Here is a 230,686-nt window from a genome sequence, read left to right on the forward strand (position 1 = left end):
TGGCGTGGCTTACTGCCTTCATAAGGTCCGACGACCCCGCGCTGCTCCATTTGGTCTATAATCCGGGCGGCACGGGAATAGCCGACACGGAACCGGCGCTGCAACATGGAAACGGATGCGGTCTGCATTTCTGTCACCAATTGAACCGCTTCGTCGTATAATTCATCAGTTTCCTGGTCGATGCTTATCTCTTCCACATCCGACGGGATCATGTCTTCCTGGTATTGCGCTTTTTGCTGTTCGATGGAAAAGTCGACGATTTTTTCCACTTCGGTATCTGATAGGAACGCTCCCTGTACGCGTACCGGTTTTGACTGTCCGGCACCGAGGAACAGCATATCGCCGCGGCCGAGCAATTTCTCTGCCCCGCCCATGTCGAGAATGGTGCGTGAATCGATGGCGGATGACACCGCAAAGGCGATGCGCGACGGGATGTTCGCCTTGATAACGCCGGTGATGACATTAACACTCGGACGCTGTGTAGCGATGATCAAATGGATGCCCGCAGCACGCGCCATTTGTGCAAGGCGTGTGATGGCATCTTCCACTTCGTTGGACGCGACCATCATCAAATCCGCCAATTCATCGACGATGACGACGATAAACGGAAGTTTTGGATGCTTTTCTTCGTTTTCTGCATTGAATGTGTCGACATAATCGTTATAGCCTTCGATATTGCGTGTGCCGGTATGGGAAAACAGCTCATAGCGCCGCTCCATTTCCGAAACGATTTTCTTCAATGCTTGTGCCGCTTTACGCGGGTCCGTTACGACCGGCGCGAGCAGATGGGGAATGCCGTTATAGACATTCAGTTCAACCATTTTCGGATCGATCATCATCATCTTCACTTCGTGCGGCTTGGCGCGCATGATGATGCTCGTGATGATGCCGTTGATGCATACCGATTTCCCGCTGCCTGTAGAACCCGCAACGAGCAGATGGGGCATTTTATTCAGTTCGGTCATAACGGCTTGGCCCGTCACGTCTCGGCCGAGCCCGAACAATAGTTTCGAGTCGGGGCGGTTGTTTTCTTCCGATTCCAGCACTTCTCGAAGGCTGACGACTGCGACTTCCGTATTCGGCACTTCAATGCCGATCGCCGATTTCCCGGGGATCGGGGCTTCGATGCGGATATCACGGGCGGCAAGTGCCAAAGCCAAATCGTCGTGAAGGCTGACGATTTTGCTGACTTTCACGCCGACATCCGGCAGCACTTCGTATTTCGTGACGGCAGGGCCCAAATGGACTTGCGTCACTTTCGCGCGAACTCCGAAACTTTGAAAAGTTTTTTCAAGTTTTTTGGCGTTTTTCTGGATGCCCGAATACTCGCCACTTTGGTCGCTATGCGGCGGTAAGGTCAAGAGATCGATCGGCGGCAACGCATAATCTTCATTTTCCGCTTCCTCTTTCATCGACATGACCGGCTCTTTCAAGATCTCCCCGGTTTCCGGATCGACGTGCCTGATTGCTTCAGAAGCTTCGGTTTGCGGCTGTTCTTCTTCCACATTCTGACGCTTCGGCTTGACCTTTTCCGTAAAGGCCGAAATGATCGGCTCTTTTTCCGCTTCCTCTTCCGGCTCGCGCTCGGTCTCCTGATCAAAGACCAGCGTCGTCTCTGTCTCTTCCAGCGCATCGTCATAAGCTAATTGCTCGTTCATTTCCAATACTTTTTCAGGCGCATTTTTTCTGCGAGGCTGTTTTTTCGCCGGTTTGCGTTCCGGCTTAAAGCGTTCTGCGAGAGACCGCATCGCTTCGCCAACGACTGGCAAGCGCTCTGCAATTACTGGTGCAGCCGTTTTGCCGGTCAAGATAATGGCGCCGATCGATAATAAGATGATGGCGATGACCCATGTGCCGGCTGTCGCAAACAGCACGTGAAGCAGCGCATATAGCACAGCGCCGAAAAAGCCGCCGCCAGTCGCTTCGTAATTGCCCCAGATCGTGCCGGTCATTTGCGTCATCTTCGATGTTTCCGACAAAACATTTGCCGAAGTGATCGGCAGTATGGAACCTGCTGCCCAGATCAAATGGCTGATCAATAAAGCACCGGCAAGGAGAAACACCGAACCTGCTGCAATTTTTGCACGGATTTTCGGCAGCCCGCGTTTGACCATAATGTGGAGTGCGGCTGCGATCAATGCAAGTGGTGCGAGAAAGGCTAAATAGCCGAGCAGATACTCAGCCATATTGTTGAACATGCGGCCGATCAAGCCGAGCCTAAAGACCATCAAGATTGCGATGCCGATCATGATGAGGCCTGTCACTTCATAGGCAATCATTGGCACCGGCTGGCGCTTCTTCTTCGCTTTCGGTTTCGGTTTTGTGCGCGGCTTGGTACGCGGCTTTGTGGTAGTGGTTTTTTTGTTCGTACGGCTTGGCGCCATGGGATTCCCTCTTTTCTTACGTAATGAAAAAGGATTCCTGCCGATAAAATCGGTATGGAATCCCTTTACTTGTATTCTTAGTATTCCATGATGATCGGAATGATCATCGGACGCCGCTTCGTCTGCTGGTACAGATACGAATTGAGCGTGTCGCGGATTTCCTGTTTGATGTTGTTCCATTCGAACGCATCGCGCGTCACGTATTTATCGACGACTTTGCGCACCAATTGGCTCGATTCATCAAGCAATTGCTCCGATTCACGAACATAGACAAAGCCTCTGGAAATGATTTCAGGCCCTGAAGCGATGCGTTTTTCCTTGCGGTTCAAGGTAACAACGATGATAAAGATGCCGTCTTGAGACAAAAGCTTGCGGTCGCGGAGGACGATGTTTCCGACATCCCCGATGCCGATTCCATCAATCAGGACATTGCCCGTCGTGACACGGCCGCTCATGCGGACTTTTTCTTTTCTGTATTCGACGATATCGCCTTTATCGGCGATGAAGATATCCGATTTCGCGATGCCGACTTGTTGTGCCAATTTCGAGTGGGCGATAAGCATTTTGTATTCCCCTTGGATCGGGACAAAATACTTCGGCTTCATCAAGTTCAGCATCATTTTCAAATCTTCCTGGCTGCCGTGGCCGGAAACGTGGACTTTCTTGTTCGATGTCAGCACTTTCGCGCCGGCTTTCGCCAATTTGTTCATAGTCTGGAACATCGGCACTTCCATGCCTGGAGACGGTGTGAACGTGATCAATACCGTATCCGTTTCATTGATGCGGACATCTTTATGCTGGCGTCTGACCATTTTATCGAGCGCTTCAAGCGGTTCGCCCTGGTTACCAGTCACGATGATGACGACTTCATCGTCATTGTATTTTTCCAAGTCTTTCAAGGAAATGACCGTCTCTTCGTCAACTTCTAGATACCCAAGGCGTAAGCCGACTTCATAGCTCTTCTCCAGGCTTTTTCCGATGACGGCGACTTTCTTGCCCGTTTGATGCGCGATGTCGAACACTTGCTGGATACGGATGAAGTTGGATGAATAAAGTGATACGAGAATGCGCCCCGGTGCCTGGTGGAAGGCCGTCAAGATATGATCGGCAACGACCGTCTCAGACGTCGTATAGCCTGGGCGTTCGGCTTCGGTGGAATCCGACAGCAGCATCAAGACGCCGTCTTCGCCGAGTTTTGCCATTTTGGCGTAATCCGGGCGGTAGCTGCCTTGCATCGACTGATCAAATTTAAATTCACCGGTATGGACGATTGCGCCTTCCGATGTATGGAAGACGATGCCGAGAGCGTCCGGAATACTGTGTGTCGTATGGAAAAAGGTGACGTGTGTTTTATCGAAATTCATGCGGCTCTTGTTGGTCACTTCAAAGAATTTATGGTGCTTGAGCGAACCGAGTTCTTTCACGTGTTCTTTGGCCAGCGCGATGGTCAGCTTCGAACCGTAGACCGGCGCTTGGACTTTCTTCAATAGATATGCAATCGACCCGATCGCATCTTCGTGGCCGTGCGTCAGGAAAATTCCTTTGACACGGTCTTTGTTTTCTTCGAGATACGTGACGTCCGGAATGACGATGTCGACGCCAAGCATCTCATCTTCCGGGAACATCAACCCGCTGTCGACGACGAACAGGTCATCATCGATATCGATGACGTACATCGCTTTCCCGATCTCTCCTACTCCGCCAAGCGGAATGACTCTAATGACTTCGTTTTTAATTTTACTCAATTGATTTCCTCCTAAAAATATTTCACCCGTACAGATCCATAGACTTCATTATACGGTAATCACCGGTAACAGTCCAAAGAAAAAATATCCGCAGCCACTCCCCCCACATGGCTGACGCAAAACCATCCGTTCGTGAAACAAAAAAAGCCACCCAGAGACACGAGGAAGACATGACTTCCAAGCGGCACCGGATGGCCAAAGGTTTCACATGCGCCAGCAGATCACCCGCTACCGGATGATTGCCTGACAGCTTACAGCAATTGTTCTTCGATGAGCGCTTCGGCGATTTGAACCGAGTTCAGCGCCGCGCCTTTGATCAAATTATCGGAGACGATCCACAAATGATAGCCGTTCGGATTGTCGAGGTCTTTGCGGATACGGCCGACGAACACCTCGTCTTTCCCGGCTGCCATCAACGGCATCGGGTATTCCTGATTGGCGGGATTGTCTTGTAGCACGACGCCTGGCGCGCCGCTCAGCGCCGCTCTCACTTGCTCGAGGGACGGTGCGTCATTCAGTTCCACATAGACGGATTCGGAGTGGCCAGTTACGACCGGCAAGCGCACACATGTCGCCGCGACTGCCAAGCCTTGGTCGCTCATGATTTTCTTCGTTTCGTTAATCATTTTCATTTCTTCCAACGTATAGCCGTTGTCTGCGAATTGGTCGATTTGCGGCACTGCGTTGAAGGCGATCGGATAATGGCGATCGGCTGACTTCACAGGCAAGACCTTCGCTTCGGCAGTTGCTGCGTTCTCAAAATCCGCTGACTGTTCTTTCAACTCATTGATTGCATCAATTCCTGCACCAGAAACCGCCTGGTAAGTGGAAACGATGATTTTCTGCAAGCCGAACTGCTCTTTTAGCGGCTGCAATGCGCACACCATTTGGATCGTCGAGCAATTTGGGTTGGCGATCACGCCGGAATGGCCTTTTAGCGCTGATTTATTCACTTCAGGGACGACGAGCGGTACATCTTCATTCATGCGGAATGCACTCGTATTGTCGACGACGACTGCGCCGCGTTTCACGGCTTCAGGTGCAAACTTTTCCGAGATGCTGCCGCCTGCGCTGAACAAAGCGATATCCACACCTTCAAATGATTCGGGCACCGCTTCCTCTACTGTATAGGATTGTCCGTTGAATTCGATTTCCTTGCCGGCAGAGCGTGCAGAAGACAGGAATTTGATGTCCCCTACAGGGAAATTGCGCTTCTCCAGCTGGTCTTTCATTTGCTGACCGACGGCACCGGTTGCGCCCATGATCGCTACATTATAGGTTTTCACTCGACTCTCTCCTTCTTGGCTAATTTGCGTTATTGTAACATAATTTATCGCGTTAATGTGACAAATTGTCGCAATTCCTGCTGTTTCATTGGGAACGGATGATGGAGACGGCAGGCGCAGTGACAGTCAATTGCATCAAATCCAGCACATGCTCACGCTTCACTGCATCGATCAAGTGGATGATGTCATCCGCGGATTGATGTTTGCCGTGCAGCAATTCATATTTGCCGTTGCGGCTCATTCTGGAGCCTGTGCTTTCTAGCCCAAGCAATAAATTGCCTTTTAATTGCTCACGTGAATCCGTAATTTCCAAGTCGCTGATGTCCCCTTCTCGCATGCGCTGCAGTGATGTGCGAATCAGTTCTTCCACTTCCCCGACTTGATGATCGGCAGTGCCCCCGTAGATAGCGAGCGTGCCGTGGTCCGAATAAGCGGAATGGTAGGAATAGACTGAATAGGCAAGGCCACGGTCTTCTCGGATTTCTTGGAATAAACGGGACGACATCGAGCCGCCGACGATATTGTTCAATACCGCCAAAGCAAACAGTTGGTCGTCCTGCAGCGACAGCCCTGGATATCCAAGACAGATATGGGCTTGTTCCGTTTCTTTATGCTTGATCGATTGGCCAGGCACGAACGTAGGCATGACATGAGCATTTTCCGGGCTTTTCCGTTCAAATGACCCGAATAAGGTTTCGATTTGGCTGAGCAATTTGCCATCGATATGGCCTGCCACCGAAATGACCGTATTCGATGGGGTGTAATGACGTTCCATATAATCCAAAATCTGCTGTCTTGAAAAACGGTCCAGTGTTTCGGCGGTACCTAAAATCGGTGCGCCGATGGCATTGTCGGGATACATGACCCGCCATAATTGTTCGTGGACATCGTCATCCGCCATATCTTCGGTCATGCTGATCTCCTCTTTGACAACAAGCCGCTCTTTATCGATCTCTACTGAATCCATCACTGAATTGAAAAACATATCCGCCAAGACTTCGACTGCAAGCGGCGCATGATGGTCAAGCACTTTGGCGTAATAGCACGTATATTCTTTTGAAGTATAGGCATTCAAATCGCCGCCAATGCGGTCGAATTCCCGCGCGATATCTTTGGCACTTCGTTGTTCGGTGCCTTTGAATAAGAGATGTTCAATGAAATGCGTGATGCCGTTTTCTTCCGGGCGCTCATCACGTGACCCTGTATTGACGAAAACCCCGACCGCTACGGAGCGGAAATGCGGAATATGTTCAGAAACGATGCGCAAGCCATTTTGGCAAGTATAAGTGGTAACCATTGAAAGCCCTCCTGTATATGAAAAAAATTGCCGGCGAGTGCCACCGGCAATTTTTTCAATCTGTTTTCATTTACTGTTTCAAGCCTTTTCGGCTGCTTCTTTTTCTTCTTTCAAAACCGTTTTACGGGACAAGTTGACGCGTCCTTGGCGGTCGATTTCGATGACTTTGACTTTGATGATATCGCCCATCTTCAAGACATCTTCCACTTCTTTCGTCCGCTCTTCCTGGATTTCAGAAATATGGAGAAGCCCGTCTTTGCCAGGGAACAATTCAACGAATGCGCCGAATTTTTCGATGCGCTTGACTGCGCCTTCGTAATATTCGCCGACTTTCGCTTCGCGTACGATATTCTCGATCATCGCTTTCGCTTTGGCGTTCATTTCTTCATCAACAGAAGAGATGAAAATCGTGCCGTCTTGTTCGGTATCAATCTTGACGCCTGTTTCATCAATGATTTTATTGATGACTTTTCCGCCAGGCCCGATGACGTCACGGATCTTATCCGGATTGATTTTCACCATGATGATCTTCGGCGCAAATTTCGACAAAGTCGTGCGTGGTGTATTGATTGTAGCAATCATCGATTCGAGAATGTGCAAACGGCCGATTTTCGCTTGCGTCAATGCTTCTTCTAAGATCTCGCGGGACAAGCCGTCGATTTTGATATCCATCTGCAAGGCTGTGACGCCTTCTGCCGTTCCAGCGACTTTAAAGTCCATATCGCCGAGATGGTCTTCCATCCCTTGGATATCGGAAAGAACCGTGTAGTTCTCGCCTTTTTTCACAAGGCCCATCGCGATTCCGGCAACAGGTGCTTTAATTGGCACACCTGCATCCATCATCGCCAAAGTAGATGCACAGATACTTGCTTGTGATGTGGATCCGTTCGATTCCAATACCTCGGAGACCAGGCGGATCGTATAAGGGAAATCTTTCTCATTTGGAATGACTGCTTCAAGCGCACGTTCACCTAGAGCGCCGTGGCCAATTTCGCGTCGGCCGGGGCCGCGCAAGAAGCCGGTTTCCCCAACGGAGAACAACGGGAAATTATAATGGTGCATAAAACGCTTCGTCTCTTCCAAGCCGAGGCCATCGATGATTTGCACATCGCCGAGAGCGCCTAGCGTACAGATGCTCATCGCTTGCGTTTGCCCGCGTGTAAAGAGGCCGGAGCCGTGAGTGCGCGCAAGGACGCCAACTTCAGAAGAAAGCGCACGGATTTCAGATGGGCCGCGGCCGTCCGGGCGAATCTTTTCATCGGTAATCAGGCGACGAACTTCATCTTTGACCATTTTATCGAGCACTTGGCCCGCTTGTTTCTTGATATCGTCTTCCGAATCTGCGTATGCTTCAAGCGCACGTTCGCGGACAGCTGCAATGGCTTCATTGCGTGCCTGTTTTTCGTTCACTTGAACGGCAGCATTCATGTCTGCTTCCACAGCTGTTTTCAGATCAGCCGTCAAGTCAGCGTCCAGTTCGTATAGTTGAACTGCTGATTTTTCTTTGGCTACTTCTGCAGCGATCTCTTCCTGGAAAGCGATCAATTTCTTGATTTCTTCGTGGCCGAACATGATCGCTTCAAGAATCACTTCTTCGGACACTTCTTTGGCACCGGCTTCTACCATATTGATGGCGTCTTTCGTACCGGCAACCGTCAAGTTGATCGAGCTTTTCTCCATTTGCTCGCCTGTTGGGTTGATGATGTACTCGCCATCAACCATCCCGACGATGACGCCCGCGATCGGCCCGTCAAATGGAATGTCTGAAATCATCAATGCTAAGGAAGACCCGAACATTGCTGCCATTTCAGATGGGCAATCCTGGTCGACGGACATAACCATTGAAATGACCTGTACTTCGTTGCGGAATCCGTCTGGGAATAACGGGCGCAACGGACGGTCGATCAAGCGGCTGATCAATGTCGCTTTTTCGGATGGGCGTCCTTCGCGTTTAATGAAACCGCCCGGGATTTTCCCGACAGCGTATTGGCGCTCTTCGTAGTTCACCGTCAGCGGGAAGAAATCCAAAGGCTTCGGTGATTTTGATGCGGTTGCAGTGGACAGCACTGCTGTATCGCCATAACGGATCAATGCCGCTCCGTTTGCTTGTTTTGCCAGTTGACCGACTTCAACCTTCAGTTCGCGGCCAGCCCAGTCAAATGTGTAAACCTTTTTTGTTTGCTCCATAGTCGAGCTCCTCTCTTACTGTGTTTCGTGTAGTATGTATCTTTAAATAGTGTAGCAAAAAAACACATCAAGTGCGATTCAATGATAAGTTTTAAGCATAAAGAAAAAGCGGGACGAATCCCGCTTTCTCTGCTTGCTATTATCGGCGTAGGCCAAGTCTTGCGATTAACTCACGGTAGCGTTGTACATCGTTCTCGCGTAGGTATTTAAGCAAGTTACGACGGCGTCCAACCATTTTGAATAGACCACGACGTGAATGGTGATCTTTCTTGTGGGTACGCAAGTGCTCGTTCAAGTTGTTGATGTCTTCTGTAAGAATGGCGATCTGAATTTCTGGAGAACCAGTATCAGTGTCATGCACTTTGTATTCATTGATCAATTCATTTTTACGTTCTTGAGTGATTGCCATGCTGTTCCACCTCCTAATCTCTGATAGCCCCTATTACCTAGCAAACGTTGGTGATTCGATGTGCCAAGCAACGGTTAGTACGTTCAGTACTTTGATATCATAGCACAGTGATTTCCTGAAATCAACTGTCCAACTTATACTTCGAAATATTGCTTTGCGGTATTTTTGTCCTGCCCGATTTGGGTTTTCAGTTCATCGATGCCGGAAAATTTCTGTTCGTCGCGTATGCGCTTATGCCATTCAACGACGACTTTTTCACCGTAAATCGACTTATCGTAATCCAGGATATGGACCTCGATGACCAGGTTTTTGACATCGGGATTGTTGAATGTCGGCTTGTAGCCGACATTGCAGACGCCGTCGAAGTAGGCGCCTTGGACTTCAATCCGTACAGCATAGACGCCGCGTTTTGGAACGAATGTCCCGAGTTCTGGTTCGACGTTCGCCGTCGGAAAGCCGATCGTCCGCCCGCGCTTGTCGCCGTTGACGACCGTCCCGGAAATCCGGTACGGCCTGCCGAGCAGATGATGCACCGGCTCAACGAAACCATCTTTCAACAGATGCCGGATTCGCGTCGAACTGACTTTTTCATTGTCCGCTTCGATTTTGCCGACAGTCGTGACATGATACCTGCCATTTCCGTATGATTCCATCAACGCCATATCCCCGCCGCCTTTATAGCCGAACGAAAAATCGAAACCTGCAACGACTTCTTTGACACCGAGGCCATCGATGAAGTGCTCGATAAATTGTTCAGGGGAAAGTTTGGCAAACTCTGAAGTGAATCGGACGATATAGCAGATGTCTACGCCCATCTCCTGCAAAATCTCCATCTTCTGGCCAAGCGGCGTGATATAGAAAACTTCTTCTTTCCGGCCGCCGAGCACGAGCGATGGATGCGGGTCGAAGGTCATAACAGCGGATTTCATTCCGCCTGCTTGCGCCTTGTCGATTGCGGTGCCGATCACTTTCTGGTGCCCGCGGTGAACGCCGTCAAAAAAGCCGATTGCCATCGACAGCGGGCCGTGTTCTTGTGCTTTCATCTCGTGAGGGTAACTCAAGTGAATGATTTTCATACTACACCTCGTCCGTTGGAGGAAATCCAAACATTTTTTCGGGTTTCATTTTGCCCGGCTTATCCGGATGCCGTTTATACAACGCTGCCGGTCTGCCTTGATAGGTGAAAACGACGAATGGTTCCGTCTTCAAGACCGGATGCTCCTCGAGAACTTGGCCGTTTTTAATGCCGAACAATAAATCCGGCGTGATTTCTTCGAAAGGAAACGCACTTAAGCCATAGGCAAGGGGCTGCAAAATAGAACCGATATCCCCATTTTGCGCAATTTCCTCCACTTCGGCAAGCGTCACACATTGTTCTTTCGAAAAACTGCCCGATTGCGTGCGCGTGAGTCGTGACATATGGGCCGGATAGCCAAGTGCTTCCCCGATCTGGACGGCAAGCGTTCGGATATAGGTGCCTTTTCCGCAACGGATGCGGATGCGGAAACGGATATGTTGTCCTTGCCAACTGTCCTCTTCATCCAATAATTCGATTGAGTCAATATGCACAGTCCGCACCGGCCGCTCCACCGTTTCGCCTTTGCGCGCATATTCATAAAGTTTTCTGCCGTTCACTTTGACGGCAGAATACATCGGCGGGATTTGTTTAATGTCACCGGTCAAGCTTTGCAGTACATCTTCAAGCTGCTCTCGTGAAATCGTTTTATCACTCGCGTCCTGTTCAACTATTGCGCCTTCTGCATCTTCCGTTTCCGTTGAAAGTCCGATCATTACTTCCGCTTCGTAGGTTTTTCCTTGATCAGTGATATACTCTGCCACTTTGGTCGATCGTCCGAGGCAAATCGGCAATACGCCGTCGACTTGGGGATCAAGTGTCCCGGTATGCCCGACTTTTTTTGTTTTCAAGATTTTCCGCAAGCGGAAAACACAATCATGCGATGTCATGCCCGGCTCTTTCCATAATGGAAGAATCCCATTTGGTTCCATATCAACAGCTCCTCTCTTCATCGGTGCTAGGCCCGAACTAAATAGTATGTAGAAAAAAGCCTGCTGTCTAAAATAGACGGGCAGGCTTTCGGTTTATTCCTCTGTTGGATCTTTGATATCCCGCAGCAATGATTCAATCCGATTGCCGTATGCGACAGACGAATCGATTTCAAACGCCAATTCAGGAGTCTTGCGCAAACGGATTCGCTGCCCGATTTCCGAGCGGATGAATCCTTTGGACTTGGCAAGGCCGAGCAAAGTTTGCTCTTTTTCCTTGTCATCGCCCAGCACGCTAATATAGACGGTTGCCTGCTGAAGGTCGCCCGTCACTTCGACATCTGTCACTGTGACAAATCCGATGCGTGGGTCTTTCAGTTTTCTGCCGATAATATCGCCGAGCTCTTTTTTCATCTGCTCAGCTACACGATTCGAGCGCATTGATGACATTTCGAATCCACTCCGTTCTTACAAATATTCTTTCTCTATTTCCATGCATTCCCACGACGGATTGCTTTCCAGGTAGCGCAGCACATGCTCCATTTCACGCTCCGCTGCTTCTTTTGACGAAGACACCGTGACGAACGCGAGGCGCGTGCGCTGCCAAACTTCCTGGTGATCAACTTCCGCCGCCGATACATTAAATTTCTGTTTTGTGCGGGTCAGCATGCTTTTGACGACTGCACGTTTATCTTTCAATGAATGCGCGGTAGGGATGAAAAATTCGCATTCCATCGAAAGGATCATTTTCGTTCGATTTCTTCCATGATGTAGGCTTCGATGATGTCGCCTTCTTTAACATCGTTGAAGTTTTTGATTGTCACGCCACATTCGTAGCCTTTTGCGACTTCTTTCGCATCATCTTTGAAGCGTTTCAACGTATCGATCTCACCTTCAAAGACAACGATGCCCTCACGGATGACGCGTACGCCGCTATCGCGGGTGATTTTGCCTTCAGTTACATAGCTACCGGCAATTGTCCCCACTTTAGACACTTTGAACGTACTGCGGATTTCCGCTTGGCCGATGATTTTCTCTTCGAACTCTGGGTCCAAGAGGCCTTTCATCGCCGCTTCGATTTCTTCGATCACTTTATAGATGATGCGGTGCAAGCGGATATCGACGCCTTCTGCATCTGCTGCGCGCTTGGCGTTGACATCCGGGCGCACGTTGAAGCCGATGATGATGGCATTTGATGCTGCCGCTAGTGATACATCGGATTCCGTGATCGCTCCGGCGCCTGTGTGGATGACTTTTACGTTGACGCCTTCTACATCGATTTTCAAGAGTGAAGCAGCCATGGCTTCTACTGTCCCTTGAACGTCAGCTTTAACGATCAAGTTCAACTCTTTCATTTCGCCTTGCTTCAATTGGTCGAACAAGTTATCCAAAGTAACGCGGTTCTTCTCAGAACGCATTTCCTGCAAGGCTGTAGCCGAACGCGCTTCCCCGATTTGACGGGCCGTTTTCTCGTCTTCAAAGACAACGAAACGATCGCCTGCTTGCGGTACATCACTCAGTCCAGTGATTTCGACAGGCGTTGACGGGCCAGCTGTTTTCACGCGGCGCCCAAGATCGTTGACCATCGCACGGACGCGTCCAAACGTATTGCCGACAACGATTGGGTCGCCGACATGCAAAGTACCATCCTGCACGAGCAAAGTCGCGACAGATCCGCGGCCTTTATCCAGCTCCGCTTCAATGACCGTACCGATTGCACGGCGGCCAGGATTCGCTTTCAATTCCCCGACTTCAGAAACTAGCAAGATCATTTCGAGAAGTGTATCAATGCCGTCTCCAGTCAATGCGGAAAGCGGTACGAAAATCGTATCGCCGCCCCATGCTTCAGGTACAAGACCGTGCTCGGTCAATTCCTGCATGACGCGGTCCGGGTTAGCGGACGGTTTATCCATTTTATTGACTGCGATGATGATTGGAACTTCTGCAGCTTTTGCATGGTTGATCGCTTCCACTGTCTGCGGCATGACGCCGTCGTCAGCAGCAACAACAATAATGGCAATATCCGTTACTTTCGCACCGCGCGCACGCATCGTCGTAAACGCTGCGTGGCCTGGTGTATCCAGGAACGTGATTTTCTTGCCGTCTTCTTCGACTTGGTATGCGCCAATATGCTGTGTGATCCCGCCTGCTTCTCCAGCTGTCACTTTCGTGTGGCGAATCGAGTCCAGCAAAGTCGTTTTCCCGTGGTCGACGTGTCCCATGATCGTGACAACAGATGGGCGTTCTTCTTTTTTGGCTTCTTCTTCAGGTTCGAAGTAGACTTCCAAATCGGTTTTATCGACCAAGATTTCTTCTTCTACTTCCACATCGTATTCTGCACAGACAAGTTCAATGGCATCTTTATCCAACTCTTGGTTGATGGTTGCCATAACACCTAGCATGAACAATTTTTTGATGATTTCTGAAGGCTCGCGTCCGAGTTTTTTCGCCAAATCGCCAACAGTCAAAGATTCACTGAATGTGATTTTTGACGGCAATTCTTTTTCTCTCTTCGGCATTGGCGGCATCGGATTCACCGGACGCTGCTGTTTGCCTTTACGGTTGCGGTTTTGCCCGCCGCGCCCCGGACCGTTCGAACGGCCGCGTTGGCCTGGTCCTGGAGCCGGTTTTGCAGCTTTTGGCGTAAAGTTGGAACCGCGCCCTGCTTGGCTCGTTCCTTGCTGCGCGGATGGCGTACGGTTCTGGCTGCCTTGTGTGCGGTTTTGTCCGCCCTGGCTGCTTTGTCCGCCTGTGCGGTTCTGGCCTTGTCCGCTTTGGGGACGGGATTGGCCGCCTTGCGTACGGGATTGGCCGCCTTGCGTACGGTTTTGGCCGCCTTGGCTGCCTTGTCCGCTTTGCCCACGGCGCTGGTTTTGGCCTTGTGGGCGGGATTGTGAACCTTGAGCACGGTTTCCTTGTGCAGGTTTTTTATAAATGCCGTCCAATTTCGTTACAGCAGTATCCTCTAATGTCGCCATGTGGTTATTGACTTTAATATTCATTTTTGACAATTCGTCGATGATGTCTTTGCTCGGTTTATTTACTTTTTTCGCGTATTCATGTACTCGAATTTTGGTCATCTGCTCACCCCCGGTTAGTTTTCGTCAAACAAGCTCGTCATTTTCTTGGCAAAACCGTTATCGGTAATCGCCAGAACGACGCGTGCTTCTTTTCCTATTGCGTGCCCAATCTCATAGCGGCTGGCGCCTATGCGCACTGGCACGTTATAGGAATTGCATTTATCGTGCAGTTTTTTTCTTGTGTTTTCAGACGCATCTTCAGCCACAATGACTAATTTTGCGTTGCCTCGGCGCACTTCGCTGATGACCAGTTCTTCACCGGTCACCAGTTTGCGCGCACGTGTGGCAAGCCCTAAAAACTGCAGGATTTTTTCTTTATTCATGATTTCAGCTGCTCTCTGCGTACGGCATGGACGAGCTCTTCGTAGATTTCGCCTGGAACTTTCACTTCAAGCTGCTTGTCCAAAACCTTCTTTTTACGTGCCAATTCGATGGCATCTTCCGATTTGGAAACATATGCGCCTCTACCTGACTTTTTGCCGGTAAGATCAACGAATACTTCTCCCTCTTTGGAACGCACGACGCGGATCATTTCCTTTTTCGGATGCATTTCACCGGTCGCGACACATTTTCTCAGCGGAATTTTCTTTTGCATAGCCAACGGATATCACCTTCTCAGCTTATTCTTCTTCGTCGTAAAAATCAAAGTCATCTGTATCATTTTCAGCATCCGACTTCACGATTACTGTGCCCTCAGGCGGATAAATCCCTAGTTCACGGGCATCCGTTTCACTCTTGATATCAATTTTCCACCCTGTCAATTTCGCCGCCAACCGCGCATTTTGCCCGCGTTTGCCGATCGCAAGAGACAATTGGTAATCAGGTACGACGACTGTCGTCGATTTATCGTCTTCACTCACTTGCACATCTAACACTTTGGATGGGCTGAGCGCATTCGCTACGAAGACGACTGGATCTTCCGACCATTCCACGATATCGATTTTCTCGCCGCCAAGTTCGTTGACGATTGTTTGCACGCGGCCGCCTCGTGATCCGACGCATGAACCAACTGGATCCACTTCTTCATCGTTTGCGTGGACAGAGATTTTCGAACGGTCTCCCGCTTCACGCGCAATCGATTTGATTTCGACGATGCCGTCATAGATTTCCGGCACTTCGTTCTCGAACAAACGGCGCAAAAGCCCTGGATGAGTCCGTGATACGAACACTTGCGGGCCACGAGTCGTGCGTTCGACTTTAGTAATGTAGACCTTGATGCGGTCATGTGGCTGGTAGCTTTCATTCGGCATTTGTTCCGTCTGCGGCAATACCGCTTCAACTTTGCCTAAACCGACATACAGGTTGCGGGCGTCCATGCGTTCAACGATACCGTTGACGATATCATCTGCACGGTCGACATACTCCTCAAAGATCAACCCGCGCTCTGCTTCGCGCACACGCTGCGTGACGACTTGTTTCGCCGTTTGGGCAGCGATTCGGCCGAAGTTGCGCGGCGTGACTTCCTCTTCCACGATGTCGCCGATTTCATAAACCGGGTTAAGTGCATGCGCATCTTCCAATGAGATTTGCAGGCGGTCATCTTCGACTTCTTCGACAACGTCTTTGCGGGAGTAGACAAGCATCGTCCCGGTATCGAGGTTCAAATCGACGCGGACGTTCTGCGCTTGGTTGAAATTGCGCTTATAGGCTGTGACAAGCGCTGCTTCGATCGCTTCGATCAGCACGTCACGTGATATACCTTTTTGTTTCTCTAACACTTCTAAAGCATCCAATAGCTCACTGCTCATAGTTATTCACTCCTAAATTCTTCTATTCAGCTTGCAGAAAAATCGATCGCCAGACGAATCATGGCAATTTTATTTCTCGGGATGCTGATGGTTTTTCTACGGGTCTTGATCTTGATCTCGATCTCCACTTGTTCTTCATCATATGACTTCAAGTAACCTTCGAATTCTTTAGCGTCTTCCACCGGCTCGTACGTTTTAATATAGATGAAGTTTTCCAACGCTTTTTCGAAATCTTTTTCTTTTTTCAACGGACGTTCTGCACCCGGTGAAGATACTTCGAGGAAATAGTTTTGCTCGATCGGATCGGTTGCATCGAGTTCTTCGCTCAAGCGTTCGCTGACGATTGCGCATTGATCGATATCAATCGGCTCCTGTGGATTGTCCACATAAACGCGCAAGAACCAGTTCTTTCCTTCTTTCACAAACTCGACATCTACCAGTTCAAGTTCCAGCTCATCGATGATCGGTTGTGCCATTGCTTCAATTTGTTCAGTAATTTTGCTCATAAAATGCCTCCTGCCAATAATATGCCATAACAAACAGAAAAGAGCGGGAGAACCCACTCTTCTGCGACAGAGCTATCAGTAAATGTTATTACAATAATACCATGCTTCCCGGCGCTCTGCAACTGACTAGAACAAGGACAGCTGATTGGCATCAGGCATTCCTTCCAGGCAGCCATGGTCATCCATGTACTCGATGATCGTTTTCGAAACGCGCCCTCGCTGCTGCAAATCTTCCTTCGACAGGAATTCGCCTTCCGCTCTTGCGGCAACGATCGATTTTGCGGCATTCGTGCCGAGTCCTGGAATAGCGTTGAACGGCGGGATCAACGTATTGCCTTCAATCAGGAATTGATCCGCAGACGATTTATACAAATCGACTTTCTGGAATGAATAGCCGCGTTCGACCATTTCAAGCGCCAGTTCCATGACCGTCAGCAAGTTCTTTTCTTTCGTTGAAGCTTCGAGTCCCCGTGAATTGATTTCGTCCACTTTGGCACGGATTGATTGAGACCCTTTTGCCATGGCGTTGACATCAAAATCTTCCGCACGAACCGTAAAGTATGCGGCGTAGTAAAGGACGGGGAAATGAACTTTGAAATAAGCGATGCGGACCGCCATCAAGACGTAAGCGGCGGCGTGCGCTTTCGGGAACATGTACTTGATCTTTTTGCATGATTCGATATACCAGTTCGGGACGGCTTTTTCTTTCATCGCCGCTTCCATCTCCGGCGTCAAGCCTTTCCCTTTTCGTACCGATTCCATGATCTTGAACGCTAGTGATGACTCGAGCCCTTGATAGATCAAGTAGACCATGATGTCATCCCGGCAGCCGATGACGTCGGACAGTTGGCAAGTGCCGTTGTGGATCAATTCCTGGGCATTGCCAAGCCAAACATCCGTGCCGTGCGACAATCCTGAAATCTGCACGAGTTCAGAGAACGTCGTCGGTTTCGTATCTTCAAGCATTTGGCGAACAAAGCGCGTCCCGAACTCGGGAATACCGAGCGTTCCGGTTTTACAGCCGATCTGCTCTTTCGTGACGCCGAGCGATTCGGGACCTGCAAAAATCTTCATCACTTCCGGGTCATCTGTCGGAATCGTCTTCGGATCGATACCGGACAGATCCTGCAACATACGGATCACTGTCGGATCATCGTGCCCGAGAATATCAAGCTTCAATAAATTATCGTGGATCGAGTGAAAGTCGAAATGGGTCGTCTTCCATTCGGAATCTTGCGCATCCGCGGGAAATTGGATCGGCGAGAAATCGTAGATGTCCATATAATCGGGCACAACGATGATACCGCCCGGGTGCTGGCCTGTGCTGCGCTTGACACCAGAACAGCCTTGCACCAAACGGTCGATCTCTGCGCCGCGCATCGTCATATCGCGGTCATTGGCGTAGCCGCGCACATATCCGTAGGCTGTTTTTTCTGCTACCGTCCCGATCGTGCCGGCCCGGAAGACATTGTCTTCACCGAACAGCACTTTCGTGTAATTATGCGCTTGCGGCTGATATTCGCCACTGAAGTTCAAATCGATATCGGGAACTTTATCGCCTTTAAACCCAAGGAAGGTTTCAAAGGGGATATCCTGTCCATCTTTCTTATACGGAATCCCGCAATCCGGGCAATCCTTGTCTTTCAAGTCAAAACCTGAACCGACAGAACCGTCATCGAAGAACTCGGATTTCTTGCATTTCCGACACACATAATGAGGCGGCAATGGGTTGACTTCCGTAATTTCCGTCAGCGTCGCGACAAGTGACGATCCGACAGACCCCCGTGAACCAACGAGATAGCCGTCATCAAGCGATTTTTTAACCAGTTTATGCGAAATCAAGTAGATGACCGCAAACCCGTGGCCGATGATCGACTTCAATTCTTTCTCGATTCGCGCCTCGACGATTTCCGGCAAGTCGTCTCCGTAAATTGAGCGTGCCATCGTATAACTGAGTTCACGGACTTCTTCATCCGCTCCTTCAATTTTTGGTGTATACAGTTCGTCTTTGATCGGTTTGACAACATCGATCATATCGGCAATCTTCAGGGAATTGTCGACTACGATTTCACGTGCCGTCTCTTCCCCAAGAAAATCGAAAGCATCGAGCATTTCATTCGTCGTCCGGAAATGAACTTTCGGCAATGTCGAACGGTTCAACGGATTCGCCCCGCCTTGTGAACCGATCAGCACTTGACGGAAGATGGCATCCGTTTCATCAAGGTAATGGACATTTCCTGTCGCGACCAGTGGCTTATCGAGCTTGCGGCTCACTTTGGCCAGCTTGCGGATGATGTCTTCTAGATTCCATTCGTCGCGAATCAATTCGCGGTCAATCAATGGCTGGTACACTTCTTTCGGATGCACTTCCAAATAATCATAGAACTGTGCGGTGCGCTCTACTTCTTCCATGGATTTCTGCATGACCGCTTCGAACACTTCGCCTTTATCGCAGCCCGAACCGACAAGCAAGCCTTTCCGGTGGCGCTGCAACAATGAGCGAGGGATGCGCGGGACGCGGTAGAAATAATTGATATGGGAAGCTGAAACGAGCTTGAACAGGTTTTTCAAGCCTTCCTGGTCTTTTGCCAAAAGCGTGCAATGCGTCGGCCGTGAGCGCTTATAGGAATCGCCTGTCCCGACGTAATCGTTCAATTGATCATGATAGAGAATGCCTTTGTCGTCCGCCTCTTTCAATAGATGCGTCAACAAATAAGCGGTCGCTTCCGTATCGTAGATGGCGCGGTGATGCTGTGTCAGTTCGATATTGAACTTTTTCGCCAGCGTGTTCAAACGGTGGTTTTTCATTTCCGGGTGAAGCATGCGGGCAAGTTCTAATGTATCAATCGTGGCATGTGTTTTATCGATACCGTATTTCTTATAGGCGACATAGAGGAAGCCCATATCGAATGAAGCATTATGCGCAACCATGATATGATCGCCTGCCCATTCATGGTATTCGCGGATAACGTCTTCGACTTCCGGTGCGTTGCGGACCATATCATCCGTAATGCCCGTCAAGTCGATCGTCGTCGCCGACAAAGGATGATGCGGATTGGCGAATCGCTCGAATTTATCGATGATATTCCCGCCCTTGATCTTGACCGCTGCCAGTTCGATGATCGTGTCATAGACAGCGGATAATCCAGTCGTCTCTAAGTCAAAGACGACGAAAGTCTCTTCCTCAAGCAACGCATGGCGTTCTTCATAGGCGATCGGGACCCCGTCATCGACTAAGTTCGCTTCTAATCCGAATATCGCTTTGATGCCATGCTTTTGGCTCGCGGCATAAGCGTCTGGAAATGCTTGGACGCCTGCGTGGTCAGTGACTGCGATTGCCGGATGGCCCCATTTTGCCGCTTGGGCGACCAATGATTCGATTGATGAAACAGCGTCCATCTGGCTCATCGGAGAATGCAAGTGCAATTCCGCGCGTTTGACTTCGGCTGTGTCTTTACGGACGGATGGATTGATTTCGACCATATCGTTCGACATCATGACAAGATCCCGGACAAATGTGTCGGTTTGGATCGAGCCTCTCGCTCTCAACCACATGCCTTTTTTCGCTTGAGCCATGAGCTCCGCGTCTTCTTTATCGCGCGAGAACATTTTGACGAGGATTGAATCCGTATAATCAGTCATCTTGACGGTCAATAGCGAACGGCCGCTGCGCAGCTCGCGGACTTCGACATCGAAAACGAAGCCTTCGATGGTGACGCGGCGTTCTTCGTCGACAATTGAACGGATCTCGACAATCGGCTCATCCGGTTTGATGGCAGAGCCCATTTGGAAAGGCCCGGATGGCGCGCCATTTTCTTTACGTTCGGTCTCGCGTTTCTTCATATCCGCGACAGCCCGCTTCGCCATCGCTTCTTCTTCGGCTTTGCGCTCTTCCATAAAGGCAGCACGCGCTTCCTGTTGGTCTTCTGCTGACAGCTGGAAGTCGATCGAAAATGCAGGAAATCCGAATTGCTGGAAAACCTGGCTTAATTTTTCGGTGTATTTGGATTTCAAAGCCATCATTTCATGTTCGTGACAGCAGTCGACGATCAATTTATTGCCGTTCCATACAGGCGCTTGTGACAATAGACGCTCTCTAAGAGGCGGTGCCATATCTGCCAATTCGTCGACGACATGCCGCCAGTATGCGGAAACTTGCTCGCCGTCAGCTTGTTGCGCGGGTGTTTCTATATGCACTTGAACGCTTGCAATCGATGAAAACTTGGCTTGCAGCCGCTCGCGGAAAATAACAAATAGTTCAAGCGGCAGCACTTGCTTGAGTTTGACAATAAAGCGCCATGCCCGGTCTTTTTTGTGGACCGTCATGCGCGTCAATTCCGCCCCTTCAAAATAGGGCATATGGACATCGTCGGTTAACTCCAGATGCTGCAGCAGCAATTTAAATCTCATTTTGGCGTCTTGCTCATTTATCATGATTATCCCCTTCGCCATTTATTTCAGAAAAAGAAAGGAAAGTACGTTTGTACTTTCCTTTTATCATATCAGATTATTATTCATTTCTTAAAGAATTCGCGTACCTTGTCTTGCATTTCATCTTTATGCCATTCAACCGTTTCGTTGGTTTCGCGGATTTTCACTTCCAGGATTCCTTCGGCGGCACGCTTGCCGACAGTGATGCGGAGTGGCAAGCCGATCAAATCTGCATCGGCGAATTTGACGCCGGCGCGCTCTTTGCGGTCATCAAGCAGCACTTCGAATCCTTGCGCTTTTAGTTGTTCATAAATTTCTTCACCGGTTTCGCGCTGCACATCGTCTTTGACGTTGACCGGCACCACGTGGATTTCATACGGTGCGACCGCAGTCGGCCAAGTGAACCCGGAATCGTCTTGGAATTGTTCAGCGACGGCCGCAACAATGCGGGAAACCCCGATTCCGTAGCAGCCCATGATATAAGGCATCGCCTTGCCTTGGTCGTTAAGGAATGTTGCTTTCATCGGTTCGCTGTAAGTCGTGCCGAGCTTGAAGATATGGCCGACTTCAATGCCTTTGGCGAATTGAATTGTGCCTTCGCCATCTGGGGATGCATCGCCTTCTTTTACAAAGCGCAAATCGCCATATGCTTCTACCGTGAAATCTTCATCAGGTGTAACATTTTTCAAATGGACACCGTCTTCATTGGCGCCAGTGACGCCGTTGACGATCGATTTGACGGCGTTGTCCGCAAATACACGAGTGCCTTCAGGCAAGCCAACCGGACCGATCGATCCAATATCGCAAGACAATAATTCACGCACGTCTTCTGGAGTCGCCATATCGACTAGTTTCGCACCTGAAATATGCTTAACTTTTACGTCATTCACTTCATGGTCGCCGCGCGACAACACAACGATGAGTTCGTCGTCAGCTTTGAACACAAGTGTCTTGATGCAGTTTTCCGGTGTTGTCTCAAGGAAATCTGCCACTTGGGCAATGGTCTTCTGATCCGGCGTTGAGACCTTTTCAACTGGGCGCGCTTGCTCATCGGATTTTGGATACTCCATATTCACCGCTGCCATTTCGATATTGGCGGCATAAGAAGAATTATCGGAATAGGCGATCGTGTCTTCCCCGATTTCTGACAGCACCATGAATTCATGGTTGTCCTTGCCACCGATTGCGCCCGAATCGGCGATGACGGCACGGAAATTCAATCCGAGGCGGCTGAAAATATTGCTGTAGGCTTGCATCATATCGTCGTAAGTTTTATCAAGGCTCTCTGTTGTTGCATGGAAGGAATAAGCATCTTTCATCAGGAATTCGCGTCCACGCAGCAAACCGAAGCGCGGGCGTTTCTCATCGCGGAACTTCGACTGGATCTGGTACAAAGTTAGCGGCAATTTCTTATAGGACTTGATTTCGTCGCGCAATAGGCTTGTGATGATTTCTTCATGAGTTGCACCTAGTGCAAACTCGCGGTCGTTGCGGTCTTTTAAACGCATCAATTCGTCGCCGTAAGAATACCAGCGCCCGGTCTCCTGCCAAAGTTCAGCTTGCTGAAGGGCAGGCATGAATACTTCTACGCTATTGATCGCTTCCATTTCCTCACGGATGATTTTCTCGACTTTGTGCAGAACGCGTTTGCCGAGCGGAAGGAATGAATAGATCCCGCTCGTATTTTGGCGAATAAATCCTGCCCGCAGCAATAATTGATGCGATTTCACTTCTGCATCAGCTGGAGTTTCCCGTAATGTCGGGATAAAGCTTAATGTTTGTCTCATATCCGAATACACCTCGACTGGTTATTGTATTTGTAAATCCCTATGTAGCAGAGAAAGGAAAGCGTTAGACGCTTCCCTTTCTCTCATTAAAAGAAGAATCGCTGAATGTCATTCCATGTGACGACAATCATCAAGAGCATTAACAGCATGATCCCGACAAAATGGACCATCCCTTCTTTTTGTTTATCGACCGGCTTGCCTCGCAATGCTTCAAGGACAAAGAACATGAGGCGCCCGCCGTCAAGCGCTGGGAGCGGAAGCAAGTTCATGATCCCTAAGTTGATGCTGAGCATGCCAGCCCAGCTCATGAGCGTAAAGATACCGTACTGAGCGACTTCTTCAGTCGTTTTGTAGATGCCGACAGGGCCGGACAGGGCATCGATGGTGAATTGGCCTGTCACAAGCATGCCGAGCAAGCGGAATATCTCTTTGAACCAAAACACTGTTTGTTCAGCCCCATACGCGAATGAACCGAAAAAGTCTTTTTCCACCGGGCTTTGGTACAAGACGCCGATGACGCCGACTTCTTCTGCAGCTTGCTCGGACAATTCAGGCGTGATCGTAAAATTCAAAGGCTCGCCATCACGCTCGACTTGAAAATCAAGCGCTGTCCCTGCACTGTCTTGTACGGACTCCACCAACTCGTCCCACGTGCTGATCGATTGGCCTTCGATTTCCGTCACCAAGTCGCCATCTTGCATGCCTGCCTGTTCAGCCGGGCTGTCTTCTGTCACTTCGGAAATCACCGGCTCGAAAGTCGGAACTCCCTGCAGCATGCCGATGGCCGTGAAGATGAAGAATGCCAGGATAAAGTTGAAGAACGGTCCTGCGAAAATCGTCATGAAGCGGTTCGGCAAATTTTTCGCATCGAATGTGCGGTCATAAGGCGCCAAGATCGTTTCACGGCCGTTTTCTTCCACTACCGCATCACGGGCAACTTTGATATTCACCAATTGCTCGTCTTCGTCGTATCCTTTGATGAAAAGGTCTTTTTCGAGGTCTGCTTGTTCTACTTCCAGAAACAGGATATCAGGATAGACATGCTTTTGGTTAAGGATGACTTTTTTAGCCTGTCCTTTTTCATCCAACAGCAATCCGATGCGATGGCCTGCCTGCAGATGGATGGCGTCCATTTCTTCGCCCGCCATGCGGACATATCCGCCAATTGGAAGCAATCTAATCGTATACAGCGTCTCGCCTCGTGTAATGCCTAAAATCTTAGGGCCCATGCCGATAGCGAATTCACGAACGAGAATTCCGGCCCGCTTAGCGAACAGGAAATGGCCCAGCTCGTGGAAAAACACTAATGCGCCGAAAATGATGATGAACGCTAATACTGTTTCCATATTGAACCCATCCTTAATAAACCTAATTCGGTTTTAATCTGTCGCTATTTTAGCATGTTTTCCACAGTTTTTCTCGTTTCAGAATCTGCCGCAAGGATCGTTTCGAGATCCGGCGAAGCAATCGTCTGATGGGCAAGCATAGCCCGTTCGATGAATTCCTCGATTTGCAAAAATCCGATTTGTCGGTTCAAGAACATCGCGACAGCCTGCTCATTGGCGGCATTCAAGACAGTCGTCATTGTGCCGCCTTCCCGCCCGGCATCAAATGCCAGCTTCAAAGCACGGAAGCGTTCATAATCCATCGCCCTGAAATTCAGCTGCGCGATTTCCGCCAGGTCCAGCCGTTTGGCAGTTGGTCGCGGCAGGCGGTCTGGATAAGACAATGCGTATTGGATCGGCACTCTCATATCAGGCGTCCCTAGCTGCGCCATGACGCTCGTATCCTGGAACTCGACCAGAGAATGGATGATGCTCTCACGATGCAATAGCACATCGATATCATCATAGGCAAAATCGAACAACACATGTGCTTCGATCACTTCCAGACCTTTATTCAACATCGTTGCGGAATCGATCGTAATCTTGGATCCCATCGACCAATTCGGGTGATTGAGCGCATCTTCCACTGTAACATCCGCAAGTTCATCGCGCGTCTTGTCACGGAAGCTGCCACCTGAAGCTGTCAAGATTAACCGGCTTGCCTGCTCGAGCTTTTCTCCATTGAGCGCTTGGAACAAAGCTGAATGTTCACTGTCCACCGGCAAGATATCGGCACCGTACTTTTTGGCGCTTTGCATGACGAGATGACCCGCTGTCACAAGCGTTTCTTTGTTGGCGATGGCAATTGTCCGGCCGAGCTTGATCGCTTCTAAAGTCGGCTCGAGCCCGACGCTGCCGATCACTGCATTGACCAAAACATCCGCTTCATATGTCGAAGCATCAATCAGGCCTCTATTGCCATGGACGAATAGAATGCCTTTAAATTCCTTCTGCAGCTGCTGTGCATCTTCGGCAAGCTGGACGCAGACGATTTCTGGCTGAAATTCTTGAATGAGCTCGCGTGTTTTTTCCATGTTTTTACCGGCAGATAATCCGACCAGTGAAAATTCTTCGGGATGTTCCCGGATGATATCCGCTGTCTGGATGCCGATCGAGCCAGTCGCGCCGAGCAATATGATTTTTTTCATCTATAAAACAATCCTCTCTTAAATAAAATGCAGAAAGTGCAATAACGGCATGACAAAAAGAATGCTGTCAAAGCGGTCTAAAATGCCCCCATGCCCAGGCAGCATCTTCCCGGAATCCTTGACATTGAAATGGCGTTTCAATGCCGATTCCACCAGATCGCCCAATTGGCCGAAAATCGAAGCGACAATCGCAACGATGATGACCAATAGCAATGGCTGTTCCATGCCAGCAAAATAGGCGAAGATCAAGGCGATGCCGAGAGCCCATATAATGCCGCCGACAAATCCTTCAATGGTCTTATTCGGCGAAATTTCGGGCCACAGTTTGCGTTTTCCGATTTTGCGTCCTGTGAAATAAGCGCCGGAATCGGTGAACCAGACGACAAGCAAGGCAAAAATCAATACTGCAAGTCCCGATTCCCGTGTTTCGATTAAGTAATAGAACCCGAGGCCCACATAAAGCGTGCCAAGGATTGCGAATGCGGCATCGTCAAAGGTAAAGCTGTTTTTGACGACGACCGTATGTATTAACAGTAAGATGACCGCCATGAAGACGAACTCCACTTTCAAATAACCAGTCCATTCGTACACTTGCTGTGACCAATCACCAGGCAGCATGAATGCATACAAGGCCACAAGAGAAATAAGGCCGGGCACACTCATGAGGCTCCGGCCTTTCATTTTAAGCAATTCCTGAAAACCGATTGTTGCAAGAACGTATACCAAAAGAATAAACGGAATCCCGCCGATAATGACAAATGGAATAAATAGAGCCGCCGCTACGGCTCCCGTAATAATGCGTTGCTTCAATTTGCTTCTTCCCCCTTCAAGCCACCATAACGCCGATTTCGTTTCTGATAAACCTCAAATGCTTCAAGCAAGCAGTCTTCCCCGAAATCCGGCCATAAAGTGTCGGTAAACCAAAATTCCGTATAAGCCAATTGCCATAGCATGAAATTGCTCAAACGAACCTCCCCGCTCGTTCGGATCAATAGATCAGGCTCCGGCAAACCGCTCGTCATGAGGCGGCTCGTGATCATGTCTTCTGAAATCTCGGATGGATCCAGTTCACCTGACTGCACCAAAGCGGCCAAGTTCTTCACAGCGTCAACGATTTCCGCGCGGCTGCCGTAATTCAAAGCAAAGTTCAACACCAATCCATCGTTGTGCTTGGTGGCCTCTTTCGCTCTTTGAATCGCCTGGATCGTATGGGCAGGCAGATCATCCACATAGCCCATCATTTCCACACGGACGTTTTCTTCGATCAGCTCCGGCAAAAAACTCGATAGGAACTCTTCGGGCAAACGCATCAGGAAGTCGACTTCCATTTTGGGCCGTTTCCAGTTTTCCGTCGAAAATGCATATAACGTCAACACGTCGACGCCAAGATGGCTCGCGAGCTTCGTTATTTTGCGGACCGTCTTCATTCCTTCGTGATGGCCAGCGACTCTCGGCATGGAACGCTTTTTCGCCCAGCGCCCGTTGCCGTCCATGATAATTGCCACATGGGAAGGTACGCCTGCGCCGGCTACGGCCATGGCACGCTCCCCATATTCCACCACTACCGGCTCTATATTTCTCTTTAATAGTTTATTGAACATAATTAATCCTCCACTTGTAACCAATCGGAATGTCTATTGCTTATCATATCAAAAAAATGCGCGTTGTGCGTGAACTTTCAAAGCACTTCCGAAATTTTGGCATGAAAAAAGCGTCCTGTTATACAGGACGCCCGGGAACAGATGAAGTTCGCTTAAACTGCCATGATCTCAGTTTCTTTGTCTTTAACCATGTCGTCGATTTTAGCGATATGAGTGTTTGTCATATCTTGCACATCATCCGAGTAGCCGCGCAAATCATCAGTTGTAATTTCGCTCTTTTTCTCAAGCTTTTTCAAATCGTCATTGGCATCGCGGCGAATATTACGGATGACGACTTTTGCATCTTCGCCTTCTTTTTTCACTTGCTTGACCAAATCTTTGCGGCGCTCCTCTGTAAGAGCAGGAACGGCAAGACGGATGACGTTGCCGTCATTCGAAGGGCTGAGTCCAAGATCCGATTTCAGGATCGCTTTTTCGATTTCCGGCAATACGGTCTTATCGTAAGGCTGGATCATGATCAAACGCGCTTCCGGGACCGAAATGCCGGCTACTTGGTTGATCGGTGTAGGGGCACCGTAGTACTCGACCGTAATTTTATCAAGCAAAGACGGTGTTGCGCGCCCCGCACGGATAGAAGCCAAATCACGCGAAAAAGCTTGGATGGCATTGCTCATTTTCGTTTTTGTATCGTTCATGATTGTTTTCGGCATTATAATGTTCTCCTCACTACTGTCCCGATCTTTTCACCAAGAACAGCTCGTTTTATGTTTCCTTTTTCCATTATAGAGAATACTACGAGTGGAATATCATTGTCCATACATAATGTGGAAGCTGTCGAATCCATCACTTGAAGCCCTTGCTGAATAACATCGAAGTACGATAGTTCATCGTATTTGACGGCTTCAATATCGGTTTTTGGATCAGCAGAATAAACGCCGTCCACGTTGTTTTTCGCCATCAAGATGACATCTGCTTCAATTTCTGCAGCTCGCAACGCAGCTGTCGTATCTGTTGAGAAGTAAGGATTTCCGGTTCCAGCCGAGAAAATGACGACACGTTTTTTCTCGAGGTGGCGGATCGCTCTTCTGCGGATATACGGTTCTGCGACTTGGCGCATTTCAATTGAAGACAATACGCGTGTTTCCACGTCTTGCTTCTCGAGCGAATCCTGCAAGGCCAGTGAGTTCATGACAGTTGCCAGCATCCCCATATAGTCGGCAGTCGCACGGTCCATGCCCATTTCCGAACCGACTTTTCCGCGCCAGATGTTTCCTCCGCCAACCACTACCGCTACTTCTACGCCAAGGTCTACGATTTCCTTCACTTGCGCTGCGACAGATTTGATGATTTCAGGGGAAAGACCGAAACCTTGTCCGCCTGCCATCGCTTCTCCACTTAATTTCAGTACAATGCGTTTGTATTTTGGAACACTCATCGGTACCCTCCGTTACACGTTTATTGAAAAACAGGGAACACAACATTGTGCTCCCCGGGTAATTCTTATGAAAATTGGATTATTTTTTGTTGACTTGGCTCATAACTTCGTCAGCGAAGTTGTCTTCGCGTTTTTCGATGCCTTCGCCCACTTCGTAACGGATAAACTCTGCTACAGTACCGCCAACAGATGCTGCGAATTCACGGACTTTCTGATCAGAGTTTTTAACGAATGCTTGGTCAAGCAAGCAGATGTCTTCGAAGTATTTACCAAGACGGCCTTCAACCATTTTTTCAACGATTTTTTCCGGCTTGCCTTCGTTCAATGCTTGCTCAGTCAATACTTTGCGCTCGCGTTCTACTTCATCAGCAGACACTTCGTCGCGTGAAATATATTTCGGGTTAAGTGCAGCGATGTGCATTGCGATATCGCGTGCAGCTTGTGAATCGGAAGAACCTTCCAATACAACTAGAACGCCAATGCGGCCGCCCATGTGCAAGTAAGGGCCGAAAGAGTCGTTGTCTGATTTAGTGCGGATCTCGAAGCGGCGCAAAGTGATTTTCTCACCAATTTTAGCGATTGCGTTCGAGATGTGGTCCGCTACTGACAAGCCGTTTGACATAGTAGAAGCATTTGCTTCGTCGATTGTCGCCGGTTTAGTTGCAAGCAAGTGCTCGCCGATTTCTTTGACCAAAGTTTGGAAGCCTTCGTTTTTTGCTACGAAATCCGTTTCAGCGTTAACTTCGTAAATGACTGCTTCGTTGCCTTCTTCAAGAATCGAAGTGATCCCTTCAGCAGCAATACGGTCTGCTTTTTTAGAAGCGCTTGACAATCCTTTTTCGCGAAGGAAATCTAGAGCTGCATCGATGTCACCATCTGTTTGTACCAATGCTTTTTTGCAATCCATCATACCTGCGCCTGTTTTTTCGCGCAATTCTTTAACCATTTGAGCTGTAACTGCCATGATTAAATTCCTCCTTCAACTTGTCTGTGTTTTCTCAAAAAAAGGTGATAAGTGGGGTTGGCCGCTTATCACCTGTAAACATTGCGAATTACTCAGCAGTTTCCGCTGATGCTTCTTCGTCTTCTTCAGGCTTAGACTCAAGAAGAGCGTCAGCCATTTTGCCAGTCAATAGTTTGACCGCACGGATAGCATCATCGTTTGCAGGGATTACGTAATCGATTTCGTCCGGGTCGCAGTTTGTATCAACGATACCTACGATTGGAATGTTCAATTTCATAGCTTCTGCTACTGCGATGCGTTCTTTACGAGGGTCTACGACGAACATTACGTCTGGAAGACCGTTCATGTCACGGATACCGCCTAGGAATTTTTCCAAGCGTTCGTGTTGTTTTTTCAATTGAACTACTTCTTTTTTCGGAAGGACATCAAAAGTGCCGTCTTCTTCCATGCGCTCGATCTGTTTCATGCGGTTAACACGTTTTTGGATCGTGCCGAAGTTAGTCAAAGTACCACCCAACCAACGTTGGTTGATGTAGTAGTTGCCAGAACGTTCTGCTTCTTCTTTGATCGCGTCCTGAGCTTGTTTTTTTGTTCCTACGAACAAGACTTTACCGCCTTCTTCGCCCACTTGCTTCATGAAGTTATAAGCTTCCTCAAGTTTGCGGACCGTCTTTTGAAGGTCGATGATGTAGATGCCGTTACGTTCCACGAAGATGTATTTTTTCATTTTCGGGTTCCAACGACGAGTCTGGTGGCCAAAGTGAACACCAGCTTCGAGCAATTGTTTCATTGAAATTACTGCCATGATGTGTTTCCTCCTAATAGGTTTTTGTTTGCCTCCGCACTCTTCGCTTCTGAACCGTTACCCATACAGGCACCTGCGGAACAGATCGGAATGCGTGTGTATTTAACACCATTTGAAATTATACCACGCAGTTGCTGGTGCCTGCAACTGATATTTATAAAAACAATAAATTGCAATACCGAACGCCGATCAAAGTAATTTCCAAACAAACGCAAAAGCCGCCCCGGAACTATTGGATAGTCCAGGGCGGCTTTAGGAATTAATTCATTTTCAATTGTTCAAGCTCTGCAAGGAATTTCGTATTCAATACTTTGATATACGTTCCTTTCATGCCGAGTGAACGTGATTCGATAACGCCGGCACTCTCAAGTTTGCGGAGTGCGTTGACGATAACCGAACGCGTGATGCCGACGCGGTCAGCAATCTTAGATGCAACAAGCAAACCTTCGTTGCCGTCAAGTTCTTCAAAAATGTGTTCAATCGCTTCAAGTTCGCTGTATGACAACGAGCTGATCGCCATTTGAACAACAGCTTTGCTGCGTGCTTCCTCTTCGATGCGGTCGCCTTTTTCACGGAGGATCTCCATGCCGACAACTGTCGCGCCGTATTCGCCAAGGATCAAATCGTCGTCGCCGAACTGGTCGTTAACGCGTCCTAGCAACAAAGTACCAAGGCGTTCGCCGCCGCCGATGATCGGAACGATCGTCGTCAAGCCGTTTTTGAATAGTTCGCGCTCTTCCACTGGGAAGATTGTGTGCTCGCTGTTCACATCCATGTTAGCGGATGTTTCTGTAACGTTCGAAAGGTTTTGTGTGTATTCGACCGGGAATTGGCGTTCTTCGAGCATGTTCTTCATGCGATCGTTTTCGATCTGCTGGTTGACAGCATAGCCAAGTACTTTCCCTTTGCGGCTGACAACGAAGACATTTGCTTCGATGACTTCGCTCAATGTTTCAGCCATGTCCTTAAAGTTTACCGGCTTGCCGGCTGCTGCTTGCAGCATAGAGTTAATTCGTCTTGTTTTTCCCAATAAATTCATAATTATGAACCTCCTACATGATTCGTACGTATTTCGCACCGTTTATTCAATATTCTAAAGGTTTTTACACTTTAATGAAACCAATACGCCTTGTTCTACAAGATAAATTGTGACAAATCTTTGTTTTTCGCCACATTTTCAAGTTTTTCGTTAACGTATTGAGGAGTGATATCGATTTGGGCAGGTGAAATCTCAGATGCCTCAAATGATAGGTCCTCCAATAAGCGTTCCAATATTGTATGAAGTCGGCGAGCGCCGATATTATCCGTCTGTTGATTTACTTCATAAGCAATTTCCGCAAGTCTGACGATTGACGCATCAGTAAAGTATACCATAACTCCCTCTGTTTCGAGAAGGGCTTTATACTGATTGAGCAAGGAATGTTTCGGTTCCGTCAAAATCTTCACGAAATCATCCACTTCCAGCTTGGTCAATTCGACGCGGATCGGGAACCGGCCCTGTAATTCCGGGATCAAGTCTGATGGCTTCGACATATGGAATGCACCGGCTGCGACAAACAGCATATAATCCGTTTTCACTGCTCCGTATTTGGTGGATACAGTTGAACCTTCGACAATCGGCAGGATGTCTCGCTGGACACCTTCCCTCGATACATCGGCAGAGGAAGTGGAACTTTTACTGGCGATTTTGTCCATTTCGTCGATGAAGATGATGCCATGCTGTTCAGCGCGGCGAATCGCCTCGGACGAAATTTCCTCGCTGTCGACCAGTTTTTCCGATTCTTCAGCCGTCAGTACGCGCCGGGCATCTTTCACTTGCATGCGGCGCTTTTTCTTTTTCTTCGGCATCAAGGAAGACAAGGCATCCTGCATATTCTCGCCCATCTGCTCCATTCCCGACCCTTGGAAAGCGTCAAACATGGAAGCCGTGTTTTCCGTCACTTCGACGGTTACCCACTCATCTTCCAACTTGCCGGCTTTCAGGTCAGCGGCGATTTCGCGGCGCTTGACGCGCACCTCGACTTCAGCTTCAGGGTCTTCCTCTTCCTGCTCTTGTTTTTGGCCGAAGAACATTTCAAGCGGGTTTTGCGCAGTCTGCTTTTTCTTCATCGACGGCGCCAGCAATTTCACGAGGCGGTCGTTAGCTGCGGATTCAGCACGTTCTTTTACGGCTTCGTATTTTTCTTCTTTGACGATGCGCACGGATGCTTCCACTAAATCACGCACCATCGACTCCACGTCGCGCCCGACATATCCGACTTCCGTAAACTTCGTCGCTTCGACTTTGATGAACGGCGCGCCGGTCAGTTTTGCGATGCGGCGAGCGATTTCCGTTTTCCCGACGCCGGTCGGGCCAATCATCAAAATATTTTTCGGAATGACTTCATCCTGCATTTCTTCATCGAGGCGGCTGCGGCGGTAGCGGTTGCGCAGCGCAATCGCGATTGAGCGCTTGGCATCTTTTTGCCCGACGATGAATCGGTCCAAGTGATCGGTAATCTGCCGGGGAGTTAAATCGGTTTGTGTTTTCATTCTGACAACTCCTCCATGATGATTTGGTGGTTGGTATAGACGCAAATATCTGCAGCCGTTTCAAGCGCGGATTGGGCAATCTCGCCCGCCGTCAGTTGGTCGCCTGCATATTTCTTCAATGCCCGGCCAGCCGCAAGCGCGTAATTGCCGCCTGAGCCGATTGCCAGGATTCCATCATCAGGTTCGATGACTTCGCCGGTGCCTGAGACGAGCAATAGTTCATCTTTGTTCATGACGATGAGCATCGCTTCCAGCTGACGCAGCATTTTATCGCCACGCCATTGCTTCGCGAGTTCGACAGCAGCGCGCTGAAGATTGCCGTTGAATTCGGTGAGTTTGCCTTCAAACATTTCAAACAGCGTGAAAGCATCCGCCACAGAACCCGCAAATCCCGTCAGCACTTCGTTATTGTAGAGCCGGCGCACTTTTTTCGCGGTATGTTTCATGACGACGGCATTGCCGAACGTCACTTGCCCATCTCCGGCCATAGCCGATTTGCCTTTATGCTTTACTGCAAAGATCGTGGTTGCATGAAATTCCTGCATGGTAAGGTTCTCCTCCTTATGCCCTTGGATGGGCTTTTAAATACGTATTGCGCAAATGGTCTTTTGTCACATGCGTATAGACTTGCGTGGAACTGAGATGCGCATGGCCCAATAATTCCTGGACAGTGCGCATATCCGCTCCATTGTTCAATAGATGAGTAGCGAATGTGTGGCGGATCATATGGGGATAGATCGATGAATTGAGTGACGCCTTTTTCATGCATTCGTTCAGGATATGGCGGATGCCACGGTCCGTCACCCCATCACCTCGGCTATTGACGAATAGCATCTCGTGCTCTTTCGACTTCATTAACCTTGGACGGGCTGAGTCGATATAAAGTTCCAACGCGTCGTGTGCAAACTGGCCGTAAGGGATGTAGCGTTCTTTCCTGCCCTTGCCGAGCACTTTAACAATATGCATATGGCGGTCCAAATCTTTCATCTTGATCGATACGCATTCACTGACGCGCATGCCGGTCGCATACAGCAACTCCAATAATGCGCGGTTCCTGAGTGACAACGCATCTTCACCCGTGAGTGAAGCGAACAGCTGCTCAAGCTCTTCCTCGTAGAAAAACTGCGGCAGCCGCTCTTCTTTCTTCGGATGGAACAGCGAACGGAACGCTGCTTCACTAAGCCCGAACTCGCGGTTGCCGTAGCGGAAAAACGAGCGGATGGCGGAGATTTTCCTTGAGATTGACGTTCTGGATAATTCAGCTTCATATAGTTTCGTTACATAATTTCGCGCATGAAGGTATTCGACTTCGTGCAGATCGCTCACGCCTTCTTGTTCCAGGAACAGAAAAAAACCCTCCAGATCCTGTAGGTACTGGTGGACAGTGTGGGCGGAATAATTCTTTTCCAATTGGATATAGCTCATGAACGATTCGAGCATCTGTTCTTTCGTCATCTGGCACGCCGCCTTTCAGGCAATTAAAAAAGCCTCTAAAGTATACCAATACTTAGAGGCTTTTTTCAATTAAACCGTCACTGAATTCATATAATTTTGAATTGACTCCAACGCACGGTTGGCGTGGCGTTCAGCGCGCTCCTGCTTTGACTTGATGCGTTCGCCGAGATCCGGGAACAAGCCGAAATTGATGTTCATCGGCTGGAAGTTCTTCGAATCCGCTTCAGTAATATAACGCGCCATGCTGCCAAGTGCCGTTTCTGCCGGCAATACGACCGGCTCCTCGCCAAGTGCCAACTTCGCCGCGTTGATGCCCGCGAGCAAACCGCTTCCCGCAGATTCTACATAGCCTTCGACTCCTGTCATTTGGCCGGCGAAGAAAATGTTCGGGTCGGCTTTTAATTGATAGGTCGGCTTCAACACGTTCGGTGAGTTGATGAATGTATTGCGGTGCATGACGCCATAGCGGACGATTTCGACATTCTCGAGCCCCGGAATCATGCGCAAGATTTCTTTTTGCGCTCCCCATTTCAAATGCGTCTGGAATCCGACGATATTGTACAGCGTGCCGGCTGCATCGTCCTGGCGCAATTGCACAACCGCGTAAGGGCGCTTGCCGGTTTTCGGGTCTTCGAGCCCGACAGGTTTCATCGGGCCGAACGTCAAGGTCTTATCGCCTCTGGCAGCCATCACTTCGACCGGCATGCAGCCTTCGAAATAAATTTCTTTTTCGAATTCCTTAAGCGGCACGACTTCCGCTTCGACCAAAGCCGTATGGAAGCGGCGAAACTCTTCTTCTGTCATCGGGCAGTTCAGATAAGCGGCTTCGCCTTTATCGTAGCGTGATTTCAAATAGACTTTGTCCATGTCGATGCTGTCTTTTTCGACGATCGGCGCTGCCGCGTCGTAGAAATAGAGGTATTCTTCGCCAGTCAGCTTGCGGACTTTCTCGGCAAGCGCGGGTGAAGTCAATGGGCCGGTTGCGATGATTGTGATGCCTTCCGGGATTTCTGTCACTTCTTCATTGATCACTTCGACAAGCGGGTGATTGCGGACATTTTCCGTGACCATCCCTGCAAACTCGTGACGGTCGACTGCAAGCGCGCCGCCAGCGGGCACTGACGCTTTGTCGGCTGCATCGATGATGACTGAATCCAGTTTGCGCATTTCTTCTTTAATGACGCCGACCGCATTGGTCAATGAATTGGCGCGCAGCGAGTTGCTGCAGACCAATTCCGCAAATTTATCCGTATGGTGTGCCGGCGTTTGCTTGACCGGGCGCATTTCATAAAGCCTGACATTGACGCCGCGTTTGGCGATTTGCCATGCCGCTTCGCTTCCTGCAAGGCCGGCACCGATTACATTTACAATTTTCGTCATGATAAAACACCTCTATATTATTATTGAACTTCTTCTTTGTAGTCGCAGGCTGTGCAATTGATCTGCACGCCTTTTTTCACTTTCTTTTCGACCATCAAGCTGCTGCATTTCGGGCAAGGGCGTTCGATCGGCTTGTCCCAAGACACGAATTCACATTCCGGATAGCGTTCGCAGCCATAGAACACGCGGCGCTTCTTGCTCTTCCGTTCGACGATCTCGCCTTCTTTACAAGTCGGGCATTTGACGCCGATATGCTTGACGATCGCTTTTGTGTTGCGGCATTCCGGGAAGTTGCTGCAGGCCATGAACTTGCCGTAGCGCCCAAGCTTGAACACCATTGGCGAACCGCATTCCTCGCAATCTTCTCCAGCGGGCTCGTCTTTGATCTGGACTTTCTCCATTTCATTCTCTGCCACTTCGAGATCTTTGGCGAATTCTTTGTAGAAGACATCGATGATCGCACGCCAGTCTACTTCACTTTCTTCGATGCTGTCCAGATCGTTTTCCATTTTCGCGGTAAACTCGATGTTCAAAATATCCGGGAAGAAATCACGCACCAATTGATGGACAATTTCCCCAAGTTCGGTCGGGATGAAACGCTTTGCGTCGAGTGCAACATAGCCGCGCTTTTGGATCGTATCCAAAGTCGGCGCATAGGTTGACGGTCGGCCTATCCCGAGCTCTTCCAAAGTACGCACCAGGCGCGCTTCCGTATAACGCGGAGGCGGCTGGGTGAAATGCTGGTTCGGCGTAATTTCAGTCGCTTTGACTTTGTCGCCTTCCTTCATTTCAGGGAGAATATTGTCTTTTTCTTCTTTCTTATCGTCGGTCCCTTCAATATAAAGCTTCATGAAACCAGGAAACTTCACTTGAGAACCGTTGGCGCGGAAAATCGCTTCGCCATTTTGCAGCTCGGCCATCACCGTATCCAGGACAGCGGGTGACATCTGGCTCGCTACAAAACGGTCCCAGATCAATTTGTACAAGCGGTAAAGATCGCGGGACAAAATGCTCTTCAGCGATTCCGGCGTGCGGTGGACGCTAGTCGGGCGGACAGCTTCGTGGGCATCCTGTGACTTCTGGGATTGTTTGGCTGCAGGCTTCTGCGTCACATATTCTTCGCCGTATTTATCAAGGATGAAACCGATCGTATCTTGCTTGGCCGATTCGGAAATCCGTGTGGAATCGGTACGCATGTAGGTGATCAACCCGGTTACGCCTTCTTTTCCAACCGAGATCCCTTCATAGAGCTGCTGTGCGAGCATCATCGTTTTCTTGGCACGGAAATTCAGCTTGCGCGCTGCTTCCTGCTGGAGAGAGGATGTGGTGAAAGATGGGGAAGGATTCCGTTTGCGCTCTTTTTTGACAACGCTCTTCACAAGGAAATCCTTGCCTTTCATCGTAGCCAACACGGCTTTGACATCTTCTTCATTGGAGAGCTTCAGTTTCTTTTCGGGCGTTCCGTAAAACTGGGCCTCGAATATTTTTTTCGCTTTTTCGAACTCGCCTGTAATCGACCAATATTCTTCTGGTTCGAAATTCTTGATTTCGTTCTCGCGGTCGATAATCAGGCCAAGTGCAACCGATTGAACACGGCCGGCCGACAAGCCTTTTTTCACTTTTTTCCATAGGATCGGGCTGATGCTATAACCGACAAGACGGTCTAGGATGCGCCGTGCCTGCTGGGCATCGACCAAATCCATATCCAATTTGCGCGGTTGCTTGAATGCATCTTTTACTGCGTCTTTTGTAATTTCGTTGAACACGACACGGCAATCCGAATCGACGTCCACCCCGAGCGCGTTCGCCAAATGCCAGGCGATCGCTTCGCCTTCTCTGTCGGGGTCAGCCGCGAGAAAGACTTTTTTCGCTTTTTTCGCTTCTTTTTTTAGATCCTGCAAAATCGGGCCTTTTCCGCGAATCGTGATATAGCGGGGCTCGTAATTGTTTTCAACATCTACCCCCATCTGGCTGCGCGGCAAATCGCGCAAATGGCCGAGAGAGGCTTTCACTTTATACTTCTTTCCCAAATACCTTTCAATTGTCTTCGCCTTTGCGGGCGATTCGACAATCACCAAATAATCCGCCATTCATACTCCTCCTCATAGAGGTCTCTTCAAATTGTGTAAAGAATCACCTGATGCAAAATGTATAACAGTTTTTGGCTGATTGCAAGGCTTTTCGTCGAACCGCGAGTTTTCAGCTTCTCAATTGGCGGTATTCTTCCAGCACTTGAGCCCCGTTCCAGACAGGTTTTGCGCCTTCTGCAATTAATTTATGTGGTCCGGCGGAAAGCGGCGAAAAGATATCCCCAGGAACGGCGAAGATATCTTTTCCGTGGTCCAACGCGTGCTCAATGGTGCTTAAAGTTCCGCTTTTCACTTCTGCCTGTGTGACGATGACTCCCTTCGACAATCCGCTGATGATGCGGTTGCGCATCGGGAAATTCCACTTTCTAGGAGGCATATACGGTGGATATTCACTCACCAACAATTGAGTTTCTTCTATTATAAAGGACAGCCCATCGTTGACTTTCGGGTAGCGATGCAAAAAGCCGCTCCCTATGACAGCAATGGTTTTGCCACCGGAGTCGATAGCACATCGATGCGCCATCGCATCAGCTCCTTTCGCCAAGCCGCTGACAATGACAAAGCCTTCCGCCAGCAAAGGCGGAAGCAATTGTTGGATAACCGATTGCGAATAGCTTTCGGCTTTTCGCGAACCGATAACCGCTATTTTTTCTGGTGCATCCAGCAAAGCGGCATCGCCTTTTAAGTAAAGTACAGCAGGCGGGTCGATCAAATCGTGCAATGAGGATGGATATAGGGGATCGCGGTAAATAAGGGGGCGTATTCGCTGTTGGCCGTAGATTTTCAGGAAAGGGGTGTTTGCATAATGGAGATATGAGCGCTTCAAGGCATTCGCTTTCTCCAGGGGGATTTGCATCGTTTCTGCAAGGTCGACGGGGCTTCGAAAACGCAAGTATTCAAGGTCTGGATCATCTTTCATTAAGAGCGACAATCGGTTCACAGGTTTTGGGTATACATAATGCAGGGCAAGCAAGCGTTGAATGAATTCATCGTTCATGACAGTCCTCCTCCGTTAAAAGTCGGCGCAAAAAGATGCGCTTCCATTCATCATAGAGCTTCATGCACAATCCGTAAATACGTTAAAAATGAATTTGTCCTTTATTGCGATGAGTATACCGTCTGTTGTAATGCTCATGAAATTCATCGACTGCTTTTAGCTCCATGTCCCCTTGCGCTTCCTTTTCAAATGCCTGGAAAATGATGCGGACAAAATTTCCACGGCGCTCACTGCGCAATTTATCATCTGCCATCATTTCACGGAACACACCGGCTTCAATTTCTTTCAATGCCCCGGCAAAATATGAACTATGATGGATCAATTCAGGGACACTGTCTGGCGCATCATCTTGTAATTCCTCATGGCAAATACACCACACCGCCAATTGTTTCTCTAACAGCCTAGCTTCGCGCAGCAAAGGGCTCGATTGAGCGAGCACGTCCTTTAATATGACGTTCGAAAAATCAAGATACCAAAATAGGAATTTAAGCAGTTCCAGCTGGCTATTTTTCGCAGCTGGCGCCAAATCCCGCAACTGATCTAGCGCTCCATGGCGGTCAAAACGGCGATATTCCTCGACGAGGCTCTGTTGAAAAATCCCGTCTACCAGCTTTTCGCTGTCCATAGCTGAAAACGGGTCTTTGCCTAAGGATTCAAGATGGTAAAACCCCATCACCTCGGGCAGGAACGGCACGACAAATTCATCCATGGCCGTCTGTTCTTCGAGGCCTTGCTTCTTGCTTTTCATTCTATTGTTCGCCATCTTCATTCCAGAGGCCGCAGCGATTGCCCCTGCTGCTATCCCTAAAACCCATTCTGCTTCCATTCCGTGCCCTCCTACTTGCCCATCGCTTTTATTCCATTATAGAGGAGAATGGGCCTAAATCGCTGCAAATTCGCTCGAATTCTTTTCTGATGATTTCCCAAAAAAAGCAAAAAAATCCCGGAAGCATCTAAAAAGATGCTTCCGGGATTCGTGTATTAATGCGTTTTGCAAGCGTCGTAAGCAATGCAGATTCTTCCTTTGTTTTATGATGTATTCTCTCGTTTTTACATACGCGCCTATTATATAGTAGAAACTCAAAAAAACGATAAGATTTATACACTCTTGTTTTATCTGCATGTGCGAAAATGTGTGCGAGTTTGAGCAATTTATCAGTTAATATTAACATAGTTATTTGGTTCAAAAAAATCCGCTTAATTTTCGGATACAAATGTATAAAATCATCTATTGTGCAGATTCATTTTTAAGATAGTATAATTTCAATAGAGTCTCTAAAAAATTTCAAATTTATAATCCTACTTTCATTTTTTAAGAACATGAAATGGTTATTCTAATTCTCTTCAAAACATAAGTAAGTCAAGTCTATTCCGTTTCCTTCACGAAAATCAGTTCTTTTTCACTGTTCTCATCAACATTCAGTATTATCTTACTCAGTCACTTCTGTACCTTTTATTCTTTATTAAGTATCAATATCCTTCTGTTTTTAATATAAAGATTTTTCTAAAAATAAAGGATTGTGTAGAAAAAATGTAGAATAAAACATACTATAGAAGCTTTAAGGGTTTAAGGTGGTGAATTTAATGGATCAAGTAGTTGTAGAATGGTTCAGAATTGTACCTGGATGGGTAATTAATACAATTTCAATAATTTTAATAATTCTAGTAATAGGAATCACCGTTTTTGTGTGGCAAGGAGTCCAAAGATATTCTCAAGCTATGGGAAGAGAAAACCGACTTATTTCTCTCCAAGAAAGAGTAGCCGAATTAGAAAATGATGCTAGAATCTATAAAAGTAAGTCTCTGCAATTACAAAATGTTACGATTAATACAAGGTCTTTTATAAATTCTTTAAATAAACTTATCGGAAATGAACAAAGGGATTATTATAGCCTTATTCAAAGAATCGTTGAAGCTGTCGCTTCTGATATAAAGGGGTCTGGTTCTGAGAGACATAGGTGTGGTTATTGGAACTATAACACCAATATAAAAAAGTTGGTATTAAGTAATGGCAGTGCAGGGTTTCCAGAAAGTTATATCGGGGAAAGAGAATTAGGAATAGATGAATCGATTGCAGGACGTGCCTTTAGAAAACAGCAAACACTTAACTTATCAGATGTCACTATAGATGGCGATTGGTCAGCTTCAGATTCTGCAGGAACATATAAAGCCTTGATTTGTATTCCAATTGATTCTTTCGGGGTTTTAACTATCGATGCAAGGGAACCAATGGATGAAAGCGTTCAAAATATAGGAGAATTATACGCTTCTATTATTGAAGGGGCTTTTTACGAATTAATCAGAGATATTTCAAGACAGGATGACTTGGGACAATCTGCAGAATAAAGCAGTATGTAATAATGAAAGGAAGTGGGCATATGAAAAACTCAATCAGCATTGAAAGAATTAACATGCAAAAAACTGCTGCCCATGTCGCTTACAGTAAAGGTATTATCGACTCATACTCATACCATGAAAGAATAAAATCATTAAACTTTTTAGAAGAAGAAATAATAAAAGCGAATCAACAGAAGGCTCAGAGACTGAATGAAATGAAAAACAAGATTAATATGTATGCAACTAATTAGTTCTCTTTAATAATGAAATCAATAAAAAAATGCCCTCTTGCTGACCGATTCGAAGTCAGCAAGAGGGCATTTTCTCTCTTTAATCTATTGCCATATGATTTTATAACTTATTTCAAGTATGCAATCACTTTTTTAGCAGTATCGCTGCGCGTCTTTCCGGATAGGTCAATCAGCTTATCACCTTTGATTTTCCCTTTTCCGCCGCCTGCGATGTAAATTTCTTTGGCGACCTGACGCTTCTCAGCATCTTTTCGGAAATAAACGCCGCATCCAAGTTGGAATGACAAGAGAGTTGCCGTTCCTGCATCTTCGGTCCCGTTAATCACAACTGCTGTTTCTGGCATATCTTCTTCCTCCTTTGGTTTTTCTGCTGGTTTAGCCGGTGGTTGAGGTTTTGGTGGATTAGGATGGACCGTATAGTCAAGGTATTGACCAGCCACTCCCTCTGCTGCCCATTTTCCTCCACCAAGGTTATACCAAATGCCTTTTTTTTCGTATGCATAGTATACCTCACCTTTTGATAAGCGCCGTGCGATGCCGTTCTCAATTCCTGGACCATTACGCAAGGCCAAACTGTTCACTTTCACACGCACAATACCAATGCCTTTCGATTGGTCCACCTCAATTTCAGGTGGGAGCTCGGGTTTTGGATTGACGATTGTTCCTGGCTGTTTTCTGAGATTAAGATAGGCACCAGCTCCTTCAGCTGCAGCAATACCTTGCCCTTGAATCTTGACTGCCTTGTCCATTGCCGAACGATCGATACGGCTATCCATGAAACCGCCCTCCAAGAGAACCGCCGGCATTTTTGTATAACGCAATTCATAGAATGGGGCTGTCTTTTGGCCACGGTCTTTCAACCCCATCGCATCCACAATGCGTGGATGAATGACCGCCTGCAACTTGCCAGTGCTGCTGCTCGCACTCACCCGGTCACTTCGAAATGTCTCAATCCCAAGGCCGTGATCGACCCAGACCGAGCCCATCGCATTATGATGGAAGCTAACGTAAATATCAGCGCCCCAAAGATTTGCCTTTCGGACCCGGTCAGCAAGTGGGATATCTGTCCTCCCTGTCGGATCATCGACGCGAATCGTTTGGACATTCTCGAAATTATTCAAATGCTGGATAAATGCAATGGCCGCGGCGTTGTTCCAAATCCATTCGAACTTTCCGTCTGGTCCGCGCTTCCCCGGTGTAACGCCATAACCGCCGTGTCCGGCACTAACTGCAATCTTAACCATTCAGTTCACTCTCCTTCCTTAGTAATGCCTTCACGTTGCTTTACAACTTCGAATAAACCAACGCTTGCTAGACCGGCATGGCCGCCAGCCCACAAACGCATAACTGTATCTAGCTCTGAAATTGGTACTGCTAGAAATCCGATAAGTAAACCGATTAATAGCGCTACTACCGGAATAAAGTTAACTTTCATATTGACTGCTTTTTTCACGACTTCTACGAGTCCTGCGATAACTGGCACGAGCACACTTGTTAAAATTAAAATATCTGTCATGATTCAATTCCTCCTAATTATTTGGTCATTTCAACGATGACGTAATAAATCACACCACCTGAACTCGCTAAAGCGACTACCGATCCACTGATCTTCAAAAATACATTCGAAAGCGTGTTCCATCGAAGCATCTTTAATTCATGTTCTTGTGAAGAACTTTCAGTTCTAAAACCCATTGCTTTTTCTACAAGCCCATATAGCTTATCTACCTGCTGCGTAACAATCGCTCTCGTTTCTCTATTTTCAAAAGTGACCGTTGACTCAAGCTTTGTCGCATTTTCTTTTAGGGCTTCCATTTGTTCTGAGTGAGTCTTCAAGGTTAGCTTTATGGCTTCGATGTCTTTAGTATTTTGTTCAACTGTTTTGAACATCGAAAGATCATCTCCTTTATCTGGCAACCTAATCCCCCTTTCGATATTAACTTCTCTTTTTCTTTGCAAAACAAAAAGAACGCCCATTTGGACGTTCTAAAAAATTAGTCTAAGCGAACTAACAACGTGTTCTCATTAATTACATTGAAAATTAAAGATTTAAATTCTAACATTTGAAATGACATGAACTCCCATTCCGGTTCTCCTATTGCTAAGGAAACAACAAGATTTCCTTCTGCCTTTGCATGTTCATAAATTAGAAGTCTCCTATCATTACTACTTAAGCGCTGCTGTAATTGAATAAATTCTTTCTCAGGAAGCTTATTTTCCACCTCAGAATAATCTATCTCTATAGTTGGCAAAGTAGCCCCTCCTTCCATTACAGTCCAATATTCGACAAGGAGAATGGGAAATCCTTCATAATAAAAAAGCCCCTCGAAGGACGCTCTTGTGGTTTATATTTATTTTAAAATATTAAATTTTATATTCACAATTATTTGCGAATAGGTTATTCTAATTATGTTCTCATCTTTCTATTTCCTCCCCTGATGCGCGTCTCCCAAGACCAGCGCGCCAGGGGTTTTTATTTTTGTCACAGCAAAAAGAGTGCCCCGATGGACACTCAATTTTTAATTATTTAATTGCTTCTTCGTTTCTGCTATTGATACTTATTTTTTCATTCTTTTTGCCTTTAATAGTTTTACGAAGTGAGGAAGCAATATTTAATGCGACAGCGATTGTAGTGCCTATAGAAAATGGCAATACAAAACGGTCTATAAAACTTTCATCTCCATTGATATTAGTTGCTGGATCAACGATTATTAGCAGGGCACTAAATACAGACATGATTAAAACTGCTAAAGTGAGAATGTAGTTGTAAGTGTAGTTTAAAGACATAATTCGATTTGAAGATTCCACAACTTCACCCATTTTTTCATGTTCATCAATTAACTTTATAAGGGATTCTGAGATTTCATTCTTTTTTTCATTTGATATAAACTTCGTTTCAAATATTTCTTTTATCAAATCTTCAAGCGTTTCTCTAATATTGTTTAAGTCTCCCTCTTTAACCCCATAACTACGAGCTAAAGATTTTAATAGTGATTTAATGACTGGTAAAGAAGGTATTCTTTCTTCTGATACAGACATTATTAACAAAACAATTATTTCTCTGTTTGCTTCCCTAACCTTTTTCACATACTCTTTTTTACTAAAAAATTTGGAGAGGTAGTTAGTAAGGAAATAAACTACTAAACCAGTTGCTATTCCAACAAACCAAGGATTATCCCACAAAGCATTTCACACCATTCTATTGAACTTTCCTCCATTATATGTGTTTCACAAGAAAATTTATACAGAATTCCTTATATGCTTCATTGAGAAAGATTGATTAATAATGAAAAGAGCGCCCGATTGGACACTCTTGTGATTTACATATAGCAAAAAGAGCACCTTAGCGATGCCTTCGAATTAGTAAATTTTTATACATTAACGTCTCTCTCGTAGAAAACTTCGTGCGTTATTTCATATTTTTTCTCAACGTCTTCCCACGTATAGATTCCTCCAGGATACTTACCGCTTTCAAGCCCCGATATTCTACTTTTCAACGAATCTTGAAAATATTGCCCTACAGCCACTGACTTAGAATAATGATTATTTACTTCCTTAACCAAGTCTTCGCCCAGTAGTCTTCTAAATGTGAAATGCACAAATGCATTCACTACCGTTATTTTCTCATCTTGTATTCGTGTGACAGTATAATAATTACCTAAACCATCTTTTATTAAATCTCTCATGACTAGTAATTCCATTATTCGCACCCCCTTTCACAGCATTATTCGACCTTGCAAGAAAAAATCCTTCAAATATTTTGAAGATTTAAATCAACTTTTCCATTTCATACGATATAATTTGGAAAGATTGGAGGTGCAATAATGTCGGAAGTAGAAAACCAAGAATATTACTTGGAACAATTGCATGATCAAGTTTCCTTTTTAATCGATGCCTGCCACAGCTATGATAGAGGAAACTTCAAACAAGCAAAAATAATCTCATCACTCATTAGAACTATTGTTAAGGATCCAGCATCAAATGGTCGAAAAAGCAGAACCACAAGTCTTCTCACTCATATAGGAAAAAAACCTTCTATTAAAATGTATAACACTGGATTTGAGGCCAAGAATGCAAGAATCAATTTTAATTTGGTAGGAATAGCAACAGTTCCAACCTCAAAAAAATTCTTCAAAAAAAGATTTAATCATATTTATTTACCTCTTTTAGATGAGAGCCAAATTGTAGATGTAAAGTGGCTTTCCTTTGAAGAATGGTGGAATAGTAACATCTTCGTGTATGACAGCAGAGATCTCACAAACATCTTCACCCGCAAAAGAATTGTATTGACTATGGCTGAGCAGGACGGGGGCTCTCATGTCGATTCACATGAAGATATAGATAAAGAATATCTCGATTTAGCAACGGCAGCAAAAATTTATATAACTAATGTAGATTGTGAAGGTAATGAATCCCCCTTCGTAAATATGCATTACGCATTAGTTAGACAAATTGGCCACGAACTACTGATAAGTTTAATGCAAGAGTTCAAGTTTCCTTTGAGTTACAAACCAACGAACAAGATTAATCTCAGAGGAGTACCAAAGCATAAAATCAAACAACCCGGAATATTAGTTGCAGGAAAGAAAATAGAATCTACCCGTACCGCTAACCCTATAAAAGGTGTAGAAAAAGTTTCTTTCAAAAATCCTTTCTATAAACCGCCCCTTCAACAATAACTTATTGAAATAAAGTCTAGAGAAAGTTCATTTCTTTTCTACCTTTTTATTCTGTATGACTTGTATCTATTTTATGCCGATTCAACCATTTGGGGTGTTGAAGCGCAGTTGTACTATCGGTTTATTTTTCAACTGGTTAAATGAGATATTTCTGACCTTTAATGTTCAATCGTTTTTTTATCTAAAATCCTCTCCTTTTCAAAAAACAAGAGCGCCATTGAAGGCACTCTTGTTTTTTATTTCAACAATTTTTCAGCTTCAAACAATCGGCCAATCACAAAACTTGCGCCGAACCTGTAAACTTCCCCTTTATTAAAGGTATGATTATCAAGCACTTGTGGATACAGTTTTTGCATGTCTGCGTTTCGATGTTCTAACCATACTACATGTGGATCATTGTACCGATTTGCTTTTCCATAGCGCAGTGACTCGGCAATATTGTGAAACTTCATAGCTACGGCATAATTTCTCTTTTCTGTTTGTGTTGAATTATGATAGAAAGCATATTCACGAGACAAAGCTTTCTCGGACAATTCTGTTCTCCCACCAGAACTGTTTGTTGCATCGAGATCTGTGCCTAAACTTGTATATAATCGATCGGCAAATTGTCTTGAAACAGGAAACATGCCTACATAGCCAGAACTTACATAAACGTCTTCAATCCATTTTATACTAGTCTTAAATGATGCCCCATTAACATTAATGGTTTTAACTTCACTTAAATTGGCAATTTTTTGCCCAGTATGAGGGTAAATGCATGCCATGGATTGCATTATTACAACTTGACTAATACGTTCATATTTTGATGGAGTCCAATCTGTAATAGCAATCCCATCAAATAAGACAGTTTGACTTACAGAAAAAACAGTTCCTAATCCATGATCAGGTAACCACTCGGTAGAAGTACTTACTCCAATCGGCTGAACTCTCAACGCAAATTCTTTATTACTTCCTTCTTCAAGCAACTTAAAACTCTCAGTCTCGATGAAACCTTTTTCGTAAATTTCGAATGTTCTCGCTGATAATTCAGAACGTTCTTCAAAAAATGACCATCCACGTGCAATGCCCCCAGCGGGTGGATGCATTGAATTTGCTCCAATAAACTCAAACTCAATGAGGTGTTCTTTATCTTCTAGACCATCTATAACTCTTAATCCTCGAGTCGATTGCAACTCTTCTGAAGGTACATTGTTAATGTGCGTAGAAAGTACTGAATGAAATACCCCGTCAATCGTTACGTTGAAATCTCCCCCACGGTCATCCGTGTAGTGCTTTACATCGATCCTGCTACCCTTGAAGCTTTTAACATATTTCGCTCCGATTTCGGTAGTGTAATAGGATGGGGGTGATAATTTATTCCAAGTTCCGATATATTCATCTGCATTTTCGTTTAAGTACCACTCGTCGTCTTCTTCAAGAGTAGAAACAGATCCGGAACTTAGTTTGATGTAATCGTCAGCAATATCTTTATATAAATAGTAAACCGCATATTTCTTTCCACCTAACGGAACTGCTACATCAAAACGCCGATCCGCTTTCTTTTTAACGAGTATCCCCGAAGTTATTTGATTATGCTCAAGAATTAAATCGTATAAACTACGCTGATTTAACTGGTTGTCTACTTTTTCGTTATAGGCTCTTAAATTAAATTCACCCATTCGTGCATCCAAGACCTCTGTGTCTTCTGTGAAAGCACCGACTCCTTCATCAACGCGCTGCTTCAATTCATCGACTTGCGGTACAATCGCCTGCTCAAATTGCTGCTGTTTTTCTTCCTGCTCAGTACGTAATTGCGAAACAGTTGTCACACTAATACCTGCATACTCAAGGTTATCCGTTGACGGCTTAATATAAATCTTCCCTTCATATTCACCGGAGGGGAATTTTCGGCGATAGTCCGGATTTGCGGCGTCAGTTGCAGTAAATTCGATTTGAAAATCGCCGTGCTGCAAGAGTTGGTTAATAGTAAGTCGAATTAATTGAACCGTTGAATCAAAGCTGGCTGTTCCTTCGTACATGATGCCTTTATCATTCCAGATAGCTACAGCGATATCTTTTCCTGTAAGGTCGACCGTCTTGCCTGAGTAGTCACGAGGATTGAATGCCAGTTGCGCATGTTCACCTTGCTTAAAAATACTGCCGCCTTCTACTAGGTCGAGGCGTGTATGGTTTGTCATGTTCATTCGCTTATCTCTCCTTCCCTCTTTACTCGATTACTCCACTTTTTGCGAAGCTATATGTTTTCTCGCCCTTTGAAGAAAGCATTTTACCATGACTCTCAATTGTTGCGGCAATCTCTTCATCAGGTGTTTCCGCATTAAACTCAAGGTAGGCTGTGCTCTTGAAATCCGAATCAGTTGCAGTATAAACGACCGTAAAGACAACTGCTTCTCGACTTCCTGCAGCAGAGCTATGTGTTTGGTGTTGGATGTCCGTTACTTCGTATTGCATTGGTCTTCCTCCTAACGAGTGCCGATTACTTGTATGCTGATTGGTACAATCGTTCCAGTAGAAGCGTAGGCGTAGTGTGGACTGATTCTGATGGTCAATGACGATAACTCGCCTTGTGTAAACGCTCTGCTGTCTTTTCGCTCGTATACATACCATTCCTTTGCTTCTGACTGCACGAAAACCCCGAGGACCTTTGTGATGCCGAGCGTTGTCGGATCTACAATAGGAACCGTGACCTCGATGAAGTCGCCTGGCGAGTAATTCCCGGTCGCGACAGGAATGTCGAGCCGGTGAGTGTAGTTCTTGCCAAAAGCATAGTCTAGGCTTTCCTTGTCGTGCATTTCCGGAAGCACACTGAATACGCTAAACAATGTCCGATCGTTTCCTCTTACGTAGCCATTATCAATAGTGATTTTGCTTGCGCCATCACCAGAAGAAAGAGCACCAGAGAAACTTCCTCCAGCGCCCTCTAAATCACCTTTGAACTTCAAGTTGCCATCCACATCAAAATATAAGACCTTGCTGAATGCTTCTGTAAGGCTCTTCCTCGCTTCGATACTGATGCCTTCAGTCGCATTAACTATCGTCCGCACTAATTCATCTGTGCGATCTACAACCAATCCTTCTTCAGGTGTAATCGAAACGCCATTGTATTGCTGCCCCATCATCAACCCGCCGATTTCGGATGCATCGGTCGGCGCCATCTTCTCCCATCGCTGTGTTTGTGTGTTGAAAGAGTGCGGTACTTCAGGTTTCAATTGCTGCTCAAGGCTTTTAGGCTTAATCCAAATTGTCTTAGTTTCTCCAAGGGGCGCCATTTCACTGCGAATCATTTTGACGCCATAGATGGCTTGGAGCTCACGAAACACCTTGCGGACTTCCTGTTCGCTCTGTTCACGGATTTCTCCGATGATGTAGCGCTTGGAAGCTGGATTGCTAATGCTGCGAATCACGCGAAGTACCCGGGCCCGCGCATAAATAGCCGGCTTCACGTCTTTGTTTTTTACATTGATGCGATCACCTAGCCGCACTTTCTTATGCGGAAACAAATGCTCAAGCGAAACAGCTTCGACATCGTATTCGAAAATAGAGGCGACCAGCTTGTTGAGCGCCTTTGTGCCATACTCCCGAAGCTCTTCGACAGTCATCTCTTGGTCATCGCTCTCCGGTTCATAGACAGCCGTTAGATGCGTACCTTGCCAGTTCCATTCTTGGAATGCTTCAGCGTGCGTAACAGTCGTGAAAAGCCTTGTACCGTCTTCCCTTTCAGGCGTTTGGCAGTAAAGCGATGTCACAACCGCGTGAGAGTCCACGAATTTACGGAAACCGACTAAGTCTTTTCCATATTCGACTGTAAGCGACCGGTCATCACCGACACGCTCCAGGAGATCCACAAAGCGACGTGTAATGTGGCCGCCTTTGGTCTGTGTCCGAATGCGAATTTCCAAGTTAAATGCTGTGCCGACCATTCCTAAATAATCGTAACCGCCGCGCGGCCGGCTCCTATCGATAGAGCGACTGCCTTGGAACTCGACTATGCCCGGCTCGAAGATGGTCCCCGTGGTGATGAGCTGCAGGTATTGAAAAGCCGTCAATGACTCATCCGCGTCAGGCTCGATAATCTTGAGCTTGTTTAAATCGATTTCAGCACCATTCGTCCGCACTTCACGATTCGGACCATCATCTTCAGAACTGTGCACAATAAATTCTTGCCAGCCGATATCTTCATGAGGAATGAGAACGCGAACGCGCCCCACAACCTTCTCAGCCAAAGGAATGTTGTTTGGCATAAAGAAATTGAAATAGTTTGTGCCATCTTCGGCATCCTGGACATGCTCGTCGCCCCAAAATCGTCGATTTCCTCGGTTATCTAAAGTGCCGAGATATCGTCCAGTATTCTGGTGAAAGAACAATATTTTCTTTGGTTTTTCCATTAGAAATTACGCTCCCTCAATACGACGTGCGATTGCGTGGAGTCCAGTTTGTCCGCTGGCTCGAATAGCAGATTGGATTGACCGGTCGGCACATCAAAGAAATCACCACCGAAATCCTCTTCGACTTCGACCGGCTCTCCGTTGATAAGTATCAGCCCCGTATCAAAATCCATTTCGATGACATCATCTTGTCGGGCGATGTACGGCACGCCTTCCGATGGAGGGTTAATGCGAACGACTTTGGCATGCAATGCATACATTTCAGTCACTTCGGTAGTTCCTGATTGCCCGAAATGAAGCTGCAACTGCGAAAAGTTGCGAGTAAACTTGTAATCGGCATCGATGTACATTACCGAAGCGCGAGCAGTATGGCGGCCGGTCACACTGTCGACCCGCGCCACATACCCGACCCATTTATTACCGATGCGGCCCATGCGCAGAACGCCTTCAAAGTCTCGCCACTCAATGCCTTTTTGACCAGCTGAGGACAGGATAAATTCTCCTGACGCATCGCCGAGACGAATTTCCACACGGTTCCCGTAAGCTCCGGCACCAATTCGTTTCATCGCCAGCTTGCCCACGAATTGCCCTTGATCGTCAAGCAAATACCACTCCAACCTGCCTCTCGCCTTAATGGATGGATTCTTGAAGGTAATCTTTACTTCCAGCAAGAAATCAACGAGAGGCTCGGACAAGCTCGTCTTTTCAGCCGGCCCGTGCCAGTCCTCTCCCTCGCCAAATGACACAGCGCGGAAGGAATAACCGTTGGCTTCAATCGATCCGCCTTTCAATCCTCCATCAACAAAAGCATCCGTCTCCGTCCAGCCAACCTTAAAGGCCATCGGGTTGTTCAGAATGATGGTTTCTGGATCCACTGCCACATCTGATTCGTCCAACTGGCGGCCGATGCGCTTGTAACCCTGGTCGTTGAAGATGTCCAGGTGCGTTATCGGCTCTTTTACCAAGACTTTCACATATGGCGGCGTTTCTTCTGCCCCCTTGTTGTAAAGGACGGCCATTCCATCTTTGATCGAATAAGTATCCGGTTCAGATAATTTAAACGGCCGTGGGCAAAGAAAACTCATGGTCGCTTTGTAGAATCCTTCTTTTTTGTAGCTCGGCGTCACCCCGGCATATAGGCCGTAATATGTACGATCGAGCTCGTCACCAAACTTGATGGGCACTTCTTCTTTCGTGTTCAGCAGTTTATTCAGATGTTCCATGACCTTCTGCAGCTCTTCTTTGGATTCTGCAGCAATCAGGATTTCTTGATTGATTTTCCGTGGAGGATACTCGATGTTCTGCACGTAACCGCCGTACTGGCCAGGCACTTGCAAAATTTCGATTGACCGGTCCAATAGCTCGCGGCCATCGTCCATTCCTGGAATAACGTATTCCGACAAATCAATTCCATTAAAAAAAATGGGGAACACAACTAAGTGCTCCCGCATTTCACGTGTGATCCACATTAATTTGTCCCCCTTCTTCTGCTGGTCGCATTCCGTTGATATGAATTGCGATCCATTTCATCTTTCATGTCGTCCGCTGTAGCGCGCGCAAATTCGCGCCCGTTGATATTAAACACAGTATCGCCTTGGTAGACTTCCACCGGTTCGATTTCAGCAGCGAAAGACTTACGCACAACTCCCATATCTGCTCTGTTGAGAGATGTGTCGAGCTGTGCAGAGGCGCGCATGTCAGCCATCGCCAATTGAGGACTAAAAGCATTGCTCAATCCGCTGGATAGCTCAGTCACGGCTCGGAACGCCTGTCCACTAGTCTTATTAATCCCTTGAACAATACCTGGTGCGAACCACTTAGCCACGTTTGCAAAGGCACGGGAAGGCGAGTGTGTATCGGTATCTTTCTTGAATCGACTGATCAAACTTGTTGCTAATCCACCGATAACTCCCAGCCCTTCAGAAATCTTAGATTTGATACCGGAAATTACGCCACCTACTAAATCAGCGCCAGCCGATACCATATCATCAACAAATTCAAGCACTTTGCCCGGCATTTTTGCAACAGCCTTGCCGACTTCTTGAACAGCATTGCTCATTTTCTCTTTGATTTTGTTTTTGATTTGCTCAAAGAGATCTGCCGCCTCTTGTTTCAGTTCGTTTATCTTTATCAGCGTTTTTACTTTGAGCTCTGCCCACTTGGCCAAAGCCTGATTCTTCAAAAGCAAGACTTTCCCAACGATCTTATTCGCTAGATCAACGAAATAGTCTGTTGCCTTTTGTTTCAATTCATTAATTGTAATCAACGCTTTGGTTTTCAGTTCAATCCACTTGGCTAACGCTTGGTTTTTCAAGAGCAGCATTTTCCCCACGACTTTATTAGCCATTTCTATGGTTTTTTGAACTGCCGCTTCTTTGATTTGATTGAAAATTTCTTTTACTTTTCCAAATATTGTTGATAGGACTGTGCCTATATAGCCCTTAACAGCATCCCAGATCCGCGAAATTGTTGATTTAATTAGTTCCATTTGGTCTGATACCGCTGTTTTCATACCCTCAAAGTCACCTTTTACAAGTGCTTTTAAGAAGGCAAGAACATTTGAAAAAGTTCCTTTAATATACTCCCACACCGCCGAGATAACTTCCTGTACTGCTGTCATGTATGCCTGAATAATCGTATAAACTGCTGGGAACTTCTCTTGGATCCATGCCATGATTTTATCTACTGCTGCTGTTACTAGTGCAGAGATAACAGTCCATGCGGTTTTTGTCCACGTTGAGATTTTGTCCCAGTTGGCGATAATTAATATTGCCAAGCCAATGATAATCGCAGAAATCCATCCTATCGGCCCTAGTGCGATCACCCATGCCGCTGCCATTCGTGCTGCATGGAAAAGAGCTTTCGTGCCCATAAGCAACCACTTGGCCGTCCACATAGTTGCAGTCCAAGTAAGTTTAGCGATGAGTTTGATCATTGATAGTGACAAGCCGCCAAATAATGCTTTCGCCAGTAAGATGACCGGGCTAAGAGCTATCAGGCCGCCCACTAAGACGAGAGCGCCTGCGGCTATCTTCCCGAACCATGGATGAGCCTCCATCATTTTGTTGGACCACGAAGTAAAGGAATTAACCATTTCTAATATTTTCTCGCCCGCAGGAGCTAACGCGACACCAAGATTTTTGATGAAAGTTACGATTTCGCCTATCGTTGATACTACGACCGGACCATTCGTCTTAATATAATCGATGAAGTTTTGGAAGCCTTGACTTTCGCTGAGTGCTGCCGACCATTTTTTAAAGCGTTCCATCATATCTTGCAGGCTACTCATCATATCTGCTGATGATGGTGCGAATGCCGCAAATGTATTGATGATGCCCTGAAACGCATCGCTGAAGATGGACCGAATCTTTGGCATGTTCTCGCTCACATAGTTCACAAACGATTGGAACTTCTCGCTTTCGCTTAGCCCATCCGCCCATTGCCGGAACGATTCGGACATTTTCAAAAAGCTGTTTTGCGTTTCGGTGGCCAGCGGACCAAAAGCCTCCATCATATTGAATAAGCCCATGACGAAGTTGCCGGCTGCTTGTGTGATGGTTTCGAGTGCTGGCCCTGCAAAGTCACCTAAGAAACTGAAGAAGTCTTTTACGTCTTGTGTCTCCAAGCTGCGATTAAATGAATCCATCAGATTGTTCACGGATGTTACAACATTCTCAATCATCGGACGAGCCAAACCGAATACGCCAGTAAGCCCTGTGAGCCCTCCACTAAACGCCGTTAAGACGCCAGGCTCCATGTCCTTCACTAACTTACGGAACGTCTCCTGGAAGTCGCGTAATGCAGAGTGCGCTTCTAACTGGGGGCCACTCATATCCTTGAAGATACGATTCATTTCTGCAAGATGCTCATTTGCTTTTTCAATATCACCGGCTGCTTTTGCATCGGCTATTTTCATTTCTAAATCGGTGATTTCACTCGCTTTGTCGAATACACCTTTGAGCGCTGGTATTGCAACTGTTGCAAATCCAGCCGCGCCAATACCCGCTGCGCCAAATGAAGTAGCAAGCGCAAAAGTTGATCCGAGTATCGTGCCGATCATTGGGCCGAGCTGCCCAATCAAGCCAATTGCCGAAGCGACGACAGGCACCGCCGCAGGACTCAGGAACATTAATCCTCCTCTGCCCATGACAGATGCGACTTCACCAATATTTCGTGAGAAATTCGCAATTTGCCCCATTACGTTTTTATAGTTACTAAATCCTGCACGAATTGGAATCACAATGCGCTTCTTGCCCAAGGCGAGTGCTTGAGCTCTCACTAGAGCTGCACCACGCATGAAGCCTTGAATCGCTGCTGTGATCGTTACTTCGCTGTCGCCTCTTTGAATCTCTTTTTTCTTAGCGTCGATCGCCGCTACTTTGGCTAGGAAGTTTCGGATATTAGCCGAAATTTGAACATCAACGCCGCTGGCCGTCTTGCGAATCTGAGCATCCACTTGCTTGAGCTTTTGCTGAAATTCGCGAATATTCGCCCCTATATCGGCTTGGAAACGTTCTTTCATGTGATTCCTCCTTTCTGGATTACTTTTGGTCGATATTTTTTCAGTGCCTTCATTGCTCTGCGGTGTAAGGTCGGGTCGAACGCTTTCTTCGTTTTCCCTTCATCGTTTAGAATCTCTTTGCGCACTTTGTCGCCATCGTACAGATCCTTGAGAGTAACCTTCTTCTTACTGTTCTGAGCTTTCGCTGTGAATAGAGCGTTTGCTGCGTGCAATTCGTACTTATCGATTTCACGCAGCCTAGCGCCCTTCACAAAGTTTTTGAATTCCCTAGGAGTCCAGGAAAAGATTAGATCGGCATCGTATACTCCAAGATACTGAGCCGCATCGATTAAGACTTGGTCGTAGTCTATGCCTTGATTTCCTTCTTCGCTTCCTGCATGAAGAGATACGACTTCTTGTTCATCTCTCTCTCCTCCTCGTTCTTGCCAAAGTCTTTCATGAGCTCGATATTTTTCCAGTATTTCTGAACTTTTTTCTTGAAAAAAGCCGATTCATCAATCGCCTCGTATGCTTCCTTGAATGCAGCCTCTGTGTCTCCGTCTTCTTCAAAGCGTTCCTCGAGCGCTACTTCGATTTCAGCAACTTTCGGCTTGTTTTTAGGATCATAGTCAAGTGCGCAATCCCAGAAAGCCACAAGCGCGTCATTGTCGAACTGCATCAATCCGTTGAAAACTGTATCGAAGCCGTTATCTGGATCAGAGTCCTCTTTCTTTTTCGAATACTTTTTGTCAGCCAATTTGCTGAATCTAAAATTGCATTTACCTTCGAAGTCTTTCCCGTCTACTTTAAGAAATGCCATGTTTCCTATTCCTCCTATGAAATTCAAAATTTGTGTAAAGAAAAAAGAGGCAGGTTATCCCGCCTCTCTGATTAAGCTCCTGTTGGTGCCTGTTCTTGCTCTGGGAACTCCCCAGTTGATGTGCCTGGCGCTTCAAATCCGTATGTCGCAAATTCGATTACCTCTACAGGCAATGGATCGATTTCTCCTTCAACGGAATTGCCCAAAACCTGCACTGTGGACGAAACTTCCACAAACCCATCCTGCGGCGCCGACTTCTCTACCGTTTCCACTAGAGCATAAGCAAATAGTGTATTATGCTTGCCATTTTCATTCAGATTCAAGTCCACTTCCCACAGCTTGACTTGTTTCTTTTGCCGAATGCCATTGATGATTGCTTTCTGGCCCGGGTCTGTTGTATCGCCATAGGCAGTAATATCAAATGACTCTGTCGTTTGGCCATATCCTAGAATGCGACCGAACTTTGTATTTTCATCGACTAATTCGTTTTCCATTGAGTGCGTATGTTCTGTGGAGTTACCAATTACATATCCACTTGCCGCAAGCTCTGCACTCGTTGATTGAACGAGCAAGATTGAATCTTTACCTTGTTGCATCAGCGTTCATCTCCTTTAAATGTTTTTGATCGTAAATGTAAAGCTCGCCAGTCCATGCTTAATCCGCGGATCAATGTCATCAATGACCTGAAGCGACGGATAACTCACCGAAAGTAATTTAAAAGGACCCTCGATTGAGAGCCCTTTACCGATTGCTTGCATGATGGTATTCAGCATTTCCTGCGCTTCTTTCTTCCCGGAATACGTGGACCAGGCGTGAATGACCACCGAGACTTCTTCTTTGAACGTATTCTTTGTGGCGAGTGGATCTGTGGTCGGGGCGCCAATCGTTATATATGGATGCACCAGCCCATCTTCTACAGCGTCATGAACGCCGGTTGCAATCGCCATAACCGCAGCATCAGTGGATAGGCGTTGAAATATCGCCTGTTGCAACGGCCATAAGCTCGTTTGAATCATTTGCCTAACCTCCTCATTTCTCTGCGGAAATAACGCTCTCCGGCGTCAACAGCTGGATTCCAGTAGGGTTGTGCAGGCATACCGGAAGTCGTCACCCATTTCCCGAGCTTTGGACTGAAATAAGACCAAGGAATCTTCTTAGCGCGACTGCCTCCGGGGCCTTCCGCATAGATGCCGGTACCATACTCCACGTAAATGGCGTATTCGGCCGTCACTCGGACAACCGCCTTTAACCCGCCATCAAAGATCTCCATCTCGATGGAATCTCGCAAGTTGCTGCTATCGACCGGGGCACGTGCTTTGGCTTCTGATTGGATGAGCTGAGCCGTTTCAACAACGATGCGCCGGACTTCTTCCAGAATCTGATCGCCAAACTCCGCGACAGCCGACTGCAATTTACGATTACCAATCTTAACGCGACCTCTAGCCATTCGGCACCAGCTTGAGCATGAGCTTCATGGTTTCTCTCTGGCCGCCTTGGTCCTGCGGCTTTGATACGAGCTCATATGTCTCGACGGTGCTGTCATAGCGAAAAAGGCATCGCATTTGCTCTTTTACATCGGTGCGATACGGATAGAATAGGTTGCGATCCAGCGTGTAATTCAGCTGCTGCGCTTGAAATAACTCTTGGCTGTTCGGCGTATCGAGGAAGCCATTGAAGTCTAGGACCGTTACCCAGTCCTCTTTGTAGCCGCCGCCGCCATCTGGAACCTTGCCGACTATCTGGAACTCGACATGGTGTGGAAATTCCTCATTCATCCCATTTCACCTTCCGATAAGGCGCCAGGTGACCTTTCAGTTCTTCCGGCACCGACGTATCGTAGGAATAAGAAACGGTCCCCATTGAACGGGATTTCAGCCCCGTTTTCATCGTGTTCCGTTCGATTGCCTTGGCCAGATAGATTTTCACGCCGCCCGGGATTCGCAACTTGCCTTCTGCCGTATAGCTGAATTGATTATTCGTGTGCGCCATTACTGATTCAAGAAACAACGGCAGCATCGTTTTGATGTATGCATCTTTGCTGGTGTCGCTTTCGGACATCTGCATGATCGCTTTGATTTCATTTACATCTTCTTGCTCGGGAATGAATTCGACTTCCATTCAGTCCACCTACTCTCCGAGGATTGCTTTTACGTAGTCCTCTTTAACCGCGTCAGATTTGTACTCTACACCTTTTGCGCCCAGGTAAGCCTTCAGGTCGTCGTTCTTCACTTTCTTGAGCTCAGCTTCAGTGAACGTCGAATAATTGGCTGCTTCTTCTGCTGCTACCGTTTCTTTCATTTCTGCTTGAGCTTCTTCTACTTTTGGCTCTACGGGTGTACGTGTGCGATCTGCACCTTTTGAATACTTTGCCACGTCGTCGTCCTCCTTCGATTCAATGTCTGCCGCGCGGGTTTTTCCTTTTAGGATTTCCACGTTTTGCGTATTGTCTTTCATTTCCGTGTTTTTGGTCTTCGCCTGTTCACGTCGCATTCGTTGAAATGTTGTTGCTCCCACTCTTCCTGCCTCCTCTCACGAATATAAAAAAGAGAGGCGAATCGCCCCTCCGAATCATCAACCGTTCGTAATCATTTTCACGATACGGATTTGTTTTCGATCGTATACGCGATTCCAGTTTGAGCCAGTCGCCAATTCAGCATTGCTTGGTGATTTACCTGCAACTTGTGCTGAAGTGAATGCAATGCCACGTGGGTGCAAGATGAAGTGTTTGCGGTTGATCAGGATGTCATCCCCAGCCAATTTATCGCGGTCTGTTTCTGTTTGAACATCAGATGGCGTGCCGTCAGCATATCCAAGAGCGCCTGGGCCGAAAAGGTAAGATGTGTACTGACCGCCAGAGACCGGAACACCATCGTCTACGATTACACGCTTGCCATCGAATGTAGCAAACTCTGTATTTGTAGCTGGGTCCACTTTGTACTCCAACAAACGCAAGATTTTCAAGTTAGAATAAACGCGAGAGTGAACGACGATAGCCGTTAGGCCGCCCTGGGCATCACCAAGAAGCTGAGAGCCTTCGATGATAGTCTTGCCATCAGCCTTCGCTTCCGTGTTTGTGCCGCCTTCTGTGAAGTCGATTTGGTTATTTGCCATAGAAGCAGATGAGAACACACCTCCCAAAGTCGCGATTGTTGCTGCTTGCATACGGCGTGTCCAGTAATCAGCTGCACGGTTACCGATTGCTGCCATTGGATCAGAGCCTGCAAGGTCTCCCGCCAAGTCGTTTGCCGCCCATGCTTTACCACGGAGCAATTTAACAGCCACATCTTGACCAGCGTCAATTTTGTCCGGCGTCAATGCGACGGTATCGGACAGAACTTCGTCGTCCCCGTCAAGATCATTCCAAAACGGCATATTCAGGGTGCGGCCGCCTCCGCTTGCCAATACCTGCAATTCGTCGTTTGTTGCGATAATACCGGACTGATAAAGAGCTGAGAGCTCCATTGTGCGATTGATTACGTATGGATTGAATACCTCAGGGACGATAACGTCCGAAATAAGTGTTTTTGCCATTGATTAATGTTCCTCCTTAGGCTTGTGCCTGTAATTTTTGTGCAAGTGTCGGATCTTCCCGCATCAGGCGACCTTGCTCAGTGAGATTGAATGAATCTTTCTTCCACGGGTTCTTCTGGCCGGATGGAACTTCACTGCCTGGCGGAACGTGCGGATTGCGGCCCTTGAGTCCTGCTGGCGTCTCTTCTTCGGCAAATAAATAAGCGTCACTCTCTTTGAGTGCGCTCAGTTGATCGTCGAGACCGAGAAGCTTGTCTCCATCCAGTTTGATTTGTTCAGCGTCCAGGAGCGCTTTGACAGCTCGTGGGTTCTTCGCCTTAGCTCCATGCAGCGCTTCGTTCAACTTAGCGTCGAGAGCTTGCTGCTGAAGCTTTTCCTGATACTTGGTATCTTTGTCAGCGTTCTCTTGTTTCAAACGGTCAATTTCATCAGAGAGGTCTTTGCTGTCCTTTGCCGTTTTCTTCAAGTCGTCCAGCTGCGTATCACGGTCTTTCAGTTGAGACTTCAGTTCCTTGTTATCCGCATTGACTGCATCAAACTTGTCTTTCGGGAACCAATTGCCATCACTGACGACTGCAATCTTTTTATCTCCAGCTTTTACAGACACCTGTTGATACAATTCTTCGCCAAGCAATTCTTTTAAATCCATTTCCATTCTCTCCTTTTGTTGATGTTTTTTGGCGTGTCACACCTCACGCAGAAAGGGTACGCTTCTTTTGGGTCTAGCCTTTAAAAAGACCGGATGCTCTTAAGCCCGAACCGGCAGATGATGGATCACCAAACCTTTCTCGAATTTGACTTATGGTAAAGCACAATCCATCACCTCCTCAAAGTATTTAAGCTGAAGCAAACTCCTTATACCATTCCTCATACGTCACAAAAGGAATGACCGTGCTCGGCGGCTGCAGCTCTTTCGTCGCCTTCTTGACAGCTTGCTTATACGTCATGCTCTCATCAGCCATATACTGCTCAATGCGGTCTGCAAGCTTCTGCTGATACTTGTCGTCCATGTAATCACGGCCCCTGCGATATTCCGGAAGCTTTCCGTTGATTTTGTAGATCACGACGCATCGGCAATTGATAGAGAGCGATGCAGCATCGACGCCGACCCATAAGCGAGGAGCCAGTGTGTAATTCGTCTTGTAATGAAAGACGCCGTTCTTGTCTGCATCCTGGCCATCGAGTTTCCGGTGGGATTTCCGCACCCGGGTATCAAGCGATGACGTCCACACCTTGGTCGCTTTGCTGTACGCGGATGCTTCTTCGAATACTTTCTCCCCAGCAATACTCCGGGCGCGTCCTGCCTCTGTCCTGGCGACTGTACGTGCTTTGTTGCTTGAGAAGCCGAGGACTCGCTCTAATCGCTTCGCCATCACCCAATAGCTTTCGCCGGCTTGAATGCCCTCAGCGAGCTCGATATTGATTTTGCGCACCGTCTCGTTTCGATGTTGCTGCAGAATCTTTGGCAAGGTGAGCTCAGCAATCGGATTCAGTAGCACTTCCTTGACCGTTGCTGGTGAAGGTAGGCTGAATCCTTGCGCGGCTGGTGGCTGCACTTGCGAAATCAGATAAGCTGAGAGCAAATACTTCTCCAGGTACTGCGTCTCCTGAAGGGCTCGCATATCCTTCACAATCTGCCGATAGTCATCCGTTAGCATCTGTGTGATCCGTGCCATTTCCTTGTCGAATCGATTGTATTTCACCATTTCAGTCGATGTGAGCTTGCCATCCTTCTCGTATTTCTCAAACATACGGGATAGTTGGTCCAAAATGGTCTTGAGGCGCCGGTTAAAGACTCGCTCTAAATCATCCTCAGCTTCCATCAGTTTTTTATCGAGTAGATCCTCGATGTCGAATTGGTTCATTGCTTCCTCACGCCCGTTCCTTTACAGGAAGGACACTGAATCTGTTTGGCGGTCGCTGGACTCGTTATCTTGCCGTCACCGTTACACTCCGGACAAGGAAACTCGTCATTGCCATTAGTTTGCTCTTGAGCGTTTGATGAACTGGCGCCGCCATTTGGTTCGTCGTCCTCGTTCAAGGGCGGCAATGATTCCCCGAAGCGTATCGCTTCTTCTTCCAGTCGCCGCATCTCCAGTTCGACATCTTTCACCCACGGATGGTTTTCGAGAATGGTTTCCTTGCTGGCAATACCCGCTGAATTCTGCCCCATCTCGATTTGCTCGGCCTCATTGGTGAGCATCGACTTATTGAAAGTGAACGTCAGGTCCTTATAGTCATGGTCCTTTTTCTCGGTGATGTTGATATATTCGACCAGGAACCACGCAAAGTGCTTGAGGCCCTTCGTGAACTTCCGTTCCATGACGCTCGCTTTCATGTCCAGCAGCTGGAACAACTGCCGAAGGGCGACCCCGGACGGCGCATTGCCGAACTTGTCCATGGAAACATCAGCGCCTTGGCCAAAGTAAAAAATATCCTTCGTGTAACGATCGAGCACACTGTCTACGGCTGTTACCGGCACTTCTGCCTGTTTGGTATCAACGCCGCCGTCTTTGTCCGTAGCAATCATCTTGAAGCGTTTTAGGTTCGTCATGAACTCTTTTAGGTTGGTGCCCTGATAGCCTTTGAGGATATAGATCAGCGATTGCATTTCATCCAGCGTATTCAGTGTGTCGGAAGTAATCAGGTCATAGGCATCAATGTAATTCTTATAGAACTTCAAATCACCGAGCCGTTCTTCGTTATTGATGAACTCAACGAACGGGACCTCTTCCCAGCCATAGCCTGTGCCGTTGTAATAAAAGTGAGGCGCCGGATTGACTTCTTCCGACACATCAAAGTAAATCTCGCCTTCGATAATCTCGAAATAGGTCACTTGCTGCTTATCCCAAAGCTCGACTTGCTAGTCTTATCATCAACGCTATACACGCGGATGGCATGCAGCAGGTTCTTCTGCTTAGACCGGTCATAGATTGGGATGACTTCCTCTTTCGGAATGCGGATATAATCAAACAGGCCATCAGCATCAATATATGGATGCAGCCATTCGCGCCCTTTGTTCGATACGTTCTTGATCAGTTCCGGAATCACGTCCTCAAATTCATCTGAGAGCATTTCCGTCACTTTCTCAAGCAGTTTCGCATCATCTGACTTGGAACCAATCGTGATGGGCTTGCCAGCCAAATAGCCGGTCTTCTGATCAACCAGGAGCTTGTGGAATCCTGAGGACAGTTTGTTGTTCTTGGCATCCCGGTCGGCTGTCTTCTGGTTGTTTTCGCCATATTTATAGATCACGCGGCTTTGAATGTCGGTTTCGCCCATGTAATAACGGACGCCTTCGTCATCCCCTTTAGTGGACTCGACATGCTTATCGACCATCTGTTTGACGATATCCTCCGTCAATGGCTTGCCCTCTTTAATGACTTCAATCAGTTCTTCTGTATGGGTTGGATCTCCTGGATACATGCATTCACCTCTTTTACGTTAGGATCCACATCGAATCTTTCGGACGATAGAACGCCAAAACGACCGCATCCGCCCTATCAGGGGATTGCAGTCCGCGCTTCTTCATATCCTCTTTTCGTTCCAATGCGATTTTGCCTTTGCTGGTCATCCGGTACTTGCGGGAAGTGAGCTGTGAAATGAGCTTGTCGTCATTCGGGAAGTCGACTGTACTCGGGCCGCCTTGCAGATGCCTGGATAGATTATCATTCAGCATCTCCCGAACCACGCCCCATTGCTCGGTCCCGACATTCTCGTAATGTTCAAAGTCGTTTGCTTTGCCGTTATTCACGACCGGATAGACTTTATATGGAAGCCGCTGCTCGTAAATGGCTTCTTTCAATTGGTCAGTTACACCACCACCGACGCCGCTGTCATCCACTTTGATGTAAATCTCTCTCAAATGAGGATGAGCTCGCATCAATTCACGAGCCGTCGCCAGCACATTACCGGTCGTTGCGGTCGTGTCTTGTTTTCGATAGGTAGCGAGTGGCAGCACTTTCTCGCCGATGCGTGGGGCTATGATCGTTTCATCATCACCAAAACGCGCCACATCGACGCCGAGATCTGCAATGGTCCATTCGGGAGAAATGTTTAGGCTTGCTGATACGGCTACATCGACAATCTCCAATGGAATGAACGCATCTGCCTCAGCTCGTGGAAAGTCGCCGAAAATCCGTACTCTCGCCACATCGCTATCTCGACCGTACTTATCAAGTAGCATCTCAATATTCTTCTTGCTGGTCCGGCTGCTGTCCATACTGGAAACCTTATGCGTTTTGTAATGATGCCGGTCTTTGTTGTGTGAATCATAGAACGTGCCGCTGGTGCGTGTTGGGTTTCCGAACATGACCAGCTTGTTGTATTCTCCCGAGAGCGTCCCGAGAATGGCTTCCATGATGTCGTCTGCTACCCCGGATGCTTCGTCCACGATGAAAAGCATGTGGTCTTCGTGAAAGCCCTGCATGTTCTCAGGCTTCGTAGCAGTCCGAGCAGTAGCAAACCAGCGTTCTTCGTATTTCCGCATATAGATTTTCGTTTTGGTCCATTTCAGCAGCGTTTTCAACAGGGGGCTTTTCGATTGCCATTTGCTGACCTCGGCCCACAGGACATCGTGTAACTGCTGTTTGGTCGGGGCGGTAGCAATGACCTTCGGGAAAGGGAAACACGTCAGGAACCATAGCGTAATGACGGCTTCTAATCCCGTTTTCCCAACACCCTGACCCGAACGGACGGAAACGTGCGTATTATCGACGATGTCCTGCAGCACTTGCATTTGCCATGTATCCGGCTCAAAACTGCATACTTCCCTGGCGAATGTCCAAGGCTCTTTGCGGTAAACGTGAATGCGCTTTTTAAACTTTTCCATTCTACTCATCAGCTGTCACCGCATCTACCCAGTCATCAATGGCGTCGTCATAATCGCCAGAGTCTTCAAGTTTTAATCGTTCAATTTCGACTCTCATCTTCTCAGCCTTCAATTCATCAATCGACAGCAGACGCTTACTCAGCTCCTGCATGGCCTTCTGCTTATCATGAAGCTTTAGGGATATTCCATCTCGTCCCTGTTTGACTTCGCTGATCAGAGTGCCGTCTACGGATGCTGAATCGTTGAGATGGATGAAGCTTTCTTTGAACGTAATCTCCGCACCTTCTTTATCTGTCATGACTTGACCATGCTTATCTCTGACCACGATTTCTCGTGAGCCAAATTCCAGGAAGTCATTGATGTCCGCAAAGGCCATTTTCATATACTCGCGGGCTAAGTCTCCTGCATCGATGAACAGCTCATTCTGCATTTCTGCTTTGAGCCTTCGTATCTCGCTCTTTATGCTAGGATTCGTTAGGGCTCGTGAGCCTTCTACTCTCGCTGTTGAATATGCACATCCATATGTTTCTTGATATGCCTTCGTAGCATTGAAATGCCTGATGTAATGCAGACAAAACTGCTGTTGCTTTTCGTTAAGCTCAGATGATTCAATCACAGGGTTTCGGGTTGCAACCTTCGTGCTTTTGGTTGCATCCTTTTTGCTAGATGCACCCGTTGAACCTCTGGACCATCCTTCGCGGCTCTTTCTGCTTTTCAGCGTCCCTAGTTTCAGGCTGTGCTTTTCAGCCAGAGCTGCCAGTGTAATCTTGTTGGATTCCCATTCACTCCGAACCGCTTGCCAATCCATCTACATCACCGCCGCCTCCATTCATCCGTTGCATGGTGTATCACCTCTTTCGCGCTATTTGCATTTCCAGACGTAAAAAAGCCTCCCGATGTGTATCGAAAGGCTTTCAAGATTGGGGAATAAATCCCGTATTTTATTTGCAGGCCCCGTCCAGGTGTGTCGCTCGAACAACCTTCCGCGCCGACCTGCCTCCCATTGTACTATGCGCAGATTTCGCAATTCAACAATTGCCGGAAGTGGTCGTTTTGGCATAATTGGCTGATAATGTCCTCTTTGACATCTCGCACTTTATCACGTGACATTTCAAGGTGAGTGCCGATTTTGCGATAACTCATTCCTTCAAGCATGCAATCGAATACAATCTTATTCTTTTCTCCTGCTAAGAAATCTGGAGCCTTCTCCACGGCATAGATATAGGCCTCGTATTTCTTTAGACGGTCCCATTGCCTCTTGTCACGCAGATCCATAGCTTCCATTTCTGCTGCGCTACGAATAGAAGATCCTTTGGGCATAGCAGCATCAATGCCGTACTGTGCAACTCCCCAGCTGTTCATCGGGGGATGATAACCGTATATTATCATTTGCAAGCGAGTGACTTCGTTTTTCATCCATCGGTAATCCCTAATCAATTGCTCCATATCATTAAAACTCATCCAAACTCCCCCTATCGTCTTCTTCGATATGCTCCGCCTTGCTTCTGATATGTCTCCCGATTTACACCCATGATTTCTTCCCATTCCTTGCGACTGAGCTTCTCTTTTGGTTTCTCCCTTACCACGTCATTCCGCGGGCTCTTCGCGTCTGAGCGGCTAACTGTGAGCCCTTTTTCTTTAAGCTGGTCTTGTGTGGTTCTCATCAGCATCATTCTCCTTCTTGAAAATAAAAAAGAGGACACAAAACAGCCTTTAAGCTGTCTTGTGTCCTCCAGTTGACTGGTGGGACTATAATTTTCTCAAATAAGTATTGGTTAATTCTATTCCATTTTTCAAGATGCCTTGATTAAATTTCAAGGGAATCGTATTTGCGACAAATTCGTTTCCTAAAGAATCTTTGCCCCTGATTTGCAAAACAGCTTCACAAAAGAGTTTGTTTACAGGTCTAATCATTATAAGTAACCCGTGAAATTCTCTAGGTTCTCCTTCGATTACAACGTGTACAAAGTTATTCCAATATTTCTCAATAACAAGATCATCAGATGAAATTATTATTTGATCTATTTGATGGAAGACTGAATTAGAATTTTCTATTACAAGCCAAGATGCACTATTAGAGATGCCTTTTGTATAAGAAATTTTAAAAATTGGTATTTGGCTAAACTCCCATTGGTCTTTTTGTAAATTTATCTGTTTTTTTATAAGTGTGGTATTTACAGTAGCTATTACCGCTGCTACAACAGCAACTACTGCAATCGCTAATTGGATGTAGTCGCTATTCACTGCTTTCCCCCTTATCTAATCTGCATAATTATGTCCTCCAGTTGACTAGTAGACACAATTACGTCATTAAATAATAAAATCTTCCTTTTTTAAATTTTCGAAATCCAAAAGAATTTCTCGCATTAATACGTTATTAAACCCAACCATTTTCATATATTCTACAAAATCTTCTTTATCAAAGTTTTTATACGTCAATACATAGAATAGATAAAATAATACTGTACTTTTATCTATGTGCATTAATTCATTATCGTCTGAAAGCCACTTTTCAAAAAAACTTATTATACTTTCTTTATTCTCCTGTAAAATAGAATCTAACTCTGCGATTGTTTTAATATTGAAATGACTCAAAGCTCCGAGGTTATAAGGTTTATAGGAGTAATAGTTCTCTATATGAACGTTATTTTTTATATTTTCCATACTATTAGATATTTCATCGACTATAGATGACTTTTCCATATACTCGGATAAGGAAATCTTATCAATGGCGACATTTAAAGTTTGATTTTCTAATTTAAGTTCTACTTCTTTTTCGTAATTTTCGAGAAACTCTTTTATTCTATAAAATTCATTATCTGCTATTTCGAGTAGACTAGATATCCTGGAAAAATCTCTTCTTATACCTTCCGGCAATTCATTTTTTGTTTTATATCCTAAATCGTGTTCGATTTCTGCCCATGCATGCTGTAATATTGATCTTATTTGAATTTCAAATTTTATATCTTTAAAATCTTTGTATTCGATAAATTCTAGTCTTTCTTCTTTAAATTCTACAACAAAATGTAAAGAAGAATAGCCAAATCTATCGGGATCTGTAATTCTTTTATCAACTGAATTCTCTTCATCAATTTTAAATTCTTTTTCTATTATTTTCGCTATTAAATCCACATCTATATTAAAATAAGTTATTATTCTTATTCCAACAATATCAGTTATATCTTTAAGTTCATTGTATTTATCTTCTTTTTTGCTTATTTTGTTCTCCAAGCTTTTCTTTTCTTTAACTCTGGCTTGAACATCATGAACAATTATAGCGTTTTCTTTTATAAGTATTTCGATTAAAGTCTTTAGTCTCGGCTTTAACGCTTCTAATATAGTTAAGTTTTTTTCAAAATCATTAATGATTTTCTCTTTAGTCAAAACTCTTCCCCCTCATCAAAGTTCACACGCCGGACTTTCCCCTCATGCGTCTTGATTCTTGTCTCAGCATGAGGTGGTAGCGCCCCGAGCTTGACCTTGCCGTTTGAAATCAATAGCACATGGCTTCCCGGTAATTCCAGTATATCCAAAATCAGTTCGCCTGTCTCCGAAATTTTAACATCTTGTAAGCGCATTGGATCCCTCCATCCTCTATCTCTTCGCTTAGTAGCTAATCAGCACATCCACGCGTGGCGTCATGCTATACAGTTTCTTCACCGTTATGCTGACCACTTGGCTGTCGTCCTGCCAAATAACCTTGAACAATCCATCCTTCACACCCTTCGCTAGATTATCAACGTCCGGCTTTGTAGTCGGCAGCAATAACCCTGCGGCAATAAGCTCCTGTTTCGGCCGCGTCTGATACTTCTTCGGTGTCGGCTGATAGAATGTCAGCTCCAAGTGTATCGGACCCTGAATGAGCTCCTGTGGCTTGTGCTGGGATGCAACGAGCTTCACGTATTGTTTGAAGTCCCGTGATTTTGCCGGATCGTAGAGAACCGTCTTGCCGGTGAAGCTTTTTCCGGCTCGGGGACGACCCTGGGCGACTGGCTGTCCGACTATTTCGAATGCAATTTGGTTCATCATTTAACACTCCGGAATATTTTATCCAGTTCCTCTTCGTGCTTTTTCGCTTTATACTCTATCTCGCTCATAACTTCGAAATAAGCTACAGAGTCGGTGGCAATTCCATAGATTGCGTTGCTGCCTTCTCCGCCGTTGAAAAGGATGTATTCTTCGTATTCAAGGTTGTTCATAACTTCGCTCATCGCTTCTTGGACATTGTTGGCCTTCACGGTTCTCACAACTGCCTTGCCGATGCCTTTAATGTGATATTGAATGCAAATGTTCTCCACGCTATTACCCCCTCAATTAATCTGCAGCAGTCGATCATACTCGTCGACCAGCCGCCGTTCTTCCATGTCCTCGAAATAGCTTTCGGGTTTCCCTGTCATCACAGACAGGCTGGTGATCATGCCTTGTCTATCCTCTTCAGTCATTGCTTTGCTCCTTTCAACTTCTTCAGCCTTTCCCCCATTGCTGACAACTTTTTATCCCGTTTTCGGATTTCGGATTTTAGATAAGCAATCTCGGTATTCTCTGAAGAGTTACCCGGCTGAATAGAAATGTTCATCTTGTTTAGCAGTCGCGTAAGTTTCTTAACACTAATTGTTTGTTGAGACGCTAGAGCCCGTGACAGTTCTTCTTGTGCAGCTGTGTAGGTCGTGCCTTTTGACCAAGTCAATATCCGGACTCCTGACGTTCCCAGTTGATTTGGTTCTTGCTCTGATACGCTTCAACAATCTGCTCTTCCTTAAAGCCAAGCACGTTCCCAAGCTCCAGGAACGATTCCAGCAGCAGCGCGTAATAGACGGTCAGTGCAACATCGCCTTTAATCCCTTGCATGCGGTAAGTCTTGCTCAAGAGCGCGAGCTGTTCATTGACGACCAGAAATGCATCCGTCACATCAGGCTCCCCGTCAGTAAGCTGCCCTCGGAAGTAGTTTCCGAGCAGATGATACTCTTTGAAATTCAAATCGTTCCCGATCGATAAAACGAAGTGAAGGATGTCGACGAATTCCTCAAGCAATGGATTTTTAATTTCATAGCTATCGAACACTTCGCTATATTCTTCATGACCAATAATAGATTCTCGAACTTCTGTGCGCGGCTCCTGATCGGTACTCCAGAACTTCCACGACCGCTGTTCATTCGCACATTCGCCTAACTCAACGCCTAATGCCAGCATCTTTTTCTTCAACCGGTCTTCACCCGGTTGTACCGGATGCTTCCCTGTAATCTCCGCATCCAGCGGCCGTTGCTTTTCAAATAGATTGCTGATTCCCACGTGAACACTCCCCTTAATCATCAGATTCTTCGCTGATCATGACTTCCAAATCCAAGTCCGGATTCTCGACTTCCAGTTCGTCAGCGATGCGCTCCTCAGCTTCGCTGACTGGTATGAGCTGCCCGTTGTATTCGATGTTTGGCTCTTGGCACCCAGCGAGTGCTAGGGCCGATACAGCTGCAATGAGGATGATGGATTTCTTTTTCATTCAACCTCACCTCTCTTTTCTTGCTGGTGTAGCTGCTGAATCTCCATTCCTGCCAACATGCCTGTAATCAACGCGACCATCATGCCACCGATTAAAATTCCCATCATGCTATTTCCTCCTCTTTCATCCGAATGATTTTAAAAGCCAGCCCAGCACCATGGCCGCAGCTAGTGCGACCGCCAGGCAAATATATGTGAGCATCTGCATTCTCCTTTAGGTGACAATTGCGTCGCGCCCATAGCTATTTCATAAATACAAGCCAGTGAGTTTTACTGCGCTTATTTCCAATTAACGGTTTAGCGCTGATTGCTTTCAACACCTGGCCAAGTTTTACCTGTTCTTCATTCCACTTAAAAATAAGTGTGCCGTTCGGTTTGAGAACTCGCATACATTCATCGAATCCTTTTGCAATGTCTCCTTGCCAATTGTCTGGATCTAGCTTCCCGTATTTCTTGGCCAACCATGAATCATCACCGGCTTTAAGCAGATGCGGTGGGTCGAATACCACCATGTAGAAACTTTCATCCTGAAAGGGCATATCGCGAAAATCAGCGATAATATCCGGTTTTACTTCCAACGTCCGGCCGTCGCATAGAACGTCGCTTAATTCGCGCTTATCCATGTAAGTTACACCTTCATGCTGTTTATCGAACCAAAACATTCTGCTTCCGCAACAGGCATCTAATATCTTTGACATGTCTTTACTCCTTTCTTTTTCCATAATTTGAAGGTATATCAATATTTTTGACGAATAGTAATTGAGTTGAGGATAGGAGGTGAAACAAATGGAACAAATGAAATCTTATATAATTTCATACGACTTAGTAGGCCCTGCTAGAGATTATGAGTCTTTGATTGATAAGATAAAATCTTATAGCACTTGGGCAACCCCTCTTGAATCGGTTTGGTTAATACGAAGCAGAAAAACCGCAGGTGAAATTCGAACTGATTTAAAAGCTACTCTTGATTCAGATGATAAATTGATTGTCATCCAGCATAAAGATGATTGGGCTTCTAAGGGCATTTCTAAAACAGTATCAAACTGGATGCATGATAATTTTTAAGAGATTGCCGGCAATTAGCCGGCTTTTTTTATTTTTTTCACTTTCACCATTAACGGCGCCTTCACGCCGCCACCTCCATCTCCATATGCTTCTCCAAAATCGAGATAGCCGTTCTCCGGTTCGGATGCAGCTGGCTCATAAGCTCCTCGCAACGATCTTCCAAAGTCCGATCATTTTCCCCTATTGCTTGCCAAGCACCCATTGTCAGTACGAGCTGATTTAGCAGGTACTCGCGGCGTTTGATGTAGTCCATTTGAGTTTTGTCCATTATCTTTTGAACCTCCAGTCTTCGCCTTCTGCATCCATGAGATAATTTCCGCACCTTCCAATCAGCCGGCTTTGCGCTGCATAACCAATTCTGTCAGCAAGCGTGCCGCGATCTTCGTTGCTGTTGAACACGATAGGCATTTGTTTTTTATAACGTTCGTTGATGATGTTGTAATAAAGCATTTCTTTGGCTTCTGTGGGTTTCGCTTTTCCAATGTCATCCCATACCAGGATGTCTGCATTCATGACGCCATGCATGAGCTTGCTGAATGTCTCGCCGTCATCGTTCATGCGTTTGGCAGCCATGGCATCATCGGTGAATTCAACGTCTGAAATGATCAGTACGTTAAAACCGAGTTTAATCAGTCGTTTGCTGAGTGCGATATGCAGATGTGTTTTTCCAACTCCGAAACTATTGTGTTGGGTTTTTAGCGCCGATCGACTTTCGGACTCTGCTGAACGAATCCGCTGTTCACCGAGAGTAGCAATCAACCCGAAATTCTCCATACCTTTTTCCTGCAATTCTTTTTTGTTCGCTGGAAAGGATGTAAGATAGTCTTCCGTCATGCTCAGCATAAGCGTCTGCATTTCTGTTTCCTGCTTATAGTTCTCCAGTGTGACTTTTGTAAATTCTTCTGGAATAGCAGCGCTCTTAAAGCGTTTTCTCCAAGCTTTCCGTTCTTTACATTCGCAATCCTTAAAGACTTCGTAGCTAACACTTGGGCGCTCGTCGTAATGGCTGAAGACAATTAGTGTGTCTTTGCAGATATCACACTCATACTCAACCGCCCCAAGCTGCTCGATCTCGTTTGGCGGCTGCAAGGACATCTTCTGCGCTCTTTCCTGAAGTTCGGCCAGGATATCGTCCATTTTTTTCATTACGTTTGTCTCCCTTCAGACTTGCTGAGTGCTGGTCTTGTTTGTTGCGCTCAAATGTTTCGTCAGCAGCCAATACGCCAGCCAGTGTTGTGATCCGCTGCGCATCCCAAGTTTTTAGAATCGCGTCTGCGAAATTCATCTTGTTCCGCGCATTCGCTTCGACCGAACGTTTCAATGCCTCATGAACCAACTCCTCAGATGATTCATCAATCATGATGGAAATTCGTTCGGCAATATGGGGAACTAAGTGGCTGATGTTTTGTTCATAGAAACGGAATGCTTTACCAGCATCCGCAACAACCGGTTTTAGATCTGGCCCTTGATGATGTTGTTCTTTTTCTTTTTCTTTATCCTTATCTTTCTCTTTATCTCTTATCTCTTGTTTGCATAGACTATCTGTACTGTATGGATACTGTATCGATACAGTATCTGCTTTTATTGCATTTGCTATGTCGAGATAATTTGAAGCGAAAGGAATGTGTTTGACTGAGCGTAATTCCTCTTCCACTCGAGCAACTACTTTCGGACTGTTATTCCAATTATGTCGAGCCCAGTTAAGAAGCATAATTTCTTTTGTATCATCGTTATAATCAATCTTTCCGTAATCAACGAACCGCTGTAGTAGTTTTTCTACCGTCTCACGGTTATAGCCGGTTTCTGTTTCGATGATTCGTTTTGGCAGCTCGTAAATACCGATTTGCGATGCCTTGCTGTTGGTCATCAAATATATATAGAAATACTTTTCTTCTGGGGTTAGATCCAAAACAAACCCATCTTGCCAATAACCAACTTGCACTTGCCGATATTTGCTCATCCTTCTTCCTCCTCTAAAAAAGAAAGGAGAGTCCCTCAACTCTCCCTATTTACTTAAACCAAAGTTTGTTCGTGTGCACTTGGCTTTTTAGGCTTCTCTTCTTTCTTCTGTTCCGTCACTTCCGGCTCAGTGGTTTCTGGATCATCCATGACCGTGTAGTCCGTCACATCAATCACATCGCTCATATCTTGGCTTAGCTCAGTCTTAATTGTTGAATCAGCTTCGACCGTCTTCTGCAGCTCAATAGATTTCGGAGCGTATTTCAGAACTTCTTTTAAGACCGTCTTCTTGGCCATGGCGTCGTAGTTGGTTTTCCATGGGCTGGTCCAGCCTTTTTGAACAGCCTGCGAGAATTTCTTAGCGTGATGATCAATGCGTTCTCTCGTCCAGTACACAAAGTCATAACCGCCATTTTGCAGATGATAGACCGCGTAATAGCCGATTGGTTCGCCAGTAGGAATGGCGGCCGGCTTGTGCACCAAGTCTTTGACTAAGCCGTAGCTGAATTCGAACTCATCGTCTTCATAAACCTCATGGGCGTAAATCGCTTTGTATTGACCGCTGCGCACCGCTAAGTCGATGAGTCCCTTGTAACCCAACTGGAACTGCACTTGCTTGCCATAAGGAATCAGGTAAGCCTGCCCAAGTCCTGTGTTTGGCTCCACGCCGAGCTGTGCTGATTGCATGATGGCTGCTAGGAAAGATGTTTGGTCACATTCCAGAAGCTTTGGCGTGGTGCGAACAGCTGTTAAAGCGATACGAGCGATGCGATCCGCATCCATATGCTTTGGAAGAGCACGCTGAATCTCGGGGCCCATCCGTTTGAGTAGAGCATTCAGTGTTTGTTCCGGCTTCACTTCTTTGTTCGCCACGCTGTTTTTGTTCTGATTTGCTAATTGGTTTTTGATTGCTTCATTTGTTGCCATGAATGATTTCCTCCTATTGAACCGTGAACCGACGGGCGGTCGACGTATTCGTGTATTGTTTGTATAATTTCGGGTGATCGGCTTTCAGACTCTTTGCATCAAGTTTGTTGGTCTGATAGCTTTTCCATTTCACTACCCGATTGAGCGTGAAGCCTTTTTCGTTCTCGCCCATCATTGCCTTGATTTGATTCTCATATTCCTGTTTTTGGGTTTTGCAGATTTTCAAGTCTTCATTGAGTTGATCAATTGCATCTAACATTTGCTCGACGTCTTTGCCAAGCTTAATTTGACTGCTCGGTTGCTCTTCGGGATACAAGGCTTTCAGTAAGTTGCTTGAAGCCTCAGAACCATCGAAGACGGGTGGTACTTCTGCCAGAACATGATTAACCCAGAAATCTTCTTCTATACCAATGAGGTACTGGATCAACTCTTCGTCGCGTTCGATTTTCTTATGGATGAACTTATTGCCGCCTACTAATACTGCGATATGCCATGCTTTGTAGCCTGTTACGGCCATGTAGTGCTGGCATTGGAGTAAATACGCAGCTGGGACTTCTTCATCCTCCCACTCGCCTCTCAGGAACTCAGAAGCCGTTTTGCATTCAAGCCCTTCTTCTTTCCCAACAATCAGCCTGTCAACGTTCGCCAGCATGAAAGGATGCTTGGGATGCTGCAGAATGGCGTTGCGCTTTCGGACTCGAATGCCTGTACGAATTGAGAACTCTTGGGCGACAATGTCTTCCATGACATTCCCCCAGTACGCGGCTTCGCCAGCCGTGCCTTCTTCCGTTGATTGACCGGTCTTATCAAGGTAGACTCCAACAGGAGACTTCCATTTGTTCAATCCAGCAATGGCTGAAACGTCACTGCCACCAATGCCTTTCTTACGTTGCTCGAGCCAATCTTCGCGGCTTAGATCCCGCGTATCAGCAAGTAATAATGCTCGCATTGATATCCCTCCATTTTCTGTGCTAAAATAGCGATATAAGTTGTTTTTTCAGCCCACGCCAATGGGTCTGTGTAGCCGGTTGCTTTTTAAGCAGCTGGCTATTTTATTGCCTTGAAGAATTCAGCGCCGACGACTTCGATTAAGTAGTCTTCCATGTTGTCTTGAAGCACTACGCGACCTGCCTTGTCTTCAAACCACGTGTCGCCTGTTTGGATCTCCGAACCGAAGTGATCTTCAATCGGATGATCGTTCTCGACCTCGATAGAGATTTCCGAGCTCTCGAAGCGTGCATCTGTAACTGGATAGCCTGTCAGCATGCAGCGTTCTACGTCTGGATGAGTCATTCTCTATCACCTCCCTCTGATGGTTGAATCCCATCAATCAGACCAGGAACGGAAACGGGGAACATTCCTGGGCTGATTGACGAGAGTCAAAGCTCTCGAGTATAATTGAAGTAACCTTTTTTAATTTTATTGGCGGCTGATTTCCCAAGATCAGTCGTCATTTTTTTGTGCATTTATCGAACCGAACTGCGTGCCAACTAAGAAGCAAAGGAACCCCACAAGACCAGTAGCGATGAGCGTGTGTAATGCTTCGCCGGTTTGGATCATTGCAGATAACCTTTCGAGCGTAGTTGAATGTGGTGCTTGTGCCAGGTTTCGTTGTAACTGATAGAAGCTTCTTCACAGACCACAACGACCAGATGCTCTAATGATGTAATGGCCTCGACCGCCTCTTCCAATACCTTCTCGATTTGTGGCGAGTGCCATGACGATAAGCTCTGGAATGGCTGCGCAAAACTCAGCGCTTTGATTGCCTCGTAAGCTTCTTTGATTTCTTCAAGCGTCTTCTCCCTTACCGCCGAGCGATGCAGATCCACGTTTGGGCCGTCCAGCCACATCGGTCCGGTTTTCGTATACTGACTTCTTAAAGCGAGTGCGAAGCGTGGATTGTCGTGTTTCGCCATCAGGTTCTGGGCGATATCTTGCGGAATGTTACGAGCACCGCCTTCATACTTCGTGACAGCCTCTCGTGATACGTTCAGCTCCATCGCCATTTGCTGCTGTGTTTCATCGCCGCGCATTTCGCGCATGGCTTGTGTTAATCGGTTCTTTGTCATTGTCATCATCCTCCTGTGTCCCATTTGAATGGAATTTTCTATTCAGACGTACCAAAATAACTTGTTGAAACGCTTATACTTAAATTACAGACAAGGAACGCTTCCTCTTCTGGAGCGCCGGTGTATTATCCTCAATCCACTTGAACAGCTTGTCTGTGTAGATTTTTGTTCCGAACTCTCGGCAGACTGGAAAGTCTGAACGGCCCATCAGCTCATACATCTTCGAATGGCTGACCCTCAGCAACGCCTTCGCTTCTTCCACTGTTAGAAAGTGCGGTAGCTCCTCCCTCGGAGCTAAGTCTTTCAAGGCCGCCTGTACTTCCGAACGAATTTCTTCTTGCAAGACTTGCCGTAAATCCTCGACGGTTAATGTCACGAGCATGGTTTCCACGTTTATCACTCCTCACGGGCGCTCCCTCGCGCCTTTTTTCTTTATCCTTATGTTCAAATAGTTAAATTTGTCCTTTCTTAACTTTGTCGGCCAATGCGCGGGAATAATTATCAATGCGTTCTTTTCTTTTAGGTTTCTGAGTTTTTGAAAGATATCTTTCAACCTCTTTGTCGCTGATATAAGATAGTCGAGCCATAAATGTTTTCATCGCTTTAATGCTCCTTTCTTATTTCCATCTCTTGTTCAAATAGCCAACCTTTCAGATAAGAACTTGTTGATGAAGTAAAGTTGTCCTTTACCGGTCACCTTAGGCGTATACTTGGTGTAAGTGGTGCCATCGCTTGATGTGTGCAATCGGGTCTGAATTTCAAACAGCTTCATATTCATCGATCTCTGAGAGGGCTTGTTCCAGTAGGCTTTACTATTAAGTAAGTAACCCTCTTCTCTCAGTACTTCGAAGAGTCTGTTCTGCCCCATGTTCAATCCTCGCTGGCTTAATATCGTTGCCAAATCCTTAATCAACACAGCGTTTTCACTAACCTGTATGGCTTCGGCCAAGAACACTTTCTTTTCGTCTGCTTTGACCTTCGCTTCGAGTTGAACTATTTTTTGCTGCTGAAAGTCCATGGCGCGTTTGATGACCATTTCAGGACTGCTCCAAAATCTTTCGATTTGAAGGAAATATTGACGAGCTTCCTTTCCTTTTTCCGAGCGCTGGATCATAGCGATTTCTTTTGCCATGTCGAGTTTGATTTGGTGGTCGGTATAGAACGTCATATTGCCTTGAGCTGTCGGTCTTTTTTGACCAATAGCTATATAATCAATATTTTCTTCAAAACCGTATTCGGTCATTCTGTCGAACCACTTGTCGTAGCGTGATGCAACTTCTAAAAACTCATGAAGATCGCGGCCGCTTAAAGTAATCTCTCCAGAATCGTTCTGCGATGTGGGAATTAATTCGTTCATTCCAATTCCTCCTATCTTTTATTCAAAATTTTCTAATTAAAAACTGAGCTCGAAGTTTTTATTTGTTATAATTTACCTATCTAAAATAGATGGGAGGTGTATCCATGAGAATGCAAGCCGTTAATTCTAGCAACTTAAGAGCTGTTGGATACGACGCTGTGAATTCAATTTTGCGAATTGAATTTAAATCAGGAACTTATGATTATTTCGGTGTTCCTGAACATATCTATCGAGGTCTCATGTCTGCCGGTTCGCTGGGGAGCTACCATGCAGCAAACATAAAGAACTCTTTCAGATACCAACGTGTTTAATCCTGGTTTATGATAATAATTGCTGGGCCAGTGAACGTCTTTTCTTTCTGGCCCACTATTATTACTACTTCCTCGTAAGGATCCACATTCATTGAAACTACTGACTCTCTTTCAGATAACTCTTCGGTGAGTTGCTTCGTTGATTTTGTCAACTTCGCCATCTCCTTCTAATAATTTCTAATTTAAACCCCTCACAGGACCCGCAACTTGTTTAATATTTCCTCAGGAGTTTTGTCTTGCCTGGTGAGCAAGACTTAGTTGTTCACTCCTCTCTTAAATTGCTATTCGCTTTTTACTACGCATTTCGTGTACTTCATTATCAAAAAAAATAATCCATTGGAAGCCAAGTGCTTCAGCGATGTTCTTAGCAACCGCTACGCTTGGATCGCGTTCTCCTTGTTCAATCATTGCGTAAGTAGTACGAGCAATCCCTGATTTTTTAGCAGCTTCCTCTTGTGTTATGCCTAACTCAATGCGTTGATGTTTCAACCACTTTCTCACATTTTGCACCTCCTGTACACGTTTCGTGTATTTACTACCTAAAGATTACTACACAATTCGAGACAAGTCAATTATAAATTACGCATTTTGTGTATTTTATATATTTACACGCTACGTGTATATATACTTAAGCTATTGGAGGTGACTAATTTGCTTAGTCAGCGAATGAAAAGTTTACGCAGCAAAAAGAAATTGACCCAGTCCGAATTAGCGAAAATATTGGGTGTGGCAAGAACAACGTATGCAATGTATGAACAGGGTCAACGGGAACCGGATTATGAAACTTTACAAAAAATCGCGGACTATTTCGAAGTAACAGTTGATTACCTCCTTGGTCGCGAAGAAAAGAAAACCCCGTCTTGGAGCGACGAGGATGAATTCGACAAATGGGTAAACGATCCAGAAGTTTATAAGTTCTACAAGGAATTTAATGACAGTCCAGAAGAACGCCGTCAAGCATTGCTAGCTGTATGGGAGATATTGAAGAAGCAAAAATAAAGTAAATTTGTAAAAGGGGTCATGAGAAATGATTGAAGCCCTCGTCATATTTATACTTTTTTTATTGGCAATTTTCTTGTTTGTGTCATTTTATGAAATAATCTTGATTATAATTGGCGTCCTCATTTTTGGTTGGGGTCTTGAAAGAAATAATAATAGCGCTAAAAATCTAATATCGATTTTCGGAGCGTTGGTTTTATTCACTGGAATAGGCATGTTGTTTGTTGACTCCGATGAGCCAAACCAAGCCGAAGATGTTGTTCAAACTGAGCCTCAGATTAAAGAAGATATTGAGGAGACGAAAGAAATAGAACCAGTAACTGCAGTTGAAACTCCACCTTCAGAAGAGGCGGAAGAAGTTTTAGTTGAAGAGCCAGATGAGCCAGAAGAACCTACTGATGAAGCCTCATCTGCCCCGAAAATGGAGTGTGTTGATTTTAACAGTCATGAAGAACTTTTGGAGTATTGGTACGGTAATGGCTACTCTGCAGATAATGACCCGCACAATCTGGACGAGGACGCGAACGGAATTCCTTGTGATTCAGAAGATTTGATAAATCAAGTCGGGTCCCCCGAGCAAAGTAATTCATCTGTTTACTATGATAACTGCGCAGCTGTTAGAAGCGCTGGCGTAGCGCCAATTAGAACGGATGATGCGGGATATGGAAGCCATCTTGATCGCGATGGCGATGGGATTGCTTGCGAGCCATATTAAAAAGAAAACAGGTCGAAAATCCCTGCTTTAAAAAAGTAGGGATTTCTTATAAACTTAAATAGAACATACGTTCTTTAAAGGAGTGGCGTTATGACACGGACTTATAATAATATTGAAGAATACATAACTCAATTTCTTAGCCGGTTAGGAATTTATTACCCTCACCAGCTAAATGCAGAGGATATAGCATCAAGGTTAGGGTTAGGCATTTACTATCTACCTTTTGAATCAATGTTTATTGATGGCAATTTCTTTATTGATATCCGAAAAAACGATGCTGAACAATGGGAAGATTTCGGTCATGAACTTTGTCATGCGCTATGGCATGCTGGTGATCAAGCAATCATCCCTATTTCCATGCGTGACTATCAGGAATGGAAAGCAGATAATTTTGCTCAGCATCTCTGCATTCCTACTTTTATGCTCGACAGGCTAGAGATGCCAAACACCGATAAACGTGCCATTTGGCTTATTGTTGAAACATTTGGAGTGACTTGGGAGTTTGCTGAGAAACGACTTAGACAATATATGCAAAACTTAATGTACCGATAGACAGACCGATGGGTTAAAAGAATACCAACGGCTATCCAGCGAGAGGAAAAACTGTACCGGTAGGTGTAGTTGCTGCATGATACGGTGAGCAAGAGGGAGTGTGTGCGATGAAATGCAGAAAACTGCCCAATGGCAATTGGGAATGTTACGAAGAAGGACCGCGGGATCCGTACACGAATAAACGGAACCCCATCCGCAAACAGGCAAACAGCAAAACGGCTGCGCAAATCAAGGTGAAGGAATCCTTAAAGATTTTGGAATCCGGAATCGATGGCCGGACAGCAAACCGCGTTTTCTTCCAGGAAACGGCTGCAGAATGGTTTGAAGTCTATGCACATTCCGGTGTAAAAAAGAGCACGCTGCGCAGCCGGGATTCGACGGTGAAGCTAATTAATCGTTACATAGGCAATATGCTGATTGGCAGAATTACGCACCAACACATCCAGGACATGCTGATGGATCTTCACCGGAAAGGTTCATCAAAGTCCCAGATTACGCATGTAAAAGTCACGGCGAACTTTGTCTTTGTGCATGCTCAGAAGCAACGGCTGCGGCTGGACAATCCGGTGAACCTGGTTATTATGCCGAAACGACGGCGAACAGTAGAGGAAATTGAAAGCCAGGAATTGAAAGAGAAGTATTTCGAGCGCGAAGAACTGGAAACCTTTTTAAATGCGGCCCGGGACTTAGGCTTGATCTTTGACGAGGAATGGTTTTATCTAATCGCCTTTACCGGGCTACGAGCTGGCGAAGTCTGTTCGTTGAAATGGGTGGACATTGATTTCGAGGAAAGCCGAATCCGCATCACCAAAACAATGGACAGTCCAGGAGCCGTGGAAAATTACGAATTGACCCCTCCGAAGTCGAATCAGTCGATACGAGTGGTCGACATCGACAGCAATACATTGAGTCTCTTTAAGCGCTTAAAAATTAAGCAGATGGAGAACCGGCTCAAATATCGGAAATCAACAGACAATTACCATGACATGAACTTTGTGTTCTGCCGGCCGAAGACCGGCTATCCGTACTCGGCCAAATTCATTTACCGTCGCTATCTCCGGATCTGCGAGAAGTCGGGCATCGGGAAACGAGACGGCCCTCACCTTCTCCGTCATACGCACATCACCATGCTGACAGAAGCCGGCATCGACTTGGACACGATCATGCACCGAGTTGGCCATGCGGATGCCAAGACGACAAAAAACATTTATACGCACGTCACGAAGCGGATGAAACGGAATGCGCCGAACCAACTAAAAATTCATTACGGGGAGATCTTCGGGAAGTTTTTTGAGGCCTAATGTGCGAGTTCTGTGCGAGTGAGGGAAAAAAGACAAAACAAAAAAGCCTGAAACGTTGCTGTATCAACGTTTCAGGCTTAATTTATGGATTAATGAGTTTTACAAGCGTCGTAGAGGCCTTTTTCCTTGATCACTTTAATCAAAGTTTCGCCAATAACGGATGGTGTGTCTGCAACTTCGATTCCAGCAGCGTTCATTGCTTTAATCTTGTCTGCAGCAGTCCCTTTGCCTCCGGAAATGATCGCACCGGCGTGACCCATGCGTTTTCCTTCTGGAGCCGTTTGGCCGCCGATAAAGCCGACAACAGGTTTAGTCATATTCGCTTTAACCCATTCTGCCGCTTCTTCTTCAGCTGTTCCGCCGATTTCACCGATCATGACAACCGCATACGTATCTTCATCTTCATTGAATTCTTTCAATACATCGATAAAGTTCGTTCCGTTGACCGGGTCTCCGCCGATACCAACAGCTGTTGATTGGCCGATACCTTCTTCAGACAATTGGTGAGTCGCTTCATACGTCAATGTACCAGAGCGAGAAACAACGCCGACATGTCCTTTTTTGTGAATGTAACCAGGCATAATGCCGATCTTACATTCGTCCGGAGTGATGACACCCGGGCAGTTCGGTCCGACAAGACGTGTTTTCTTGCCTTCCATATAACGCTTCACTTTGACCATATCCAGTACCGGAATATGCTCAGTGATGCAGATTGCCATATCCAACTCAGCTTCTGTTGCTTCAAGAATTGCGTCAGCAGCAAAAGGAGCCGGCACATAAATTACAGATACATTAGCACCTGTTGCTTTTACGGCATCTTGAACTGTGTTGAATACAGGTACGCCTTCTACTTCAGTTCCGCCTTTGCCTGGTGTTACACCCGCAACGATTTTCGTTCCGTATTCAAGCATTTGCTTTGTATGGAAAAGGGCAGTTGACCCTGTAATTCCCTGTACAAGCACTTTTGTGTCTTTATTAATGTATACGCTCATTTTTGTCCCTGCCCTTCTTTAGCCTACAAGTTCTACGATCTGTTTCGCGCCATCCGCCATAGTGCCAGCAGCTACGATGTTCAGACCTGATTCGTTCAGCAGTTTTTTACCGATTTCTACGTTTGTGCCCTCAAGACGGACGACAAGTGGCACTTCCAGGCTAACTTCTTTAGCCGCTTGGATAACGCCTTCCGCAATGATGTCACACTTCATGATCCCGCCGAAAATGTTAACGAAGATTCCTTTGACATTCTTATCAGAAAGAATGATCTTGAATGCTTCCGTTACTTTCTCAGCAGTGGCACCGCCCCCAACGTCAAGGAAGTTAGCGGGTGAGCCGCCGTAATAGTTAATCGTATCCATTGTTGCCATAGCAAGGCCGGCACCGTTAACCATACAGCCGATGTTTCCGTCCAAAGAGATGTAGCTCAAGTCGTACTTGGAAGCTTCGATTTCTTTAGCATCTTCTTCATCGTAATCGCGCATTTCCATGATGTCCTGATGACGGTATAGCGCGTTTGCATCGAAGTTGAACTTCGCATCCAAAGCCACTACCTGCCCGTCGCCTGTAACGACCAATGGGTTGATTTCAACGATTGCTGCGTCTTTCTCCACATAAGCCTGGTAAAGGCCTAGCATCAATTTCGCGGCTTTGTTGACAAGCTTAGCCGGGATGTTCATGTTGAATGCCATGCGGCGAGCTTGGAAGCCAGTCAAACCGACAACAGGATCGATTGCTTCATAGAAGATACGCTCCGGTGTGTTTGCTGCCACTTCCTCGATGTCCATTCCGCCTTCTTCTGATCCCATCAAGTTGACTAGGGAAGTTTCACGGTCAAGAACTAATCCAAGGTAGTATTCTTTTTCGATGTTGCTGCCCGCTTCGATGTAAAGGCGTTTAACTTCTTTGCCTTCTGGGCCTGTCTGATGCGTTACGAGGACCTTGCCAAGCAATTCCTTCGCATATTCACGCACTTCGTCCAAGTTTTTCGCCAGCTTGACGCCGCCTGCCTTGCCTCGTCCACCTGCGTGGATTTGAGCTTTAACAACGACAACATCCGAACCAAGTTCTTTCGCTGCTTTGACTGCTTCTTCAGGTGAAAAAGCAACATGGCCTTCTGGTACTGATACGCCATATTGTTTCAGGACCTGTTTTCCCTGATATTCATGGATATTCATCTGTCATCCTCCAATCAAACATCTGTCTCTTAATTTTATTGCCTCTACCATTGTATTAAAGTTGCCATAGAATGTCCACAGCTGACAGCCACTCTGCATAAAACTTCGAATTTTCTTTCTCTTACGGTCTTTCACCCATCGATTTTACTGGCTCAAAGCTCGCGCGGTGGATTGGGCATGGGCCATGCGCTTCAAGTGCTGCGAGATGGTCTTTCGTGCCATATCCAGCATGCTTCGAGAAACCGTATTGGGGATACATTTCTGCGTACTCATCCATTAAATCATCTCGTCCGGTCTTTGCAAGAATCGATGCAGCGGCGATGCATAAACTTTTCGCATCGCCTTTGATGATCGCTTCACTAGTCATTGAAAGTGTCAGCTTCATGGCATCCGCCAATACGATGTCAGGCGGCGTACTCAAATTGTTTGCTGCTGCTTCCATCGATTGTTTTGTCGCTTGGAAAATATTCAGCCGATCGATGGCTTCAGGCGGCTGGATATGGACCGACCAACTGGTGGCCTGTTGCTTGATGAGCAGCGCCAATTCATTGCGCTTCGCTTTTGCTATTATTTTTGAATCGTCCAAACCGATGAATGCGCTGCAATCTTCCGGCAAAATGACGGCTGCCGTTACGACCGGGCCGGCAAGCGGTCCCCGGCCCGCCTCGTCGATGCCGGCAACGAGCGAAGCCGGATGTTCCTTGTACTGCCGATCAAAGCTTTGCTTGTTTTCCAAATCCCGCAGCAAAGAAAGCTTTTTGTCGAAACGGCGCTGCCAGGAGGCGAGCAATTGTTGGACGCTTTTGCGCGAATCGCTTTTCAGTTCCTCCATCCACGGCTCGAAGGCTTCGGCTTGCAGTAATTTTTCCTTGATTGATGCTGTCGTTTCCACATTGCCACTTCCTTTCACAAAAAAATAGCGGGTCCTGTTTGAGGACCCGCTGTGTTATGCCAGTTCGTCTTGTTCTGCAATCATTTCATCCCGGTAATCGAATGTGATGCGCCCGAGATGCTGGTTGCGGATATCGCGGACGATGATCTCAGCCGTCATTTCGTAATCGACTTCGTTGTCCGGTCCGATCATATAGCGTTTTTTGCCGATATGGTCGAAGGTCTTCACCAAGTCTTCATCGATGTGGTCAATGCCGTAACGATCCATCAAACGGTCCGGATAACGCTTTTCCAAAAATTTCAGCGCATAGATCGCCAGTTCCTGCATTTGGATGACCGAGTCTTTAATCGCTCCAGTCACTGCAAGTTTCTGCCCGGTCTCCTGGTCCTCAAATTTCGGCCAGAGAATCCCTGGCGTATCGAGCAATTCGATTTCCTTACCGACTTTGATCCATTGCTGTGCTTTCGTAACGCCTGGCATATTGCCCGTTTTCGCTAAGCTTTTCTTAGCGAGGCGGTTGATCAATGTCGATTTTCCGACGTTCGGGATTCCGACGATCATGGCCCGTATGGCGCGCGGCTTGATGCCTTTCGATTCCATGCGGTCCCACTTCTCTTTGAGGATTTCCTTCGAAGCTTTCGTGACTGCCTGAAGCCCTTTTCCTTCCAAGGAATTGATCGCCACGGCGCGTGTACCTTCACGTTCGAAATGCTCGATCCATTTCTTTGTTTCCCGCTCGTCAGCCATATCCATTTTATTGAGGATGATGAGGCGGGGTTTTTGCTGGATCACTTGGTCGATCATCGGATTGCGTGATGACAACGGCAAGCGTGCATCCACCAATTCGAAGATGATATCCACCAACTTCAGTTTTTCTGTTACTTCCCGGCGCGCTTTCGCCATATGTCCGGGAAACCATTGAATCGTCATGCTACCACTCCTTATTTTACGATGCCGGCTTCATCCACCGGCCAAAAAACGAAATTCGTGTTGCCGATCACTTCATCGATCGGCACCAGCCCGATATGGCGGCTGTCTTTGCTCGCCCTGCGGTTGTCCCCCATGACGAATACATAGCCGTCCGGGATGGTGGAATAGCTGGTGATGTCTTCAAGCACAAAATCTTCTGTCAAGGTGCCGGTAATGCCTGTCTTGTACTGGTCGAGATAAGGTTCTTCCACTGCTTCTCCATTTATAAAGAGCTGGTCTTCCTCATAGGCAACATGGTCGCCCGGCAATCCAATGACCCGCTTGATATAGTCTTTTTGTTCCGGAGCATGAAAGACGATGATGTCGAATCGATCCGGTTCGCCGATATTATAGCCGATTTTATTGACAATCATGCGGTCGCCGTGTTCAAGAGTCGGCATCATCGATTCACCGTCCACCACAATGGGGGTGAATAGGAAAAACCGGATAATTGCCGCAAGGTCGAACGCGATCAATAGAGCTTTGGACCATTCCCACACTTCATTTTTCTGTTTCCCTTCAGCTTCCATGCGTGTTCCTCCCCGCGCTTAATGCTTTAATTGTACAGCGAAACAAGGTGTTTAGCAAAGAAAAGAAAAGCCATCTGCCTGCATTCACTATGCTCTCTACACCCTGTAAACAGCGCATTAAAAGGCCCAGGCGATCAGCCCGGGCCTTTTAAATGCAAAAGAAGAAGGCATTAAGCCTTCTTCCCTGTTTGCGATATTAACGGATTTCTTTGATACGAGCTGCTTTACCGCGTAGGTTTCGCAAGTAGTACAATTTAGCACGACGTACTTTACCACGGCGAGTAACTTCAAGCTGAGCGATTTTCGGTGTGTGTACAGGGAATGTACGTTCAACACCTACACCGTACGAGATTTTACGGACAGTGAATGATTCACTGATTCCGCCTCCGCGACGGCTGATAACGACTCCTTCGTATACCTGGATACGTTCGCGAGTACCCTCGACAACTTTCACGTGGACGCGAACAGTATCTCCTGGACGGAAATCTGGAAGATCCGCACGAAGTTGTTCTTTAGTGATTTCAGCAATGATGTTTTGCATGTTTTTTCTCTCCTTCTACAGATGCTCTTGCAATCCGTAATCTTTGCAGCGGAACACCGTGATTCGTGTACTTTACATAAAAGTACATTCTCCATACTATCACTTCGCGCGTCCGCCTGCAAGAGCTATCGCGATTTATTTTTCGGCTTGTAAACGAGCCAATATGGTTTTCTGCTTATCGCTAAGTTCGACATGGTCAAGAAGGTCCGGGCGGCGTTCGAGCGTGCGCTTCAAGCCTTGCTCTTCGCGCCAGTCTTCAATTTTAGCGTGGTTGCCAGAAGTCAATACGTCCGGGACGGCCATGTCTCTAAAGTTCGCGGGACGCGTGTAATGCGGATGCTCCAAGAGACCGGTCGAAAAGGAATCGCGGACCGGTGAATCGCTATTGCCAAGAACACCCGGGAGCAGCCTTACAACGCTGTCGATCACGGTCATGGCTGCCAGCTCCCCGCCGGTCAATACGAAATCGCCGATGGAGATCTCGTCAGTGACCAAATGTTCGCGGATGCGTTCATCGTAGCCTTCGTAATGGCCGCAAATGAAGACCAGTTCTTCTTCACAGGCAAGTTCTTCTGCCTTCTTCTGCGTAAAGCGCTCGCCTTGTGGGCACATCAAGATGACGCGCGGCTTCTTGCCGTCATTTGTGATGCTTTCGACCGCATTGAAAACCGGTTCGGGTTTCAGCACCATGCCAGCGCCCCCGCCGAACGGATAATCATCCACTTGGCGCTTGTTGTCAGCAAATTCACGGATGTCGACAACCCCTAAAGTGACCGCGCCTTTGTCCTGTGCTTTTCTCATGATCGAATGCTGGAACACCCCTTCGAACATGGGTGGAAAAAGAGACAACACTTGAATGTTCATCATGATAACAAGCCATCCAGCACATCGATGGTGATTTTCTTTTCATCGATGTCGACGTCTTTGACCACGTCTTCGATATAAGGGATGTAATGCTTTTTGCCTTTTGCCGGCGTGACTTCCCACACGTCATTGGCGCCTGTCTCCAAAATTTCGGTCACTTCGCCAATTTCCTCGCCTTCAACAGAAAACACTTGGCAGCCGAGAATTTCGTGATGGTAAAAAGCGCCTTCTTCCAAATCGCCGAGGTCGTGTTCAGCGATCTTCAGATAGCCTTCCTTGAACGGTTCGACATCATTGATGGTTGGATAGCCTTCAAAAGATAAAAGATTGAAGTTTTTATGGGTACGGTGGCTCGCCACTTTCACCATGATCGGCTTTTTCGCACCCGCTGTAAACAAGCCAAGCTTATTGCCGATCGCAAACCGTTCTTCCGGGAAATCGGTACGGGACATCACGCGCACTTCACCGCGGATCCCGTGGGTATTGACTATTTTTCCTACGTTAAACCATTCCACGCACAAACACCCTTCCTGTATTTTTTCCTGAAAAAAAAGGAAGGAACCGGGGCTCCTTCCTTTCAATCCACAATATCAAGGTACGTTTTCTTCTTATGATAATTTCCTGCTGCTGAATAGACGACAGAGCGTACAGCTTTCGCCACACGTCCTTGCTTGCCGATGACTTTCCCTGTATCGCTTTGATGCACGGAAAGCTTGTAGACGACTCGGTTAGTGTTTTCGTCTTTTTCAACACGAACTGCTTCCGGATAATCAACTAGCGGCTTGACGATCGTTTCAATCAGCTGCTCCATAAGAACGCTCCCTTACTTGTTTAGTTTTTCGTTATGGAATTTCTCCATAATGCCGTTCTGAGAGAACAAGTTGCGTACTGTGTCAGATGGTTTAGCGCCATCGTGAAGCCATTTCAACGCCAATTCTTCGTCGATTTTAACTTCAGCTGGAACTGTCAGTGGGTTGTAAGTACCTACTGTTTTGATTTGACGGCCGTCACGTGGAGCACGTGAATCAGCGACTACGATACGGTAGAAAGGAGACTTTTTAGCTCCCATACGTTTTAAGCGAATTTTTACTGCCATTTTATAAAGCACCTCCGAATAGTTTCACACAAGATATTATATTAGCAAGCTTTAAAAGGTTTGTAAAGTATTTTTTCTTAACACTACCAAATTTACTTGAAAAGCGAGTCCAGGCCTGGCATCGACATCTTTTTCTTGCCCTTTTTGCCGGCCATTCCGGACATTTGTTTCATCATTTTCTTCATGTCTTCAAACTGCTTGAGCAGCCTGTTGACGTCTTGGATGGACGTTCCGGAACCGCGTGCAATCCGTTTTTTGCGGTTTGCATTGATGATTTCGGGAGTCGTCTTCTCCTGGATCGTCATCGAGCGGATGATCGCTTCGACGCGCCCCATTTGGCTCTCGTCCACTTTGGCGTTTTCGAGGCCTTTGATTTTACCCGCACCTGGGAGCATCTTCAAAATTTCATCGAGCGGCCCCATTTGCTTTACTTGATCCAATTGCTCAAGGAAATCATCGAATGTGAACGAAGACGTTCGGAATTTCTCTTCCAATTCCTTTGCCTTGGCCTCATCGACGTTCGTTTGCGCTTTTTCGATCAAGGAGAGCATATCGCCCATGCCGAGTATGCGGGAAGCCATGCGCTCTGGGTGGAATGGTTCAAGCGCGTCCATCTTCTCGCCTGTACCGATATACTTGATCGGTTTTTCGGTGACGGTACGGATCGACAATGCCGCACCGCCGCGCGTATCACCGTCAAGTTTCGTCAAGACGACCCCTGTGATGCCGATTGCGTCATCGAAGCTCTGCGCGACGTTGACTGCATCCTGACCGGTCATCGCATCGACGACGAGGAAAATTTCATCCGGCTCTTTGATCGAACGGATATCTTTCAATTCCTGCATCAATTGCTCATCGACATGCAGGCGGCCCGCCGTATCGATGATGACCGTATCGAGATGTTCCGCTTTAGCATGTTCGATCGCTTCACGGGCGATGTCGACAGGGTTTGCATCCGTGCCTTTGGAGAACACCGGCAGCGATAATTGCTTGCCGATCGTCTCGAGCTGGTTGATCGCAGCCGGGCGGTAAACGTCCGCTGCGACGAGCAATGGCTTGCGGTTGTTCTTTTTGCGGAGCACGCCTGCAAGCTTACCGGTCGTCGTTGTCTTACCGGCCCCTTGCAAACCGACCATCATGATGACAGTCGGCTGGCGTGTCGCAAATTCAATTTTGCTTTGTTCGCCGCCCATTAATTCAGTCAGTTCATCTTTGACGATTTTTACGACTTGCTGGCCTGGCGTCAAACTCTCCATCACTTCAAGGCCGACAGCGCGTTCGCTGACTTTCTTGATGAACGATTTGACGACTTTCAAGTTGACATCCGCTTCGATCAAGGCAAAGCGGACTTCGCGCATCATCTCTTTTACGTCTGCTTCGGACAATTTCCCCTTGCCTTTGATTTTGGTCATCGTTCCTTGCAGGCGTTCAGATAATCCTTCAAATGCCACTATTACCGCCTCCTAGTCCCATTCCTTCAATTCATCCAAAAATTTCTGGACATTGTCATCAGTGAATGGCTGTTTTTCAAAAGTCGAGACGAGTTGCTGGCGCCGCTGGAATTTCTCGAACAGCTGCAACTTCTCCTCATATTCTTCAAGCATCGCTTCGGTCCGGCGGATATTGTCGTACACCGCTTGGCGGGTGATTTCATATTCTTCGGCAATTTCGCCGAGCGAATGGTCGTCCAGATAATACAAGCTCATATAGCTGCGCTGTTTGGGCGTCAGCAGCTCCTGATAGAAATCAAAAAGATAGTTCATTCTTGTCGTTTTTTCCAGTCCCATCAATGACGCTCACCCCATTCATACTCCTGTATACCATACTGAATCCCGAAGCCTCCGTCAAGTAATTTTACTTGTCTGAGCCCATTTCTTCCTGCTCTTCCCGGTCCAAGCCTTCGGCAAATAAGCCGTAGACGTATTTCTGCGGGTCGAACGGCTGAAGGTCATCTAGTTTTTCGCCCAGCCCGACAAATTTCACCGGGATATTGAGCTTGTTGCGAATCGCCAGGACAATTCCGCCTTTTGCGGTCCCGTCGAGTTTCGTCAAGACGATGCCCGTCACTTCCGTCACTTCTTTAAAGGTCTGGGCTTGAATCATAGCGTTTTGCCCTGTCGTCGCATCAAGTGCAAGCAGCACTTCATGAGGCGCCCCTGGAATTTCACGGGCAATGACGCGATGCACTTTCTGCAATTCATTCATCAAATTGACTTTGTTCTGCAGGCGGCCCGCCGTATCGCAGATCAAGACATCGATATTGCGCGATTTCGCGGCCCGCACGGCGTCGTACATGACCGCTGCCGGATCGGATCCTTCGCTTTGCTTGATGGTTTCAACGCCGACGCGCTGCCCCCAAACATCGAGCTGGTCGATCGCTCCGGCACGGAACGTGTCACCTGCTGCGAGCATGACCGACTTACCTTCATTTTTCAGGCGCTGCGCCAATTTTCCGATGGTTGTCGTTTTACCGACGCCATTGACGCCGACCATCAAGATGACAGTCGGGCCCGATTCGGCAAAGGTCAATTCGCTCAATTCCTGATCGCCTGCTTCGTAGATTTCGACAAGTTTCTCAGAAATGACCGACTGTACATTGGAAGTGTCTTTGACATTCTGTCGCTGCACTTCATAACGCAGTTCTTCCATCAGTTCGATGACCGTCTCAAAGCCGACGTCTGCCTGCAATAGCACTTCTTCCAATTCTTCGAAAAAGTCTTCATCGACTTTGCGGTAACGAGCGACCAAATCATTGATCTTCGACGTAAAGCCGGTCCGCGTTTTGCTTAAGCCTTCGCGGTATTTCTCGGTTGATTGTTCTTCTTCTACATTATTGCTGAATTTATCTTTTAATTTCTTAAAGAAACTCATCGACTCACTCCTTATTTGATGTCTTCCTGCAATTTTACGGAAACCAGTTTGGAAATACCCGATTCCTGCATCGTGATGCCATATAGCACATCAGCGCCTTCCATCGTGCCTTTGCGATGGGTGATGACGATAAACTGTGTGTCTTCACTGAATTTTTTCAAGTACTGACTGTAACGCACGACATTCGATTCATCAAGCGCCGCTTCGACTTCATCTAGTACACAGAACGGCACGGGGCGCACTTTCAAGATGGCGAACAGCAAGGCGATTGCCGTGAGTGCCCGTTCACCGCCGGACAACAAGCTCAAATTCTGCAGCTTCTTGCCTGGCGGCTGTGCAATGATATCGACGCCTGTCATGAGCAAGTCCGATGGGTTGGTCAACACCAGATCCGCAGAACCGCCGCCGAACAATTCGCGGAATACATGGCGGAAGTGGCTGCGGATGGCATGGAAGGTTTCGTCAAAACGCAAAGTCATCTCCTCATCCATTTCTGCGATCAAGGTGCGAAGCGTGTCTTTCGCTTCATTCAGATCATCCCGCTGCTCGCTTAAGAAGCGATGGCGTTCCGCCACATGTTCATATTCCTCGATGGCGCCAATATTGACGCTGCCGAGCTCTTCAATCGATTGTTTCAGAAGCTTCACTTGCTTTCTGACAGCGGCTTCCTCCCCTTCTAGCGGGTAGCGGCTTGCCGCTTCAAGATCCATTTCGTAATGATCTTCGAGCTGTCCGAGAAGCCCCTGCAGTTGCACTTCAAGGCGCGTCGCCTTCACTTCACAGATGCGCACAGCTTCTGTAAAGCCTTTATGGATGCGGCTTTGTTCACGCAGCTGCTGTTCTTCCACGTCAAGCGCTTGCTGCAATGTGTGGCGCTCTTTGCGGGAAGCATCGACGGTGTCGTTCGCTGACTGTCGTGCATCGGACCATCTTTGGATTTCTGACTCGATTTCTTCGTCTGAAAAGTTTTTCGCCGCTTCTTCCGATTGAATCCATTCCAGCTCGCGTTCAAGCTCACCGAGCCTGTTGCGGCTGGCTGTGCGGCGTTCCAATAATTCATCCACCTGCACCGTGAGCTGCTGAATGCGTTCTTTGCGGACTGCCATGTCTGATTTGAATTCGGCGAGTTTCGACAGCAATTCACCTCTGGCTGTTTCTTTTTGCTGCTTGAAGCCAGTCAATTCTTCAATTTCGTTGTTCAAGCCTGCTAATTCGCTGGCGATCGCGTCCATGCGGCCAGCCGCTTCTTCCCTGCGTGAAGCAAGGCCGGAGAGATCCTGCTTGTTCTGCTGTTCTGCACGGAATAGCGCAAAGCGGCTGTCGGTCGTTTTCCACACCGCCTCGATTTCCCGCAGATGCATCGCGCTTTCCGCCTCAAGCTCTCGGTAGCGCTCTCCTTCTGTGCGAAGATGTTCTAATTGCTCTTTCGCGATTTCTGCACGCGATTGCAATTCACGGACTTTCTGTTCGGCTTCTTCAATGGTGCTTTGAAGTTCAGTTGCCTGCTGCTGCAATTGCTCCAGTTCTGCTTTTCTCGTAAAGAACGAGGCCTGGTTTTTCGTTGCGCCGCCTGTCATGGAACCTCCGGCATTAATAACATCGCCATCCAATGTCACAACGCGGTACCGGTGGCCGATTGCTTTGGCTATCGATGTCGCGCCCTCGAGCTCTTTTGCCACAAGGACATTGCCGAGCAGGTTTTGGAAAATCATCGCGTACTGGTCGTCATAGCTGACAAGTTGTGACGCAATGTCCACAAATGAAGGATGTGCCGAAACTGATTGCACCACTTGCTGGGAGATCTGCCTCGGTTTCATGATCGTCATCGGGAGGAACGTAGAACGTCCTGCGCGTTTGGTTCTCAAAAAACGGATTGCTTCGCTGGCACTTTTTTCATCGCTCGTGACGATATGCTGGCTGGCTGCGCCAAATGCCGTTTCAATCGCTTTGGCATATGACTTTTGAACATCCGCCAATTCTGCCACAGCGCCGATGATGCCATTTAATTCGTTGCGCTCCCTTGCCTGCAAGACTTCGCGCACCCCATGGAAGAATCCGGAGTAATCGGCTTCTAAATCCTGCAAGGTCTCAATGCGTGCAGATAGTTGTTTATGGGATTGGTACGCCTGGAACAAGAGGGATTTCTTGTGATCGTAATCCGCGGCTAATTGTTTTGCGCCGGTTTCTTGTTCTTTGAAATGCTGTCGTTTGCGGTCAAGGTCCGCGTGGATTTCTTCATACGCTTTTTCCGCTTGCTGTTTTTCTTTCAATAGGCGTGCAAGTTCTTTTTCGAACGATTGCTGTTGGGCGGTAATGCGGCCGCTCGATTCCGTCATTTGCTGCTGTTGGAAATCGATGTTTTTCAGTTCGTTTTTCAAGCCTGCCTGTTCGTTCATCAATTCGATATAGAGGGATTTCTTCGCTTCAATTTCATTGTCGATATCAGCAGGGGTCAAATTCAATTGCGCTTCTAGCTGCTGAATCGACTTGCGGGTCTTCTGCTGATCCATCTTCTGCTGTTCGAGGGAAGCGCCTTGTTCTGCGTGACGCTGTTCGAGCTTGGCAGTTTCTTCACGCTCAGCCTTGATTGACTCTTCCAAGGCCTGGCGCTGGCGGTCTGCATTATGCTTTTTCTCGTGCATCAGCAATTTGCGGCCTTCCCATTTTTCGGCTTCCGAACTTGCTTCAACGAGCGCCGCTTGTGCTGTATCGATTTTTTTATCCAGTGCATGCACCGACCGCTTCGAAGCGGCAATCAATTGTTCCGTTTCTGAAATTTCGCCCGCCAGACGCTGCTCTTCCGCTGCGTGCTGCAAAGCTTCTTGCGACAGCTCTGATAGTTGTGCCTTCAATGCATTGGCATCGTACGCCAATAGCGCAATATCCGCGTCTTTTAATTGGGCGCTCATGTCGAGGTAATCGCGTGCTGCGGATGCTTGCATCTGCAACGGCTCCATCCGCCCATCGAGCTCATGCAGGATATCGAGCACACGGTTCAAGTTTTCGTCCGTTTCGTTCAATTTGAATTCGGCTTTCCGTTTACGCTGTTTGTATTTCAATACTCCGGCCGCTTCTTCAAAAATGGAACGCCGCTCGTCCGCTTTGCTATTGAGGATTTCATCCACGCGCCCTTGGGAAATGATGGAAAACGCTTCTTTTCCCAGTCCCGAATCCATAAACAGATCGGTGATATCCTTTAGTCGGCACGGCTGCTTGTTCAATAGATATGCACTTTCGCCACTGCGAAAAACCCTTCTCGTTACGCTGATTTCGCTGTAATCGAGAGGGGCTTTGCCGTCCGTATTATCCAACACCAATGTAACTTCCGCAAAATTAAGCGCTTTTCTTGAATCGCTTCCGGCGAAAATCACATCTTCCATTTTCGCTCCGCGCAGCGATTTTGCGGATTGCTCGCCAAGAACCCAACGGATTGCATCGGTTACATTGCTTTTGCCGCTGCCATTCGGCCCAACAACGGCGGTAACGCCAGGGACGAAATCGATGCCGACACGGTCGGCGAACGATTTAAATCCGATTACTTCCAATCTTTTCAAAAACATGTTCAATCCTCCGCTGTTTCCTGCAATTTACGGATGGCAAGCTGCGCTGCCTTCTGCTCCGCTTCTTTTTTGGAGCGTCCGTCGCCTAGGCCCAGTTCCTGATCGCCCAAGGAAACGCGCGTCACAAAAATACGGCTATGTGCAGGACCTTTTTCTTCGATGATTTCATAATTCAAGGTGCCGGTATTTTTCTGCTGTACCAGCTCCTGCAATTGGCTTTTATAATCCATCGCATGAGAAAAAGCACCGACTTCCACTTTTGGGAATAGCACTACCTCTAAAAAGGCTACAACCTTCTCAAGCCCCTGATCCAAATAAAGCGCTCCGACAAATGATTCGAAGACGTCCGCAAGAAGTGCCGGGCGCGTTCTGCCTCCTGTCAATTCCTCGCCTTTGCCGAGTAGAATGTATTTGCCAAAATCCAGTTCGTTGGCAAATAGCACAAGAGACGGCTCACAGACGATCGATGCGCGCAGTTTGGTCAGTTCGCCTTCAGCCATTTCGGGGTATTTCATATAGAGGAAATGCGATACCGACAATTCCAATACGGCGTCGCCTAAAAATTCCAGGCGCTCATTGTCCGTGAATTGTCTTCTTCGATGCTCATTCACATAAGATGAATGGGTAAATGCCTGCTGCAGAAGGGCAGGTTGTTCAAACTGGATATCCAGCTCTTTTTGCAATTGCTCAAATGCCTGTTTCGCGCTTTCTTTCAGCGCCATTTGTTTGGTGTGTTTCGGTTTTCGTTTCATCGCCATTTTTATCTGCCTTCCTCTATTGTTCTCTTGTTGATTTTACCTGTTTTTCTGGCATTGTGCAAAAAGAGAATTGACGCACAGCTAGGCTGTGCGTCAATTGTTTGTGCTATCAAGCTGGGACGGATCCCGTTTATTCAACTTAAGCTTGTTTTTTTTCGATGTAAGTTACTGCGTCGCCTACCGTTGACATTCCTTCTGCATCTTCATCGGAAATTTCCATATCGAATTCGTCTTCTAGCTCCATGACCAATTCAACTACATCCAATGAGTCTGCCCCAAGGTCGTTTGTGAAAGATGCTTCAGGTTTCACTTCGCTCTCTTCCACACCAAGACGATCTACGATTACTTTGGTTACTCGCTCCAATACTGTTGACAATGCCGTCACCTCCCCTCAAATCAGTATACATAATTGTGAACTACATGACCATGCCACCGTCCAGATGCAAAGTCTGGCCGGTTACATAACTTGCTTCGTCGGAAGCCAGGAACAATGCCGCATTCGCCACATCTTCCGGCGCGCCGAAACGGGCAAGCGGAATTTGGGCAAGCATGCTCGATTGTACATCATCGCCGAGCTTTTCTGTCATGTCGGTCGTGATGAACCCAGGAGCTACCGCATTTGCTGTAATCCCACGGCTTGCAAGTTCTCTCGCCGTCGTCTTCGTCAAACCGATGACACCCGCTTTTGCCGCCACGTAATTCGCTTGTCCTGCATTGCCCATGACGCCCACGATCGAGGCAATATTGACGATGCGCCCCGCGCGCTGTTTCATCATTTGGCGTGTCACAGCTTTCGTGCATAGGAAAACGCCTTTCAAGTTCGTGTTGATCACGTCATCCCATTCGTCTTCTTTCATGCGCATCATCAAATTATCGCGCGTGATGCCGGCATTATTGACGAGGATGTCGATCGAGCCGAACTCCTTCATCGCCGCATCCGCCAGCAATTTCACTGCATCGGCATCTGCGACATTGGCCTTGACGGCAATGGCTTTGCCACCTGCTTGTTCGATCTCAGTTACGACGGCTTCTGCCTTGTCCTGGCTGCCGCTGTAGTTGACGACGATATTTGCGCCTTCTTCAGCAAAGCGCCGTGCGATGGCAGCCCCGATACCGCGAGATGCCCCTGTAACGATGGCTGTTTTTCCAGTTAATTTGCTCATGTTGTCAACTCCTCTACCGCTTTTTCGAATGACGCCAGGTCATGGACCGGAATCACTGTAACCGAACGGTCGATTTTCTTCACCAAGCCGCTCAGCACTTTGCCAGGACCAACTTCGACAAAGGTGGTGACGCCAAGGTCGATCATCTTCCGCACCGATTGTTCCCATAGAACAGGCGAGTACAATTGATGGATCAACATGTCCTGCAATTGCGTCGCGTTTGTTTCCGGTTCGGCCATGAAATTCGTCACGACAGGAATTTTCGCATTAAGCAAGAATGAATCACTCAGCACTTTTGCCAAGTCATGGGACGCGGAGCGCATCAATTCCGAGTGGAACGGGCCGCTGACGTCGAGTGGGATGGCACGCTTAGCACCACGCTCTTTCGCCAACTCACACGCTTTTTCCACGCCTGCTTTCGTTCCGGAAATAACGATTTGACCCGGACAGTTCAAGTTTGCCAATTGGACAACTCCTGCGCTATTGGTCGCATCATCCGTCACTTCCTCCAGCTTGTCTGCGTCCATTCCCAGAATGGCGGCCATTGCGCCTTCACCGGCAGGGACTGCTTCATTCATGAATAATCCGCGCTTGTGGACCACTTCCACCGCTTTCGGAAATTCCAGAACATTCGAAGCGACAAGGGCACTGTATTCACCAAGGCTATGCCCAGCTGTATAATCCGGACGAACGCCTGCACGAATCAGGCGTTCCGTAATCATCGAGCTGACTGTCAAAAGTGCTGGCTGTGCATGATAAGTCAGGGTCAATTCCTCTTGCGGGCCTTCGAGCATCAATTTCGACAGCTCCATCCCAAGCACTTGGTCGGCACTTTCGTAAAATTGACGGCTCTTGTCATCTTCCAGAAAGCTTTCGCCCATGCCCACTGTCTGCGAGCCTTGCCCTGGATAAATAAATGCGATTTGCTTTCTCATGACGATTGTTCCTCCTTCAAAGTGCTGTAAATCTTGCCGGCAACATCATGCTCGACCATCGTCCGCGCTTGGCGGATCGCGTTATAGAATGCAGTGCCGTTGGATGAACCATGCGCTTTGATGACCGGCGCCTTTAGCCCGAATAATCCAGCACCGCCGTATTCGCTGTAATCCAGCATGCCCTTTAACGCGCTCAAATCATTTTTCACGAGCATGGCTGCAATTTTGGTCTTGGTCGATGCCATAAAGACATCCTTGATCATCGCAAATACGTTCATCGCAGTCCCTTCGATCGTCTTCAAGACCATATTGCCGGTAAAGCCGTCCGTGACGACCACATCAGCGGCGCCGTTCAGCAAGTCGCGCGACTCCACGTTTCCGATGAAGTTGACGGGCGCTTCTTTCAGCAGCGGAAATGCCGCTTTCGTCAGTTCATTGCCTTTTTTCTCTTCTGTCCCGATATTCAGCAAGCCGACTGTCGGGTTTTGGACGCCGCGTACTTTTTCGGCATAGATGCTGCCCATGATGGCGTATTGCACAAGATGCTCCGGCTTGGCATCGGCATTGGCGCCGAGGTCCAGCATAAGAAAGCCTTTTCCGTCCATCGTCGGCAAAGTCGGTGCAAGCGCCGGGCGGTCGACACCCTCAATACGGCCGACAATAAATAAGCCAGCTGACATAAGGGCTCCTGTGTTTCCTGCGGATACTGCCGCGTCCGCGGTTCCTTCTTTGACCGCTTCGGCCATACGGACCATCGATGCATCTTTTTTGCGGCGCACCGAACGGACCGGATCGTCTTCCGATTCGATCACTTCAGCGCAATGGATAATCGTCAAACGGTCTTGCGGTTTTATGTATTCATCGATTTTGTCCTGTTGCCCATAAAGCAAAATCTCCACGTCACTGAACGCTTCGAGTGCTTGTTTGACACCTTCGATAATTTCTTTCGGGGCGTTGTCTCCGCCCATTGCATCAATCGCTATTTTCACGAATTGTCACCTTCACTTTGTTCAGTCATGCGGTACATTTCAAATGTCCCGATAAAAACTACTGCCTGGTCAACCGTCGACACCACTTTGACGAACGCGCGGTGCTTGTGCGGCTGTCTGTCGGTCACTTGCGCTTTCGCGACGACCCGCTGCCCGGCTTTAACCGGCTTCAAAAATTGCAATTCCGATTTCACCGTCAAGGCCAATTCTTCGTTCATCACCGCTACCGCCAAGGAATTCGCCTGTGCAAACAGATGATGCCCCCTGGCAATTCTATTGCGCTGGAAAACGTGTTCCGGTTTGACATCAAAAATGGAAATGGCTTTATTGTCCAATTCTATATCGATAATTTCACCGATCACTTCATCAATCGGCAAGGATTTCACTTCATCGTCAAAGGTCTTCTCGGCAACATGTTTAATGCGCTCCCGAAGTTCAGGAATCGAAAGCTCCATCCTGTCGAGACGGATGGTCTGGACACTGACACCGAACTCTGCAGATAATTCTTCATCGGTCACGAAGGGATTGTCCTTAATCGAGGATTTCAGCGCAGCTTGCCGCTCTTTTTTAGGTTTTCTCACTATGTCACCGCCCGCTATTAGCACTTGGTACTAATATGAGTATATAAACAACAAAAAAAGAATGCAAGGAAAATCGGTCTCCCTGCATCCTAATCAAGCCTTCCGCCTTCGAGAATGCCGGAGTCTTCGAGCATCGCCCGCAGGCATTTCGTTTCGTCCGAGACCCAGAACGACTCGCTGGCGATCAACGCTTCCGCGTCTTTTCTCGCCGCTTCAAGCGCACGGTAATCGTGGACCAAATCCGCCATGCGGAACTCCGGGATGCCGCTTTGCTTGCGGCCAAAGAAATCCCCAGGACCACGCAGCTCCAAATCTTTTTCGGCAAGGATAAAGCCGTCGTTCGTTTCCGTCATCGAATTCATCCGCTCTTTGCCGATCTCCGTTTTCGGGTCTGCCAACAGCACACAATAGGATTGGTCGCTGCCACGGCCAACGCGCCCGCGCAATTGGTGTAGCTGCGACAAGCCAAAACGTTCAGCGTCATAAATAAGCATGAACGAAGCATTCGGGACGTTAACGCCGACTTCGACCACAGTCGTCGACACCAGCACCGCGATCTTTCCTTCAGCAAATTCACGCATCGTTTGCTCTTTTTCATCCGGATGCAGGCGTCCGTGCATCAACCCGACGGTATGACGGCCTTCGAAATACACCGTCAATTGCTGGTACAGCTCGACCGCATTCTGGTATTCCAAGGTTTCGGATTCTTCGATCAGTGGTGCGATGACATATGCCTGCCGCCCGGCGAGAAGTTCTTTTTCCATGCGGCCGACAATTTTGCCGAACATTTCTTTTTTCATCCAATAGGTTTCGATCTCTTTTCGCCCGGCCGGCATTTCGTCGATGATCGAGACGTCCATTTCACCGAAAGCCGAAATCGCAAGTGTCCGTGGAATCGGTGTGGCGGTCATGAACAGGACATCCGGGTTCAAGGCTTTATCTTTCAGCACACGCCGTTGATCTACGCCGAAACGGTGCTGTTCATCGGTGATGACCAATCCTAGGCTTTTGAACAAAACTTCCGGCTGGATCAATGCATGGGTGCCAATCAGAATGTCGATTTCGCCGTCGACTAGACGCTTCAACACTTCCTTGCGCCTCTTGCCTTTAACCGATCCCGTCAATAAGGCGACGCTGACGCCAAAGGGCCGGAACCATTCTTCGAGCGTGTTGGCATGCTGCTCAGCGAGGATTTCCGTCGGTGCCATGAGCGCCCCTTGTTTGCCTGCTGTGACGGCGGCATACAAAGCGATCGCGGCGACGACGGTCTTGCCGGAACCGACATCTCCCTGCAATAGGCGGTTCATCCGGAACGGTTCTTTCATGTCGCGACAGATTTCATTGACGACGCGCTTTTGGGCACTGGTCAAATCGAACGGCAAGGCATCGATGAACGCTTTCAAGCGATTCAAATCATAATCGATGAACGAACCGCCCTCCGCTTCCCGGTTCTTCTTGCGCAGCGCCTGCATCTTCAATTGAAACAGCAATAGCTCTTCATACACAAAGCGCCGGCGCGCCTGCTTAAGCGATGCCGCATCTTCCGGAAAATGGACAGTTTCTAGCGCTTCTTCAAACGGCAGCAGCTGGTATTCTTCACGGATGGAAGCGGGCAGGCAATCTTGAAGGCCGCCTTTTGTGGCATCTAACGCCTGCCGCATGAGCTTGCGAAACGTTTTCTGGTGCATAGAACCTTTCAGGCTGTAAACCGGTTCAAAATCCGCGCCATCCGTCCGCGGTCCGATCGAATGGCTGGAAACCGTGATCAATTGGCGGCCGCGGTCCCATTTGCCGGTCAACGTGACGATCGCGCCGATTTGAAGCTTGGCTTTCACGTAATGCTGGTTGAAGAATACCGCTTTGACGAGATGGCGGCCGACGAGCACCGTCACAGTCGTCCGCGATTTATTTTTTCCTAAAAAAAGGACGGAAGGCTCATTTTCGACCCTTCCCTCCACCGTTACCCGTTCATTATGGGGCGTTTCAGCCAGATCTTTGAGCTGGAAATCCTCGTGGCGATACGGGAAGGTCATGATCAAGTCTTCCAGACTTTCGATCTTCATGTCCCGTAAGGCTTCAGCCGCTTGCTTCCCGACCCCCTTCAATGAAGAGACGGGTGCTTTATTGTCCACTGCCGACTACCGACCCGCCGAAAATTTTTGATTCTAGCCATTTGCCGGTCGGTGTCGCAGCCAATCCGCCTTTTGCCGTTTCGCGGAACGCGCTAGGCATTGCTTGCCCGATTTCGAACATGGCGCTGATGACTTCGTCGCACGGAATGCGGCTGGTGACACCAGCGAGCGCCATATCGGCGGCAACAACCGCATTGGATGCACCCATTGCATTGCGCTTCACGCATGGCACTTCCACGAGCCCCGCCACAGGGTCGCAGACTAGACCGAGCATATTCTTCAAGGTAATGGCAAAAGCTTCAGAACTTTGCTGAGGCGTGCCCCCTGCCATTTCAATGATGGCAGCAGAAGCCATTGCCGCTGCAGAGCCGACTTCCGCTTGGCATCCACCAGCGGCTCCAGAAATCGAGGCGTTATTGGCCACGACAAAGCCGAATGCTCCGGATGTGAACAGATAACGGATCATCTGTTCACGTGTCGGGTTCAATTTATTCTTGACGGCAAACAAGGTGCCCGGGACAACCCCTGCGGATCCTGCGGTCGGCGTCGCGCAGATCGTGCCCATCGCCGCGTTCACTTCATTGGTCGCCACGGCTTTGCTGACGGCATCAAGCAACAGATCGCCGGACAGGCTATTGCCTTGCTGCATGTATTTTTGGAGCAGCACTGCGTCGCCACCGGTCAAACCGGAAACGGAATGAACGCCTTGTAAGCCTTTTTCGACCGCTTCTTCCATGACAGTCAAATTGCGCTCCATCTGCTGCATAATATCTTCCCGCGAACGGTCCGTAATGAGCATCTCCTGTTCGATCATGATCTCGGAAATGAGCTTGCCTTCTTTTTCTGCCCGTTCGACGAGCTCCCTAACATTTCGGAATAGAACATCCATTTCTCTTACCTCCAGTTTAGTCGGCGATGCGTGTGACTTGCGTAATATTTGGCAACTCGCGCAATTCGCCCATTACTTCTACATCTACCGTCTGATCGACTTCGATGACCATCAACGCCATGTCCCCGCGCTCTTTGCGGGATACTTCCATATGGCCGATATTGATGTCGTATTTATATAAACAATTCGCTACGTTTGCGATACAGCCCGAGCGGTCGTCATGGACGACGAGGATCGCTGGGTGGTTGCCGGATAGCCTGAGCGGGAAACCGTTCAGTTCCGTAATTTCGATTTTGCCTCCGCCGATGGAAATTCCCATCATCGACATTTCGGATTTTTCATCCCCGATGACGATGCGCGCCGTATTCGGATGATCGACATTCCCCGTTTCCGGAATGAACTCATAGCTCATGCCGAGCTTTTCCGCTTCTTCAAAAGCGGTTTTGATGCGCTCGTCGAATGTATCGTAATCCAGTAAGCCGCCGACAATCGCCACATCGGTCGAATGCCCTTTATAGGTTTCTGCGAAAGATCCGTATAAATGGATCTTCGCCCATGCAGGCTGCCTGCCGAACAGGTCGCGCGCTACCCTGCCGATGCGTGCGGCACCCGCAGTGTGCGAAGATGATGGCCCAATCATTACCGGGCCGATTATATCAAAAACAGATTTGAACTTCATGCTCAAACCCCTCACTTTCCGTCTCGTATAATTTCATTTTACATGAAAAGCGCCGCGGAAACAAAAATAATAAAGCGCATACATTGTCTTAACCGTGGGCTTTTCCGGCTATTCGCCGAGGTTTTTTACTGTTTTGCGCCATTCCGCACTTCGCACAGTGCTTTTCTATTGTGAAAAAATAAAAAAGCGGAAGCCCGGTGTCTTGTTCCCGGACCTCCGCCTAACATTATTCAACTGCCAGAATATATGGATAGAGCGGCTGCTTGCCGTTGTGGATTTCCACTTCGACGTCGCCGTTCAATGATTCGATGAACGCACCGAGCTTTTCGGCATCCGCTTCACTGACATCTTCTCCGAAGAGGATCGTGACGATCTCTGCATCCGCATCGACCAGCTTTTTGCATAGTTCTTCTGTGACTTTTTCAAGGCTTTCATCCGACACGACGATCTTGCCTTCTGAAATTCCCATGAAATCGTCTTTCTTGATGGAGACGCCGTCGATCGATGTATCGCGCACCGCAAAAGTCACCGATCCCGACTTGACGTGCTTGATCGCATCCCCCATCGCTTGTTGGTTGTCCGCAACAGCCGCTTCCGGATTGAAAGCGAGAAGTGCTGACATGCCTTGCGGGACATCTTTTGTCGGCACGACAGCCGCTTCGATATCGAGAAGCTCTGCCGCTTGTTCTGCTGCCATGATGATGTTTTTATTGTTCGGCAAAATCAGCACGCGCTCTGCGCCGATCGAACGGACGGCATTGACAATATCTTCCGTTGACGGGTTCATCGTCTGGCCGCCTTCGATGACGTAAGAAGCGCCGATTGAACGGAGCAATTCCGCTACGCCTTCGCCCATTGCGACCGTGACGATCGCATATGGATGCTTCGCTTCTTCAACCGCAGCGGTCTTTTTATGGCCTTCGCCGACAATGTCGGTATGCTGCTGGCGCATGTTTTCGATTTTCATGCTGATCAGGCTTCCGTATTCCTGGCCGTATGTAAGGACTTTCCCAGGCTCTTCGGAGTGGATATGGATTTTCGCGATTTCATCATCTGAAATAACCAGAAGGGAATCACCGTAAGCGCTCAAATCTGTCCGGAACGCAGCTTCATTGAATGAGCGCTTACCGTCTTCAAATTTGACCATGAACTCCGTGCAATAACCGAATTCGATATCTTCCGTGTTCATGAAGCCAGCGATATTCTTATGGTGCTCGGCACTGACCAGTTCATCCATCGAATTATCGACATGCTTCTCAGGCAATGCTTCGCCTTTCAATGAGGCAAGAAATCCTTCATAGACATAGACAAGTCCTTGCCCGCCGCTGTCGACAACTCCAACTTCCTTCAGCACCGGCAACAGGTCCGGTGTTCTCTCAAGCGAGGCTTTCGATTCAGTGACGATTGCTTCGAACAGCACGATGATATCTTCTTCACTGTCTGCTAGGCTCATTCCTTTGGCCGCCGCATCTTTCGCGACCGTCAGAATGGTGCCTTCGACCGGTTTCATGACCGCTTTATAAGCGGTCTCAACGCCGTGTTGCAAAGCGTGCGCCAGTTTTTTCGCAGAAAGCTCCTGCTCATCTGCAATGAATTTGCCAAACCCGCGGAACAGCTGGGACAAAATAACGCCTGAGTTGCCGCGCGCGCCCATTAGCAAGCCTTTCGATAAAGCGCTTGCTGTTTTTCCGATATGTTCCTGCGCATGGGCTTCTGTCTCTTTTGCTCCGGATGTCATCGATAAATTCATGTTCGTCCCGGTATCGCCGTCTGGCACCGGGAAAACGTTCAATGCATCTACATAATCCGCATTTTGGTATAGATGGTGCGAACCCATCTGCACCATTTCAGCGAATTTCACTCCGTTTAATGACTTCATAACCGAATTTTCCTCCTCTTACGGGTTCGTCACACGAACGCCCTGTACATAAATGTTTACCGCACTAACCGGCATGCCCAATGTTTTTGTAATTGTATATTTCACTTTGGATTGGACTTGATACGCCACTTCCGAAATTTTCGTTCCGTAGCTGATGATTACGTACATATCAATGACCAAATCGCCGTCTTCTTGGCGCACAAGGACTCCTTTGGCGAAGTTCTCTTTGCGGAGAATGTCCGTGAGGCCGTCGCGGATCTGGTGTTTAGTTGCCATTCCTACGATGCCGTAGCATTCGATCGCAGCACCGCCGGCTATTTGGGCTATCACATCATTGGAAATATCGATTTGACCATATTCATTATTCAACTCAATCGACATTAAAATTCCTCCTCGAGTCCTATTTCACTCTTTTCATTCTACATGAAAGCCCTTTATAAGAAAAGCCAACGTTTTAGCCTGTAAAGGTTTTTTTCTTGAAAGGCTGTGAATTTCACTTGCGCCTGTCTTTTTTCTATGGTAAATTATTAAAGTATGTGAAACGAAAAACGAACTGAAATTCTATTATAATTTTCAGCTTCACTTGTGAGGAGGGACTTACATGCCAAAAGTATGTGCAGTATCTGGACGTAAAGCTCGTGCAGGAAACAGCCGTTCACACGCGTTGAACTCGACAAAACGTACATGGGGAGCAAACCTTCAAAAAGTTCGCATCCTTGTAGACGGCAAGCCGAAACGTGTATGGGTTTCCGCGAGAGCATTGAAATCAGGAAAAGTTGAGCGCGTATAAACCGCTCATGAATAATGCCAGGTCTGACATCCGTCAGCCTGGCATTTTTTCGTGCGTTCAATCTGAACTTTCGATGACGATTAAATGACCGCCCGTGAATTCAATCGTTCCATCCTGTAATAATTCATTGCTGATAAAGCGCGTCGAGCCGAACGGAATCCGCTGCTCTTTCACTGGATATTTAACCCCTTTTATCGTAAAGCCGCTCACTTCTTCCGCGAATGGATAAAAGGAGACGTATTTGAAAGCTTGATCGGCTTCCATGCGATACGTTCCGGGTTCCATGAAACGGATGCGGTTCTGCTTGTTCACGATCATGAAATCGATTTGCGGATAGCTTCTTTGGTAGGCAAAGACGATGTGCAAGGCAGCCATATAATGATCGAGCCTGCCGCCGGTCACGCCGGTGACAATGACAATGTCCGGATTGTAATGCATCGCTTTTTTCAACGCCAGTTCTGTATCCGATTCATCTTTTTCCGCCGGCGACCGTTCAAGTGACGGGAAAATCGAGCGGATTTTTTCGTACTCGCTGTCTGTCACCGAATCAAAATCCCCAATTGCTTCCACCGGCTCAATGCCCATCCCGAGCAGTGTCATGACCCCTGCATCCACCCCGATATAGCTCGCTCCTTCATATGAAGAAAGGTCCGGCAGTTCATCTGCCGGACCTCCTGCTGTTACTACGATAATCACGAGATAACTCCTTGCCCCGCTTTTTTGATCGCCTGCAACGCTTGAGCGCGGTCTTGTTTGCCGAAAATGGCAGACCCGGCCACGAACACGTTCGCACCTGCTTGCGCGCACGGAACAATCGTTTCTTCATTGATACCGCCATCGATCTGGATATCGACAGACAAGCCTTTGTCTTGGATCAATTGAGACAATGCCGCAACTTTCGGGACGACTGAATGGATGAACTTCTGTCCGCCAAATCCAGGGTTAACGGTCATGAACAGCACCAAATCGATATCTTCCAGAACATGCTGGATCGTTTCGATTGGCGTGTGCGGGTTCAAGACGACCCCCGGTTTGACGCCGAACGAACGGATCAATTGGATGGTGCGATGAAGATGCGGGCACGCTTCGACATGGACGGTAATATAATCCGCACCAGCCTTGGCGAAATCCTCGATATAACGGTCCGGGTTCTCGATCATCAAATGGACATCGAGAGGAAGCTCTGTCAACGGGCGCAGCGCGTCGACCACAATCGGCCCCATCGTGATATTCGGGACGAAATGGCCGTCCATGACATCGATATGGATCCAATCGGCTCCGGCTTTTTCGACTTCCTGTACTTCTTGTCCAAGTTTTGCAAAATCTGCTGCTAGAATAGACGGTGCAATTTTAATCATGTGAATACCTCGGCTTTCGATTCATTATTTCTTCCAAAAATTTCAAGTAGTGCTTATAACGATATTCAGGGATGTCCCCTGTCTCAACCGCTTTTTTGATCGCGCATTTTGGTTCATTCAGATGCAGGCATTCGCGGAATTTACAGCCGCCTGCGCGCTCTTCCATTTCCGGAAAGCATGCTGACAATTGTTCTTTCTCCAGCTGTTCAAAATCGAACGAGCTAAATCCTGGTGTATCCGCCAGCAACCCGCCATTCACTTTGATCAATTCCACATGGCGTGTTGTATGCTTGCCGCGGTTTAAGGCTTGCGAGATGTCATCGGTCTTCAACTTCAACGACGGCAAGATCGTATTCAGCAATGTTGATTTCCCGACGCCAGACTGCCCTGCCAGAACGCTTGTCTTGCCTTCCAGAACAGGCATCAGCCTTTCCTGCAATGTCGGATCGTCTATAAAAGATTCAATGACATCGTAGCCGATCGTCCGGTAATCGTCAGCATAACGGTCCAGTTCTTCGCGATCCGCGTCCGACAATAAGTCGGTTTTTGTCAAGCAAATGACCGGCTGGATATCAAACGATTCCACCGCTACCAGAAAACGGTCCAATAACAGCGGGTGAAAATCGGGCTGCTTGGCTGAAAACACTAGAATGGCTTGGTCGATATTGGCGATTGGCGGACGCACCAATTCATTTTTTCGTTCTTCAATGTCCAATATCGTCCCTTCGCGCTCGTTGTCCGCTTTGTATTCGACGAAATCCCCGACAAGCGGTGTGATTTGGCGGTTGCGGAAAATCCCGCGGCCGCGGCATTGCGTATAACGCTCCCCATCTTCATCAAGTACATAATAGAAGCCGCTTAACGCTTTTCTGATCTGACCTTTCGGCATAGCACCACCCCTTATCCTTTAATGTAATTTCCTTAATCTGCGTTTTCATAGTCCACGGTCTCTTCCATAATGATCGTGGCATCCCTGACGATTCGGTAAGAAGCACTGCCGCCTTCGACAATCTGCATTTCAATCTGGTGTTCGGTCGTTTCCGTAATGGTGAATTCTTCGACGGGTTCGACCATGGTTTGATTCTGGTCCTGAATATAGATGCGGATTGTCTGCTCGACCGGGTCTTCGCCTTCTTCTGCAGGCTCTGCCGGCTCATAAGGGATTTCCACGGTTTCGACGTAAGTGTTCACCGGAAGTTCTGCACTGCCAGAAGACAACACGACTTCGATCGTGCTTCCAACCTCAAGCATCTCTCCGCCCGCAACATTCTGCGACAGCACCAATCCCGCTTCCACGGAATCGGATTCTTCTTCACGGACGATGCGGATATTGAATCCCGATGAACGGGCATACTCGTTTAGCTCCGCTTCCCCGTAGCCGCTCAAATCTTCCACTTCGCGCATGTCCGGCCCTTTGCTGACGACGAACTCGACAGCGGTTTCACTGATGATGACTTCGGTACCCGCTTCAGGACTTTGGCTCAAGATCGTACCAGGCGCTTCATCGGAAAATTCTTCCCGTGAATCGACTGAGGCATAATTTGAGTCTTCAAGCATACGCTGTGCCTGGTCAAGCGAATCGCCAACATAATCGCCGAACTCGGCCGTTTCTTTGCCCATGCTAATAAATAAGCTGATGCTCGACTCTGGATCGCGCATCTTACCGGCTTCCGGAATGGTGCGGATCACATGATTTTCATCGACTTCTTCAGAGAACTGTTCCGACTCTTCTGCGACAACAAAGCCAGCAGCGGTCAGCTCTTCATGCGCCGCTTCCCGTTCCATGCCTGAAACATCCGGCACGGCGACTTGCCGCGGCTGGAACAATTCGGGAAAGGCGAATGCCAGAATTAAGCCAATCAATACCAAAGCTGCAATAATCGCCAGGACGATCGGTGTCTTCTTGCGCTTTTTCTTGCCTGCTGGCTTTTTCGGAGCTTTTTTATCTTCTTGGACCGGCAGCGCCATCGTTTTGGTCGCATCGGCCTGTTCATATGTGCCCGAATCTTTAATCGCCGGCATGGCGCGGGTTTCCCCTTCGTCTACCGGCACAGCAAATTTCGGTTCGTTGATTCGTTCCGGAGTGAGCGCCGTCGAAAGGTCTTCCGCCATTTCATCTGCTGAGGCATAGCGGTATTGTGGATTTTTGGCAGTCGCTTTCAATACGATATTTTCAAGGCTTTGCGGCAGGTCCGGTACGGTTTCTTTCAATGAAGGCGTTTCCGTTTGCAGATGCTTCAAGGCGATAGCCACAGCTGATTCACCTGAAAACGGCAGCTTTCCAGTCAACAATTCATACATGACGATGCCGAGCGAATAAATATCGGATTTCTTATTGGCGGTGCCGCCTCTCGCCTGTTCGGGAGACAAGTAATGAACAGTCCCGAGCACCGAGTTGGTCTGTGTGTAGGAAGTGGCACTCAATGCCATGGCAATGCCAAAATCCGAAATTTTGACGTTGCCGTCTTCGTCCACCAGCACGTTTTGCGGCTTGATATCCCGGTGGACAATATGGTTGTGGTGGGCATGGGCAAGGGCAGATGCCAATTGCTTCATGATTTCCACAGCGCGTTCCGGTTCAACCGGTGAATGCTTGATGATGTATTCTTTCAACGTATCTCCAGGTACATACTCCATGACGAGATACGGCAAGTCATTGTCTTCCCCGACATCAAAAATACTGACGATGTTCGGGTGGCCAAGACTTGTCGAAGACAGCGCTTCCCGTTTAAAGCGGCGGCGCAATTCCTCTTCATTGTTGAAGTCGTAGCGCAGCACTTTGATGGCGACGTCGCGGTCAAGGATCATATCATGCGCCAAATAAACATTGGACATGCCTCCGCTGCCGATCGCTTCTAGCACCTTATAGCGGCCGTTGATTCGTTTTCCAACTAACATCGCTACACCTCCTCACCAAGCGCCGTCAACAATACAAATGAAATATTGTCTTCTCCGCCGAGGTCATTGGCCAGCGCAATTAAGGCTTTGCCTTTTTGTGACAATGAAGCTTTAGAGCGGACAATCGACGAAATGTCCCGCTCGTTCAATTTATTGCTTAAGCCATCAGTGCATATCAAGAAATAAGAAGTGCCAGCGAGAGAAAAATGGTGCATTTCCCGCTCGATGTCAGGTTCTGTGCCAAGTGAGCGCAGGATCCAGTTTTTCTTCGGATGATCTTCCGCCTGCTGTTGCGTAATTTCCCCGTTATCGACCAGCACGTTGACATAGGAATGGTCCCGTGTCACTTGCGCCATCGATGGGCCGATGACATACGCACGGCTGTCGCCGATATGGCACAGCACGCAATCATCCTCTTCAATCAATGCGGCGATCAGAGTCGTGCCCATCCCTTTGCATTCACTATGGGTGATGGAATGTTCGTACACAAGCCGGTTGACTTGCAATACTTGGCCAGACAGCCAGGCCGTCTTTTCTTCTGTGGTCTCGAACCTTGCTCCGTCCGCTTCCATGAATCTTCTGCCGAGTTCATCGACTGTCATCCGGCTTGCAACGTCTCCTGCATTATGGCCGCCCATGCCATCTGCGACAAGTGCGAGCAACAATCCGCCAGGGCGTTTGAGCACAGCGACGCGGTCTTCATTGACTTCCCTTTTTCTACCGGTATCGCTTTCAATTACATACTGAAACAATAGTGTACACCCCGCTTTTTAGCTTTCGGCAACTTGGCCGTCGGTTTTTCTGAAGCTTGCGATAAAAAATCCGTCACTCCCGAAATCCTGCGGGAAGACTTGGACAAATCCTTTGCCTTTGCTCTTGAAAGCAGCAGGCAATTCAGCAGGGATCTGTTCCATTTGCGGATGTGTGTTCATGAATTTCTCGGCAGTTCCGCGGTTCTCTTCGGTATCGACCGTACACGTACTGTAGACGAGAATGCCGCCGGGCTTCAATAGCTTCACCGCTTCATCGAGAAGCGCAAGCTGAATCGTCTGCAAGCGCCCGAAATCATCCGGCGTTTTCGTGTATTTGATATCCGGCTTGCGCTTGATGACACCAAGCCCGCTGCAAGGTGCGTCCACCAGGATCCGGTCGAATTTTTCTTCGCCGAAGCGCTCGCTGCTTTCACGGCCGTCTCCGACTGTGGTTTCGATTGTCTGGTGGCCCAAGCGTTTTGCGGTTTCTTCAATCAATTTAACTTTATGGGCGTGCAAATCCATCGCCAGCACCGCCCCATGTCCTTCAAGCTTTTCGGCGATGTGGGTCGTCTTCCCGCCAGGCGCCGCACACATATCGAGCACGGTCATGCCAGGCTCCACTTGCAGTGCATAAGCCGGCAGCATCGAACTTTCATCTTGTATGGTGATGAAGCCTTTTTCGAATGTTTGTGTGCGAACCGGTTGCCCGCCCGTAACGACAAGGCATTCCGGGATGATCTTGCTCGGTTCGGCAGTCAATCCTTCCGACTCAAGCATTTCGATCACTTGTTCCGGCGTCGCCTGCACGGTATTGACACGCACCGTCTGGAGTGGCGCTTTATTGTTCTCGAGCGCCATTTCGCGGGTTTTTTGCAAGCCGAATTGTTCCGACCAGCGCTTGATCATCCACGCCGGGTGGCTCGTTTCAATGGAAATCTTTTCGATCGGGTCGGCGATTTCATTGAATGAACGCACGCCAGACCGCTGGACGGAGCGCAGAATGCCGTTCACCACAGACGCAATGCCCCCATGCCCGCGCCGTTTGGCGATTTCCACCGCTTCATTGATGACGGCATGGAACGGGATGCGGTCCAAATAAACGATCTGATAAAGCGATAGGCGCAAAAGCGTCCGTACCCATGGATCGAGCTTGCCTTTAATATACGGTTCCAAATAATAATCCAAGGTCATTTGATGCTGCAGCGTGCCGTAAGTGATTTCCGTCAATAAGCCTTTGTTTTTGGCGGAAATGCCGTAGCTGTCCATCGTTGTATTCAATAAGAGGTTGCTATATGCCTGTTTGTTTTCCACGGCATAGAGAATCGACAATGCTGCATCTCTTACATTGCCGTGGATTTTTTTGTTTTTCATTCGAATCGGTCCCCTGCCTGTAATTTCGGCCCGCGTAAATAATCTTCAGCCGTCATGCGTTTTTTCCCAGCCGGCTGCAATTCTTTGATGGCAAGCGCACCTTCGCCGGTTTGGACGATAATGGCATCTTTTGTCAATTCGATGATTTCACCCGGCGCGCCGGTTTTCTGGCTGTCGGCAATTTCCGTCCACCACAATTTGACATTGGCGTCTGCTAAAGTCGTGAACGCGACCGGCCATGGATGCAACCCGCGCACTTGGTTGTAGAGTTCGCTTGCGGATTTGTTCCAGTCGATGCGTTCCTGCTCCCGTGAAATATTGCGCGCAAACGTGACACGCTCTTCGTCCTGTGGAGTTCGCGCATTGGTCCCGTCGATGATCGACGGCAAGGTTGCTTTCAACAACTCCATTCCTGCCACACTCAATTTCTCGAACATGCTGCCGGTATGGTCCGTTTCTTCGATCGGTACCGATTTTTGTGAAATGATATCCCCTGCATCCAAACGGTCCACCATATACATGATCGTTACACCAGTTTCTTTTTTGCCGTCAATAATCGCCTGGTGGATCGGTGCACCGCCGCGGTATTCCGGAAGCAGCGAGGCGTGCACGTTGATGGCGCCCAGTTTCGGGGCTTCGAGTACCGATGTCGGCAAGATTTGCCCGAATGCCGCTGTCACGATCAAATCCGGCTTTAGGTCGAGAATTTTTTGCGCTTGTTCTGGATCTTTCAGTTTTTCCGGTTGGTAGACCGGCAATCCAAGTTCCAAGGCTTGCTCTTTCACCGGCGTCGGCGTCAGGATTTTCTTCCTGCCGACAGGGCGGTCGGGCTGTGTGACGACCGAAACGATATCGTATCCTTCTTCGGCAAGCATCTTCAGGATCGGAGCCGAAAATGCCGGCGTTCCCATGAAAACAATTTTGGTCAAAGCGAATCCTCCTCTTCCTGCTGGCGGATCAGTTCGTCCAATTCTTCTTGGGTGACATATTTCTCGATTTTGCTCGTGAACAGCACGCCGTCCAAGTGGTCCATTTCATGAAGGATAGCACGCGCTTCGTAACCTTCTGCCTCTAGCTCATACCAAGAGCCGTCGCGTTCCTGGGCTTTGATTTTGATGCGGCCGTGGCGCTCGACTTCCCCGAAAATGCCCGGGAAGCTCAAACAGCCTTCGATATCCGTCTCTTTCCCTTCGAATAGCGCGAGTTCCGGATTGATCATTTCAATCGGCTCCTGCCCTTCTTGGAAATCAACGATCGCGACGCGCAGTGAGACACCTATTTGCGGTGCGGCAATGCCGACACCGTCCGCTTCGATCATTGTCTCATGCATATCGTCCAATAAAACAGCGAGCTGACGGTCGAATTCAGTGACCGTCTTGCAAGGGGTTTCCAATACTTCGTTCGGATGTTTCACAATTTCACGGATTGCCATTTCTATTCCTCATTTCTGCTACATGACTGTTGTTGGATTCATGTCGATGGACAAAGTTGCACCCGTTTTAATCCAGTCGCTGCGGTAGATTTTGATCAATTGCTGCAGCGCTTCAGCCAGCTTCGGTTCATTTTTGTATTTTATCAAACATTGATAGCGATATCTATTGTTCACACGCGCAATGAGCGATGCGGAAGGCCCGATAATAATGGTTTTGGGCGACAGGCGGTGGCGCAGGTATTCAGTCATCTGCTGGGCATAGCCCGACACCGTCATCAAATCCTCATGGGTGAACTGGATATTGACGACATAATAATACGGAGGGTATCCGCTCGCCCGCCGCATGGCCATTTCCTGCTCATAGAATGGTTCGTATAATTGGTCTTTTGCGAGCGTGATCGCATAATGCTCCGGCGTATAGGTCTGCACATACACTTCTCCCGGCAATACGTCGCGTCCTGCACGTCCGCTCACTTGCGTCAATAATTGATAGGTTTTCTCAGCTGCCCGGAAATCCGGCAAATGCAAAGTCGTATCCGCTGATAAGACACCGACCAATGTAATATTCGGGAAATCCAAGCCTTTGGCGATCATTTGCGTGCCGAGGAGAATATCGGCTTTGCCCTCGCCGAATGCTGACAAGATCTTTTCATGTGCGCCTTTATTGCGGGTCGTATCGACATCCATCCGCAACACGCGCGCATCCGGCACGAGCTTCGCCAGTTCCTCTTCAACTTTTTGGGTCCCTGTGCCGAAAAAGCGGATATGGTCGCTTTCGCATTCCGGGCAAGTCGTAGGCACGGGTTCATCATAGCCGCAATAATGGCATTTCATGCGTTCGCTCGCCCGGTGATAGGTTAGCGAAATATCGCAGTTCGGGCATTGCAACACCGTTCCGCAATCGCGGCATAAGACGAATGACGAGTAGCCGCGCTTGTTCAAAAACAACACGACTTGCTCTTTCCGCGCCAGGCGCTCCCGTATCGCTTCTGCCAATTCCACAGAAAACATCGACCGGTTGCCGGTGCGCAGCTCTTCGCGCATATCGACAATATGAACCTCAGGCAGCGGCTGGTTTTTCGCCCGGTTTTTCAGCGCCAGTAATTCATAGACGCCTTTTTGGGCGCGCGCATACGATTCAAGTGATGGCGTCGCGCTTCCAAGAATGACGGGGCATTGATGCTGCTGGCTTCGCCAAATTGCCACATCCCGTGCGTGGTAGCGGGGCGAGTCGTCTTGTTTATAGCTCGATTCATGCTCTTCGTCGAGGATGATCAAACCAAGATTTTGAAACGGTGCAAAAATCGCCGAACGGGCCCCTACGACGACTTTCACTTCCGCACGCTGGATTTTTCGCCATTCATCGTATTTTTCCCCTGCCGATAAGCCGCTGTGCAGTACTGCGACTAAATCGCCGAAACGCTCCTTGAAACGGATGGTCATCTGGGGCGTCAAGGAAATTTCCGGTACGAGCATGATCGCTTCCTTGCCTTCTTCAAGCACTTGGGCGATTGTCTGCAAATAGATCTCCGTTTTTCCGCTGCCGGTGATGCCGTGAAGCAAAAAGGTATTTTCCGTGTTGAGCGAGGATTGAATAGCATCGAATGCTGTTTGCTGTTCATTCGTCAAATCCAAGGCGATCTTTTGTTCAATTGCTGTCAGAAGTGAAGGATCCCGGTACGATTCCATAGACGAAAAATTGGCCAAGCCTTTTTCCGCCAATGCATTGATCGTCGGAAGCGAGACCCCCGCCTGCTTTTGCAGTTGGGAAGATTCAAAGCTTTGGCCCACATGTTTCAAGAAAAACTCCTGCAGCTTCAATTGCTGCTTGGCGTTCGCTCTTATGGAAATATTTTCTATATCTTCAGTTGAATCTGTAATATGGACCATGCGTATTTTTTTCACGCCGGTTTTCTGCTGGATGTTCGTATCCGCAAGTACCGTTCCTTTGTCCATTTCTTTTTTCATCAGCCCATAGACCGCTTCCGCTTCCTGGGCACGGACAAAGTCACGTGTGCCGAAATACGGATGCAGCTCTTTCGGCAGCTCTTCAATAGCAGCATTCAAAACGAACCGCTTCTCGTATTTCGCGCGAAGTGCTGCTGGTACCATAACTTGCAGGGCATCGATTTCAAAACACACTGTCTGGCGTTTCATCCATTGTGCAAGCTCGAGCATTTCCCCGTTCAGTACGGGCACGACATCCATCAATTCGTGTATCGGCTTGAGCCGTTTTGGGTCAAATTCAGACGTTTCTTTGATAGTCGTAATAAAGCCGAGCACTTTGCGATTGCCAAAAGGCACTTTGACGCGCATGCCTGGCTCGGTGAGTGCCTGGAATTTTTCCGGCACTGCATAATCGAATGGCCGGTCAATCGGATGTGCGGCAACATCGACGATGACTTCGGCAATCATTTTGCAAATTCCTTTTCAGTGATGAGCGTTAGCAAATCGAGCGCAAGCGCTTTTTTCGGCATGACCGGGAACGCCCTTTCGAATTCCCCGCGGCCGTAGACCGTCACTGCATTCGTGTCATGGTCAAAGCCCGCTGAATCCGCGCTGACGTCGTTGGCGATGATATAATCAGCGTTTTTCCGCTCGAGTTTATCTTTGGCATATTTCGCCACATGATCGGTCTCTGCCGCGAAGCCGACCAGGATTTGATGGCTCTTCAATTGGCCGAGCTGCTGCAAGATATCTACCGTGCGCTCCAGCTCAAGGACCGAATTGCCTTCTTTTTTCTTAACCTTTTGCCCCGCGATGGCCGCCGGGCGGTAATCCGCGACAGCTGCTGTCTTGACAACCAAGTCTGCACTGTCGTATTCGCCAAGCACCGCTTCAAGCATCTGCTGTGCGCTTTCGACTTGAATGCGTTTGACACCGCTTGGCACCGGCAATGACACCGGGCCGCTGATCAATATCGTCTCAGCACCAAGTTCCGCTGCCGCTTCTGCCATGGCATAGCCCATCTTGCCGCTTGAAAAGTTCGTCAAAAAACGCACCGGGTCGATTCGTTCCCGAGTCGGCCCAGCCGTCACAACCACTTTTTTGCCTTTTAACGGCTTGTTTTTCGTGAAATGACCGGCCACCAGTTCAGTGATTTTCTCCGGTTCTTCCAAACGCCCTTTGCCGACATAGCCACAGGCCAAAAAGCCTTCAGACGGCTCGATGAAACGGATGCCGTCATGATGCAAACGATCGATATTGCGCTTGACTGCGGGATGGTCGTACATATGGACATTCATCGCAGGCGCGACCCAAATCGGCGCGGTCGTCGCAAGCAACACCGTTGAGACCATATCGTCGCCTAGGCCATTCGCCATTTTAGCGATCATATTGGCGGTCGCAGGCGCGACGAGCACGAGGTCTGCCCAGTCCGCCAAATCGATATGGGCGATGACTGAAGAATCTTTTTCGTCGAATGTATCAAAATAGACATCGTTTCTGGACATCACCTGGAATGACAAAGGCTGGACGAATTGCTTCGCTGATTCTGTCATGATGACTTTCACTTCCGCCCCTGCCTGGGACAATTTGCTGACGAGGGCGACCGCTTTATAGACGGCGATGCCGCCGCTTACACATAATAGGATTTTTCGATTTGCCAACACCGCTAAACACCCTTTCTAAACAACAAACTCCCAAAGAACAGGTTCGCTCTGGGAGTCGTCAATTGAGATCATAAGTTAAATTTCGTCTTCGTAAATCGCGGATGCATCTTGCTGAACCGGTGTCAATGCACCAGCTGCAATCTCTTCAAGCGCTTTTCCAACCGCTTTGTGGGACGTGTAGGAATCCAGTTTTTCATCGCCATGTTCGTGCAATTGGCGTGCTCTCTTGGACGCCAAAGCGACCAGGGAGTATTTCGAATCGATACGGCTTTTCAATTTATCAACGGATGGGTATAACATCAGGCATTCTCCTTTAGCATATCTAAGTATCTTTTTTCAACGCGTTCCCGCTTGCAATGTTCTGCGATGATGATGGCATTGATGCGGTCGCATGCGTGTTCGACTTCGTCGTTCTCGACGACGTAGTCATACAGGTTCATCATCTCGAGTTCTTTCCTGGCGGCATGGATACGTGAAGCAATCACTTCATCCGACTCTGTGCCGCGGCCGACCAAGCGCTCTTCGAGTTCTGAGAGGCTAGGCGGCGCAAGGAAGATGAACAAGCCATCCGGCACTTTATCACGCACTTGCGCTGCCCCTTGCACTTCGATTTCCAGGAACACATCACGCCCGGCATCGCGCATTTTATTGACGTATTCGAGCGGCGTACCATAATAATTGCCGACATACTCGGCGTATTCAAGCAATTGCCCTTGGTCGATCAGTTCTTCAAACTCATGACGGGTCTTGAAGAAATAATCGACTTCGTCCACTTCCCCTTCACGCGGTGAGCGCGTCGTCATGGAAATGGAATATTCATAATTTGTATCCGGCTGTTGGAACAGCTCTTTTCGCACCGTGCCTTTGCCGACGCCCGAAGGCCCGGACAGCACGATGAGCAGTCCACGATGTTTTCTCATTTTATCCCTCGCTTGCCTCATCATCTTTTTCTTCTATCCGCGCAAGGGCCGTCTCGACCGACAAAGCGGAGATGACCACATGATCGCTATCCATGATAAAGATCGACTTGGTCTTCTTGCCGCCTGTCGCATCGACGAGCAAGCCTTTGCTGCGCGCTTCCTGCATCAAGCGCTTGGAAGGCGCCGAGTCCGGCTGGATCATCGACACGATGCGGTTCACTGACACCGCATTGCCCGCCCCGATGGATATGAACTTCGGCTTTCTCTTCATCTTCCTCACCGCCATCGATGCTTAAGTAATATATTCACGCTTAAAACTAACTGTCTTATTATATCATATTCTTCCCTGAAAATGATAAGATGGAACAAAACGATTTGAAAGAGGGATTTTTCATGGCATTTGATGGATTATTTACGAAAGCGATGACGAGCGAATTGCAACAGCTCATCACCGGAAGGATTTCAAAAGTTCATCAGCCTAATCAGCTCGAACTGCTCCTGCACATACGCGCACAAGGAAAAAATCATAAATTGCTCATCTCGATCCACCCATCCTATTCACGGATCCATTTGACGAATACGGCAAACGTCAACCCGTCAGAGCCGCCGATGTTCTGCATGCTGCTCCGCAAACATATTGAAGGCGGCGTCATCACAGGCGTCGAGCAGCATGGCTCCGACCGGCTGATCATCCTGAGCATCCGCGCACGCAACGAAATCGGCGACGAAATCGAACGCGAGCTCCATGTCGAAATGATGGGCAGGCATTCGAATATCATTTTAGTCGACGCCGAGCGCGACATGATTCTCGACAGCCTCAAGCATTTGCCGCCGAGCGTCAACTCCTACCGGACGATTTTACCGGGCCAGGATTATATTTTCCCGCCTTCCCAAGACAAACAGGATCCATTTGCGGCGGATGCTGACTTCAGTGGGCTCACCGACAAGGAAATCGTCTCACAGTTTGCCGGCTTTTCCCCGCTGACGGCGAAAGAGTTGAACTACCGGCTCGAACAAGATCCTGATAGCGCAGCTGCCTTTTTGCAGGACTTCAATGATCCGGAATCGACCGGCTATTACGTCGAACAGCAAGGAAAAAGCTATTTTTCCGCGACTGAATTGACGCATCTCGGACAGGACAATATGCGTTTTGACAATTTATCCGAACTGCTCGACCGGATTTATTACGCCAAAGCCGAACGCGACCGCGTCAAGCAGCAGGCGGGTGATTTGGAGCGCTGGCTTCAAAACGAAATCGCTAAACTGAAATTGAAGCTGAAAAAATTGCAAAAAGAGCAGGATCAGGCACAAAAACGCGATCAATTGCAATTGAACGGCGAATTGATCATGGCCAATCTGCACACTATTAAAAAGGGAATGAAACAAGCGGAAGTCGTCAATTATTATAATGAAGAAACTATGACGATCACGCTCGACCCGCGCAAGACGCCAATTGAGAATTCCCAGAAATACTACTCGCGTTACCAAAAAGCCAAAACAGCGGTTGTTAAAACGCATGAACAAATTGAAAAGACGGAAGAAGATATCCGCTATTTCGAATTGCTCATGCAACAAGTGCAGCAGGCCGGGCTCTCCGATATCGAAGAGATTCGCGAGGAATTGGCGGAACAAGGCTATATGAAAGCACAGAAATCGAAGAAAAAGAAAAAGCCACAAAAGCCGAATGTTGAGCATTATGTATCGAGCACCGGCATTCCGATTTCAGTCGGCAAAAACAATAAGCAAAACGATTACGTGACCTTCAAGGTCGCATCGAAATCCGATACATGGCTGCACACGAAAGACATTCCGGGATCGCATGTCATCATCCATTCGCAAGAACCGGATGAAGACACCATCTTAGAAGCTGCCAGCATCGCCGCTTATTTCAGCAAAGCGCGCGAATCGGCATCCGTCCCGGTCGATTACACCGAAGTCCGCCAAGTGAAAAAACCAAGCGGCGCGAAGCCCGGTTTCGTGATTTATTTCGAACAGAAAACCGTCTACGTCACGCCGGATGAAGACCTGGTGTTGAAATTAAAAAAATGAGTTTGGACATGCCCGTACCGGTCTTTTGCCAGTGCGGGTATTTTTCCGAAATTGCATAAGTTTACATAATAATATTATAAAGTAAATAATGCGACAAAGCATTGCCCCAAGTTATAGTTAATGCTATCTTTTTATAGGACATCAATTAAGGGGGCCTACCATTGATTAATTTAACGAAACGAACATATATAAATGCCGCCCTGTTCGGCACGGCAGCGGTTGCATTATCAGCTTGCGGAAATGACGCTGCTGAAACCGAACAGCCTTCGGAATGGGACCGCATCCAGGAGGAAGGCGTCTTGACCGTCGGTACATCCGGCACGCTGTTGGCCACTTCATTCCGCGACGAAGAAAGCGGCGAATTAACGGGCTTTGAAGTAGAAGTCGTACGGGAACTCGGCAAGCGCCTGGAACTTGACATCGAATTCCGCGAACTCGGTTTCGACGAAATGCTGACAAGCGTCAGTACAGGACAACTTGATATGGCAGCGAACGATATTGAAGTGACAGAAGAAATGACCGATCAATTCCTGTTTTCTACACCGATCAAATATTCCTACGGCACCGCCGTCGTACGTAAAGACGACCTGTCCGGAATCGAATCACTGGAAGACTTGGAAGGGAAAAAAGCAGCGGGCGTCTCGACATCCGTCTATATGCAGATCGCCCGCGATTACGGGGCGGAAGAAGTGACGTATGACAATGCGACGAATGAAATCTATTTGCGTGATGTGTCTATCGGACGGACCGATGTCATTTTGAATGATTATTATTTGTCGAAATTCGGCGTGGCCGCTTTTCCGGAATTGAACATCACCATCCATCCGGACATCAAATACCTACCATCTGAAGTCGGACTGGTCGTCAATGAAGACAATGAAGAACTTCTCGAACAAGTCAATACCACACTTGAGGAAATGCTTTCCGACGGCACCATCAGTGATATCTCAGCCGAATTCTTCGACGGGGCGGATGTTTCCGTCGAACCGGATGTCGAAGAGGCAAATTAAAGGAGGGCCATCAGTATGAGCGATATCGAATGGGGGCTGTTGTTCGATCCCGAACTTGCCATCAATTCCTTGCCCTATGTGCTTGAAGGCATTTGGTTGACGCTGTTGATTTCAATGGGCAGCATGCTCGGCGGACTGGTGATCGGCTTTTTCATGGCGCTCGCCAGGACGTCAAAACAGCCGCTGCTCCATCTGCCGGCGCGCCTATATATATCATTTATGCGCGGTGTGCCGATTCTCGTCATCTTGTTTTTACTGTATTTCGCACTGCCAGTCATCGGCCTTGAATTCACTGCCTTGCAAGCAGCTCTCATCGGCTTCACCATCAATAGCGCCGCCTATATCGCAGAAGTGTTCCGGTCGGCTCTTGCCTCTGTCGATAAAGGCCAATGGGAATCATCCACTGCACTCGGCCTTAGCTATTGGCAGACCATGCGCCGGATCATCTTGCCGCAATCGGTGCGCATTGCAGTGCCACCCTTATCGAATGTCTATTTGGACCTGATCAAGGCATCATCGCTCGCGGCCATGATTACGGTCCCGGAGATTTTCCAGAAAGCTCGAATTGTCGGCGCACGGGAATACGACCTGTTGACATTGCTTATCCTGGTCGCGCTCATCTACTGGGCCATCTGCACAGTCATGACCGTGCTTCAGAACTACCTGGAAAAACGCTACGCTGAATACTTATAAAACGAAAACCGCACCGGAAATCTATCCGGTGCGGTTTTCAGAGTGTGGAAGAAGTCTATAATCCGCTATGAATGAAAAAGGAAAGCACCATTTCTACATTCAAAAATCAATGTGCTATCTGAGTATTTGGAGAAGCGTTCGTTCGACTCCAGTGGATCAGCGAGACGACCGAGACCCCGCAAGGCGCATAGCGACTGAGGAGGCTTGGGCGCGAGCCCACGGAAAGCGAGCGATAAGCTTCGGAAAATACGACTACTTACCTTTCTCGACAGCCATAAAACCGCACCGGAACTTTATCCGGTGCGGTTTTTTTATTCGAATGCCTCGTCTTCCATATACATGACTTCCCATAAATGGCCGTCCGGGTCGTGAAAACTCCAAGAATACATAAACTTATTGTCCATCGGCTCGTTCGCGGAACTGCCACCGGCTGCCATCGCTTTTTCCACCCATTCATCAACGGCCTCCCGGCTAGACGCCGATAGGGCAATAATCGCCTCTGCGCTATTGGAGGTATCGGCAATGTCTTTATGGGTGAAGCTTTTGAAGAAGTCTTCTACCAGCAGCATGGCGTACATATTGTGGCCGATAATCATGCAAGTGGCGTTATTATCCGTCATCCGTTCATCGAAATCAAAGCCCATTTCGCCAAAAAACTTCATCGATCTTTCCAAATCCTTAACCGGCAAATTAACGAAAATCTGGTTCGCTTGAATGGCCATGTCTCCGCTTCCCTTCTTTTTCGTTTATCGTTCACTCTTCTATTCGTGGAATGAACTGAAAATCCTCCCTATCGTTTCAGTTTCTTTACCCCTCTTCCATAAAAGTCGTCCATCTCTTCCTCGGGCACGAGCGCTCCTCCTGTCAGCCAGACGATATGTGTCGCTTTTTCCGCATCCGTGTCATGTTCTTCAGCGTAGTTTGTCGCTGCCATCATAAATGGCCCGGCAAACCCAGCTGCTGCGGAAGGTTCGATTTTGATTTCTTCGCTATCTTTCAGCATGGCGAGCAGCGGGAATAACTCTTCGTCTTCGATAGTCACAATCCCTGAAATCAATTGCTCGGAACTCTCCGATGCAAAGCTCGATGCCCTGCCGACGGCGAGCCCGTCTGCTTCCGTCCTATTGTCGATGCCTATGTCCTGGACGCAGATGCCGCTCTTCAAGCCCGTCATGAGACCGAGCAAGACGGCAGGGGAATGCGTCGGTTCGATGAACACCGGATGGACGTGGTCGCCGAACAGATGGCGCAGCCCAAATGCGATGCCACCTGGCGCCCCGCCGACACCGCATGGCAAGTAGACGAATAGCGGATGCTCTTTGTCTACCGGAATATTCCTTTGTTCGAGTTGATGTTTCAAACGAAGTGCCGCCACGCTATAGCCGAGAAACAATTCGCGTGATTTCTCGTCATCGACAAAATAACCATTCGGCAAACGCAGCGTCTCTTCTCGTCCTGCCGTGACCGCTTCACTGAAGTCGCCGCTGAATTCGACAACGCGGACGCCTTTTTTCCGCAGCAGCTCTTTTTTCCACCCTTTGGCATCCGCTGACATATAGACGGAGACCTTGAAACCGAGTTCTGCGCTAATGATGCCGATGCTCAAGCCTAAATTCCCGGTCGAGCCGACGCCGACAGGATAGCTTCCAAAGAATTTTTTGGCTTGTTCCGTTGCAAACCATTCGTAAGAATCCTCATGCGTAATTAGCCCTTCCTTTAGCGCCAAGTTCTCTGCATAGCGCAGCACTTCAAAAAATCCGCCGCGTGCCTTCACCGATCCCGCCACAGGCAGTTCGTTGTCGCATTTAACGTATAATTTTCCCGGCAGCTGCTCTCCATAATACGCTTCCAGTTGATGCTGCATGTGTCCAGCTTGCCGCAATTCCGATTCGATGATCCCTCCTGTTTCAACTGTCTCGGGGAACACTTTCATTAAATACGGGGCAAAGCGCAGCCATAATTGCTCTGCCTCCTCCAAATCATGCATTGTCACCGGCAAGCCCTGTACTTGATCCATTTCTCTGCGCTTTGGGTTCAGCCAGACGATCGGCTTCAAGTCGAGCAAATCCGCCATCAGCGGATGCTCATCCGTCCATTTGTGGATTTCTTGTTTGGTAAGTCCCATGTCTACCGCCTCCTTATCGTTAGTGGTACCATACCCCTTTTTCGCTTTGTTTATTTCCTTAAGCAGATGAAAAAACCTTCACACATCCTGTCGATGTGCGAAGGTTTTCTTATGAAGTCAATGCGCCAGCTTTCAGTTTTTCGTGCCATTCGCTGAGCATCGGCAAATCCTCTGCCGCTATCGCTCCGCTTTCCCTGGCTTGTTCAACCAGTGCCGGGAAATCCGTCAAGGTGTGGAAAGTGAATCCCGCTTCCTCTATCGCTTGCTGTGCTTGAGGCAGCCCGTAAGTGAAGATCGCGGCAATTCCCGCCACTTCAAAGCCGGCATCTTGCAATGCTTGTGCCGCCTGCAGCACCGACCCTCCTTTGGAAATCAAGTCTTCGATGACGACGGCTTTTTGGCCTGGCTCGATTTTTCCTTCGATCAAATTCGATTGCCCATGGCCTTTCGGTTTCGAACGCACATAGACCATTGGCAGATCCAGGCGTTCAGCCACCCACGCCGCATGCGGAATGCCCGCCGTCGCGGTTCCTGCAATCACTTGCGCATCCGGATACTCGCGGCGGATTGTTTCCGCGAGCCCGTCAGCGATTGCATTACGGACTGTTGGATAAGACATCGTCAGCCGATTGTCGCAGTAAATCGGAGATTTGACGCCAGATGCCCAAGTAAAAGGATCGTTCGGGCGCAGCTCCACCGCGCCGATTGATAATAGCTGTTGTGCGATTTGTTTTTTCATGAACGACCGCTCCATTCTCCATTGATGTAATCATAGCTTTTTTGCGGGTTTTCCGAACGGGTGATGGCTCTCCCGACGACGATATGGGTCGAACCTTGTGCTTTTGCATCGCTTGGCGTCGCGATGCGCTTTTGGTCATGGCTTTCCGATGCAGCCGGGCGGATACCCGGCGTGACGCGCAGGAAATCGTCGCCACATGCCACGCCGATCGCTTTCGCTTCATGGACCGAACAGACGACACCGTCAAGCCCCGCCTGTTTCGCCAGTTTCGCGTAATGCACAACCGATTGTTCGAGGCTCGCCGAAATCAATTGCTCTTGTTGCATCTGTTCTTCGCTCGTCGAAGTTAATTGCGTCACTGCGATCAATTTTGTCCCACTTCCGGCAAGTCCTCGTTTTGCGGCTTCCATCATGGCAAGGCCGCCCGCTGCGTGAACATTGACCATATCGACGCCAAGTTCTGCGATGCGGCGCATGGCGGCTTCAACGGTATTCGGGATATCGTGCAATTTCAAATCCAGGAAAATATCATGGCCGTAGCGATTCAATGTATGAACGAGTTCCGGCCCCTCCTGGTAGAACAATTCCATTCCGACTTTTAGGAACAAGGGTTCCGTAAACTCCGAGAGAAATTCTTCCACATCGAGCTTCGAGGGGAAATCGAGTGCAATGATCGGTTTGCTGGTCATAGGCGATGGCTCCTTCCGATGAGTTCTTGAACGGATTCGTAGCCCAGTTCATGCAAGCGTTCCGGCAGCTTGTCGATGAGTTCAGGGCATACAAACGGATTGACAAAGTTCGCTGTGCCAACCGCGACAGCATTTGCTCCCGCTGAAAGAAAGTCGATGACGTCATCCACTTCCGTGACGCCGCCCATTCCGATGATGGGCAGCTTTGTATGGCGTCTCACTTCGTACACCATACGAAGTGCCACGGGTTTGATCGCCGGTCCTGACAAGCCGCCTGTAATATTGGCGATGACCGGGCGTCCCGTTTTTGGGTCAAGCCGCATGCCGAGCAGTGTATTGATCATCGTGATGCCATCCGCTCCGCCTTCTTCGACCGCTTTGGCGAGCTGGACGACATCGGTAACGTTCGGCGATAGTTTCACGTAAACCGGCACGTCCGAAACGTCTTTTACCATGCGTGTCAATTCTTTTGCGACGTTCGGGTCCGTCCCGAATGTGATGCCGCCCTGCTTGACATTTGGGCAGGAAATATTCAATTCCAGTGCGTGGACATTCGGTGCCTTGGAAATGGTTTTTGCCACTTCGACATAGTCCTCTGCGAGCGACCCGGCGACATTGGCGATGATCGGCACTTCGAATTGATCGAGCCAAGGCAATTCCTCGCCGAACACTTTTTCAAGCCCCGGGTTTTGCAGCCCGATGGCATTGAGCATGCCGGATGAAGTTTCCGCAACGCGCGGTGTCGGATTTCCGAGACGCATCTCGGCAGTTGTCGCTTTGATCATGATCGAGCCGAGTTTCGACAAATCATAGAGCTGGGCGTATTCTTTCCCGAATCCGAAACAGCCGGATGCCGGCATGATCGGGTTTTTCAAGTCGAGCCCAGGCAATTTCACGCGTAAATCCGTCATGAAATCACCACCCCTGCTGGAAATACAGGGCCATCGGAACATACTTTGATGTAATCCGTTTCGCTTCTAGTCGTCCGGCAGACGCACGCAAAGCATGCCCCGATGCCGCAGCCCATGCGCTGTTCATAAGACAAAAACCCCTTTTTCTCTGGGTACGCCCATTGCACCGCTTCGAGCATTGGCGTCGGCCCGCAGGAATAATAGGTATCAAAGTCATTCGGCAAGCCATTCAAAATATGGGTCACGAAACCTTCCGTCCCGTGCGAACCGTCGACTGTTGCAATATGCGTATCGCCGAGAGCGCGGAATTTATCTTCATAAAACACCGCTTCACTGCTTTCAAACCCAAGAATGTGGACAGTTTCCACACCTTTTGCATTCAGTTGCAATGCCAGTTCGTATAGCGGCGGCACACCGATCCCCCCGCCGATCAAATAGGCTTTCTTTCCAGCTTCGTCAACCGGGAAACCATGTCCGAGCGGCCCCAGGACATCGAGTGTGTCGCGTTCTGTCTTTTGGGACAATAAGCTCGTCCCGCGCCCTTCCGACCGGTAGATCATCGTGAAGCTCGATGCTTCCTTGTCGATTTTCGCCACTGAGATCGGCCGGCGCAATAGCGGTTCAAAGCTGTCTGCCACACGCACATGGACAAATTGCCCCGGTTCGTTCATTTCCTGTACCAAAGAACCTGCGACGGTCAGTTCAAAAATATTCTTTGCGATTTCAATTTGGGAGACGATCGCCATTTTTTCCTGTTTGATCATACACCTGCCCCCATTTCCTCTGCCTGGAATGTCATCGATTCGATGACTCTGAGCATCGCTTCCGCTGTATCGAGTGAAGTCAAGCACGGTACTCCGTTTTCAACCGATTCCCGGCGTATGCGGAATCCGTCACGTTCCGGCTGCTTGCCTTTTGTCAGCGTGTTGATGACGATTTGTGCATCGCCGTTTTGGATGACATCCAGCAAAGTACGGCCTTCCGCACCGATTTTTCCGACTTCAGCCACGGCAATGCCTGCAGATTCGAAAGCTTGCGCTGTACCGCCAGTTGCCATAATTTGGTATCCGATATCCCGGAAGCGTTTCGCCAGTCCAACTGCTTCTTCTTTATCCTTATCCGAGACAGTCAGAAGAACGGTGCCATGGTCTTTCACTTCCATGCCAGCCGCAGCTAGCCCTTTATAAAGTGCTTTTTCAAGCGTGACGTCTTTGCCCATCACTTCCCCGGTCGATTTCATTTCTGGCCCGAGCGTGATATCGACGCGGCGCAGTTTTGCGAATGAGAACACCGGCACTTTGACGTAGACGCCTTTTTTCAGCGGCGCTAGCCCCGTCGTATAGCCTTGTTCGATGATGCTTTGCCCCAATATCGCTTTCGTTGCGATGTTCGCCATCGGAATGCCGGTGATTTTGCTGAGGAACGGCACCGTCCGGCTTGAGCGCGGATTGACTTCGATGACGAACACTTCACCTTTTGAGATGACGTACTGGATGTTCAACAGGCCGACGATATTCAAACCTTTGGCAAGCCGTGTCGTGTAATCCGTCAAAGTCTCGATTTGCTGTTGCGAGATGTTTTGCGGCGGATAGACGGCAATCGAGTCACCGGAGTGCACCCCTGCCCGTTCAATATGTTCCATGATTCCAGGAATCAGGACATTCTCGCCGTCGCAGATCGCATCGACTTCAATTTCTTCGCCTGTCAAGTAACGGTCGACTAACACCGGATGCTCAGGGCTTGCTTCGACTGCGTGTTCCATGTAGTGAATCAAGTCGCTTTCGTTGTAGACGATTTCCATTGCACGGCCGCCGAGTACGTAAGACGGGCGGACCAGTACCGGGTAGCCGATGTCCGAAGCGATGACCACCGCTTCTTCTGTCGACACGGCCGTTTTGCCGAGTGGTTGCGGGATGCCGATTTCATGGAGCGCCGCTTCGAATTTATTGCGGTTTTCCGCTCTGTCGATGTCTTCAAGCGTAGTGCCGAGAATCTTCACGCCATTTTTCTCGAGCTTGTCGGCCAAGTTAATTGCCGTCTGCCCACCGAACTGGACGACGACGCCTTTCGGTTGTTCGAGGTCGATGATGTGCATGACATCTTCAATTGTCAGCGGTTCAAAGTAGAGCTTGTCGGAAATAGAGAAATCGGTCGACACCGTCTCCGGGTTATTGTTGATGATGATTGCTTCGTAGCCGGCTTCTTTGATCGCCCAGACGGAATGGACCGTTGCGTAATCGAATTCGACGCCCTGGCCGATGCGGATGGGGCCTGATCCGAGCACGATGACGCTTTCTTTGTCGGTGCGGATCGATTCGTTTTCGTCTTCGTAGCTGGCGTAGAAATAAGGCGTTTCCGATTCGAATTCCGCAGCGCATGTGTCGACCATTTTATAGACCGGCATCAAGCCTTGTGCTTTGCGCCACTCGTATACTTTTGCTTCTTCCGATGACCATAGCTTGGCAATCGTTCTATCTGCAAAGCCCATGCGTTTGGCTTTTCTCGTTGTCTCATAATCAAACGGATTTTGCTGCAAGACTTCTTCAAAGCGGACGATTTTGTCGAACTTCTCCAGGAAGAACAAATCGATTTGGCTCCAGTCGTGAATCGTTTCGATCGTCACACCGCGGCGGAGCGCTTCGCCGATAAAGAACAGCCGCTCGTCGCCGGCTTTGCGGATGCGTTTTTCGATCCATTCGTCGCTCATCGTGTCGCCGTTTTTCAGCTCCAGATGGAATTGACCGGTTTCAAGCGAACGGACCGCTTTCAGCATCGATTCCTCAAACGTCCGGCCCATCGCCATGACTTCGCCGGTTGCTTTCATTTGCGTGCCGAGGTTGCGTTTTGCCGATTCGAATTTATCGAACGGCCAGCGCGGGATTTTCGATACGACATAGTCGAGTGCCGGTTCGAAAGCGGCGTAAGTACGCCCTGTTACCGGGTTCATCATTTCGCCAAGCGTCAAGCCGACTGCGATTTTCGCCGCCAGTTTGGCGATCGGGTAGCCAGTCGCTTTGGATGCCAACGCCGACGAACGGCTGACGCGCGGGTTTACTTCGATGATGTAATAATCGAAGCTGTTCGGGTCGAGCGCGAGCTGGACGTTGCAGCCCCCCTCAATTTTCAAGGCGCGGATGATTTTCAATGACACGTTGCGGAGCATTTGGTATTCACGATCCGACAAGGTTTGGCTCGGTGCGACGACGATTGAGTCACCGGTATGGATGCCGACCGGATCGATGTTTTCCATATTACAGACGACGATGGCGGTATCTTCCGCATCGCGCATCACTTCGTATTCGATTTCTTTGAAACCGGCAATCGATTTTTCCAGCAAGCATTGTGTCACTGGGCTGTATTTCAAACCGCTCGCCACGATTTCATGCAGTTGTTCGTCGTTATGGCAGATGCCGCCGCCCGTTCCGCCAAGTGTAAAGGCTGGTCGGACGATAACCGGATAGCCGATTCTCTCCACAAAACGTTTCGCTTCTTCCATATTGTGGATGATATCAGAATCCGGTACCGGTTCCCCGAGTTCGTTCATCAAAGTGCGGAACAAATCGCGGTCTTCCGCTTTATGGATCGCTTCCAGCTTGGTTCCTAAGATTTCAATATCCAGTTCATCCAAAATTCCAGATTCGTCCAGTTCGATGGCCATGTTGAGCCCTGTCTGCCCGCCGAGAGTCGCAAGCAGTGCATCCGGCCGCTCTTTTCTAAGGATCCGGCTGACGAATTCCAAAGTGATCGGTTCGATATACACTTTATCGGCGATTTCGGTATCGGTCATGATTGTCGCCGGGTTGGAGTTGATCAAAATGACGCGGTAGCCTTCTTCTTTCAAGGCGAGGCAAGCTTGTGTGCCCGCATAGTCAAATTCTGCAGCTTGGCCGATGACGATCGGGCCTGAACCAATTACGAGGATGCTTTTGATATCTTGTCTTTTAGGCATGTTGTTGCTCCTTCCGCTGTGCGTTCATCATTTCCAAAAATCGGTCGAATAGATAATTTGAGTCTTCCGGTCCCGGTGAGGATTCCGGATGGTACTGGACGGTAAAGGCTGGGTAATCAAGGTGCGCGAGTCCTTCGTTCGTTCCGTCATTGAGTGCACTATGTGTCACTTTTAGGCGCGTGCCTTGCAAGGTTTCTTCATCGACTGCGTAGCCGTGGTTTTGTGATGTGATTTCGATTTTGCCGGTGACCAAATCGCGCACCGGGTGGTTGCCGCCGCGGTGGCCGAACTTCAGCTTGAACGTCTCAGCACCGCACGCTCTTGCGAATAATTGATGTCCGAGGCAAATCCCGAAAATCGGCACTTCGCCGAGTAGTTCGCCGACGACTTCCACACATTCGGGAACGTTTTTCGGGTCTCCTGGGCCGTTTGACAGCATGACGCCGTCTGGGCCCCAGGCGAGAATTTCCTGCGCGCTCGTATTATGTGGCACAACGATGACGTCGCATTTGCGTTTGTTCAGCTCGCGCAAAATCCCGTGCTTCATGCCGTAATCGATCAATACGACGCGCTTGCCGCGTCCCGGGCTTGGATAAGGGCGTGTAATCGATACTTGCGCCACTTGATCAGTCGGCAAAGGGGTTTCTTTCAGCTTCTCGACCACTTGTTCCACATCCGGCTCTTCCCCAGCAGCTGTCAAGATGCCTTTGATCGATCCGTTGACGCGGATCAATCGTGTCAGCTTTCGCGTATCGATTCCCGCGATGCCCGGGATGCCTTTTTTCTCAAGCAATTCGCTCAAGCTCATGGTGCTTCTGAAATTCGACGGAAAATCAGCAGCTTCCCGGACGACCATGCCTTTGACGGCTGGGTCGATCGATTCGAAGTCATCGCTGTTGATGCCGTAATTGCCTTGCAGCGGGTACGTCATCGTGACAATCTGCCCGCAATAGGATGGATCGGAGAGGATTTCCTGATAGCCGGTCATGCTCGTGTTGAACACCACTTCCCCAAATGATGCCGTTTGTGCGCCGAATGCTTCCCCTGCGAATACTGTGCCGTCTTCTAAGATCAAATAACGTTTCATCAGTTTTCCTCCTGCCATGCGATGTCACCGCCGAAAATGGTCATTACTGGCCAGCCGGTGCAAGTTTGTCCGCCAAATGGTGTATTCGTTCCTTTGGAAAGAAAATCTTCCGTGCGGATTTCCTGCTGTTTGTCCAAGTCGAGCAGCACCAAGTCGGCCGCTTGCCCTGCTTCAATCGTCCCGTAAGGAAGGCCGAACACATCCGCAGGTTTTTTCGTCAGCCAGCCGATCAATTGCTGGAGTGTCCATTTGCCGCTTTGGACAAATTCCGTATACAGGAGCGGGAACGCCGTTTCGAATCCGACGATGCCAAACGGCGCTTTTTCCATGCCGTTCGCTTTTTCTTCCGCAGCATGCGGGGCGTGGTCCGTCGCAATGAAATCGAGCGTGCCGTCGAGCAGTCCTTCGTGAAGCGCTTCGTAATCTTCTTTCGCGCGAAGCGGCGGGTTCATTTTGTAGTTCGCATCGTCGCCTGGGATGTCCTCTTCCGTTAGCAAGAGATGATGAGGCGTTACTTCCGCCGTGACGCGGACACCTGCTTTTTTCGCATCACGGATGACACGCACCGACTCTTTCGTGCTGACGTGGCAGACATGGTAATGGGCGCCTGCCGCTTCAGCGAGCAGGATGTCGCGCGCGATATGGACTGATTCCGCAACAGACGGGATTCCAGGCAAGCCCAGCTCTCGGCTTCGCTTGCCGTCATGCATGACGCCGCCGTAGATCAGGCTATTGTCTTCGCAATGGGCGACGACAGCCATGTCGAGCGCTGCGGCCTCTTTCATCGTCTCGAGCATCATCGCTGCTTCCTGGATGCCAACGCCGTCGTCCGTGAACGCAAAGGCGCCGTGTTCTTTCAGTTCTTTCAAATTGGTCCGTTCTTTGCCCGCTTCGCGGATCGTGATGGATGCATACGGCAAAACCCGGATGAGCGCATTTTTTTCGATCAAGCCGTTGACGTGATCGAGATTTTCTTTCGTGTCGGGTACCGGCCGTGTATTCGGCATGGCGCAGATGGTCGTATAGCCGCCGCGTGCTGCTGATTTCGTGCCGCTTTCGATGGTTTCCTTTTTCTCTCCCCCCGGTTCACGCAGATGGACATGGACGTCCACAAATCCTGGTGCAATCATTCGGCCTTTGCCGTCGATTTCCGTTTCTCCCTGCCCGTTCAACTGTGCGCCGATCTCCTCGATGCGGCCATCCTTGACGCGGATGTTCGTTTCCTCCAATTGTTCCCCGTTCAACATCTTTACGTTCTTAATGAATAATCCCATTTTATTCTCTCCCTTTCATTGCATATTCGAGTACGGCCATCCGGACGAAGACGCCGTTTTCCATTTGTTTGAAGATTCTTGAACGCTGGCATTCGACGAGCGAATCCGCGATCTCCACTCCCCGGTTGATTGGTGCCGGATGCATGATGATGGCGTCTTTTTTCATTTTGCGCTCGCGTGCTTCTGTCAACCCGAACTCAATATGGTAGCGTTCTTTGGAAAATAATGCGGAGACGGCGTGGCGTTCATGCTGCACGCGGAGCATCATGACGACATCCGTTTCCCCGATCAAGGCATCCAAATCATCGGTCGTATCGTAGTCGCCGCTCCACTCTTCCGGACACACGAAGCTTACTTTCGCGCCCAGCTGCTTGAGTGCGGCGGCATTCGATTTGGCGACACGGCTATGGGCGATATCCCCGACAATCGTCACGTGGATGCCGTCGATGCGGCCGAACTCCTGATGGATCGTGTACAGATCGAGCAGCGATTGCGTCGGGTGCTGGCCCGAGCCATCGCCGCCGTTGATGACCGCTACCTTGCAGCCTGCTAGCTGCTGGTAATATTCTTCTTCCTCGTGGCGGATGATGACCGCCTTGACGCCGATCGCTTCCATCGTTTTCACCGTGTCGTAGAGCGTTTCGCCTTTTAGGATGCTGGAAAAGGCCGTTTCGAATGGCAGGACGGATAGTCCAAGACGATGTTCAGCCATCTCGAAGCTCATCTTCGTCCGTGTGCTCGGTTCGAAAAATAAATTGACGACCGCCCCGTCGAGAGACGCTTTTTCACCTTTTTCGAATTGTTCGGCTCGCTTCAGCAAATTCATGATTTTGTCATTTTCAAGATTGTTCATCGTTAACAGATTCGGCAATTTGCTCACGCCCTTTCGTTGACTGTACAAAAAAACACCTTCCCAGGGGCAGGAAGGTGTAAGGAAATAAGGGTAGACTGCACCCCTATCCATAACCCTTTCCATGCCTCTCTGGACATTCCTTAAAAGGTAAGTTTATTCAGTTCCATCATCCACTTCCTGTTTGTTGAGCCCAGGCAGGATTAAGTTCAAGATTACGCCGACGATGGCGGCTAGCGCCATTCCTTCGATCGCGAACGATTCACTGAACTCGAGTTTCGCGCCGCCGATCCCGATGACCAGGATGACCGACGAGATGACCAAGTTGCGGTTATTGCCGAAGTCGATGCCGTTATCGACCAGCATCCGTAGTCCGGACGAAGCGATGATGCCGAACAGCAGGATCGAGATGCCCCCGAGCACTGCTGTCGGGATGGTATCGATGACCGCCATCAGTTTTCCGAAGAACGAGAACAGGATGGCGAAGACCGCAGCACCCAGAATGACATAGACGCTGAACACTTTCGTGATGGCAAGTACGCCGATGTTCTCGCCGTAAGTCGTTTTTGGCGGCCCCCCGACAAGCGAGGAGATAAACGTCCCGATGCCGTCGCCCAAAATCGAGCGATGAAGGCCCGGGTCTTTTATGTAGTTGCGGTCGACGATCTTGCCGAGCACCAATTGATGCCCGATATGCTCAGAGATCGTGACGATCGCGATTGGTACCATGACGAACAGCAATGTCGGCGTCACTTGGAAAGAATAATCGATTCCCGGCACGAGGAATTCCGGTACTTGGAACCAGTTCGCAGCAGCCACTGGGCTAAAGTCGATGATGCCGATGAGTGCCGAGTAAGCGTAACCCGCGATGATGCCAATCAGGATCGGCATGAGCGAGATGATGTTCTTGAAGTAAATATTGCAGATGATGGCCGTGGCGAGCGTTACGAGTGCTGCTGAGAAATGCAGCAGGCTGTATTCAGAGCCGCCATCTGCCGTTGGGATGTTCATGGCCATGTCGACCGCTGTGCCGGACAGTGCCAGCCCGATGACGATGATGACCGGGCCGACGACAATCGGCGGCAGCAATTTCATGAGCCATTTATAGCCAGTCTTCCAGATGATCAGCGAGACGATCGCATAGACGAGCGAGACGAACATCGCGCCGATCATCGCTGACCCGATGCCGCCTGTTTCCGTCGCGATCTGTATCGGGACAATAAAGGCGAATGAAGACCCGAGGTAAGCCGGCACTTTGAATTGTGTGATGAGGACGAAAATGATCGTGGCGATGCCGCTCGTCAATAGCGCGATCGCGGGGCTCAAGCCAACTAGCTGCGGCACCAGGATCGTTGCGCCGAACATGGCGAACATGTGCTGCAAGCTAAGGGAAATCCATTGCCCCGTTTTTGGTTTATCGTGTATGTCTAGAATGGCATTGCTCAAGCTGTTTCTCCCCTGTCTCTGTAATGATTCTTAGTCGTTGATGGTGACGCGGTCGGTGCTGTCGCTTTCTGTCATTTCGACCACAATCCGTTCTTCGCTCGATGTCGGAATGTTTTTTCCGACATAATCGGAACGGATCGGCAACTCCCGGTGTCCCCGGTCGATCAATACGGCGAGCTGTATCTGTGCCGGTCGGCCGAGGTCCATGACCGCGTCCATTGCTGCGCGGACAGTGCGGCCCGTGTAGAGTACGTCGTCGACCAGGATGACTTTCTGGTCTTTGATGCTATGCTCGATATCGACTTGCTGGACAAGCGGTTCCTGGCCCGGGTTTTTCTGGCTTAAATCATCCCGGTAAAGCGTGATGTCCAGTTCGCCTGTCAGAATGGGCTTGCCTTCGATTTGTTCGATTTTCTCCGCCAAACGCTTGGCGATGAATGCGCCCCTTGTCTTGATGCCGACTAAGATGCATCCGTCGATTCCTTTATTGCGCTCGATGATTTCGTGGGCGATGCGTGTAATCGCGCGCCCGATTGCCTTGTCATCGAGGATGACCGCTTTCTCTGCCATGTGTTCCACTCCTTTATGATTACATCGAAATTTCTGCATGAAAAAAACCCTCCGCCGAAGAGGCGAAGGGTGCATAAGCGCAGAAAAAAACCTTCCAGAAGACACACTTCCGGCTTTGCGAATATCCCTTTTCAGCCTCTCTGGACTGTTCTTAAAGGTGATGCGTATTCAGTTGACTGGTCTAAGTATAAAGAACAGCCATTTCATTTGTCAACCCCCTTAGCGGAGAGTCTCAAGAAGTTCTTCGAATTCTGCTGGCAGTGGAGCTGAGAATTCCAGGTATTCTTTCGTTCGCGGATGGATAAAGCCGATGACGCCAGCATGCAAGGCCTGACCGCCGATATCCATCGTTTTTCTCGGTCCGTATTTCGGGTCTCCGACAAGCGGGAAGCCGATATAGCGCATATGGACACGGATTTGATGCGTGCGTCCCGTTTCAAGCCGACATTCCACTAATGTGAAATCGCCGAAACGCTCAAGAACGGTGAAATGAGTCACCGCATGCTTGCCTTTATCGACAACAGCCATCTTCTGGCGCTCTTTCGGATCTCTAGCGATTGGGGCATCAATGGTGCCTTTGTCGTGGGCGATATGCCCGTGGACAAGTGCGATGTATTTGCGCGTCACCGATTTTTCGACCAATTGATCCACTAAAGATGCATGGGCGAGATCGTTTTTCGCGACCATCAACAAGCCAGACGTATCTTTATCGATGCGGTGGACGATTCCCGGGCGCACGATGCCATTGATGCCCGATAAGTCAGTGCAATGATACATGAGGCCGTTGACGAGCGTCCCACTCGCATGTCCTGGCGCCGGATGGACGACCATGCCTTTCGGTTTGTTAACGACGAGCACGTCTTCATCTTCATAGACGATATCGAGGTTCAAGTTTTCCGGTTCTGCATCCAATTCTTCCAATAGCGGCGGCGTGATGAGGATCTCATCTTCCAAACGCACTTTGTAATTCGGCTTCACCGTTTCACCATTTACTTTGATATGGCCATCTTTGACCCAATTGCTGATCTGCGAACGTGACCATTCCTCATCGATGGCAGAGATCACTTTGTCGATCCGCTCGCCTTTTTGTTCTTCTGTAATGTTTATCATCAGTTCTTCCATTAAGACACCTTTTTCTTTTGTTGTTTTTCATCCATGATCACGTAAATGACCATTAAGACGACACCAATGGTCAATGCAGCATCCGCTACATTGAAGATCGGAAAATCATAATTGATTACTGGAATCAGCACATCGACAAAATCGACGACTTCACCGCGGTACATCCGGTCGATGAAATTACCGATTGCGCCTCCTAGTAGCACCATCAGCGCCAATTGAAACAGCGGCTGCCCTCCGGCATGCTTATGGAAATAATACAGAATCGCCACGATCACTACAATAGTGATGATGGCAAACAGCCACATCTGCCCTTCTAGCATCCCCCAAGCCGCGCCGCGATTGCGGTGGGAAAGCCATCCCAGATACGGTTCGAGCACAGGAATCCGTTCCCCGAGCTCCATATTTTTGACGACCAGCCATTTGGTCCATTGATCCAATGCAATAATAAGTAGAGCAATCCCATAATAAATCACTTGTATTTCCTCCGTCATTCATCAGTCTATTCATTTTAACACAGAGCGGGCGAAAAAAGAAAAAAGTCCGAAAACCGGATAACCGGCTTTCGGACCGTTCAAACTTAAGCGTATTCGATTTCAACGACTTCCGCACAACGCGGGCAAAGCTCAGGATGTGCTTCCGATTCGCCGACATGCTTGGAAATCGTCCAGCAGCGGCCGCATTTCTCGCCTTGCGCTTTTTCGACGACGACTGACACTTCATCAAGTGACAATGCGTTTTCAGGCGCTTGCTCTCTCGCTCCGCCGAATTCATATTCGGACACGATAAACAATTGCGCCAGATTCGAATCGATCGCTGGCAACAAGTTCGCCAGTTCTTCACTGGCAAAGACCGTCACTTTCGCTTCAAGCGATTTTCCGATCGTTTTCGCCGCACGCGCTTCTTCCAAAGCTTTCAGGACATCGTCTCGGACGTCCATGAAACGGCTCCATTTCGCTTCCAGATCCTTGAATTCAGAACGCTCCACTGCTTCTGGGAAGTCCGTCAACTGGACGCTTTCTTCAGAAGCGGATTCCAGATACGACCACATTTCATCCGCCGTATGCGGGATGATCGGCGAAGCAAGCTTCACAAGCGCCATCAAGCTATCGTACATGACCGTCTGCATCGCACGGCGATGTGGATGGTCGGCACGTTCGATATAGACGACATCTTTTGCGACATCCAGGTAGAACGAGCTGAGATCATTCGCGCAATAGCTGTTCAATGCCAAATAGACAGAGGCGAATTCATAGTTTTTATAGCCTTTTGTGGCTGTTTCGATTAGTTTATTCAATTTCATAGCCATGTACTGATCCATTTCACGCATGTCTTCAAACGGCACGCGATCTTTTGTCTCATCAAAATCAGCCAAGTTGCCGTGAAGGAATTTCAGCGTGTTGCGGATCTTGCGGTACACTTCCGACACTTGCTTGAAGTTGTCATCCGATACGCGCACATCTGCCGTATAGTCAACAGAAGAAACCCATAGGCGCAGGATGTCCGCACCCATTTGGTTCATGACTTTTGCCGGCACGATGGTATTGCCAAGCGATTTACTCATTTTGCGGCCGTTGCCGTCCAATGTAAAGCCGTGGCTCAAGACGCCTTTATACGGAGCGATGCCGTTGATGGCGACGCTCGTCGTAAGCGATGAGTTGAACCAGCCGCGGTATTGGTCAGAGCCTTCGAGATAAAGGTCAGCCGGGTATTGAAGGTCTTCACGCTCATCGAGCACTGCCTGATGGGACGAACCGGAATCGAACCAAACGTCCATGATATCCATTTCTTTCGTAAAGATGCCATTCGGGCTGCTCGGGTGCGTAAAGCCTTCCGGCAATAATTCCGCTGCCGTGCGCTCGAACCAGATGTTCGATCCGTGCTCGCGGAATAGCTCAGCGATATGCGCAATCGTTTCTTCTGTGATGACCGGATCGCCGTTTTCCGCATAAAATACCGGAATCGGGACGCCCCATACGCGCTGGCGGGAAATGTTCCAGTCGCCGCGGTCGCGCAGCATATTGTAAAGGCGGGTTTCGCCCCAAGCCGGCGTGAACGATGTCTCATCGATCGCTTTTAAGATCTGGTCGCGGAACGCATCGATCGATACAAACCATTGCGCAGTCGCACGGTAGATGACCGGTTTTTTCGTACGCCAGTCATGTGGATAGGAGTGGGTGATGAATGACAAGGCTTCTAGTGCGCCTGCTTCATCTAATGCTTCAGTGATCGATTTATTCGCTTTGTCGTAGAACTCGCCCGCAAATCCTGGCGCTTCCTCTGTCATGACGCCGCGCTCATCAACTGGGCAAAGAACGTCCAATCCGTATTTCTTACCGATCAAGAAGTCATCTTCCCCGTGTCCAGGTGCGGTATGGACACAACCTGTACCGGAATCGGTCGTAACATGGTCGCCAAGCATGACGAGTGACGTACGGTCATACAATGGGTGTTTCGCTTGGATATGCTCCAGTTCCTGGCCTTTCACTGTGCGGACTACTTCATAATCCATCCATTCCAGCTCTTTCGCCACTTCTTCGAGCAAATCTTTCGCGACGACGAATTTCGAACCGCCGTGAGCGACTTCCACGTAATCCAGATCCGCATGTACAGAAATCCCGAGGTTGGCAGGGATCGTCCAAGGCGTCGTCGTCCAGATGACCAGCTTGACGCCTTCATCCAAAACGCCTTTTCCGTCTGTAACCGGGAAGGATACATAGATGGATGGTGATTTTTTATCGTGATACTCGATCTCTGCTTCAGCAAGAGACGATTCACTGGACGGGGACCAATAAACCGGCTTCAAGCCTTTATAGATATAGCCTTTATTGGCCATTTTGCCGAACACTTCGATTTGGCGCGCTTCGTAAGAAGGTTTCAACGTGACGTATGGGTTTTCCCAATCGCCTCGTACGCCAATCCGTTTAAATTGTGAGCGCTGGCTGTCGATTTGTTCGTACGCATACTCTTCACAAAGCTTGCGGAATTCCGCCAAAGACAATTCTTTGCGGTTGACGCCTTTATTGGTCAATGCTTGCTCGATCGGCAAACCGTGCGTATCCCAGCCTGGGACGTACGGGGCGTGGAAGCCCATCATGCTGCGCGAACGGACAATCATATCCTTTAAGACCTTGTTTAAAGCATGTCCCATGTGAAGGTCGCCGTTTGCGTATGGCGGACCATCATGAAGCACGAAGAACGGACGGCCTTTTGTCCGGTCCTGGACTTTTTTATAGATGTCCATTTCTTCCCATTTCTTTTGCATTTCAGGTTCCCGGTTCGGCAAATTGCCGCGCATCGGAAACTCGGTTTTCGGCATCAATAATGTATCTTTATAATCCATTTTCCATTCCTCCTGTAAGCATAATAAAAAGCCCCCATCCCTGGAAAGGGACGAGAAGCTCGCGGTACCACCCTTGTTGCAGCTGTGTGCTGCCAACTCTACACCGTAACGTGGCGGGGACGGGCCCGGTTACTTGCGTTCACCGGTCCAGCTCAGGAGTGATTTTCCAAGACGGCCCCGCGCCAGGCTTCCACCGCCCCCGGCTCGCTCGATCGGATTTCCGTTTTGTACTGTCTCCATCAATGCGTTTGTAAGTATGTCGTAATTATAGAAGCAGAATGGGCCTCAGTCAAGAGCGGGCTTATTCCTTCGCTGCGCTTCCGGCTTCTTTCTTTTCGATCTGATCGATATTCTCCGTGTCTAAGTCGTATTCAAGCAATGTGTTCCAGTCTTCCGTTTCAATCAAATCCAGCTGCGCTTCCACTAGCATCTTGAAGCGATTGCGGAAAATCTTCGACTGCTTTTTCAACTCTTCGATTTCGGTCGCGATGCGGCGCGCTTTCGCCAAAGATTCATTGACGATGCGGTCTGCATTCTTCTCCGCTTCCTGGACGATCAAATCCGCTTCTTTCTGTGCGTTGCGGCGGACTTCTTCTGACGCTTCCTGAGCGACGAAGATCGATTTCTGCAAAGTCGTTTCCAGATTGGTGAAATGGCCCATGCGCTCATCCGTAGATTTCATGCGCTCTTCCATTTCAGTCCGTTCTTTAATGACTTTTTCGTAATCTTTCATGATCTGTTCGAGGAATTCATTGACCTCATCTTCTTGATAACCGCGGAATGCGCGGCTGAACTCTTTATTATGTATATCTAATGGTGATAAAGGCATCGTATCTCTCCTTACTCTCTGCATGTTTAAACTCATTATACCTGTCATGGCGAGAAATATCAGTAATATTCACCACATTCGCCGGTGTTTTATTTTTTCAATTCCAATTTGCCGACCTGCAGGCGGATCTTGTCCTTTTTCGTTCGTCCTTCGATTGCGATGATTTGCACCCTCCCGAGCCCTCTCGCTGAAATCAAATCGGATTCGTGGAGTTCAAACGACACACTTTCTTGTGCTGTCCAATTGACTTTCACTTTACCGCCGCCGATCAATGCGGCTGCTTTCTGGCGGGAAATCTTATAGACCGAGCTCATGACCGTGTCGAGCCGCAGCGAACTGACCGTATGTGCCTCTTCCGTCCACTCCTCGATGACCGGGAGATAGTCGGCGGGATCGGTCACTTCTTCGAGCTGGACTTTCACTTTGCCCGCGCTAATAAAATTGGCACGCAAATACGGCGCTATTTCTGTCATCACCGCGAGCTGCACGGTGCCTTCACCGATCCGGATATCCCCGAATTTCCCTCGTTCCAAACCGAGCGACATGAGCGCTCCGAGAATGTCCGGATGCTTCAAGGTGACGAATTTCACCGGATAGCGCAATTCGAACATGGTGACTTGGAAATCACTTTCTTCCGAAACGTAATACGAAGGATGCAGCAAGACGCGCTGGCGCTCTGCCTGGTTGAACAAGCCGGAAGCAGCCATTTCCACATCCCTGCCGCCGATCAGCGATTTGACGATAAAGCGCTGGCGCGGGTCCAGAAAATCGGTGAGCTTCGGCGCATACATATCTTCTACATCTCGCAGCCAATCTGACGCCTGCTCGATAAATTGTTGTTCATCTTTTCTGAAATGCTGGAATATCTCTTCCATGGGCCGTTCCCCCCGGTTGTTGGATTCGTTCTTCGTTTAACAAGCATTCTACAAACAGCAGAAAAATCCTCTTGCTAATTGCCGCAAATAAAAAAAGACAGAGAAATGGATTCTCCGTCTTTCTATGTCAGCTGCCATATATTCAGCTTCTTATCAGAGAAGGTACTCAGCCAAAGTGATGATCCCTTGGCTTGCGAGGCTCAAGAAGAAAATAGCCACAATCGGTGAGATATCGATCATGCCGATCGGCGGGATGAAGCGGCGGAAAATATCCAGATAAGGATCTGTAATCCGGGAGATCATCTGCCCGAATGCAGATTCCTTGATGCTCGGCACCCAGCTCATGAAGACGCTGATAATCAGGATATAAAAGTAGATGTTAATAGCGCTTAACAATAAATTTACAAGAAGATACATTCGATTTTTAGCACCTTTCTATTGTTGATCGTCGTGATAATAATCGGAGATGGCGCCATCCACTTCGACCGTGTCCGGCACGCATAGGAAAATGTCCGTTCCGATGCGTTGAATGTCCCCACCTAGTGCATAGACAGTGCCGCTCAGGAAATCGATGATCCGGAGGCCTTGGTCCCGTTCAATGCGCTGCAAGTTGACCACGACGGCCTGTTTTGTTTTCAAGCTTTCTGCAATGTCCTGCGCTTCCGCATAAACACGCGGCTCCGCCAAACTGACTTTCGATGAAGAAGCAGATGAATTCTGCAAATTAACTAAATTCTGCACGGTAGGTTCCTCCAAATTCTCACGGCGTTCTTTCACTGGTTTTGGTGCTTTCGGTGCTTTCTTCTGCGGCTGTTCGGCAGCAGCCGGGGCAGGCTTCTCATAACGCTGCACGGGCCGCTGCTTGCGTTCTTCCTGGACGGGCTCTTCCTCGTACTCGTCCAGATAAAAGAAATTCTTGAATTTATCTTTCATGCTCATCTTTCCGCCTCACTTTCCGACCCTACCAATGCGGTCCCGACGCGAACGAATGTCGCGCCTTCTTCAGCCGCAATCAGGTAATCATTCGACATGCCCATCGACAATTCTGTGCAAGGGGCGTGTTCCCATTGGTTAGCTGCGACTTGCAGCTGCAAGTCTTTCAAACCTTTAAAAGTCGCTCTCAACAAGGTTTCATCTTCTGTGTTCGGAGCCATGGTCATCAAGCCGATCACACGCACCTTATCGAATTCCTTCAAGGATTCGATAAAAGCAGGAACTTCTTCAGGAGAGAAGCCGCTTTTGGAATCCTCCCCGGAAACATTAACCTGAATAAAGCAATTGACAGGCTTATCGGCACGTTTTTGGATTTCTTTCGCCAGGCTCAAGCGGTCCAAGGAATGAAGATAATCGATCAAACCGATCACTTCCTTAACTTTTCGTGACTGAAGCGTACCGATATAATGCCAAACGACATCGCCTTTGATCTTCCCATGCTTGAGCTTGAGGCCTTCCGGGCGGTTTTCACCGAGATGGCGGATGCCCGCATCGACGGCTTCCTGGGTTCTATCGATTCCGACTTGTTTTGTGACTGCGACGATTTCAATGCCGCTATGGATTTGATTTAATGTATGGGCCATTTCTTCAAACTTCGGTTTAATCGCTTTCATCTGCTCACAACTTTTCTATAGACGTTCACTTTATTGTACCAAGCCGAAGCTGATTTATCAATTCAGCCTGGCATTAAAACAATAAAGCCGCCTATTTTTCAACAAAATTATGAAGGAACCGTGGCAACCGCCGTTAAAAGAAATTCTATAGCCTTCCTAAAACAAAAAAACAGCTGCCAAATTGGCAGCTGTTTTCGTATTAACGGCGTTTTTGTCTGTTGCGAAGGAATGTCGGAATGTCCAACGCATCTTCACTTTGCTTGTCCTGGCGCTGAGGCTCCTGGTTGTAATAAGGAGTTTGCTCTTCGCGGCGCTGGGACTGTTCTTCGCGGCGTGCTTCACGAATAGAAGGAGCCGGGTTTTGTTGCTGGATCGATTGGATGCGGTTTGCGTTCAATCCAGATCCGCGTGGTGCACGTCCAGCAGGGTTCAATTGTTCTTCGTTGAATCCAGTAGCGATAACCGTGACGACGATTTCATCTTTCAAGTTGTCGTTGATAACGGAACCGAAGATCATGTTCACTTCTTCATCAGAAGCGGAAGCGACGATATCGGCTGCTTCTTGTACTTCATACAAGCTCAAGTTCGAACCGCCTGTGATGTTCATCAAGACGCCTTTTGCCCCATCGACAGATACTTCAAGCAATGGGCTCGATACAGCTTTTTTCGCTGCTTCGGCAGCACGGTTTTCTCCAGAAGAGACACCGATGCCCATAAGTGCTGATCCTTTGTTCGACATGATCGTTTTCACATCGGCAAAGTCAAGGTTGATAAGACCAGGAACTGCGATCAAATCAGAGATGCCTTGTACACCTTGGCGAAGAACATTATCCGCTTCACGGAATGCTTCTAGCATCGGCGTATTTTTGTCGACGATTTCAAGTAGGCGGTCGTTCGGGATAACGATCAATGTATCGACTGACTCTTTCATCGTTGCGATTCCGCCGATAGCCTGTGTTGAGCGCTTGCGCCCTTCGAATGTGAACGGGCGAGTAACGACACCCACTGTCAAAGCGCCAAGTTCTTTGGCGATGCCTGCGATGACAGGTGCAGCACCCGTACCAGTGCCTCCGCCCATACCGGCAGTGACGAAGACCATATCGGCTCCGCGCAAAGCTTCTTCGATCTGTTCTTTGCTTTCTTCTGCTGCTTTTTTCCCGACATCCGGGTTAGCGCCAGCGCCAAGGCCGCGCGTCAATTTTCCTCCGATTTGCAGGCGTGTTTCCGCTTTCGAAAGGTTCAAGGCTTGCGCATCTGTGTTGACAGCGATGAATTCCACCCCTTGAACTCCATGTTCGATCATCCGGTTGACTGCGTTGTTTCCGCCGCCACCGACACCAATGACTTTAATTACGGCTAATGCATCGATATTTGTATCAAATTCCAACATTCTTTTTTCCTCCTAAGATTGCTCAGCTTTTGAACATAAGCCGGACACAATGATGATTTTATTCAAAAAAACGATCAAACATTTTTTTGGCTTTGCTTACGACACCTTCGTTATCCTGTTTCGGTTGTTTCGGCTGCTTTTGCTTTTTCGGCTGCTGCTCCACATACTCAGGTTTCTGCGAATGTGTCGCTGCTGAACTATGGCCGACGTTTCCGTAGAACAAATCTTCTGCGTAAGCGTATTGGATCAATCCGACCGCTGTTGTGTACTGCGGCTCGCGAACTCCGATGAATTCAGGCGTGAACAAGCGCACCCGCGTTTGGAGAATGCTTCTAGCCAGCTCTGGAAGGCCGTCCATTTTGGCCATTCCGCCTGTCAATACGACACCACCAGGCAGCTCATCGACGCCGAGGCGGTACAACTCATCTAAAATCAATTCGAAAAGTTCTTCCATGCGAACTCCGATTATTTCAGATATGTATTTTTGGCTGTATTGTTCTCTTGAATCCGAACCGATTACCGGCACTTCGAATACTTCTTCTTCTGAAGCATCGTCGAAAAATGCGTGGCCATGTTCGAGCTTGATTTTTTCAGCCTGCTCTGTCGGGGTTTTCAAGACGATCGATAAATCTTTCGTTACGTGATCCCCGCCTACTGGAATGACGGATGCCGCACGCAAATGGCCATCGCGGAATACTGCGATGGAAGTCGATCCACCGCCGATATCGATGCAGGCCGTTCCGTGGTTCTTTTCGTCTTCCGTCAATGCATAACTTCCGGCTACTAACGGTTGGACATAAATCTCGCGGATTTCAAGGCCAGCGCGTTCAACACAGCGAAGCACATTGTGCAAGACCGTTTTCGAAGTCGTCACCATTGTACCATCCATTTCAAGTCGGATGCCGATCATGCCTCTAGGGTCTTTGATCTCGCCCAAGTGGTCGACAACATATTCTTCAGGAATGATATTGACCAGCTCACGTTCTGGCGGAATCGACATGACTTGTGCCGCTTCCAAAACGCGTTCCAAATCCTCATCCGTAATTTCACGGTTCTCGCTGTTTACTGCAACGATTCCCTTAACCGGCTGCAATGCCACTTGGTTGGCTGGAATGCCCAGCACCACTTCGTGGATTTCTTTGCCGATCATGCGCTCTGCCTGATCGACGGCTTTTTTAATGGACTGTACAGTTGCATCTATATCAACAATCGCACCTTTTTTGATTCCATTAGATTTGACGTTGCCAACGCCGATGACGTGCAACGATTTATTGGTCATTTCCCCGATCAATACTTTGACGGAGGAAGACCCGATATCCAAACTTACATATAATTCTGATTGACTCAACTCGTGGCACCTCCTTATAAAACTTCTCTACATTACATTCTATTGTAAAATACACACCTTGTCTAAGTAAAATAGCGAAACTTAGAAAATTTTCCTGCAATTCGTCAATTTGCCTCACCAAGCTTCTTTTTTTCGGCCCATTTCGTAAGCAGAATGCGGCGGATCACCGCAATATTCTGGAATAGCCGGACGCCGAACGCGAAAATGGCTGCCAAATACAAATCTACACCTAAATGGACGCCAAGAAAAGCCAGGCCTGCAGCCAATACGATATTAAAGAAAAAACCTGAAACGAACACTTTGTCATCATAAACTTGCTGCAAATGGGCCCGTATGCCCCCAAACAGCGTATCAAGTGAAGCCAGCACTGCTATTGACAAATAACTGGCGTATTCAGGCGGTATTTGGATATCCGTCAACAAGCCGAGTGAAATGCCCAACAGCAATCCTAGAATCGATATCCACATTCCTACTCCCCCTCCCCGGCTTGAAGATGCTCCATGTTAATTTCTTCATCAAAAGCCGGCAGCGCCAATTCTTCCTGCGGCTCTGAAATAGTGATCGTCAAATCGTCTATGTAAAAATCATCGTGAATTGCAGAAGCCGTCAAATAACTAGAAAGTTTCCGCGCTTCTTCCATGCTCGTTGCCATAATCGTGATCATAAACGGCGGCGTCGAGATAGGCTCTGTATTCACGGTTGTGTAGCCATTGATATCGCGTATCGCGGTCGTGTTGATGACACGCTCCCCGGCAATCGCCAGCTCGATGCCGTCAAAGCGATTGATTTCATTCACTAAGCGAATCAATAAATCTGGTGGAATTTCTGTTATTTCGGTTCCAAGCGCAATCGCTTCAAGCGAAGGGCTAATCTCCAGTTCAATTCCCGGGCCAATCACTTGCGAAAGGCCGGCAGAGTTCTGCAAATCTTTTACTGTCTCTTTCAAAACCGCCTGCGGATCTTGAGTCGCTTCATCGCTATACTTGCCAAGTGTCTCATCCAGCAGGCTGATTTCCGACAGCAATTCCGAATGAAGTTGCTTTTCCCGCGATAATTGCTGGCGGATTTCCCATGTATCCCGGGAATCCCGGCTGTCATCCATATTTACCGTGTTGTATTGTGTCGCAGTCATAAAACCGATAACAAAAAGAATGACCGTAAAACGGCCCGTAATGCGTTTTTTCATCGTTGTCCCCCTGTATCCATCTCCGACAAAAGTGCCGGCATGCGGATAGCTCGCCCTGAATCAAGCGTTACAATGATGTTATCGTTGACGAGCTGGTCCTGGACGCCGCCTGACAGTTGCATGGAGGCAGTCAATACTTCTGGACTCCCAATCGCTTCGATGGTGAAAGGCGCAGGATGCTGGATGCCGTCGACTGTAATGACAGGGCCCGTGCAGACAATATGGGAATTGCCGTGAATCCGCTGGCCATTTACGGCAATTGCCTCGGCACCGGAAATATAGAGTTCGTTAATCACTTGGAACACATGGCTTTCATGGACCATATAATCGTTTGGATTCACATGGTCTGCCGTATAATCGCCGTCCTCGAGAGTCACTTTCAAGCCTTGCCCTTTAACCGGAACAAGCCCGAGGAAGCGTCTCAATTCTTCTGCCTCCCGGGCGTATGCCGTATAGTTTTCTTCACCGTCCACTACAGACCGCTCGAATTCCTGAACGGCTTTTTGCTTGTCATCCAGCTCTGCGCGCAATTCTTTATTGCGCTCTTGCTGTTCGATCAATTCTTTCCGGTATTGTTCTTTTTGCTCGAAAAAGCTGGTTCCCGCAAAATCATTTTCCGCTTCTCGCTGGTTCGATAAGCTATAGGAATAGGCCATGATAAATCCGAGAACCAAGAAAACGAGCGAGAAGATGATCGACTTGCTGATGCTTTTGCGCTCATTGTTCTTCGATGTTTTCAAGTTCCTCACCCGCTTCCGCCAATCCGAACACATCGTTATAGGAACGGAAATAAATGCCAACTTCCATGTCAATGATGCCTTGGCGGCCTTCCAGCTGAGCGGTGACAGATGGATAATAATTTATCTTCTCTGCCAAAGTCGATAAAATCGCCTTGATTTCGTTTCCGTCATTCATATAAATCGTGATGTAATCTGCACGTTCCTGTTCCGTATCCAAAATGACTTGAGAGATGAGATTCTGCACTTCCGGGTCGGTTTTGACCAGTTGCTCGATCAACGCTTCCCGTTTTGCTTCATCTTCGAAATTCGAAAAAATCGGTCCTTCCACGACGCTGATGGGCTGGTTGAGCACGACACCATTCGACAAGACCACTTGATAGCTATTGCCTTGATCCAAATACCCCATCTCGACAAATTCTTGGATTTCGATTTCAACTGAGCTCAACCAATTTTTTTTGACTGTTGCCGATTCGACCCATTCAAGCGATTCAATTTCACGCTCGATCTCCCCGCTGTCAAATGACCACATCGAATCCCCAAGCGCCAAAGTGCTGGCCTGCTTATAACTCTCGCCATCGAACAATTCAGCACCTGTGACTTTGATGTCGCGGATCTCGCTGTAAGTGGACTGGCTGTATAAAAGAATGAACAGCAACGAAATAAAAACGGTCAATAAAGCCGCAAACTTGCGGTTCGACCTTTTTCTGCGCCGCTCCCGGAGCGTTGGTATGCGTTCTTCGATGTCTATAACTTTGTCCATATCCGCCGCTCCTTCGTTTTATTCGTTTGCTTCTGTATATTTTCTGGCCGCTTCGATAAACGCATCGCCGCGGACTTCAAAACTTTCGTATTGATCCCAGCTCGCACAAGCAGGAGACAACAAGATTGTATCTTCCGGAGATGACTGACTGACTGCCTTTTCGACTGCATCGTCCATCAATCCGGCTTTAATGACCGTCGGAACATCGCAGCTTTCTGCAAATTCAGCAAAACGGTCCGCCGTCTCACCGAAAGTGACAAGTACTTTCACTCGATTCATATAGGGGCGCAATTCTTCCAGCGAATGCTGGCGCTCGAGTCCCCCCGCGAGCAAAATGATGTTGTCGCTGAAAGCTTCCAGCGCACTTTTGGTGGCAAGCTCATTCGTTGCTTTCGAATCGTTATAGAAACGTCTTCCTTGCCATTCCCCGACAAACTGGGAACGGTGCTTGACCCCTGTGAAAGAAGTCAAAACGCGGATGATGGTTTCTTTTGTTCCTCCAGATAGAAGCATGGCCGCAGTGGCGGATAAAATGTTCTCAAGATTATGCTCACCTGCGAGCATAATCCGCTTGCGTTCGATCAACGGTTCGCCTTGCCAATAAATGAATTCGCTGTCTGCACTGATGCTTTCTTCGGTACGGCCTTTCAATGTAAAAGGAATACCTTGTGCTTTAACGGTCTTGGCATGGTCCACGAGCATTTGCTGGTCGGCATTGTAGATGAAATAATCCTCAGCCGTCTGGTTTTCCGTGATTTTCTTTTTCGCTCCGATATAGTCTTCAAGCGATCCGTGATAATCAAGATGCGCTTCATATAAATTGGTAATGATCGAGATATGCGGGCGGAACGATTCCGTCCCTTTTAGTTGAAATGAAGAAAGTTCCGTGACAATGACGTGGTCCGCTGTCGCTTTTTCTGCCACTCCGCTTGCCACTGTGCCGATATTCCCCGCAATAAGCGGTGACTTGCCGTCCTGGTTGAGCATATGGAACAGCAAAGTCGTCGTCGTGGTTTTGCCGTTCGATCCCGTGATGCCGATAAACGGCGCTTCACTGATGCGGTATGCCAACTCGATTTCCGTCCACACTGGAATGTTTTTTTCCAGAGCTTTCTGTATCAACAGGTTACGGTAAGGAATCCCTGGATTCTTGATGACCAGTTCAAACCCTTCATCCAATAGATCTTCCGGATGGCGGCCGCAAATGACAGTGACCCCTAAATTCAATAGCTCCTGGGCTTCAGGATTTTCTTCAAAGGGCTTGGAATCATTGACCGTCACGAATGCCCCGAGTTTATGTAAAAGGCGTGCAGCGGTAAAGCCGCTTTTCGCCAATCCGAGCACAAGCACTTTCTTTTGATGCAATTGCGGCAAATCTTTCATTTACATGACCTCCAATAAAACGGCAATCGCGGCACTGATGAAACCGACACCCCAAAATACGGTGACTACTTTCCATTCAGACCAGCCGCTCAATTCAAAATGATGATGGATCGGGCTCATTTTGAATATGCGTTTTTTCCGTAGTTTAAAACTTCCGACCTGCAAAATGACCGAAGCGGTTTCGATGACGAACACCAAACCGATCAAGAGCAAGAGCAATTCCTGTTTCAGTAGGATCGAAACCATGGCAAGTGCACCGCCAAGAGCCAAGGAACCTGTATCGCCCATGAATACTTTTGCCGGGTATTTGTTGAAAACGAGGAATCCGATCAGCCCGCCTGCAACAGCAAACGTGAACAAGGCAATCCCGGTTTCCTGCTGGACGATCGCCAATATGCCGAATGCAGCAAAAGCGATGGATGCCGTTCCTGCGACCAGCCCGTCAAGACCATCTGTCAAATTGACGGCGTTTGAGAAGCCGACCAACCAGAACACGATGAACAAGACATATACCCAACCAAGTTCGATGGATACTTCCGTAAAGGGAATGCCGAGTGCCGTATCAAAGCCGTTTGCGCGCAGTAAAAAGAACGACAAAACGGCAATGACAATTTGCGCCAGCAATTTCTGCAGTGACGTCAGTCCAAGATTGCGCTTGAGCACCACTTTGATAAAATCATCCAAAAATCCGATCAATCCGTAACCGAATAGGACAATCAGCAAAATGACCACTGGCGTCGTCAATTCACCATTAAAAGCGGCGACCAATAGGACCGTGACGATGATGGAAATAAGGAATACCAATCCGCCCATCGTTGGTGTCCCCGTTTTTTTCAAATGGGATTGCGGGCCTTCCTCACGAATGCTTTGCCCGAATTTCATGCGTTTCAATAGTGGGATGAATACCGGCATCAATGCGACAGTCATGATCAATGCAATCCCAAATCCAAATATATTTATACCTTCCATTAATAGAGCTCCTTTAAAGACGAGTACACTCGTTCATTTATTCGTTTTCGTTATTGACGGGTTGTTCCGTTGATTCTTCTGTTGGTTCTGTTGGTTCTGTTGGTTCTGTTGGTTCTGTTAGTTCGCTTGTAGACTCACCAGCTTCCGGGCTTTCTGCTGCAGCTTGTCCAGTCTCAGGCTGTTGCTGTGCTTCTTCGGCATTCAGCGATTGCTCGGGGTAAAATACTTCCGGTGGCTGCAATTCGATGATAACAGATTCGCCTTTCTCCGGCACTGCCCCTTCTGCCACGCTTTGCGTCATGGCAAAGCCTTGGCCTGCGATTTCAAGCGGCAATCCACTGAGCGCTTGGAATGCCAGCAGTTCCCGTTTCGACCAGCCTGTGAAATCTGGAATAGCTGTGGTGCCGCCCGTTCTCAAAATGATATTTTCACCGGCTACCATTTTTTCGCCGGCTGCTGGATATTGGTCACTTATTTGAGAATTATCACCAGCGATAACTGGGTTCAATCCCTTGGCTTTCAGCTGAGAAACCGCTTCTTCCATAGGAAGCCCTTTATAGTCTTCAATTTCAACAGTCTTTGCTTCCACTGAATTCTCAGGTGCGATGTTCAAATACTTCAATCCGTTTTCCATAACAGATGTAAAGATTTTGGATACTGGGACAGAACCGTATTCATCGGCAGGCAATTGAGGCTGCTGCACGCCGATGTAAATCAATAGTTCCGGATCATCTGCCGGGGCCATTCCGAGGAATGAGAACAAGTAATTGTTCGTGCCCGTCATATAACGCCCGTCTTCTCCAGGAACTTGTGCGGTACCGGTCTTCCCGGCAACAGAATAGTCCTGCAATGCGAAGCCTTGTGCAGAACCGACTTCTGAAGTGACAGTGGAAGCCATGATTTCACGGACTTTTTTCGCCGTTTCTGCTGAAATCGGCGTACCGGCTTCTTGTGGTTCTGATTTCACGGTTACATCGCCTGTATCAGGGTTCTTGATTTGATCGATGATGTACGGTTTCATCATTGTGCCGTCTCCAGCCAGCGCCGTCGCTGCCTGGATCATCTGAATCGGCGTAACGGTCGACCCTTGTCCATAGGAAGTGGTCAATTTATTGATCGGGTATTGATCCAGAATCTTTCCTGCCGCTTCATTCGGCAAATCGATGCCGGTTTTTTCGCCGAAACCGAATGCATCGATGTAATTCATAAAATTATCCGCACCGAGGCGCTCAAGTAAATAGCCCATCGATACGTTGGATGAACGCTGGAAGCCTTCAAGGAACGTGATGCTGCCCCAGCCGCGGCCGCTGTTATGGTCGCCGATTGTGCGATCCAGCAATGTATAGGTCCCGGAATCATAATAAGCATTCGGATCCCATTTACCTTCTTCGACAGCCGCTGCCAATGTGAACACTTTCATTGGCGAGCCTGGCTCGATTGTCAGTTCGATGCTCTCGTTCAACCAGTTGTCCGATAAGCCTTCACGCGTGTTCGGATTGAAAGTCGGGCGCTGGGACATGCCCAAGATCTCGCCGGTATCCGGATCTGCAATCACAGCGATCATGCGTGCGGGGTTATATTCTTCCTGGACGCTCGACATGGCATCTTCTAAAAAGTTCTGAAGCGTGCGGTCCAGCGTCAACTGCAGATTGGATCCGTCGATAGCGGGAGTGACTGCTTCTTGGCTGTTCGGCAATAGATATCCCCATTTATCCGTATCAAACTCCATTTTACCGTTTTTGCCCGTCAAGACTTTGTCATGAATGGACTCCAAGCCCATTTTGCCTTTGGTCTTCACTTGGCCATCCTCGAATTCTTCTTTCATGGCGAAGCCGATTAGATGGGAAGCGAACACACCGTTCGGGTAAAGGCGTTTAAGGTCCTTGACGAACAATAAGCCCGGCAAATCTTTTTCTTTCATCTCAAGCATCTGTGTGTGGCTGATTTCGCGTCCGGCTGCGCCGAACTCCACCTGATAACGGTCTTTCTCCATCCCGTTCTCCAAAATGCTGACTAATTCTTCTTTCGGCGTCCCCAGTTGTTCGGATAGATACGCCGCTGTTTCCTCTGCATCGATTACGTGGTTCGGTTTTTCCGGGTTCGTGGTTACCGATTCATCCAGCACCGCCACTAATTTATACGTCAATGTGTCTTCTGCAATGACTTCACCGTTGCGGTCCAAAATCTTGCCGCGTTCTGCGGTCAATACTTCTTCCTGGCTGTATTTGGCAGCTGCTCTGGCAGCCAATTCCTGCCCTTCCACTTTGCCCGTCGCTTGAATTGTGATTATTCTGGCCATTAAAAGGAAAAAGAGCCCTGCAAATAGTAAAAATAGCAGAAAGGCTCCTCCTTGAAAACGAAATTTTTTCTTCATTGTCCCGGCACTACCTTTACATTTCGCTCATTTAATTTTAAGCCGTAATCCTTTGCTTTCGACCAAATGCGCTCATATGAAGACAGTTCACTTACTTGCACGGACAAATCGGTATTTTGTTTCGTCGTTTCATTGATTGAATTTTCAATTGTCTGGATTTCCTGCGTGGAAGCTTGGATTGTCGACTGATTTTGCAAGACGAGCAATGCGCACATGATGCAGACAGCCAGGAAAGCTGTGTAAAGGATTTTCTCGCCCTTCGTAATGCGTTTTTTCTTTTTTGCCGGCTGTCTATTCGGACTTTGCGGAACGGCCGGCTGCTGGATGTAGGTTTGGGTTCTCGCATTCAACGCCATTTAAACACGTCCTTAGAGTTTGATTTTCTCCGCAATCCGCAACTTGGCGGAACGCGACCGATTATTATGCGCCAATTCTTCTTCCGATGGCAATATTGGTTTTCGAGTGATTAATTTCAATTTCGGTTCAAGCCCATCCGGGATGACCGGCAAGTTCGGCGGCAGTTCCGGAAGTGATGAAGCTTCCTTGAACAAAGCCTTCGTCAAACGGTCTTCGAGCGAATGGAAAGTGATGACGCTGATTCTTCCTCCAATTGCGAGCATGTCGATCGCATCTTGCAAAGAAGTTTCAGCAGCCCCAAGCTCATCGTTCACCGCGATGCGGATCGCCTGGAATACGCGTTTTGCCGGATGGCCACCTTTACGCCTCGCTGGCGCTGGAATGCCGTCTTTGATGCATTCAACTAGTTGCGCTGTCGTTTCGATTGGCTGCTTGTCTCTTGCAGCTTCGATTTTACGTGCAATCTGCTTGGAGAATTTCTCTTCTCCGTAACGATAGAAAATGCGCACCAAATCTTCAAAGCGCCATTCGTTTACGACATGGTAAGCGCTCAGTTCCGCACTTTGGTCCATGCGCATATCGAGTGGGGCGTCGTGATGATAGCTGAATCCGCGTTCGGGCGTATCGAGTTGCGGCGACGAAACGCCCAGATCGTATAAGATGCCGTCCACGTGCTCGATTCCGCGTTGTTCTAATTCTTCTTTTAAATACTTGAAGTTTGCATGGATAAAAGTGATCTTATGTAAATGGTCTTTCAGTTTTTCTTTTGCATGTTCGATTGCTGTTACATCCTGATCAAAGCAGTACAGATGTCCCTGATCGGATAGCTGCTGGGCCAAATATTCGCTGTGGCCGGCACCGCCGAGTGTACAATCTACATATACGCCATCAGGACGAATGTTCAGCCCATCGACAGTTTCATGCAGCAAAACTGTAGTGTGATTGAACAACCCAGTCCCCCCGTTCGTTAATTAAAAATCAAAGTCAGTTAAGTTTTCGGCTATTTCATTAAAGGATTCTTCGGATTCTTCGAAATACGCTTCCCATGCATCTTTCGACCATATTTCAAACCGGTTGGAGACGCCGAGAATGACGCACTCTTTTTCGATTTTGGCATATGACAAAAGGTTGGCAGGTATATTGACGCGCCCCTGCTTATCAAGTTCCACTTCCTGGGCCCCTGAGAAGAAAAAACGGGTGAATGCACGTGCATCTTTTTTCGTAACTGGCATTTCTTTTAATTTTTCTTCAATTTTATTCCATTCATTCATCGGATAACCAAATAAGCACTGATCCAGGCCTCTGGTGATCACAAAATGCTCACTAAGCAGTTCACGGTATTTTGCAGGAACGATTAATCTGCCCTTAGCATCAACATTGTGTTGAAATTCGCCCATGAACATGCCTTTCACCCCACTTATTATAATTAATGTACCACATTCCCCCACATGCCACCACTTGTTTTTGAAATATTTCACTATTGTTACAGCATTTCATCTCAAAGAGTTTACTTGACATAAAAAAAGCCTGCATATGCAGGCTTTTCCAAGTTAAAGAATGACAATTTTGTGGGTGTTATCGTACTTCATCGGCAGAGCCAATAGGTCTTCCGCCAAGTTTCGGCCATATTGATTCAAGTAAGGCACTGGGTTATAAATCCGTTCCTGCAATCCTGATTCCGGCAATAAGGCATTTTCGATCGTTGCGAGTTGATTGAACTGCGTGCTGTTCTGTATTGCCACTTCATCTTGCAGTTTGTGTTTTAAGAAATCGAGCTGTGCCAAGTGGATACGCAAGTTTTTCTCGGCCAAAGGCGTGAGCCCGGCACTGACCGCTGTAAAACGGCTGATCAGTTCTTCGTACTCTTCCGCCAAGCCTTGTTTGACTTCTTCAATTTTCGCTTCCGTTTCTTCGTCTCTTATGTGGTCGAATAGTTCATTGCGCAGCTGGGGGATTTTCCGATCCATGACGACCTCTTCAAAACTCAAGTCCCGCTTCTCCAGCAGCGCCGCAGTCCGGCGGTCAATCAAGCTGACGCTGAGCCTTGGCATGACGATCGGCATCTGCATTCCCATGACTTCGAATGCGCCTTTTAACGCTGCCCAATATGCGATCTCGCCTGGCCCTCCAACAAAAGCGAGCACCGGAAAGACAAGATCCTGCATCAACGGCCGTGTTACGACATTATTGCTGAGACGCTGTGGTTCGTGCTTGGCAATCTCCAAGAGTTCCTGTTCCGTGTAGCTGATCGCCGTATTCTTGACGGCAAAACGGCTTCCGTCACGCTCGAGCAACAGGCGTTCGCCTTCGATTGTGATGAAGAGATGCGCCGCTTCCTCTTTGGCATCGATCCCTGCCGTATAACCATCAGTTTGAAGCGCTGTTTCAGTTTCCACGACCGTTTTCGCTATCGCTTGGCTATTTCCGATGAGCTTCGAGAAGAAGCTTGATTCATAGGCGCGCAATTGCTCATAGGCTGCGTCGATATAAAGCAAGCCTTCCTGATTGAAAAAATGATTGAGCAAACTTGCGAAAAATGCGGTAAATGTATCAGCTTTTTCGAGATGGCCAAATACTAAGGAATGGATCTCCTTCGTATGCACAGTCTCAGGCAAGCTGCGGAAATATTCTTCCAAAAACGCCTCGATTTCATCTGCTTTAAGCGGTGCGTGTGAAGCAGCGCATTTCCCGAGTTTAGCATGCGGGTAATTCAGCTTTTCGACACGGCCGTTCGTTTCGCGGTAAATATGGCAAATCTCGGCCAAATCATGGTCTTCCCCGGCAATCCAAAATACCGGCACGACCGGTGTACCTAGCTTTTCAGAAGCTTCTTTCGCCAATAAAATCGCAGAAATCGCTTTGTGCACCGTATATAAAGGACCCGTCAATAATCCGGCTTGCTGGCCAGTCACGACAACTGATGCGCCTTTTTCAAAACGTTCAAGATTTTGCCTTGCCGCTTCAGAGATCCCGTACGGTTCCATATAACTTGCGATGATAGACGCCAGCTTTTCGCGATCGACCGGATGGTTTTCAAGGGTTTCAAGCCTGTCGCGGGCTTGTTCCAATGAAGGCTTATAAGAAAAGTATTTCACTATTTTTTGTTCTTCGTTCGTATAATCAGCCATCAAGTTGGAGGATGGCGGTATGTATTTCTCCTCTAATTTCATGAAGTTGAATCCCCTTTTCGCTTTACATTCAAAGACTACTATAACAAAAGGAGGATTGCTTGAGAAAAAATCCGCCTAGCGGAATGATTGGACTGCTAAAAAGATAAGTCCGGCAAGCCAAGTGACGGCATAAATGGCAGACAAAGCCAAAAAACAAATGCGCCAAACTTTGCGCAGGAACTTGATCACTTCGAGTTCTTTTTGAGTCTTCCATTCACGGATCAGCAGAAAAATCGCAAACAGTAAAGCTGCCATGAGGATAAAAGGCTGAACTTCGAAGTCAAACAGCAATTCAATCGATGCCGGCACTGAAAAGAACAACAGAAAAGCAGTGACATCAGCCGCGATGCCGAGCGCTTTGCGTTTTTGTGATTTATAGGTCAATGCGTAAACAAATAAAAACAAGATAAACGGAACGTAAAGCAGCACGTTCCCGGCAGTAGATATCCATTCCATCAGTTTTCCTCAACAGTCTTCAATAAGTGGTAGAACGCTTTGAACAAAGGCAAATCCAATTTCGAAACCTGCAGGATGTATAGCATCAGCCCGTCCACATCCATCGGGTCACCGGCCATTCGGTCTGCAAGCATGGAAGATATTTCTTCCGGGCGTGACGCGCAATAGGCAGCGACGCGCTCGATTGGCTGCAAGCTTTCGATTTCCGGAAATGCTAAGTACAATTCATTGTACAGATTGCGGAACAGTTCGTAGGCATTCGGATCAGTAATCAAACGCCCCTTTTCGATTTTCATCAGCGCCGTCAACGGATTGATGAGGCTGTCTCTCAACAGCTGTTCGAACAACCGGCTCTCGATATCCTCTGTCCATTGCACTGCCATGTGGCCCACATTCGTGAGCGCTTCGAATTGAGCCGGCTCGCCTTTTATTAGACCAAGGCTAAGCTGAGGCTTTTTCGAGTAATTAATTTCGTGTGCATTGATTTTGACTGCGTCGCAGTCCAATGTGGCAGCCGCGATTTGACGATGCGCCAATAAGCGGGCTTTTTCGATATAGAGCATCCCTTGCTGGACGAACACGAGCGGATTGCTCGGCCGGCGAATTTTCAGCAGCCTTAGGATAGGCGGCAGTTCATCTGAATGAACCGTAATAAATATATAAGCATCCGGGTCCACCTGTTCAAAATCATTATAAACGGCGATTTGCTGTTGTTCTGTTCCATAAACGAGGCCATGCGCGTTAAGTTCAGCGGCTTGTTCCTCATTCGTGATGATCAACTGCACATCACCTTCTTTTTTCAATAGATGCGCCAGCAGCAATGCCTGGGCGTTTCCGCCAATAATTGCGAATTTCATGGAAACCCCTCCTTTTTTCAGAGCAATCGTCGTTAGCAAACGATCCCTTGTCTTGGGTGTCTGCTAAAAAAGAAGCCTGCCTTATAAGGCAGACTCCACGTCTATTACTCATTATACAGGAATGATCGGATGTTTTCGATATGGCAAAGGCAAATCTTTCGTCGCATAAATCGACAAGCGCTTGGATAATTCCTCGCGAAGTGCATATGGCGCGACGATTTCATCGACAATGAGCTCTGATGCCAAGCGGTAAATATTAATTTCTTCTTTATATTCCTGATGCTTTTGCTGGACATAGGCCAGGCGTTCTTTCGGGTCTTCAATCGCTTCGATCTTGTTGGAGTAAACTGCGTTGACTGCCGCTTCAGGACCCATGACGGCAATTTGCGCTGTCGGGAGCGCAATGCACACGTCCGGTTCAAAGGCAGGGCCCGCCATCGCGTACAAACCAGCGCCGTAAGCTTTGCGCACGACGACTGAAATCTTCGGTACAGTAGCCGCACTCATCGCAGAGATGAACTTGGCGCCGTGGCGGATGATCCCTGCGCGTTCCACTTTCGTGCCGATCATAAATCCTGGAACATCGGCCAAGAACAAGAGCGGAATCGAGAAGGCATCGCAGAGATTGATGAACTTGGCGCCTTTGTCGGCAGAATCACCGAACAAGACGCCGCCTTTTACTTTCGGCTGGTTGGCGATGATGCCAACTGCTTGCCCGTCGATGCGCGCAAGGCCGGTAATCAACTCCGGCGCGAACAGCTTCTTGATATCGAAGAAGCTGTCTTCATCGATCAATTGGTCGATCAATTCATACATATCAAATGGTGCATTCTGATTTTCCGGAATGATCTCTTCCAGGCTGCGGCCAGCTTTTTTCGCTTTCGCTTCGATCGTTTCAGGCTTGCCCGCAAAATTCGCCGGGAAAAATGCCATATAACGGCGCGCTTCCGAAATCGCCTCTTCTTCAGTGGATACCAAAACATCGCCTACCCCACTCACGGTACAGTGCATGCGGGCGCCGCCCATTTCCTCGAGCGATACTTTTTCGCCGATGACTTTTTCAGCCATGCGAGGCGACCCCAAGTACATCGAAGCATTTCCTTCGACCATGATGACGATATCGCAAAACGCAGGGATATACGCCCCACCAGCCGCAGACGGGCCGAACAATAAGCAAACTTGCGGCACCATTCCGGACATGCGTACTTGGTTGTGGAAAATACGGCCTGCGCCGCGGCGGTTCGGGAACATCTCCAATTGATCGGTGATGCGGGCGCCTGCAGAGTCGACCAAATAAAGCATCGGCACTTGCATCTTTTCAGCCGTTTCCTGGATGCGGATGATTTTTTCTACAGTCCGTGATCCCCACGACCCGGCTTTAACGGTCGAATCGTTCGCCATGACGCAAACGGTTTCGCCGTTCACTTTGCCGATCGCCGTGACGACGCCATCTGCCGGAAGATCGCCCGCTTCCACATTCGCGAAACGGCCGTCTTCAATATAGTCACCGTCATCAAAAAGTAAATTCAAGCGGTCTCTGACAAATAGTTTATTGCTTTCTTTCAATTTCTCATGGTATTTCTCTTGCCCGCCCGCGAAAATCTTGGAAAGCTTTTCTTCGAGCCGTGTATTATATCCCGTTGTTTCAGTCGTTTTCGTCATTTCTTCCACCCCTTTGGATTCAAATGCCTTATTCGCCGAGCGTCACCAATGTGTCCCCTTCGTTGACAAAGCTGCCAACTTCCACATCGACTTTTTCGACTTTCCCGCCGAATTCCGCTTCTACCGGAATTTCCATTTTCATCGATTCAAGAGTCATGACGGTTTGTCCCGCTGATACGGATTCCCCTTCGGATACTGCAATGTTCAAGACCGTTCCGGCCATAGATGCTGTTAATTGTTTCATACTGTTTTTTCCTCCTTTTGTTGTGTAAGCCACTGAGCCAATACGGCGGTCGCGTAATTTCCTTCTATAAATGGTTTGGATTCAATAAATCGGTCGAAGAGCGGCAAATTGGTCTTCACGCCTTCAATCGCCGTTTCGTCAAAGAACTTCCTGGATTTCTCCAAGACCTCTTCTCTCGAAGCTCCTGTCAAAATGACCTTGGCGATCATAGGATCATAGAAAGGCGTCACTTTATTGCCTCCTTCATATCCGGTCTCGATGCGTGCGCCAGTGCCCCATTCCAAGACGGATAAAGTTCCGGGCGACGGGAAGAATGTTTTCGGGTCTTCCGCATAGATGCGGTACTCAATCGAATGGCCGGTTGTATGGATCGTATCTTGCCCGGGCAAAGTTTCGCCCCTAGCCACATTGATTTGCCATTCGACGAGGTCGACGCCTGTCACTTCTTCAGTAATTGGATGTTCCACTTGCAATCGGGTATTCATTTCCAGAAAATAGAAGTCATTATTCTCATCGACAATGAATTCGACCGTTCCTGCATTGGTGTAACCCACCGCGCGAGCCGCTTTAACGGCTGCATCGCATAGCTTGGTTCTGGCAGATTCCGGCAAGTCCGGAGAAGGCGATTCTTCGATGACTTTTTGGTTGCGGCGCTGTACAGAGCAGTTGCGCTCGTACAAGTGGACAATATTGCCCGACTCATCGCCGAAAATCTGCACTTCGATATGGCGTGCATTGGCAATGAATTTCTCCAAATAAACGATATCGTTCCCAAAGTAGGCTTTGGCACGGTTTTTGACTGAATCAAACTGCTGAGTGAGCGCTTGCTCATTTTCACACAGCACCATGCCGATGCCGCCGCCTCCTGCACTCGCCTTAAGCATCAGCGGATAACCGATCGCTTTCGCTTCCAAGACAGCCGCATCAATGTCTGACACCCCTTCAGCTGTCCCTGGCACGACTGGCACCCCGGCTTGTTTCATCGTGTGCCGAGAGCCGAGCTTATCGCCCATCGTATCAATGACTTCAGGTTTTGGGCCGATAAAGATTAGCCCTGCTTCTGTGACTTTGCGCGCGAAATCCGCATTTTCCGACAGCAGGCCATAGCCTGGATGGATCGCTTCAACATTGCGCTTTAATGCTTCTTCAATGATTTTATCTGCTTGTAGATAGGATTGCGCGACCGGATTCGGGCCGATCGCTGCCGTTTCTGTCGCTTCACTCACATATGGCAGTTCCCCATCCGCCTCGGAGTAGATTGCGACTGTTTCGATGCCGAGGCGGTCGCACGTGCGGATAATGCGCCGTGCAATTTCGCCCCGGTTGGCAATCAGGATTTTTTTCATGTATGAAATACCCCCTAAGTTTTCTCCCTTCTCTAGCATATACGAATTTTGTAAGCGATTTCAACTATTGAAAAAAATATTTTCCATAATGTTCCGTCTGTTCGCTTCATTCATAAGAAAAGGGCATTGTTTTTTCCATGAAAAAAAGACCCCATAGGAGCCTTATTTTTTGCTTTTATTCAAAAACCTATCGACGGCTTGATGATGGGCTTCTTTGGCCCACAATCTAGCGCACTCACGGATCTCCTGATCGACCCGCTGTTTCAAGTTCGTTTCCTGCCATTTACGGATCGCTATCTCTTTATAAGCACGGTGTACGGACGGCAGCACTCGGTTCATTGATGCCAGGAATTGTTCGATATCCCCGTCCTCTTCGATGATGGCGCTGGCCCATCCGTTTTCAAACAATTCGGTCGCTGTGTAAGCGCGCGCATCGCTGAGCATTTTGAGTGCCGCGTCATGCTTCAAAGTTTCAAAAAGATAGGTGCCGCCTCCCCACCCGCTCGTGATGGCCAACGTCCCTTGAATAAAGCCGCATTTGGCATGGCTCTTCACCAGCCGGTAATCGCACGCTGTCGCAATCTCACAGCCCCCGCCAACCGCAGTGCCGTTGACAAGCGCAATGACCGGGACAGGAATTGTCTTGATGCGATACAAAGCTTCTCCCATGCGGCTGAGCATCGGCCAAGCCTGCTGTTCTGTTTTCAGTTCATGGAAAACGGACAAGTCGCCGCCTGAACAAAATGCCTGCTCGCCTGTTGCCGTGATGACGACATAGCGGATGTCTTCTTCCCTGGCGCGGTTAGCGAGTTCTTCAAACCCTTCCATCACTTCGTTGTTGATGGCGTTGCGGATATGGGGCCGGTTGATCGAAAACGTCATTACCTGATTTTTTGTTTCGATTATGTATGCCATGTTTCACTCACCTCTGGCTTTAGTTTACCTGTTTTTCGGCAAATGAAAAAGGTTATCCGGAGCCATGGCCTCCAGATAACCTTTTTCTAAGCAAATACTGTTTTATTTGCTAGCTACTACTTCTTTGCCTTTGTATGATCCACATGCTTTGCAGACATGGTGAGCCAATTTACTTTCGCCACAGCTTGGGCACGCTACCATACCAGGTACGGATAGCTTGAAATGCGTACGGCGTTTTCTTTTAGCGGTTTTGGATGTTCTTCTGAACGGTACAGCCATTGGTGACACCTCCTTACAATGATTCTATTCATCTGTCTGATCGAAATACTTGGCTAAATCAGCCAGTCTTGGATCCGGTTTTGATTGTGCTTCTTCCTTCTTGGCCAGAACTTCTTCATCTGACAAATAAGACCAGTCGTTGCCGCCTTTGATAACGGTTTGTTCTGAGTCTTCCTTAAAGACCTGTATAGGCACTTCAAGGGCGATCAGCTCTTCTAAAATCGGCTGAAGATTAATGACTTCAGTCGTTACCGTGTGGACATATTCGTCCTCGCCTTCTTCACGGCCTTTTTCAGACCAATCGAAGATTTCTACGGTGTCGATGCTGACCGGATATTCGACATCTTCCCAAGTTCGTGCACAGGGCAGCGTAAGCGTCCCTTCAAGATGGAGCATGCACGTCATTTGTTGCGAACCAATCGTACAGTGTCCTGTGACGTGTATAGGAGATACGGCGCGAATATCACTATTGCGCTTTTTCGCCTCATCCAATTGAACATACTGGTCAATTGGCATCCCGTCGTTACGATACTTTTGTAGCTGTTGAATCGCTATTTTCATAAGTAATCACCTCAAGACAACAAAGTTGATTATATAATGTAGAACAAACGATGTCAAGAAAAAATCTTGTCACCATAATTCGCTCATCGTTATACTATATAAGTTGAACAAATGCTTTAATAATTTAATATAAAACGATATTCCGCAAAACAGCTAGCTTTCCTGGGGGCTTGCGCTGAACTAATTCGGGCTAGCCGCCCGAATGGATTTCAGCACTTCGCTAATCCCCAAGGAGTCTGCGCTATTTTGCTCCATATCTGCTAAATACCTCAAATGAAAGAGTGGAAAGCATCCGTCACGAGCCGTTTCATCTCTAACTTTTACGGATTATAAAATTTTTGTTTAACTTATATACAACTAATCATACCAAAAGAAGGTGCTGTAATGAAAGCGACAGGAATCGTTGTTGAATATAACCCTTTCCATAATGGCCATTTGCATCACGCGGCGAAAGCAAAAGAACTGTCAGGAGCCGATGTGGTCGTTGCTGTCATGAGCGGCCAATTCCTCCAACGCGGCGAACCGGCGTTTGCCGATAAGTGGACGCGCACGGAAATGGCGCTGTCGGCTGGCGTCGATGTGGTCATCGAATTGCCCTATGCTTTCGCGACCGCTCAGGCATCCGAATTCGCACGCGGCGCCATCCATTTGCTTGACGCAGCAGGATGCGCTTCTTTTTGCTTCGGCAGCGAACAAGGCGAAATCGAACCGTTCTTGAACAGCCTGGAATTATTGAACACCAAAAGAGAGCAATACGACACAATCATCCATGACAGGGTGCAAACCGGCATCAGTTACCCAAAAGCATTGAACGACGCTTACCTCTCTTTAAAGAACAGCAGCAGCCGCTATGCCGACTTGACCAAACCGAACAACATTCTCGGCTATCATTATATCGAAGCCGCACATGCAGTCAACCGCGCAATGGCACCCCTGACGATACAGCGCATCGGTGCCGGCTATCACGATCCGCTAGAGCCCGGTGTCGCGATTGCCAGTGCGACCGGCATACGCAATGCCTTTTTCGAAGGTGAGGAGCTCGGAGAACTAGCGCCTTATTTACCGACGAGCAGCATTCGTTTGCTCGAGCGGGTTCACGCGGAACAGCAAGGATTTGTCGACTGGCAACGGTTCTATCCCATGCTGCGCTTCACGATTTTGCGCGAAGGGCCAAAAGCACTCGCGCGGTTTGCCGAAGTAACGGAAGGCATCGAGAACTTGATCCACGAGTCAGCCAAGCGTTCAGAGACTTTTGATGTCTTCATCGCCCGCGTGAAGAGCAAACGCTTCACACGGACGCGGATACAGCGCATGTTGACCCACATCTTCACGGGGTATACACAGCAGGAAGCACAAGCTGTCAAACAGCCGGAATACATCCGCTTGCTTGGCATGACGCATAACGGCAGGCGTTATTTGAATGAACGAAAAAAAGCCATCCCGCTCCCTGTCATCAGCCGCGCAGCGGATTTAACAGGAAGCATGGGACAGCTTGATATCCGCGCATCGACACTTTACCTTCAAGCCATCGGCGCAGACTCATTGAAAAAGGAATACACAACACCGCCTATTTACCTGGGCGATAGTTCTGACAAATAATCAAGGGCCGCATCGATGTCGGTGACAGGGACAATATCCATCTCAGTGCCGATTTCTTCTGCGGTTTCCATCGCGACATCAAAATTGCTCGGCGTCCCGGAATCCCCCTCATTATCCGGTGCGAAAAAAACGTCGATGCCAGCACGGTCTGCCGCAATAACTTTTTGGTCGATTCCGCCAATAGGCCCGACCGTCCCGTCGCTTTCCATCGTGCCGGTTCCCGCAATGTCATATCCGTGGGTAATGTCTTCATCCAGCAATTGATTCAAAATTTCCAAGGTGAACATCAACCCGGCGGACGGCCCGCCGATGGTATCGGAGTCGATCGAAACATCCGGAGTCGTTTCGATTTCTTTGTCTTCCACGAACGAAATGCCAATGCCCGCGCGTTCAGGCTCTGTGGGCAGTGGGGCTAGCGTGACCGTCTGGTTAATCGTGCGTTCATCGCGCTCAATCACCAGTTCCACTTCATCTCCCACCTTCTTGGTTGCTAAATAATCAAGAAAATCTTCCATCGAACCATAAGCTTGCCCATCGATTTCCAACAAACGGTCACCCGGTGACAATAGGCCGGCAGCCGCCCCGTCTTCCAGCACGTTCAGGATGAACACGCCGTTACTCGATACTTCATAGGGTTTGCCTGCTTCTTCAAAGGCCACTTGCAGCGCATTGACCTGTGAATCAGACATCAGCTTTAGTTGCCTGACATTGTATTCCTCATCGCTTTCATGGGGGCTTCTCACTTGTTCCGGGTCGAGGACTTTATAGCCTTCCTGAAATTGCGCCATGACGTACAAAGCTGGAGTCGCATTAAACATCGTCACGGTCATTAAGCTGAGCGTGCCAGCGTCGCCTTCATCCCGTCCCTCCACTTCCACCAGCGGCGATAGCTCGTATGCGTCGCCCGGGCGTGAAATATAGGCATCCAGCCGGTAGGAGCTGACAAACACGACGAGCGCCATCACCAGCACAAAAAACCATAGTTTTTTACTTTTCATCGCATATCCTCTCCTTTTTGATCGAACCACAACAAAAAGCCACGTGTCACGTGACTTATTTGAACTTTTCTATTAATGCTTTTTCCACCGCATCTGGGACCAGCCCGGAAATATTTCCTTGATATTTCGCCACTTCTTTAACAATGCTCGAACTGAGGAAAGAATATTGGTTGTTTGACACCATGAACAAAGTTTCGATGTTTTCATTCAAGAAACGGTTCATGGACGTGATTTGCATCTCGTATTCGAAATCTGATACGGCCCGTAAGCCCCGGATGATTGCATTTGCTTTTGCTTCCACTGCATAGTCGATCAGCAGGCCGGCAAATGAATCGACCGTCACGTTCGGAATGGTTTTGGTCACTTCTGCAATTAATGCCATCCGTTCATCCACATCGAATAATGGGTTTTTCGATGAATTGTTCATGACCACGACCTTCACTTCATCAAAAATCGATGATGCCCGTTTGACGATATCCAAATGGCCCATCGTAATCGGGTCGAAACTCCCCGGTACTACTGCAATTTTAGTCAATGCGTTCTCCCTCTTCCCCCTGGTAGCGGTAAATTGAAATGATCGTATTTCCATATAATTCCTTTTTAAACCGGACGCACCCAGCTGTTTCATCCGGCAATTCGATATCGCGTTCGTGTTCGCAGACGATGATCGCCTCGTCTTCAAGCAAGCCGAATTCAGCCGCCTTCCCCATCAGTCCGTAGGCTTTTTCCATATGGTAAGGCGGATCGAGAAACAGCAAACGCGCCTTGACGCCATTTTTCTTCATGGCTTTCAATCCGCGTTCAGCATCGGCGCGGTATACTTCCGCCGATTCTGTCAACTTGGTTTTTTCCAGATTGGCCTGGATGGTTTCCACCGCTTTTTTGTCTTTATCGGTAAAAATCGCATGGTCGACGCCACGGCTCAAGGCTTCAATCCCGAGCCCCCCGCTGCCGGCAAACAAGTCCACTGCCGTTCCGCCATCAAAAAACGGGCCGATCATATTAAAGATGGATTCTTTTACTTTATCAGTCGTCGGCCTCGTCGAATTCCCGGGAACCGCTTTCAAAGGCAGGCCTTTCGCCTGTCCTGCTACTACACGCATACTATCGCCTCTTACTTTATCATTTTAGTACTGCAAATACCGCCCATAATGGTAGAATGGATTCTGGAAAGGACGTGTTTTAGATGATACAACGTTTTATCGAACTTGGAGAAGGGTACGGCGATATATATGAACTTCGCCAATTGATGGAAAGCAATCAAGAACGGTTTATGCACGGATTCGTTTTCGTTTCAAAAACGAAAGACGGCCATCCAGTCGTTTCCGTTGCCGCTGCATTCCAGCCAGCCCAAGAAGGCAATTTCATGCCGATTTATCTATGCCGCGAAGGCGTACCGGACGGTTCAAAACGATTGGCCGTGTTTGAGGACGCAGTAAAGCAATTGGGCCATGAGCCGATTCGCATGGACGTCAAGCATTCTTCACAATACGCAGACACCAAACTTTATTTCGGCCACCTCATCGCCATTCTCAGGCTCAACCATTATATTCCGCCGATGCAATGATCACAAGCCGATTTTATAATCGTATTCCTTCGCTTTATCGGGCTTGGCATTTTCATATTCCGTCTTAAGGAAAGGTCGCTGGGACTCCAACACTTTCTTGACATACGGCAGCTTGGATAGTTTTTCTTTTGTGGCTTCAATTTTGTCCTGGTCCATGTAGACGACGACATATTTCAATTTGCGGGAAATAAAATGGACGTGTCCATACTTCCGCAGCGATTTTGCTTGTTTCAGCTGATGCACATAGACAATCAGACCTTGGCGATCATGCATATCTATCCCTCTTTTCTAAACTCTAGAATACCATAGGTCTAAAAAAAGCCGCAACCGAATAAACTGACAGCAAGTGAAGCGTTCCGCTATAATGTGGATACTACCAAAACAGGGGGTAATACATATATGGGTAAGAAAACGAAAATTGGACTGGCCGCAGCCGCTGTTGGCGCAGCCGCATGGGCCGGCTCTAAAGCATTTACAGAACCACAGACACGACCTCAAAAAGCCGTGCTCGATTACAAGCACCCGATCGTCCTCGCCCATCGCGGCGGCAGCTCGCTCGCGCCCGAACATACGATGGCAGCTTTTGACCGTGCCGCAGAACTCGGCGTCCACGGCTTTGAAATCGACATTCGCATGACCAACGACGAGGAAATCCTGGTTTTTCACGATGAATTTGTCGACCGCACATCCGGCTCAGCCGGTCGCGTAGCCGAAATGACACTCGAAGAATTGCGTGAGCTTGACCTTGGCTATCATTTCGTCGATGGCAAAGGCGAAAATTCTTACCGCGGAAAAGGCGAAAAAGTCGTCCTGCTACGTGAATTGCTGGAGAAATTCCCGCAAATGTATATCAATATCGATATCAAAGACGCACCTGATACGTATGAAGGCAGTCTGGTGCCCTCGAAGCTTTGGCGCTTGATCGAATCACTTGGCGCGGAAGACCGTGTCGTCGTCACCAGCTTCTACGACGAACAAATCGACCGCTTTAATTTATACGCCCAAAACCGTGTTGCTCTTGGCGCTGGGGAAAATGAAGTGCGCAAAGCTTTCACTTCCTTCAACAGCCAGTTCGGCCATCTGTATGCACCGCGAGCGGATGTTGTGCAGATTCCGGTGAAGCATTCGGTATTCCGTCTCGACTCTGCGCGGTTTATTGCCTTCCTTGACCGATTAAATGTCCCGGTTCATTACTGGGTGATCGACAACAAGGAAGCGATGGAGAAATTGATCAACGCCGGAGCCCAAGGCATCATTACCGATCGGCCTGATATCGCCATCGAATTGATTTCGGCATTAGAAGAAAAACGCCAATAAAAAAAGTGCAACCCGTAGAGGTTGCACTTTTTTATTATGCGGAGCAGGAACAGCCGCCGCCTGTGCCGCAACCGCTGCCACATGAGGAATCCGATGAAAAGAACGGATTGCTCGAAGGGATCTTGACGGCTTCTGACACCGACCGGCCCAGGATGAAACTCACTTGGTCCATCAAGTCCTGCAGCTCATTTTCCGCGAGCCGCAGCTCTGCTACCTTTTCGTTAAGGTCCAGTCGGCGTTTATCCACGCGGATTTGCTTCATCACCCGTTTGTAATCAGGGTGGTATTTGCCAAAGCGCTGCACTTCCTCGTACAGCTCCTTCAGCCTGGCGAAATCATGGATCTCCCTCGCCAATAGTTTATCGCTATAGACAGAGTCATAGGCATCGCGGTATTTCGCAGCCTGCTCTGATTGCAGTATCATTTCACTCAGCTCGTCCGCAGAGTCAGTTATACCGACCCATTCGTAGGTCATGATCACTTTGCATTCCTCCTCTACGCTTTCATCATATCAGATTGTTTTCCAGATTCATACACTGATTACTCTTGAAAATAGCTGAAAACGAAGGCTCGCCCTATTGGCTTTCATAGACGCCTGGATCCTGCTTCAACAGGATCTGGCTGTAATACTTGCCGAATACGCCGACGCCGACCTGGTTGTATTGTGTGCTCAATAAGGTTCCCCTGTGGCTCGGGGAGTTGAACCAGCCGTGCAAGGTCTCCGGCGCATCATAATAGCGTGAAGCTGTATTGATGGCCGCCAGATCAAATGGAATATCCGCCCCTTGCAAGCGGGCTTCCAAATCCGACACTTCCATCTCTGCGGAAGTAAACTCCGTGCGTGCCATTTCCTCGCTCGTCTGCTCGGCCAATAAACTGATGCCGATATTTTCCTTGACCAAGGAGCGCTGATGGCGAAGCCGATAGACATTGGTCAAATCGACCAATTGCCTAGCGTTCGCATCATCAATCGACCGCTGCAAGGTTGACGATGGCCTTGGGGTCACCAATAAATCTCCTGAATACATCATGTCGTAAGGCTGATGGCGGATCAGCGTTTCAGCATCCATGAACCTGACAGCCTCTAATTGCTGGTCTTCCGCATCGATATACAATTGTGCATAGAGATCGTCAAAACTCACCAAAATCCGCTTATCCATATCCTGCTCACTTAAATTAAAAGTATACGTATTGGTGCCATATTTTACGGTCACTTCATTCTCGATGATGGTAAACCTGTACAAGTCAGTGAGCGTCTGCCCGATCGTATAAGGTTCGACATCTGTAGACTCACCAGCTGCATAAACTTGGACAACGCGCCCTTCCTTTACTCCCACCATGACGAAATTGGAATATGCGGCATCGTATACCCACCACTCGTAACCAAAAGCAGATGGCTCGATGCGGTCGGGCTTGCCATGCTCTGCCAGCCACTCTTCCGACGGCTCTCCAATATGGACGGAAAGCCCGCTCGTCGGCCGTTCAACATCGAGCGCCGATTCCGTCAAGTTATCAGCCGGCAACGGATCTGCCGGCCGCGGCGCTTCAAGCAATTCGTTTTCACTGATTGACGGGTCCAAGTAGAACAGTCCAATCAGGACAATCGCCAAGAAAATCATGATGCGTAACAAGTCCTTCACTGAATCAGCTCCTGACACCCATTTTCCTCATTATAACAGCCGCCTGCATTCTGACACAATCTAGCCATTGCATGTACCTAAAATATGATCTATTATTAAAGGAGCATTCAGTCTTTTTTTGTTATAGAGGAGGAGATCCCATGTATTTTGAAAATACAGGACTAGAGAACATCGAAGTGGATATTACATTGCTTGAAGACATCATGAACAAGCATGGCTTGACCAAAGAAGGCCAATGGGATTATGAGCGTGTCACATACGACCGCAAATTCATCGTCCGCGAAGGCACTTATTACTTGCGCGTTTTCGCTTACGCGATCGATGGAGATGTTGATGCCAACGATGCGACTATGCGCGTCTTGAAGCCGGTCATCGGCAAGCATTACTACCCGCACGGCATTGAATACGGTGAAGACGAGCATTTCCCGGATCACCTATTGAAAACTGGCGCTGAAATTTTGGCTTCCATCAAAAAAGAAATTTCCGAGTTCGAAATCAAAGCGTAAAATTTCCGCAGTTCAACACGAACTGCGGTTTTTTTAAACAAATATGCTTTGCCGTGGAATTTCACGCAGTCAATTGAAGGAGGTTTATTGTGGGCAAGTGGTTTAATAAAAAACTGGCGACCCTATTACTGGTCATCGCTATTGTCGTGTTGATCTCTATATACATATTACCGATTGCCGTTCCGTTGATCATCGCATTGCTTACCGCCATCTTCCTGGAGCCTTTTGTTAAATTCGTGCAGAAGCGCTTTAAATGGGAGCGCAAAGGCGCAGTCATCACGGTGTTCATCCTATTCCTCGTCATCGCTTCTGGCTTGGTTTACTGGATTATTACGCAGTTGGTTGGGCAAATTATACAATTCTCAAAAATGGTTCCAGAGTATACAAATTCCCTCTCACATATGTGGGGCGAAGTAGAAGCTTTCTTCCTGCGCTCCACAGCAGAAATGCCTGTTGAAGTCGTCAATTCATTCGAAACGGAAATGATCGCTTTTGCAGAAGGCATTCGCGACTGGATCTTAACATTCGTCAACTACGATACCGTCACCAATTTATTGACGGGCATCCCTTCTTTTTTGGTCAGCTTCATCGTCTTCCTCATCGCCCTATTCCTGTTCATGCTTGATTTGATGGATTTGAAAGGCATGCTGTTCAACCGCTTGAAGGAATCGACGGCCGAGAAAGTACGCTTTATGAGCGCCCGGCTGAACAATGTCGTGTTTGGCTTCCTAAAAGCCCAATTCCTTGTCAGTTTGATCATCTTTGCGGTTTCGTTGATTGCCTTATTGTTTATCGCCCCTGAATATGCCTTGGTCATGTCGCTCGTCATCTGGGTCATCGACTTTATCCCGATACTCGGTTCGATCATCGTGCTAACTCCTTGGTTCATTTACATGTTCATCGTCGGGGATATTGTCCAAGGCACGCAGCTTGCGATTTTGGCATTGGTGCTATTGGTCATCCGCAGAACAGTCGAACCGAAAGTAATGGGCACGCAAATCGGGCTATCCCCTCTTGCCACATTGATCGCCATGTTCATCGGCCTTCAATTGATCGGTTTTCTTGGCTTCTTCATCGGGCCGCTACTGGTCATTCTATTTACTTCGGCACGCGAAGCCGGCATCATCAAAATGGAGTTTAAAGTTTAAAATGCAAAATAAAAGCACTGAGCAAATTATGCTCAGTGCTTTTATTATCCACCCAAAATTGCTTTGAAAACTGATGTCGTATGGCCGCCTTCATAGAATACGTAAAGCAATAAGTAAACCATTACTCCTGTAATTGCAGTGAAGAACCATACTACGCTCGTGAACGGGCCGATCTTGCGGTGTTTGTCGAGACGGTTCTTTAAGCCCCAGTAAATCGTCACCAGCCCCATCACTGCCCCGATCGTTGCGAGCGTGATATGGAAAATCAGAAAGACGGTATAGTAGATCTTTAATTCATCCGGTCCCCCGAATGCCGTATTTCCTACGAATAGTGTGCGAGAGACATAGATGATGAAAAACGTCAGCGCAGCAGCACCGGCGCCAAGCATCACTTTTTTATGTGCTTCGATGCGGCGTTTGAGGATCAAGTTCCATCCGATCGCCACCAATACGGCGCTCAAGACGATAAAGAATGTACTAATGGTTGGCAATAGCGGCAAATTCATTTAATTAAACTCCTTTTGGGTCATTGCCCATTATGTCTGTAATACGCCATATCTTTGCGGTCCTGCAAAACTTTAGCGGTGATTTCATCGGCATTGGCTGTTTCATTTTTGAGCCATTCATGGAAAACTAACCAAATGAACACAGTAAATACCAATTCCTGGATAATTTTCATTGTGATGCCGCCGGTGCGTTGGTCTTCGATCAGCGACATATTCGTGAAGAGTTCAGGGCCTGACAAGTTAAGCTGTGCCAGTGTCCCTGCAGGCACGCATAGAGCCATCGCCTGCATCCATGCTTCACCATCTGAATACGTTGCATAAAACGGTGTCGTGCTGAAAATGATCAAGGCACAAGCTGGCGTCATCAAAACGCTCAAGCCGAATAAATAGCCCAATTTCTTCAGTCCGTGGAATTTGTGCATGCCTTCAAGATTGTTGACCACAGGCCACCAGTAAAGCAGTGCCGACACGAACAGCAAGGTGCTGACGATGCTATGAATCAGCATGTCTTGCTTGACGAAATCGAAGACAAGCGGCAAATGGTAAACGGAGAAGAATAAACTGAATAGCAGCAAGGCAATCAATGGTTTAGTGAAGAACATGAACAGAGGGTTGATAATTGGCAACTCGATGAACGCCCGCCAAATATAAGAAGGAATCCCCATGATCACAAGCGGGGCAGCCAATAGCAAGAGCAGCGCCATCTGAACCATATGCATCGTCAACGTGATGTGTCCAAGCAAATCGACCGGCGAGCCTTTCAAGATGTAGATCAAGGCCATCCCTGACACGAAGAGCAGGGCCTGCTTGGTTTGAAGCGGTTCACTATCAGTGAATTTATGTCTCCACTTTGTGGTGACTAGAAAATATAAAAGCGTAATCAGTACGAGAAATCCAAAATACCAGGGGCTCCATAACGCCTCGAAGCCGAAAATGCTGATTGGCATTAGACCGTACCTCCTTTTTTCCTTAAGTACCCTCATTATATAGGTGATGCCTTGCCATATCAATGAACGAATCATGACATTTGCGAGCCGACACAATGCATCCACATAAAAAAACTCCGGACTTTTTACAGTCCGGAGTTTTTTAAGTTTACCACCAAACGATGGTGACCATCGTAAGAACGATAGTGAATGCGACAAAGATGCCGCTGAACATGAAGAATGCCATCATGCCGTGGCCTTTATTGCTCATGTGCATGAAATTATAAAGCTGGAGCACGACTTGAATTGCAGCCAATAGCAAGATAATCGGCACGATCAAGTAATTCGAAAAATCTGCTGCTACTACAGTGAATGCGATTAGCGTCAAGAAAATCATCATAGCGAATGATGTCAACTGGCTGCGCATCTCGGTAGCACGTTTTCTCTTGATAAATTCAAATTCTGCTCTGGATCTGTGAATATCGTGAGTATCGTGTGCCATATTAACCGATCACTCCCATCAAGTAGACTACAGTGAAGATGAACACCCATACTACGTCAATGAAATGCCAATAAAGAGCGGCAAGATAGAACTTCGGTGCATTGTACATGTTCAAGCCGCGTTTAGCGTTACGGAGCATCAACGCGATGAACCAGCTAAGCCCGAAGACAACGTGCGCCCCGTGAGTTCCGACTAAAGTATAGAATGCGGAACTAAAGGCACTATTGGTATAGCCAAAACCGAGGTGGACATAATGGTTAAACTCATAAATCTCCAAGCCTAGGAACGCAAGCCCCAATAGCACGGTAATTCCTAGCCATGCCTGCATTGCCTTGAAATTATGATTCTTCATATGATACATCGCGTAAACACTAGTCAACGAAGATGTCAAAAGAATCATTGTCATGGCAAAAACAAGCGGCAGTTCGAACAAGCCGGAAGCGGAAAATTCCATTCCGCTTGGGCCTTTATCTTTCAACGCAAGATAAGTTGCGAAGAGAGAGGCGAAGGTGACGGTCTCAGCTGCAAGAAGCAACCAGAAACCAACGAACTTGTTCTTCCCTTCTAGCGTCGCCGTTTCAGGATGATCGGGCCAAGTTTGTGGGGTATATCGTTTATTTAAGTCCACCTTTTTTGCCTCCTTCCAGCGCTCTTGCTTCTCTTTGAATGCGTTCGTTATCCGCAATCAATTCTTCTTTTGTTACATGGAAACCAAGGTCATCTTTCAAAGAACGCACGAGCATTGAACCAAATGTGATCGCAAGACCGCCGATCAATACAGGAAGCGCCCATGCATGCCCATCCATATGGTACATTGCGCCAAACGCTGCAATGAACATGCCAAGTGAGATGACGAAAGGAATGAATGATCCGTTCGGCATGTGGATATCGCCGAGTGGCTCAGCATAGACCATGCCTTCTTTATTGCCTTCCATTTTCTCGATCCAATACGGATCAAGTCCACGGACAAGCGGTGTTTGTGCAAAGTTATAGAATGGCGGTGGTGATGGGATTGCCCATTCAAGCGTACGTCCGTCGCCCCATGGGTCGTTGCCGACGCGTTCGCCTTTCATTACTGTCATAACAACGTTGACGAGGAGGATAAGAACTCCGATCGCCATCAACAAGGCACCAGCCGAGCTGATTGCGTTGAATAGATCCCAGCCTTGGTCAGCTCCGAACGTGTAAACACGGCGTGGCATACCCATGAGGCCAAGGAAATGCTGAATAAAGAATGTCAAATGGAATCCGATGAAGAAGAACCAGAATGTCCATTTTCCAAGTTTTTCGCTCAACATTGTACCGAACATTTTCGGCCAGTACAAATGCGTACCTGCCAAAATTGCGAGCACAACACCACCAACGATTACGTAGTGGAAGTGGGCGACGATAAAGTAAGAATCGTGCAGCTGGTAATCAAGCGGCGCAATTGCCTGCATAACGCCTGTTACCCCACCAGCTACGAATGACGGGATAAACGCAACTGCGTAGATCATCGGCACTGTGAAGGAAATGTTTCCTCCCCAGATCGTAAGTAGCCAGTTAAAGATTTTGATCCCTGTCGGAACTGCGATGATCATCGTTGCAAGGGCGAAGACCGCGTTTGCTGTCGGTCCAAGACCAACTGTAAACATGTGGTGAGCCCAAACCATGAATCCGTAGAAACCGATCAGGATTGTTGCAAAGACCAATGCCGTGTAACCGAATAGGCGTTTGCGGGAGAAAATTGCAAAGATTTCAGAGAAAATACCAAATGCTGGCAAAATCAAGATGTAAACTTCCGGGTGACCGAAGATCCAGAAGAAATGCTCCCAAATGATCGTGTTACCACCCATTTGTACATCAAAGAAATTAGCCCCGAACAAACGGTCGAATACCATGAAGAAGATACCGACAGTCAGTGGAGGGAATGCCAAGAGAATCAACGCAGACGCTACGAAAGTCGTCCAAGTGAAAAGCGGCATTCTCATATACGTCATACCCGGAGCACGCATATTGATGATCGTAACAAGGAAGTTAATCCCCGCGATCAAGGTACCGAAACCGGATATCGTCAAACCGAGTGAGTAAAAATCGATTCCGTGGCCTTCAGATTCAAGTGCCAAAGAAGCATAGTTTGTCCATCCTGCATCCGGTGCTCCACCCAAGAACCAAGAAAGGTTTAGGAAGATACCACCGAAGAAGAATAGCCAGAACCCAAGTGAGTTCAAGAAAGGAAACGCCACATCACGCGCACCGATTTGCAAAGGTGAGACGGCGTTCATGAATGCCAAGAGAATCGGCATCGCCGCAAGGAAGATCATGGTCGTTCCGTGCATCGTTAAAACTTCGTTATACGTTCCGGCGCTGAGGAAATCGTTTCCGGCTTTCATAAGCTGAATCCGGATCATCATCGCTTCTACGCCGCCGACTAGGAAGAAAAATCCGCCGGAGATCAAGTAGAGGATCGCGATTTTCTTATGGTCTACTGTTGTTAAGTAGTCCCATATTGTAGCGCCGAAACCCTTTTTCTGAGAGTTAGAACTCACAATAGTTTACCTCCTTTTTTAACTTTTACTCTTCAACTTTCAAGCCCATCAAGTATGCAGCAAGTGCATTAAGCTCTTGATCGGAAAGTTCTTCGCCATTATTTAGTGAAGCTGCTTCAGGCATCAAATTGCCTGGCTTGTATTGCTGAGGATCAGCAATCCAGTTTTTCAATGTTTCTTCATCATGTTCCATGAAGCCGGCGATTGTCGTACGGTCGCCGAAAGTCGTTAAGTTAGGACCTTGACCTGTAGCAGCGCCAGCACTGTTGACAGCGTGGCATGCAATACAACCTAAACCATCTTGGCCAAATAGTTCTTCACCCTCTTGAGCAAGTGTTTCTGTAGGCGCAGCTTGTTCTTCCTGCATTGCAGCTACCCAAGCATCAAAGTCTTCGCGGTTAAGCGTTTTGACTTTGAAATCCATCAAAGCGTGGGAAGGTCCGCAAAGCTCGGCACATTTACCGAAGTAAACGCCTTCTTCAAGTTCTGAAGATTCTTTATCGAATTCCAAATAGAAGGTATTGACGTTTTCAGGGTTGACGTCGAGCTTACCGCCAACAGAAGGAATCCAGAACGAGTGCTTAACGTCTGCAGCAATCAAATTGAAGTAGACGCGCTCGCCAGTCGGGACGACCAGTTCCTGTGCAGTGCGAATTTCCTGTTCAGGGTACTCGAATTCCCACCAGTAAAGTTTACCGGTTACGTTGACTGTCAAGTTTTCAGCCACGCCGTCTTCATCCTGTGCGTCCATCGCCGTGACATCAGCCAGGTCGAATGTTGAGTAGACCGTCGGAACAGCGAGGATCAAAAGCAGGACGATCGGAATTGCTGTCCAGATAAACTCAAGACGCGCGCTCCCTTCGACTTGTTCAGGGATCATATCCTCCCCTACTTTTGAACGGCGGAATTTCACAATTGCCAATACATAGATGATAGTGACGACGACGATAACGAACAACATGACAATGGATGACAAAATCAGCAAGTTAAACTGATCTTGTGCAACCTTACCAGCCGGTATCAGCGTCGAGATCTCTTCGCGCCCGCAGCCTGAAAGAAAAACAAGCAATGCGGTCATCAAGGCGAAAAGGCGCCATTTCTTAGGTCCTTTCATCATAGCTTTTCATACCCCTCTCTGAATAAAATGTTTTACAATTAAGTAAAAGAGAAATTTAGACGAATACGGCGAAAATGATCATCGATACAAATAGAATCGTCATATAGTTCAACGAATAGATGAACATTTTCTTCGCCCATTTCAAATCATCAGCTGCTTTGAAGCCTTGGATTGCAAGAACAAGCCATCCGATATTCAACGCTGTAGCTAAGATGATGAAGCCTATCCCTAGTTCCATAAGCAGGAACGGCAGCGGGAAAAGCAGTAAAACCCATGCAAGCATCGATTTTTTTGTCCGATGGAATCCTTTGACCACCGGTAGCATCGGAATATTTGCAGCCCGATACTCTTCCGTCCGTTTCATGGCAAGCGCATAAAAATGCGGCGGCTGCCAGATGAACATAATCAGAAACAGCGCCCATGCGCCCATACCGAGCGCCGGCTCCACCGCAGCCCAGCCGATTAGCGGCGGGATTGCGCCGGAAATGCTGCCGACGATCGTGTTGCCGACATGCCGTCTCTTCGACCACATCGAATAGAGAACAACATAAGCCAAGATGCCGGCGATTCCAAACAGACCTGCTGAAACAGAAGCGGAAAACAAAAAGAGTTCGCCTATAACGATGAAAGAAATGGCGAGTGCCAAGACAGCGGATGGCTTGAACCTGCCCGTAACTGTCGGGCGGGCTCTCTTGCTGGCCATCAATGGGTCAATATCTGTGTCGATATAATTATTCATCGCCGCAGACCCCGCAATGATCAATGCCGAACCGACGATCGTGTAGACGAGAATGTCCATGTGATCAAGGAAATTCTTATCCGAAAACTGGAAAGCGAGCCACAGTCCCGTAAAGACGGTAATTAAATTGGAATTGACAATCCCAATCTTAATAAGTGCCAGAAAATCTTTAGTGAACGTGCTCGATTCTACAGCATCGGTCGGTTCTGCAGACAAAGACCGGCCGTTTGACATATAACTCCCTCCTTTCAAAGTTGTAAGCATATTCCGCTAACCATAACTATATCTAAATTCCAGCTTCTTTTCTACATATTACTGAAATTTCCTGATATAAAGTGATGATTTCACGCAATTGGTCTTACAAATATTCATCTCTAATCATACAGTAGCCCCCTCGTTATTTTAAGATAGAAAAAACGCTGTTTTTGAACAGTTTGTGAAGGTCGCAATTATTATGTCCAATTCTTGAAAGTTTGGGCGAACGCCCATTTCTCGTTGTATTTTAAACGCAGTTTCGCTATCATCGAGTATGCAGGTTATCGTTAACGCTAAAAGTTTTTCTAAAAAAAGTAGGTGGCATTTTGAAAAGCAACATTTATATAAAAATATTCGGGGTTCTTGCGTCTGTCGGCATGCTGCTCATCCTCCTCGGCGGAGCTCTAGTGACCAAGACCGACAGTGGCATGGGCTGCGGCCGCAACTGGCCGGACTGCAACGGCAATTTGATTCCGCGCGAAATCACTCCTGAAGTGCTGATCGAGTTCTCCCACCGCCTGGTGACGGGCGTGGTCGGAATTTTGATTGTGGTGTTAGCTGTATGGGCTTGGCGCAAGTTCGGCCATGTGCGGGAAACGAAGTTCCTCGCCTTTATGGCTGTCTTCTTCCTCGTGCTGCAAGCATTGATAGGGGCTGCGCAAGTTCTATGGGGCCAAGGCGATTTCATCCTCGCGCTCCACTTCGGGATCTCCCTCCTGTCGTTTGCCGCTGTCCTGCTGTTGACCTTGCTGATCTTTGAAGTGGATCGCAAGTTCGATGCGGATCGTGTGCAAATCGGCCGCACGCTGAAATTCCATACGCTCGGCGTTGCGCTGTACTCTTACGTTGTCGTCTACACCGGCGCTCTTGTGCGCCATACAGAATCGAGCTTGATCTGTTCCGACTGGCCTTTGTGCCGCAACGACCAGTTCGCGCTGCCAAGCAATATGTATGAATGGGTTCAGATGGGCCATCGCTTTGCAGCTGCGCTCATCGTCATCTGGATTGGCGTGATTGCACTCCATGCGTATCGTCATTACCGCGACCAGCGAGTCATCTATTGGGGCTGGCTCATCGCCTTTACGATCGTGCTTCTCCAAGCGACGTCCGGAATGCTCGTCGTCTTGACGAAGTTGAATCTGGCGGTGGCCTTGCTCCACTCCTTGCTCATCTCGATGCTTTTCGGATTGTTATGTTATATGGTCCTTCTCGTATCCAGAAGCAAGTTCATCAAATCCAAATAAAAAAATCCGGTGCGAATTCGCACCGGATTTTTTTTATTTATTTTGATTCCATTTCAATAAGCAGATCGCCTGTCGAAATGCCGTCGCCGGCTGTTACATAGATTTCCTGGATCGTGCCGTCAAATGGTGCTTGGACAGTTGTCTCCATCTTCATTGCTTCCGTGACCAAAAGATGGTCGCCACGTTTTACTTTCAGCCCTTTTTCACCGACTACTTTCAGGACAGTGCCAGGCATTGTCGCTGCAATATGATTTTCTTTTGTCGGGTCGGCTTTCGGTTTAGCTGCTGAATCGGTTTCAACCGTCATATCCTGAATGCTGATCTCACGCGGTTGGCCGTTCAATTCGAAATAGATGATGCGCGTCCCGTCTTTTTGCGGTTCGCCGATGGACACCAGTTTGATCATCAAGGTCTTGCCTTTTTCGATCTCGACTTCGATTTCTTCGCTGAGACGCATGCCATAGAGGAAGGTTAAGGTATCAAGGACTGATACATCCCCAAAGGTCTGGTTCGTCAGGCTATACTCTTCGAATACTTTCGGGTACAACGCATAGGCCAGCACTTCGTGGCTTGTGACCGGGCGCTCTAGGCGTTTGAACAGCGTCTCGCGGATTGCGTCAAAGTCAGCCGGTTCGAGCAGTTCACCTGGACGCACCGTAATCGGCTCGCGTTCTTTCAAGATCACTTTTTGCAATTCTTTCGGGAAGCCGCCGTGCGGTTGGCCGATATAACCTTCGAAGAACTCGATGACCGATTCAGGGAAATCGATATTCTCTCCACGTGTCAACACTGTTTTTTCATCCAATTCGTTCTGGACCATGAACAAAGCCATGTCCCCTACGACTTTCGATGACGGTGTAACTTTCACGACATCGCCGAACAACATGTTGACGCGGGAATACATTTCTTTCACTTCTTCCCAGCGCATGCCGAGACCGACCGCTTTTGCCTGCTGCTGCAGGTTGCTGTACTGCCCGCCTGGCATTTCGTGGACGTAAATCTCGGAATGCGGGCTGTTCATGCCGCTCTCGAAATCACTGTAATACTTGCGCACATCTTCCCAGTAATGGGACATGGTCTCAAGAGACTCGATATCTGCTCTGATTTTCCGCTTGCCGCCGCTCATCGCATAGTACAGCGAGTTGGCGCTTGGCTGCGACGTGAGCCCGGCCATAGTGCCAAGGGCAGTATCAACGATATCGACACCTGCTTCAATCGCTTTGGAATAAAGGTAGATGCCGTTTCCGCTCGTATCATGCGTGTGCAAATGAATTGGCAAGGAGACCGTATCCTTCAGTTCAGAAACGAGCCGGTATGCAGCTTCCGGCTTCAATAGGCCAGCCATGTCTTTGATCGCGAGAATATGCGCGCCTGCCGCTTCCAGCTCTTTCGCCATATCCTTATAGTATTGAACCGTGTATTTATCACGGCTCGGGTCAAGAATGTCTCCTGTATAGCAAATCGCTGCTTCTGCAACTTTGCCGGAATTGCGGACTTCATCGATGGCAACTTCCATCCCTTTAATCCAGTTGAGGCTATCGAAAATACGGAATACGTCGATTCCAGCTTCAGCCGATGTCCGGGCAAACTCGCGGATGACATTATCCGGGTAGTTTTTATAGCCGACCGCATTCGCTCCACGGAACAACATCTGGAACAAGACGTTCGGAATGTCTTCACGCAATTTGATGAGGCGCTGCCATGGGTCTTCCTTCAGGAAGCGATATGACACATCAAATGTCGCCCCACCCCACATCTCCATCGAGAACAAATCGCTTTGGAGCCGGGCTGTTTCTTTTGCCACCGCAAACATATCGTGAGAACGCATGCGCGTGGCAAGCAGCGATTGATGGGCATCGCGTAGAGTCGTATCCGTGAGCAGCACATCCTCTTGCTCAAGTATCCACTTCGTCAATCCTTCCGGGCCACGCTCATCGAGAATCTGTTTTGTGCCTTGTGGAACTTCCGTGATGATGTCGATTTCCGGTTTACGCGGAGCGGCATGGATCGGTTTCTTTTTCTTCTCGATTCCCGGGAAGCCATTTACCGTCACATTGCCGATATAGCTAAGCAGCTTTGTTCCACGGTCTTGGCGCACAGGGAATTTGAACAATTCTGGTGTACTGTCGATAAAGCTCGTATCAAAATCCCCATTGATGAAATTTTGATGTTTTACCACATTTTCAAGAAACGGGATATTCGTTTTGATGCCGCGGATACGGAATTCCTGCAAGTTGCGGTCCATTTTCGCTGCTGCTTCTTTGAACGTTGTTGCCCAAGTGGACACTTTAACGAGCAATGAATCGTAATACGGGGAAATGACCGCTCCCTGGAAACCATTTCCAGCATCCAGGCGTACGCCAAATCCGCCGCCTGAACGGTAGACCATCAGTTTTCCGGCATCTGGCATGAAATCGTTCAATGGATCTTCAGTCGTCACACGCGATTGAATGGCGAATCCGAACAATGGAATGTCTTCTTGTTTCGGGATGGCGATCGTTTCGCTATGCAGCATATGCCCGCGGGCAATATGGATCTGCGCATGGACGATATCGATGCCTGTAACCATTTCAGTGATCGTGTGTTCAACTTGGATGCGGGGGTTTACTTCGATAAAGTAAAATTCATCTCCCGCCACCAGGAATTCAACTGTCCCGGCATTTATGTAATCGATGTTTTTCATTAACTTAACGGCAGCGTCGCAAATTTCGTTGCGCAATTCATTGCTGATCGAGTTGGATGGGGCGATTTCCACGACTTTCTGGTGGCGCCGCTGAATGGAGCAGTCACGTTCATACAGATGGACGACATTGCCTTCTGCATCGCCAAGGATCTGCACTTCGATGTGCTTCGGTTTGTCTACAAATTTTTCCACATACATCTCGTCGGAACCGAAAGCAGCTTTTGCTTCGGATTTCGCACGTTCGTAAGACGATGCCAGTTCACTGGCGTCTTTGACGATGCGCATACCGCGTCCACCGCCGCCCAGTGATGCTTTGATCATCAACGGGAATCCGGCTTGTTCGGCAAACGCCTCTACTTCCTCTAATGATTCGACAGGGCCGTCCGTTCCCGGAATGACTGGGATGCCTGCAGCGATCGCTTGGTCACGGGCTTTGACTTTATCGCCGAACATATCGAGATGGCGGGATGTCGGCCCGATGAATACGATGCCTTCTTCTTCACAGCGCCGCGCAAAATGCACGTTTTCGGATAAGAATCCGTACCCTGGGTGAATGGCATCCACTCCTGAGTCTTTGGCGATGCGAATGATGTCTTCAATGTCCAAATAAGCATCGATCGGCTTTTTGCCTTTGCCGACTAAATACGATTCGTCAGCTTTGTAACGATGAAACGAACCGCTGTCTTCCTGCGAATAAATCGCAACTGTCCGAAGATTCAGTTCTGTACAGGCGCGGAAGATCCGAATTGCAATTTCTCCGCGGTTGGCTACTAAGATCTTGTTAATCTCTTTCACTCCGACGCACACCCTTTACTTTTTCGTTTTTTCGTATTTATTGAACATGGAAACATTCATTAATACTCCCATAGCTAACGATAACAAAATTACCGAAGTTCCGCCATAGCTTATAAATGGAAGTGTAACGCCAGTCAGCGGTATGATGCCCGACAGGCCGCCCAGGTTGACGAACGATTGGATGCCGATCATGCTTGCGACGCCCGCTGCAAGCATGCGCGCAAGCGGGTCGCTGGTGGTCATGGCAATCCACAATCCCCGAAGGACAACGAAGCCCAATCCGCCGATGACGACAAAGACGCCGAGAACGCCGAGTTCTTCCGCAATGACCGACATGATGAAATCGGTATGGGGCTCTGGCAAATAACCGAGCTTTTGGATGGACTGGCCAAGGCCAAGGCCGCTAAGCCCGCCTGAGCCGATTGCCAAATAACCGTTGACGATTTGAAAGCCAAACCCGAGTTCATCGGAAAATGGATTAAAGAAGGCATCGATACGCCCTACCCGTTTTTCCGTGAAAATCAGGTCTTTGGCAAAAATCATCGCCGGGATAATGAATACCGCGGCAGCTGCAATGACGATGCCCGCCAATTTGACGAATGGCTTCAGGCGGACACCTGAAGCTGCCATCACTGACAAGCCGACTGCGCCGATGATGACCATCGAGCCCAAATCCGGCTCCAGGAAAACCAACAGCAACACAGCCGTCAGGATGATGACCGGCGGGATGATCGATTCGTTCAGTTTGTTGATGGAGCCGTTGCGGTATTTATTGGAAAACACCCCAGCTAAATAAAAGATCAAGCCGACTTTGGCGACTTCCGACGGTTGGATATTGGCGAATCCGAGGCTGATCCAACTTTTCGCGCCACCTGCCGCAAATCCGATAAAGTGAACCAGGATCAACCCGGCAAAGATGACGGCGAGAACAGTCGCCATCATCCATTTTTTCTTGAAATGCTTATAGGGGAAGATGGCGGCAAGCAGGAATACAGGATAAGCGATCGCCAAGTTGACCAATTGCTGTATGTAGAAGCGGTCCGGGGAATCGTTATAATAGTTCACGGACCAGGCCATGCTGGAGGAGTAAATCATGATCAGGCCGAAAATGGTTAGTGCCAGGTATGCAAAGAGAAGCGGGTAGTCTATGTACTTGCCGTATTTCTTGATGTAGGATTTCATTGTTTTTTATACCTCATTCAATTGGATTCATTAGTAAAAAAACTCAAACTGGAATCGTTTGAGTTTTGGGTCATTTATTTGTATACGCGTCATGGAGGATGGACAGTTTCTTCTCCAGCGTATCCATTAAATTTTTACCGGTCTCACGTTCGATCAAGCCGAGTTTGACGGCGAAATCGATTTCCCGTGATAAGCCAAACATCTGCGTATCAAGAACTTCTTCATATAAAGGGCAGGAAGGCAATGTAAGATGATCCATCTGCACCTTGATCAATTGCTCAATTTTCTCTGCATCAGCTTTAAGGAGTTCCAGCGCTTTTTCCTGATAAGTCTGTTCTTCTGTATGTTCCATGAGGACTCCCCCATCACTTGTATTTCTGCTCCATTAGCCTGTTTAAAGTGTATCTTTTACAGTGCCAAATTGCAAGTCTCTCATGAAAGGGATTAAACCCTTTGGGAATTGTAGGCGAACAGTTATACTGAAGAAGAGAGATACTATAATGGAGGGTTTTATTTATGGAATTCATCATACCGTTTAAAGGGCAAGTCACATACAAACTGACCTTGGATCCGACCGTGTGGATTTTTGATGACCGCAAACTGGATCTTAAGACGTTTTTCACTGAAGAACATGTCGATAAGGATGATCTGGAAGAATACAAACGCGGCATGGGCGAACATTGGTCGCGTGAAATCATGGAAGGCGCCACCGTTCCGCCAACCTTGAACTCTGAAAAGAAATACAAGCGCCAGGAAAAGCAAGACATGCTCACAGGCACATTCGGCATGCGCTTCCAGCCATTCCTCGACAATGCGGAACCGGCTGATGGTGCATCGAAAGTGGTGTTCGAAACTGCATCAGGTGATCATGATTTCACAATTGAAGATGCCAAGCAATTGATCTTTAAATTCAGCCAGGATGGAAAGCCCCTTCGTGAAGACGGGCCGGTCCACATCCTGTTGGCGGACGGCTCGAATGCCGACCAGCCGATTACTCATGTCTCTGCCATCCGGGTCGAATAGGAGGAATGAATATGCGCGTCCAATGCGTCATCTGCGATAAGATCGAAGAATTGGAAGACGATACGCTGCAAGCCAAGCGCTTGCGCAACCGGCCAATCCACACACATATGTGCGAGGAATGCCACGACCGGATCACTAAACGGACCGAAGAACGCCTAGCGACAGGCCATTTCCATTTCTTCCGAAGCTCCCGCAGCATCGAGGATGATTTCTGATGAAAATATTAAAAGGATTATGGATCGGCTTCTGGAGCGGCCTCATTCTCGGATTGTTGCTGAAGTGGATGCAGGCAGTGACCGGCGTCCGGAATTACGAATTGCTATTGAATGTCGATTTTATCCCGCTGGTCAATCAAGTGAACTGGTCGGAGCTGACCGAGTTCGTTTTCCATCTGATCATCTCTCTGGTGATCGGCATCGTCTATGTGTATATCGCCAAACGCCGCAACTATACTTTCGGCCAGTTGACGATTATCAGCTTGGTGCTGACCTTGCCAACTTACATCCTGTTTTTCCCGCTTGCCATCTTGGCGGTGGAAGCAGATGTTCCGGAACCGACCGATATGGGAGCGTTCCTGTATTGGATTTTGGCACATCTGACATATGCGCTGCTGTTGCCGATCCTTTGTAAAACATTTGAACGCAAAAACGCTGCCTCTCATTGAGAAGCAGCGTTTTCGCGTTTTTCGCGCCATAGGCGGATTTTATAAAGGATGAGAATCAATGCGGCAATGACCAAGCCCTCAACGACGGGCAGGAAAAAGGCCAAGAATGTCAGGCCTAACCCTCCCGCAGCCAAGAACAAGATGATGACTGCATTTTTTCCGATCGATAATTTTTTGGCAAAGCCCAGTTTGTACACAAGTGCCGATAACAGGAAAATGACAGCAAACAGCGCATATCCTGCCATCTCATAACTCGGCAAGTTTTGATAAAGCACACGGGCTACCGGATACATATTTTCATAGACAAAAGCCTGCTCGTCCACGGATTATACATCCTTCCAGTTGTTTATTCTTCGATGGCTACTTTCTTTTTCTTCGCCATGCGTTCGCGCTCATTCTTATCAAGAATTTTCTTGCGCAAGCGGATCGACTGAGGAGTGATTTCGCAGTACTCGTCATCGTTCAAGTATTCCAAAGCTTCTTCAAGGCTCATAAGACGCGCTTTTTTCATCGTTGTCGTCTGGTCTTTGTTGGCAGAACGGATGTTCGTCGCAGCTTTGATCTTAACGATATTAACCGTCAAATCGTTGTCACGGTTATGTTCACCGACGATCATGCCTTCGTAAATTTCAGTACCGACTTCAACGAATGAAGTTCCACGGTCTTCGATGCCCATCAAGCCGTAAGTTGAAGATTTGCCGCGTTCCATAGAAACGAGCACACCTTGGCGACGGCCGCCTACGCGTCCTGATGCAACTGGCTGATAGCTGTCGAATGTGTGGTTAATGATTCCGTATCCGCGTGTTTGCGTCAGGAATTCAGTTGTGTAGCCGATCAATCCACGTGCAGGGACATTAAATACTAGGCGTACTTGTCCGCTTCCGTTATTGACCATATCTAGCATTTCACCTTTGCGCTCACCAAGTGATTCGATGATTGCGCCAGTGTATTCTTCAGGAACATCCACTTGAACGCGTTCAACCGGTTCGCAGCGGACTCCATCAACCATGCGGACGATAACTTCAGGTTTTGAAACCTGAATCTCGAATCCTTCGCGGCGCATGTTTTCAATCAGGATCGACAAGTGCAACTCGCCGCGGCCTGAAACGACCCAAGCATCCGGAGAATCAGTAGGGTCTACACGTAAAGAGACATCAGTTTGCAACTGTGCATCCAAACGTTCTTGGATTTTACGCGATGTAATCCATTTTCCTTCTTTACCAGCGAACGGGCTGTTGTTGACAAGGAATGTCATTTGCAGCGTCGGTTCGTCGATGCGAAGAATAGGCAGTGCTTCCTGGTGATCCTGTGGTGTCACAGTTTCCCCAACGTTGATATCTTCCATGCCGGAGATGGCAATCAGATCGCCAGCTTCGGCTTTTTGGATCTCAACGCGTTTTAGCCCCATAAATCCGTGAATTTTAGTGACACGGAAGTTTTTGACTGAGCCGTCCAATTTCATTAATGAAACGGATTGCCCGACTTCAATCGTCCCGCGGAAAACGCGGCCGATACCGATACGTCCAACGTAATCGCTGTAGTCAAGAAGCGCTACTTGGAATTGCAGCGGCTCTTCACGGTTGTCGATTGGTGCTGGAACGTGGTCCATGATTGCGTCGTAAATGACCTGCATTGTTTCTTCCTGATCAGCTGGATCAGATGAAAGACTTGCAGTCCCGTTCATGCCTGATGCGAAAATGACCGGGAATTCCAATTGGTCGTCGTTTGCTTCAAGTTCGATGAACAATTCGATGACTTCGTCGACAACTTCATCTGGACGCGCGAAATCGCGGTCGATTTTGTTAACGACTACAATCGGTTTGAGGTTTTGCTCAAGCGCTTTTTTCAAGACAAAGCGTGTCTGTGGCATACAGCCTTCGTAAGCATCGACAACGAGCAAGACACCATCAACCATTTTCATGATACGCTCAACTTCGCCACCGAAATCGGCGTGTCCAGGAGTATCCAAAATGTTGATTTTAGCGTCTTTATATTGAATCGCGGTATTTTTCGCTAGGATTGTGATTCCGCGTTCTCTTTCAATGTCGTTTGAGTCCATCGCCCGCTCATCAACATGTTCGTTTGATCGGAAGATTCCTGATTGCTGAAGCAACTGATCCACCAATGTCGTTTTGCCGTGGTCAACGTGTGCGATAATTGCAATGTTTCGTAAATCGTTTCTAAGGTTAGTCATACTTTCACTCCAATATTCTTTTTTCGAGCCTATAACTGTGCTAGTATAGCACATATAGGGGAAAAACCCTACGATTTTATTTTCTTGTACGCAGGAGGTTAGATGGTATGAAAGAAGCGATCATAGAATCATGGCATAATATAAAATGGATTTTTGTACTATTTTCATTGGCGGCAATTGGGGCAATGGTGCTGATTGGCGTCGCAGTGGCACTTCGCAGCGTAACCGGTATTTTTCTCTCCATCCTATTATTATTGGTCATCATGGGCTTTGGATTCAAACGAAAAAAAGAAATGCGCGATGCAGGCGTATTATAAACAAAAAAAGTGGCCGGGATATCCCGGCCACTTTTTTTATGGTTTATATGTGTTTCGGTTTGATGTAATCCTCAAGCAATTTGCCGTGAATGGATGGATTGGCAGCTACGAATGTATCTGACTTCAGCAGGTTTGCTGGCTGCCCTGAAAAATTACTTGCGACAGCGCCCACTTCGTTTGCCATGACCAAGCCGCCGGCAATATCCCATGGCGATAGCCGCATGGAGATATAGGCATCGATGCGCCCGCTCGCAAGATACGCCAGTTCAAGCGCCGCCGAGCCGTATGAACGCATGCCGCGCGCTTCATGGACGAGGCGGATCGTCGCTTCATGCTCCACGTGCCGGTTCGGTGTCGCCCACATGGCATTCATGCCGATGATCGATTCGCTGATGTCGGTCTCGATGAGCGGCTGCAGCCGTTCGTCGTTATAATACGCACCGCCGCCTGCTACTGCATAATACAGATCATCATTGACGACATCATAAATGTACCCCATCTTGCCGACGCCATCTTCGTATATGCCGAGCGAAATGGCAAAATTGCGTCGTTGATGCACAAAATTCATCGTGCCATCGATCGGGTCAAGCATCCAAACGATGCCGCTTAATTCTTCGATTGTATCCCCGTAACCTTCTTCGCCAAAAACGCGGTGTCCCGGAAAATCTTCCCGGATATGGCGGATGAAGAACTTTTCCACTTCCTTGTCCACGTTTGTGACCAAGTCATTGGCATGGGCTTTCGTATCCACCGAGATGTCGCTAAGAAATGAATTGCGGATTCGGTGCCCTGCTTCTTTGATCATCGATTTTATGTAACGGTCCATTGCATGCTGGTCCATGTATGAGCTCCCCCTTATTTCTTTCTATTATAACGAAAAAAGCATCCACTGTCTTTAGCCAGCAGATGCTTCTACGGTATGGTCGTCTGTTTACAATGCATGAAGAGCCTCCAGTTCTACTTGTATTTCTGCCAGCCGTTTCTTGCTCTTATCCTTTTGGCTGCTGTCATTTTGCTGCATTGCATCATACAAGGTGGCCAATTCGTAATCAAGTTCCAGCTTCAAGGTATTGATATACTCTTTTTCTACATCCGCTTTCCGGATAATCTGTATCATCTGCTTCATAAGTGAGCGCCCCCCTTCCCTCATAATCGGAATATTCCGATTGCGATGTTTGTTACACATCTTTACCCCGTTTATTCCTCCTGGAAACTTATTTATATTCATTCTTCACAAACTTCGTTAAAATAAAACCTGATGATTATTTAAGGAGGGGATGTCCGTGAATCCATACTGGACTGAACAGGATTTTGAAGTATTTGAAACTCCAGGACTCGAGGCGCGCATGGAAGCATTATCGACCCATGTACGACCAAAATTCGAAGCATTGGGCCAAGACTTTTCCGCTTATTTCTCCGGGGAAACCGGGGATGAATTTTTCCCGCATGTCGCGAAGCACATGCGCCGGACTGTCAATCCGCCGAATGACAGCTGGGTGGCATTTGCGCCTTATAAACGCGGCTATAAAGCTGTCCCGCATTTCCAAATTGGGCTTTGGGAAAGCCATGTATTTGTTATTCTTGCTGTCATTTATGAAGCGCCCGGCAAACCGCAAATGGCGAACCAACTGATTTCTACTGGGGCTTTAGCTGACTTGCCGGAAGAATTTGTCGTTTCAGGCGATCATATGAAGCCTGAAGCCGATGCCATTGCATCGCTTGGCGAAGAGGGCATCGAAAAGCTGCTCACGCGGCTGCGCGATGTCAAAAAAGGGGAGCTCGTCATCGGCAGGCAGTTGGCACGCGCTGATGCTGCTGCGCTCGATAAAGATGGATTTTATGCTTTTGCAGAAGAAACATTCCGCGAGCTGCTTCCGATTTACCGGAAGTTGCTTCAAGCAAACGAAAAAACCGCCGTTCATCGCTGAACGGCGGTTTTTTCCTATCTTTTGATGCGGATCAATTCATCGCCTGAAGCTTCTTTCATCTTCTTGACGACCGTAAAACTGACATAGCCGCTTTCTTCTTCAAACTCACGGAAGTATGTCTTTTCTTCTGCCATCGATGGCACCACTTTTTTAAACTTGCGGTATTTGTCCATCAATTCCTGCCGTTCGACCCCTTTTTCATAAGCTTTTTCTATCGCTTCGAAAAATTCCACGACGTCGACGATCTCGTCTGTCGTCCAATCGATGGAAAATGGATATGAATATTCCATGGCCTTCACCTACTCTCTTTCGATAATCCCCCAGCGTTTACGGATTTCTTCCGTTTGCTGGATCATCCGGTCGAACAATTCCTGGACAGTCGGCACGTCCCGGATCAAGCCCGTCACTTGCCCTGCCCAGCCGAACCCTTTTTCTTGTTCTCCATCATAAATATAGCGTTTATTGGCGGTTCCGCTAATATAATCTTTTAGCGCTTCGTAGCTCGGCGACTCTTTTTCGATCTCCAAGATGCGATCCGTCCATGCGTTGGACAAAGTACGGGCCGGTGCACCAATGCTGCGCTTGATAATAACTGTATCGTTTTCTGTGCTGTCAATCAACTGCTGCTTATACAGCTGTGACGCGTGAATGCATTCTTTTGTTGCAATGAAACGTGTTCCCATTTCTATTCCTTCAGCTCCTAGCGCATGCGCCGCCATCCATCCGCGGCCGTCGCCAATGCCCCCAGACGCGATCACAGGAATCGACACGGCATCGACCACTTGCGGAATCAGAACCATTGTCCCGATATCATCACGGCCGAGGTGCCCCCCACCTTCATGCCCGACGACCATAACGGCATCCGCCCCAAGCATCTCCGCCTTTTCAGCTTGGCGTCTTGCTGCCACCAACACCAATTTCTTGATATCGGTGCCTTCCAATTGTTCGAAGATCGGTGTCGGGTTGCCGCCAGTCATCGACACAACAGGCACCCCTTCTTCGATCGCTACGTCGAGCATGTGTGAAAATGCACGACCGTGCTCACCGATCGCAAAATTTACACCGAATGGCTTATCTGTCAATTCGCGGACTTTGCGGATTTCTTCGCGCAACTCATCTGCCCCCGGAAGGCTCATCGCCGTAATCTGCCCAAGCCCTCCGGCATTCGAGACCGCTGCCGCTAGATCCGCATAAGCTAAATATGCCAGGCCTCCTTGGATGATCGGATAGTCGATTCCAAGCAGTTCCGTGATTCTTGTCTTAAATGCCATAATCCCACTCCTTTTTTGTCCTCTATTTGTCTATTCGCTTCAATTTCGAAATTCCCTTTTCGATGCATGCAGCTTGTCCCGCGCGGACGAAAATAAGTCAGACATCCATGCTATAAGTGTAGTAACGCAGCGTCTTGCATGCTATAATTTCTCTTGTTTTCATTTTGATAAAGTGAGGTGCACGTCCCATTGTCACAACTCGAAACTCCGCTCTTTGATGCTCTATTGAAGCATCGGAATCGGCATCCTATACAATTTCACATTCCCGGCCATAAAAAAGGCCAAGGGGTCGATCCCGCTTTCCGGGAATTTGTCGGCGATAATATCCTGTCGATTGACTTGATCAATATAGCGCCACTTGATGACCTGCATTCCCCAAAAGGCGCCATCAAACAAGCGCAGGAATTGGCAGCGCAGGCGTTTGGCGCAGACCATACTTTCTTCTCAGTCCAAGGAACGAGCGGCGCCATTATGACGATGATTTTGAGTGTCGTTGGGCCGAACGACAAAATCCTCGTCCCGCGCAACGTCCATAAATCCATCATGTCAGCCATCGTTTTTGCCGGCGCCATCCCTGTCTTTATCCATCCGGAAGTCGATCCAGAACTCGGCATCTCCCATGGCATTTCGCCTGAATCAGTAGAGAAAGCCTTAATGGAATATCCCGATGCCAAAGCAGTGCTTGTCATCAATCCAACTTATTTCGGCGTAGCCGCTGATTTGAAACGCATTGTCGATATCGCCCATGACAAATCCATTCCTGTGCTGGTCGATGAAGCGCACGGCGTCCATATCCATTTCCATAAATCCTTGCCAGTTTCCGCGATGGCAGCAGGCGCGGACATGGCTGCCACTTCGGTCCACAAACTAGGCGGCTCTATGACCCAAAGTTCTGTTTTGAATGTGCGTGAAGGATTGGTATCGCCGAAACGCGTCCAAGCGACTTTGTCGATGCTTACGACGACCTCGACATCCTACCCAATACTGGCATCGCTTGATACCGCACGGCGACAGCTCGCGATCCACGGCTTCGACCTGATCGACCAGACCATTCGGCTGGCACAGGACGCTCGCAAGCGGATCAATAAGATTCCCCATTTGGTATGCGTTGGGAAAGAGCTGCTTAATTCTTCCGCGACTTACGATATGGACCCGACCAAATTATTGATCAGCGTCAAAAACCTCGGCATCACCGGCCACCAGGCAGAAGAATGGCTGCGCGAGAACGCCAACATCGAAATCGAACTGTCCGATTTGTATAACATCCTCTGCCTCGTCACACTCGGTGATAGCCGGAAAGAAATCAACTTGCTCGTCAACGCCTTGCAGCGTATGAGTGAAGCCTTGGAGACTGAACATGCGGTTGCGGAACCGATTGTCTTATTGCCTGAAATTCCGCGGCTTGCGATGACGCCTCGCGATGCTTTCTACGCAGAGACGGAAATCATTCCGATCGATGAAGCGGTGGGACGTATCTCGGCCGAGTTCATCATGGTTTATCCACCGGGCATTCCGATTTTTATCCCGGGCGAAATCATTACCGAGGAAAACATTTCCTACATCCATACGAACGTCAAAGCCGGGCTGCCGGTGCAGGGCCCTGAAGATGATTCGCTCCAAACGCTTCATGTCATCAAAGAACATCATGCATTCCGTTAAGGATAGACAATAAAAAGGATCCAGCGCCATGAGCGCTGGATCCTTTTTTGTCGTCAGATTCCTTCTATTTCATCCGGATCTACAAACTCATAGCCTTTGTCGCGCAGCCCTTCGATGATTTGCGGCAGCGCTTCATTTGTCCACTCCCTATCATGCATGAGCAAGTTTCCGCCGCTATTGAGTTCAGGGGCGTTGATCATAATTTCCGTCAAAGCTTCCGGTTCCATATAACCCTCCATGAAATCATAGCCGTATGTCCAGTTCATGCGCACCATGCCCTGTTCTTCGGCAAGCGCTTTACTGAACTCGGTGTTTACGCCAAACGGGGCACGGAAAAACTTCGGCGCCTCCCCGATGATCGCTTCGACACGCTCATTCAGTGACACGATCTCATCTTGCTGGACGCTTTCTGTGGACTGTTTCAAGTTGACATGGGTATTCGTATGGTTTCCGATCGCAAAGCCCATGTCGTGAATTTCAGACAAGGTCTGTTGTTCTTCCTCTGTATCGAGGAAATGCCCGTTGACGAAAAAGATAGCCGGTACATCAAGTTCTTTCAAGGTTTCGGCCATTTCAAGCGAATATGTATCCGGTGCATCATCGATCGTGATCAAGACTGCTTGTTCGTTCGCATCTCCAATCGGTTCAACTTGGGAGTTTTGCGGATTAATGCGATAGCGCGGTTCGGCAGCCTGTTCGCTGTCTTCTTCCACCCCCTGCTCTTCCGCAACTTCCTGTTCTTCTATTTCTGCTTGTTCTTCTTGATCGCTTGCGGATTGCTCTGATGCCACATCTTCCTCGACATCATCCGTTTGCGCCGATTGTTCTTGTGCTGTATCTTCCGGCTCTGAAGCAGTCTCATCAGAACAAGCCCCGAGCAGAAATACCGCACATGTCGGCAGCAGCCAATTTCGTTTTTTCATAATCAACCTCCTTGTGTAAAATTTTAACATACGCAGGACATATAAAGCATAGAAAAAAGGACCGCATTTTGCGGTCCTTTCATAATTATTTATTTGATGATGTGAATCGGCGTGCCTAGAGCCACTTCCGCCGCTTCCATTGTAATCTCAGCCAAAGTCGGGTGAGCGTGGATTGTCATCGCGATGTCTTCCACAGTCATGCCCGCTTCGATGGCCAAACCAATTTCTGCAACCATGTCAGAAGCTCCCGCTCCAACGATTTGTCCGCCTAATAGCAAGCCATCTTCTTTACGGGAGACCAATTTCACGAAGCCTTCAGAAGAGTTCAGCGACAAAGCGCGTCCGTTAGCGCCGAATGGGAATTTAGCCGCTGTCACTTCAAAGCCTTCTTCTTTAGCCTGTTCTTCAGTCAAACCGACACTTGCAAGTTCAGGGTCTGTAAAGCAAACCGCTGGAATTGCCATGTAGTCAACTTCCGATTTTTCGCCGGCAATCGCTTCAGCAGCAACTTTGCCTTCGTAAGATGCTTTGTGAGCCAATTGAAGTCCTGCCACAATATCACCGATCGCATAGATGTTCGGGATGCTTGTACGGCATTGCTTGTCGACTTCGATAAGCCCGCGCTCGCCCATTTTGATGTTGAGCTCTTCAAGGCCCATTTCATCCGTGTTCGGACGGCGGCCGACAGTTACCAATACGTAGTCTGCGTCGATTGTTTTCTCTTCGCCGCCTGCTTCGTATGAAACCGATACGCCTGAATCTGATTCTTCTACGCCTTTAGCAGACGCTTTTGTGATGACTTCTACACCTTTTTTCTTCAAGCCTTTTTTGACAATTGACGTCATTTGCTTTTCGAATCCAGCAAGAATATCTGGTGCGCCTTCAAGAATAGTCACTTCAGAACCCATGTTTGCATAGGCAGTCCCAAGCTCAGTTCCGATATAGCCGCCGCCGATGACGAGCAGCTTGTTCGGGACTTCTTTCAAAGCAAGTGCACCACTTGAATCGATCACGCGCTCTGAATATTTGAATGTTGGGATTTCAACTGGGCGTGAACCCGTTGCGATAATAGCGTTTTTGAACTTATACGTTTGGGCAGAATCCGCGTCCATGATGCGAACAGTGTTTTCGTCTACGAAATATGCTTCGCCGCGGACGATTTCCACTTTATTGCCTTTTAGCAAGGATTCGACGCCGCCAGTCAATTTCTTGACGACACTGTCTTTGAACGCTTGTGCTTTTTCGAAGTTCAAAGAAACTTCTTTCGCCACAATGCCCATGTCATCGGAATGCTGGGCTTCTTCAAAACGGTGGCCGACAGAAATCATCGCTTTTGAAGGGATACAGCCGACGTTCAAACAAACGCCGCCGATGTATTCTTTCTCAACGATGGTTACTTTTTGGCCAGTCTGTGCTGCACGGATAGCTGCGACATAGCCGCCAGGGCCTGAGCCGATGACGAGCGTGTCTGTTTCGATTGGAAAATCTCCTACTACCATAAGTTTTACGCCTCCATTAATAGTAATTCTGGTTCACTTAACAAACGTTTGATGTGATTTAATGCATGTTGTGCAGTTGCTCCGTCGATCATGCGGTGATCGAAGCTCAATGATAATGCTAACACAGGAGCTGCTACAATTTCACCATTTTTCACTACCGGTTTTTCAGCAATGCGCCCGATGCCTAAGATAGCAACTTCCGGGTGGTTGATGACTGGCGTGAACCATTGGCCGCCTGCAGACCCAATATTCGTGATCGAGCATGAAGCACCTTTCATTTCAGCAGATGACAATTTGCCATCACGCGCTTTTGTTGCAAGCTGGTTGATTTCATCGGAAATGGCGAAGACGGATTTACGGTCTGCATGCTTGATAACTGGGACGAGCAATCCTTTGTCCGTGTCTGCAGCAATACCGATATTGAAGTAGTGCTTGTGAATTACTTCGCCGGTTTCATCGTCGAATGACGTATTAAGTGCCGGGAATTCACGCAATGTGCTGACCAAAGCTTTGACGACATACGGCAAATACGTCAGCTTGATTTCTTTTTCCGCAGCGATGTCTTTGAACTTTTTGCGGTGTGCAACGAGTTCGGTTACATCGACTTCGTCCATTAACGCGACGTGAGGAGCCGTGTGCTTCGAATGTACCATCGCTTTGGCGATCGCTTTGCGCATGCCGGACATTTTTTCGCGAGTTTCCGGGAATTCGCCTTCTGGAGCGGCTGCTGCAGGGGCTTCTTTTGTTTCCTGTGTTTCTTGTGACGCTGTTTCCTGGTCTGCTGCCGGTGCTTCTTGCTCCTGCCCGCCGTCCAAGAATGCTTCAATATCTTGTTTCATAATGCGGCCGTTGTCTCCAGACCCTTTGACTTTCTTGATATCGACTTCTTTTTCACGCGCGAATTTACGCACAGATGGCATTGCAATGACACGTTTATTCGGGTCGCTGTCTGCTTCATCTGCTTGCGGCTGGTCGCCTGCGCCGGTTTCGCCTTCTGGCTTGCTTTCCGGAGCCGGTTCTTTATCGACATTTTCACCGGATTCAGCTGTTCCTGACTGGACCTGCTCTTCTGTTTCTTCCTGCGTTTCCTCTTGTTTTGCTTCTGGGGCAGGTTTTTCTTCGTCGTCTTTTCCGCCTTTGAAGTGGACATCATCCGCATCCGGAGAATCGATTTTCACGAGTACATCTCCGACGACTGCGACTGTTCCTTCTTCTACAAGCACTTCCTCGATAGTTCCTGAAACAGGAGACGGGATTTCTACGACCGCTTTATCATTCTGCACTTCACACAGAATATCGTCTTCTTCGATCGTGTCTCCGGCCTTGATAAACCATTTTACTATTTCACCTTCGTGGATACCTTCACCGATATCCGGCAATCGAAATTCAAAAGCCATTCTAGTCACCCTTTCTATTGTACATTCCATGCGGCGCGCCATATGGAATGCTGCTGTTAGCAATGATTCAGCACCGGCTTTCGTTACGCGAAAGCCGGTTCAACTGAATTCAGGCTGTTTTTCTAGTTTCGTACTGGACCGAGCGGCGTGTTGCTGCCGCTATCCGGAAATTAGAAATTCAGTACTTTTTTCGCTGTTTCTACTATATCCTTTGCATTCGGCAGCCAAACTTGCTCAGCTTGCGAGAATGGGAAGACAGAGTCCGGTGCTGTTACGCGGAGTACTGGAGCTTCAAGGCTCAAGATTGCGCGGTCGTTGATCTCAGCCACGACATTCGCCGCAATTCCAGCTTGTTTTTGAGCTTCCTGTACGACGATTGCACGGTTCGTCTTTTCAACGGATGCAATAATCGCTTCGATATCAAGCGGCTGAACTGTGCGCAAATCGACGACTTCCACTGAGTGGCCATCTTTTTCCAATTCTTCAGCTGCTTTCATGCTCTCTTGCACCATAGCACCGTAAGTGATGATAGAAAGGTCTGTACCTTCACGTTTCACGTCGGCTTTGCCAAGTGGAATCGTGTATTCTTCTTCCGGCACTTCTTGGCGGAATGAACGGTACAATTTCATATGCTCAAGGAAAATAACCGGGTCGTTGTCGCGGATGGCCGAGATCAACAATCCTTTTGCATCGTATGGTGTCGATGGGATGACTACTTTCAAACCGGGTTGTGAAGTCATGAGTCCTTCGAGTGAGTCAGCGTGCATTTCCGGCGTGTGTACGCCGCCGCCGAATGGTGAACGGATGGTCACCGGCGATGTCAACGTGCCGCCGCTGCGGTAGCGCATACGCGCCATTTGGCCGCTGATGGAATCCATGACTTCGAAAACAAAGCCGAAGAACTGGATTTCCGGTACCGGGCGATAGCCTTGCAATCCAAGACCGATCGCTAGGCCGCCGATGCCTGATTCAGCGAGTGGCGTATCGAATACACGATCTTCGCCGAATTCTTTTTGCAAACCTTCAGTTGCGCGGAATACACCGCCGTTATTACCTACGTCTTCACCGAAAACAAGAACATTTTCATCGTTTTTCATTTCTGTTTTCAGAGCGTCCGTAATCGCTTGGATCATCGTCATTTGTGCCATGGCTTACTTCGACTCCTTTGCTTTATAGATATCGAGCTGTTCCTGTACATTGAATGGAACTTCCTCGTACATGATTCCGAGAAGATCAGAAACTTTTTGTTTCGGCGTGCTGTCTGCTTCTTTAATCGCCGCTTTGATTTCTTCTTTTGCTTTCTCGATTACTTCGTTTTCTTTTTCTTCATTCCACAAGCCTTTTGCTTCAAGATATTTGCGGAAACGAACGAGCGGATCTTTCTTTTCCCATTCGCTGTCGATATCTGAAGTACGGTAGCGTGTTGGGTCATCCCCTGCCATCGTATGCGGCCCGTAGCGGTAGCACATCGTTTCGATCAATGTCGGCCCTTCGCCTTTTACTGCGCGTTCGCGTGCATCACGCGTCACAGCATAAACTGCAAGTGGATCCATGCCATCTACAAGCACTCCTGGGATTCCAGCAGAAACCGCTTTTTGCGCAATCGTTTTTGCTGAAGTCTGCAATTCACGCGGTGTCGAAATCGCGAATTGGTTGTTTTGTACGATAAAGATCGCTGGTGCGCGGAATGCTCCGGCAAAGTTGATGCCTTCGTAGAAATCGCCCTGTGAAGATCCGCCATCGCCTGTATAGGTTACAGCGACCGCTTCTTTTTTACGTTTTTGCATGCCGAGTGCAACACCAGCAGCCTGGATGAACTGTGCGCCGATGATGATTTGTGGAGGCAAGATGTTCAAGCCTTCAGCCATCTGATTTCCTTTGAAATGTCCACGGGAGAACAAGAATGCTTGGTGCAACGGCCATCCGTGCCAGATCAATTGTGGAACGTCACGATAACCCGGCAAGATAAAGTCGTCTTTTTCCAACGCAAAATGGGATGCCAATTGAGACGCTTCCTGTCCAGCAGTCGGTGCGTAGAATCCGAGACGTCCCTGACGATTCAATGAAATTGAACGCTGATCCAGGATACGCGTGTAAACCATGCGCTTCATCAATTCTTCCAATTGCTCATCGGATAGATTCGGATCGTAATCCTTATTAACAATTTCGCCTTCTTCGTTCAACACTTGAACCATTTCAAACTTTTCTTCGATCGCATGCAAAGTTTCCACCGGATCGAATTGCTGATTCTTTTTCGCAGCCATAAAAGCAACTCTCCTTTATCTGTATTAAAATTTTAACACTAGCTTAGTGATACAATCGCCACATTCTTTTTTAGTATACGCCACCACAATATTACGGTCAATCATAGAAGAACAATACATTATACGTGTATACCCGTTTTGCCAAATCTTAAAAATACCTGTAACTGTACTATAAAGAAAATCACATCTGTATTATAATACAGAATAATACCTTCGCACTTTTATAGCACAGAAAAAAGCAGCCACAGCGGCTGCTCAGTCGTTTTCTGCATTCATTTTTTCAATGGTTTCGTTTTTCAGTTCATTAAACTGTTCCGTCTGTTCGTTGAAAGCTGTTACGGCTTCTTGCACCAGCTCATTCTGTTCATTTACTTCATTGGTCTTGTCTTGAAGAGTGGCAAGATCCATATCCTCTTCCGCTACCATTGCATACAATTCTTTCTGGTGTTCGATCAATGTCTGATAGGCATCCGTGAATTCACCATGTTTTGCAAAGCGCTCGTCCATTCGCTCTTTCAGCGCTTGGAGATCCGACTTAACGGCTTCTTCTTCCGTTTCCTCAATTAATTCGTCGATTCCGTCGAATTCTTCGGCAGCGCTTTGCATCGACTCGCGTTCCGTCTCCAACAAGTCAAGCCGCTCATCGGCAGAAGCGATCGCTTCCTGTGACTTCTCTTCCACTTCTGCCTGCTGTTCCTTGGTTAAGGCCATGATCGATTCGAAGATTTCTTGCTCGTTCTGTTCACGGCTCTGCAATTCGCTCTGCACATCACGATACTCGGCTTCCTCTTCGAAAGTCGTCTCCAAAATTTCATTCAGTTGCTCTTCTGTCGATGCCCCTGAACATGCCGAAAGAAAGAGAGTGCCGGTCAGAACCGTGGCGATGGCTATTTTCTTCACAATAAAGTCCCCCTTGATTTCCATGAATTAACTATAGAGTGAATATCGGCAAAATACAATAACGGCAAGAGCTTTTTCTTTTTTCAAAAAGACGATCATACGCTACAATAAGAATACTAGCGAGCACCATGAAAGGATGAACATACGTGATTGTAATGAAGGATATTATCCGTGAAGGGCACCCCACTCTTCGCCAGAAAGCAGAAGAGGTTAAACTTCCGCTTTCCGCAGAGGACCAAAAGCTCGGCGAAGAGCTTTTGGAATATGTAAAGAACAGCCAAGACGACGAGCTGGCGGAGAAATACGATTTGCGCCCGGGCGTCGGCATCGCCGCTCCCCAGATCAACATCTCCAAGCGGATCTTCGCTTTGCATTTTGACGAACATTCCGGCGAGAACTTGAGCCTGGTGGCAGTGAATCCGAAAATCGTCAGCCATTCAGTCGAGAAAGCCTATTTATCCGGCGGCGAAGGCTGCTTGTCCGTCGACCGTTCGGTTCCTGGATATGTTCCGCGCTATGCCCGTATCACCGTCAAAGGCTATACCTTGACCGGTGAAGAGTTCAAGACGCGCTTGAAAGGCCTTCCAGCCATCGCTTTCCAACACGAACTTGATCATTTGAACGGCATCATGTTCTACGATCACATTAACCCGAACGACCCATTCCAGGAAGTCGAAAATGCTTCACCCATCGACCTTCAAGCTGAAACTGTAGAATGACAAAACCCCGCCTCCATTTTTTGGAGGCGGGGTTTTCTATGGAAGCTGAAAACTCCTAAACTAGCTAAAAATTACCGGCTTAGGCCGAGGAACTCGAATGCGCTGGCGAGCCCGCCTTCGTCTACGTGCCCTGTAATGTGGTTGGCGCGTTTCTTCGTTTCTTCGTGTCCATTCGCCATCGCGACGCTGAATCCGGCGATTTCCATCATTTGAAGATCGTTCAATCCGTCGCCGAACGCTATCGTATCTTCTAAGCGATGGCCAGTCGCGCGAATCAATTGCTTGATGCCTTCCGCTTTGCTGCCTCCTTTTGGCAGGATGTCACACGATACGCGGTGCCAACGCACAAAATCCACGTTCTGGAATTCTTCATGATATTGGCTTTCTTCGTGCTCTTCACAGAATACGAGCGCCTGGTACACATCATTTGTACGGTAGAAATCTTTGTCCATTTCCGGATGAGGGAATTTCAAGCTTTTGATGCTTTCGTCGATGTCCGGATGAAAATCGATCGAAGAGACCATCTTATGCTCGTTCAAGAAAACCAACGGATGGTCGCGCTGCTCTGCAAATGCCATCACTTTTTCCAAGGTCTCTGATTCGATAGCCTGTTTGTGCACCGCTTCATTTTCAAACGCAATGTACTGACCGTTGAACGTAATATACGTATCGATCGATAATTCTTCGAGAAGCGAGCCGATCATAAACGGTGCACGGCCTGTGGCGATAGCCAGCTGGTGGCCGTTCGCGCGGGCTGCAACTAATGCTTGTTTTGTAGCTTCCGGCAATTGTTTGTTCGTATCGAGCAAGGTGCCATCGATATCCAATAATAATAATTTCGACATATTCCTATCTCCAATCTTTTGAGGCATTTCTTGACACGCCCTCTTTTCTTTTGTCAGAAAAAACAGTATACTATACATAAGGAGTGGTGAGCCATGCTGAAACGGTTGAAACGCAGACTACTCAGACAGCTCAACGGCATTATGAACAAAAAGAAGATAGCATAAGGTTTGTTTCGGCCCTTCTTAATAAATAGGAGGGCTATTCTTTATTTTAGAACAATGGCATGATAATATAAAGAAAGTGCATTTATATTGAACGTGGAAAAAGGAGAGCAAAATATGATTTTTAAAGTATATTACCAAGAAAACCGTTTTGAAGTACCAGTTCGCGAAAACACACAAAGTTTATATGTAGAAGCTTCCACCGAGCGGGAAGTCCGTCACCACCTGAAGGACCGCAACTTCAACATCGAGCTCGTGCAGCTTCTAGAAGGCCAGCACCTCGAATATGAACAAGCCTCCCAAGATTATAAAGTGGAGTCTATCGACGCATAATGAAATTCGTGAAAAATGATCAAACAGCTGTTTTCGCGCTCGGCGGACTGGGCGAAATCGGCAAAAACACATACGGTGTCCAATTCCAGGATGAAATCATCCTTATTGATGCCGGCATCAAATTCCCGGAAGACGATTTGCTCGGAATCGATTACGTCATTCCGGATTACACTTATCTAGTTAAAAATGCCGATAAAATCAAAGGCCTATTCGTTACACACGGCCACGAAGACCATATCGGCGGCATTCCATACCTGCTCAAGCAAGTGAACATGCCGGTTTACGGCGGTAAGCTAGCACTTGGCTTATTGCGTAAAAAACTGGAAGAACACGGCTTGTTGCGCCAAACGAAAATGATCGAAATCGAAGAGGAAGATGTTATCAAATTCCGCAAAACTTCGGTCAGTTTCTTCCGCACGACCCACAGTATTCCCGATTCATTCGGCGTAGTTGTCAAAACACCGCCCGGCAGCATCGTCCACACCGGAGACTTCAAATTCGACTTCACGCCAGTCGGCGAGCCTGCCAACCTATTGAAGATGGCTCAAATCGGCAGCGAAGGGGTATTGTGCCTGTTGTCCGATTCGACGAATGCTGAAATCCCGAATTTCACCATGTCCGAACGCAAAGTCGGTGAAACGATCAAGGAAATCATGCGGAAAGTCGAAGGGCGTTTAATTTTCGCCACGTTCGCTTCCAATATTTACCGTTTGCAACAAGTGACTGATGAAGCTGTGCGCCAAGGCCGTAAAATCGCCGTTTTTGGCCGCAGCATGGATAATGCCATGACGATCGGCCGCGAGCTTGGCTATATTACGGCTCCTGAAGATGCGTTTATCGATACGCAAACCTTGAACCGGATGCCTGCCGATAAAGTCGTCATCCTATGTACAGGTTCACAAGGCGAACCGATGGCTGCACTGTCGCGCATCGCCAACGGTACACATCGTCAAATCCAGATCCAGCCGAACGATACGGTCGTCTTCTCGTCTTCCCCAATTCCAGGCAATACGAGCAGCGTCAACCGTACGATCAACCTATTGTTCCGTGCAGGGGCTGATGTCATCCACGGTTCATTGAACGATATCCACACATCCGGACATGGTTCACAAGAAGAAAACAAATTGATGCTGCGCTTGATCAAACCAAAATTCTTCATGCCGATTCACGGCGAATACCGGATGCAGGCTCAACATGCAGAACTCGCAGTTGACTGTGACGTTCCGCGCGAGAACACTTTCATCATGGAAAACGGTGATGTCCTGGCGCTTGGCCAAGACGAGGCTTCTGTTGCAGGCCGCATCCCTTCCGGCGATGTTTACATCGACGGCAGCGGCATCGGCGATATCGGCAACATCGTCCTTCGCGACCGCCGTGTGCTGTCTGAAGAAGGCCTAGTCATCGTTGTTGTCAGTGTCGACAAGAAGAAAAGCCGTATGGTATCAGGACCTGACCTCATTTCACGCGGGTTCGTCTATATGCGCGAATCCGGCACGATGATCTACGAGGCCCAGCAGATGCTGAACCGCCACTTGAACAAAAAAATTCACAGCAAAAATACCGACTGGGCTGAGCTGAAGACCGAAATTTCAGATGTCCTCGGGCCATATCTTTACGAAAAAACGAAACGCCGCCCGATGATTCTCCCAGTCATCATGGAAGTATAAAAAAAGAAGCCCTCAGCGGCTTCTTTTTTTTTGCCTTATTTAGTTCATGACTTTCTTTTCAAAACGGTTGATGTCGGCATCGGATCCGATGATGATCAGGATATCATCCCGCTCGATTTCCATATCGGCTTGCGGGGACACGATGATATCGTCCCCTCTTTTGATTGCGACGATATTGATGCCGTATTTAGCGCGGATATCCAATTCGATCAAGGTATAGCCCGCCAGTTTATCGTTCGCCTTGATCTCCATAATCGAATGCTCGTCGGATAGTTCCAGATAATCGAGTACATTATTCGATAGGATGTTATGGGCGATCCGTATCCCCATATCGCGCTCTGGATGTACGACTTTGTCTGCCCCGATTTTATGCAGTACTTTTGCATGGTAATCGTTTTGAGCTTTGACAGTGATTTTCTTGACCCCGATTTCTTTCAGCATGAGCGTTGTCAGGATGCTCGCTTGGATATTTTCGCCGATTGCGACGATGACCTGCTCAAAATTGCGGACCCCGAGGGATTTTAATACCGATTCGTCAGTTGTATCGGCAACAACAGCTTGCGTCGCGATCGAAGCGAATTCATCCACCCGCTCATGATCTTTATCGATGGCCATCACGTCAGCGCCTTGTTCGATCAGTTCCCGGACAATGCTTCCGCCGAAACGCCCTAGGCCTATTACCACGAATTCCTTTTTCATGTCCATCCCCCATCTTCTTGTTTGCTCTTCTTCATCATATCCTTCTTTCGCCCATAAAAAAACCCCCGCTTATTTGCGGGGATCTAGTGGCCGTTCAGGTCGATTCTCGCAGTATTCGCAGCTGATGTCGCTGCAGCGCTCTTCGCGCCACTCGTTGCAGCTTGCGCAATAGCTTGCGTCGAATTCATTATCGAAAGTCAGTGGGTCCATGCACGTATGGCAGAACGTGTGGACGTCCATCCAATTGATGAACTTCTTGTCGGCTAACAGATATAGCCCTTTTTCGTCTTGTTTATAATTCATGATGGATGGTTTTTGCGCTACCCGGTTTTTCGGGTCGAGGAAAAAATTCATCTTTCCGTTCAAGTTGATCACTCCCGTAGTTGGTTGGGCTTTTATATCCCTGTCGTCTGTCGATTTTGCACAACCGAAAACTTCTATGTCAGTCTTTGTGGACTTTTTGGCTTTTGCACTTTCTCTATAATAGTAATTGCCTTAACTGATTGCAATAGATTCGGATTCATTTTTCAAAGTTTTTTCCCCTTGAATTTCAACGCAGGTTTTGTATAATGAATAAATACTTTAACTAAACTAAAAGTATATTTTCACTAAACTATTGGCTCTTCATTCATCGACTCGAACAATTCGTATTTATTCCATCTGAATGACAGGGCGCATATACCATCTATCGCCAGTTCTTTCTATATTGTACCACTACTGAAGAATCGAGGAGAATGTATGCAAATCGGCAAAAAGATCAAGAATCTGCGGCTGAAAAACGGTTTAACCCAGGAAGAGCTTGGCTCGAGGACAGATTTGAGCAAAGGGTTCATTTCACAGCTTGAACGCGACATGAACTCCCCTTCCATCGAAACGCTATTTTCGCTTCTTGAAGTTCTCGGAACGACTCCAAAAGAATTTTTCACAGATGCCGAAGAAGCAAAGCTCGTCTTCAAGGAAGAAGATCATACGGTCCACATCGACCGTGAAGCTGGCTATGAAATCGATTGGCTCGTCCCGACGTCCAATAAGAAAGAAATGGAACCGGTTTACCTAACCTTAGAAGCATCAGGGAATTTTAAAACTTTTGAACCCTCGGCATCCGAGACCTTCGTCTACGTCCTAAAAGGTGAAGTGCGCCTGGATATCGGCAGCCGGTCCTACACTGCAAAAGCCGGCGATTCCATCTATTATAGTGCCGATCATGAACACCAATTAGCGAACCATTCGACAGGCCGTGCAGAAATGATCATCGTCGCAACGAAATCTTATTTATAATCCAGGAGGTATATTATGACGGACCAAGCAATCATCCGCTTTGATAATGTTGTCCAAACTTTTGAAGGCGCGGGCAATGTATTGAACAACATCAGTTTTGAAATGGAAAAAGGGAAATTCTACACCTTGCTCGGTCCTTCCGGCTGCGGCAAAACGACGATCTTGCGATTGATTGCTGGATTCAACCAGCCGACTAGCGGCGATATTTACATCAAAGGAAAAAAAGTCAACAAGATTCCGGCAAACGAGCGGCAAGTGAATACCGTATTCCAGGATTATGCACTGTTCCCTCATTTAAATGTATTCGAAAATGTCGCATTCGGCTTGCGCATCAAGAAAATCAAAAAAGCGGAAGTCGAGCGCCGCGTCAAAGAAGCTTTGGCATTCGTCAATTTGAGCGGCTATGAAAACCGTGAAATCCACGAAATGTCCGGCGGCCAGCGCCAACGCGTCGCCATCGCACGGGCCATCATCAATGACCCGGAAGTGATTTTGCTTGATGAACCGCTGTCCGCACTCGACTTGAAGCTGCGTACGGAAATGCAATATGAACTGCGTGAGCTGCAGCAGCGCCTCGGCAAGACTTTCGTCTTCGTTACGCATGACCAGGAAGAAGCACTCGCGATGTCTGATGAAATTTTTGTCATGAATGCTGGAGAAATCCAGCAGAGCGGCACGCCGATGGATATTTACGATGAGCCGATCAACCGTTTTGTCGCCGATTTCATCGGGGAGTCGAATATTGCCGAGGGCGTCATGGTCGCTGATTACCGCGTCCGTTTTGCCAATAAAGAGTTTGAGTGCGTCGATAGAGGACTAAGCTCGAACGAACAAGTGGAAATCGTCATCCGCCCGGAAGATTTGGAGATCACCAAGCCGGAAACGGGCAAGATGGCCGTTCATGTCGACAGCCAATTGTTCAGAGGCGTCCATTACGAAATTTCCACATACGATGAAACAGGCAATGAGTGGCTGGTGCATTCGACGAAACGCGTAGAAGTCGGCGCACAAATCGGCCTCGATTTCGACCCGGAAGCGATTCACGTCATGCGCTTGAACGAATCCGAAGAAGCCTTCGATGCAAGGCTTGAGTCATACGGAGCCGTTTCCAATGACTAATCGTTCATCACGCCCATGGTACCTTGCGCCTTATTATATATGGATTTTGTTATTCGTCATTGCGCCGATTGCACTCGTCGTCTATTTTTCATTTCTCGACCTGGCCGGTGATTTCACTTTGGAAAACTACGCGAATTTCTTTTCATCGACCTATTTCCGTATGACGCTCAGCTCGTTCTGGTATGCCTTCCTCATCACTTTCATTTCGGTGCTGATTGCTTATCCGACAGCTTATTGGCTGACGAAAACAAAGCATAAGCAATTATGGCTGCTGTTGATCATCATCCCCTCGTGGATCAACCTATTGCTGAAAGCCTATGCGTTCATCGGCATTTTCGGTCTGTACGGGCCTGCCAACCAATTGATCCAGTTTTTCGGTGCGGGACCGCTTCAGATCCTGTTCACCGATTTCAGTTTTGTATTTGTTGCCGTCTATATTTTCATCCCGTTCATGGTGCTGCCGATCTTCAACTCGCTCGATAAAATCAATCCGGCTTTGATTGACGCATCACGCGATCTCGGTGCTTCCCAGTGGACGACGTTCCGCCGGGTCATTTTTCCGCTGGCGATCAACGGCGTCAAATCCGGCGTGCAGGCCGTCTTCATCCCGGCCTTATCCTTATTCGTCATAACACGGCTTATCGCCGGCAATAAAGTGATCACGCTCGGTACGGCTATCGAACAGCAATTCCTGGTTACGCAAAACTGGGGCATGGGTTCGACGATTGCCGTGTTCTTGATCTTGTTCATGATCATCATCATGCTGCTCACAGGCCCGAAAGAGAAAGGAGGGGCATTGAATGGCAAAGCTAAGTAAACCAGCCAAAATCTACTTGGCGTTCGTCTTTTTTATTCTCTATGCCCCGATCTTCTATTTGATTTTTTATTCCTTCAATAGCGGCGGCACTATGTCCGGCTTTGAAGATTTCACATGGGAGCATTACGCGGCCGTATTCAATGACACGCGCCTGCTCATCATCGTCTTGAACACCGTCATCGTCGCTTTGCTGTCTGCGCTCATCTCGACAGCGATTGGCGTACTTGGCGCCATCGGCATCATTTTCCTGCGCAATCGGAAAATGCGCAACGCTGTCTTATCGTTGAACACCGTGTTGATCGTCAGCCCGGATGTCATCATCGGGGCATCGTTTCTGATTCTCTTCACGATGGTCGGCGTCAAGCTCGGCTTCGCGTCCGTCCTGGTGTCGCACATCGCCTTCAGCATCCCGATTGTCGTCATCATGGTCTTGCCGAAACTGCAGGAAATGAGCTCAAGCTTAATAGACGCGGCAACGGACCTCGGGGCATCGCAGCGCGATATTTTGACGCGCGTCATCATCCCTTACATCAAACCGGGGATATTCGCCGGCTTTTTCCTGGCGCTGACGTATTCGCTCGATGATTTCGCCGTCACGTTCTTCGTCACCGGCAATGGTTTCGCAACATTGTCCGTTGAGATCTACTCGATGGCGCGAGCAGGTATCACGCTAACGATCAATGCCTTATCCGCTTTGATTTTCGTGGTAACGCTTGGCCTTGTCCTCGGATATTATTTCTTTAATCAGCGCTCCGGGGCGAATGCTGGAACAGGAGGAACTCGACCATGAAAGGCATCATTAGAGCAAGTGCAGCGATCGTAATCATTTCCGCCGTCCTTTTCTACGCCGTCCATCTGTTGGAAAGCAGTTCTGCCACGAGCGGCAGCGGCTCGATCTCGGTCTATAACTGGGGCGAATACATCGATCCCGAACTGATCAGCCAATTCGAAGAAGAAACCGGCATCCAGGTCATCTACGAGACATTTGATTCGAATGAGTCGATGATGACGAAAGTCGAGCAGGGCGGAACGTCTTATGACGTTGCCATGCCTTCGGAATACGCCATCGAAAAAATGAAGGAAAACGATTTGCTGTTGCCCATTGACCACAGCAAGATCCCGAACCTCGAAAACATTGATCCGTATTTCTTGGATTTGCCATTCGACCCCGGCAACGAATATTCGATTCCCTATTTCTGGGGCACCGTTGGCATCGCCTATAACCCGACACTTCTTGAAGGACAGACCTTCGAAAGCTGGGATGACTTGTGGAACCCGACGCTCGAACAGGAAGTCATCTTGGTCGACAGTGCACGCGAAGTCATCGGCATGGGCTTGAACAGCCTCGGCTATTCGCTGAACTCCACCGATCTCGGGGAATTACGCGAAGCGACCGATAAATTGAAAACACTCGGGCCCAACGTGAAAGCGATCATCGGCGATGAAATCGTTGAAATGATGCGCCGTGAGGAAGCGGCAGTTGCCGTCACCTGGTCCGGGCAAGCTGCAGATATGATGTGGATCAACGAAGACATCGATTATGCAGTGCCGGAAGAAGGCTCCAATCTTTGGTTCGATAACATGATCATCCCGTCGACAGCCGGCAATGTCGACGGTGCGCATCAATTCATCAATTTCATGCTTGATGCGGAAGTGGCGGCGCAAAATGCGGATTATGTCGGCTATTCTTCCCCGAATGCAGCTGCACTCGAGTTAATGGATCCTGAAGTGACAGGAGATGAGCGTTTCTATCCGACAGAAGACATGCGCGATCGCCTTGAAGTCTACGAAAACCTTGGGCTGGAAATGCTCGGCATCTACAACGAACTGTTTTTGGAATTCAAGATGGATATGGAAAAATGACAGGCAGAACTTCTGCCTGTTTTTTTCCGTTTAAATAAGGTATAGTAAATAAGTTCATAACACCAAAATTTAGCCACACGAAATAAAAACGAGGGAAGGTTAGGCTCATGGCCGTCAAATCAACTAAGTTCGCCTTATATATACTCATGTTCAATATGTTCATCGCCATGAGCGGAATCGGCCTCATCATCCCGATTATGCCCGCTTATCTGGAAACATTCGGCGTTGCAGGCCAAGCGCTCGGTACCTTGATCGCCACTTTTGCTTTTGCGCAATTTCTATTTTCGCCGATTTCCGGAGAACTCTCCGATAAATACGGGCGCAAGAACTTGATCATTTTCGGGCTGGTCATATTCGGCTTGTCGCAGCTGCTCTTCGGCATGGCAACCGAATTATGGGTTCTCTACCTCGCGCGTTTCTTCAGCGGCGTGGGTGGCGCATTCCTGATCCCTCCGATGATGGCATTTGTGGCCGATATCACGACCTACGAGGAACGGGGCAAGGGTATGGGATTGCTCGGCGCTTCGATGTCTCTCGGTTTCATGATCGGGCCGGGCATTGGCGGCTTCTTGTCTGAAGTCAGCCTGCAATTCCCGTTCTATGTCGCGACTTCTGTCGCTTTGCTGTCCGCCTTGCTATCCTTCTTCGCCTTGCCGAATGTTAAACCGGCCGTGCAGGCTGTGGATTATAAACGAGAGAATTTATACCAGCAGATGAAACGCTCTGTCTACACACCGTATTTCGTCATGCTATTGGTGATGTTCATCTTTGCATTCGGGCTGTCGAATTTCCAATCGACGATTGCCTTGTATGTCGATAAGCAATTCCAATTCACGCCAAAGGAAATTTCAGTCGTCATCACAGTCGGCGGCTTTGTCGGCGTCATCGTGCAAACTTTCGTCATCGACAGTTTGTTTAAGCGTTTCGGCGAGATGCGCGTCATCCTCGTCAATCTGCTCATTTCAGCTGCGGCAATGATCGGCATTCTCTTCGTCAACACCTTCTGGACGATTCTTTTCGTGGCAGCTGTCTTTTTCACAGCCGCCTCTCTCCTGCGCCCGGCAATCAACACGCTCATTTCTAAACTCGCTGGCGACTCGCAAGGATATGCGGCTGGGATGAACAATGCTTACATGAGTCTCGGCAATATGATCGGACCTGCGCTTGCGGGGATTCTGTTCGACATCGATATGAGCTTCCCGTATATTACCGGAACCTTCATCTTGCTCGTCTGCTTTTTCATCGCCTTTAACTGGTCGACACGAAAAAAAGAGCTGCTGCAGGAAAGCCGCAGCAGCTGAATCAACAGTTACTCAACATAAAAAGCGAGACGCCATAGCGGCGTCTCGCTTTTTTTCATCGTTGCTTGAAATAATCATAAAGGAATTTGGGCATGAACGACAGAAGCCGCTCATCAGGCGCAAGCTTGGCATGGTGCAAGCCGTAATCGGAGCCGGCCCCTGCCCAAAACATCAAAGCCGGCAGCCGTTCGGTGAAATAACCGAAATCTTCACCTGTCATCGCGGCTTTACTGCGAACAGCTTGTATGTCCGGTGCATCTTGAGCATAGCGCAAAAATGACTCAGCCAATTGTTCGTCATTATCCACTTGGCGATAATTCGCCCCGTAATCGATCGACACCTGGCATTCATAACCTTCTTCGATCGACCGACACAACGATTCAACGCGCTTTTTCACGCTTGTCATCGATTCAGGTGTCAAGGTGCGAATTGTCCCTTCCAGGCGTGCCCGTTCAGCGATAATGTTCTGCACAGTCCCGGCAGACATCTTCCCAACCGTTAAAACGGCCGAATCCATCGGGTCGACATTGCGGCTGACGACTGTCTGCAATTGCATCAATAAAGCCGCTGCGGCAACTGCCATATCGCGCGTCTGATGTGGGTAAGCGGCATGGCCGCCTTTGCCATGCAGATCGATGAATAATTCCGATGTGTTGGCAAACAGAAGCCCAGGCTTTGTCGCGACAGTACCGACCGGCAGTTCAGGTGCAATGTGCAGGGCGAAAAGTTCATCCGGCAAGAGATCCGGACGCTCTTTCTCAAGCCATGCCAAGAGCGGCTGTGCACCGCCTGGCCCCTCTTCTGCAGGTTGGAACAAGATCACGACATCGTTATCAAGCGGATGTTCAAGCACCTGTTCGAGCAAGCCGAGCGCGAGCGCCATATGGATATCGTGCCCACAGGCATGCATGAATCCTTCATGGCGAGAACAAAACGGCAATTGTGTTTCCTCAAGAATCGGCAACCCATCGATATCTGTGCGCCAACCGATTGTTTTTACTGGCGAACGGCCCTTTACTTTGACCACAAGTCCTGTGCGCCATTCAACCAGCTCGATGCGGTCTGGGGCCATTTTGGAAATGATGTCTTTTAAGTACCGTTGTGTTTTAAATTCCTGAAACCCGATTTCCGGAATCTCATGCAGCTCTCTCCTGATTTGAATAAGATCCATAAAAAGGCCTCTTACAGCTGGCGGAGTTCTTGCTTGATTTCCGTTTTCGAACGGGTTTTTTCGTCCATCAACTTCAACACGCGTGCTGGCGTGCCGCCGACAACTGCATTTTCAGGCACATCTTCGATCACGACAGCACCAGCAGCGACGACAGAGCCTTTGCCAATGCGGACGCCTTCCAAGACGACTGCGTTCGCGCCAATCATGACATCGTCCTCAACGATTACTGGTGTAGCAGATGCAGGCTCGATTACGCCAGCAAGTACTGCACCAGCTCCGATATGGCAGTTTTTGCCGACTGTTGCACGGCCGCCCATGATGACGCCCATGTCGATCATCGTGCCATCGCCGATGACAGAACCGATATTGATGACAGCGCCCATCATGATAATGCAATTGCTGCCGATTTCCACGTTCTCGCGGATAAACGCACCTGGTTCGATGCGTGAATTGATGTTCTTCAAGTCAAGCATCGGAATCGCTGAGTTTCTGCGATCGTTTTCCACTACGGAATCTTCGATGACTGAAGCGTGCTGTTCAAGTGCTTTTTCCACTTCAGCCCATTCGCCGAATACGGTTGCGTGATTGCCTTCTCCGAATACTTTCGAGCCTTCGCCAAAGTTAAGCGCAGCCACGCCTTCGCCTTTGACATATACTTTTACAGGCGTCGATTTCTTCGCATTCTGTATGTACGAAATAATTTGATTTGCATCCATTTGTTCCATTGATCAAAACCTCTTTCTCTCGTGTAATGGTGTTATTATATCTGATTCAGTATAATAATACATCCTTTAGCTTAACAGAGTGGCATGTTTTTTGACAATATCGACAAATGCCTCAACTTGCCGGAGCTGGAAAGACGATTCATAGCCGATCAGCCATGTATCCCGGGTCAACTCAAGTTCCTGTTCGCTATTTGTCAGCGGCACCGTATGAACATCTTCTGCCCCCGTCAAGGTAATGGATGGCAAAATTGCATAGCCGATTCCGTTAACGGCCATTTGCTTGCACGTCTCGATTTGGTCTACCGTGATTTGGCGCTTCGGGTTAGAGGCAAAATGCTTTTGCCACCATTGCTGAATTTCCTCATAATAAGTCGAATCGCTTTTGAACTGGATAAACGGCCGTTCGGTCTTCATCACTTCTTCCAGCGAACTGATTTCCTTATCGACCAAATACAAAGTGTCTTTGAATAAATGGATTTTCGGGCCTTTCCAGTCGGTCTGTCCCCGGACGATGCCGATATGGGCTTCACCGTCGTACAGGGCACGGACGATTTCAGAGCTCCAACCGGTGATCAATTGCACTTTCGCTTCCGGATACAGGGTAATGAAATCTTTTAAGACCTTTGGAAGCCAGTTCTGGCCGATGATCGACGCACAAGCAATCTTCAAGGTACCATGCACTTTTTCGCTTAAGGTGTGCAGTTGTTCGAAAATCTCTTCCCGGCGCATTACCGCTTCCTTTGCGTACTGAATGACCAGTTCACCGGCTGGCGTCGGCGTTAGCCCTTTTTGGGAACGCACGAACAATTGCTGGCCCCATTCCTTTTCAATCGATTGCAGCCGCTGTGACAAGGCAGGCTGCGATAAGAAAAGCCGTTCCGCCGCTTTTCGCATATTGCCTTCTTCAGCGAGTACTTTAATAATCATTTCTTCATTTGACATCCGGTTTCACTCCTTTTAACCCACGCAAGCCGAAAATCAGCAGGAAACTGACCAAAGCGCAGAGAAACGCAATGCTGTATACATTGCGCAGCCCAAAAGCCAAGGCCTCCTGCAACACCAGCTTATCCGCTTCCGGCAGCTGCACGCGCCTATCGATGCTTAAAATCGAGTTGACGGATTCCAGCGATAAATTGCTGGAATCGTCCAGCCGGTTCAATAGCGAGCTGTTCAATATGCTGCCAAGAAGCGCTACGCCGATCGTGCTGCCCAGGTTGCGCATGAACATATTAGAAGCTGTTGCCGCTCCCCGCTTGTCATATGACACGGCGGATTGGATCGAGACGATAAAGGCGGTGCTGGTCAATCCCATCCCGACACCGACGAAGAAACTCGACATCCCTGCCCATAGCGGACCGAACCCCGGCTGCATCGTTACAAACAATACCGTTCCGAGCAGAAGGAACGATCCCCCAAGAAGCGATGTGCGGAAATACCCGATGCTGATCAAGAGCCTTCCTGACAAGACGGAAGCGATCGGCCATCCGATAGACATTGTCGTCAATGTGAAGCCGGCGATTGCCGCGGGCTGTTCCATGACACCGGTCACATAAGCCGGCAAATAGCTGGAAATGCCGATCAATATAATCCCTGTCGCGAGCGAAACCAGATTCGCATAGAGAATCGCCCGATTTCGCCAAATTTCAAACGGCATCATCGGATCGCTCGACGCGCGTTCTGCTTTGACAAACCAAAACAGAAACAAAGCGCCGACAATAGCAAGCAAATAAGAAGGAGCCGAGAGCCAGCCAAAAGACACGCCTCCTTCGATAAGCAGATACAACACGCTGCTCAGTGCAATCGTCAAGAACAAGGCACCCCTGTAATCGACTTTCGCCCGCTCGATGCGCACCGGTTCTTTCAAATAAATCAAGATGCCGTGCAGCGACAAGATCCCAAGCGGCAAGTTGACCCAGAATACGTATTGCCAGCCGATGGTCGCCACCAAAACACCGCCGATAGCTGGGCCGGCGATGGCCGAGATGCCCCATACGCTGGACAGGTATCCTTGAATCTTCGCCCGTTCTTCAGGAGAATAAATATCCCCAACAATCGTCGACGCAATCGGCATGATAGCCCCAGCGCCCGCTCCTTGGATAAAACGGAAAGCGATTAATTGCTCCATCGAATCCGCTAACCCGCAGAGCCAAGAGCCAATTAAAAACAACAGCATGCCAAAAGCGAAAATCGCTTTTCTCCCGACAAGATCGGCCAGCTTCCCATATAACAGTACAGTAACAGTACTCATCAGCAAATACGCGGAAAATACCCAACTGTATTTCGAAAACCCACCGAGGTCTGCTGCAATGCTCGGCATCGCTGTCGAGACAATGGTCGCCTCAACCGCGGAAACGAACATCGCCAGCATGACCGCAATCAAGATGAGCGGGCGTTTCGTTTGTTCCATATCGATCCCTTCTTTCAACCAGCAGAAAAAAAGGCCTCAATGGATGAGACCTTTTTAGGGCAATTATCGTTTGAACTGGTAAAGTTGTTTTTTCAATTGCTTCAAGACAATCCGTCTTGTCAGAATCCCCATGAACATTCCATCGTCATCCACTACACAAAGGAAGTTCTGGTCAATCACCAGATCTAAAGCTCTTTGGAAGCGGTCATTCAAATGAATCAGTGGCAGGTCGGTCTGCATAATCTCCTCGACTCGAATATCGCCAAGTTTCTCATACTCTATATGGTCCATTCCAAGAATGGCGTCTGTGATGCGCTGGGCATTAATCAAGCCGTGAAACCGGTACTTCGCATCCAAAACCGGGATGGCTGAATAGCCGGTCTTCGTCAAAACCAATAAAGCATGCTCGGCACTATTGCCGATTTGGACATGTGCTACTTTTTCGGACGAGATGACAAATTCTTCGATCGGGGTTTCAAGAAAATCTTTGCTCGGTAATGAAATCATGTGCTCTACTCCTTTTGCATCGCATGGTCTGATGCCGAAACACTTCGATTACATCATAACATAACACGTTTCCCGAAACTATTTAATTGGGTGTTTTGGCTTAAAAAGGGAATTTATTCAACCACTGGCCACCGTCTAAGGTCACGATTTCCCCATTCATATAAGCCGCTTTCTCTGACATGATAAACGCTGCCAGATCTGCCACTTCTTCCGGTTTTCCAAGCCGGCCTAAAGGAACAGATTTCAAGGTCCGCTGCATCGCTTCTTGAGACTCAAAAAGTTTATCTGCACCCCCAGTGCGTTCGATCGGGCCAGGAGCGATCCCGTTGACACGAATGCCGTATTGCGTGCCCCATTCCACTGCCAGCGTCCGGGTCAGCGACATGACACCGGCTTTAGCGGCAGCGGAATGAGCGACACCGGCTCCGGCATTCCAAGCGTACGTTGCCAGCATATTAAGTATATTCCCCTTTGTGCCATTTTCAATCCAATAATTGCCGACGGCGTGGGAACAGAAAAATGTCCCATTCAAGACGATGTCAATAACAGAGCGCCATCCATTCGGCGATAATTTTTCTGCGTGGACGATGAAATTCCCTGCCGCGTTATTGACAAGGCCATCGATCCGCCCGAATTTCTCATGCGCAAAATTAACCATCGCCTTGGCATGTTCAGGTTCGCGGACATCCATCTGGAACGCTTCTGCCTGTCCCCGCAACCCGGATAATTTCGTCAGTGACTCATTCAGTTTTTCCATATCCCGCCCTGTAATGATGACGTTCGCCCCTTCAGCAGCAAATTTTTCTGCCATATGAAAGCCCATCCCACTGGAGCCTCCGGTCACGATTATTGTTTGTTCACTCAACATCTCAACATCCCCTTTTTTTGGATCATTTCCTGCATCATGACACTATCCGGTTTATGTACAGTGACTGAAAATTTTGATATGATGGACAAAGACTGATCAATCCACTATTGCGAAAGGAATGAGCCCATGTCCCCGACGATGAAAGATTCGGAAATCGCACAAGCCATTTTCACTGTCAACCGCCACGCTAAGACTGCTCCTGACAATCAATTTCTGTATGCATTAAAAAAACAAGCATTGAATCTGATGATCCAACAAAAACGGGCGCAAAAACTTGGCCTGCACTTCAGTAAAAACCCCCGAAAAAGCCAACAACAATCATCTGTCCTCGTGAAATGCGGCAATTATTATTTCCACATGCTTCCCAAGAAGGAAGATTTTCATTCACTTGAGCATCTTGGAGACTTGGATGAATCCTATCGTAATCCGCCGAGCCGCATGAACTTGAAGCACGCGAAAGAATTGCTTCAAAATTACACCGGGCTTGAGGCGCCGGAAAAAAAGCCTGCCATCTCGGCTTTTTCCAAACGCTACGAACCGAAAGAAATGAATCGATTCTATTCACCGAAAAAATCCTATTTTGATTGATCAGCCCGGCGGTCCTGCACTGCCGGTTTTTTTGTGCTTATTTTTCTGCAAAATCGAAATGGCGGATCAATGCTTGGGTGCCAAGGTCCCCATCCCCTGCACGTTCCAATTCCTCATAGATTCCAAGCGATAATTTCAGCCCTGGAAGATCCAGGCCCCACCGTTCGGATTCTTCTACCGCTATTTTCATATCCTTGATGAAATGCTTGATGTAAAATCCTGGCCGGAAATCGCCTTCGATCATCTTCGGCGCTAAATTCGACAAGGACCATGACCCGGCTGCGCCAGCTGAAATGGAGCGCAATACGTTCTCAGGATCGAGCCCTGCCTTTTTCGCGTATATGAGCGATTCGCAGACGCCCAGCATATTATTGGCGATATTGATCTGGTTGCACATCTTTGTGTGCTGCCCAGAACCCGCTGGCCCTTGCAAAATGATATTGCCCGCAAACAAACGAAACAGCGGAAGCAGTCGAGTGAAAACATCTTCTTCTCCGCCGACCATGACGGACAGTACTGCATTTTTGGCGCCGATATCCCCGCCAGAGACCGGTGCATCCAAAGCATGCAAGCCTTTAGCCCGTGCAGCTTCTGCAATTTCCTGTGCCAGTTTCGGCTGGGAAGTAGTCAAATCGATGAGTACCGTTCCTTCGGCAGCATTTGCCAGCAAGCCGTTTTCCCCGAAATAGATTTCCTGCACATCCTTCGGGTACCCGACCATCGTAAAGATCACTTCTGCAGACTCAGCCAGTTCCTTCGGATTGTTTTTCCAGGACGCGCCTTGTTCGAGTAAATCCTCAGCTTTCTTGGCCGTTCTCGTAAAGACGGAAAGTTCATGTCCACCCTCTAGTAAATGGCGTCCAATGCTATTGCCCATGACCCCGGTACCGATAAATCCAATTTTCATTTTATTGCCTCCTTTATATTTCCATAATAGCAAAAATGATCAGTCTATTCACTCTTCTTTTTTTTGCATAAAAAAAAGGCCGGTCCATAATGGGCCGACCACAAAAGGGGGAAATGAGAATGTTGCTGTGTTCAAGTATACTATGCCCCCTGCAAACATAGGCTAAACCTTTTTTGCAAAAAAAATTTCATTGCATGTTTTTCCTGAGCCTCTGCCGCAACTCCATGTATTATTTAGACGGTTCTACCGTATATTCATATTGCGTTTTGCCATGATGGAAAGCCGTTCCCCTAAAATGTTTGAAATCTTCCCGTTCAGTCAATATCTTGCGGAACTCCAGAAATTCTTCTTTTGGAATATCCAGTATGTCGATCTCACCATTTTTCAATCGCTCCAGTTCGTTTGCGTAATCAGTCATGAAATGTTCTCCTTTCCTTTCGTTTTGTTAAAATCCTTCTGTTATAATACTATACGGATGAAACCATACCCGTCCAGCCCCATTGCGCTTTGCCTCCATACGGGAAGCCTTTGTTGATTTTAGGAGGATTTTTTCTATGCTTACTCTGTTAAAGCGCCATACGCTCATCTGGCTATTGCCGCTTTCGCTTTATTTGTATCATCTAGCTTTCGAGAATACAGCCATCTTCTGGTATATGTACACATTCGCCATTTTGGTGCTGATGTCGATTGCACTCGTGAATTATTCTGTCTTCGACGAATTGAAAACCTGGAAATCGTTAACATATGGCATTTTGTTCGGGAGTCTTATCTACGCCGTCCTGGCACTTGGCTACCTGTTCTTCGATATTCTTCCGCTTAACGCGGAAGGACCCGTCTCGGCCATTCAAACCTTATTTGCCCCAACCAGCATCTGGCATTACCTGTTGTTGATGTTTGTCATCGTTCCAGGCGAGGAGCTTTTCTGGCGCGGCTATATCCAGCAGCAATTGAAGAAATATATGAAGCTGCCACTCGCCATTCTTGGCGCATCCCTTTTGTTTGGCATCGCGCTTGCCTTCAGCGGCTTCTGGCCCGCCAGTGTGGCAGGCATCGTAGCAGGGGCATTGCTCGGCATCCTTTATGAATGGAAGCGCAGCATGCCGCTGTTGATCATCACTCATCTAATTGTGCTGGTGCTCTTGTTCATCGTCATGCCGCTGCCAGTCTAATGTGAATTGCTGTTCCATTCAAATGAACCGACAAGTCGACCGTATAAAGAAACAAAAAAGATCCTCCCAAATGGAGGATCTTTTTTAATAGGACAAATCTTTGATCGACAAGCCAATTTTCTTCATCAATTCGATGGCTTGCTCCTTTTCTTCGGGAGATAAAGCAGCCGTCAGTTCGTGAATTTTTTGCTCGTGCGCCGGGAAGATGTCAGCCATGAAAGCTTCCCCTTCTTCCGTAATTTCCGCATAAGTAATGCGGCGGTCCGTCGGGCAATTGACACGCGTGATAAATCCGCGCTTTTCCAACTTGTCGATGACATAAGTAATCGACCCGCTGGCCAACAGGATTTTTCCGCCAATTTTCTGCAGCGGCTGGCGCCCTTTATGGTAGAGCAGCTCCAATACCGCAAATTCTGTCGGATTGACGCCATTCTCCTGGAAAAATTGATTGGTTTGTTCCGAAATCGCTTTATGCGCACGGGACAAAACGATAAACAGTTTCAACGACTGTTTGATGTCTTCATTCATTTTCGTTCACTCATTTCCGCTATGATTACTCGATTATTTCAATTATATCCCTTTAACGGCCGAATAGCACGTGCAGTTGACTTATCCGATAATGACGCGTTCTTTCGGGTAATGGAATTTTGTCGGGTCTGTCTTGCCGCCGATGGTAAACAGGAAGGAAATCAAGCCGACCCGTCCGATAAACATCAAGACCATAATGATCAGTTTGCCGATGGAGGATAATTCACTTGTTAAACCGAGCGACATCCCGCACGTTCCGAACGCTGACGTAATCTCAAAGAGGATTTCCACGATCGATGCATTCGGTTCCGTGATGATCAACAGCATCGTCGCAACGATGACCATTGTGCCTGCAAGGAACAGGACCGCAAACGACCGGAACACATCAATCAACTGGATTTCACGGTTGAAAATCTGGATCGTGTTTTTGCCTCTCGCGAAATTGATCAAAAACAAGATAGCGATCGCAAAAGTAGTCGTCCGGATACCGCCGCCTGCAGAACTTGGCGAGGCTCCGATAAACATGAGCGCACTCATAAATACATTGGTCGCGTCGCTGAACTGGGTGATATCGATGGTGACCAAGCCACCAGACCGAGAAGAGACGGAGTGGAACAATGCCCCGAACAAGGTCTGGTGCCACGACATCCCCTTGAACGCATTGACCGATTCCAAAATTAAAATACCGACAGTCCCGACAACTAAGAGAATGCCAAAGATGCTTGTTGTAATTTTGGTAAACAGCGAGAAGCGGAAATTCTTTGTCTCGTTCGACAAGAATTCCTTTAACTCGATCAATACTGGAAAACCGATTGCTCCGAGGATGATCAGCAGCATATTGACGATTTGGATGAAATAATCGTCGACGTAAGGCTGCAACGACGCGCCCGTGATATCGAATCCACCGTTGGTCGTGGCAGTAACCGACCCGAAGACGCCGTGCAGCAAAGCTTCGCTAAAACTATAGAAATACTGCGTGAAGTAGACCGTCAAGATGAGCGCGCCGATCGCTTCAATCAACAACAGGATCTTGACGATTTCAGTGATCAACTTAACGACACCGGCCATGCTCGATTGGTTATGGTCGACCATGATCAATTGGCGTTCTCTCAGCCCGATCCTTTTGCCGAGCAGGATCCAGAAAAATGTCCCGATCGACATGATGCCGATGCCGCCGAATTGCAGGATGACCATCAACACGATGATGCCGAACACGGATAATGTCTGCGATACATCTATGACGGATAGGCCGGTGACGCTGACAGCGCTGACTGCAGTAAATAAAGTGTCGATATAGGTCATGCTTACCCCAGGCTGCAAGACTCCTGGAAGCCTCAGGAGCAAAAAGGAAAAAGCAATCGCTACGAAATAATACGCCACGATTGCCTGTGCTGGTGTAAGATTTCGGACACGTTGAAATGATTTGTTCATAGGCGTAAAATTCCCTTCCGCAACTGACTCTCTTCCCATTCTATGTAAAGTACAGTGAAAAGAAAAGGGCTTTTTTGTAAAGCACAGTCCACTGCAGCCATTCCATTGGAAAAGAGCTGCATTTCCTGTCTTATTTTCCGCTATCACAGAATAAGCGCTTCTTCCTTTAGGCTGTTCCGCTGAATGCGGTCCTGAAGGAATAAGCGCTAATCATGGAAAAAAGCCTTATTGATTCTTCTCATCTTGCTTATCAGCTTTCGGGTTTTTCTTTCCCTCGGCTGCAGGTGAATCCGGTGCTTTCTTATTCTCTAAAGGAGGTTTGGCTTGTTCAGCTTTTAAATCCTTCGGTTCTGCTGTTTTCACCCCATCCGCTTTGGATGAATTGCCGCTATTGTTGCTGTTGCTGTTGCTGTTGCTGTTAGAATTGCTGTTTTTGCTATTCTTTTCTTTTGGTTTGTCTTTACCGTTGTTGCCTTTTGGCGGTTGTTCAGCTTTGTTCTTTCCTGAAGAAGGATTTTCTTGTTTCGGTTTTGTTTCAGCTTTTGAATTCCCAGCGTTGTTGGCTTTTCCAGCATTCGGGTTTTTCGGTTTAGCAGTGTCAAATTTTTCTGATTTGTTTGGCGCTTTTTTTGCTGCTGGAGCTTTTGGAGCAGGTTCTTTTGGCTTGCTGTCAGGTTTCTTTTCTGGGACAGGTTTCTTTTCTGGGACAGGTTTCTTTTCTGGAACAGGTTTCTTTTCTGGAACAGGTTTCTTTTCCGGGACAGGTTTTGCCTGAGTATTCGGCTTTTGTGTTTTTTCCGATTGGCTATTGCCCGAAGATGAAGGCTCATTTTTCGGCTGAGCCTTTGGAGTAGCAGGGTCCTCAGCTTTGGAAGGCGCTTTTGGGCTATCCGGGGCTTGTTTTTCCTGTGTTTCTTTATTTTCTGCAGGCTGCACATCTTTCTCTTGTTCCTGCGGGGATGTGAAGGTTCGATCTTTTTCGATCAGCTTTGCGACTGGCACTTGCTGTTCTTTCGCTTCGCGCCATTGCTTTTTATTCGCTTCTTTCAAATGGACGCGCAAGTTTTTATTGCTGCCGGCAAACAGCGCCGCTAATGCGATCTGCTCCACATTGATTGCGGCATCCGTTTCTCCTTCTCCTTGAATTGTAGTAATCGTCACATGTTCTGTATCTTCATCTACGGACAAAGCCAGCACGTTTTCTAAAACCACTTCAAGTTCCCGATTTTCCCAATCGGTTAATTCAGCAATCAACTTTTTGCCGTCCTCATTCAGTTCCCTCAGCGAAATGACATGCCAAGCTTCGTCTACACCGAGTTCGATTCCCGGGTTTGATTCGACTTGCACATATCCGTAAGCTTCTTCAGCGGGGAGCATCCACGTGGAAATCAGCAAAACGAGCGCCGCGACCGACGCAATGAGCGGCATGGTAAATGGCTTAAAGCGGCGGTTCGAAGCCTTAACGGATTCGAAATATGCCTCTTCGCCCACTACCGTGCTGCCAGTCGGCCTGCCGGTTACAAAGCTGCCATCTGCAAGCATGTAGACAGAACGGTCCCCGTCAAGTTCCATACATATGCCTTTTTGCATTTGCATCAGTTCAACCGCTCCTTTAAATAATCTTTTAAATAATGCAAGTCGCTCATCATTAATAGCGACATTGCAATTATGTATTTCCGGTTTCTCTCAATGGTTTTTCTCGAGACCTGGACAAGTTCCTCGATATGTTTGACCGGAAGTTTTTTCTTATCGAGCAAAAAATCCTTGTATTCGTCTGTTTCCGCCACCAATTGGGCAATTTGGATTGCATTTCTCCTTGCATCTTCATGTGCAGGGGAAACTTTGGCGATCATTTGGAAAGATAATCCGAACTCTGAAAGCATTTCCTCGAATTGGACAATCTCTTCACGCCGTTTGGCAATCTGCTCCTGTTCTGAAAAAAAAGCCGATGATGCTCGGTCGCCGATATGGTTATGATGGTCTTCATTCGGCGAAGCTGTGAAATCGTGGCTGAATTCCAGCCGTTTGCTTTCTTTACGAATATGGTCGATTACTCTGCGCCTGATGACCATATGCGCAAAAGTCAAAAACGACGCATCATGTCCAGAACGATATTGGCGTATCGCTTCATGAAATGCCAAGAGCGCAATGCTGAATTCATCTTGATTGTCATCGATGAATCGCTTGCATACTTGTGCGGCGGTTTTTTTCACAAATGGGATATGTGAAGAAATCAATTGCTCTTCGGCCTCTTCATCGCCTTGTTGTGCGAGTTTCACCAAGGTTTCAGCGGGCATTTCCGCTCCATATCCAAACAAACCGCCCAAAGCAGTCAATAGCATGCAACTCACCCCATTTCAATTCCTTTTTCTCTATTGTAGCTTTCAGTCCAGGAATTTGGAAGATTGAGGCGGTCCTGCTAAGTATTACATTCGTGTGACAGAGAGTATTTGTGTCCGTCTATTTTAAGGAATGCATAAAAATAGCCGTGCGGAGAAAATATTCCGCACGGCTATTTCATCATACTATATGCTATTAAGCATTTTGTTGTTTATTCTTTTTAAGACCCGTGAATACCCCCGTCAAGACGATGCCTAACAGCACAAGCCAAAACGTGATCGTCCATGGCGTCGAATGCGGAAAATCATGCGGCAAAACGCCAAGTTTTTCATGGGATAAAGTCAAAACGACCAATTTGACCCCTACCCATCCAACCACGACAAATGCCGCTGTTTCGAGCTGCGGGTATTTTTCCAGCAGCCGGACGAATTTATGTGCAGCGAAACGCATGATGATTACACCAATTAAACCGCCAGCCAGCATGACACCGAACTGCCCGCCATTGATGCCGCCGATGTCAAAATCGCCAAGATGCGGCAATGTCACTGCGAGTGCAACGGCTGCGAGCATCGAGTCAATGGCAAAGGCGATATCGGCGAGTTCCACTTTCAAGACGGTCATCCAGAAACCCGATCCTTTTGTCGTTTCGGGTTCTATCGTATGATCCTTGCCTTTGCGCTGGTCATAGATATGCTTGACTGCGATAAACAATAGATAGGCAGCGCCAAGTGCCTGAATCTGCCAAATGTTCACCAGGAACGTAATCATGAACAAAGCTGCAAAACGGAAAATGAAAGCACCTGCCAAACCGTAGAACAATGCTTTTTTCTGCTGTGGTTTTGGCAAATGCTTGACCATGACAGCCATGACTACCGCATTATCTGCAGCGAGTAAACCTTCCAGCCCGATCAGCACAAGCAGTACCCAGGCATATTCCAATAAGATAGTATCCATAATTTTCCTCCTAATTTTACCCGACAAAAAAGACCCATGCCTAATAAAAGGCAAAGGTCTTGCTAAGCGTCGTAATATGCCGCTATCACAACCGATGGCCAAAAGCCACGTCTTGACGACTGTGAAATAGGTTTCCCTATAGCTACTCCCCTTTGTCGAGAGTTTGTATTATTGGTCTGTAGATGTATTATAGCACTTGTGCCGGAACTGTAAACATTTAGGCAATCGTGACGTGGTATTTTTGGTCTTCTTTATGTTCGTTATAGAATGCCACCATTGCCGGAATCGTTTCCAGAAAATCCGCCGGCCGGATGCCGCTCCCTTCCAATAGGGATTGGGCGCTTTGCGTATCGAATTGGGCTGGCCAATCCATATAATCCAAAGTTTCGGCTTCAACACCGAGATATTTGCGGATGACCGGCGCCCGCATTGAGAAGGCTGCAAGTTTTTTGGGGATTCTGCCTTTCGGATACTTTCCAGTCATTTCATGGACCATTGCCCGGTATACTTCTTCTACAGGGTGGGGATTGGGATCGGTCAAATGGACGGTTGCCGACTCGGCTTTCTCAAGAACACTCAAATAAACTGAAGCTTCCAAGATATAATCGACGGGCACAACGTTGATGGTTGATTGTGTGCGCCCAATGTATGGAATTACGGGGAAATGTTTCATCCTGTCTATCATATTCAAAAAGAAATAAGGACCGTCGAACTTCGAAGTCTCGCCGCTCGTGGAATGGCCACGCACTATTCCTGGACGGATGATGGTCGTCGGCACTTGCGGTTTCAATTGTTGGACGAGCCGTTCTGCTTCGAACTTCGTTTCTTCGTAATGGTTCTTGAATGCCTTTGGACGGATAAGTTCGTCTTCGAGCAACAAGCCCTCTCTTGTGCCTGCTACATAAGCCGTGCTGAAATACATATAGCGCTCCAGCCCGTCGAGCGTTTTGACCAAACTGTTGACGTTTTGCGTGCCTAGAACATTGACTTTTTTCGCTATATTTTCCGGCACCGCCAAATCATAGATTGCTGCTAAATGCCAAAAGATCAGCTGTTGGCTTTCTAGCCAGCACCGGTCTTCACTCGAAAGTGCCAACCCTTCCACCGTGATATCTCCCGGCAACAGCCGGATTGCGCCACAGCCTGTCTTTTCTTCAATGATGAATGCCTGCTTTTGCGCTTTCTCCATTTCACTCGGCAAAACGATCGCCGCCAAACCCCAGCCTTTTCGGGCACATGATTCCATCAAACGTGTTGCGATAAATCCCGGAAACCCAGTAAACACCATCATCTTCATCCACTCACACCCCTTTTCTGTATTCTACTAAATAATGGATAGTTGCGCCCATAAAACTTATGAAAAAAATCCTGTGCAGAATCATCTGCACAGGATTGGTTATTCCTCGATTTTTTCTTGTTTTCTCTTCTTGCTGTTCATGAACCGTGTTTCCCGGTCAAATAAACTGTAGACGACTGGCACGACATATAAAGACAAGAAAGTCGAACTGATCAGCCCGCCGATGACCGCAATCCCCATCGGCTGGTTGATTTCCGTTCCTTCCCCGATGCCAATGGCCAATGGCAAGAGGCCTAGAATCGTCGTCAGGGCTGTCATCAAGATCGGCCTTCTCCGGTCATGGACTGCCGTTACAATCGCATCAAAGGAGCCTAGTCCATCCGCTTTGCGCTGATTGATGTAATCGACGAGCACAATCCCGTTGTTGACGACAATCCCGACAAGCACCAGCACACCTATAACAGCGGTGATGCTGATCGGTGTCTGTGTCACAAATAGCGCGACGGAAACACCGATGACCATCAATGGCACCGTGAACATGATGACCAATGGATATTTGAACGATTCAAACTGTGCTGCCATGACGATGTAGACAAGGACAATCGCCAATACGACTGCGAGCAGCATATCGTCGATCGCATCATCGAACAGCTCACGGTCTCCTCCAAACGAGACCTCCGTCTGTTCCGACAAATCAAGATCCGCTATAGCTGTGTCAACGGCAGTCGACATATCGCCCAAAGTCTGGTCGGATGGATACTGCAGTGTAAAGGATACACTTTCCGCCTGGTCAACCCGGCTGATCGAAACAGGGCCTTGGGCGACTTCGATGTCCGCCAGTTCCTGAAGCTCGACGAATGCACCGGATGGCGTGCGCAGCGTCAATTCACGCAAGCTGTCTACGCTGTTGCGCTGTTGTTCATCATAGGAGACGAACACGCTAAGCACTTCATCCTGTTCATCGATGACTTGTGTAGCAAGCACGCCGCGCGTAATGTTATTGACCGTCTGGGCAATTTGTGCGGGCGCCAGATTATTTTCAGTCGCCGCTTCCCGGTCGATCGTCATCTGGATTTCATCGATGGTCTCCTGACGGTCATTCGTCAATTCAACCACATTCTGCAGACTCGACAATTCTTCATCGATTGCGGCCACAGCTTCATCCAATCGCTGCTTGTCCGTATCGGTGACGGTAAAACTTAACGTGTTCGGTGTAGAACCGGCGGCTGTCTGGAGATTAAAGCTGACGAGTGCATCATCGCCGATTTTCTCCAATACTTGCGGCTGTACATCATCCACAAATTCGAAAACCGAACGTTCACGTTCATCCAGCGGCAATAATTTCACGTAAATTTCTGCCGTATTGGATTCCGCACTGCCTTGTGCCTGTCCTTGTTGAGTCGTGCCGATTAAGCTGACATACACATCAACATCTTCTTCAGCCTTCAGCTCTTCTTCGATGCTCTGGACCACTTCATTGGTCGCGGCCGTAGAAGAACCATTTTCAAGTTCGACAGTCACACTGACAAAGCCCTCATCCGTCGCCGGCAGGAACTCAGTGCCCACTTGGGAAACGCCGAATGCGCCGATTCCGAGGAATACGAGTGCTGTTACAAGCACTAAAATTCGGTGGCGCAGTGCCCACAACACACTCTTCTCAAAGCGCTGCACGCCTTTTGAATCCGCCCTCACCGGTTTTGGTTTGCCGTCTTTTTGGCCGAGCATCCTTGAAGCCATCATCGGGATAACGGTCAGAGCGACAGCGAGCGAAGCGATCAAGCTGAACGAAATCGTCAACGCGAATTCGAAGAAAATTTCCCCAATCAATCCGGAGATGAAAATGACAGGCACGAATACGGCAATGGTTGTCAATGTCGAAGCGGTAATCGCCCCAGCTACTTCACGAGAACCATCGGATGCCGCTTTTTTCGGCTTTTTGCCCATCGCCAAATGCCGTTCAATGTTTTCGATAACGACAATGGCATTATCGACGAGCATCCCGATGCCAAGTGCCAAAGCACCGAGCGTCAAGATATTCAAAGCGAAATCGGCAAAGAACATCAAGACGAAGGTCACGATCACCGAATAAGGGATCGCGACGCCGATGATGATCGGGCTCTTGATCCCGCGAAGGAAGAAGAACAACACCAGCATTGCAAAAATACCACCAAGAATTAAGGTCTGCCCGATATTATTAATCGCCAGTTTCACATAATCTCCCTGGTCGAATAGGATATCGGCTTCTACTGCCGAAAAGCGCTCTTCGGCAAGCAATTCATCGAGGCGCTCCTGGAAGGCAGTTGAGACGTCTGCTGTATTGCCTCCAGACTCCTGAAGCACCGACAGCAAAACGGCAGGTTCTTCATTGGCACGGGTTTCGCTATTGGTCTCCCGTTCTGTCACCGCTACTTCGGCGACGTCGGCCACGGTCACATTGTCGCCAGACATCGGGTCGACCGTGACGATCAGGTCTTCAATGTCTTCCACACTTTCCAACGTACTGACGATGCGCGTCGTTAAATTGCGCCCATCTTCCGTTTCAATCGGGTCGCCTGGCAAGGATATATTGTTCGCTTGGATCAGCTGGACAATATCCGCCTGCTGCAAACCACGCTCTTCCAGTTCTGCCGGGTCCAGCTGGATGGAAATATCTTCAATCAACGAGCCCGAAACATTTACACTCGCCACGCCGTCCGTCTGGCGCAGCTGTGTTTCCAATTCCTCTGCAATGACCCGGACATCCTGCTCTGCATCAGTCGCGCGCAAAGATAATTGGATAATCGGGAATTGCGAAGGGTCAAACTTCAAAAAACGAGGATCATTCGAGTCGTCAGGAATCGGCGTCTGGTCGATTCGCTGCGTGACTTCCGCCTGAACATCATCAATATCCGTATCCCATCCGAACTCCAACAGGATGAAATTGGATCCTTCCTGGCTGTTCGACTGAATTGATTCGATTCCCGGCAATGTCGCCAAGCTCTCTTCCAGCGGTTTTGTCACTTTTTCGTTCACTTCCGTCGGGCTTGCCCCCGGATAGTTTGTGACTACAACGCCGATCGGCGGATTCAATTCCGGAATCAAGGTGACAGGTATGCGTAGAAATGACACTGCCCCTAAAATGATGACCAACAGCATCGTGACGATGGTCAATACTGGTCGTTTGATGGAAAAATCGCTTAATTTCATCTGTTCAATCCCTCTCTATGCCTGGTCCCTTTATCATAAGAAAAAATACCTTATACCGCAAACTTGAGGCCGTGTGTTCACAAGAACGCCATGTTTTTCCTGTTCCAGCTAAAAAGCGCCGTACTTACGAATTTTCGTCGCCAAATGAAGAAAACAGCCTGCCGGAAAAGGCAGGCTGTTGAAGATTCCACTTAATTAAAGCAAGCTGTACAGGCGGATTTCCGGATTCTTATCCTGGAACCAGCGTGTTGCAAAATCATTTTCGAACAAGAACACCAAATTGTCGTAACGGTCTTTGACCAGCATTGAGCGGCCGCTCGACATCGATTCTTTGACGTCTTCTTCGTTCTCGATCCAGCGCGCGATTTTATTGCCGACTGGCTCCATTCTGACATCGACATTGTATTCGTTTTTCATGCGATGCTCGAACACTTCAAACTGAAGCTGGCCAACCGCACCAAGAATCACTTCTTCGAGGTGCAGCGTTTTGTAATACTGGATTGCGCCTTCTTGTACGAGCTGCAGGATCCCTTTGTGGAAATGCTTTTGCTTCATGACGTTTTTCGCCGTGACTTTCATGAACAATTCCGGGGTAAACTGAGGCAAGGCTTCGAATTCGAATTTCTTTCCGCTTGTAATGGTATCACCGATCTGGTAATTCCCGACGTCGTGCAGGCCAATAATATCGCCAGCGACGGCTTCGGATACCATTTCCCGATCATCCGCCAAAAATTGTGTCGTTTGGGACAGCTTGAACGATTTACCGGTTCTGGACAAGGTGACGTTCATGCCGCGGTTAAATTTACCCGAGACGATCCGGACGAAAGCTATGCGGTCGCGGTGTGCCGGGTTCATATTGGCTTGGATCTTGAAGACAAATCCGGAAAACGGCGTTTCCACTGGGTCTACGATGTCTTCTTGTTTCGTCAAACGCGGCTGAGGCTGAGGCGCAAATTGCAAATACGTCTCCAGGAAAGTTTCCACACCGAAATTGGCCAGTGCAGAGCCGAAGAAGACGGGCGTCAATTCCCCTCTTTTCACACGGTCGATGGAAAAATCGTTTCCTGCTTCTTCCAATAACTCGATATCTTCAAGCGCTTGTGTATAATATGACGTTTTTGTCATTTCATGCTCGCCGGCGAGGTGCCCGTTTTCATCGAGTTCCATGAAACGGCCGCCTTCAGAACGGAATGGTTCGATGCGCTTATTATAGCGATCGTAAATCCCCATGAACTCTTTGCCCATGCCGATTGGCCAGTTCATCGCGTAAGACTGGATGCCGAGCACTTCTTCTAACTCTTCCATCAACTCAAGCGGCTCTTTTCCTTGACGGTCCATTTTGTTGATGAACGTGAAAATCGGAATGCCGCGCATCTTACAGACTTTAAATAATTTTACGGTTTGTGCTTCGATCCCTTTGGCAACATCGATGATCATGACGGCACTGTCGACCGCCATCAGCGTCCGGTACGTGTCTTCACTGAAATCTTGGTGACCAGGGGTATCGAGGATGTTGACGCGATGTCCGGAATAATCGAATTGCATAACGGACGATGTCACGGAAATGCCGCGCTGCTTTTCAATTTCCATCCAGTCGGATGTAGCAAACTTGCCAGTCTTTTTCCCTTTGACCGTTCCGGCATCGCGGATCGCGCCGCCGAACAGCAAGAGCTTCTCGGTTAAGGTCGTTTTCCCGGCATCCGGGTGGGAGATGATGGCGAAGGTTCTTCTGCTTTCAATTGCTTGTTGTAATTGGTCTGACATTGTATACGCTCCTTTAATTTCCTCTCTCTATCTTAGAGAAGGGACGTGCAAAAAACAAGAACTATCGCCTGAAGTCGCAGAAAGCGGCACCGGTAAAAACGCAAAAATGAACGGAGAAAAATGCTTCGATTTTTCTCCGTTCCATTTTATGACCCGAATTTACGCTGGGCTTCGTTTTCTGCAATTTCCTTGTCGCTATGCGGATATTTCGTATT

245 protein-coding genes and 1 other annotated feature (2 of these 246 running past the window's edge) are annotated in these 230,686 nt (G+C 48.2%); of the genes, 37 read left to right on the plus strand and 208 right to left on the minus strand.

Translation table 11 applies throughout. The features are described 5' to 3' along the window. The 33 genes from AUC31_RS08355 to AUC31_RS08515 all read right to left on the minus strand — a co-directional run. On the minus strand, positions 1-2,384 hold the 5' portion of the coding sequence (locus AUC31_RS08355; RefSeq protein WP_058380481.1) for an FtsK/SpoIIIE family DNA translocase. 31 nt of this gene lie to the left of the window's left edge; 2,384 of the gene's 2,415 nt are visible here — the first part of the coding sequence; the start codon lies at positions 2,382-2,384; its stop codon lies beyond the left edge, outside the window. 77 nt (positions 2,385-2,461) lie between these two features. Continuing rightward, complete coding sequence (locus AUC31_RS08360; RefSeq protein WP_058380480.1) at positions 2,462-4,129, minus strand: ribonuclease J; 1,668 nt, start codon at positions 4,127-4,129, stop codon at positions 2,462-2,464. Between the two features lie 251 nt (positions 4,130-4,380). After that, complete coding sequence (locus AUC31_RS08365; RefSeq protein ID WP_058383622.1) at positions 4,381-5,391, minus strand: aspartate-semialdehyde dehydrogenase; 1,011 nt, start codon at positions 5,389-5,391, stop codon at positions 4,381-4,383. 109 nt (positions 5,392-5,500) lie between these two features. Next, positions 5,501-6,712 (minus strand): M16 family metallopeptidase, encoded by a 1,212-nt coding sequence (locus tag AUC31_RS08370; protein WP_058380479.1) that lies wholly within the window; start codon positions 6,710-6,712, stop codon positions 5,501-5,503. Between the two features lie 78 nt (positions 6,713-6,790). Continuing rightward, positions 6,791-8,899 (minus strand): polyribonucleotide nucleotidyltransferase, encoded by a 2,109-nt coding sequence (gene pnp, locus AUC31_RS08375; RefSeq protein WP_058380478.1) that lies wholly within the window; start codon positions 8,897-8,899, stop codon positions 6,791-6,793. 139 nt (positions 8,900-9,038) lie between these two features. Beyond that, on the minus strand, positions 9,039-9,308 hold the full coding sequence (gene rpsO / locus AUC31_RS08380; protein WP_058380477.1) for a 30S ribosomal protein S15: 270 nt from the start codon (positions 9,306-9,308) through the stop codon (positions 9,039-9,041). Positions 9,309-9,442: 134 nt separating this feature from the next. Next, positions 9,443-10,384, minus strand: a complete 942-nt coding sequence (gene ribF / locus AUC31_RS08385) for a riboflavin biosynthesis protein RibF (protein ID WP_058380476.1) — start codon at positions 10,382-10,384, stop codon at positions 9,443-9,445. Position 10,385: 1 nt separating this feature from the next. Further along, positions 10,386-11,315, minus strand: coding sequence for a tRNA pseudouridine(55) synthase TruB (truB, locus tag AUC31_RS08390; RefSeq protein WP_058380475.1), 930 nt, complete (start codon positions 11,313-11,315; stop codon positions 10,386-10,388). Between the two features lie 93 nt (positions 11,316-11,408). Then, positions 11,409-11,762, minus strand: a complete 354-nt coding sequence (gene rbfA, locus AUC31_RS08395) for a 30S ribosome-binding factor RbfA (protein ID WP_058380474.1) — start codon at positions 11,760-11,762, stop codon at positions 11,409-11,411. 18 nt (positions 11,763-11,780) lie between these two features. Continuing rightward, the gene (locus AUC31_RS08400; protein ID WP_058380473.1) at positions 11,781-12,059 is read right to left on the minus strand and encodes a DUF503 domain-containing protein; all 279 of its coding nucleotides are present in this window, start codon (positions 12,057-12,059) and stop codon (positions 11,781-11,783) included. Further along, positions 12,056-14,392 (minus strand): translation initiation factor IF-2, encoded by a 2,337-nt coding sequence (gene infB / locus AUC31_RS08405; RefSeq protein ID WP_058380472.1) that lies wholly within the window; start codon positions 14,390-14,392, stop codon positions 12,056-12,058. Before infB ends, AUC31_RS08400 begins: the two co-directional genes overlap by 4 nt. Positions 14,393-14,406: 14 nt before the next feature. After that, entirely contained in the window at positions 14,407-14,715 is a 309-nt protein-coding gene (locus tag AUC31_RS08410) for a YlxQ family RNA-binding protein (RefSeq protein ID WP_058380471.1), read from the minus strand. Further along, on the minus strand, positions 14,712-14,993 hold the full coding sequence (gene rnpM, locus AUC31_RS08415; protein ID WP_058380470.1) for an RNase P modulator RnpM: 282 nt from the start codon (positions 14,991-14,993) through the stop codon (positions 14,712-14,714). Before rnpM ends, AUC31_RS08410 begins: the two co-directional genes overlap by 4 nt. A 19-nt stretch (positions 14,994-15,012) precedes the next feature. Next, the gene (gene nusA, locus AUC31_RS08420; protein ID WP_058380469.1) at positions 15,013-16,140 is read right to left on the minus strand and encodes a transcription termination factor NusA; all 1,128 of its coding nucleotides are present in this window, start codon (positions 16,138-16,140) and stop codon (positions 15,013-15,015) included. Between the two features lie 26 nt (positions 16,141-16,166). After that, entirely contained in the window at positions 16,167-16,646 is a 480-nt protein-coding gene (gene rimP, locus AUC31_RS08425; RefSeq protein ID WP_058380468.1) for a ribosome maturation factor RimP, read from the minus strand. A gap of 126 nt (positions 16,647-16,772) precedes the next feature. After that, positions 16,773-21,080: a PolC-type DNA polymerase III gene (locus AUC31_RS08430; protein ID WP_058380467.1), complete on the minus strand. Its 4,308-nt coding sequence runs from the start codon at positions 21,078-21,080 to the stop codon at positions 16,773-16,775. 80 nt (positions 21,081-21,160) lie between these two features. Continuing rightward, positions 21,161-22,864: a proline--tRNA ligase gene (locus AUC31_RS08435; RefSeq protein ID WP_058380466.1), complete on the minus strand. Its 1,704-nt coding sequence runs from the start codon at positions 22,862-22,864 to the stop codon at positions 21,161-21,163. Positions 22,865-22,950: 86 nt separating this feature from the next. Further along, complete coding sequence (gene rseP, locus AUC31_RS08440; protein WP_058380465.1) at positions 22,951-24,210, minus strand: RIP metalloprotease RseP; 1,260 nt, start codon at positions 24,208-24,210, stop codon at positions 22,951-22,953. Between the two features lie 44 nt (positions 24,211-24,254). Beyond that, positions 24,255-25,397, minus strand: coding sequence for a 1-deoxy-D-xylulose-5-phosphate reductoisomerase (dxr, locus tag AUC31_RS08445; protein ID WP_058380464.1), 1,143 nt, complete (start codon positions 25,395-25,397; stop codon positions 24,255-24,257). 18 nt (positions 25,398-25,415) lie between these two features. Next, positions 25,416-26,207: a phosphatidate cytidylyltransferase gene (locus AUC31_RS08450; RefSeq protein WP_058380463.1), complete on the minus strand. Its 792-nt coding sequence runs from the start codon at positions 26,205-26,207 to the stop codon at positions 25,416-25,418. Continuing rightward, positions 26,204-26,998, minus strand: a complete 795-nt coding sequence (locus tag AUC31_RS08455) for an undecaprenyl pyrophosphate synthase (protein WP_058380462.1) — start codon at positions 26,996-26,998, stop codon at positions 26,204-26,206. The genes AUC31_RS08450 and AUC31_RS08455 overlap by 4 nt, the downstream gene beginning before the upstream one ends. Before the next feature lie 152 nt (positions 26,999-27,150). Next, the gene (gene frr / locus AUC31_RS08460; protein WP_058380461.1) at positions 27,151-27,708 is read right to left on the minus strand and encodes a ribosome recycling factor; all 558 of its coding nucleotides are present in this window, start codon (positions 27,706-27,708) and stop codon (positions 27,151-27,153) included. Continuing rightward, positions 27,708-28,433: a UMP kinase gene (pyrH, locus tag AUC31_RS08465; protein WP_058380460.1), complete on the minus strand. Its 726-nt coding sequence runs from the start codon at positions 28,431-28,433 to the stop codon at positions 27,708-27,710. The genes frr and pyrH overlap by 1 nt, the downstream gene beginning before the upstream one ends. 79 nt (positions 28,434-28,512) lie before the next feature. Continuing rightward, the gene (tsf, locus tag AUC31_RS08470) at positions 28,513-29,397 is read right to left on the minus strand and encodes a translation elongation factor Ts (protein WP_058380459.1); all 885 of its coding nucleotides are present in this window, start codon (positions 29,395-29,397) and stop codon (positions 28,513-28,515) included. A gap of 88 nt (positions 29,398-29,485) precedes the next feature. Then, entirely contained in the window at positions 29,486-30,202 is a 717-nt protein-coding gene (gene rpsB / locus AUC31_RS08475; protein WP_058380458.1) for a 30S ribosomal protein S2, read from the minus strand. A gap of 259 nt (positions 30,203-30,461) precedes the next feature. After that, the gene (gene codY / locus AUC31_RS08480) at positions 30,462-31,241 is read right to left on the minus strand and encodes a GTP-sensing pleiotropic transcriptional regulator CodY (protein WP_058380457.1); all 780 of its coding nucleotides are present in this window, start codon (positions 31,239-31,241) and stop codon (positions 30,462-30,464) included. A gap of 95 nt (positions 31,242-31,336) precedes the next feature. Beyond that, positions 31,337-32,734 carry an ATP-dependent protease ATPase subunit HslU gene (gene hslU / locus AUC31_RS08485; protein WP_058380456.1) on the minus strand — a complete coding sequence of 466 codons (1,398 nt, stop codon included), beginning with the start codon at positions 32,732-32,734 and terminating at the stop codon, positions 31,337-31,339. Further along, positions 32,731-33,279 (minus strand): ATP-dependent protease subunit HslV, encoded by a 549-nt coding sequence (gene hslV / locus AUC31_RS08490; protein ID WP_058380455.1) that lies wholly within the window; start codon positions 33,277-33,279, stop codon positions 32,731-32,733. The genes hslU and hslV overlap by 4 nt, the downstream gene beginning before the upstream one ends. Before the next feature lie 16 nt (positions 33,280-33,295). Next, positions 33,296-34,189, minus strand: coding sequence for a tyrosine recombinase XerC (gene xerC, locus AUC31_RS08495; protein ID WP_058380454.1), 894 nt, complete (start codon positions 34,187-34,189; stop codon positions 33,296-33,298). A 69-nt stretch (positions 34,190-34,258) separates the two neighbouring features. Then, positions 34,259-35,569 carry an FADH(2)-oxidizing methylenetetrahydrofolate--tRNA-(uracil(54)-C(5))-methyltransferase TrmFO gene (trmFO, locus tag AUC31_RS08500; RefSeq protein WP_058380453.1) on the minus strand — a complete coding sequence of 437 codons (1,311 nt, stop codon included), beginning with the start codon at positions 35,567-35,569 and terminating at the stop codon, positions 34,259-34,261. 20 nt (positions 35,570-35,589) lie between these two features. Then, on the minus strand, positions 35,590-37,659 hold the full coding sequence (gene topA / locus AUC31_RS08505) for a type I DNA topoisomerase (protein ID WP_058380452.1): 2,070 nt from the start codon (positions 37,657-37,659) through the stop codon (positions 35,590-35,592). A gap of 109 nt (positions 37,660-37,768) precedes the next feature. After that, positions 37,769-38,656 (minus strand): DNA-processing protein DprA, encoded by an 888-nt coding sequence (gene dprA, locus AUC31_RS08510; protein WP_058380451.1) that lies wholly within the window; start codon positions 38,654-38,656, stop codon positions 37,769-37,771. An 82-nt stretch (positions 38,657-38,738) separates the two neighbouring features. Beyond that, a complete protein-coding gene (locus AUC31_RS08515) occupies positions 38,739-39,482 on the minus strand; it encodes a hypothetical protein (RefSeq protein ID WP_058380450.1) in 744 nt (247 codons plus the stop codon). A gap of 758 nt (positions 39,483-40,240) precedes the next feature. Here AUC31_RS08515 and AUC31_RS08520 point away from each other — a divergent pair. Beyond that, a complete protein-coding gene (locus AUC31_RS08520) occupies positions 40,241-41,002 on the plus strand; it encodes a GAF domain-containing protein (protein ID WP_058380449.1) in 762 nt (253 codons plus the stop codon). A 32-nt stretch (positions 41,003-41,034) separates the two neighbouring features. After that, entirely contained in the window at positions 41,035-41,244 is a 210-nt protein-coding gene (locus tag AUC31_RS08525; protein WP_058380448.1) for a hypothetical protein, read from the plus strand. Between the two features lie 107 nt (positions 41,245-41,351). On the opposite strand, the gene AUC31_RS08530 is transcribed toward AUC31_RS08525, so the two are convergent. The 6 genes from AUC31_RS08530 to AUC31_RS08555 all read right to left on the minus strand — a co-directional run bounded on the left by AUC31_RS08530 (position 41,352) and on the right by AUC31_RS08555 (position 44,942). Beyond that, a complete protein-coding gene (locus AUC31_RS08530) occupies positions 41,352-42,488 on the minus strand; it encodes an N-acetylmuramoyl-L-alanine amidase (RefSeq protein ID WP_058380447.1) in 1,137 nt (378 codons plus the stop codon). Positions 42,489-42,493: 5 nt separating this feature from the next. Beyond that, positions 42,494-42,760 carry a holin gene (locus tag AUC31_RS08535; protein ID WP_058380446.1) on the minus strand — a complete coding sequence of 89 codons (267 nt, stop codon included), beginning with the start codon at positions 42,758-42,760 and terminating at the stop codon, positions 42,494-42,496. Positions 42,761-42,777: 17 nt separating this feature from the next. Further along, a complete protein-coding gene (locus AUC31_RS08540; RefSeq protein WP_058380445.1) occupies positions 42,778-43,158 on the minus strand; it encodes a hypothetical protein in 381 nt (126 codons plus the stop codon). A 77-nt stretch (positions 43,159-43,235) separates the two neighbouring features. Continuing rightward, a complete protein-coding gene (locus tag AUC31_RS08545) occupies positions 43,236-43,493 on the minus strand; it encodes a hypothetical protein (protein WP_058380444.1) in 258 nt (85 codons plus the stop codon). Between the two features lie 271 nt (positions 43,494-43,764). Beyond that, positions 43,765-44,424 carry a hypothetical protein gene (locus AUC31_RS08550; protein ID WP_058380443.1) on the minus strand — a complete coding sequence of 220 codons (660 nt, stop codon included), beginning with the start codon at positions 44,422-44,424 and terminating at the stop codon, positions 43,765-43,767. 188 nt (positions 44,425-44,612) lie between these two features. After that, complete coding sequence (locus tag AUC31_RS08555; RefSeq protein WP_058380442.1) at positions 44,613-44,942, minus strand: hypothetical protein; 330 nt, start codon at positions 44,940-44,942, stop codon at positions 44,613-44,615. A 123-nt stretch (positions 44,943-45,065) separates the two neighbouring features. Between AUC31_RS08555 and AUC31_RS08560 the strand changes: the two genes are divergently transcribed. Then, a complete protein-coding gene (locus AUC31_RS08560) occupies positions 45,066-45,920 on the plus strand; it encodes a hypothetical protein (protein ID WP_058380441.1) in 855 nt (284 codons plus the stop codon). Positions 45,921-46,156: 236 nt separating this feature from the next. On the opposite strand, the gene AUC31_RS08565 is transcribed toward AUC31_RS08560, so the two are convergent. The 30 genes from AUC31_RS08565 to AUC31_RS08715 all read right to left on the minus strand — a co-directional run bounded on the left by AUC31_RS08565 (position 46,157) and on the right by AUC31_RS08715 (position 70,182). Further along, a complete protein-coding gene (locus AUC31_RS08565) occupies positions 46,157-48,103 on the minus strand; it encodes a hypothetical protein (RefSeq protein WP_058380440.1) in 1,947 nt (648 codons plus the stop codon). A 22-nt stretch (positions 48,104-48,125) separates the two neighbouring features. Further along, positions 48,126-48,371, minus strand: a complete 246-nt coding sequence (locus AUC31_RS08570; protein ID WP_058380439.1) for a hypothetical protein — start codon at positions 48,369-48,371, stop codon at positions 48,126-48,128. A gap of 11 nt (positions 48,372-48,382) precedes the next feature. Then, positions 48,383-50,305, minus strand: a complete 1,923-nt coding sequence (locus tag AUC31_RS08575; RefSeq protein ID WP_058383616.1) for a phage tail spike protein — start codon at positions 50,303-50,305, stop codon at positions 48,383-48,385. Further along, positions 50,305-51,774, minus strand: coding sequence for a distal tail protein Dit (locus AUC31_RS08580; RefSeq protein WP_058383615.1), 1,470 nt, complete (start codon positions 51,772-51,774; stop codon positions 50,305-50,307). Before AUC31_RS08580 ends, AUC31_RS08575 begins: the two co-directional genes overlap by 1 nt. Next, the gene (locus AUC31_RS08585) at positions 51,774-54,827 is read right to left on the minus strand and encodes a phage tail protein (RefSeq protein WP_058383614.1); all 3,054 of its coding nucleotides are present in this window, start codon (positions 54,825-54,827) and stop codon (positions 51,774-51,776) included. Before AUC31_RS08585 ends, AUC31_RS08580 begins: the two co-directional genes overlap by 1 nt. 346 nt (positions 54,828-55,173) lie before the next feature. Then, entirely contained in the window at positions 55,174-55,626 is a 453-nt protein-coding gene (locus AUC31_RS08595; RefSeq protein ID WP_058383612.1) for a tail assembly chaperone, read from the minus strand. A 71-nt stretch (positions 55,627-55,697) separates the two neighbouring features. After that, on the minus strand, positions 55,698-56,222 hold the full coding sequence (locus AUC31_RS08600) for a phage major tail protein, TP901-1 family (protein WP_058383611.1): 525 nt from the start codon (positions 56,220-56,222) through the stop codon (positions 55,698-55,700). A gap of 15 nt (positions 56,223-56,237) precedes the next feature. Beyond that, complete coding sequence (locus AUC31_RS08605; protein ID WP_058383610.1) at positions 56,238-56,642, minus strand: DUF3168 domain-containing protein; 405 nt, start codon at positions 56,640-56,642, stop codon at positions 56,238-56,240. After that, complete coding sequence (locus tag AUC31_RS08610; RefSeq protein ID WP_058383609.1) at positions 56,639-57,073, minus strand: HK97-gp10 family putative phage morphogenesis protein; 435 nt, start codon at positions 57,071-57,073, stop codon at positions 56,639-56,641. The genes AUC31_RS08605 and AUC31_RS08610 overlap by 4 nt, the downstream gene beginning before the upstream one ends. Continuing rightward, entirely contained in the window at positions 57,066-57,401 is a 336-nt protein-coding gene (locus tag AUC31_RS08615; protein ID WP_058383608.1) for a phage head closure protein, read from the minus strand. Before AUC31_RS08615 ends, AUC31_RS08610 begins: the two co-directional genes overlap by 8 nt. Then, on the minus strand, positions 57,394-57,744 hold the full coding sequence (locus AUC31_RS08620; protein WP_058383607.1) for a phage head-tail connector protein: 351 nt from the start codon (positions 57,742-57,744) through the stop codon (positions 57,394-57,396). Before AUC31_RS08620 ends, AUC31_RS08615 begins: the two co-directional genes overlap by 8 nt. 9 nt (positions 57,745-57,753) lie before the next feature. Next, a complete protein-coding gene (locus AUC31_RS08625; protein WP_058383606.1) occupies positions 57,754-58,140 on the minus strand; it encodes a hypothetical protein in 387 nt (128 codons plus the stop codon). A 57-nt stretch (positions 58,141-58,197) separates the two neighbouring features. Then, positions 58,198-59,157: a major capsid protein gene (locus AUC31_RS08630; protein ID WP_058383605.1), complete on the minus strand. Its 960-nt coding sequence runs from the start codon at positions 59,155-59,157 to the stop codon at positions 58,198-58,200. 16 nt (positions 59,158-59,173) lie between these two features. Continuing rightward, a complete protein-coding gene (locus tag AUC31_RS08635; protein ID WP_058383604.1) occupies positions 59,174-59,806 on the minus strand; it encodes a phage scaffolding protein in 633 nt (210 codons plus the stop codon). Positions 59,807-59,993: 187 nt separating this feature from the next. Continuing rightward, a complete protein-coding gene (locus AUC31_RS08640) occupies positions 59,994-61,022 on the minus strand; it encodes a phage minor head protein (RefSeq protein ID WP_058383603.1) in 1,029 nt (342 codons plus the stop codon). After that, complete coding sequence (locus tag AUC31_RS18025) at positions 61,019-61,993, minus strand: phage portal protein (protein ID WP_058383602.1); 975 nt, start codon at positions 61,991-61,993, stop codon at positions 61,019-61,021. The genes AUC31_RS08640 and AUC31_RS18025 overlap by 4 nt, the downstream gene beginning before the upstream one ends. Continuing rightward, complete coding sequence (locus AUC31_RS18030) at positions 61,990-62,583, minus strand: phage portal protein (protein ID WP_058383601.1); 594 nt, start codon at positions 62,581-62,583, stop codon at positions 61,990-61,992. The genes AUC31_RS18025 and AUC31_RS18030 overlap by 4 nt, the downstream gene beginning before the upstream one ends. Positions 62,584-62,596: 13 nt before the next feature. After that, positions 62,597-63,988: a DEAD/DEAH box helicase family protein gene (locus AUC31_RS08655; RefSeq protein WP_418054980.1), complete on the minus strand. Its 1,392-nt coding sequence runs from the start codon at positions 63,986-63,988 to the stop codon at positions 62,597-62,599. Position 63,989: 1 nt separating this feature from the next. Then, positions 63,990-64,796 (minus strand): terminase small subunit, encoded by an 807-nt coding sequence (locus AUC31_RS08660; RefSeq protein WP_058383599.1) that lies wholly within the window; start codon positions 64,794-64,796, stop codon positions 63,990-63,992. A gap of 200 nt (positions 64,797-64,996) precedes the next feature. Continuing rightward, positions 64,997-65,449: a hypothetical protein gene (locus tag AUC31_RS08665; protein WP_058383598.1), complete on the minus strand. Its 453-nt coding sequence runs from the start codon at positions 65,447-65,449 to the stop codon at positions 64,997-64,999. A gap of 288 nt (positions 65,450-65,737) precedes the next feature. Further along, positions 65,738-66,232, minus strand: a complete 495-nt coding sequence (locus tag AUC31_RS08675; protein ID WP_058383596.1) for a hypothetical protein — start codon at positions 66,230-66,232, stop codon at positions 65,738-65,740. Between the two features lie 66 nt (positions 66,233-66,298). After that, positions 66,299-67,372: a GTP pyrophosphokinase gene (locus tag AUC31_RS08680; protein ID WP_058383595.1), complete on the minus strand. Its 1,074-nt coding sequence runs from the start codon at positions 67,370-67,372 to the stop codon at positions 66,299-66,301. After that, positions 67,369-67,566, minus strand: coding sequence for an XtrA/YqaO family protein (locus tag AUC31_RS08685; protein WP_058383594.1), 198 nt, complete (start codon positions 67,564-67,566; stop codon positions 67,369-67,371). Before AUC31_RS08685 ends, AUC31_RS08680 begins: the two co-directional genes overlap by 4 nt. Positions 67,567-67,594: 28 nt before the next feature. Beyond that, on the minus strand, positions 67,595-68,014 hold the full coding sequence (locus AUC31_RS08690; RefSeq protein ID WP_058383593.1) for a RusA family crossover junction endodeoxyribonuclease: 420 nt from the start codon (positions 68,012-68,014) through the stop codon (positions 67,595-67,597). Then, positions 68,014-68,286, minus strand: coding sequence for a hypothetical protein (locus AUC31_RS08695; RefSeq protein ID WP_058383592.1), 273 nt, complete (start codon positions 68,284-68,286; stop codon positions 68,014-68,016). The genes AUC31_RS08690 and AUC31_RS08695 overlap by 1 nt, the downstream gene beginning before the upstream one ends. Before the next feature lie 12 nt (positions 68,287-68,298). After that, a complete protein-coding gene (locus tag AUC31_RS17985; RefSeq protein ID WP_257721102.1) occupies positions 68,299-68,430 on the minus strand; it encodes a hypothetical protein in 132 nt (43 codons plus the stop codon). Continuing rightward, on the minus strand, positions 68,427-68,675 hold the full coding sequence (locus tag AUC31_RS08700) for a hypothetical protein (RefSeq protein WP_058383591.1): 249 nt from the start codon (positions 68,673-68,675) through the stop codon (positions 68,427-68,429). Before AUC31_RS08700 ends, AUC31_RS17985 begins: the two co-directional genes overlap by 4 nt. Continuing rightward, entirely contained in the window at positions 68,672-69,277 is a 606-nt protein-coding gene (locus tag AUC31_RS08705; RefSeq protein ID WP_058383590.1) for a dUTP diphosphatase, read from the minus strand. The genes AUC31_RS08700 and AUC31_RS08705 overlap by 4 nt, the downstream gene beginning before the upstream one ends. A gap of 13 nt (positions 69,278-69,290) precedes the next feature. Next, positions 69,291-69,485 (minus strand): membrane lipoprotein lipid attachment site-containing protein, encoded by a 195-nt coding sequence (locus AUC31_RS08710; RefSeq protein WP_058383589.1) that lies wholly within the window; start codon positions 69,483-69,485, stop codon positions 69,291-69,293. Between the two features lie 241 nt (positions 69,486-69,726). Next, positions 69,727-70,182, minus strand: coding sequence for a class I SAM-dependent methyltransferase (locus AUC31_RS08715; protein WP_058383588.1), 456 nt, complete (start codon positions 70,180-70,182; stop codon positions 69,727-69,729). A gap of 88 nt (positions 70,183-70,270) precedes the next feature. On the opposite strand from AUC31_RS08715, the gene AUC31_RS08720 reads away from it, so the two are divergent. Then, positions 70,271-70,549, plus strand: coding sequence for a hypothetical protein (locus AUC31_RS08720; RefSeq protein WP_068347033.1), 279 nt, complete (start codon positions 70,271-70,273; stop codon positions 70,547-70,549). A 61-nt stretch (positions 70,550-70,610) separates the two neighbouring features. On the opposite strand, the gene AUC31_RS08725 is transcribed toward AUC31_RS08720, so the two are convergent. The 10 genes from AUC31_RS08725 to AUC31_RS08765 form a co-directional block, all read right to left on the minus strand. Beyond that, positions 70,611-70,817, minus strand: a complete 207-nt coding sequence (locus AUC31_RS08725) for a hypothetical protein (RefSeq protein ID WP_058383587.1) — start codon at positions 70,815-70,817, stop codon at positions 70,611-70,613. Beyond that, positions 70,817-71,695 (minus strand): ATP-binding protein, encoded by an 879-nt coding sequence (locus AUC31_RS08730; protein WP_237150735.1) that lies wholly within the window; start codon positions 71,693-71,695, stop codon positions 70,817-70,819. Before AUC31_RS08730 ends, AUC31_RS08725 begins: the two co-directional genes overlap by 1 nt. Continuing rightward, positions 71,598-72,509, minus strand: coding sequence for a DnaD domain-containing protein (locus tag AUC31_RS08735; RefSeq protein ID WP_083509149.1), 912 nt, complete (start codon positions 72,507-72,509; stop codon positions 71,598-71,600). The genes AUC31_RS08730 and AUC31_RS08735 overlap by 98 nt, the downstream gene beginning before the upstream one ends. A gap of 53 nt (positions 72,510-72,562) precedes the next feature. After that, positions 72,563-73,435 (minus strand): recombinase RecT, encoded by an 873-nt coding sequence (locus tag AUC31_RS08740; RefSeq protein ID WP_058383585.1) that lies wholly within the window; start codon positions 73,433-73,435, stop codon positions 72,563-72,565. 13 nt (positions 73,436-73,448) lie between these two features. Next, positions 73,449-74,384: a YqaJ viral recombinase family nuclease gene (locus AUC31_RS08745; RefSeq protein WP_058383584.1), complete on the minus strand. Its 936-nt coding sequence runs from the start codon at positions 74,382-74,384 to the stop codon at positions 73,449-73,451. A 98-nt stretch (positions 74,385-74,482) separates the two neighbouring features. After that, positions 74,483-74,728, minus strand: coding sequence for a YqaI family protein (locus AUC31_RS08750; protein WP_058383583.1), 246 nt, complete (start codon positions 74,726-74,728; stop codon positions 74,483-74,485). A gap of 263 nt (positions 74,729-74,991) precedes the next feature. Continuing rightward, positions 74,992-75,504, minus strand: coding sequence for a helix-turn-helix domain-containing protein (locus AUC31_RS08755; protein WP_237150583.1), 513 nt, complete (start codon positions 75,502-75,504; stop codon positions 74,992-74,994). 79 nt (positions 75,505-75,583) lie between these two features. After that, positions 75,584-75,886, minus strand: coding sequence for a glutamine--fructose-6-phosphate aminotransferase (locus tag AUC31_RS08760; RefSeq protein WP_083509231.1), 303 nt, complete (start codon positions 75,884-75,886; stop codon positions 75,584-75,586). Positions 75,887-75,956: 70 nt separating this feature from the next. After that, on the minus strand, positions 75,957-76,103 hold the full coding sequence (locus AUC31_RS17715; protein WP_157073477.1) for a hypothetical protein: 147 nt from the start codon (positions 76,101-76,103) through the stop codon (positions 75,957-75,959). Positions 76,104-76,138: 35 nt separating this feature from the next. After that, positions 76,139-76,861: a phage antirepressor KilAC domain-containing protein gene (locus AUC31_RS08765; protein ID WP_058383580.1), complete on the minus strand. Its 723-nt coding sequence runs from the start codon at positions 76,859-76,861 to the stop codon at positions 76,139-76,141. 104 nt (positions 76,862-76,965) lie between these two features. On the opposite strand from AUC31_RS08765, the gene AUC31_RS08770 reads away from it, so the two are divergent. Continuing rightward, positions 76,966-77,172: a KTSC domain-containing protein gene (locus AUC31_RS08770; RefSeq protein ID WP_058383579.1), complete on the plus strand. Its 207-nt coding sequence runs from the start codon at positions 76,966-76,968 to the stop codon at positions 77,170-77,172. On the opposite strand, the gene AUC31_RS17720 is transcribed toward AUC31_RS08770, so the two are convergent. Together AUC31_RS17720 and AUC31_RS08775 are read right to left on the minus strand one after the other, a co-directional pair. Beyond that, a complete protein-coding gene (locus AUC31_RS17720; protein ID WP_157073478.1) occupies positions 77,169-77,324 on the minus strand; it encodes a BC1881 family protein in 156 nt (51 codons plus the stop codon). The genes AUC31_RS08770 and AUC31_RS17720 overlap by 4 nt on opposite strands. Before the next feature lie 121 nt (positions 77,325-77,445). Next, positions 77,446-77,673: a helix-turn-helix transcriptional regulator gene (locus AUC31_RS08775; RefSeq protein WP_058383578.1), complete on the minus strand. Its 228-nt coding sequence runs from the start codon at positions 77,671-77,673 to the stop codon at positions 77,446-77,448. Positions 77,674-77,823: 150 nt separating this feature from the next. Here AUC31_RS08775 and AUC31_RS08780 point away from each other — a divergent pair, with 150 nt between their 5' ends. From AUC31_RS08780 to AUC31_RS08795, 4 genes are all read left to right on the plus strand, one after another. Then, on the plus strand, positions 77,824-78,171 hold the full coding sequence (locus tag AUC31_RS08780) for a helix-turn-helix domain-containing protein (RefSeq protein WP_083509150.1): 348 nt from the start codon (positions 77,824-77,826) through the stop codon (positions 78,169-78,171). Between the two features lie 28 nt (positions 78,172-78,199). Continuing rightward, complete coding sequence (locus AUC31_RS08785; RefSeq protein ID WP_058383577.1) at positions 78,200-78,886, plus strand: excalibur calcium-binding domain-containing protein; 687 nt, start codon at positions 78,200-78,202, stop codon at positions 78,884-78,886. Positions 78,887-78,976: 90 nt separating this feature from the next. Beyond that, positions 78,977-79,438 carry an ImmA/IrrE family metallo-endopeptidase gene (locus AUC31_RS08790; protein WP_058383576.1) on the plus strand — a complete coding sequence of 154 codons (462 nt, stop codon included), beginning with the start codon at positions 78,977-78,979 and terminating at the stop codon, positions 79,436-79,438. Between the two features lie 107 nt (positions 79,439-79,545). Then, complete coding sequence (locus tag AUC31_RS08795; protein ID WP_058383575.1) at positions 79,546-80,739, plus strand: tyrosine-type recombinase/integrase; 1,194 nt, start codon at positions 79,546-79,548, stop codon at positions 80,737-80,739. An 89-nt stretch (positions 80,740-80,828) separates the two neighbouring features. Here AUC31_RS08795 and sucD read toward each other — a convergent pair whose 3' ends face one another. The 25 genes from sucD to AUC31_RS08920 all read right to left on the minus strand — a co-directional run bounded on the left by sucD (position 80,829) and on the right by AUC31_RS08920 (position 104,619). Further along, entirely contained in the window at positions 80,829-81,731 is a 903-nt protein-coding gene (sucD, locus tag AUC31_RS08800; protein WP_058383574.1) for a succinate--CoA ligase subunit alpha, read from the minus strand. An 18-nt stretch (positions 81,732-81,749) separates the two neighbouring features. Next, on the minus strand, positions 81,750-82,910 hold the full coding sequence (gene sucC, locus AUC31_RS08805) for an ADP-forming succinate--CoA ligase subunit beta (protein WP_058383573.1): 1,161 nt from the start codon (positions 82,908-82,910) through the stop codon (positions 81,750-81,752). A gap of 121 nt (positions 82,911-83,031) precedes the next feature. Further along, a complete protein-coding gene (locus AUC31_RS08810) occupies positions 83,032-83,802 on the minus strand; it encodes a ribonuclease HII (protein ID WP_083509151.1) in 771 nt (256 codons plus the stop codon). A 54-nt stretch (positions 83,803-83,856) separates the two neighbouring features. After that, complete coding sequence (gene ylqF, locus AUC31_RS08815) at positions 83,857-84,732, minus strand: ribosome biogenesis GTPase YlqF (protein WP_058383572.1); 876 nt, start codon at positions 84,730-84,732, stop codon at positions 83,857-83,859. A gap of 11 nt (positions 84,733-84,743) precedes the next feature. Next, positions 84,744-85,301: a signal peptidase I gene (gene lepB, locus AUC31_RS08820; RefSeq protein ID WP_058383571.1), complete on the minus strand. Its 558-nt coding sequence runs from the start codon at positions 85,299-85,301 to the stop codon at positions 84,744-84,746. A 196-nt stretch (positions 85,302-85,497) separates the two neighbouring features. Next, positions 85,498-85,842 (minus strand): 50S ribosomal protein L19, encoded by a 345-nt coding sequence (gene rplS / locus AUC31_RS08825; RefSeq protein WP_058383570.1) that lies wholly within the window; start codon positions 85,840-85,842, stop codon positions 85,498-85,500. Positions 85,843-85,977: 135 nt separating this feature from the next. After that, a complete protein-coding gene (trmD, locus tag AUC31_RS08830; protein ID WP_058383819.1) occupies positions 85,978-86,706 on the minus strand; it encodes a tRNA (guanosine(37)-N1)-methyltransferase TrmD in 729 nt (242 codons plus the stop codon). Then, on the minus strand, positions 86,706-87,221 hold the full coding sequence (gene rimM / locus AUC31_RS08835) for a ribosome maturation factor RimM (protein WP_058383569.1): 516 nt from the start codon (positions 87,219-87,221) through the stop codon (positions 86,706-86,708). Before rimM ends, trmD begins: the two co-directional genes overlap by 1 nt. 62 nt (positions 87,222-87,283) lie before the next feature. Continuing rightward, entirely contained in the window at positions 87,284-87,517 is a 234-nt protein-coding gene (locus AUC31_RS08840) for a KH domain-containing protein (protein WP_058383568.1), read from the minus strand. A gap of 12 nt (positions 87,518-87,529) precedes the next feature. Next, on the minus strand, positions 87,530-87,802 hold the full coding sequence (gene rpsP / locus AUC31_RS08845; RefSeq protein ID WP_058383567.1) for a 30S ribosomal protein S16: 273 nt from the start codon (positions 87,800-87,802) through the stop codon (positions 87,530-87,532). Between the two features lie 92 nt (positions 87,803-87,894). Beyond that, positions 87,895-89,253, minus strand: a complete 1,359-nt coding sequence (gene ffh, locus AUC31_RS08850; protein WP_058383566.1) for a signal recognition particle protein — start codon at positions 89,251-89,253, stop codon at positions 87,895-87,897. A 12-nt stretch (positions 89,254-89,265) separates the two neighbouring features. Then, positions 89,266-89,589, minus strand: a complete 324-nt coding sequence (locus AUC31_RS08855) for a putative DNA-binding protein (protein ID WP_058383565.1) — start codon at positions 89,587-89,589, stop codon at positions 89,266-89,268. A 67-nt stretch (positions 89,590-89,656) separates the two neighbouring features. Then, entirely contained in the window at positions 89,657-90,673 is a 1,017-nt protein-coding gene (gene ftsY / locus AUC31_RS08860) for a signal recognition particle-docking protein FtsY (protein WP_058383564.1), read from the minus strand. Between the two features lie 11 nt (positions 90,674-90,684). Then, a complete protein-coding gene (gene smc, locus AUC31_RS08865) occupies positions 90,685-94,233 on the minus strand; it encodes a chromosome segregation protein SMC (RefSeq protein WP_058383563.1) in 3,549 nt (1,182 codons plus the stop codon). Positions 94,234-94,235: 2 nt separating this feature from the next. Beyond that, the gene (gene rnc, locus AUC31_RS08870; protein WP_058383562.1) at positions 94,236-94,991 is read right to left on the minus strand and encodes a ribonuclease III; all 756 of its coding nucleotides are present in this window, start codon (positions 94,989-94,991) and stop codon (positions 94,236-94,238) included. Positions 94,992-95,130: 139 nt separating this feature from the next. Then, entirely contained in the window at positions 95,131-95,367 is a 237-nt protein-coding gene (locus AUC31_RS08875) for an acyl carrier protein (RefSeq protein ID WP_058383561.1), read from the minus strand. Positions 95,368-95,407: 40 nt separating this feature from the next. Further along, a complete protein-coding gene (fabG, locus tag AUC31_RS08880; RefSeq protein WP_058383560.1) occupies positions 95,408-96,154 on the minus strand; it encodes a 3-oxoacyl-[acyl-carrier-protein] reductase in 747 nt (248 codons plus the stop codon). Then, entirely contained in the window at positions 96,151-97,089 is a 939-nt protein-coding gene (gene fabD / locus AUC31_RS08885; protein ID WP_058383559.1) for an ACP S-malonyltransferase, read from the minus strand. Before fabD ends, fabG begins: the two co-directional genes overlap by 4 nt. After that, positions 97,086-98,078 (minus strand): phosphate acyltransferase PlsX, encoded by a 993-nt coding sequence (gene plsX / locus AUC31_RS08890; protein ID WP_058383558.1) that lies wholly within the window; start codon positions 98,076-98,078, stop codon positions 97,086-97,088. Before plsX ends, fabD begins: the two co-directional genes overlap by 4 nt. Next, complete coding sequence (gene fapR, locus AUC31_RS08895; RefSeq protein WP_058383557.1) at positions 98,075-98,659, minus strand: transcription factor FapR; 585 nt, start codon at positions 98,657-98,659, stop codon at positions 98,075-98,077. The genes plsX and fapR overlap by 4 nt, the downstream gene beginning before the upstream one ends. 89 nt (positions 98,660-98,748) lie before the next feature. Then, the gene (gene recG / locus AUC31_RS08900; protein ID WP_058383556.1) at positions 98,749-100,791 is read right to left on the minus strand and encodes an ATP-dependent DNA helicase RecG; all 2,043 of its coding nucleotides are present in this window, start codon (positions 100,789-100,791) and stop codon (positions 98,749-98,751) included. Further along, positions 100,781-101,680, minus strand: a complete 900-nt coding sequence (gene sdaAA / locus AUC31_RS08905; RefSeq protein ID WP_058383555.1) for an L-serine ammonia-lyase, iron-sulfur-dependent, subunit alpha — start codon at positions 101,678-101,680, stop codon at positions 100,781-100,783. The genes recG and sdaAA overlap by 11 nt, the downstream gene beginning before the upstream one ends. A gap of 16 nt (positions 101,681-101,696) precedes the next feature. Beyond that, positions 101,697-102,359, minus strand: a complete 663-nt coding sequence (sdaAB, locus tag AUC31_RS08910; protein WP_058383554.1) for an L-serine ammonia-lyase, iron-sulfur-dependent subunit beta — start codon at positions 102,357-102,359, stop codon at positions 101,697-101,699. A 226-nt stretch (positions 102,360-102,585) separates the two neighbouring features. Then, a complete protein-coding gene (locus AUC31_RS08915) occupies positions 102,586-104,238 on the minus strand; it encodes a DAK2 domain-containing protein (RefSeq protein ID WP_058383553.1) in 1,653 nt (550 codons plus the stop codon). An 18-nt stretch (positions 104,239-104,256) separates the two neighbouring features. After that, positions 104,257-104,619, minus strand: a complete 363-nt coding sequence (locus AUC31_RS08920; protein WP_058383552.1) for an Asp23/Gls24 family envelope stress response protein — start codon at positions 104,617-104,619, stop codon at positions 104,257-104,259. Between the two features lie 220 nt (positions 104,620-104,839). Between AUC31_RS08920 and rpmB the strand changes: the two genes are divergently transcribed. Then, on the plus strand, positions 104,840-105,028 hold the full coding sequence (gene rpmB / locus AUC31_RS08925) for a 50S ribosomal protein L28 (protein ID WP_058383551.1): 189 nt from the start codon (positions 104,840-104,842) through the stop codon (positions 105,026-105,028). Positions 105,029-105,085: 57 nt separating this feature from the next. Here rpmB and AUC31_RS08930 read toward each other — a convergent pair whose 3' ends face one another. From AUC31_RS08930 to AUC31_RS08990, 13 genes are all read right to left on the minus strand, one after another. Next, the gene (locus tag AUC31_RS08930) at positions 105,086-105,724 is read right to left on the minus strand and encodes a thiamine diphosphokinase (protein WP_058383550.1); all 639 of its coding nucleotides are present in this window, start codon (positions 105,722-105,724) and stop codon (positions 105,086-105,088) included. Beyond that, a complete protein-coding gene (gene rpe / locus AUC31_RS08935; protein ID WP_058383549.1) occupies positions 105,721-106,386 on the minus strand; it encodes a ribulose-phosphate 3-epimerase in 666 nt (221 codons plus the stop codon). Before rpe ends, AUC31_RS08930 begins: the two co-directional genes overlap by 4 nt. Then, entirely contained in the window at positions 106,379-107,275 is an 897-nt protein-coding gene (gene rsgA / locus AUC31_RS08940) for a ribosome small subunit-dependent GTPase A (RefSeq protein ID WP_058383548.1), read from the minus strand. Before rsgA ends, rpe begins: the two co-directional genes overlap by 8 nt. Before the next feature lie 32 nt (positions 107,276-107,307). Continuing rightward, positions 107,308-109,284 (minus strand): Stk1 family PASTA domain-containing Ser/Thr kinase, encoded by a 1,977-nt coding sequence (gene pknB / locus AUC31_RS08945; protein ID WP_058383547.1) that lies wholly within the window; start codon positions 109,282-109,284, stop codon positions 107,308-107,310. A gap of 2 nt (positions 109,285-109,286) precedes the next feature. Next, positions 109,287-110,036 (minus strand): Stp1/IreP family PP2C-type Ser/Thr phosphatase, encoded by a 750-nt coding sequence (locus AUC31_RS08950; RefSeq protein WP_058383546.1) that lies wholly within the window; start codon positions 110,034-110,036, stop codon positions 109,287-109,289. Positions 110,037-110,054: 18 nt separating this feature from the next. Next, the gene (rsmB, locus tag AUC31_RS08955) at positions 110,055-111,410 is read right to left on the minus strand and encodes a 16S rRNA (cytosine(967)-C(5))-methyltransferase RsmB (RefSeq protein ID WP_058383545.1); all 1,356 of its coding nucleotides are present in this window, start codon (positions 111,408-111,410) and stop codon (positions 110,055-110,057) included. Beyond that, entirely contained in the window at positions 111,407-112,339 is a 933-nt protein-coding gene (gene fmt, locus AUC31_RS08960) for a methionyl-tRNA formyltransferase (protein WP_058383544.1), read from the minus strand. The genes rsmB and fmt overlap by 4 nt, the downstream gene beginning before the upstream one ends. Next, on the minus strand, positions 112,336-112,842 hold the full coding sequence (gene def / locus AUC31_RS08965; protein ID WP_058383543.1) for a peptide deformylase: 507 nt from the start codon (positions 112,840-112,842) through the stop codon (positions 112,336-112,338). Before def (AUC31_RS08965) ends, fmt begins: the two co-directional genes overlap by 4 nt. An 18-nt stretch (positions 112,843-112,860) precedes the next feature. After that, positions 112,861-115,257 carry a primosomal protein N' gene (priA, locus tag AUC31_RS08970; protein WP_058383542.1) on the minus strand — a complete coding sequence of 799 codons (2,397 nt, stop codon included), beginning with the start codon at positions 115,255-115,257 and terminating at the stop codon, positions 112,861-112,863. Further along, positions 115,254-116,453 carry a bifunctional phosphopantothenoylcysteine decarboxylase/phosphopantothenate--cysteine ligase CoaBC gene (coaBC, locus tag AUC31_RS08975; RefSeq protein ID WP_058383541.1) on the minus strand — a complete coding sequence of 400 codons (1,200 nt, stop codon included), beginning with the start codon at positions 116,451-116,453 and terminating at the stop codon, positions 115,254-115,256. The genes priA and coaBC overlap by 4 nt, the downstream gene beginning before the upstream one ends. A gap of 75 nt (positions 116,454-116,528) precedes the next feature. After that, a complete protein-coding gene (gene rpoZ / locus AUC31_RS08980) occupies positions 116,529-116,753 on the minus strand; it encodes a DNA-directed RNA polymerase subunit omega (RefSeq protein WP_058383540.1) in 225 nt (74 codons plus the stop codon). Beyond that, a complete protein-coding gene (gmk, locus tag AUC31_RS08985; protein WP_058383539.1) occupies positions 116,753-117,373 on the minus strand; it encodes a guanylate kinase in 621 nt (206 codons plus the stop codon). The genes rpoZ and gmk overlap by 1 nt, the downstream gene beginning before the upstream one ends. A 1-nt stretch (position 117,374) precedes the next feature. Next, a complete protein-coding gene (locus AUC31_RS08990; RefSeq protein ID WP_058383538.1) occupies positions 117,375-117,644 on the minus strand; it encodes an extracellular matrix/biofilm biosynthesis regulator RemA family protein in 270 nt (89 codons plus the stop codon). A gap of 122 nt (positions 117,645-117,766) precedes the next feature. Here AUC31_RS08990 and AUC31_RS08995 point away from each other — a divergent pair, with 122 nt between their 5' ends. The 3 genes from AUC31_RS08995 (at position 117,767) to AUC31_RS09005 (ending at position 121,125) form a co-directional block, all read left to right on the plus strand. Continuing rightward, on the plus strand, positions 117,767-119,422 hold the full coding sequence (locus AUC31_RS08995; protein ID WP_058383537.1) for an Rqc2 family fibronectin-binding protein: 1,656 nt from the start codon (positions 117,767-117,769) through the stop codon (positions 119,420-119,422). Between the two features lie 164 nt (positions 119,423-119,586). Beyond that, positions 119,587-120,432: a transporter substrate-binding domain-containing protein gene (locus AUC31_RS09000; RefSeq protein ID WP_058383818.1), complete on the plus strand. Its 846-nt coding sequence runs from the start codon at positions 119,587-119,589 to the stop codon at positions 120,430-120,432. Between the two features lie 15 nt (positions 120,433-120,447). Beyond that, on the plus strand, positions 120,448-121,125 hold the full coding sequence (locus AUC31_RS09005; RefSeq protein ID WP_058383536.1) for an amino acid ABC transporter permease: 678 nt from the start codon (positions 120,448-120,450) through the stop codon (positions 121,123-121,125). A 311-nt stretch (positions 121,126-121,436) separates the two neighbouring features. Here AUC31_RS09005 and AUC31_RS09010 read toward each other — a convergent pair whose 3' ends face one another. The 41 genes from AUC31_RS09010 to AUC31_RS09205 form a co-directional block, all read right to left on the minus strand. Next, positions 121,437-121,847 carry a VOC family protein gene (locus tag AUC31_RS09010; protein ID WP_058383535.1) on the minus strand — a complete coding sequence of 137 codons (411 nt, stop codon included), beginning with the start codon at positions 121,845-121,847 and terminating at the stop codon, positions 121,437-121,439. 68 nt (positions 121,848-121,915) lie between these two features. Next, on the minus strand, positions 121,916-123,250 hold the full coding sequence (locus tag AUC31_RS09015; protein WP_058383534.1) for a D-serine ammonia-lyase: 1,335 nt from the start codon (positions 123,248-123,250) through the stop codon (positions 121,916-121,918). Between the two features lie 109 nt (positions 123,251-123,359). Then, a complete protein-coding gene (gene pyrE, locus AUC31_RS09020) occupies positions 123,360-123,989 on the minus strand; it encodes an orotate phosphoribosyltransferase (protein ID WP_058383533.1) in 630 nt (209 codons plus the stop codon). After that, entirely contained in the window at positions 123,986-124,678 is a 693-nt protein-coding gene (gene pyrF / locus AUC31_RS09025) for an orotidine-5'-phosphate decarboxylase (RefSeq protein WP_058383532.1), read from the minus strand. Before pyrF ends, pyrE begins: the two co-directional genes overlap by 4 nt. Continuing rightward, entirely contained in the window at positions 124,675-125,589 is a 915-nt protein-coding gene (locus tag AUC31_RS09030) for a dihydroorotate dehydrogenase (protein ID WP_058383531.1), read from the minus strand. Before AUC31_RS09030 ends, pyrF begins: the two co-directional genes overlap by 4 nt. Further along, on the minus strand, positions 125,586-126,353 hold the full coding sequence (locus tag AUC31_RS09035) for a dihydroorotate dehydrogenase electron transfer subunit (protein ID WP_058383530.1): 768 nt from the start codon (positions 126,351-126,353) through the stop codon (positions 125,586-125,588). The genes AUC31_RS09030 and AUC31_RS09035 overlap by 4 nt, the downstream gene beginning before the upstream one ends. Beyond that, positions 126,350-129,538, minus strand: coding sequence for a carbamoyl-phosphate synthase large subunit (carB, locus tag AUC31_RS09040; protein ID WP_058383529.1), 3,189 nt, complete (start codon positions 129,536-129,538; stop codon positions 126,350-126,352). The genes AUC31_RS09035 and carB overlap by 4 nt, the downstream gene beginning before the upstream one ends. Beyond that, positions 129,531-130,625 carry a carbamoyl phosphate synthase small subunit gene (locus AUC31_RS09045; RefSeq protein ID WP_058383528.1) on the minus strand — a complete coding sequence of 365 codons (1,095 nt, stop codon included), beginning with the start codon at positions 130,623-130,625 and terminating at the stop codon, positions 129,531-129,533. The genes carB and AUC31_RS09045 overlap by 8 nt, the downstream gene beginning before the upstream one ends. Further along, positions 130,625-131,899, minus strand: coding sequence for a dihydroorotase (locus AUC31_RS09050; RefSeq protein ID WP_058383527.1), 1,275 nt, complete (start codon positions 131,897-131,899; stop codon positions 130,625-130,627). The genes AUC31_RS09045 and AUC31_RS09050 overlap by 1 nt, the downstream gene beginning before the upstream one ends. Position 131,900: 1 nt before the next feature. Then, positions 131,901-132,770, minus strand: a complete 870-nt coding sequence (locus tag AUC31_RS09055; RefSeq protein WP_058383817.1) for an aspartate carbamoyltransferase catalytic subunit — start codon at positions 132,768-132,770, stop codon at positions 131,901-131,903. 135 nt (positions 132,771-132,905) lie between these two features. After that, positions 132,906-134,195, minus strand: coding sequence for a solute carrier family 23 protein (locus AUC31_RS09060; RefSeq protein WP_058383526.1), 1,290 nt, complete (start codon positions 134,193-134,195; stop codon positions 132,906-132,908). Positions 134,196-134,225: 30 nt separating this feature from the next. After that, positions 134,226-134,765: a bifunctional pyr operon transcriptional regulator/uracil phosphoribosyltransferase PyrR gene (gene pyrR, locus AUC31_RS09065; protein ID WP_058383525.1), complete on the minus strand. Its 540-nt coding sequence runs from the start codon at positions 134,763-134,765 to the stop codon at positions 134,226-134,228. Between the two features lie 219 nt (positions 134,766-134,984). Further along, positions 134,985-135,887 carry an RluA family pseudouridine synthase gene (locus AUC31_RS09070; RefSeq protein WP_058383524.1) on the minus strand — a complete coding sequence of 301 codons (903 nt, stop codon included), beginning with the start codon at positions 135,885-135,887 and terminating at the stop codon, positions 134,985-134,987. Further along, complete coding sequence (gene lspA / locus AUC31_RS09075; protein ID WP_174520022.1) at positions 135,887-136,360, minus strand: signal peptidase II; 474 nt, start codon at positions 136,358-136,360, stop codon at positions 135,887-135,889. The genes AUC31_RS09070 and lspA overlap by 1 nt, the downstream gene beginning before the upstream one ends. A 104-nt stretch (positions 136,361-136,464) precedes the next feature. Next, a complete protein-coding gene (gene ileS / locus AUC31_RS09080; RefSeq protein WP_058383522.1) occupies positions 136,465-139,227 on the minus strand; it encodes an isoleucine--tRNA ligase in 2,763 nt (920 codons plus the stop codon). Between the two features lie 43 nt (positions 139,228-139,270). After that, positions 139,271-139,479, minus strand: a binding site (T-box leader). Between the two features lie 49 nt (positions 139,480-139,528). Continuing rightward, positions 139,529-140,056: a DivIVA domain-containing protein gene (locus tag AUC31_RS09085; protein WP_058383521.1), complete on the minus strand. Its 528-nt coding sequence runs from the start codon at positions 140,054-140,056 to the stop codon at positions 139,529-139,531. An 89-nt stretch (positions 140,057-140,145) separates the two neighbouring features. Continuing rightward, complete coding sequence (locus AUC31_RS09090; RefSeq protein WP_058383520.1) at positions 140,146-140,931, minus strand: YlmH family RNA-binding protein; 786 nt, start codon at positions 140,929-140,931, stop codon at positions 140,146-140,148. Positions 140,932-141,084: 153 nt separating this feature from the next. Beyond that, complete coding sequence (locus tag AUC31_RS09095) at positions 141,085-141,348, minus strand: YggT family protein (protein WP_058383519.1); 264 nt, start codon at positions 141,346-141,348, stop codon at positions 141,085-141,087. Positions 141,349-141,366: 18 nt separating this feature from the next. Continuing rightward, positions 141,367-141,870 carry a cell division protein SepF gene (locus AUC31_RS09100; RefSeq protein WP_058383518.1) on the minus strand — a complete coding sequence of 168 codons (504 nt, stop codon included), beginning with the start codon at positions 141,868-141,870 and terminating at the stop codon, positions 141,367-141,369. Further along, positions 141,867-142,538, minus strand: coding sequence for a YggS family pyridoxal phosphate-dependent enzyme (locus tag AUC31_RS09105; RefSeq protein WP_058383517.1), 672 nt, complete (start codon positions 142,536-142,538; stop codon positions 141,867-141,869). The genes AUC31_RS09100 and AUC31_RS09105 overlap by 4 nt, the downstream gene beginning before the upstream one ends. 199 nt (positions 142,539-142,737) lie before the next feature. Further along, positions 142,738-143,928 carry a cell division protein FtsZ gene (gene ftsZ, locus AUC31_RS09110; protein ID WP_058383516.1) on the minus strand — a complete coding sequence of 397 codons (1,191 nt, stop codon included), beginning with the start codon at positions 143,926-143,928 and terminating at the stop codon, positions 142,738-142,740. Between the two features lie 58 nt (positions 143,929-143,986). After that, positions 143,987-145,276 carry a cell division protein FtsA gene (ftsA, locus tag AUC31_RS09115; RefSeq protein ID WP_058383515.1) on the minus strand — a complete coding sequence of 430 codons (1,290 nt, stop codon included), beginning with the start codon at positions 145,274-145,276 and terminating at the stop codon, positions 143,987-143,989. A 104-nt stretch (positions 145,277-145,380) separates the two neighbouring features. Continuing rightward, entirely contained in the window at positions 145,381-145,743 is a 363-nt protein-coding gene (locus AUC31_RS09120) for a small basic family protein (protein ID WP_058383514.1), read from the minus strand. A 2-nt stretch (positions 145,744-145,745) separates the two neighbouring features. After that, a complete protein-coding gene (locus AUC31_RS09125) occupies positions 145,746-146,462 on the minus strand; it encodes a DUF881 domain-containing protein (RefSeq protein WP_058383513.1) in 717 nt (238 codons plus the stop codon). Continuing rightward, complete coding sequence (locus AUC31_RS09130; RefSeq protein WP_058383512.1) at positions 146,459-147,202, minus strand: DUF881 domain-containing protein; 744 nt, start codon at positions 147,200-147,202, stop codon at positions 146,459-146,461. Before AUC31_RS09130 ends, AUC31_RS09125 begins: the two co-directional genes overlap by 4 nt. Continuing rightward, on the minus strand, positions 147,180-147,962 hold the full coding sequence (locus AUC31_RS09135; RefSeq protein ID WP_058383511.1) for a cell division protein FtsQ/DivIB: 783 nt from the start codon (positions 147,960-147,962) through the stop codon (positions 147,180-147,182). Before AUC31_RS09135 ends, AUC31_RS09130 begins: the two co-directional genes overlap by 23 nt. A gap of 18 nt (positions 147,963-147,980) precedes the next feature. Continuing rightward, a complete protein-coding gene (murD, locus tag AUC31_RS09140) occupies positions 147,981-149,345 on the minus strand; it encodes a UDP-N-acetylmuramoyl-L-alanine--D-glutamate ligase (RefSeq protein ID WP_058383510.1) in 1,365 nt (454 codons plus the stop codon). Continuing rightward, entirely contained in the window at positions 149,346-150,314 is a 969-nt protein-coding gene (gene mraY, locus AUC31_RS09145; protein WP_058383509.1) for a phospho-N-acetylmuramoyl-pentapeptide-transferase, read from the minus strand. It abuts the gene before it with no gap. 37 nt (positions 150,315-150,351) lie between these two features. Next, positions 150,352-152,688: a penicillin-binding protein gene (locus tag AUC31_RS09150; protein ID WP_058383508.1), complete on the minus strand. Its 2,337-nt coding sequence runs from the start codon at positions 152,686-152,688 to the stop codon at positions 150,352-150,354. Further along, positions 152,685-153,044, minus strand: a complete 360-nt coding sequence (gene ftsL / locus AUC31_RS09155; RefSeq protein ID WP_058383507.1) for a cell division protein FtsL — start codon at positions 153,042-153,044, stop codon at positions 152,685-152,687. The genes AUC31_RS09150 and ftsL overlap by 4 nt, the downstream gene beginning before the upstream one ends. Positions 153,045-153,056: 12 nt before the next feature. After that, complete coding sequence (gene rsmH / locus AUC31_RS09160) at positions 153,057-153,995, minus strand: 16S rRNA (cytosine(1402)-N(4))-methyltransferase RsmH (protein ID WP_058383506.1); 939 nt, start codon at positions 153,993-153,995, stop codon at positions 153,057-153,059. Between the two features lie 21 nt (positions 153,996-154,016). Then, on the minus strand, positions 154,017-154,448 hold the full coding sequence (gene mraZ, locus AUC31_RS09165; RefSeq protein WP_058383505.1) for a division/cell wall cluster transcriptional repressor MraZ: 432 nt from the start codon (positions 154,446-154,448) through the stop codon (positions 154,017-154,019). A gap of 147 nt (positions 154,449-154,595) precedes the next feature. Next, a complete protein-coding gene (bshC, locus tag AUC31_RS09170; RefSeq protein ID WP_058383504.1) occupies positions 154,596-156,215 on the minus strand; it encodes a bacillithiol biosynthesis cysteine-adding enzyme BshC in 1,620 nt (539 codons plus the stop codon). A gap of 75 nt (positions 156,216-156,290) precedes the next feature. Then, a complete protein-coding gene (locus tag AUC31_RS09175; protein WP_058383503.1) occupies positions 156,291-156,671 on the minus strand; it encodes a DUF3397 family protein in 381 nt (126 codons plus the stop codon). Further along, on the minus strand, positions 156,671-157,528 hold the full coding sequence (locus AUC31_RS09180; RefSeq protein ID WP_058383502.1) for a ketopantoate reductase C-terminal domain-containing protein: 858 nt from the start codon (positions 157,526-157,528) through the stop codon (positions 156,671-156,673). Before AUC31_RS09180 ends, AUC31_RS09175 begins: the two co-directional genes overlap by 1 nt. A gap of 111 nt (positions 157,529-157,639) precedes the next feature. Then, positions 157,640-159,190 (minus strand): acyl-CoA carboxylase subunit beta, encoded by a 1,551-nt coding sequence (locus tag AUC31_RS09185; RefSeq protein ID WP_058383501.1) that lies wholly within the window; start codon positions 159,188-159,190, stop codon positions 157,640-157,642. Positions 159,191-159,218: 28 nt separating this feature from the next. Next, complete coding sequence (locus AUC31_RS09190) at positions 159,219-159,434, minus strand: acyl-CoA carboxylase biotin carboxyl carrier protein subunit (protein ID WP_058383500.1); 216 nt, start codon at positions 159,432-159,434, stop codon at positions 159,219-159,221. Then, positions 159,431-160,780: an acetyl-CoA carboxylase biotin carboxylase subunit gene (locus tag AUC31_RS09195; protein WP_058383499.1), complete on the minus strand. Its 1,350-nt coding sequence runs from the start codon at positions 160,778-160,780 to the stop codon at positions 159,431-159,433. Before AUC31_RS09195 ends, AUC31_RS09190 begins: the two co-directional genes overlap by 4 nt. 162 nt (positions 160,781-160,942) lie before the next feature. Further along, positions 160,943-161,695: an enoyl-CoA hydratase/isomerase family protein gene (locus tag AUC31_RS09200; protein ID WP_058383498.1), complete on the minus strand. Its 753-nt coding sequence runs from the start codon at positions 161,693-161,695 to the stop codon at positions 160,943-160,945. A gap of 102 nt (positions 161,696-161,797) precedes the next feature. Beyond that, on the minus strand, positions 161,798-161,974 hold the full coding sequence (gene rpmF / locus AUC31_RS17580; protein WP_082799159.1) for a 50S ribosomal protein L32: 177 nt from the start codon (positions 161,972-161,974) through the stop codon (positions 161,798-161,800). A gap of 24 nt (positions 161,975-161,998) precedes the next feature. Further along, on the minus strand, positions 161,999-162,535 hold the full coding sequence (locus tag AUC31_RS09205) for a YceD family protein (protein WP_058383497.1): 537 nt from the start codon (positions 162,533-162,535) through the stop codon (positions 161,999-162,001). A gap of 384 nt (positions 162,536-162,919) precedes the next feature. Here AUC31_RS09205 and AUC31_RS09210 point away from each other — a divergent pair, with 384 nt between their 5' ends. After that, positions 162,920-164,134, plus strand: coding sequence for a nucleotidyltransferase (locus AUC31_RS09210; protein ID WP_058383496.1), 1,215 nt, complete (start codon positions 162,920-162,922; stop codon positions 164,132-164,134). Here AUC31_RS09210 and AUC31_RS09215 read toward each other — a convergent pair. From AUC31_RS09215 to rsmD, 3 genes are read right to left on the minus strand one after another with little or no spacing between them, the layout of a single operon-like run. Further along, the gene (locus AUC31_RS09215) at positions 164,107-165,132 is read right to left on the minus strand and encodes a SepM family pheromone-processing serine protease (RefSeq protein ID WP_058383495.1); all 1,026 of its coding nucleotides are present in this window, start codon (positions 165,130-165,132) and stop codon (positions 164,107-164,109) included. The two genes, AUC31_RS09210 and AUC31_RS09215, sit on opposite strands and share 28 nt — an antisense overlap. A gap of 55 nt (positions 165,133-165,187) precedes the next feature. Continuing rightward, positions 165,188-165,667, minus strand: coding sequence for a pantetheine-phosphate adenylyltransferase (gene coaD / locus AUC31_RS09220; RefSeq protein WP_058383494.1), 480 nt, complete (start codon positions 165,665-165,667; stop codon positions 165,188-165,190). Further along, entirely contained in the window at positions 165,660-166,235 is a 576-nt protein-coding gene (rsmD, locus tag AUC31_RS09225; RefSeq protein WP_058383493.1) for a 16S rRNA (guanine(966)-N(2))-methyltransferase RsmD, read from the minus strand. Before rsmD ends, coaD begins: the two co-directional genes overlap by 8 nt. An 83-nt stretch (positions 166,236-166,318) precedes the next feature. Here rsmD and AUC31_RS09230 point away from each other — a divergent pair, with 83 nt between their 5' ends. Beyond that, the gene (locus AUC31_RS09230) at positions 166,319-166,699 is read left to right on the plus strand and encodes a DUF7147 family protein (protein WP_058383492.1); all 381 of its coding nucleotides are present in this window, start codon (positions 166,319-166,321) and stop codon (positions 166,697-166,699) included. On the opposite strand, the gene AUC31_RS09235 is transcribed toward AUC31_RS09230, so the two are convergent. Continuing rightward, on the minus strand, positions 166,700-166,972 hold the full coding sequence (locus AUC31_RS09235) for a YlbG family protein (RefSeq protein WP_058383491.1): 273 nt from the start codon (positions 166,970-166,972) through the stop codon (positions 166,700-166,702). 126 nt (positions 166,973-167,098) lie between these two features. Here AUC31_RS09235 and AUC31_RS09240 point away from each other — a divergent pair, with 126 nt between their 5' ends. Continuing rightward, positions 167,099-168,016, plus strand: a complete 918-nt coding sequence (locus AUC31_RS09240) for a glycerophosphodiester phosphodiesterase family protein (protein ID WP_058383490.1) — start codon at positions 167,099-167,101, stop codon at positions 168,014-168,016. A 34-nt stretch (positions 168,017-168,050) separates the two neighbouring features. On the opposite strand, the gene AUC31_RS09245 is transcribed toward AUC31_RS09240, so the two are convergent. After that, entirely contained in the window at positions 168,051-168,497 is a 447-nt protein-coding gene (locus AUC31_RS09245; RefSeq protein ID WP_058383489.1) for a YlbF/YmcA family competence regulator, read from the minus strand. A 94-nt stretch (positions 168,498-168,591) separates the two neighbouring features. Continuing rightward, positions 168,592-169,656, minus strand: coding sequence for a CAP domain-containing protein (locus tag AUC31_RS09250; protein ID WP_058383488.1), 1,065 nt, complete (start codon positions 169,654-169,656; stop codon positions 168,592-168,594). A 140-nt stretch (positions 169,657-169,796) separates the two neighbouring features. On the opposite strand from AUC31_RS09250, the gene AUC31_RS09255 reads away from it, so the two are divergent. Together AUC31_RS09255 and ytvI are read left to right on the plus strand one after the other, a co-directional pair. Then, on the plus strand, positions 169,797-170,162 hold the full coding sequence (locus AUC31_RS09255) for a YugN family protein (protein WP_058383487.1): 366 nt from the start codon (positions 169,797-169,799) through the stop codon (positions 170,160-170,162). 89 nt (positions 170,163-170,251) lie between these two features. Further along, entirely contained in the window at positions 170,252-171,310 is a 1,059-nt protein-coding gene (gene ytvI, locus AUC31_RS09260; protein ID WP_058383486.1) for a sporulation integral membrane protein YtvI, read from the plus strand. A 44-nt stretch (positions 171,311-171,354) separates the two neighbouring features. Here the strand turns inward: ytvI and AUC31_RS09265 are convergent, their stop codons facing one another. The 7 genes from AUC31_RS09265 to cyoE form a co-directional block, all read right to left on the minus strand. Then, positions 171,355-171,816 (minus strand): DUF420 domain-containing protein, encoded by a 462-nt coding sequence (locus AUC31_RS09265; RefSeq protein WP_058383485.1) that lies wholly within the window; start codon positions 171,814-171,816, stop codon positions 171,355-171,357. A 20-nt stretch (positions 171,817-171,836) separates the two neighbouring features. Then, positions 171,837-172,763, minus strand: a complete 927-nt coding sequence (gene ctaG / locus AUC31_RS09270; protein ID WP_058383484.1) for a cytochrome c oxidase assembly factor CtaG — start codon at positions 172,761-172,763, stop codon at positions 171,837-171,839. A gap of 148 nt (positions 172,764-172,911) precedes the next feature. Continuing rightward, positions 172,912-173,244, minus strand: coding sequence for a cytochrome c oxidase subunit IVB (gene ctaF, locus AUC31_RS09275; RefSeq protein WP_058383483.1), 333 nt, complete (start codon positions 173,242-173,244; stop codon positions 172,912-172,914). 1 nt (position 173,245) lies between these two features. Next, entirely contained in the window at positions 173,246-173,872 is a 627-nt protein-coding gene (locus AUC31_RS09280; RefSeq protein WP_058383482.1) for a cytochrome (ubi)quinol oxidase subunit III, read from the minus strand. Then, positions 173,859-175,772, minus strand: coding sequence for a cytochrome c oxidase subunit I (locus AUC31_RS09285; protein ID WP_058383481.1), 1,914 nt, complete (start codon positions 175,770-175,772; stop codon positions 173,859-173,861). The genes AUC31_RS09280 and AUC31_RS09285 overlap by 14 nt, the downstream gene beginning before the upstream one ends. Positions 175,773-175,797: 25 nt before the next feature. Next, positions 175,798-176,889 (minus strand): cytochrome c oxidase subunit II, encoded by a 1,092-nt coding sequence (gene coxB, locus AUC31_RS09290; protein ID WP_058383480.1) that lies wholly within the window; start codon positions 176,887-176,889, stop codon positions 175,798-175,800. Positions 176,890-176,944: 55 nt separating this feature from the next. Next, complete coding sequence (gene cyoE / locus AUC31_RS09295; protein WP_058383479.1) at positions 176,945-177,862, minus strand: heme o synthase; 918 nt, start codon at positions 177,860-177,862, stop codon at positions 176,945-176,947. 347 nt (positions 177,863-178,209) lie between these two features. Here cyoE and AUC31_RS09300 point away from each other — a divergent pair, with 347 nt between their 5' ends. Next, positions 178,210-179,127: a COX15/CtaA family protein gene (locus tag AUC31_RS09300; RefSeq protein WP_058383478.1), complete on the plus strand. Its 918-nt coding sequence runs from the start codon at positions 178,210-178,212 to the stop codon at positions 179,125-179,127. Between the two features lie 37 nt (positions 179,128-179,164). Here AUC31_RS09300 and pyc read toward each other — a convergent pair whose 3' ends face one another. The 3 genes from pyc to AUC31_RS09315 form a co-directional block, all read right to left on the minus strand. Continuing rightward, positions 179,165-182,605, minus strand: a complete 3,441-nt coding sequence (gene pyc, locus AUC31_RS09305; protein ID WP_058383477.1) for a pyruvate carboxylase — start codon at positions 182,603-182,605, stop codon at positions 179,165-179,167. Between the two features lie 15 nt (positions 182,606-182,620). Next, on the minus strand, positions 182,621-183,787 hold the full coding sequence (locus tag AUC31_RS09310; protein ID WP_058383476.1) for an FtsW/RodA/SpoVE family cell cycle protein: 1,167 nt from the start codon (positions 183,785-183,787) through the stop codon (positions 182,621-182,623). Between the two features lie 70 nt (positions 183,788-183,857). Then, the gene (locus AUC31_RS09315; protein WP_058383475.1) at positions 183,858-184,139 is read right to left on the minus strand and encodes an Fpa/YlaN family protein; all 282 of its coding nucleotides are present in this window, start codon (positions 184,137-184,139) and stop codon (positions 183,858-183,860) included. 164 nt (positions 184,140-184,303) lie between these two features. Here AUC31_RS09315 and AUC31_RS09320 point away from each other — a divergent pair, with 164 nt between their 5' ends. Genes AUC31_RS09320 through AUC31_RS09330 form a run of 3 tightly spaced genes read left to right on the plus strand, consistent with a single transcriptional unit; the run spans position 184,304 to position 185,474 of the window. Continuing rightward, complete coding sequence (locus tag AUC31_RS09320; RefSeq protein ID WP_058383474.1) at positions 184,304-184,810, plus strand: hypothetical protein; 507 nt, start codon at positions 184,304-184,306, stop codon at positions 184,808-184,810. Positions 184,811-184,821: 11 nt separating this feature from the next. Next, positions 184,822-185,025: a YlaI family protein gene (locus AUC31_RS09325; protein ID WP_058383473.1), complete on the plus strand. Its 204-nt coding sequence runs from the start codon at positions 184,822-184,824 to the stop codon at positions 185,023-185,025. Then, a complete protein-coding gene (locus AUC31_RS09330; protein ID WP_058383472.1) occupies positions 185,025-185,474 on the plus strand; it encodes a hypothetical protein in 450 nt (149 codons plus the stop codon). The genes AUC31_RS09325 and AUC31_RS09330 overlap by 1 nt, the downstream gene beginning before the upstream one ends. On the opposite strand, the gene AUC31_RS09335 is transcribed toward AUC31_RS09330, so the two are convergent. Then, positions 185,468-185,797 (minus strand): YlaH-like family protein, encoded by a 330-nt coding sequence (locus AUC31_RS09335; protein ID WP_058383471.1) that lies wholly within the window; start codon positions 185,795-185,797, stop codon positions 185,468-185,470. The genes AUC31_RS09330 and AUC31_RS09335 overlap by 7 nt on opposite strands. A 23-nt stretch (positions 185,798-185,820) precedes the next feature. Then, positions 185,821-187,668 (minus strand): translational GTPase TypA, encoded by a 1,848-nt coding sequence (gene typA, locus AUC31_RS09340; protein ID WP_058383470.1) that lies wholly within the window; start codon positions 187,666-187,668, stop codon positions 185,821-185,823. Between the two features lie 107 nt (positions 187,669-187,775). Here typA and AUC31_RS09345 point away from each other — a divergent pair, with 107 nt between their 5' ends. Beyond that, a complete protein-coding gene (locus AUC31_RS09345; RefSeq protein WP_058383469.1) occupies positions 187,776-187,985 on the plus strand; it encodes a YlaF family protein in 210 nt (69 codons plus the stop codon). Between the two features lie 43 nt (positions 187,986-188,028). Here AUC31_RS09345 and AUC31_RS09350 read toward each other — a convergent pair whose 3' ends face one another. Then, complete coding sequence (locus tag AUC31_RS09350; RefSeq protein ID WP_058383468.1) at positions 188,029-188,826, minus strand: inositol monophosphatase family protein; 798 nt, start codon at positions 188,824-188,826, stop codon at positions 188,029-188,031. A gap of 90 nt (positions 188,827-188,916) precedes the next feature. Next, entirely contained in the window at positions 188,917-189,111 is a 195-nt protein-coding gene (locus AUC31_RS09355; protein WP_058383467.1) for a hypothetical protein, read from the minus strand. A gap of 157 nt (positions 189,112-189,268) precedes the next feature. Between AUC31_RS09355 and AUC31_RS09360 the strand changes: the two genes are divergently transcribed. Continuing rightward, the gene (locus AUC31_RS09360; RefSeq protein WP_083509153.1) at positions 189,269-189,913 is read left to right on the plus strand and encodes a YktB family protein; all 645 of its coding nucleotides are present in this window, start codon (positions 189,269-189,271) and stop codon (positions 189,911-189,913) included. A gap of 14 nt (positions 189,914-189,927) precedes the next feature. Here AUC31_RS09360 and AUC31_RS09365 read toward each other — a convergent pair whose 3' ends face one another. Together AUC31_RS09365 and AUC31_RS09370 are read right to left on the minus strand one after the other, a co-directional pair. Next, on the minus strand, positions 189,928-190,203 hold the full coding sequence (locus AUC31_RS09365; protein ID WP_058383465.1) for a UPF0223 family protein: 276 nt from the start codon (positions 190,201-190,203) through the stop codon (positions 189,928-189,930). Between the two features lie 9 nt (positions 190,204-190,212). Continuing rightward, positions 190,213-191,184 carry an NAD(P)H-dependent flavin oxidoreductase gene (locus AUC31_RS09370; RefSeq protein ID WP_058383464.1) on the minus strand — a complete coding sequence of 324 codons (972 nt, stop codon included), beginning with the start codon at positions 191,182-191,184 and terminating at the stop codon, positions 190,213-190,215. A gap of 189 nt (positions 191,185-191,373) precedes the next feature. Here AUC31_RS09370 and AUC31_RS09375 point away from each other — a divergent pair, with 189 nt between their 5' ends. Further along, complete coding sequence (locus AUC31_RS09375; protein ID WP_058383463.1) at positions 191,374-192,843, plus strand: aminotransferase class I/II-fold pyridoxal phosphate-dependent enzyme; 1,470 nt, start codon at positions 191,374-191,376, stop codon at positions 192,841-192,843. Positions 192,844-192,896: 53 nt separating this feature from the next. On the opposite strand, the gene AUC31_RS09380 is transcribed toward AUC31_RS09375, so the two are convergent. The 6 genes from AUC31_RS09380 to AUC31_RS09405 form a co-directional block, all read right to left on the minus strand. Then, on the minus strand, positions 192,897-193,766 hold the full coding sequence (locus AUC31_RS09380; protein WP_058383462.1) for a polysaccharide deacetylase family protein: 870 nt from the start codon (positions 193,764-193,766) through the stop codon (positions 192,897-192,899). Between the two features lie 89 nt (positions 193,767-193,855). Beyond that, a complete protein-coding gene (gene lpdA / locus AUC31_RS09385; RefSeq protein WP_058383461.1) occupies positions 193,856-195,265 on the minus strand; it encodes a dihydrolipoyl dehydrogenase in 1,410 nt (469 codons plus the stop codon). A gap of 5 nt (positions 195,266-195,270) precedes the next feature. Further along, positions 195,271-196,662, minus strand: coding sequence for a dihydrolipoamide acetyltransferase family protein (locus AUC31_RS09390; protein WP_058383460.1), 1,392 nt, complete (start codon positions 196,660-196,662; stop codon positions 195,271-195,273). A gap of 170 nt (positions 196,663-196,832) precedes the next feature. Continuing rightward, on the minus strand, positions 196,833-197,810 hold the full coding sequence (locus AUC31_RS09395) for an alpha-ketoacid dehydrogenase subunit beta (protein WP_058383459.1): 978 nt from the start codon (positions 197,808-197,810) through the stop codon (positions 196,833-196,835). Positions 197,811-197,813: 3 nt separating this feature from the next. After that, positions 197,814-198,926 (minus strand): pyruvate dehydrogenase (acetyl-transferring) E1 component subunit alpha, encoded by a 1,113-nt coding sequence (gene pdhA / locus AUC31_RS09400; RefSeq protein ID WP_058383458.1) that lies wholly within the window; start codon positions 198,924-198,926, stop codon positions 197,814-197,816. A 255-nt stretch (positions 198,927-199,181) separates the two neighbouring features. Beyond that, positions 199,182-199,826 (minus strand): YkyA family protein, encoded by a 645-nt coding sequence (locus AUC31_RS09405; RefSeq protein WP_058383457.1) that lies wholly within the window; start codon positions 199,824-199,826, stop codon positions 199,182-199,184. Between the two features lie 146 nt (positions 199,827-199,972). Here AUC31_RS09405 and def (AUC31_RS09410) point away from each other — a divergent pair, with 146 nt between their 5' ends. Further along, on the plus strand, positions 199,973-200,545 hold the full coding sequence (def, locus tag AUC31_RS09410; protein WP_058383456.1) for a peptide deformylase: 573 nt from the start codon (positions 199,973-199,975) through the stop codon (positions 200,543-200,545). Positions 200,546-200,616: 71 nt separating this feature from the next. Here the strand turns inward: def (AUC31_RS09410) and AUC31_RS09415 are convergent, their stop codons facing one another. Then, complete coding sequence (locus AUC31_RS09415) at positions 200,617-201,390, minus strand: Cof-type HAD-IIB family hydrolase (protein ID WP_058383455.1); 774 nt, start codon at positions 201,388-201,390, stop codon at positions 200,617-200,619. A 279-nt stretch (positions 201,391-201,669) separates the two neighbouring features. On the opposite strand from AUC31_RS09415, the gene AUC31_RS09420 reads away from it, so the two are divergent. After that, the gene (locus AUC31_RS09420) at positions 201,670-201,885 is read left to right on the plus strand and encodes a DNA-dependent RNA polymerase subunit epsilon (RefSeq protein ID WP_058383454.1); all 216 of its coding nucleotides are present in this window, start codon (positions 201,670-201,672) and stop codon (positions 201,883-201,885) included. Further along, positions 201,885-203,552 (plus strand): ribonuclease J1, encoded by a 1,668-nt coding sequence (rnjA, locus tag AUC31_RS09425; RefSeq protein WP_058383453.1) that lies wholly within the window; start codon positions 201,885-201,887, stop codon positions 203,550-203,552. Before AUC31_RS09420 ends, rnjA begins: the two co-directional genes overlap by 1 nt. A 39-nt stretch (positions 203,553-203,591) precedes the next feature. Here rnjA and AUC31_RS09430 read toward each other — a convergent pair whose 3' ends face one another. Together AUC31_RS09430 and AUC31_RS09435 are read right to left on the minus strand one after the other, a co-directional pair. Continuing rightward, positions 203,592-204,251: a potassium channel family protein gene (locus AUC31_RS09430; protein ID WP_058383816.1), complete on the minus strand. Its 660-nt coding sequence runs from the start codon at positions 204,249-204,251 to the stop codon at positions 203,592-203,594. A 69-nt stretch (positions 204,252-204,320) separates the two neighbouring features. Further along, the gene (locus tag AUC31_RS09435) at positions 204,321-204,617 is read right to left on the minus strand and encodes a hypothetical protein (RefSeq protein ID WP_058383452.1); all 297 of its coding nucleotides are present in this window, start codon (positions 204,615-204,617) and stop codon (positions 204,321-204,323) included. Between the two features lie 372 nt (positions 204,618-204,989). Here AUC31_RS09435 and AUC31_RS09440 point away from each other — a divergent pair, with 372 nt between their 5' ends. From AUC31_RS09440 to AUC31_RS09465, 6 genes are all read left to right on the plus strand, one after another. Then, positions 204,990-205,529, plus strand: a complete 540-nt coding sequence (locus AUC31_RS09440) for a helix-turn-helix domain-containing protein (protein ID WP_058383451.1) — start codon at positions 204,990-204,992, stop codon at positions 205,527-205,529. 15 nt (positions 205,530-205,544) lie between these two features. After that, positions 205,545-206,648 carry an ABC transporter ATP-binding protein gene (locus AUC31_RS09445; protein WP_058383450.1) on the plus strand — a complete coding sequence of 368 codons (1,104 nt, stop codon included), beginning with the start codon at positions 205,545-205,547 and terminating at the stop codon, positions 206,646-206,648. Further along, positions 206,641-207,465, plus strand: coding sequence for an ABC transporter permease (locus AUC31_RS09450; protein WP_058383449.1), 825 nt, complete (start codon positions 206,641-206,643; stop codon positions 207,463-207,465). Before AUC31_RS09445 ends, AUC31_RS09450 begins: the two co-directional genes overlap by 8 nt. Then, positions 207,449-208,255 carry an ABC transporter permease gene (locus AUC31_RS09455; protein ID WP_058383448.1) on the plus strand — a complete coding sequence of 269 codons (807 nt, stop codon included), beginning with the start codon at positions 207,449-207,451 and terminating at the stop codon, positions 208,253-208,255. Before AUC31_RS09450 ends, AUC31_RS09455 begins: the two co-directional genes overlap by 17 nt. Beyond that, the gene (locus AUC31_RS09460) at positions 208,252-209,328 is read left to right on the plus strand and encodes an ABC transporter substrate-binding protein (RefSeq protein ID WP_058383447.1); all 1,077 of its coding nucleotides are present in this window, start codon (positions 208,252-208,254) and stop codon (positions 209,326-209,328) included. Before AUC31_RS09455 ends, AUC31_RS09460 begins: the two co-directional genes overlap by 4 nt. Positions 209,329-209,435: 107 nt before the next feature. After that, entirely contained in the window at positions 209,436-210,629 is a 1,194-nt protein-coding gene (locus tag AUC31_RS09465) for an MFS transporter (protein WP_058383446.1), read from the plus strand. A 55-nt stretch (positions 210,630-210,684) separates the two neighbouring features. Here AUC31_RS09465 and AUC31_RS09470 read toward each other — a convergent pair whose 3' ends face one another. The 6 genes from AUC31_RS09470 to fadH form a co-directional block, all read right to left on the minus strand. After that, entirely contained in the window at positions 210,685-211,800 is a 1,116-nt protein-coding gene (locus tag AUC31_RS09470) for an N-acetyldiaminopimelate deacetylase (RefSeq protein WP_058383445.1), read from the minus strand. Between the two features lie 11 nt (positions 211,801-211,811). Further along, positions 211,812-212,525 (minus strand): 2,3,4,5-tetrahydropyridine-2,6-dicarboxylate N-acetyltransferase, encoded by a 714-nt coding sequence (gene dapD / locus AUC31_RS09475; protein WP_058383444.1) that lies wholly within the window; start codon positions 212,523-212,525, stop codon positions 211,812-211,814. Between the two features lie 66 nt (positions 212,526-212,591). Further along, complete coding sequence (locus AUC31_RS09480) at positions 212,592-213,467, minus strand: transcriptional regulator CcpC (protein WP_058383443.1); 876 nt, start codon at positions 213,465-213,467, stop codon at positions 212,592-212,594. Then, a complete protein-coding gene (locus AUC31_RS09485) occupies positions 213,457-214,932 on the minus strand; it encodes an MDR family MFS transporter (RefSeq protein WP_058383442.1) in 1,476 nt (491 codons plus the stop codon). Before AUC31_RS09485 ends, AUC31_RS09480 begins: the two co-directional genes overlap by 11 nt. A gap of 63 nt (positions 214,933-214,995) precedes the next feature. Next, positions 214,996-215,439, minus strand: coding sequence for a cyclic-di-AMP-binding protein CbpB (cbpB, locus tag AUC31_RS09490; RefSeq protein ID WP_058383441.1), 444 nt, complete (start codon positions 215,437-215,439; stop codon positions 214,996-214,998). A gap of 100 nt (positions 215,440-215,539) precedes the next feature. Continuing rightward, positions 215,540-216,307 carry a 2,4-dienoyl-CoA reductase gene (fadH, locus tag AUC31_RS09495; RefSeq protein ID WP_058383440.1) on the minus strand — a complete coding sequence of 256 codons (768 nt, stop codon included), beginning with the start codon at positions 216,305-216,307 and terminating at the stop codon, positions 215,540-215,542. 126 nt (positions 216,308-216,433) lie between these two features. On the opposite strand from fadH, the gene AUC31_RS09500 reads away from it, so the two are divergent. After that, a complete protein-coding gene (locus AUC31_RS09500; RefSeq protein ID WP_083509154.1) occupies positions 216,434-216,895 on the plus strand; it encodes a YkyB family protein in 462 nt (153 codons plus the stop codon). Positions 216,896-216,932: 37 nt separating this feature from the next. Here the strand turns inward: AUC31_RS09500 and AUC31_RS09505 are convergent, their stop codons facing one another. Next, positions 216,933-217,802: an NAD(P)-dependent oxidoreductase gene (locus AUC31_RS09505; protein ID WP_058383438.1), complete on the minus strand. Its 870-nt coding sequence runs from the start codon at positions 217,800-217,802 to the stop codon at positions 216,933-216,935. Positions 217,803-218,031: 229 nt separating this feature from the next. Beyond that, positions 218,032-218,220 carry a hypothetical protein gene (locus AUC31_RS09510; RefSeq protein ID WP_058383437.1) on the minus strand — a complete coding sequence of 63 codons (189 nt, stop codon included), beginning with the start codon at positions 218,218-218,220 and terminating at the stop codon, positions 218,032-218,034. Between the two features lie 136 nt (positions 218,221-218,356). Between AUC31_RS09510 and AUC31_RS09515 the strand changes: the two genes are divergently transcribed. Continuing rightward, complete coding sequence (locus AUC31_RS09515; RefSeq protein ID WP_058383436.1) at positions 218,357-218,971, plus strand: CPBP family intramembrane glutamic endopeptidase; 615 nt, start codon at positions 218,357-218,359, stop codon at positions 218,969-218,971. A gap of 84 nt (positions 218,972-219,055) precedes the next feature. On the opposite strand, the gene AUC31_RS09520 is transcribed toward AUC31_RS09515, so the two are convergent. The 3 genes from AUC31_RS09520 to AUC31_RS09530 form a co-directional block, all read right to left on the minus strand. After that, entirely contained in the window at positions 219,056-219,499 is a 444-nt protein-coding gene (locus tag AUC31_RS09520) for a MarR family winged helix-turn-helix transcriptional regulator (protein ID WP_058383435.1), read from the minus strand. An 81-nt stretch (positions 219,500-219,580) separates the two neighbouring features. After that, on the minus strand, positions 219,581-220,930 hold the full coding sequence (locus AUC31_RS09525) for a TrkH family potassium uptake protein (RefSeq protein WP_058383434.1): 1,350 nt from the start codon (positions 220,928-220,930) through the stop codon (positions 219,581-219,583). 225 nt (positions 220,931-221,155) lie between these two features. Beyond that, on the minus strand, positions 221,156-222,358 hold the full coding sequence (locus tag AUC31_RS09530) for an anti-sigma-I factor RsgI family protein (RefSeq protein WP_470381987.1): 1,203 nt from the start codon (positions 222,356-222,358) through the stop codon (positions 221,156-221,158). Between AUC31_RS09530 and AUC31_RS17725 the strand changes: the two genes are divergently transcribed. Continuing rightward, entirely contained in the window at positions 222,312-222,476 is a 165-nt protein-coding gene (locus tag AUC31_RS17725; protein WP_157073482.1) for a hypothetical protein, read from the plus strand. The genes AUC31_RS09530 and AUC31_RS17725 overlap by 47 nt on opposite strands. 49 nt (positions 222,477-222,525) lie before the next feature. Here AUC31_RS17725 and sigI read toward each other — a convergent pair whose 3' ends face one another. From sigI to AUC31_RS09560, 6 genes are all read right to left on the minus strand, one after another. Continuing rightward, positions 222,526-223,272 carry an RNA polymerase sigma-I factor gene (sigI, locus tag AUC31_RS09535; protein ID WP_058383432.1) on the minus strand — a complete coding sequence of 249 codons (747 nt, stop codon included), beginning with the start codon at positions 223,270-223,272 and terminating at the stop codon, positions 222,526-222,528. A gap of 193 nt (positions 223,273-223,465) precedes the next feature. Then, a complete protein-coding gene (locus tag AUC31_RS09540; protein ID WP_058383431.1) occupies positions 223,466-224,224 on the minus strand; it encodes a TerC family protein in 759 nt (252 codons plus the stop codon). Positions 224,225-224,441: 217 nt separating this feature from the next. After that, positions 224,442-225,521, minus strand: coding sequence for an SDR family oxidoreductase (locus AUC31_RS09545; protein ID WP_058383430.1), 1,080 nt, complete (start codon positions 225,519-225,521; stop codon positions 224,442-224,444). A gap of 99 nt (positions 225,522-225,620) precedes the next feature. After that, complete coding sequence (locus AUC31_RS09550) at positions 225,621-228,707, minus strand: efflux RND transporter permease subunit (protein WP_058383429.1); 3,087 nt, start codon at positions 228,705-228,707, stop codon at positions 225,621-225,623. Between the two features lie 195 nt (positions 228,708-228,902). Then, entirely contained in the window at positions 228,903-230,471 is a 1,569-nt protein-coding gene (locus AUC31_RS09555) for a peptide chain release factor 3 (protein ID WP_058383428.1), read from the minus strand. Between the two features lie 146 nt (positions 230,472-230,617). Next, positions 230,618-230,686 carry the 3' end of a UDP-N-acetylmuramoyl-L-alanyl-D-glutamate--2,6-diaminopimelate ligase gene (locus AUC31_RS09560; protein WP_058383427.1) on the minus strand. Its footprint extends 1,395 nt past the window's final position, so the window shows 69 of its 1,464 coding nt (coding positions 1,396-1,464); the start codon falls outside the window, past its right edge; its stop codon occupies positions 230,618-230,620.

This window comes from Planococcus rifietoensis (assembly GCF_001465795.2).
In the GTDB taxonomy this organism is placed as follows: Bacteria; Bacillota; Bacilli; order Bacillales_A; family Planococcaceae; genus Planococcus; species Planococcus rifietoensis.

Coding starts and splice junctions, on each gene's coding strand:
- AUC31_RS08365 (WP_058383622.1), bottom strand. CDS start 5,391: ATGGGCGCAACCGGTGCCGTCGGTCAGCAAATGAAAGACCAGCTGGAG.
- AUC31_RS08370 (WP_058380479.1), bottom strand. CDS start 6,712: ATGGTTACCACTTATACTTGCCAAAATGGCTTGCGCATCGTTTCTGAA.
- pnp (WP_058380478.1), bottom strand. CDS start 8,899: ATGGAGCAAACAAAAAAGGTTTACACATTTGACTGGGCTGGCCGCGAA.
- rpsO (WP_058380477.1), bottom strand. CDS start 9,308: ATGGCAATCACTCAAGAACGTAAAAATGAATTGATCAATGAATACAAA.
- ribF (WP_058380476.1), bottom strand. CDS start 10,384: ATGAAAATCATTCACTTGAGTTACCCTCACGAGATGAAAGCACAAGAA.
- truB (WP_058380475.1), bottom strand. CDS start 11,315: ATGGAACCAAATGGGATTCTTCCATTATGGAAAGAGCCGGGCATGACA.
- rbfA (WP_058380474.1), bottom strand. CDS start 11,762: ATGTCATCAATGCGCTCGAATCGTGTAGCTGAGCAGATGAAAAAAGAG.
- AUC31_RS08400 (WP_058380473.1), bottom strand. CDS start 12,059: ATGATCCTTTCGATGGAATGCGAATTTTTCATCCCTACCGCGCATTCA.
- infB (WP_058380472.1), bottom strand. CDS start 14,392: ATGACCAAAATTCGAGTACATGAATACGCGAAAAAAGTAAATAAACCG.
- AUC31_RS08410 (WP_058380471.1), bottom strand. CDS start 14,715: ATGAATAAAGAAAAAATCCTGCAGTTTTTAGGGCTTGCCACACGTGCG.
- nusA (WP_058380469.1), bottom strand. CDS start 16,140: ATGAGCAGTGAGCTATTGGATGCTTTAGAAGTGTTAGAGAAACAAAAA.
- rimP (WP_058380468.1), bottom strand. CDS start 16,646: ATGAGCAAAATTACTGAACAAATTGAAGCAATGGCACAACCGATCATC.
- AUC31_RS08430 (WP_058380467.1), bottom strand. CDS start 21,080: ATGATAAATGAGCAAGACGCCAAAATGAGATTTAAATTGCTGCTGCAG.
- AUC31_RS08435 (WP_058380466.1), bottom strand. CDS start 22,864: ATGAGACAAACATTAAGCTTTATCCCGACATTACGGGAAACTCCAGCT.
- rseP (WP_058380465.1), bottom strand. CDS start 24,210: ATGGAAACAGTATTAGCGTTCATCATCATTTTCGGCGCATTAGTGTTT.
- dxr (WP_058380464.1), bottom strand. CDS start 25,397: ATGAAAAAAATCATATTGCTCGGCGCGACTGGCTCGATCGGCATCCAG.
- AUC31_RS08455 (WP_058380462.1), bottom strand. CDS start 26,998: ATGTTCAATAAACTATTAAAGAGAAATATAGAGCCGGTAGTGGTGGAA.
- frr (WP_058380461.1), bottom strand. CDS start 27,708: ATGCCGAAAACAATCATGAACGATACAAAAACGAAAATGAGCAATGCC.
- pyrH (WP_058380460.1), bottom strand. CDS start 28,433: ATGAGTGTTCCAAAATACAAACGCATTGTACTGAAATTAAGTGGAGAA.
- tsf (WP_058380459.1), bottom strand. CDS start 29,397: ATGGCAGTTACAGCTCAAATGGTTAAAGAATTGCGCGAAAAAACAGGC.
- rpsB (WP_058380458.1), bottom strand. CDS start 30,202: ATGGCAGTAATTTCAATGAAACAATTGCTCGAAGCTGGTGTTCACTTT.
- codY (WP_058380457.1), bottom strand. CDS start 31,241: ATGAATTTATTGGGAAAAACAAGACGAATTAACTCTATGCTGCAAGCA.
- hslU (WP_058380456.1), bottom strand. CDS start 32,734: ATGAAAACACAAACCGATTTAACTCCCCGGCAGATTACCGATCACTTG.
- hslV (WP_058380455.1), bottom strand. CDS start 33,279: ATGCAGGAATTTCATGCAACCACGATCTTTGCAGTAAAGCATAAAGGC.
- xerC (WP_058380454.1), bottom strand. CDS start 34,189: ATGACGAAAGAACAGATGCTCGAATCGTTCATGAGCTATATCCAATTG.
- trmFO (WP_058380453.1), bottom strand. CDS start 35,569: ATGACGAAAATTGTAAATGTAATCGGTGCCGGCCTTGCAGGAAGCGAA.
- topA (WP_058380452.1), bottom strand. CDS start 37,659: ATGGCGGATTATTTGGTGATTGTCGAATCGCCCGCAAAGGCGAAGACA.
- dprA (WP_058380451.1), bottom strand. CDS start 38,656: ATGAACGATGAATTCATTCAACGCTTGCTTGCCCTGCATTATGTATAC.
- AUC31_RS08515 (WP_058380450.1), bottom strand. CDS start 39,482: ATGGAAGCAGAATGGGTTTTAGGGATAGCAGCAGGGGCAATCGCTGCG.
- AUC31_RS08520 (WP_058380449.1), top strand. CDS start 40,241: ATGGATCAAGTAGTTGTAGAATGGTTCAGAATTGTACCTGGATGGGTA.
- AUC31_RS08525 (WP_058380448.1), top strand. CDS start 41,035: ATGAAAAACTCAATCAGCATTGAAAGAATTAACATGCAAAAAACTGCT.
- AUC31_RS08530 (WP_058380447.1), bottom strand. CDS start 42,488: ATGGTTAAGATTGCAGTTAGTGCCGGACACGGCGGTTATGGCGTTACA.
- AUC31_RS08535 (WP_058380446.1), bottom strand. CDS start 42,760: ATGACAGATATTTTAATTTTAACAAGTGTGCTCGTGCCAGTTATCGCA.
- AUC31_RS08555 (WP_058380442.1), bottom strand. CDS start 44,942: ATGGAATTACTAGTCATGAGAGATTTAATAAAAGATGGTTTAGGTAAT.
- AUC31_RS08560 (WP_058380441.1), top strand. CDS start 45,066: ATGTCGGAAGTAGAAAACCAAGAATATTACTTGGAACAATTGCATGAT.
- AUC31_RS08565 (WP_058380440.1), bottom strand. CDS start 48,103: ATGAACATGACAAACCATACACGCCTCGACCTAGTAGAAGGCGGCAGT.
- AUC31_RS08570 (WP_058380439.1), bottom strand. CDS start 48,371: ATGCAATACGAAGTAACGGACATCCAACACCAAACACATAGCTCTGCT.
- AUC31_RS08575 (WP_058383616.1), bottom strand. CDS start 50,305: ATGGAAAAACCAAAGAAAATATTGTTCTTTCACCAGAATACTGGACGA.
- AUC31_RS08580 (WP_058383615.1), bottom strand. CDS start 51,774: ATGTGGATCACACGTGAAATGCGGGAGCACTTAGTTGTGTTCCCCATT.
- AUC31_RS08585 (WP_058383614.1), bottom strand. CDS start 54,827: ATGAAAGAACGTTTCCAAGCCGATATAGGGGCGAATATTCGCGAATTT.
- AUC31_RS08595 (WP_058383612.1), bottom strand. CDS start 55,626: ATGGCATTTCTTAAAGTAGACGGGAAAGACTTCGAAGGTAAATGCAAT.
- AUC31_RS08600 (WP_058383611.1), bottom strand. CDS start 56,222: ATGCAACAAGGTAAAGATTCAATCTTGCTCGTTCAATCAACGAGTGCA.
- AUC31_RS08605 (WP_058383610.1), bottom strand. CDS start 56,642: ATGATTCAAACGAGCTTATGGCCGTTGCAACAGGCGATATTTCAACGC.
- AUC31_RS08610 (WP_058383609.1), bottom strand. CDS start 57,073: ATGGCTAGAGGTCGCGTTAAGATTGGTAATCGTAAATTGCAGTCGGCT.
- AUC31_RS08615 (WP_058383608.1), bottom strand. CDS start 57,401: ATGAATGAGGAATTTCCACACCATGTCGAGTTCCAGATAGTCGGCAAG.
- AUC31_RS08620 (WP_058383607.1), bottom strand. CDS start 57,744: ATGGAAGTCGAATTCATTCCCGAGCAAGAAGATGTAAATGAAATCAAA.
- AUC31_RS08630 (WP_058383605.1), bottom strand. CDS start 59,157: ATGGCAAAAACACTTATTTCGGACGTTATCGTCCCTGAGGTATTCAAT.
- AUC31_RS08635 (WP_058383604.1), bottom strand. CDS start 59,806: ATGGATTTAAAAGAATTGCTTGGCGAAGAATTGTATCAACAGGTGTCT.
- AUC31_RS08640 (WP_058383603.1), bottom strand. CDS start 61,022: ATGAACCAATTCGACATCGAGGATCTACTCGATAAAAAACTGATGGAA.
- AUC31_RS18030 (WP_058383601.1), bottom strand. CDS start 62,583: ATGTATCCAGGAGATCCAACCCATACAGAAGAACTGATTGAAGTCATT.
- AUC31_RS08655 (WP_418054980.1), bottom strand. CDS start 63,988: ATGGAAAAGTTTAAAAAGCGCATTCACGTTTACCGCAAAGAGCCTTGG.
- AUC31_RS08660 (WP_058383599.1), bottom strand. CDS start 64,796: ATGGATTGGCAAGCGGTTCGGAGTGAATGGGAATCCAACAAGATTACA.
- AUC31_RS08665 (WP_058383598.1), bottom strand. CDS start 65,449: ATGAGTTTTAATGATATGGAGCAATTGATTAGGGATTACCGATGGATG.
- AUC31_RS08685 (WP_058383594.1), bottom strand. CDS start 67,566: ATGCGCTTACAAGATGTTAAAATTTCGGAGACAGGCGAACTGATTTTG.
- AUC31_RS08690 (WP_058383593.1), bottom strand. CDS start 68,014: ATGAACCAAATTGCATTCGAAATAGTCGGACAGCCAGTCGCCCAGGGT.
- AUC31_RS17985 (WP_257721102.1), bottom strand. CDS start 68,430: ATGACTGAAGAGGATAGACAAGGCATGATCACCAGCCTGTCTGTGATG.
- AUC31_RS08710 (WP_058383589.1), bottom strand. CDS start 69,485: ATGAAAAAGAAATCCATCATCCTCATTGCAGCTGTATCGGCCCTAGCA.
- AUC31_RS08715 (WP_058383588.1), bottom strand. CDS start 70,182: ATGTCAAAGATATTAGATGCCTGTTGCGGAAGCAGAATGTTTTGGTTC.
- AUC31_RS08720 (WP_068347033.1), top strand. CDS start 70,271: ATGGAACAAATGAAATCTTATATAATTTCATACGACTTAGTAGGCCCT.
- AUC31_RS08725 (WP_058383587.1), bottom strand. CDS start 70,817: ATGGACAAAACTCAAATGGACTACATCAAACGCCGCGAGTACCTGCTA.
- AUC31_RS08730 (WP_237150735.1), bottom strand. CDS start 71,695: ATGAAAAAAATGGACGATATCCTGGCCGAACTTCAGGAAAGAGCGCAG.
- AUC31_RS08735 (WP_083509149.1), bottom strand. CDS start 72,509: ATGAGCAAATATCGGCAAGTGCAAGTTGGTTATTGGCAAGATGGGTTT.
- AUC31_RS08740 (WP_058383585.1), bottom strand. CDS start 73,435: ATGGCAACAAATGAAGCAATCAAAAACCAATTAGCAAATCAGAACAAA.
- AUC31_RS08745 (WP_058383584.1), bottom strand. CDS start 74,384: ATGCGAGCATTATTACTTGCTGATACGCGGGATCTAAGCCGCGAAGAT.
- AUC31_RS08750 (WP_058383583.1), bottom strand. CDS start 74,728: ATGACTCATCCAGACGTAGAACGCTGCATGCTGACAGGCTATCCAGTT.
- AUC31_RS08755 (WP_237150583.1), bottom strand. CDS start 75,504: ATGACAAAGAACCGATTAACACAAGCCATGCGCGAAATGCGCGGCGAT.
- AUC31_RS08760 (WP_083509231.1), bottom strand. CDS start 75,886: ATGCTCGTGACATTAACCGTCGAGGATTTACGGCAAGTCTTGCAAGAA.
- AUC31_RS17715 (WP_157073477.1), bottom strand. CDS start 76,103: ATGAAAACATTTATGGCTCGACTATCTTATATCAGCGACAAAGAGGTT.
- AUC31_RS08765 (WP_058383580.1), bottom strand. CDS start 76,861: ATGAACGAATTAATTCCCACATCGCAGAACGATTCTGGAGAGATTACT.
- AUC31_RS08770 (WP_058383579.1), top strand. CDS start 76,966: ATGAGAATGCAAGCCGTTAATTCTAGCAACTTAAGAGCTGTTGGATAC.
- AUC31_RS08785 (WP_058383577.1), top strand. CDS start 78,200: ATGATTGAAGCCCTCGTCATATTTATACTTTTTTTATTGGCAATTTTC.
- AUC31_RS08790 (WP_058383576.1), top strand. CDS start 78,977: ATGACACGGACTTATAATAATATTGAAGAATACATAACTCAATTTCTT.
- AUC31_RS08795 (WP_058383575.1), top strand. CDS start 79,546: ATGAAATGCAGAAAACTGCCCAATGGCAATTGGGAATGTTACGAAGAA.
- sucD (WP_058383574.1), bottom strand. CDS start 81,731: ATGAGCGTATACATTAATAAAGACACAAAAGTGCTTGTACAGGGAATT.
- sucC (WP_058383573.1), bottom strand. CDS start 82,910: ATGAATATCCATGAATATCAGGGAAAACAGGTCCTGAAACAATATGGC.
- ylqF (WP_058383572.1), bottom strand. CDS start 84,732: ATGACGATTCAATGGTTTCCCGGACATATGGCGAAAGCGCGCCGGGAA.
- lepB (WP_058383571.1), bottom strand. CDS start 85,301: ATGGAAGCTGAAGGGAAACAGAAAAATGAAGTGTGGGAATGGTCCAAA.
- rplS (WP_058383570.1), bottom strand. CDS start 85,842: ATGCAAAACATCATTGCTGAAATCACTAAAGAACAACTTCGTGCGGAT.
- trmD (WP_058383819.1), bottom strand. CDS start 86,706: ATGAACATTCAAGTGTTGTCTCTTTTTCCACCCATGTTCGAAGGGGTG.
- AUC31_RS08840 (WP_058383568.1), bottom strand. CDS start 87,517: ATGGAGCAGCTGATTGAAACGATCGTCAAGCCGCTAGTTGATTATCCG.
- rpsP (WP_058383567.1), bottom strand. CDS start 87,802: ATGGCAGTAAAAATTCGCTTAAAACGTATGGGAGCTAAAAAGTCTCCT.
- AUC31_RS08855 (WP_058383565.1), bottom strand. CDS start 89,589: ATGGGACTGGAAAAAACGACAAGAATGAACTATCTTTTTGATTTCTAT.
- ftsY (WP_058383564.1), bottom strand. CDS start 90,673: ATGAGTTTCTTTAAGAAATTAAAAGATAAATTCAGCAATAATGTAGAA.
- smc (WP_058383563.1), bottom strand. CDS start 94,233: ATGTTTTTGAAAAGATTGGAAGTAATCGGATTTAAATCGTTCGCCGAC.
- rnc (WP_058383562.1), bottom strand. CDS start 94,991: ATGGCGATGAAACGAAAACCGAAACACACCAAACAAATGGCGCTGAAA.
- fabG (WP_058383560.1), bottom strand. CDS start 96,154: ATGAGCAAATTAACTGGAAAAACAGCCATCGTTACAGGGGCATCTCGC.
- fabD (WP_058383559.1), bottom strand. CDS start 97,089: ATGAGAAAGCAAATCGCATTTATTTATCCAGGGCAAGGCTCGCAGACA.
- sdaAA (WP_058383555.1), bottom strand. CDS start 101,680: ATGGATGTTCTATTCCGAAATGTTAGGGAGCTCGTCGAACGGGCAGAA.
- sdaAB (WP_058383554.1), bottom strand. CDS start 102,359: ATGAAGTTCAAATCTGTTTTTGATATAATCGGCCCGGTAATGATTGGG.
- AUC31_RS08915 (WP_058383553.1), bottom strand. CDS start 104,238: ATGAAGTCATTAAACGGAGTGAAATTCGCTGAAATGGTGCAGATGGGT.
- AUC31_RS08920 (WP_058383552.1), bottom strand. CDS start 104,619: ATGTCGATTGAGTTGAATAATGAATATGGTCAAATCGATATTTCCAAT.
- rpmB (WP_058383551.1), top strand. CDS start 104,840: ATGCCAAAAGTATGTGCAGTATCTGGACGTAAAGCTCGTGCAGGAAAC.
- rpe (WP_058383549.1), bottom strand. CDS start 106,386: ATGATTAAAATTGCACCGTCTATTCTAGCAGCAGATTTTGCAAAACTT.
- rsgA (WP_058383548.1), bottom strand. CDS start 107,275: ATGCCGAAAGGTCAGATCAGAAAAGCGTTAAGCGGCTTCTATTATGTA.
- pknB (WP_058383547.1), bottom strand. CDS start 109,284: ATGTTAGTTGGAAAACGAATCAACGGCCGCTATAAGGTGCTAGAAGCG.
- rsmB (WP_058383545.1), bottom strand. CDS start 111,410: ATGAAAAACAAAAAAATCCACGGCAATGTAAGAGATGCAGCATTGTCG.
- def (WP_058383543.1), bottom strand. CDS start 112,842: ATGGCAATCCGTGAAATTGTGAAACATCCGAACGAAGTATTGGAAACC.
- priA (WP_058383542.1), bottom strand. CDS start 115,257: ATGATTGCCGAAGTCATCGTCGATGTTGCCGCACATCCGATTGACCGG.
- rpoZ (WP_058383540.1), bottom strand. CDS start 116,753: ATGTTATACCCATCCGTTGATAAATTGAAAAGCCGTATCGATTCGAAA.
- gmk (WP_058383539.1), bottom strand. CDS start 117,373: ATGAGAAAACATCGTGGACTGCTCATCGTGCTGTCCGGGCCTTCGGGC.
- AUC31_RS08990 (WP_058383538.1), bottom strand. CDS start 117,644: ATGAAGAGAAAGCCGAAGTTCATATCCATCGGGGCGGGCAATGCGGTG.
- AUC31_RS08995 (WP_058383537.1), top strand. CDS start 117,767: ATGGCATTTGATGGATTATTTACGAAAGCGATGACGAGCGAATTGCAA.
- AUC31_RS09005 (WP_058383536.1), top strand. CDS start 120,448: ATGAGCGATATCGAATGGGGGCTGTTGTTCGATCCCGAACTTGCCATC.
- AUC31_RS09010 (WP_058383535.1), bottom strand. CDS start 121,847: ATGGCCATTCAAGCGAACCAGATTTTCGTTAATTTGCCGGTTAAGGAT.
- AUC31_RS09015 (WP_058383534.1), bottom strand. CDS start 123,250: ATGGGACTTACCAAACAAGAAATCCACAAATGGACGGATGAGCATCCG.
- pyrE (WP_058383533.1), bottom strand. CDS start 123,989: ATGAAAAAACAAATCGCACAACAGCTATTATCAATCGGCGCGGTGGAG.
- pyrF (WP_058383532.1), bottom strand. CDS start 124,678: ATGACCAGCAAACCGATCATTGCACTCGATTTCCCCTCGAAGCTCGAT.
- AUC31_RS09030 (WP_058383531.1), bottom strand. CDS start 125,589: ATGACGGATTTACGCGTGAAATTGCCTGGGCTCGACTTGAAAAACCCG.
- AUC31_RS09035 (WP_058383530.1), bottom strand. CDS start 126,353: ATGATCAAACAGGAAAAAATGGCGATCGTCTCCCAAATTGAAATCGCA.
- carB (WP_058383529.1), bottom strand. CDS start 129,538: ATGCCTAAAAGACAAGATATCAAAAGCATCCTCGTAATTGGTTCAGGC.
- AUC31_RS09045 (WP_058383528.1), bottom strand. CDS start 130,625: ATGAAACGTTATTTGATCTTAGAAGACGGCACAGTATTCGCAGGGGAA.
- AUC31_RS09050 (WP_058383527.1), bottom strand. CDS start 131,899: ATGGGATTATTCATTAAGAACGTAAAGATGTTGAACGGGGAACAATTG.
- pyrR (WP_058383525.1), bottom strand. CDS start 134,765: ATGGCAGAGAAAGCGGTCATCCTCGATGACAAGGCAATCGGGCGCGCG.
- AUC31_RS09070 (WP_058383524.1), bottom strand. CDS start 135,887: ATGGAAGAACTGATGATAAACATTACAGAAGAACAAAAAGGCGAGCGG.
- ileS (WP_058383522.1), bottom strand. CDS start 139,227: ATGGATTATAAAGATACATTATTGATGCCGAAAACCGAGTTTCCGATG.
- AUC31_RS09085 (WP_058383521.1), bottom strand. CDS start 140,056: ATGCCTTTATCACCATTAGATATACATAATAAAGAGTTCAGCCGCGCA.
- AUC31_RS09090 (WP_058383520.1), bottom strand. CDS start 140,931: ATGGAAGAGATATTCCAGCATTTCAGAAAAGATGAACAACAATTTATC.
- AUC31_RS09095 (WP_058383519.1), bottom strand. CDS start 141,348: ATGTATCTTCTTGTAAATTTATTGTTAAGCGCTATTAACATCTACTTT.
- AUC31_RS09100 (WP_058383518.1), bottom strand. CDS start 141,870: ATGAGCATGAAAGATAAATTCAAGAATTTCTTTTATCTGGACGAGTAC.
- AUC31_RS09105 (WP_058383517.1), bottom strand. CDS start 142,538: ATGAAAGCGATTAAACCGAAGTTTGAAGAAATGGCCCATACATTAAAT.
- ftsZ (WP_058383516.1), bottom strand. CDS start 143,928: ATGTTGGAATTTGATACAAATATCGATGCATTAGCCGTAATTAAAGTC.
- AUC31_RS09120 (WP_058383514.1), bottom strand. CDS start 145,743: ATGTGGATATCGATTCTAGGATTGCTGTTGGGCATTTCACTCGGCTTG.
- AUC31_RS09125 (WP_058383513.1), bottom strand. CDS start 146,462: ATGAAAAAACGCATTACGGGCCGTTTTACGGTCATTCTTTTTGTTATC.
- AUC31_RS09135 (WP_058383511.1), bottom strand. CDS start 147,962: ATGGACAAAGTTATAGACATCGAAGAACGCATACCAACGCTCCGGGAG.
- murD (WP_058383510.1), bottom strand. CDS start 149,345: ATGAAAGATTTGCCGCAATTGCATCAAAAGAAAGTGCTTGTGCTCGGA.
- mraY (WP_058383509.1), bottom strand. CDS start 150,314: ATGGAAGGTATAAATATATTTGGATTTGGGATTGCATTGATCATGACT.
- AUC31_RS09150 (WP_058383508.1), bottom strand. CDS start 152,688: ATGAAGAAAAAATTTCGTTTTCAAGGAGGAGCCTTTCTGCTATTTTTA.
- ftsL (WP_058383507.1), bottom strand. CDS start 153,044: ATGGCGTTGAATGCGAGAACCCAAACCTACATCCAGCAGCCGGCCGTT.
- mraZ (WP_058383505.1), bottom strand. CDS start 154,448: ATGTTCATGGGCGAATTTCAACACAATGTTGATGCTAAGGGCAGATTA.
- bshC (WP_058383504.1), bottom strand. CDS start 156,215: ATGAAATTAGAGGAGAAATACATACCGCCATCCTCCAACTTGATGGCT.
- AUC31_RS09175 (WP_058383503.1), bottom strand. CDS start 156,671: ATGGAATGGATATCTACTGCCGGGAACGTGCTGCTTTACGTTCCGTTT.
- AUC31_RS09180 (WP_058383502.1), bottom strand. CDS start 157,528: ATGAAATTCGCAATTATTGGCGGAAACGCCCAGGCATTGCTGCTGGCG.
- AUC31_RS09185 (WP_058383501.1), bottom strand. CDS start 159,190: ATGACGAAAACGACTGAAACAACGGGATATAATACACGGCTCGAAGAA.
- AUC31_RS09190 (WP_058383500.1), bottom strand. CDS start 159,434: ATGAAACAATTAACAGCATCTATGGCCGGAACGGTCTTGAACATTGCA.
- AUC31_RS09195 (WP_058383499.1), bottom strand. CDS start 160,780: ATGAAAAAAATCCTGATTGCCAACCGGGGCGAAATTGCACGGCGCATT.
- AUC31_RS09200 (WP_058383498.1), bottom strand. CDS start 161,695: ATGGCATACATAATCGAAACAAAAAATCAGGTAATGACGTTTTCGATC.
- rpmF (WP_082799159.1), bottom strand. CDS start 161,974: ATGGCTGTACCGTTCAGAAGAACATCCAAAACCGCTAAAAGAAAACGC.
- AUC31_RS09205 (WP_058383497.1), bottom strand. CDS start 162,535: ATGAAAATAGCGATTCAACAGCTACAAAAGTATCGTAACGACGGGATG.
- AUC31_RS09210 (WP_058383496.1), top strand. CDS start 162,920: ATGAAAGCGACAGGAATCGTTGTTGAATATAACCCTTTCCATAATGGC.
- AUC31_RS09215 (WP_058383495.1), bottom strand. CDS start 165,132: ATGAAAAGTAAAAAACTATGGTTTTTTGTGCTGGTGATGGCGCTCGTC.
- rsmD (WP_058383493.1), bottom strand. CDS start 166,235: ATGCGTGTAGTAGCAGGACAGGCGAAAGGCCTGCCTTTGAAAGCGGTT.
- AUC31_RS09230 (WP_058383492.1), top strand. CDS start 166,319: ATGATACAACGTTTTATCGAACTTGGAGAAGGGTACGGCGATATATAT.
- AUC31_RS09235 (WP_058383491.1), bottom strand. CDS start 166,972: ATGCATGATCGCCAAGGTCTGATTGTCTATGTGCATCAGCTGAAACAA.
- AUC31_RS09240 (WP_058383490.1), top strand. CDS start 167,099: ATGGGTAAGAAAACGAAAATTGGACTGGCCGCAGCCGCTGTTGGCGCA.
- AUC31_RS09255 (WP_058383487.1), top strand. CDS start 169,797: ATGTATTTTGAAAATACAGGACTAGAGAACATCGAAGTGGATATTACA.
- AUC31_RS09265 (WP_058383485.1), bottom strand. CDS start 171,816: ATGAATTTGCCGCTATTGCCAACCATTAGTACATTCTTTATCGTCTTG.
- ctaG (WP_058383484.1), bottom strand. CDS start 172,763: ATGCCAATCAGCATTTTCGGCTTCGAGGCGTTATGGAGCCCCTGGTAT.
- ctaF (WP_058383483.1), bottom strand. CDS start 173,244: ATGGCACACGATACTCACGATATTCACAGATCCAGAGCAGAATTTGAA.
- coxB (WP_058383480.1), bottom strand. CDS start 176,889: ATGATGAAAGGACCTAAGAAATGGCGCCTTTTCGCCTTGATGACCGCA.
- cyoE (WP_058383479.1), bottom strand. CDS start 177,862: ATGTCAAACGGCCGGTCTTTGTCTGCAGAACCGACCGATGCTGTAGAA.
- AUC31_RS09310 (WP_058383476.1), bottom strand. CDS start 183,787: ATGAAATCCTACATCAAGAAATACGGCAAGTACATAGACTACCCGCTT.
- AUC31_RS09315 (WP_058383475.1), bottom strand. CDS start 184,139: ATGGAACATACAGAAGAACAGACTTATCAGGAAAAAGCGCTGGAACTC.
- AUC31_RS09320 (WP_058383474.1), top strand. CDS start 184,304: ATGGAATTCATCATACCGTTTAAAGGGCAAGTCACATACAAACTGACC.
- AUC31_RS09325 (WP_058383473.1), top strand. CDS start 184,822: ATGCGCGTCCAATGCGTCATCTGCGATAAGATCGAAGAATTGGAAGAC.
- AUC31_RS09330 (WP_058383472.1), top strand. CDS start 185,025: ATGAAAATATTAAAAGGATTATGGATCGGCTTCTGGAGCGGCCTCATT.
- typA (WP_058383470.1), bottom strand. CDS start 187,668: ATGACTAACCTTAGAAACGATTTACGAAACATTGCAATTATCGCACAC.
- AUC31_RS09345 (WP_058383469.1), top strand. CDS start 187,776: ATGAAAGAAGCGATCATAGAATCATGGCATAATATAAAATGGATTTTT.
- AUC31_RS09350 (WP_058383468.1), bottom strand. CDS start 188,826: ATGGACCAGCATGCAATGGACCGTTACATAAAATCGATGATCAAAGAA.
- AUC31_RS09355 (WP_058383467.1), bottom strand. CDS start 189,111: ATGAAGCAGATGATACAGATTATCCGGAAAGCGGATGTAGAAAAAGAG.
- AUC31_RS09365 (WP_058383465.1), bottom strand. CDS start 190,203: ATGGAATATTCATATCCATTTTCCATCGATTGGACGACAGACGAGATC.
- AUC31_RS09370 (WP_058383464.1), bottom strand. CDS start 191,184: ATGGCATTTAAGACAAGAATCACGGAACTGCTTGGAATCGACTATCCG.
- AUC31_RS09380 (WP_058383462.1), bottom strand. CDS start 193,766: ATGAAAAAACGAAATTGGCTGCTGCCGACATGTGCGGTATTTCTGCTC.
- lpdA (WP_058383461.1), bottom strand. CDS start 195,265: ATGGTAGTAGGAGATTTTCCAATCGAAACAGACACGCTCGTCATCGGC.
- AUC31_RS09390 (WP_058383460.1), bottom strand. CDS start 196,662: ATGGCTTTTGAATTTCGATTGCCGGATATCGGTGAAGGTATCCACGAA.
- AUC31_RS09395 (WP_058383459.1), bottom strand. CDS start 197,810: ATGGCACAAATGACGATGATCCAAGCGATTACGGACGCTCTGAAAACA.
- pdhA (WP_058383458.1), bottom strand. CDS start 198,926: ATGGCTGCGAAAAAGAATCAGCAATTCGATCCGGTGGAAACTTTGCAT.
- AUC31_RS09415 (WP_058383455.1), bottom strand. CDS start 201,390: ATGTCGAAATTATTATTATTGGATATCGATGGCACCTTGCTCGATACG.
- AUC31_RS09420 (WP_058383454.1), top strand. CDS start 201,670: ATGATTTTTAAAGTATATTACCAAGAAAACCGTTTTGAAGTACCAGTT.
- rnjA (WP_058383453.1), top strand. CDS start 201,885: ATGAAATTCGTGAAAAATGATCAAACAGCTGTTTTCGCGCTCGGCGGA.
- AUC31_RS09430 (WP_058383816.1), bottom strand. CDS start 204,251: ATGAAAAAGGAATTCGTGGTAATAGGCCTAGGGCGTTTCGGCGGAAGC.
- AUC31_RS09440 (WP_058383451.1), top strand. CDS start 204,990: ATGCAAATCGGCAAAAAGATCAAGAATCTGCGGCTGAAAAACGGTTTA.
- AUC31_RS09445 (WP_058383450.1), top strand. CDS start 205,545: ATGACGGACCAAGCAATCATCCGCTTTGATAATGTTGTCCAAACTTTT.
- AUC31_RS09450 (WP_058383449.1), top strand. CDS start 206,641: ATGACTAATCGTTCATCACGCCCATGGTACCTTGCGCCTTATTATATA.
- AUC31_RS09455 (WP_058383448.1), top strand. CDS start 207,449: ATGGCAAAGCTAAGTAAACCAGCCAAAATCTACTTGGCGTTCGTCTTT.
- AUC31_RS09460 (WP_058383447.1), top strand. CDS start 208,252: ATGAAAGGCATCATTAGAGCAAGTGCAGCGATCGTAATCATTTCCGCC.
- AUC31_RS09465 (WP_058383446.1), top strand. CDS start 209,436: ATGGCCGTCAAATCAACTAAGTTCGCCTTATATATACTCATGTTCAAT.
- AUC31_RS09470 (WP_058383445.1), bottom strand. CDS start 211,800: ATGGATCTTATTCAAATCAGGAGAGAGCTGCATGAGATTCCGGAAATC.
- dapD (WP_058383444.1), bottom strand. CDS start 212,525: ATGGAACAAATGGATGCAAATCAAATTATTTCGTACATACAGAATGCG.
- AUC31_RS09480 (WP_058383443.1), bottom strand. CDS start 213,467: ATGTCAAATGAAGAAATGATTATTAAAGTACTCGCTGAAGAAGGCAAT.
- AUC31_RS09485 (WP_058383442.1), bottom strand. CDS start 214,932: ATGGAACAAACGAAACGCCCGCTCATCTTGATTGCGGTCATGCTGGCG.
- cbpB (WP_058383441.1), bottom strand. CDS start 215,439: ATGATTTCATTACCGAGCAAAGATTTTCTTGAAACCCCGATCGAAGAA.
- fadH (WP_058383440.1), bottom strand. CDS start 216,307: ATGTTGAGTGAACAAACAATAATCGTGACCGGAGGCTCCAGTGGGATG.
- AUC31_RS09500 (WP_083509154.1), top strand. CDS start 216,434: ATGTCCCCGACGATGAAAGATTCGGAAATCGCACAAGCCATTTTCACT.
- AUC31_RS09505 (WP_058383438.1), bottom strand. CDS start 217,802: ATGAAAATTGGATTTATCGGTACCGGGGTCATGGGCAATAGCATTGGA.
- AUC31_RS09510 (WP_058383437.1), bottom strand. CDS start 218,220: ATGACTGATTACGCAAACGAACTGGAGCGATTGAAAAATGGTGAGATC.
- AUC31_RS09515 (WP_058383436.1), top strand. CDS start 218,357: ATGCTTACTCTGTTAAAGCGCCATACGCTCATCTGGCTATTGCCGCTT.
- AUC31_RS09520 (WP_058383435.1), bottom strand. CDS start 219,499: ATGAATGAAGACATCAAACAGTCGTTGAAACTGTTTATCGTTTTGTCC.
- AUC31_RS09525 (WP_058383434.1), bottom strand. CDS start 220,930: ATGAACAAATCATTTCAACGTGTCCGAAATCTTACACCAGCACAGGCA.
- AUC31_RS09530 (WP_470381987.1), bottom strand. CDS start 222,358: ATGCCGCTCATTGCGTCGGTCGCGGCGCTCGTTTTGCTGATTTCCACG.
- sigI (WP_058383432.1), bottom strand. CDS start 223,272: ATGCTATTGACTGCTTTGGGCGGTTTGTTTGGATATGGAGCGGAAATG.
- AUC31_RS09540 (WP_058383431.1), bottom strand. CDS start 224,224: ATGGATACTATCTTATTGGAATATGCCTGGGTACTGCTTGTGCTGATC.
- AUC31_RS09545 (WP_058383430.1), bottom strand. CDS start 225,521: ATGAAGATGATGGTGTTTACTGGGTTTCCGGGATTTATCGCAACACGT.
- AUC31_RS09550 (WP_058383429.1), bottom strand. CDS start 228,707: ATGAAATTAAGCGATTTTTCCATCAAACGACCAGTATTGACCATCGTC.
- AUC31_RS09555 (WP_058383428.1), bottom strand. CDS start 230,471: ATGTCAGACCAATTACAACAAGCAATTGAAAGCAGAAGAACCTTCGCC.